Origin of the sequence: Turicibacter sp. H121 (genome assembly GCF_001543345.1) — a bacterium.
GTDB classification, from domain to species: Bacteria; Bacillota_I; Bacilli_A; order MOL361; family Turicibacteraceae; genus Turicibacter; species Turicibacter bilis.
Genome location: NZ_CP013476.1, coordinates 960,001 through 1,125,000, shown reverse-complemented (window position 1 = coordinate 1,125,000; position 165,000 = coordinate 960,001). Strand labels below are relative to the sequence as shown.

Here is a 165,000-nt window from a genome sequence, read left to right as displayed (position 1 = left end):
CCGATGGACAACAGGTTGATATTCCTGTACCACTTATTAAACTGATGGAGTGACGGAGAAGGCTAAGTTGAGCGTGTGATTGGATTCACGTGTAAGCAGTGAGGTGGTCATGTAGGCAAATCCGCATGGCATAACATTGAGCTGTGATGCCGAAGCCGAATGGCGAAGTCAACTGACGTCACGCTTCCAAGAAAAGCTTCTAGGGTTAATTTAATAAGTGCCCGTACCGATAACCGACACAGGTAGGCGAGGAGAGAATCCTAAGATGAGCGAGAGAACTCTTGTTAAGGAACTCGGCAAAATGACCCCGTAACTTCGGGAGAAGGGGTGCTTGTGAAAGCAAGCCGCAGTGAATAGGCCCAGGCGACTGTTTATCAAAAACACAGGTCTCTGCTAAACCGCAAGGTGATGTATAGGGGCTGACGCCTGCCCGGTGCTGGAAGGTTAAGAGGAGAGGTTAGCGCAAGCGAAGCTTTGAATTGAAGCCCCAGTAAACGGCGGCCGTAACTATAACGGTCCTAAGGTAGCGAAATTCCTTGTCGGGTAAGTTCCGACCCGCACGAAAGGCGTAACGATCTGGGCGCTGTCTCAACAAGAGACTCGGTGAAATCATAGTACCTGTGAAGATGCAGGTTACCCGCGACAGGACGGAAAGACCCCGTGGAGCTTTACTGTAGCTTGATATTGAGCACTGGTGGCACATGTACAGGATAGGTAGGAGACGAAGAAACCAGGACGCCAGTCTTGGTGGAGTCGCTGTTGGGATACTACCCTTGTGTCACTGGGGTTCTAACCCGTGGCCCTTATCGGGTCAGGGAACAGTGTCAGGTGGGCAGTTTGACTGGGGCGGTCGCCTCCCAAAGAGTAACGGAGGCGCCCAAAGGTTCCCTCAGAATGGTTGGAAATCATTCGAAGAGTGTAAAGGCAGAAGGGAGCTTGACTGCGAGACCTACAAGTCGAGCAGGGACGAAAGTCGGGCTTAGTGATCCGGCGGTACCGAATGGAAGGGCCGTCGCTCAACGGATAAAAGCTACCCCGGGGATAACAGGCTGATCTCCCCCAAGAGTTCACATCGACGGGGAGGTTTGGCACCTCGATGTCGGCTCATCGCATCCTGGGGCTGTAGTCGGTCCCAAGGGTTGGGCTGTTCGCCCATTAAAGCGGTACGCGAGCTGGGTTCAGAACGTCGTGAGACAGTTCGGTCCCTATCCGTCGTGGGCGTAGGAAATTTGAGAGGAGCTGTCCTTAGTACGAGAGGACCGGGATGGACACACCGCTGGTGTACCAGTTGTTCTGCCAGGAGCATAGCTGGGTAGCTACGTGTGGACGGGATAAACGCTGAAAGCATCTAAGCGTGAAGCCCCCCTCAAGATGAGATTTCCCATTCGAAAGAAGTAAGATCCCTTGAAGACGACGAGGTTGATAGGTCAGGAGTGGAAGTGTGGTGACACATGGAGCGGACTGATACTAATCGATCGAGGACTTAACCAAAGAAACTGAAGAAGATATCTAGTTTTGGAAGATTAACAACATCTTTCAATGGTCTAGTGATGATGGCAAGGAGGGCACACCTGTTCCCATACCGAACACAGAAGTTAAGCTCCTTAGCGCCGAGGGTAGTACGCAAGTGCGAGAGTAGGACGTCGCTGGGCCAAACCTATATGCGGGTGTAGTTTAATGGTAGAACTTCAGCCTTCCAAGCTGACTGTGAGAGTTCGATTCTCTTCACCCGCTCCAATTCGAATAGTCGCACTCTTTGAGTGCTTTTTTTATCCCTTGTGAGAATATGAAATAAGGATGATAAAAAAAATAAAAAAGTGTTTGACAGTATTCGACAATCATGGTAAGATAACAAGGTCGTCAGAAATGAACGATACAAGGAAACGAAATAAAAAGTTTCGAAAAAAAGTTTAAAAAGTGTTTGACAGAAAGAGACAGACATGATAAACTAATAAAGTCGCCAAAACAAGGTGACACGAAGTTCTTTGAAAACTAAACAGAACGTCAACAAACATTTATTTAAGAATTAAGTTTCTTAAGGAAGCTTAGGATAAAAACAAACATTTAATTATGGAGAGTTTGATCCTGGCTCAGGATGAACGCTGGCGGCGTGCCTAATACATGCAAGTCGAGCGAACCACTTCGGTGGTGAGCGGCGAACGGGTGAGTAACACGTAGGTGATCTGCCCATCAGACGGGGACAACGATTGGAAACGATCGCTAATACCGGATAGGACGAAAGTTTAAAGGTGCTTCTGGCACCGCTGATGGATGAGCCTGCGGCGCATTAGCTAGTTGGTAGGGTAAAGGCCTACCAAGGCGACGATGCGTAGCCGACCTGAGAGGGTGAACGGCCACACTGGGACTGAGACACGGCCCAGACTCCTACGGGAGGCAGCAGTAGGGAATCTTCGGCAATGGGCGAAAGCCTGACCGAGCAACGCCGCGTGAATGATGAAGGCCTTCGGGTTGTAAAATTCTGTTATAAGGGAAGAACGACTTTAGTAGGAAATGGCTAGAGTGTGACGGTACCTTATGAGAAAGCCACGGCTAACTACGTGCCAGCAGCCGCGGTAATACGTAGGTGGCGAGCGTTATCCGGAATTATTGGGCGTAAAGAGCGCGCAGGTGGTTGATTAAGTCTGATGTGAAAGCCCACGGCTTAACCGTGGAGGGTCATTGGAAACTGGTCGACTTGAGTGCAGAAGAGGGAAGTGGAATTCCATGTGTAGCGGTGAAATGCGTAGAGATATGGAGGAACACCAGTGGCGAAGGCGGCTTCCTGGTCTGTAACTGACACTGAGGCGCGAAAGCGTGGGGAGCAAACAGGATTAGATACCCTGGTAGTCCACGCCGTAAACGATGAGTGCTAAGTGTTGGGGGTCGAACCTCAGTGCTGAAGTTAACGCATTAAGCACTCCGCCTGGGGAGTACGGTCGCAAGACTGAAACTCAAAGGAATTGACGGGGACCCGCACAAGCGGTGGAGCATGTGGTTTAATTCGAAGCAACGCGAAGAACCTTACCAGGTCTTGACATACCATTGACCGTTCTAGAGATAGGATTTTCCCTTCGGGGACAATGGATACAGGTGGTGCATGGTTGTCGTCAGCTCGTGTCGTGAGATGTTGGGTTAAGTCCCGCAACGAGCGCAACCCCTGTCGTTAGTTGCCAGCATTCAGTTGGGGACTCTAACGAGACTGCCAGTGACAAACTGGAGGAAGGTGGGGATGACGTCAAATCATCATGCCCCTTATGACCTGGGCTACACACGTGCTACAATGGTTGGTACAAAGAGAAGCGAAGCGGTGACGTGGAGCAAACCTCATAAAGCCAATCTCAGTTCGGATTGTAGGCTGCAACTCGCCTACATGAAGTTGGAATCGCTAGTAATCGCGAATCAGAATGTCGCGGTGAATACGTTCCCGGGTCTTGTACACACCGCCCGTCACACCACGAGAGTTTACAACACCCGAAGTCAGTGGCCTAACCGCAAGGAGGGAGCTGCCTAAGGTGGGGTAGATGATTGGGGTGAAGTCGTAACAAGGTATCCCTACCGGAAGGTGGGGATGGATCACCTCCTTTCTATGGAGAAAGAGACGTTCTGTTTAGTTTTGGAAGAATTTCTTCCATATAAAAAACATGTATGGGCCTATAGCTCAGCTGGTTAGAGCGCACGCCTGATAAGCGTGAGGTCGATGGTTCGAGTCCATTTAGGCCCACCATACATGGGGACTTAGCTCAGCTGGGAGAGCGCCTGCCTTGCACGCAGGAGGTCAGGGGTTCGATCCCCCTAGTCTCCACCAAAAAAAGTTGATCTTTGAAAACTAGATATCTTCATTCAGAAGAAACAAACAATAGATTTGATTTAGGTTAAGTGAATAAGGGCGCACGGAGGATGCCTTGGCACTAGGAGTCGAAGAAGGACGCGACAAACGGCGAAACGCCTCGGGGAGCTGTAAGTGAGCATTGATCCGGGGGTATCCGAATGGGGAAACCCGCTAGTGGTTATACGCTAGCACCATATGGTGAATACATAGCCATATAGGAGACAGACCCAGGGAACTGAAACATCTAAGTACCTGGAGGAAAAGAAAGAAAAATCGATTCCCGTAGTAGCGGCGAGCGAAGTGGGAAGAGCCCAAACCGGATTTATCCGGGGTTGTAGGACCTTCATAATTGACAAATCATGATAGCCGAATGGTCTGGGAAGGCCAACCGTAGGGGGTGAGAGTCCCGTAGGTGAAATTGTGAGATGCATGGAAGGAATCCTGAGTACGGCGGGACACGTGGAATCCCGTCGGAATCAACGAGGACCATCTCGTAAGGCTAAATACTACCTAGTGACCGATAGTGAACCAGTACCGTGAGGGAAAGGTGAAAAGAACCCCGGAAGGGGAGTGAAAGAGAACCTGAAACCGTGTGCCTACAAATAGTCAGAGCCCGTTAATGGGTGATGGCGTGCCTTTTGTAGAATGAACCGGCGAGTTACGATATCGTGCGAGGTTAAGCAGAAGATGCGGAGCCGTAGCGAAAGCGAGTCTGAATAGGGCGAAGAGTACGATGTTGTAGACCCGAAACCGTGTGAGCTAGCTATGAGCAGGCTGAAGGTCAGGTAACACTGACTGGAGGGCCGAACCAGGGCACGTTGAAAAGTGCTTGGATGACTTGTGGCTAGGGGTGAAATTCCAATCGAACACGGATATAGCTGGTTCTCTCCGAAATAGCTTTAGGGCTAGCCTCGATGTTAAGTCTACTGGAGGTAGAGCACTGAATGGGTGATGGCCCCACCTCGGGGTACTGATCTCAATCAAACTCCGAATGCCAGATAGATATAATCGGGAGTCAGACTGTGGGTGATAAGGTCCATGGTCAAAAGGGAAAGAGCCCAGACCGCCAGCTAAGGCCCCCAAGTGTCCGTTAAGTGGAAAAGGATGTGGAGATGCACAGACAACTAGGAGGTTGGCTTAGAAGCAGCCATCCTTTAAAGAGTGCGTAATAGCTCACTAGTCGAGTGACTCTGCGCCGAAAATGTACCGGGGCTAAACGGACCGCCGAAGCTGCGGATTGACTTTAGAGTCAGTGGTAGGAGAGCGTTCTAACAGCGGTGAAGCAGTACCGGAAGGAGCTGTGGAGCGGTTAGAAGTGAGAATGCCGGTGTGAGTAGCGAAAGATAGGTGAGAATCCTATCCATCGAAAGCCTAAGGTTTCCAGGGGAAGGCTCGTCCGCCCTGGGTAAGTCGGGACCTAAGGTGAGGCCGAAAGGCGTAGCCGATGGACAACAGGTTGATATTCCTGTACCACTTATTAAACTGATGGAGTGACGGAGAAGGCTAAGTTGAGCGTGTGATTGGATTCACGTGTAAGCAGTGAGGTGGTCATGTAGGCAAATCCGCATGGCATAACATTGAGCTGTGATGCCGAAGCCGAATGGCGAAGTCAACTGACGTCACGCTTCCAAGAAAAGCTTCTAGGGTTAATTTAATAAGTGCCCGTACCGATAACCGACACAGGTAGGCGAGGAGAGAATCCTAAGATGAGCGAGAGAACTCTTGTTAAGGAACTCGGCAAAATGACCCCGTAACTTCGGGAGAAGGGGTGCTTGTGAAAGCAAGCCGCAGTGAATAGGCCCAGGCGACTGTTTATCAAAAACACAGGTCTCTGCTAAACCGCAAGGTGATGTATAGGGGCTGACGCCTGCCCGGTGCTGGAAGGTTAAGAGGAGAGGTTAGCGCAAGCGAAGCTTTGAATTGAAGCCCCAGTAAACGGCGGCCGTAACTATAACGGTCCTAAGGTAGCGAAATTCCTTGTCGGGTAAGTTCCGACCCGCACGAAAGGCGTAACGATCTGGGCGCTGTCTCAACAAGAGACTCGGTGAAATCATAGTACCTGTGAAGATGCAGGTTACCCGCGACAGGACGGAAAGACCCCGTGGAGCTTTACTGTAGCTTGATATTGAGCACTGGTGGCACATGTACAGGATAGGTAGGAGACGAAGAAACCAGGACGCCAGTCTTGGTGGAGTCGCTGTTGGGATACTACCCTTGTGTCACTGGGGTTCTAACCCGTGGCCCTTATCGGGTCAGGGAACAGTGTCAGGTGGGCAGTTTGACTGGGGCGGTCGCCTCCCAAAGAGTAACGGAGGCGCCCAAAGGTTCCCTCAGAATGGTTGGAAATCATTCGAAGAGTGTAAAGGCAGAAGGGAGCTTGACTGCGAGACCTACAAGTCGAGCAGGGACGAAAGTCGGGCTTAGTGATCCGGCGGTACCGAATGGAAGGGCCGTCGCTCAACGGATAAAAGCTACCCCGGGGATAACAGGCTGATCTCCCCCAAGAGTTCACATCGACGGGGAGGTTTGGCACCTCGATGTCGGCTCATCGCATCCTGGGGCTGTAGTCGGTCCCAAGGGTTGGGCTGTTCGCCCATTAAAGCGGTACGCGAGCTGGGTTCAGAACGTCGTGAGACAGTTCGGTCCCTATCCGTCGTGGGCGTAGGAAATTTGAGAGGAGCTGTCCTTAGTACGAGAGGACCGGGATGGACACACCGCTGGTGTACCAGTTGTTCTGCCAGGAGCATAGCTGGGTAGCTACGTGTGGACGGGATAAACGCTGAAAGCATCTAAGCGTGAAGCCCCCCTCAAGATGAGATTTCCCATTCGAAAGAAGTAAGATCCCTTGAAGACGACGAGGTTGATAGGTCAGGAGTGGAAGTGTGGTGACACATGGAGCGGACTGATACTAATCGATCGAGGACTTAACCAAAGAAACTGAAGAAGATATCTAGTTTTGGAAGATTAACAACATCTTTCAATGGTCTAGTGATGATGGCAAGGAGGGCACACCTGTTCCCATACCGAACACAGAAGTTAAGCTCCTTAGCGCCGAGGGTAGTACGCAAGTGCGAGAGTAGGACGTCGCTGGGCCAAACCTATATGCGGGTGTAGTTTAATGGTAGAACTTCAGCCTTCCAAGCTGACTGTGAGAGTTCGATTCTCTTCACCCGCTCCAATTCGAATAGTCGCACTCTTTGAGTGCTTTTTTTATCTTTATAAGTCTATTTTTACAAAACTAATTTTATATCTTATCTTTTTGTATATTATAAAACTCCAATCAGTTGATTGGAGTTTTTTTATAAGTTGAATTAATAGATGGAGAGGTATTGAGGGTGTTAGAAACTCTCTATTTTACAGTGTATTTATTTTGATAATAACTTTGAATAAATCACCATCTTGTGATAATTCAAATGCTGCTCCGTGTAATTCTAAAATTGATTTTACAATGGATAGTCCGAGTCCTGAACCTTCTGTATGGCGAGAACTATCTCCTCGTTTGAAGCGTTCAGCTAGTTCAGATACGTCGAATCCTAATTCATAGTTCGATATATTTTTTAATGTTATGATAATTTCAGAACCTTCATAAGTCATTTCTAAGTATACTCGTGTTGCGGGTTGTGCGTATTTGATTACATTACTAAATAGGTTTTCAAATACACGGTACATTTTTCTTCCATCACAATAGGCATACATGTGTTGATTAGAAGTTTTTGTTCTAACAATTAATTTTTGATCTTCAAATCGATCTTCATATTCTGCTAGTGCTTGATACATTAAGGCAACTAAATCGACTTGTTCTTTATTTAATTCAACAGCTCCACTAGCCATTTTGCTAGCTTCAAATAAGTCATCGATTAATACTTTTAATCGTTTCGATTTATTATCAATGATTTGTAAGTATTCTTGTCGTTCTTCTTCTGTGATGTCACTTCTTTTAGCTAAGTCGACATAGTTTAAAACACTAGTTAGAGGTGTTCTAAGATCGTGAGAAACGTTGAGGTTGTAAGATAAAGTGTGTAAACTCTTAAAACAGTTACCATAATAAGTTGACTATTTCAAAGGAGTTTATTGTTTATGACAAGAAAAGCTACGATGAACCAATTATTTAATCTCCTCCAAGATGAATACAACATTAAATCTGCTAGCGATATTGAAGCTGCTTTATTAGACATGTTTGGAGGCTTTATTGAACAAGCATTAGAAGCTGAATTAGATCAACATCTAGGATATAGCCGATATGATTTTCGTAATAAATCAACTTCAAATGCACGAAATGGACGTCAATCTAAAACCATTCAAACGCGTCTTGGTGAAACAACGATTCAGACTCCCAGAGATCGGCAAGGTTCATTTGAACCTCAAATCGTGCCTAAACGTCAAACCAATGTCATCGGAATTGAAGAAAAGATTCTATCGCTTTATGCTAAAGGTTTATCAACGCGTGATATTTCTAAAACATTAGCAGAGATTTATGGCTTTGAAACGTCACATGAAACGATCTCTGCTGTAACTGATAAAGTGATTCCACTGATTCAAGATTGGCAACAACGGCCTTTAGAGCCTGTTTATCCTATCATTTATTTAGATGCGCTTCATGTCAAAGTGCGTGATGGAATGAGTGCCTCAAACAAAGCAGTTTACTGTATCATAGGTGTGTCTTTAGATGGTCGCAAAGATGTTTTAAGCCTCTCTATCGGAGAAGCAGAAAGTGCCTCTTATTGGATGAGTTTATTAGATGAATTAAAGGCTCGTGGAGTGCAAGATATTTGTATTGCCTGTGTGGATGGTTTAAGTGGCTTTAAACAGGCCATTCAAGCTGTTTTTCCTCATGCCCTCGTTCAACGTTGTTTAGTTCATTTAATCCGACAATCAACGAAATTTGTTTCTTATCAAGATAGAAAATCATTCTGTTATGATTTAAAACAAATCTATCAAGCGATTAATCGATCAGTAGCAGAACAAGCCTTTGAGACCTTTAAAAATAAATGGAGTCCCCTGGTACCTTTAGCCGTTAGAGTGTGGGAAAATAACATCGAAGAAGTTTATCAACTCTTTAATTTTCCTAAAGAAATTCGAAAAATGATTTATACGACAAACGCCATTGAAAGCTACAATAGCCAATTAAGAAAAGTTCTAAAAGGAAAAGGAGCTTTTCCAAATGAAACATCGGTGATGAAATTAATCTATCTTCAAACCATGGAAGTTACTAAGAAGTGGCGACGTCAACTTTCAAATTGGAGTCAAATATTAAATCAATTATTAATCTTATACCCAGATCGTTTAACACCCTATCTATAATTTTTAAAAATTAGTTTACACACTTAACTTGACAAGGTCGAAACGTTTGTAATTAATTCTGTTTTCAATCTTTCACTATTTGATTGTTTTTGATTTGAGATTGCAAATCCTTCACGAACGGCATTCACATCTTTAGCAATATTAGCAATAAGACCATTTCCTTTAACATAGATTTCAGATGTTATTTCGTTATTTGCCATTTTAGATAAAGTATCAGCAATTACCTGAATTGCTTTAGTGCGTTTTTTAATGATAGATAAAAGAATGAGTGCGAGTATTACACTAATAAACGTAATAACTAGGAACGCCCCATAGTCATGGAAACAAAATCCCCAGATTATTCCCCATATCCCAATAATACATGAATAGACAGTGATTCGTATAAATGTATTACGATAAATAGGCAGTTTGCTCCAATCATCAATATTACTCATGTAAAATCCTTTATACCATTCTTGTTTGAATAACTGTGGATTTTTTATTCGATGTATAATTCCTTTAAGTTGTAAAAAGAAGAAGTATAAAATAGATAATAGGATAATAACTTGTAGAATTAATTGGAATCCATAAGATAAAAGATTTTCATAGTATCGATAGTATGTAGTTAGGTTCATATTTTGTAATATGTACACTGTTACTAGGAAGATTAGACCTTTGAATTCAATAGGTAAGTCCAAGTATTTATCTTCAATCCACTTATATTGGGGTGGAATATTAAGTTGTGTGTCTTTAATTTTTTTAAAATTACGATAGATAGGAATGACAAGGATAATTGCTGCAAGAATTGCTCCAATCCAAATAACTTTAGTTGTTATATTTTGAATAAATGCATCTTGGATTGTTGATTCTCCCATTGGATATTTAGGGAGGTAGAGTGTTCCGCTAATTCCTTTATCACGAGCACTACTATTAACAATACTAAAATTCGAAACATTTTTTCCTTTATAGGGAATTTCGATAATATTTAGATAGTCTTTTTCTTCTAAGACTACATTAGTATAATGATTTCCATTACTATCAGTTATATCATAATAAAAAGCATCTTGTTGGTCATAGTATGTATTTTTATAGTGATAGATTTCAGATTGATATTGTTGATATTTATCATATTGAATCATATCTCTGATTTGCTCATCCGTTAAGGTGTTAATCGAATAGTGTTCACCAGTATTGTCATCATAAAGGTATTGTTCATATTGATAGCTATCAAATTTTGCATCAAGAATCTCTTGTTTAGTCACCTCAATCTCTTCTAATGGGATTTGAAGTTTTTGTAATTCGATTTGCGTTATGTAAAACGAATCTAGAAATTGTACTATTTGTATAGCATATTGATCTGATTGAAAATAATTAAGTGGGAATATTTGACCAAATCTTAGTTGATCAGTGATGTAATTAAAGGATAGTAAGAAGATAAAACAAGAAAGTAAGAATTTAATCCAGCTTTTTTTTAGAGGTTCTGGGACTCTAGATTGATTCATGTCCTCTTTATTTTTCATAAGTTCAACTCCATTATTTTATTAATTCTATTGTAAGAGTAACATCTATATCTTAAAAATTACATAGTTGATTTCTTAAGAAATTCTTAATACTAAGAAAAAACCACAGCACGATTGCTATGGTCTATATCAGATTAGATTAATGGTTCTTTACTATCAATTTTATGTAACTTTTCATATTCCTTGATTGCTTTTTTGAATTGATGATATTGCTCTTTATAATTTTTTTCAAACTCTTTTGTTTGTGGCGGCACTAATAGTACTAAGTTGATGTCAACACGATACCTTGTTGTCCAATTAGATTGTGGTTCATTTTTTGCTTCAGTTGGGTGTTGGTTATAACTAATTGTATGTTGTATTGATTGTAATAACTTAACCATTCCAGTTTTGACACGGTCATTTGTTGATTCGATCAGTAATGCTAGTTGTGGGATGTCGTAGCATTTGAAGATTGGTGATTTAAATTATAACGGTGATTTAGTTGATGTAATTCGGAATAATTAAATATAAGTATCCCCTTAGTATGAATATTATATAATTGGGTAAATCTAAGCTTCAATTTTATAGCCGATTCCCCAAACAACTTTAAGATATCTAGGATCACGGGGGTTAATTTCAATTTTTTCACGAATTTTTCGGATATGAACGGCAACGGTATTTTCTGCGTTATATCCGGGTTCATCCCAGACGTTTTCATAGATATCACTGATAGAGAAAACACGGCCTTTATTACGCATGAGAAGACTAAGAATTTTGAATTCTGTTGGTGTCAGACGAACTTCTTTTCCATCTACAAAGACTTGCTTTGTTGCAGTGTTGATACGTAGGCCATTAACTTCAAGGATATCTTGATTAGTACTTGAAGTAACAGTTTGCGAACCGAGTTGTAAATAGCGACGAAGTTGGCTTTTAACACGTGCAACTAATTCCATTGGATTAAAGGGTTTGGTAATATAGTCATCTGCTCCAAGCGAAAGTCCCATGATTTTATCAGTGTCTTCTGACTTAGCAGTGAGCATGATGATGGGAACATTTGAGAATTCTCTGATGAGACTTGTGGCAACTATTCCATCTATGCCTGGCATCATCACGTCCATTAGAATTAGATGAATGTCTTGTTGCTTCATTAAATCGACAGCTTCTTGACCGTTAGTAGCCATAATAGTTTCAATATCTTCCCCGCGAAGATAAATACGGATGGCTTCTCTAATTTCACGTTCATCATCGACTACGAGTACACGAGGTTTTGTCATAGAGATGAATCCTCCTTAAAAAGTATTTTTATTTATTATACCGTTCTTTCCTTATACTAGTAAATACCGTCTATTGTTTTGAGATTTGATTATAAGTATAATATAGTTTAGTTTATGTAATTTTACGGGGGATAGCTATGACAAAGTTGTTAGTAACGGGTGGATCAGGTTTTATTGGTTGTAATTTTATTGAGTATATGTTGAAGACGTATCCCGATTATGAGGTCATTAATTTAGATTTATTAACGTACGCAGGTTGTTTAGAAAATAACGGAGCTGTACAAGATTATCCACAGTATCGATTTATTCATGGTGATATTCGAGATAGGGCGTTTATTTTTGAATTGTTTGAGAAGGAACAATTTGATTGGGTTGTTAATTTTGCCGCTGAGAGTCATGTGGATCGTTCAATTGAAGATCCGAGTTCATTTTTGACGACGAATGTATTAGGAACTCAAGTGTTAATGGATGCTTGTCGATGCTATGGGGTGAAGAGATTCCATCAAGTATCAACCGACGAGGTGTATGGAGATTTATTATTAGAGGATGATACTTTATTTACAGAGATGTTCCCATTGAAGGCATCTAGTCCGTATTCTGCCTCGAAGGCTAGTGCAGATTTATTGGCATTATCATATTGGAGAACGTTTAAATTACCTATCACGATTTCTCGTTGTTCAAATAATTATGGGCCTTTTCAGTTTCCTGAGAAGTTAATTCCATTGATGATTTTAAAGGCAATGAAAAATGAAAAGTTACCTGTATATGGAACGGGGCAGAATATTCGAGATTGGTTACATGTTTGGGATCATTGTCAGGCTATTGATTTTATTTTACATAAAGGGCGTATTGGAGAAGTTTATAATGTAGGTGGAAATAATGAGTATTCGAATTTAACGATTGTGAAGCTGATTTTGGATGAACTCGGTAAGTCATATGAGTTGATTGAATTTGTGAAGGATCGTCCAGGTCATGATTTACGGTATGCGATTGATTCAAGTAAGATTAAATATGAACTTGGATGGGAGCCTTTGTATACATTCGAGGATGGATTAAGGTCGACGATTTCGTGGTATGTGGATAAGTTTAATTGATATAAAAAGGGGATATCTCATTTTGAGATAGCCCCTTTTTAGTCATCAAGAAGTTTGGAGAGGTCGCCACCATATTCAATGCCGCACGCTTTTCCAATTCCATGATAGATTAGTAGATTTTTTTTCGTATTGATAAGTGTCATCTCGACTTCACCTTTAAGTGTTTCTTCAAGTATTGGTGACATTTTTCCGTTTTTAGGTCCGTAACATTCAACAAAGTCTTCTGGTTTACTTTTTGTTTTAAGAATGAGTTGGAGATTATCATGTGTTGCACATAGGATGATGTCTCGATCACAGACGGTAATGTTAAGTTTACTATTGTTCATCGTTGTAAAAGGATAGAATTTGTGATCCACAGTAACACCAATCAGGAACCCACGAAATTCTTTAATGAGTGGAAATGGAACAATACCGAGCGAGCACGTTACAGTTGCTCGGTGATCCTCGAAGTTATTGCTTTGAACCCAAATCCATGAGGTAGGAAAACTCTTTCCCCAATTTTTTTCGATATAGTATTTTCCGTTACTAAAATCAATTACTTGTCCGTTAATTTTTAGATGACCCTCTTCAATATCCCCGTCGATTGCGCATACTTGGCTGTAACATTCCATAAAGGGAAGGTGATTGTAAATCCCCATGCTCCCTGGATTGAGTTTAGAATCTGGCCATTTCGTAGGTGATCCTAAGTATAAGATGCCGTGAATTTGTTCGAGATTGACGTAGATTTTATTAAAGCTAAATTCATTAATTCCGATATTTATTTTTAGATGACGGTTATTTGAGTAAAAATCATCTATACTATATCGGTAATAGTGATAGGAATGATTAACTAAGTTAATCACTTGAATGAAGCTATGATGATCTCGTGTATCTTCACTGCGAGAGATTCCAGGAATAAACGCTAAGGCATAAGTTGCAGTGGCGTCTACGATTTTAAAATACCAACCCTCAAAAAAATTAGTATATTGATCGTGGCCATGATACAAATCAGGATTTATTTTCATTGTTTGGCCTCCATATATTAACTTTCTTGTAAATGTGAATAATTCATGTTATTATGTGCAATATGACTAAGTTTTATACAGAAGGTGATAATTTGGATCAATTGTTTGATGCAGTTTATGAGATTATGAAAGAATCATTTCCAAGGGATGAATTTAGAAGTTATGAAGGTCAAAAAGCATTGCTAGAACGTTCGGACTATCATTTGAAGACGTATGAGCAGGAAGGGAAATTATTAGGCTTTTGTGCATATTACGTGTTTGATGAGTTTTTATATATTGAACATTTAGCTTGTACACCATTATCCAGAGGTCTTGGAATTGGGACAAAGTTAGTTCAAGATATTTTATCAGAAGCGGGTAATCATCCCGTTATTTTAGAAGTGGAACCCCCTGTGGATAAAGTGACGAAACGACGAGTTGGATTTTATGAACGTTTAGGGTTCGTTTTAAATCTTTATCCACATTATCAACCGCCATTAAATCTAACAACAGATATGGTTGAACTAAAAATTATGTCCTCTTTTAAAGCATTAAAGGAAGAAGAACAAAAGGCATATCGTCGTATTTTAAATCAAAGAGTATATGGTGTAGATGCAGAGTTTAGAATATAGGGACCGGATTCGGTCTCTTTTTTGTATGAGTAAGGTGATAGTGGTTATAATAGGGATGAGGTGATCGGATTGAAAGATTATGAGATTGCATCGTTAACAGATGAAGAAATTGCAGCATTACAAATGATGGAACAAGAGTTTTTTAATACGTTTCACGAAGAGATTGTTCTTGTGGCATGGAAGAAGACTGAATAGTAAAAAAGGGTCTTCTTTTTTGTTGTAAAAAGATGATTATTGTCGTTAAAATGGTTGATAAGTTTTGGCCTACCAAGTATACTTATAAAATCAAAGAAAAAATTTTTTATAAGGATGGTAATAATTATGAATAAAAACAATCAAGCTCCAGTTAAAGGCTCGTGTAGCTCATATAAGATTTCAGAAATATTAAAGTTTTTAGTTCCTTCTTTAATTGGTGTGACGTTATTTATGCTTCCTGTTTCTCAGGCTGGTGGGATTACGATTCCGATTGCGATGTTATCAAATTGGGTTCAAGCACACTTTGCAGATGTTTTACCGACAGTGGTTTTATTTTTAGTGATGATTACAGCGATCGGAACGATTGTAACGAAGTTATTTACACCGAAATTCATTCTTAAAAATGAATTTTTAAATAATTTATTTAATGTGACACCTGTTTGGTTTGTGATTCGTATTTTAGCAGCTATTTTTATTGTTATGGCTGTTTATGAAATAGGATTCGAGGCCATTTTCTCGTTAAACACGGGTGGATTAGTTTTATATGATCTGCTCCCAATTCTTTTCTCCGTATTTTTATTTGCAGGGTTATTCTTACCTTTATTATTAAACTTTGGATTATTAGAGTTTGTTGGGACATTGTTATCAAAAGTAATGCGTCCAGTCTTTAATTTACCTGGTCGTTCGGCGATTGATTGTATTGCATCATGGTTAGGTGATGGGACAATCGGAGTTTTATTAACAAGTAAGCAGTATGAAGATGGATTCTATACGAAGCGTGAAGCAGCTGTCATTGGAACGACGTTCTCATTAGTATCGATTACGTTTAGTTTAGTCGTGATTAATACGGTTAATCTTGGAAATATGTTTGTTCCATTTTATGTAACAGTGACGATTGCAAGTTTAGTAGCTGCTATTCTGTTACCGAAGCTACCACCATTATCTAGAAAAGAGGATCGATTCTTTGATGGCACACTAAAGGTTGAGAACGAGAAAGCACTGGCTGGATTAAATAATTTTTCTCATGGGTTTGCTCAGGCAATTGAAAAGGCGAAATCACAGGATTTAATTCAAGTTATTTTTATTGATGGGTTTAAAAATGTGTTAGATATGTGGCTAGCAGTTATTCCAATTGTTATGGCAGTTGGAACGATTGCTTTAGTGATTGCTGAGTATACGCCAATTTTCAAAATTTTAGGGTTACCATTCTTACCGGTTTTAATGCTATTACAAATTCCTGAGGCTATGGCAGCTTCTCAAACTTTAGTAGCGGGATTTGCTGATATGCTGTTGCCATCTGTTTTAGCATCTGGAATTGAGAGTGAGATGACTCGCTTTGTCATTGCAGCCGTGTCTGTTTCTCAGTTAATTTATTTATCTGAGGTTGGAGCTTTATTATTAGCTTCAAAGATACCTGTTAATTTAAAAGAGTTATTTATTATCTTTATTCAACGTACATTAATCACACTACCAGTCATTGCTTTAATTGCACATTTAATTTTTTAATTAAGTTAGGCAGAAAATCAAAATGATTTTCTGCTTTTTTATTTTTTAATGCGTAATTTTTTGATTTCTGTTTCAAACTAACTATATAACAAGGAGTAGGTACTATAACGTGTATGATTTGTATTTGGTTAAAGGGTGTCGCTGTGTAAGTTTTATAAAATGAAATTGGTATCTTTGTGGAATAATTGTGTAAAATAATTAGTTAACTAATAGTTAGTTGACTAACTATTATAAGTGTCGTAAGATAGTTTTAGTTTAATGTGAGGTGAGTTGTGTTGAATAGTCAAGAAATCAATGAGGTAGCTATTATGTTTAGTCATTTGATAAGAAGTCAAATGTCAATCGCTCAACGAAGATTAGAGGAAGAGGGATTGTGCCGAGCACAACCTGGGATTGTTCATGCTTTATCTCAATGTGAAGGATCAACACAAGTTGAACTAGCTCAAAAACTAGGTGTGACAGCAGCGACAATTAGTGCTATGTTAAAACGTATGGAGCGTGATGAAGTGATTGAACGTCGACGTAGTGAAGCTGATCAACGAGTGACGCATGTTTATTTAACTGAAAAGGGTAAAAGTCAGGCTAAAATTGTGAATCAAATTTTTAAAGAACTAAATCTTAGATCTTTCGGAAATTTTTCAAAAGAAGAATTAGAGCAGACAAGAGCTATTTTCAGTAAATTAATAGCGAATTTTAGTGATTAAGGGAGGAATAGATAGACATGTTAAAGTTATTTAAAGGATTAAAACCTTATTGGACGTTAGTCATCGGTGTTTTAGTCCTAGTGTTTATTTCGACTATGACGGACCTAGAGTTACCAGATTTAATGTCAGATATTGTTGATACTGGAATTGTTCAAGGAGATGTTTCCTATATTCTTGGACGCGGTGGTGTCATGTTATTAGTGGCTTTATTAGGGACAGTGTGTACCATTTTAACGAGTTATCTTTCATCAAAAATCGGGATGGGATTTAGTCGTGATTTAAGAAAGAAAGTTTTTGAAAAAGTTGAATCATTTTCATTAACTGAAATTAATGAGGTGGGTACAGCGTCTTTAATTACGCGTACAACAAATGATATTAACCAAGTTCAAATGGTTGTTATTATGATGATGCGTATGATGTTAAGTGCACCAATAATGATTGTGGGTGCATTGATTATGGCACTTCGTAAAGATGTGGAATTATCAAAAGTTATTTTAGTGGTGATTCCAATTATCATCGTGACGATTGTTATTATCGCCAAGTTTACCCTACCAATGTTCCAAAAGATGCAAGATAAAATTGATAAATTAAATTTAGTTGTCCGTGAAAATTTAACAGGAATCCGCGTAATTCGCGTGTTTAATAAGGTAGAGGCAGAACAGGAACGTTTCAATCAGGCTAGTTTAGAAGTATCTAGAATTGCTACAATGGCTAACCGTTTAATGGGAGCTTTAATGCCATTAATGATGTTAATTTTAAATTTATCGATTATTGCTGTTATCTGGTTTGGTGGAATTCGAATTAATGATGGAGACTTAATGGTTGGGGATTTAATGGCCTTTATTCAATATTTAACGCAAGTGATGTTCTCGTTATTAATGTTAACGATGATGTTCGTTTTAATTCCACGTGCTCAAGCATCGGCTGTTCGTATTAATGAAGTTTTAGAAATGGAATCTCCGATTCAAGAGCCTAAAGAAGCTATTCAACCTCAGTTAAAAGGTTATGTTGAATTTAAAAATGTCTCATTTGGTTATGAGGGTGCAGAAGAATACGCAATTTCAAATATTTCGTTTGTTGCTAAGCCGGGTGAAGTGACAGCGATTATTGGTGGAACTGGATCAGGGAAATCATCAATTTTAAATATGATTCCACGCTTTTATGATGCGGCTAAAGGTGAAGTATTAGTTGATGGTGTTAATGTTCGTGATATGAATCAACAAGAGTTGCGTTCAAAAATTGGGTATGTTCCTCAAAAAGCTGTGTTATTTACAGGAACGATTCGTGATAATATCTTATATGGTAAAGAGGATGCGACGGACGAAGAAGTTCGTCATGCTTTAGAGATTGCACAGGCAACAGATTTTGTTTCTAAAATGAAAGAGGGAATTGAGTCACCAATTTCACAAGGAGGAACAAATGTATCAGGTGGACAAAAGCAGCGTTTATCAATTGCTCGTGCGATTGTTCGTAAGCCGGAAATTTATTTATTCGATGATAGTTTTTCAGCTTTAGATTTTAAAACTGACGCTCAATTACGTGCAGCGTTAAAGAAGGAAACAAAGGATTCAACGGTTATTATTGTGGCTCAGCGTGTAAGTACAGTTATGGACGCAACACGTATTTTAGTAATGGATGAAGGACATGTAGTTGGTATGGGAACACATGAGGAGTTATTACAAACAAATGAGATTTATCAACAAATCGTCGAATCTCAACTTAAAAAAGGAGAGGAGGAATAATTATGGCTGGACCTATGGGACATGGCCCACATGCGGGTAATCAAAAAGCAAAAGATTTTAAAGGGACGTTAGTTCGCTTAAGTAAATATTTAAAACCATATCGTGTTGGTTTAGTAGTAGTTGCTATTGCAGCTATTACGAGTGTTATTTTCTCAATTATTTCTCCAAAAATTATGGCTAAGATTACAGATGAGTTAATACGTCCAATTTTAGAGTTGGTAGGAGGAAATCCAACTCCATCGCCAATTGATTTTTCATATATTTGGAATATTGTTGTAATTTTAATTGGTTTATATGTTTTAAGTGCAGCTTTTAGTTATTTACAACAATTTATTATGGCAGGAGTTTCTCAGAAGGTTGTCTATGATTTACGTCGTGATATTGATGAAAAATTAGCAAGATTACCATTAAAATTTTTCGATTCACATACACATGGAGAATTATTAAGCCGATTTACAAATGATGTTGATAATATTAGTGCAACTTTGCAACAGTCGATTACTCAAGTTATTACATCAGTCACTACGGTGGTTGGGGTTTTAATTATGATGTTAACGATTAGCCCGCTTTTAACATTAATTTCAATCATCGTCATTCCGTTATCTGGGATTTTAATGATGATGGTCGTTAAACGTTCACAAAAATATTTCATTGGTCAACAAAAGAAATTAGGTGAATTAAACGGTCATATTGAAGAAATGTATACGGGACATAATGTGGTTAAAGCATTTGGTCATGAGAAAAAAGCGATTAATGAATTTGATGAAGTTAATGAAGGGCTTTATGATGTAGGGTGGCGAGCTCAGTTTTTATCTGGATTAGTAATGCCAATTATTAATTTTATTGGAAATTTAGGCTATGTTCTTGTTGCTGTTGTAGGTGGGGTTTTAGTAACGAAAGGACGTATTACTGTCGGAGATATTCAAGCGTTTATTCAATATAACCGTCAATTTACTCAACCCATTGCACAGGTAGCTCAAATTTCAAATATTATTCAGTCAACAGTTGCATCAGCAGAGCGTGTATTTGAATTATTAGATGAAGAAGAAGTGATTCCAGAACCAGTAAATCCGGTTAAAGCAAAAGCTGATTGTGGAGCTGTTGAGTTTGAACATGTTAAGTTTGGTTATCGCGAAGATCGTATTTTAATTAATGATATGAATATTAAAGCTGAACCAGGACAAATGGTCGCTATTGTTGGGCCAACTGGTGCAGGTAAGACGACATTAGTTAATTTATTACTTCGTTTCTATGAATTGAATGGTGGACGTATCTTAGTGGATGATGTTGATATTACAGAGATGAATCGTGCTGATTTACGTAAAAAATTCGGTATGGTTTTACAAGATACATGGTTATTTAATGGAACAATTCGCGATAATATTGCTTATGGTAAAAAGAATGCGACAGAAGAAGAAATTATTGCGGCAGCTAAAGCAGCTCATGCCGATCACTTTATTCGTGTTTTACCAGAAGGATATGATACGATTTTAAATGAAGAAGTCTCAAATATTTCTCAAGGTCAAAAACAGTTATTAACGATTGCTCGTGCACTACTAGCTGATCCTGAAATTATGATTTTAGATGAGGCAACAAGTAGTGTTGATACACGTACAGAGTTACAAATTCAAAATGCGATGAAGACCTTAATGAAAGGTCGTACAAGCTTCGTTATTGCTCACCGTTTATCAACGATTCGTGAAGCTGATGTTATCTTAGTAATGAAAGATGGAGATGTTATTGAAACAGGAAATCATGAGACATTAATGGCTCAAAATGGATTCTATGCTGATTTATATAATAGCCAATTTAATCAAGAAGAAGACGCTTAAAGAAAGAGAAGCCTATGAATTAAATTTCGTAGGCTTTTTTAATATTTTTACACTTCTTTTGTCGGAAAAAAGGGAAAAATATTTGCTCTTTTTTGAATCGAGATAAGCTATAATAGGTAGTAATTAGATGCAAATCTGATTGTGTTTATAAGGAGGGGAAACCTTTGATTTTCGATACGCACACGGATATTTTATATAATATTGTTGAGAAGCGTTTAAGAGGACAACGTGGTATTGTTGAGTCATATCATATTCCTGAATTATTAGAAGGGAATGTGACTGGGGGAATTTGGACGTACTATACTGATGTTAATCAGCTATTACATAATAATTTTGATCAAGCAATTCATTATATTATAGAGGAACTAGAAGAGTCACCCGATGTTCAAGTGGTAACCGCCAAAGGGGATTGGGCTGATCATAAAGTCAATGTGATTTTAGGACTTGAAAGTTTGGCATCGCTTCGAGATATCGATCATTTAGTTGAAATTTATGAAAAAGGATTTAGACATGCGATGTTAACTTGGAATGAAAAGAATCAATTTGCAACTGGGATTGGTTGTAAGGATGGGACAGGTTTATCACTATTAGGATGTGAGTTAATTCAAAAGATGAATGAGCTTGGAATGGTGATTGATGTTTCTCATGCTAGTATTCAAACGTTTGAGGATATTTTATCGGTAACAAAAGAGCCTGTCATTGCCTCTCATTCGAATTGTTACTCAATTACTCCTCATCCAAGAAATTTAACGGATGAGCAAATTAAAGAAATTGCTTTGGTAGATGGTGTTATTGGCGTGACGGCAGTACCGCATTTTACGAATCAATTAAAGCCGGATGTGGAATCCCTTGTTGATCATATTGATTATCTGCGAGAGTTAGTTGGTACACGACATATTGCACTTGGATTTGATTTTATGAATTACTTAGGGGATGGTCATTTAGAATCGAACTTAATCGATTGTCAAAGTGCATCCTCAGCAAATAATGTCATTGATGAACTCGTTAATCGAGGATATAGTAGTATGGATATTGATGGGATTACCCATGTAAATGCGAAGCGTGTCATTAATCATATTCTAAAAGATTAAAAATAAAACCACTCGTACGTTAATCGTCGAGTGGTTTTTTAATGCAGTTGATTATTTCGATTTTTTGATATGTTTGACTACTTTAGCGATTGGAATAATTAGACATGCAGTAATTATTCCTGTCATAACGTATTTACTAATACTTAAAAATGAATTTTCTTCTAATTTAATTTGATAAAGGTCCATTTCATCCTCTTCACCAATTAATTTGAAACCAAGTTTATCAAGTAAGCTTTGGGAAGGGATGTTTTTGTAGTGGCATTTAGCAATAATTGATTTGACTTCATCTTGAGTCAGAGTCCACTCTAGAAGCGCTTCGATGGCCTCTGTCGCGTAGCCTTTTTGACGTTTAGATTCGATGATTTCATATCCAATTTCAATTTGACCACGTGTATCAGGATTTCCTTTATATCCACCATCACCAATGACTTGGTTAGTTAATTTTTCAATGAAAATCCATGAAGTGAAGCCGATTTTTGGTGGGATGAAGGCGTAAAGTTCTTCGTACATCCACGTTAAAAGTGTACGGTTATCTTCTGTTAGCCATTCTTTTGTTGAGTAGTCCGTCACTTCATCATTTAAAATTTGTTGAATGAGTGATTTAGTCAGGGGATAAAGAATTAAGTTTTCGGTTTCTAGTTTCATCAGGGCTATGTCTCCTTCGTCGTTGAGTTAATGTTATGATAACATGAAAAAAGGGACCTCGTCCCTTTTTCTATTAGATTTAGTTTTCTTTTTAGTGATGAAAAGATAGTTGTTTCTGTTATGACTACCAATTGTGCTTTTTGCTATTTTTGGAATAATGATGGATTCAATAAGTAAACCTAGTGATAAATATTGGGGTTTGATTGAGGTTTCTTTTTTTCACTGCATCATTATGCTCTTTTGGGGATAAGATATTGTTTCTAGAGTTAGAAAGTGGATTAGTTTCGTCACAATCGGATTAATCGATTCTTTTGTTTTTCTTTTCAGAGGTTCAAAGGAATAGAAGTTCTTTTGTTGAATGTCTATCTTTCATAAATAGTATCTAATAATCGAATGAATTGATCAAATGTTTGGGATTCACCATTGATAGAGTAGGAAGTAATATCAAATTGTTCAGTTTCTAAATTAACTTTAAATTGAATCGTAAACAGTGCTTCATCCTCTCCAAAATACGCTTCACCGTTAAATTTGACTGTATTTTCTTCAATTAGCTCCCAAGTTGGATGATAGAAAAACTCATCCAGGGCTTCTCCGATGCTTTGTTCTTCATAAGATTCAATGACTTGATTTTTAATGAAAGTAATTTCTGGTGAAGAGAAGACAAAATAAATAAAGATGTAGATAATACATAGAAGAACAATCCCTATCGTGATGAAAGAAAAACTTCGAAAGAATCTTTTATAGGCGATGCTTTTTTTAGAGGTAGCATCGTCCTTTTGTTTAGGCGCTGATTGTGGACAGTTTGGATTAGAATCGCTTTGATTATGATGATAGTTTGGACACGCCAAGATGACTTCCTCCCTTCTCATAAAGCTCTAGTCTTGAAAGTTTATGATGGGAAAGTTAGGAGTATGAAAAAAAGAGCCGAATGGTCCGCTCTTTTTTAGTAACGATTGAATTTGAAGATTTCTAGTTCTTTTGGGTTTTTCCCAGCTACGTCTTGAGAAATTAATTTAGCTCCGATTAAAGAGTAAAGTATCCCATTTGATCCGTATCCTAGGTTGAAGTAAGCGCCTGGATAATCTGGGTGTTTCCCGATAAATGGAAGTCCATCTTTTGTATCGACGAATAATCCGTGGAACCAGCAATCTGTTTTAATATTTTCGATTTGTGGGAACATACGGCGCACGCGACGTAGTAATTGATGGTATTGTTGTAAGGCTAATGGGTGGCGATCTCCCATATTTGCTACTTCACCATCTAAGTCATCGATTTCTAAATCTTCTCCACCGATAATAATCGAGTTGCTTAAGGTTGGACGAAGATAAGTGTATGGATCTTGATCATCACGAATGATACACGCTTCTTTCCATCCGTGGAAGTTTTCCACAGGTTTCGTTAAAACAGCAAAACTGCGGCTAAGTGTATAGAATGGCTTTTCATGTTTGAACCATTCTAATGCATCATATCCTGTACAGATAATTACTTTATCAGCTGTAATGGTGAATTCCTGCTCTGTTATTAAGACACTTTGACGTGAGGATAAGTTATAGTCAACGATATTTGTATTTTCAAACACTTGCAGTCCTTTTTTTACATTGTAATCAATTAAATCACGTGTAAATTGAACAGGGTTAATGATGGCTGCTCCGTAATGTGAATAGACACCTACTTCGAAGTTGAAGCTAAATTCATTTTGGTGTGTTTCTGATGTAAACAGTTCGCAATGAATTCCGATCGCCTGACGTGATTTACATTCATCCGCCATATAGTCTACTTTACGAGGATCTTGTGTATAAAGGAAGCATGGTTTGAAGGTAAAGTCACAGTTACTGTTGATTTCTTTGACGATTTGGCTCATTTCCATGACTGCTTGATAACCAAATAGAAACGCATGTTGTGCATTCTGTTCACCAACCATCGACATTAATCGATTTAACCCTAAATCGATTTCATATTGTAAAATGGCAGTTGAAGCTGCAGTTGATTGGTGTGCAAGTTGATTTTTTTCAACTAAGACACAGTTTAGGCCTTGTTTCATAAAATAATGAGCTGTTAGCGCTCCTGTTGTTCCACCACCGACGATAACAATGTCAGTTTTAATGTCTTGTGATAGAGGAGGATACGTTGTTCCTTCTTCGATGTTTTTAGTCCATAATGGACTGTCTCCTGTCATTCTCATGTGATATCACCTCTATAAAAAAGCTAAACATAGTTTGTGTTAAATGTTTTTGTATAACCTTTTTATTATAACTTTTTTAATCTTTTTTATCAAAAGGAAAAATGGACGGATTTATTTCTTTTATATGAAAAAATTTGATTTTTTTATGAAATGATTTGACCTTTTTTTTATTGTTGCCTGTTTTGATGATATAATATTAATTTGAATAGAGTGAAAGCTAGGGAGGCTTAGATGTTATGAAATCGGGTTGGATGAAAGGGACGATGATTTTAACAATCACGGCTTTTTTTGTTAAGCTATTAAGTTTGCTGTATAAAGTGCCGTATCAAAATATTTCAGGTGATGAAGGATTATACGTTTTTCAACAAGTTTATCCTTTAATCGGGATTTATACGACATTAAATGGAGTGGTATTACCAACGATTATTGCGGAATTATTATTAACGTATCAATATAGTGAGGATATTAAGCGGTATATTAAAAATTCATTATGGATTTTTGGTCTTGTGTCATTTATAGGACTATTTCTAGGCAGCCATTTGATTGCTTATATGATGGGTGATATGCAATTGAGTTGGCCGATTCGGATGGTTGGTTTAGCATTCTTACTAATTCCTACTATTTCTTATTGGCGAGGAGTTGCTCAAACGAGGGCAGAAACGATCCATGTTGTGGGCTATTCTTCAACCATTGAGCAGCTCATCCGAGTGATGGCGATTATTGTGGCTTTAGTGATGGTTCAAGGACAAAATGTTTATAAGTTAGCTTATTTTGCGTATTTAGGTGGACTCTGTGGTCCATTACTTGCAATTGCTTATTTAATGATTAAAAAGTTGGACGATAGTCCAAGGATTTATTTAAAGATGACCCATCGCCCGCATTTCTTTAAGAAAAGTGTTTATTTATTCTTAAGTGCAGGAATCTTAATTATTTTCCAATTAATCGATAGTTTCTTTGTGTTTAATTCACTTGTTAATAGTGGGGTGCCTGCATTAGAAGCCATGTCACTTAAAGGGAGTTTTGATCGAGGATTACCAATTATTCAGACAGCGACTGTCTTTACGAGTGCGATTGTCTCATCAACTGTTCCACAAATGGCAGGAGTAAGAGATTCGAAGGAACGTAAAAAGGTGTTTAATGCTTCATTATTTATGGTCATTGCATTATCAATCCCAGCTTGCGTGGGGTTGTTTAGTGTCGTAGATGAGCTAAATATTGCGTTATTTAAAGATTCAAATGGGATTGGAGCATTGAAGTTATTAACATTACAGGTTTTATTTTATCCATTTATTTTCTTATGCACAGCAATTATGCAGCAGGAAGAACAATATTCGAAATTATTAGCAGCTGTTTTGGGAGGTGTACTAGTTAAAGTCGTATTGACAGGACCATTAACTCAAAGTTTAGGTATTTGTGGAACAGCTATTGCATCAGTTGCTTCACTGGCAATGATGGCACTGATAAATTTATGTCAGTTTAGAAAGATGATGTACAAGAAGTCATTCTTTAATTTATTAAAAGTAAGCTTTTCAACAGCTGGGCTTTGGCTAGTATTAGCATATTTAGAGCCACAGATTCCGAATATTTTATCTGGATTAGATGATGTACGTGTATATAATGTTATTTCATTGGCAATTCAGGTTGGAGCTGGTGTGTTAGTCTATAGTGTGATTATGGGAATTTTCTTAATGACCTCACAGGTCGCTTCTAAAGGGGCTAAACGTCGAAAGAAACCTGCTAAGAAGCAAACATCTACCAAAAGAAAACCAGCAGAATTGTAATTGAATAAAGGGTCAATTTCTGACCAAGATAAGTAATAAGATTGAAGATAGGAAGGGGCATCATGAGATGATTTACATTGTAGGACTTGGAGCTGGGGATGAGTCTCAGTTAACGTTAGGCGTGGTAGCTAAATTAAAATCTGGGTTACCATTATTTTTAAGAACAGCAGAACATCCAATGATTAATTTCTTAGAGAAAAATGAAATTGAGTATCGTGCCTTTGATGATGTTTATATGAAGCATGAAACATTTGAGGCTGTTTATGAAGAAATTATTGAAACCATTAAAGAAGAAGCCAAAAAAGGAGATTTAATTTATGCGACACCAGGTCATCCTTGTGTGGCTGAATATGCAGTGAAACGTTTAGTGGCTGAAACAGAGGCAGTAATTATTGGAGGACAAAGTTTCTTAGATCCGATGTTTGCTGCACTTGCCATTGATCCAATTGAAGGGCTACAAGTGATGGATGCATTAGACTTTGATTATGAAGCGATTGCTCCTAAACAACATTTAATTGTTCCTCAAGTATTCGACCAATTAACAGCATCAAATTTAAAGTTAGATTTAATGGAAGTTTATGATGATGAATATGAGGTTTGTATCGTTAAAGCAGCGGGAAGTAACATCGCCGAATTAAAATGGGTTAAACTTTACGAATTAGACCATAACTTTAAATTAGATAACTTAACAACTATTTATGTGCCACCTATGAAATAGGGTTGGGCCCCCATCCTTTACAAAGTGAAGGTATCTACAACTGAGGGGGTAGTACAAAGTTTGAACTTTAATTTAAATTAAATGATAAAAACTTTTGCATTTCCTCAACTAGTAGGGCTATAAAAGGTTTGAGTTAAAATAGGTATTAAATAATGGTGTTATCGTTTTTTTTTACTAGAGTTGTAGCGTGGAAATTAAATTGTGGATAACTGCATTCAACGTTTGAAAGGAGATTTATATGCGTTTAGATAAATATTTAAAAGTGTCTCGTTTAGTGAAACGTCGTACGTTAGCAAAAGAAGTGGCTGATAAAGGACGTATTGAGATTAATGGGAAAGTTGCTAAATCAAGTTCAACGGTTAAAGTTGGCGATGAGTTGACTTTATACTATGGAAATAAAATTTTAAAAGTGCGTGTCACAGATATTAAAGATTCAACGAAAAAACAAGATGCGGCTTATATGTATGAAATTATTTCAGAAGAGCGTATCGAGCGCCCATCTTTAGATGAAGTAACAGGAATCGAAATTTTTGAATAATCAAAATGAGGTCATACTCTATGATTAATTAAAAAAGGTCATTGGAGGATGACCTTTTTTATGCTTTTATTAATAAAAACAGTTATCTTAAGTTGGTGTAAAGAGTTAAGATAACTATTCAGGATTAGAATTTTCTTGAATGATTGGGGGATAATCGTATCTTCGAAGTATTTTATTTAGATGAAGCAAAAGCTGTTATTGCTGACGTTTTAGCAAATGCTCCTAAAACATATTCTTTCTAACAAAATAAGGCTGTATCACGAAAAGATACAGCCTTATTTTTAATGAATTGATGATCGATCGATAGTTTTTTATTGAAGTAATAGGTAAGCAAAGAATTCTAAACCTAAGATGATATTGAAACTGTAAATTAAAAGTAATGGACGTGGTCCCCAGTCACGCCCCATTGTCGGATAGTGTTCTTTAATTTGATAGTAGTCTTTATACCAACGGACATATCCGTAGTAATAGAAAATTAAAAAACCTGTGACAAGCATAAGGAGGGTAATACTCCCCATAGCGTAAAGAGATAGCCAGGCGGCAATCATGATTAAAGCTTCAGGGATAATGATTTTAATTGAATTTCTAAATCCAATGACATGAGGTAAAGTCGTGCGAGTTCCTTTATCTTTTTCATAATCTGAAGTATTGTTCGTTGACATTAAGAAGATGGTCATAATCATTGGAATAATGGAATAGATAATAATCGGGGCGTTAAGAACATCTGTTTGTAAGTAAGCTGAAACGATGGTGCTAATAGCTCCAACAAAGAGTCCTGAAACAAGCTCACCAACTGGATAAACAATATAAGGTTTTGGCCCAAGTGAGTAGCAAACAGCGGCAATGACACTTAAAATTCCAATCGCTAGAATATTAAAATTATTTGTGATTAAAACAAGGGTAATTCCAGACAATCCACTGATTCCTAAGAAAAATAGTAAGACAATGATACTATCTTTGAACGTTGCATCACCGCGTACGAGTCCTTCACTTCCAGCATGATGAGTGAAAGTATTCTCATTTTCTTCATTTTTTAGATAAGCACGAATTTCATTTGAAACATTTGCCACGATATTTAGACAAAATCCAGTGACAAACATTAAGAGAAGTGGAATTAGTTTCAAGTGTCCAGCTAAGTACGCCCCAAATAATCCGCCACTTAAAACAGGAAGCCCAGTTGCAAATCCTGTACGAATTTCCATGACAGTATAGGCGCGCTGGAAAAAGCTTTTATTTCTCATTATATATTTCCTTTCTGTTTCATAATTTCAGATGATAGGCCACTATAAATCGATTTTTGTAAAATAAACAATTAGAATAGAGTTTCAACTAATAACTGCACTGATGAGGTGTTATTCGATATGTAAGATTCCATAAGATTTCTCATGAGATATCAACATGAGAAAGGAAGAAGTCATTATCAATTAAGATGACGTTTAACAGAGTAACCATTGTAGTGGCTAGCTTTAGAAGTAGGAAGATAACCTTTTGATAAATTTCAAAGTAGATTGTTCCCTGATATACAAATAGATGAAGAGTAACCAGTGACTGCATTAAATATACTTTGTACATACTGATGATAGAAGTAGTTAATGTTTTATGGTAGGTAAAAATGAATGCTTTTCGTAGTTATCAATTTTTCAAGTCACATCAGGTTAAACTTCCACATTAATCAATTGAAATCACTCATAACTAATCAACTATTTCAATGATATAAAAAATACTGGCTCTTTGTCAACTGGTGTGGGTGAAGAAATATTATACCTGTAATCGTGAGGGATTAAGCTGCTCATTGAGCAGTTTGATTCCTTTTATTTTTTTGTTCAAAGGTGTACTTATGGATAATCAAAATTCTAGCTTTGAAATGATAGAAACTACGGTATCCAAAGGCCATGCGTTTAATCACTTTAATCTTGTTATTAATCCCTTCAAGCACTCCATTGGTATAAGATGTTTCAATCGTATTTTTGATATAATCTTGGTAGTTAGTTAATGTTTTTAAAGCTGTTTTCATTTCAGGTGAAAGTAAGTCAGAGGGGTTTTGAATGGCATGATGAAAAGCATCAAAGTTGCGAAGTTTGATGGCCTGTTTGATGGTTTGATAGAAGTCATAAGTGGCTTTTAATTCCGGATCTAAAGCGAGTAAAAAGTCGATGATTTCTTGTTGAGAAATCTGCTTTTTGAAACAGTTAGAATAGAAGTAGTGGGTAGAATGGATATCCTCTTGGGCTTTTAATAAAAGGCGCCAATAATGTTTGAATTTATTGTAGAATTCTTTGTTTTGGTTCATGAAGCGAATACGAGTTTTATTGAGGGCACGAGATAAAAGTTGAACGACGTGGAACTTATCTAAAACAATTTTAGCGTTGGGAAACACCTCTTTAATGAGTGTCATATACGGAGCATACATATCAATAACAACGTGAGTTACACCTTCACGGGCCTCCTTAGAAAATCGCATGAAATAAGGTTTTAAAGTGCTTAGACGACGGTCTTCAACGATATCAATTAACTTCCCATTAGAAGCATCACAAAAAATGAATGACATAGCCCCTTCCGCTGATTTGACCGACTTAAACTCATCAAAACAAAGCACCTTTGGAAGAGAGTTAAAATGAAGGGATTGTTCCTCGTACGATGTATGAATGATCCGATTGACCGTTGAATGGGATACGTTGAGTTCACGGGCAATATCTGACTCGGATTTTTTATGGCTAGCCTCTAGGAAAATGGCTTGTTTAAGGGGATTAGAAAGGTAACAATTAGATTCCACAAGAGAGGTTTTAAGCGTAAAGGTACGATCACAATGACGGCATTTATAGCGTTGCTTTTTTAAATCGAGATAGGTATCAAAGCCAGAGAGTTTCATCATCTTAATACGAGAGGTTTTGAAGCCGTGTTTAATGATTTGTGAGTCAAAGAGATGACCACAGTTGTAACAATGGGTCGGTTGAAAAGAGAGGATACCAGAAATCACCTTAGAGCGGATCCCGTTAATCTGAACATCTTTCATCCAATTTTCTGAAAAAGTAATATTTTTATCTTTTAAATCGAGTAAAGTTAAGATACAATTATTGTGAGACATAAACCCAATCCTTTCGTGTTTTTTTTGGTCAATTACATGGTATAGAATTTGGGACGTGATGTCTCTTTTTTTATACTTATTTTTTATTCCAAATAAAAGAAGTGTGGGAATCACCCACACCAAATATTATAGAACCAAAATACTTTCCTATTATAACAAATCTATTTATCTAGAGATATAGAGGTTGTGATGTTTTTAACATAAACCGACAAAAGGATAGATAGAGATAAAAACTTTACATAAATAACGGTAATTTTATCGAGATGCTACATGGGGTATTTTTGAATTTTTGATAAGGTTCGATATTTTTATTAAATTACTTACATGATTGGATAAGTTTAGCATCATGTGTGCGAAAAGTGACTAATGATTCCTAAAGAAAAATAAGTATTCCTTAGGTATAATCTTAGACAGAATGCATAGGGAGGAATTTTAGATGAAAAGATTTTTAGCGATTTTTATTTTTATATTAGGATTAGTCGGATGTGCGAATGAAGATCAGCAGAGTGAAACACCATTAACTACAACACCTGAAGTCGTTGAACAAAATCAAACAAATGATTCAGGTGAGGAAATAAAATTAACACCTCAATTTGATCCTATATCATTTGATATGTTAGTGCCGAGTGGCTCAACAGCGATGGCACTCGCTCATTTAGTGGCGACAACACCTCAGCTAGGCGATCATGTTACTTATACCGTGCAACCATATGTTCAAGGAAGTGATCCGCTAGTAGCAGCTTTCACGTCTGAGACATCACAGGTTATTGTCGCACCAACAAATTTAGGGGCGACACTTTATCAAAAAGAGCTGCCTTATCAATTAGTCGCGACTTTAGTTTGGGGGAATTTATATTTAATTAGTAATGAGGAGTTAACATTTGATGATTTAGCGGGAAGAAAAATTACAGCCTTTGGTCAAGGAAGTACGCCCGATATTGTGTTACAGACGATTTTAGACGAAAAAGGAATACTTGATTCTGTCGAGGTTGAATATTTAGCAAGTGTTTCTGATGTTCAATCTATGTTTGCAGCGGGAGAAATTGATGTAGCTGTGATTGCTGAGCCCTCATTATCTGTTTTAAAAACAAAAATAGAAAATGTGAACGTTGTTGTTGATTTTCAAGAGCAATGGGGAGAGCTATATGGCGTGACTTCTTATCCACAAGCGAGTCTATTCGTGCATAAAGATTTAATTGAAAATCATCCAGAGGTCATTGAACCTTTATTAGCACAGGTAGAAACAAGCGTTAAGTTTGCGAATCAGTCACCAGCTGAGATGGCAAAAGAAGCAATTGAGACAGGACTTGAGATGCCAGAACCCATCATTACAGCATCAGCCCCAAATTCTAATTTAATGTTTAAAACAGCGGAAGAAGCAAAAGAAGAGATTGAACTTTATTTAGAAAAACTATATGAATTTGATCCGAAGACAGTAGGCGGTGCATTACCGGAAGATGATTTTTATTATTTAATAAAATAAGTAGTATATTTTAATTTGATGTGCATATATTATAAAGGATAGTTGCTTGAATCTCGGTTTGGTAGCCGACAAAGAGAGCAGGGGAAAGACCACCTGCCAAGTAATTGTCATTAAGCACTTAAAGATACACTTTATTCTGTTGTCTAACTTAACGTCGATTCTAGAGAGAATCACTTTTGTGAATTCAGTTTGAAGGTATTCTTTAAGTGCTTTTTTATGATAAATCTATAAAAAATAGGTCATCTATGTCAGATGACCTATTTTTGTTTGTGAAATGTTTATTTTAGTAGAAAAAATCCAAGTCTAATAGCGCGGTAAACATATATTAAAAAGATGATTAATAAACATCAAACACACAACATTTCGATGAGTGTAAAAATCACCTCAATAATTTTTATACAATACTTCATAATCCAAGCGCATTATAGCATAGAGTTTAGATAATCTAACATAAGTTATCTTTTTCATCCGTAAGATTAAATAAGGGAGGAAGTGTGATGAATCGGTATAGTCTGTTAATTATTGTAGGGGTAATGGTTTGTTATGAGTTAGCAGTCGAGATAGTAGATAAACCTATTATTTTACCTTCTATCTTGTTGATTTTTACTGAGTTATGCCGAATTATTTTTAGTTCTTCTTTTGTGAGTATTATTTGGGCAACGTTAGTGAGGACGATGATGACGTTTAGCTGTGTTTTTATCATTAGTTTGATACTAGGTGTGTTTTCTGGGTATTTTAAAATCATCCGACTGCTATTGTCTCCGATAGTGACCTTTTTACGCACGGTGCCTACGATTTCTGTGACGATTATTTTATTGATTTGGTTTGGTCGTGACTTGGGGCCGATTATGATTATGGCGCTCGTTATCTTTCCACTGTTGTATGAATTAATAGGGGGAGCCATGAATGATATTGATTCTGATTTGTTGGATGTTTGTTTGTTATTTGGAGCCACTCATTTTGAAACATTTAAGGCCCTATATTATCCACAACTTTTAAAAATACTGAGTAGTGGGGTTCAGGCTACTATTGGGTTGTCTTTTAAAGTGATGGTCATGGCTGAGGTTATGGGACAAAGTCAGGTTGGAATTGGCCAACAATTAAACAATGAAAAGACGTATTTAAATATGCCAGCTGTCTTTGCTTGGACAATTGTGCTGATCCTATTAGTTATGTTTTTTGAGATCATCATTGGCTACTTAATAAAAAAATTAATTCGTCATCTTGATGCCTGATAACGACAAGGGGGATAAAAATATGATGAAATCAAGTCGTTTTAGTGAACAAGTTGTAGCGCAAAATCATAAAATATAAGGTAGAAACAATGTGTTTCTCGACTCGAAGTTATATTTAAATTAGAGCAATCATAAGTTCTAGTGATAAAACAGATAACGGAGGGAAGAGAATATGAACATTTATGAGAAAGAGTCTTATATGAAGCAAAAACCAAGCACACTATTAGGTTATCATCAAGTGTCAATGAAGGAGCGTAAATTGATGGATGTCACTGGTATTAAGAAGTTATTAAGTTTTGATAGCGAGTTATTTACGATTGACACAACAATGGGGATTTTAACGGTGAGGGGTATGGATTTAGAGCTTAAAAATCTAGATCTTGAAAAAGGAGAGCTATCGATTATTGGGTATATCACTGGTTATGAATATGATGATTTTGGCATGGTTGGTGAAGACTCAAAAGGAATCTTTAGCAAATTATTTAAATAATGAGTTTATCAGTTCAGTTTCAATTCATGATTCATGTCCTATTGTATGGAATTTTTATTGGTGTGACATTAGATTTTGTTTGCATCGTAAAGGAGATTTTCTTTAATTATTACATGCAATGGGCCATTATTATTTTATATTGGTTAATTCAAGTGCCCCTCACTTTTGTTTATATATATAATGTCAATGAAGGTATCTTTCATCTGTACATTTTAATTTTCTTAATTGTTGGAGCTATCATTTACTTTAAGTTCTTAAAACAACCACTGCATCGTGATCTAGAAATGCTAGGAGAAAGTTTATTCACAATTGCACACTTTATAAAAAAAGTAGTGAATATCTTAGTAATTTCACCCATTATGTTTATTTACAAGCTTGTTTCTGATATAATAATGTTGTTTCTTAGAATCTTAAAGCTTTTATTTTATACGCCTTTAGCTAAATTGGGAAAATGGATGTCAAGTAAGAAGAAGGAGAGACGACGTGGCAAAAAGAAAACTAACCTTAATACAGAAGAAGAATAGAAAAAGAAGAAGACAATTGCTCTATCGTCGTGCTTTAACGATGAGTCTTTTAATAGGATTCTTTATCGTAGCGGGAGCTTTTATGTACACAGGACGTCTAGCTAAACTTACTGAAGCTAAAGAAAATTTAGCCGCATACCAACAACAATATGATGAGTTAATCGCAAAACAGGAATATTATCGCAACGAAATAAGCAAACTTGAAAATGAAGATTATATTGCTAAGCTTGCACGCGAGAAGTATTTCAAATCTGAGGAAGGCGAAATATTATTTAAGCTTCCAAAAGAACAAGAATAATTAAATTAAAATTATAAAAAATTTTATGAGGAGGACTGTCGATTTTTATGTCAATCACAGCTGGTCAAAAGTTAAATGGTAAAATCACGAGTGTGAAGAAGTTCGGTGCATTTGTGGAATTAGAAAATGGAAAATCAGGACTTGTACACATTAGTGAGTTATCTGAAAAATTCGTAGAAAAAGTTGAAGATGTTGTCAGCGTGGGTCAAGAAGTAACTGTGCGCGTTAAAGAGGTGACACCAGAAGGGAAAATTAACCTTTCAATGAAACCAGCTCGCCCAGAAAAGCCAGCTCGTCCAGCTTTAGACCTAGATAAAGCAATCACTAATTTCTTAAAAGATAGCGATGAAAAACAATCGGCTCTTAAAAAGAACATGAAAACACAACGTCGTCGTTCTAACTAATTAAGCGACACTTGTTTAGTATATATATTCTAAAACCATCCAATTTCGGATGGTTTTTTTGGTTATGTAAAGAAATACTCGGAGGCGTTTAGATGTTTTGATGGAAAGTCTCAGGGAATAAAAAATATTTACTTTATGCAAGATAGATGTTAAAATCCATTGTTGTCTTTTTTGAGGTGCACAAATTTAGTTAATTATAAGGAGAATAAAATGGGTCAAACATTAAATATGAATGATAAAGGCTTGTTATTTAAATTAACATGGCCAATTTTCATCGAGCTTGTTTTACAGATGCTTGTTGGAAATGTTGATCAGATGATGATGAGTCAATATTCTGAAAATGCTGTGGCAGCTATCGGAAATGTAAATACGATTATGAACTTTGTAACGATTACGTTTAGTATTGTGACGATGGCTATTACGATTATGGTCACACAGTATTTAGGTTCAAAAAATAAAGAGAAGGTCTCAGAGATTTATACGGTTGGAATTTTTACGAATTTAATTTTTAGTGCTATCATTAGTGCAGGGTTATTCTTTGGAAGTGACGCTTTATTTAATGCCTTGAAGATGCCTGTTGAATTACATGCAGATGCACAAGTTTATTTAAATATTGTAGGTGGGTTAGTTTTCTTACAGGCACTATTTATGGGTTTCTCAGCGATTTTTAGAAGTAATGGATTGATGAAGCAGGGGATGTATATCTCGGTCATCGTGAATGTCTTAAATATTATTGGCAACGCCATATTGTTAAATTCAATGGGCATTATGGGGATTGCCATTTCTAGTGTCTTTAGTCGTTTCATTGGAGTAATTTTAGTTTATCGTTTATTTTCGAAACGTATTGAAGGGGAATTACATTTAAAATATTTGCGCCCCTTCCCGAAAGAGACGCTTAAGCAATTATTGCGCATTGGTGTACCTGCCGGTGGAGAAAGTGTCATGTACAATTTTTCGCAGATGGTTATTTTAATGTGTGTAAATATGTTAGGAACAGCAGTCATTACAGCTCGCGTCTATGCGAATATGATTGCATGGCTATCATATTTATATTCTTCAGCTGTTGGCCAAGCCAATCAAATTATTATTGGTCACCTAGTGGGAGCGCGTGAAGAAGATGCTGCGTATAAACGTAGTTTAAAAACTTTACGTCCTACAATGATTATTACATTAATTATTTCAACCAGTGTCTTTTTATTAAGTGATCATATTTTTGGAATCTTCACAAAAAATCCAGATGTTTTATCTTTATTAAAGACGATTACATTTATTGAAATTTTCTTAGAGCTTGGTCGTGCAGTGAATATTGTGATTATTCGTGGGATGCAAGCGGCAGGTGATACGCAATATCCAGTCTTTATTAGTGTGTTATCGATGTGGGGAGTAGCAACGTTACTTTCTTATGTGTTCGGAATTGTTTTAGATTGGGGATTAGTAGGAATTTGGATGGCGATGGCACTTGATGAGTGTGTACGTGCGGTGATTTTCTATATTAGATGGAAACGTGGTGGATGGCGAGGGAAAGCCGTTATCTAGTTAGCAAAAAAGGTCAATCAATTTAGATTGGCCTTTTTGTTTTATCTACAATTTGCTACAACATCACAATTTTAATAAAGATTAAACATGTATTATATGTTCGTGAATGAATTTTTATTCATCTTTCCTTAAAAGGTTTCAATTGTTTTGACATCAATTACTGCCGAGTGCTGTAAAACGAGGTAGAAAGGCTGGAATTTTTTTAATAGATGTGCCGAAGATGTAAAAAATGTGTCTTTCGAAAGTTTAAATGCTTCCAATAAAGTGACAAATTCTCTACTAGACGGATGGTAATATAGGCTTACAAATTGAGCCCGGGGGAGGGAGCAATTAGTTAAGGTCATTAGGAGGAGAGAAGAATGGAACTCGTAACGAAAATGAAACAAACATTTTCGCCTAAGCCAAAGAGAGAGACAAGAGATAGATTAAACATCTATACGATTAGTCAACTCTTTAACCAACTAGTGAATTTTCAACAGTTAGTGAAATCACTACGTTCGTTTATTGGCAAAGGTCAATTAATCAGAGTCGATGTGATTCTTGATTGTATTGGATTAGCTATTGATAATATGATGCAATCGATGATGTATGATCGTCATGACTTTGAATTACAGTTTAATCGAATTAAAGAAGAATTAGCAAGAATTCACGTGAGGTGTTCGGATATTAAGATTAAGAGTCTTTATCCTAGACTCATTAAGATGGATTTAGTTATAAATTCGCCCCCGAAGGAATTAACGTTGTTGTCCATTCAAGCAATACTTGAAAGTATTACGAATGAACCACTTCGATTGATTGTTGAGAAAACGAAGGGCAAACAAACTAAAATAAAAGTTTATTCCTCTAATATGTTTAAAATTGATCATGCGGTTTCTTATGTTGGGAAAGATGGAAATAAAATTTCAGGTGATAGTTATATCTATGAGAATTTCACAAATGGTCAAACGTTTATTGCAATTAGTGATGGAATGGGAAATGGCGAGCTGGCTCACAAAGAGAGCTCAGAAGCTTTAAAAATTTTGAAATGTTTGCTAAGTTTTAATATTCCAATTAAAACAGCCATTCAAACCTTACAGCAATTAAAACAACATTCCAATGCGAACGAAAGATTTTTTTCGTTAGATATTTGTATGATTGACCGGGAACGTCAGCGGGCGACTTTTTACAAAAAAGGAGCGACACCTACGTTTCTTGTACGAAATCATCAAATTGAATTAATTAATTTGGCTCAACTTCCAGTTGGCGTCATGAGTGATCAAGAAGTTGATCATGTAACGTTAAGTTTAGAAGAAGATGATGTGCTACTCATGTGTAGCGATGGTATTGTAGAGCAGTATCCAGATATAAAGGAATTAGAACAAGTCATATTAAATCAAATGGGGAAATCCCCCAAAAATATAGCAAAAAATATTCTTCAAGCAACAGTTAGTAAACATAAAGGAAAAATTAAAGACGATATGATGGTTTTAGTGGTTGAGTATAAGCGGCAAGGTGTAGCTCAAGCTCAATATGCGTCTTAAAGCCATAGGTTTAATCTTGTTTTTATTAATGATTATTGATTAAGTAGTAGATATATTAAATTGATTAGAATCAACTATTTTATATTAAATTCTTTATGGCTGGCAACGTAAAGAATTTAATCAATAGAATAGATTGAAAATTTATGTCGAAAGTGGGGATATATCGGTAAAATTTAATCGGAAATTTATGCGGTATGCAAGGGTAGTTTGTTTTGATACCAATTTTTAATCATGTGACTTGAAGTCATAGATTAAAATGTTAGAGAGAATCTATGTATTTGGGTTCTTAAAGTAGTATCGTATGTGATGTGTGTATGAGTTTGGTAAACAAACCAGAAGTCGGAGCTGGTTTGAAAAAGTGTGTGAGTAAATTAGTGTGATGTGTGTGAAGTTTGGTAAACAAACCAGAAGTCGGAGCTGGTTTGAAAAAGTGTGAAAGTAAATTAGTGTGTGATGTGTGTATGAGTTTGGTAAACAAACCAGAAGTCGGAGCTGGTTTGAAAAAGTGTGCGAGTAAGTTAGTGTGTGATGTGTGTATGAGTTTGGTAAACAAATCAGAAGTCGGAGCTGGTTTGAAAAAGTGTGCGAATAAATTAGTGTGATGTGTGTATGAGTTTGGTAAACAAATCAGAGTGAGAGCTGGTTTGAAAAAAGTGTGTGTAAGTTAGTGTGTGATGTGTGTGAAGTTTAGTAAACAAACCAGAAGTCGGAGCTGGTTTGAAAAAAAGTGTGCGAGTAAGTTAGTGTGTGATGTGTGTGAAGTTTGGTAAACAAGTCAGAAGTGAAAGCTGGTTTGAAAAAGTGTGTGAGTAAATTAGTGTGATGTGTGTATGAGTTTGGTAAACAAATCATAAGTCAGAGCTGGTTTGAAAAAGTGTGCGAATAAATTAGTGTGATGTGTGTATGAGTTTGGTAAACAAATCAGAGTGAGAGCTGGTTTGAAAAAAGTGTGTGTAAGTTAGTGTGTGATCTGTGTGAAGTTTAGTAAACAAACCAGAAGTCGGAGCTGGTTTGAAAAAAAGTGTGCGAGTAAGTTAGTGTGTGATGTGTGTGAAGTTTGGTAAACAAGTCAGAAGTGAAAGCTGGTTTGAAAAAAGTGTGCGAGTAAGTTAGTGTGATGTGTGTGAAGTTTGGTAAACAAACCAGAAGTCGGAGCTGGTTTGAAAAAGTGTGAAAGTAAATTAGTGTGTGATGTGTGTATGAGTTTGGTAAACAAACCAGAAGTCGGAGCTGGTTTGAAAAAGTGTGCGAGTAAGTTAGTGTGTGATGTGTGTGAAGTTTGGTAAACAAACCAGAAGTCGGAGCTGGTTTGAAAAAGTGTGCGAGTAAGTTAGTGTGTGATGTGTGTATGAGTTTGGTAAACAAATCAGAAGTCGGAGCTGGTTTGAAAAAGTGTGCGAATAAGTTAGTGTGATGTGTGTATGAGTTTGGTAAACAAATCAGAGTTAGAGCTGGTTTGAGAAAAAAGTGTGCGAGTAAGTTAGTGTGTGATGTGTGTATGAGTTTGGTAAACAAATCAGAAGTCGGAGCTGGTTTGAAAAAAGTGTGCGAGTAAGTTAGTGTGATGTGTGTGAAGTTTAGTAAACAAACCAGAAGTCGGAGCTGGTTTGAAAAAAGTGTGCGAGTAAGTTAGTGTGTGATGTGTGTGAAGTTTGTTAAGTAAATCAGAAGTCGGAGCTGGTTTGAAAAAAGTGTGCGAGTAAGTTAGTGTGTGATGTGTGTGAAGTTTGTTAAGTAAATCAGAGTTAGAGCTGGTTTGAGAAAAAAGTGTGCGAGTAAGTTAGTGTGATGTGTGTATGAGTTTGGTAAACAAACCAGAAGTCGGAGCTGGTTTGAGAAAAAAAGTGTGTGAGTAAGTTAGTGTGTGATGTGTGTGAAGTTTGGTAAACAAATCAGAAGTCGGAGCTGGTTTGAAAAAGTGTGCGAGTAAGTTAGTGTGTGATGTGTGTGAAGTTTAATGATCTATATGTAAAACGTTGAGCTAATATAGGGACGTTTAGTTAGTAATAAAAATTGCTAAAGTTTAATAGTAGGGTAGTATGATAATTAAGGTTTCAAAATGTAAGAAAATTAATTATTGAATCAGATGAATGATTTAGTCGGTAAAACGTATGGATGGAGTTGAGATAAGTTTTCCATGTGTGAGTATGTGTATGAGTTTGGTAAGTAAATCCAGATTCAGAGCTAGTTTGTAACAAATAGGTATGAAAATCAGATTAAGGTCAGAGCTAATCTGATTAAAATGAGTTAAAGAATGTATATGCGAGTTAATTGATTAATAGGTTCCAGTCGGAGTGGGCATATTAATAGTGGAACTTATCCACAATTTAAAAAAATCAGAAACGAAATTGATTTTATGTACAGGAATTTATAAAAGTAGAGGCTATCTTATAGATAGAATATCTCATAATTGGGGTCGGAGCCAATTTTGTTGATCGATCACTTAATAATTGAATGAAGTCTTGAGTAAGACGAAGATTAAAAATATGAAAGGACTTATGAATTCATACTCTAGAAAGAGCCATAAAGAATGGATGAGAATAAAAATGTATGAAGTAATAAATCAAAGATTATTTATTATAGTCAAATATCCAGGTGGTTATACATAAGTAATTTAAAATTAAGAAAAGATTCTAAGAAAACAAAAAGAGCTACCAACGTTTGCTGGTGGCTCAAAAAATTAATGTAGTATAATAGTGCTTTTCCATGTGAGAAGCCGTGTTCGGACAGACAATTGAATAGATGCCACGATAGAAATATCGTTTTTACCGGATACAGGGCCGTATTCGGAGGTCCGCCTAAGATGAAGGACCACTAATAAGTAATTTTATCTGTTAATAAAAATTGATGCTTAAGGCTAAGGAAATTAATAAGATTATGTGCGCAAGTAATCTTGTTTAATATTCTTTAGTAACGCACCTTTTGTGCAAGTTTATAGATTGTAATAGAGCTCATTACAATTAAAAGCGATCAGAATTTTATCTGATCGTTTTTAATTATAATTGGATAATGGGGAAAAAGTGTATGAAACTTTAGGCGATACTTTTTTTTTACCTCAAAATGGATATAATAGATTATAAGCGTTTTTTATGAGTTATAAGGAGTTTGAGATTTTAATGCAAAAGGTTATATTAGAGACGATAAAAAAATACAATTTATTTGAGAAAAACAACTCGGTTATTGTAGCTGTGTCGGGAGGTGCGGATTCGATGGCATTATTGCATTTCATGAAGCACTTTGCTACAACTCATCAACTACGTTTAATCGTGGCTCATGTTAACCATAAAAAACGAGAAAACTCAGAGTTAGATGAAATCTTAGTTGAACAAGTTTCACGTGCTTATGATCTTCCCTATGAGGTCTATTACTTACCTAAAACGAATGAGGTTGAAAACTTTCATGAATATGCGAGAAATAAACGTTATGAGTTCTTTAAGTCAGTAGCCAACGATTACGGGGCGGGATGTTTAGTGACAGCACATCACGCAGATGATCAACTAGAGACTCAGCTTCATCGGTTCTTATATCAAAATATTCCTAGTGGTTTAATTGGCATTGAACCAACGACTATAAATGAAGGATTAAAAGTTGTTCGACCTTTAATTGCTGTTACTAAGAAACAAATCTATGAATATTGTGAAAAAGAGCAAGTCTTGTTCAGGGAAGATGAATCTAATAAAAGTGATGTTTATACAAGAAATCGTATTAGAAAGTATATTGTTCCGGAGTTGGTGAAAGAAAGTCCATCTATTTATGAACATGCAAGGATGATTAGTGAGCAATTAAGTGAAGATGAAGCCTACTTTTCCGCACAAGTTGATCAATTAATGAGTCATGTTTTTCAAAGTGAAGGAACTTTTGAAGTCTCGCGAAGTTTTCTTCAAGAATTACCTCCAAGTTTAATGAGACGTCTTATTAAACGGATTTTACAGAAGTTTACACTCAAAGATATTCAAACGATGCATATTGAAGAAATTCAAAAACTTATTAAAAATCCGAAGCCTAATTTAATGTTAACCTTACCACATCAAATCAGTTGTATAATCGCATATGATGTAGTAAAATTCTCTACAATACCTCTATTGGAGCATGACTATGAAGTGGTTCTATCATTTGATACAAGGACAGTTTTACCCATTGGTTCTGTGATTAAAGTAAGTGAGAACAAAGTCGATGAAAAAACGGAAAAATCTTGCATTAATAAAGTTCATTTGTGTTATAATGAAATAGAATTACCTTTAAAAGTTAGAACGCGTAGACCAGGCGATCGTATTCAGTTAATGAATGATTATGGATCTAAAAAAGTAAAGGAAATTATGATTGAAAATAAGATTCCTAGGGTACTAAGAGATTCTTGGCCTATTGTAACAGATGCCAATGATCAAATCATTTGGATCCCGCTTTTAAAAAAGTCAGCGCTTTGTCATCGACAAGTAAAAGGTCATGTAATTACAATTGATTATTGCCACCGTGGAGGGAATGAAAAAGATGCATAACGATATTAAAGAAATTTTATTTACAACTGAGCAAATTGAGGCCAAAGCAGCAGAATTAGCAAAACAATTAGAAATCGACTATGCGGATAAAAAACCAATTTTATTAGGTTTATTAAAAGGATCAATTCCTTTTATCGGAGATTTAATGAAACACATGAACATTCCAGTTCAAATCGAATTTATGGATGTTTCTAGCTATCACGGGGGAACAACTTCTTCTGGACAAGTTAAAATTTTAAAAGACTTAGATACTTCAGTGGAAAATCGTCATATCATCATTGTTGAGGATATCGTAGATACAGGGTTCACATTAGATAAAGTGATTGCGTTATTAAAACATCGTGGAGCAGCTTCAGTTGAGGTGGTAACAATGTTAGATAAACCAGAAGGACGCGTCGTTGTCATGGAACCTAAATATATTGGATTTAATATTCCAAAAGCATTCGTTGTAGGATACGGATTAGATTATGATGAGTATTATCGTAATTTACCATATGTAGGTATTCTTAAAGAAGAAGTCTATATGAATTAAGAAAGAGGTGCGAAAATGCCGCCAATTAATCCAAAGGATAAGATTAATAGCATTAAAAAGAAAAGTAGTTTTAATAAAAAAGTCCACAAAGTATTGGAATCTACTTCATTCTATTTATTATTGTTTTAGGATTATATGGATTTATATTTATTGAACCGGAACAAACAGTTATTGAAGAACCAACATATAATGAATTTGTTACACAAATTGAAAACGAGAATGTCCTTTCAATGGATGCTCGTCCAATCGATGGAGAAGATAATAAAAACTTATGGACTATTTCAGGTAAGATGAAAGTTAATGGGAAGGAAACTCCTTATACAATCATTGTAGCTGATACTGCTTATGATAAAATAAGTGACTTAGCTATTAGCCATAATGTTAGCTTAACAAATGGTGTAGCACCAACGATTGGTAAGGTATGGAGTTTCTTATCTTATGCTGTATTAACAGTATTATTCCTAGGGGTTATCATGTTCATGTTTAGATCAGCCCAACGCGGGAATAATAAAGCATTTGACTTCGGTAAGAGCCGTGCGAAGTTATCAAAACAAGAAGGGATTTCATTTGATGACGTAGCCGGAAATGATGAAGAAAAAGAAGAGTTAGTAGAAGTTGTGGACTTCTTAAAAAGCCCAGCTAAATATAATGAAATGGGTGCTCGTGTACCAAAAGGTATTTTATTAGTCGGGCCTCCAGGTACAGGTAAAACATTACTTGCTCGTGCCGTAGCTGGTGAAGCTGGTGTGCCATTCTATTCAATCTCAGGTTCAGATTTCGTTGAGATGTTCGTTGGGGTTGGAGCAAGCCGTGTTCGTGATATGTTCCAAACAGCTAAGAAAACAGCACCATGTATCATCTTTATTGATGAGATTGATGCTGTGGGTCGTCAACGTGGAGCTGGTATGGGTGGAGGACACGATGAGCGTGAACAAACATTGAACCAGTTACTTGTTGAAATGGATGGATTCGGTCCAAACTCTGGAATTATTGTTATGGCTGCAACAAACCGACCAGACGTATTAGATCCAGCTTTATTACGTCCAGGACGTTTTGACCGTCAAATTACAATTGGTCGTCCAGATGTAAAAGGACGTGAAGCAATTTTAAGAGTACATGCTCGTAATAAGCGTTTAGCACCTGAAGTACGTTTAGAGGATATCGCCCGTCGTACACCAGGATTTAGTGGTGCAGATTTAGAGAACTTATTAAATGAGTCAGCGTTATTAGCTGCTCGTGATAATCGTAAGCAAATTCAAATGAAAGACGTGGATGAAGCAACAGACCGCGTTATGATGGGACCTGCTAAAAAATCGAAAGTCTTCTCGAAGAAAGAGCGTCGTGTCGTTGCTTATCATGAAGCAGGACATGCTGTTGTTGGTATCAAACTTGAAAATGCTGAGGTTGTTCATAAAGTTACAATCATTCCTCGTGGTGAAGCAGGTGGTTATGCCTTAATGCTTCCTGAAGAGGAAACATATTTACAAACAAAACAAGATTTATTAGACCGTATTACTGGTTTACTTGCTGGACGTGTGTCAGAAGAAATTACATTTAATGAAGTAACAACAGGAGCTCATAATGACTTCCAAAAAGCTACAGCGATTGCACGTGCAATGGTAACAGAGTATGGGATGAGTGATTTAGGTCCAATCCAATACGAACAACGTAGTGGAAATGTCTTCTTAGGACGTGACCATAATAAAGATAAAAACTTCTCTGATCATTTAGCACGTCAAATTGATGAAGAAATTCATAAGATTATTAGTGAGTGTTATAATCGTTGTCGAAAAGTTTTACTATCAAATCAAGACTTAGTAAAATTAATTGCTGAGACATTATTACAATACGAAACATTAACTAAAGAACAAATTGATGAGTTAGTTGAAAAAGGGAAGTTAGAAACAACTGCTTATAGTGTAGCTGATTCAAAAGAAGATAAAAAACAACCTAAATTTAAGTTAGTTCGTGAAGGTAACTATAAGTTAAAATCAACCTTAACTGTTTCGAAAGAAAAGTTACCAATCATTGATTTAACAAAAGAATAATTTTTTGAATAAATATAAAAAAACCGCTTCTTGTATGAAGAGCGGTTTTTTATTTGATTCGGTGTTTTAAGTGACGGATAACCGTATAATCAAGGGAACAAATAATAATCATTAAGAGAATTCCAATAATCAAAATTAATCCAATAATAATTCGACGACTTATTTCCCATATCTGACAGGATAAGAAAAGAAAAGTCAGAAAGGAAGCACTCAGGATAATTAGGCATTGGTCATTAATCTGGTGTCGTTGAATAAACCAAAGGAATAAAATCCCTATCCAAATATAACGTTCATAGGGTTGAAGATTTATTGGACTGAAAATTAGGAGTGGAATCAAACAAAGAATAAGTCCTAATGCTAAAAAATTTCTTAAATAGTACAAATAAAATCCCCCTATCCGTTAAAAATAAGGGTTGAATAGCCCATTATTAGTTTATAAAATTAGAGTAAAATATATGCATATATCGTGTAGTTTTATCTATAGGAAAAAATCATATAGTTATTGGGATAATGAAGTAGATGGATAATGAAAGTAACTTTTCAAATAGACACCATTCGTGTAAAATTGATAAACGAGATATTAGTTTCTAATTTCCTAAGAAATAACTATCAATCAGGAGGAATCATAGATGAAAGATTATTTAGTAAAAGCTTTAGCCTTTGATGATCAAATTCGTGCGTTTGCAATTAGTTCAACGAATTTAGTTGAAGAAGGGCGCCGTCGTCATGGATGTTGGCCAACAGCATCTGCTGCATTAGGTCGTACTTTAACAGTTGCAGCGATGATGGGAAGTCAATTAAAAGGTGAAGAAACAATTACAATTCGTATTAACGGGAACGGGCCCATCGGATCAATCATTGTTGATGCAGATTCAAAAGGAATCGTTCGTGGATACGTAACAAACCCAGAGGTTCATTTCCAATATAATTCAGGAAAATTAAATGTTGGAATGGCTGTTGGAACAGATGGACAATTATCAGTAACAAAAGATTTAGGATTAAAAGATTACTTCACAGGACAAGTTCCATTACAAACAGGTGAAATAGGTGATGATTTCACTTATTATTTTGCAGTATCTGAGCAAGTACCATCTGCAGTTGGAGTTGGGGTTTTAGTTGATCCAGATAACTCTGTTCGTGCAGCAGGAGGATTCATTGTTCAAGTGATGCCAGGTGCAACAGAAGAAACACTAACTAAATTAGAAACAGCATTAGCTAATATCAAGCCAGTTTCTACAATGATTGATGAAGGATATACACCAGAAGCTATTTTAGAAGCGATTTTTGGTAAAGATGAAGTTCGTATTTTAGATCGTCATGATGTTCATTTTGAATGTAAATGTTCAAAAGAGAAATTTGAAACTGGAATCATGAGCTTAGGTAAAGATGAAATTCAAGCAATGATTGATGAGGATAATGGTGCAGAAGCAGTTTGTCACTTCTGTATGGAACGTTATCAATTTACAGCTGAGGAGTTAGAGGAATTAAAAAATAGATAATAAAGGATAAAAATCAATGGGACAATATGAAGAGCAAGTAGAAGTTGTAGAAGCAGAAGTTATCAGTGATGGTAGCCAGTCTTCGGAAAAAGATTATTGGCGTAAACAGCTGAAGGAAGAGTTAAGAGCAGAATTGCGTGAAGATTATCATCATCAACTTCGTAAAGGAGTACTGTCTGCTTTAGGGAAAAGTTATAATCTTGGAATGATGATTGCAGTTGTTGTCTCATTTAGTATTCATCACTCCATCTTATGGGCTATTATCCATGGTCTATTAGGATGGTTTTACGTCATTTATAAAATTCTTTTTGGTTACTAAAAACAAAAATCCATTATTTCATTATGAAATAATGGATTTTTATTTTACATTGGATAAAGTAGATTAATCACCTGTTCAATATTAGGTCTTAAATCCAATTCTCTTAAATTTGTTGAACGTTTAAGATAGGAGATATCTGGTTCAACTGAAACAGGTGTTTCAATTCCAATAAAAAAGAGCAGAAAAGCGCAAATGATAAGAAGTGTGTTAAGCAATTTCATAAATATCGCTCCATTTCCTATTTAACTAATATATTGTACGTCCTAAATATAACGAGTGTGCGACTTAAAGTTGGACAATTAAATTAATTTATGTCATCATTATAAATGAATAGAGTGATTTGTAGCATCAAGTTAGAGGAGTACAGCAAGAAAGAGAGTGGAATCAATGAAGAAAAAATTATTATTAATTTCCTTAGACGCAATGATTGGTAAAGATATTGAAATTTTAAAAACTTTACCGACATTCGCCCCGATTTTAGAAAAAGCATCAATTGTTAAGTCAGTTGAAACAGTTTATCCATCAATGACTTATACAGCACATGCCTCGATTGTATCAGGAACTTATCCAGAAAAGCATGGTGTTATTACAAATGAAGTGTTCACACCATTAATGAATAAAGCACCTTGGTATGAATTACGTACACAAAACAAAGCTCAAATTTTACCTGAGTTGGCGCAAGAAAATGGATATTCAGCATTCATTAATAGTTGGCCAACTTTAGTAGGAGCTAACGTAGACTATGTTATTCAACGTGCAGGGATTCATTATCCAAAAGAAGAACAAGAATCAGAAATTCGCAAAAACTCAAATGCTGTTTTAACACAAGAAATGTGGGATTACTGTGCGGAAGCATGGACATTACCAAATTACTATTCAACAGATAAATTCTCTGCATTAGCTTCAAAATATGTGATTAATCGCTATCAGCCAGATTTAACATTAATGCATATGACATTACCAGATCATTATCGTCATTCACATGGTGTATTATCTGAAAAGCTAGTAGATGCTTATAAGTATTTAGATGATATGTTAGCTATTGTTGTGGATGAATTAAAAGCTCAAGGATTATACGAGCAAACAACATTTGTATTTTGTTCAGACCACGGTCAAGTAGATATTGATATGAGCGTTAATGCCAATAAATTATTAATTGAAAATGGATTGTTAACAGTAGATGAAGAAGGAAATATGACAGATTGGCAAGCCTATGTTCAATCAAGTGCTGTTTCGGCTCATGTTTATTTAAAAGACCCAACTGATCAAGAGTTAACAGATAAAGTGTATCAATTATTAAATGAAAATCGTGAGTTATTATATATTGAGCATATCTTTACTCGTGAGCAAGTGAAGAAAACATATCGTTTAGATGGAAACTTCACCTTTGTTTTAGAAGCAAAAGAAGGATCTTCATTTGGATTTAATATTATGGCGGATTACCAAAATCCTATCATGAATGAAGATTACCGTGTAAGTCGTGGGACACATGGTCATATTCCAAGTAAAGGAGAACAGCCATGTTTAATTTTAAGTGGTCCAGGAGTATTAGAAGGAAAAGAACTTTCTGTTGCTAAAGTTGTGGATATTGCTCCAACATGTGCAGCTATTTTAGGATTTGAAATGCCTGAAGCAGATGGACGTGTGTTACGAGAAATTTTAGTTGATTAATAATAAAAGAGGCGTAAGTAACTAGTTACTTACGCCTCTTTTTCGTTGGGATGAGCAATTTTACGATACTGTAAAGGAGTCATTCCTGTTAGTTTTTTAAATGTCATATTAAAGTAATTTTGATTATTAAATCCTACTGATAGAGCAATTGATAATGTTGAGAGATTTCCTTCTCTTAATAGCTCTTTGCTTTTTTCAACTCGAACTTCATTCACAATTTGTGAAAATGTCTTTCCTAACTCTTTTTTTAAAACAGAACAAAAATAGCATTTATTCAAGTGAAAATAACTTGCAACATCTTCAAGTTTTAATTGACGATCAAAATTTTGCTCTACATAGTGGTAGACACGCTGTCCATATAAACCTACTTTATTAGACTCATTTATAGTTTCTTGCTTCATATCCACACCTCGCTCATTATATTAAAAGGTGCTTATTTACAGAAAACACCACTAACGTAAAAATAGTTATAAAAATCTAAATATAATCAAAGAAATTAATTTTTATAACTGCTATAATATAATCAGTAATTTGATAACGATTATCAATTTCGTTGAGGTTATTATAGCATATAGAAGATAAAGAGTAAATATGAAGATAAAGAAAGAGGGGGTAGACTTGAAGAAGAGATATTTAGCAACTTTGCTTATCATCTTATCCGTCATTTCCGTGTTTATTGGAGCCGGTGAAGTGACACTATCAGCAATTTTAAATGGCGATAGTCATCAATTATATATTTTATTTGTCAGTCGTATACCACGTTTATTAAGTGTTTGTGTAACTGGGATTGGAATGAGTATCTGCGGTTTAATTATGCAGCAGCTGACAAGAAATAAATTTGTTTCACCAACGACAGCAGCAACGATGGATTTTGCAAAGTTAGGAATGTTAATTGCAATGGTATTCTTTGCAGGGGCTTCACTCGTCCATAAGATGCTGTTTGCTTTTATTTGTTCATTATTTGGAACATTTTTATTTATGGGGATTATGAAGCAAGTAAAATTTCAAAATTCCTTATTTATTCCGTTAATCGGGATGATGCTTGGAAATGTCGTCAATTCGATCACAAGCTTTATTGCTTCTCAGTTTGATCTTGTACAAAATATTTCTTCTTGGGCACAGGGAGATTTCACGAACATCATGAAAGGAAATTATGAGTTACTTTATTTAAGTATTCCTCTTGTTGTTGTCGCTTTCTTATATGCCAATAAATTTACGATTGCTGGGATGGGAGAAGATTTTTCAACTAATCTAGGGCTTAATCATAAATGGATTGTCAATGTAGGATTAACGATTGTCGCTTTAATTACATCGGTCATCATTATTACCATTGGGTCGATTCCGTTTATCGGATTAATTGTTCCAAATATTGTATCGATGTACTTAGGCGATAACTTAAAACATAGTTTAGGACATACTGCATTACTAGGAGCAGTATTCTTACTGATTTGTGATGTGATTGGACGCTTAGTCATTTATCCGTATGAAGTATCGATTGGATTAACTGTTGGAATTATCGGAAGTGTCATTTTCTTATACATGTTGATGAGGAGGGATTCAAATGCGTCGGCATAAAGTTTTATATATCCTATTCCTATTAGTAGTAGTATGTAGTGTTTTATTCTTAGTTTATGGATTGAACCCCAACTCTTATCAATACGCCTTATCAAGACGTATACCAAAATTAATTGCAATTGCAATGACAGGAAGTGGAGTCGCTGTTTCATCAGTTATTTTCCAGACAGTTACAAATAATCGAATTTTAACACCAAGTGTATTAGGATTAGATTCACTTTATAATTTATTTCAAACATTAATTGTCTTTTCTTTAGGATCATTGAATGTCGCTTTAATGGGATCAAACTTAAACTTCTTGATAGCAGGAGGATTAATGATTATCTTCTCATTACTACTGTTTAAAATGATGTTTAGAAGAGAAAATACAAATTTATTCTTCTTATTAATGATTGGAATGATTTTTGGAACATTGTTTAGTAGTTTATCATCATTTATGCAAATGGTCATGGATCCAAATGAGTTCTTAATTGTTCAAAATAAGATGTTTGCAAGTTTCAACAATGTTAAGTCCTCCTTATTGGGTATCTCAACTATTACGATGGGACTTACTCTATTTTGGGTTTTAAAAGATGCTAAAAAGTTAGATGTTATAGCTTTGGGAAAAGAACAGGCTATTAATTTAGGGATTGATTATGACCGAATGGTTAGAAAAATGCTTGTTGCTGTAGCCATCTTGGTTTCTGTTTCTACAGCTTTAGTAGGGCCTATTACTTTCTTAGGGATTTTAGTCACGAATTTAGCTTATCAAATGATTAAAGATTATCGTCATAGTATCGTCATTCCAACGTCTATCTTACTTAGCTTATTAGCTTTAATTGGAGGGCAGTTCTTAGTCGAACGAGTATTCCAATTTAATACAACCATAGGGGTTATTATTAACTTCGTCGGTGGACTTTACTTTATTTATATCTTATTGAAGGAGGAACGTTTATGATTGAGGTTAAAAATATTTCAAAAAAATATGGTTCTAAAGCAGTTGTGAATAATGTTTCTTTCCAAATCAAGCGTGGTAAAATTACTTCATTTATAGGTCCGAATGGTGCAGGAAAAAGTACTGTTCTCGGTATGATGAGTCGATTGCTTAAAAAAGATTCAGGTGAAGTATTTATCGATGGAAAAGAGATTTCTAAATGGGACACAAAAGAATTATCAAAAGTGATGGGAATCTTAAAACAAAGTAATCACTTAAATGTTCGTTTAACCATTCGTGACTTAGTTGCCTTTGGACGTTTCCCACATAGTCAAGGAAATCTAACATCAGAAGATCAGGTTAAGATTGATGAGGCATTAGCCTATATGCAACTAGAAGATATTCAACATAAATTCTTAGATGAATTAAGTGGAGGGCAACGACAACGTGCTTTTATTGGAATGGTTTTAGCTCAAGACACGGATTATATCTTCTTAGATGAACCATTAAATAATCTAGATATGAAACATAGCGTTCAGATTATGAAGATGCTACGCCGAATTACGGATGAATTAGGTAAAACCGTTGTGATTGTTATTCATGATATTAACTTTGCTTCTTGTTATTCAGATGAAATTATCGCATTACAAGATGGTGAGATTGCTGTAACTGGAACAGTCAATGAAATTATGCAGGCGTCAACATTAAGTAAGTTATATGACATGGACTTTAATGTTCAAGAAATCAATGACAAAAAAATCTGTGTGTATTACTAAACTTAGTCAAAAATATAAAATAAAGGTGGAGAAGAAAATGAAAAAAGGATTAAAAAAATTATTATCGACTTCAGCAGTATTAGCGGGGTTAGTGGCTTTAACAGCATGTGCTCAAGCACCAGCAAGTGAAGGAAATGCACAAGGTGAAGGTGAATCAGAAGAGCTAAAAACAATCACTGTTACTCATGAATACGGAGAAACACCAGTCAAAGAAGAGCCTAAAAATGTTGTTGTTTTCGACTTTGGAATTTTGGATGCATTAGATTATATGGGAGTTGAAGTAACAGGTTTACCACGTTCAGGTTCATTACCAGCTCACTTATCAAAGTTTGAATCAGATGAGTATGCAAATGCAGGGTCATTAAAAGAACCAGATTTAGAGGCAGTTTATGAAATGAATCCGGACCTAATCATTATTTCTGGTCGTCAAGCAGATTATTATGAGGAATTAAATGAAATTGCTCCTACTATTTACATGGGACTTGATAATGAGGATTATTTAAAATCATTTGAAGAAAATATGACGTTATTAGGCGATATCTTTAATAAAGAAGATATTGTGAAAAAAGGATTAGAAGAAGTTAATGAAAAAGTTGAAGCTTTAAATAAAGAAGTAACCGCTCAAGGATCAAATGCATTAGTTGTGTTAACGAACGAAGGATCTGTTAGTGCATACGGTGCATCTTCTCGTTTTGGAATCATTCATAATGGTTTTGGATTTGCTGAAGCAGATGAAAACATCGAATCAGCTGCGCAACACGGAGCAAAAGTTTCATTTGAATATATCGCTGACTTAAACCCAGATTACTTATTCGTTGTTGATCGCGGTGCAGTTGTCGGTGGAGAATCATCAGCACAAGGAACATTAAATAACGAATTAATCAATTCAACAGATGCAGCTAAAAATGGTAATATTATTTACTTAGATGCAGCAGTTTGGTACACAGCAACTGGTGGATTTACATCTACACTAAAAATGGTTGATGAAGTTTCAACAGCTATTCAACAGTAATTTAATAAAAATAGGGTGATTATAATCACCCTATTTTTATCACATGCACCGTAAATTGCTTATGATAATACCCTGCCTGTCATAGGATAATAGAAGTAAAAAAATAAAAGTATAAAAAATCACAAAGTTTTCGTGTTTTTTCACAAAAATACAAAATTTTGTAGTATAATAGAATCTGTTAAGAAATTTGAGATAGTATAATGAATCTAATCAGTCATGAGATTAGGCTTATTATTACCACTAAAATGTGAATTTGAATAACCGATTATTTCGGTACATATTCCCTATAGATTAGTTTTGTACTCCTCAAATAAAATAAGACTAACTTTAAATCTATGATTTGCAGCGCAGATTTAAAAAACTTCAAATTCTCATACTATCTTAATAATCGATTTCTTAATAAGCTCTGACAGTTGTCAGAGCTTTTTTTATAGAATAGAAAAGTAATTTTAAATGATAAAAAAAATCCACAAGAGAATAGAATTTTCGGCAGAATGTTGTAAGTCTTTATTAGCTGATTAGTATAAGTATGTAAAATATTAGGTGAATTAAGCTGTATATTTCTCATATCTTTTGAGTGTGAAAAGAGCCATTTTAATTGGTAGGCAGATTTATTTTAAACTATGGTATTAGATTGGACTATTTGGTATAATAGCCTCATTAAATGATATGGAACTCGAAGAGAGATTAATGGAGTGAGTAGAATGAAAAGGTTAAAAAATATTTTAGTAACCATTGTTCCGTTGATTATTTTATTTTTAATAGCGGACTACGTATTACTAGTACCTCTAAATATTCGATTTGAAGAGGGATTTAATTTATTTTTTGCATTATTAGTCATTGCGATTATCGCTTATTTCTATGAAGATGTTCGTTATATTTTTCAAGATTTAGCCAAAGGTCAATCGATTCATTTTCCAGGTAAGGCAATCAAATTTTGTGTTATCACATTGTTTGTGATTTATATTGGGTATCAAGTTTCATCTACCCCAATTCTTTTAAGTCAGCAATATCGTGATTTAATTGGAGAAATTGAAACAAAGGATTTCACAGAAGACATTCCGATGGTTGATTTATCAAAAATTCCAACAGTAGATGAGGCTTATGCTCGTCGCCTAGGAGATAAGAAATTAGGAGAAGATGTTGGACTTGGATCACAAGTTTATGTTGGCGATTATACGTTAATTAGTATGAACGATGAATTATTCTGGGTTGCTCCACTTGAGCATGTGGATATTATTAAATGGTTTACAAATCGTGAAGGAACACCAGGATATATTATGGTTTCTGCAACAGATGCTCAAGATGTACGTTTAGTCCAACAAGATGCGGAAGGAAATCCTATTAAATTAAAATATTTACCATCGGCTTATTTTAATGATGATATTAGACGTAAAGTTTATTTCGAAGGAAATATGTTTGAAGGATTAACGGACTATTCGTTTGAATTAGACGATAATGGTCGTCCATATTGGGTGGTAACAACTTATACGAAAAAAGTTGGAATTCACGGTGGGGCTGATGCGACAGGTGTTGTTGTAGTCGATGCTCAAACAGGTGAAACTGCGAAGTATTCAGTTGAAGATGCTCCAAAATGGATTGATCGTATCCAACCGCAATCATTTGTGATTAATCAAATTAATGATTGGGGATGGTATACAAACGGATTTATCAATACATTATTTGCGAAAAAAGGAATTATTCAAACAACACATGGGACAAATTATATGTACATTGACGGTGATTGGTATTTCTATACAGGGATGACATCAGCAGGTTCAGATGAATCGACGGTTGGATTTATGTTATCAAATACACGTACGAAAGAAACAACATTCTATAAAATTGCTGGAGCAACTGAAACAGCTGCAATGAAATCAGCAGAAGGGAAAGTTCAGCATTTAGGATATCAATCAAGTTTCCCATTACTATTAAATGTTGAAAATGAGCCAACTTATTTCATGACGTTAAAAGATAATCAAGGATTAGTTAAACAATATGCATTTGTTAATGTTAAAGATTATTCTAAAGTTGGAACGGGTGAAACACTGGATGAAGCTCGTGCAAATTATACGAAGTTAGTCTTCGGTGGACAAGGAAACTTCTCTGATATTTCATCAGGTGAGCATAAAACAATTACGGCTACAATTGACCGTTTAGGAATGAGTCAAACGGATGGAAATACGTACTATACAATTATTTTAAAAGAACATCCTGAATTACTGTTAATGGGATCTGGAACAATTTCGCCAGAATTACCAATTAGTCGTGAAGGAGATCAAGTGACTATCGAGTATATCGATGCTAAAAATAAAACAAAAACAATTGTATCGTTTGATAACTTGAGTTTTGATCAGTAAATAATAAAAAGGAGAAGCCGAAAGTCTTCTCCTTTACTATAGGGGGATTGATGATGAGAAAATGGTTTTCTATTTTATTAATTGTGATTGGAGTAGGATGTTGTGTCATGGCAATTTATCCAATCTTCGAAATGAATCAAAAAGTGAATGAATCATTACACGAGTGGGAAGGGATTAAAGCTCAACATCAACAGTCAAATGTAGACAATAAGGAGCTATTAGTTGATGGTGTAATTGGGACATTAAAAATTTCCGATTATGATAACATTATTCCAATACGTATGGGAACGACAGATGCTATTTTAAAGCAAGGGATTGGATTAGATGAAAGCACAGTTAAGCCAGGGGAAGTAGGGAATTCTGTTTTATATGGACATCGAGAAAATATTTTATGGAATCTGAAAGATGTTGAAATTGGTGACAACATTACTGTAGAAACGTTAGATGGAACGCTAACGTTTGAGATTAGTGAGATTCAAATTGTTGATCCAGAAGATCCATATATCTATCATACTGCTGAAGAACCAACGATTACTTTAGTCACGTGTTATCCATTTATTTATATGGGGCCCACTCCAGAACGGTATGTCGTTAAAGCTGTTCTATCGAAATAATTAAAAAAGTCCAACATTGTTGGACTTTTTTATATTATCGATTTTGACCTTGTGTATCTGTTGTATCAGTTGAGTTTGTTTGGTTAATGTTGAATAATCGATTCCAAGTTGATTCGAAATCTTTTACGATACGTGGTGTATGTTTTTCATCTAAGATTTTAGCTTCATTCATTGTTTGACCTGCTTCGTAGTAGTATCCACCAATAACGTTCTGATTAGCATCTGTCATAACGAAAACATCATAGTTTTTATTGTGTTTAGTTGCAGTATATTGTTGAACATTGACATCTTTTTCAACATATTCTGCTGGTTCAACCCATGTAAAAACCCATTGACCATAGATGTTTTGATCAACTGCAGTTGCTTCATTTAATTTATATGTCTGATGGGCATTTGTACCAGTAGCAGCTTTAACATCTTTATATCCTAAATCTTCAAGATATTTAACGTTAGCATCAGCTGTTTGATCAGTAGTTGTATCGTTGTTGTTTTGATTTTGAGTGGTATTATTCTGATTTGCATTGTTTTGATCGGTTGTATCTGTTTTAGTGTTTGAACAAGCTACAAGTGCTAAACCAATGAATAAAGTCATTAATAAGCGTTTCATCTTAACACGATCCTTTCGAAATAAGTTCGTATATAGTATTCATCGGTTTTAAAGTCACTATACAAAAAAAGTAAAAAAATAAGCGCATTAAAGTTTATCCTTTAATGCGCTTATTTTTAATAATTAATTCCAGCTGGAACAATATATTTATGATCATCTGCTGAACATGGTGTCACAGCGTATGTCATTTTACAATTTGGACAATTATCAATCAGTTTTGTTTTTGTATAAGTTTCTCCACAAGAACAGTTAATTGTTGCTGGTTGAGGCATTTCACGATCAGCAAAACCTTTCATACGGACTTTATCTGCAACAGCTTGTCCGTTTTCAAATTCACAACCACATTTCATTGAAATCATTTCACTCATGAGGCTCATCCTTTCTCACATTGTTAGTCTCATTATAACAAACGTCAGTCATTAAAAATATGATATAAGTCACATTTTAAATAAAAATTAAAATAAACAGATAGTTCAAAATGTCTAAAAAGTAATTTTATAGAAATTATGATAAAATAAATAAAAGAATAGACAGGGGAGGAATTAGATGATTGATTTACACTGCCACATATTACCGGGAATTGATGATGGATCAAAAGATATTGAAGAAACGTTAGAAATGGCGCGTATTGCGGTGAGTGAAGGAATTCATCATATTATTTGTACGCCACACTACATCCAATATAGTGACTATTACAATAAAGCGCAAGTTGAGGCTTTAGTCGCTGAAATGAATGAGAGATTTGTTCAAGAAGAGATTGATTTGACTTTATCAATAGGACATGAAGTATATATGACACCTGATTTACCAAAGCTAGTACAAGAAGGTGAAGTCAGCACATTAAACAACTCTCAGTACATTTTAATTGAGTTTCCAATGAACGATATTCCTATGTATGCAGAAGATGTTTTTTATGAACTAAGATTAATGGGATTAACACCTATTTTGGCACATCCAGAACGTTATCCAATGATTATGGAAGATCCGAATTTATTATTAAAATTCTTAAATCTCGGTGTTTTATGCCAAGCTAATGTTGGAAGTATTCGTGGATTCTTTGGAGAACGAGTTCAACAGACAGTACTTAAATTAATTGAGCATCATATGATTCACTTTATTGCCACTGATGCGCATACACCGAGAAAACGTTCGCCAAAGGTACAAAAAGCATTAGAAGCGGTGACACAGTTAGATTCAAATTTAGCCAAAGAACTATTTATTGAAAATCCATTAAAGGTTTATCAAAATGAACTAATTGAACCGAGACAACCAATTGAGATTGTTAAAAAGAGTTTTTGGAAGTCATTATTTTCAAAGCGTCAAAAATAAGTATATAAAAAGGGCATGTATCAAAATGACTGAAATTTTAGAGTCATAGAGCTACATGCTCTTTTTGAATTTATATGAGTAGTTAGTGATTACGCATTTTTAAATAAAAGAGGTGAAAAAATGATTTCATTATCGGTTTTAACTGGGTGATTTTTAAATAAAGATTTTAAGTAGGGATCTCTAGCTGCTATTTCTTCATTAATCAAAGGTAAGTCAGAGACGATTTGTGAAGATTCATCTTCAATTTCGAAGTAATAGCGGTGGACATTAATTGAAACATTGGGATAAAGCGAACGAACGCCTTCATAGATGGCGTGTTTATGATAGGTTAAATCAGTGGTAACGCAATATGATGGATCAACGAGTTGAAATCTCATACTCTTCCTCCTTTTTTAATTAATAGGGCTTTTTGATATCAATATATATGCTAGAAGGGTGTGTTTTATGAGATATTCTCATCATTTTTTTGAGCCAAATTTCATCAACTGACATATACTGTATTAACCATTGTATAGGGCGGTGAGAGTCTTGAGCAATAACAATAAACGGAATTCTTCTAATCGAGGATCAAAACCCTCTAGTTTATTGGAGAGCGTTCAGGATAAGCATCCAAAGGTTTATGGTGCATTTGATCAACTCAGTCGTATTGGGAGAACGATTGGCAATAAAATAGATAGTGATTTGAATCTTAGGATGAATCAACAATATATTCAATCAAAATATAATCTAGATTGCGCTGATCATATTTGCGTAAAAAGATTTCGTCCTACTCCGTATACCCATCATGGGTTATATTTAGGTTTTGGATTGGTGATTCATTATGATTTTAGTCATATCTGTATTGTATCGTTAGAAGAGTTTGCAAAGGGACAGCCTATTTTTACAGTAAATAGTCCCATCAAATATCCTAAGGAAGTTGTCATGTTACGAGCCTTAAGTCGATTAGGTGAAGAGAAGTATCATTTGATAACAAATAATTGTGAACACTTTGTACGTTGGTGTCGAAGTGGATCTGCTATTGATTTATAAACAGAAAGAGGAGATAATCCTCTTTTTTTGATGAAGATTTAAGGGAAATATCAAATCTGGGGATAAAACGCTATCGTTTTTTCGACAATCGATAGATGTTTAATTCGAAAATAGACAAAATATTATATTAAGCGATAAAGATTAGACAAAAATCAACGTTTAATTCTTAAATAATATAAAAAGTGGTAATAAAAATATTTATTTTTTTCCACATTATGTTAGAATATAGTTATGCACAATTTTGTGGATAGATTTCTTTATTTTTCGTCAAACTATTGATTTACTCGACGAAAATCGAGTTTTTATTTATCCACATAAGCAACTTTATTATGTAGATAGTATTGTTTATAAGTAGGGGATAGAAGTAGCTGTGTGAGTTTTAAAGGGGGATTTAGGAAATATGACATATACCATTTGTAATATTGATAAGATGATATTAACTTCAGTCACAAATAATAATTTAAAGATGGTCCCATATCAATCGCATCAGTATGATTTAGTATATATGTTTCAACGATATAGTCTAAATCCAGAAAGCTTTATACAATGGTTTATTAAAAAAATGAATTTAACGGGTAATGAAGTTGCCCTAGAGTTAGGGTGTTTTTCTAAAATTTATTGGACTCATAATTTGGAATATGCGCAGTTCTTTCAGAAATTATATTTAGTCGATGAGAAAATCGATAATATTTTACAAGCAAAACGAATTTTAAAAAACCATTCCAATATTAATATGACCTTACATCACAGTGAAGGATTAGATATTGAAAATCAAACGGTCGATTTAGTTTATTCAAGTAATTTGGATTTGAAACTAGATTGTTATCATCCGTCACTTTTATCAGAAGTGATTCGTGTACTTAAAGCCGATGGAACTTTTTATTATACACATATCTTAGAAGATTACTATGCCTCTATTTATCGTTTATTAGAAGAATATGACTTGAATTTATATGTAAATCAACTGCTATCACGACATCTCCAATCGAATATACAAGAAGTTGAACAATTGTTAGCTAGTACTTTTTCAACGATTGAGTCGAGCGAATATCAAACTCAATGGATGGTTGATAATGTGGATGATTTAATTGGGTTTATTTTATGTGATCCAGAGTTTAAAGATATTAAGAATCAAATTTTCAAATCGGGAATCTCTAAATTTAGAGCATTTTTACAAAACAAGATAGAAAAACTTGGGGGAATTTCTGTTATAAGGAGAGTTATCGTTATTTCTTGTACACAGAAGAGAATTTATAGCTAATACTGGGGGTTGGTTATTGTGTCTTTATTAAGTCAGAAGCATTTTAATAGGTCAGCTAAAAGAAATGTGAGTATGATGGAGAATCATGAATTGAAGATTTTAAATATGTTTATTAAATATATGGCGTACTATTCTGATACAGAACTTACTGCATTTACAGATTGGATAGAGAACAATACTAAGTTTGAATTATATCAAGATTTAAAAGTACTCCATATCGGAACATGTTTGAAGGAAGTATGGACGCACCAACTACAAGTTGAGAGATTTGAGATTGAAATTATTGATCAGTCATTACTGAATGTTAATGTTACAAAGAAAAAGTTGATGGATACAGGAATTAATATTTCTATTGGTCAAATGGAATATACTAATCTAATCTATGAAAGTTATACATTTGATCGTGTTTTTTCGAAAATTGCTTTTCAGCTTCAGAGTGCAGAACAACAAATTGAATCATTAAACGAAGCCAGTCGAGTTTTGAAGCCAACCGGCATTCATTATATTTTAGTAAATGAACAAAGTTTGATTAGTAGCTTATATCAATTAATGAATGAGTTCAGTAATGAATTTAATATTATTGATCCTTACCAAAAACATCAGATAGATATTGACCAGCAGTTAAAAATGCTTTATGAACAGATAGACGTGACAGAATATGAGGCGAATCATTTAATCCGTGACGTGAAGCAATGTATGTCTCTGTTTTTATCGTATGAGGATGAGAATTATATCAATTATATTGTGAAGCGTCATTTAGGAAAACAATTTAATGAATTTCTTGAAATGAAGTTTAAAACACAAGGTCCCATTATTTTAAAGAGAAAATTCAGACTATTTAAATGTAAAAATAAAAAAAATCAATTAAAGCAATTTTAGTAATCTGGTTATTTATAGTCATCATAAAAGGCTTTTATGACTAAGGCATTTTTGGTACTCTAGACATAGATTAATTAAAAATAATTATTTCCTCATTCAAATCGTTTTATCGATGCGAATGAGTTTTTTAGGCGCATCTTTTGCAGTGAAGGAGTCAACAGAGATGTCGAGATTAAAACGTTTGAACCATTGGGTGATAAACAATCGAAGTCGTATATGGATATTAATAATTATTGCTGTACTAATGGTAGGATGTATATTTGTTAGTAAACTTCCGCGTTATGTGGATATGTATAAATATATTTTAAATGCTGAAGTATCGCTGGATAATGATGATTTAAAAGGAGCTCTTCTTAGTTTTGAGAAAGCATATGAACTGGTTCCAACTGAATTATTAGAACAGGAGATTGAACGCTTGAATCAGTTAATTAAATCTAAATCCAATTTTTTAAGAGGGGAACAGGCTGAAGAAAGTCAAAATTATGAATCTGCCTATTACTACTATAATGAAGTAGATTCTATTGATGAAGAACGTTATTATCGGGCACAAGAGAAGTTACCGCAAATAGCTGAAAAGGTTGTTGAGAGTATTTATGAACAGGTTGAAAAATATTATGAGGAACATTTATATCTACTTGTTATTGGAAGACTAGAATCTGCTTTAAATTATAATATCCGAGTGGATGAGACATTAGAAAAAATTGACCAGTATAAAGACCTTTTATATAAATACTATATTGATAAAGCTCAATCAGAGGCGTTGACTTATTTTGATGATCCACTGTTTTATCAATTATTTATTACAAGTATTGATAATGCTTTAAAATATGCCATCACAGATGAGCAAAAAGAGTACGTCTTACAACTAAAAGATGAGTTAATAAAGACGAATATCGAACGTTATCTGATATTAGTGCAGGAATCTCATAAAATTGGAGATGAAATCGTGGCAAAGAAATATATTGAACAAATATTAAGTTTAGATGCCACCAATAAAGACGTCTTTCGTTTATTAGAAGAAATATCATTAGATTAATAAAAAAGGACTCTGTTAAACGAGTCCTTTATCACTTTTATAACTGAATTTTATCGGCTTAGAATCCACCATTACAGCAGCATGCGATAATTGCCAATAAAATAAATAAAACTAAGATAAAACAACAAGAATTTCCATTTCCAAACATAAATATTCACCCCACTTAAGTGATCGGTAGATTTACTACCTAATTTAATCTATGAATTTGGTGAGGATTGGTGAGTAAAATACATAAGAAATTTCATCAATTTAAATCTTTATAATAATTTTACAATGTGTAAGAATAAATTATGATATAATTGCTTTAGAAAAAGCGGTTAAAAGTGAAATGGAGATGAAATCATGCGTAAACCGGTGAGAAAGGCAGTTATTCCAGCAGCAGGATTAGGAACACGTTTTTTACCTGCAACAAAAGCACAACCAAAAGAAATGTTACCTATTGTTGATAAACCAACAATTCAATATATTGTCGAAGAAGCTGTAGCATCTGGAATTGAAGAAATTTTAATTGTTACAAGTTCAATGAAACGTCCGATTGAGGACCATTTTGATAAATCATATGAGCTGGAAGATACATTAGATAAAAAAGGAAAAACGGATATGTTAGAAATGGTTCAAGGAATTTCTAACTTAGCTCAAATTCATTATGTGCGCCAAAAAGAAGCCAAAGGATTAGGGCATGCAATTTTATGCGCAAAAACATTTATTAAAGATGAACCGTTTGTCGTTTTATTAGGTGACGACGTTGTTGTTAATGATGAAAATCCAGCTACGCGTCAATTAGTTCAAGCTTATAATAAAATTGGATGCTCAATTATGGGAGTTCAACGTGTACCTCATGAAGAGGTGTCGAAATATGGAATTGTCCGTCCATCTCAGTCTCATACACCAACCGAAAATGGTCGTATGGTGAAGTTAACAGGCATGGTTGAGAAACCAAAGGTAGAAGACGCGCCATCTGATTTAGCGGTAATGGGACGTTATGTCTTAACACCAGAGATTTTTGAAATGTTAGAAAATCAAGAGCCTGGTGCTGGAGGAGAGATTCAATTAACAGATGCAATTGACCGTTTAATGGATCGTCAAGCTGTGTATGCTTATGACTTTGAAGGTCAACGTTATGATGTTGGGGATAAGTTTGGATTTATCAAAGCAACAATTGATTTTGCTTTGAATCGTGAAGATTTAGGAAAACAAGTTCGTCATTATTTATTAAATGATATTGCACCACGTTTAAAAGCAGAATTAGAAACAGAACAAGAAGCAATTGAGCTAGTGACTGAAGAAGAAGTTTCTGAAGAAAAAACAGAATTATCGGTGGAATAGAAGAAGGGAAGTCCTCCCTTCTTTTTTTATGTTTTCGGAAAGCATTAACAAAAATAGACATCATCGTGCATATAATGTAATAGGAACCTAAAAGTTTAATTGATATAGGTGGGGTGAGAAATATGAAATTTAAAAAATCTATTTATAAAGCTGAGAAGTTATTAGATAGTTATCAACATGACCCTGATATTACATTATTGAATCCATTTAAAAAAGCAAGTAATGATATAGGAAGCAAAGGTTATTTATTGAATATTAAATATTTATATGTTTATCAGATGTTAAAAGCATCTGAAACATTACCTGATTGGTATGTCTCATTAGCAAAATCAAAGCTCAATCGGTTAGAGTCATATTTTAATTCATCGTTTCAAAATGTTCTTCAAGATGCAAGGTTAGAAACAGAGACCTTAAATAAGTTCTTAACTCAGCGAATTGCATGGATTTATCAAGGGAAATTCAGGGTTTATCCGACGACACCGCTCGATTATTTACCACTTCAATTGCGATTAAAAGTTTATGTTTTCTTATATCATAATGAGGAGGATGCTAAGGCTAGATGTCATTTGAGAAATCGAATTTCTGTAACGTTAGCAAAACTAGGACATCTAGAATTAGCCAACTTCTACAGTGTTTATAACTGGTTAATGGCACAAGATGTTATCAATACACATTTTGCAGAATCGAGTCATTTAAGACATAGTTTACACAGTCAAAAGTATGCCAGCCAATCTACGAAACGATTAGCTAAAGATGGACAAGATGTTACTATTATGACAGAGCTAAGTTACTACTACACTCAGTTATTGAATCCTAAAACCATGAAGTACGATCGTGCAAATGTAGCGACGATTGACTTAGTGGCATTGTATTATGATCAATATCCACAACTAGAGCAATTAAGCTTACCATTAAAAAACTATTTAAGAACGAAAGATAAAAAAGAATTTTATGAAAAAGTCGCTCAAAAACGAATGAAATTCATTCGAGATGTGGTTCATGTTCCATATACCTTAAAAGAACCAAAGCTGAGCCCTGTAAATCAAGATCAACTTGCTATTTATAATTACTTATTACGAATCACTGAATAAAAGCATGTCTACTCCCTTTTCGACATATGTTGTTGTGAAGGGAGTTTTTTTATGATTACGATTAGCCAGTTAAGAGAAAGTTCAATGCGTTATATTGATTCACAATCGATTGCGCTTATTTATATGTTAAAAGCTTTAGATGAAATCCTTATTTTAGATAATGAAATCCTCGTCTATCCTAAAAACTTATACTGTCGTGATGAGGATTTGATTCTTTATATTTTTACGCCAACCTATCAACTCATCACGATTACTTATGATTTAGAAGTGATTCGCGTAGTTACACGAAGTCTTCGTTATCTTGTGAAAAGTGAGTACCAATTAGCTGAGAATTGTCACCGATTAATCTTATCATTTGCTGATGATGAAATTATCTGCTTTCAACCGAAAAAAGATACGACATTACCGTATGTAAAAGAATTTAATTCACAGCTTGTACTGATTTGTAGATATTTACAAGAAAAATATTAATGAACAAAAAAATAGGAGAAAGCGAGTCCTTTTTGTGTGTGACTGATAGCAGATTAATTAAAGTTTGAATTTTTTTGAATAATCTTTTTTGAACCTCCCACAATAAAATTATCATTCAGATTAACGGAGGTTGGGAATATGGCATCTTTAAAAGGGACTGAAACACATAAAAATTTAATGAGAGCATTCGCGGGAGAATCGCAGGCTAGAAACCGATATACCTTTTATGCAGGGATTGCACAAAAACAAGGTTATCCATTAGTAGCGGATGTTTTTAATTATACCGCTGAACAGGAACGTATGCATGGAAAAATCTTTTTTGAGTATTTAGCTGAAGAGTTCAATGGAGAAGAAATTGAGATTGATGCGGCTTATCCTGTTGATTTATATCAAGAAAATACGGTGAAAAACTTATTAGCATCTGTCGCTGCCGAAAGTCATGAACATGAACAAGTTTATCCTACGTTTGCTAGAGTGGCAAAAGAAGAAGGATTTAATCAAATTGCAGCTTCATTTAATATGATTGCTAAAATTGAGGAAATACATAGTAAACGATTTGCGAAATTAGCCAAAGAGTTAGAGGATGACACGATGTTTAAAAAGGCAACTCCCGTTGCCTGGGAGTGTCAAGTTTGTGGGCATATTCATTATGGAGTAGCAGCACCGACTATCTGTCCAGTTTGTAAGCATCCAAAGGGATATTTCAAAGTACATGGAGAAGAGCTAACTGAACAAAAATAGGCATCGAGTAATCGATGCTTTTTCTTTATTTACTTCATGAAAAAGATGAATTATACTTATACTAAGTTATGGATATTGATGAAAAATGAGGGATTATGATGTGGCCAAGTGAAAAAAAGACATTAATTATGGGAATATTAAACACTACCCCAGATAGTTTCTCAGATGGAGGAAGTTATCAACATTTAGATGAGATTGTGGCTCGAGCTAAACAAATGGTAGCAGATGGGGCCGATATTATTGATGTCGGTGGTGAATCGACACGTCCGGGTTCAACTATTGTAGAACTTGAAGAAGAGTTAGCGCGTGTAATTCCTGTTATTAAACGATTAGCGAGTGAAATTGATGTGCCCATTTCAGTAGACACTTATAAAGCAGAAGTGGCAAGACAAGCGGTTGAAGCGGGAGCGACAATTATTAACGATATTGGTGGTGCTAAGTTTGACCCATTAATGCCAGAAGTTATGGCTCAAAGTGGTGCTTATGTTATTTTAATGCACAATCGTAAGCCGAATTTAAATGAAACAAATTGTATCACTACGATTAGTGGTGAATTAACAGAATATGAAGATATTGTTGATACAGTGAAAGCTGAGCTGAAAGAGTGTATTGATTTAGTGAAAGTAGCTGGAGTACCAGATGATAAAATTATTATTGATCCAGGAATTGGTTTTGCTAAAACTGTTGAGGGTAATATTGAATTAATGCAACGAGTTTCAGAATTACATGACCTAGGGTATCCAATTTTACTTGGTGTAAGTAAGAAAGGATCGATTGGACATTTACTTGGTGGGCTTGATGTTAACAATCGTACGGAAGGTACAATGGCAGCGACTTGCTTTGCTGTGAGTCAAGAAATTGAAATTGTGCGTGTACATGATGTACTTGAAAATTCGCGTGCAGCAAAAGTGATGCAGACCCTTTTAAATTATGTATAAAGTGAGGATATAAATATGGGAAAAATTATGTTGAATGATATGATTTTTATTACACGCCATGGGGCTTGTCCACATGAATATGAATTTGATCAAAAATTTAAAGTGGATGTATGGATGACAACAGATTGTGTCGTAAAAGCAGGAGCAGTTGACGCGTTAAATTTAACGATTAATTACGCAGATGCGTATGCTTTAGTTGAAGATGTGATGTATGGTGAACATGTTGATTTATTAGAAACGTTAGCTTATCGTATTGGAAATAAGTTAATTGAAACTTATCTATCAGTTGAGAAAGTAACAGTTGAGGTTCGTAAAATGCAACCACCCATCGCAAACTTTAACGGCACAGCTGCTGTTAGTTTAACAGTGACACGTTAGGAGCGATGAGAATGAATAAAGCCTATTTAGGACTAGGTTCAAACACGGGAGATAAAAAGCGTTATTTGTATGATGCGATTCAAATACTAAATCATCACGAACAAATAACGATTACGACGTTATCATCTTTGTATGAAACAGCACCATGGGGATATGTTGACCAAGATATTTTTATGAATTTAGTTGTTGAAATTGAAACGACGTTAGGTCCAATTGAACTATTGGATGTTTGTCAACAGATTGAAAATGAGCTGGGACGTGTACGTGAGTTTAAGTGGGGACCTCGTGTGATCGATGTGGATATTTTAATTTATAATGATGAGGCCATTGAGTGTGAACGTTTAATCGTGCCACATCCATATATGACAGAACGTGATTTTGTGATGATTCCACTAGCAGAGATTTGTCCACAGTTAGTTGTTAAAGAAAAAAAGGTACAAGATTGGGCACAAAATTTTAATCAAGAAGCCTTAAAAATTATTTCATCAAAATAAAAAGGAAGCCAAGGCTTCTTTTTTTGTGTTTTTGACTTAAACAGTCCAATTTTCTATGTAAAAGAGATGTTCTTAATTCATCACTTACATGGGTGGAGACTTTATTTTATTTATACAGATGATTGTTATTTAGTAAATAAATGGAGTTATGTAAAAAAAGAACTTTCATTTATGAGAAAGTTCTTTTAGAAATAAATCATATCGACCACTGAGCGCTCACTTCCATCAGAGGGAGTGTTAATTAATTTTCCTTGGAAGTAAAGGCTAGTCGATCCACCACCATCTAAGTTATAGGCAGTTTTGCATCCGAGATTTAAAAAAATTTGTTGAAGTTCATTTAAGGTCATTCCATCCGCACCTTCCATTCGCCCTTCAACAACAACAATCACATATCGATTATCATTGAGTTGACCAATTGCGGTTCTTGGATGACGACTTTTATCACTTAACTGAGTAGCTTGTCCATCTCGAATAAGAATAGGACCAAAAGTAAAGGTTTGCTCAATATTACCGGAATTAAATTCTTCTTCTGTATTAACAGTTGTAAAATTTAAATTGCCATCTGATTGTAAAGATAAAATTTCCTCTGTATAGCCAGAGTCAAGGCTAATAAGTTCTCCGTTGCGAACGACAGTTCCCATTGGTTTATTTGTTTTAGCATAAAAGCCTGAGGCGTTAATAGCAAGTACGGCATTTAAACGATTGGCCATAGAGGAGATAGTCTCCCGATTTCCATTGTACGTATCATTGGCCATCGCTCCTTTTAGGGGAGTGGTATCAGACGAAATCACTTCAGTGACCCAATAATGCTGATTTTCCGTTCTTGTTTCAACAAGTTTTACTTTTAAATCATCTTTAATATAAAAATGTTCGTTAATTTCATTATAATAGTTTTGGATTTTATCATGTTCTTTTTGAACTTCATTTTTTGCTGTCTCTAGTTCACTAGCTTTAGTTTGTGCCTCTCCAAGAAGTTTTCGATATTTTGTTTCCAGATCTACAACACTGAGTGGTCTTTCGGCGATATATTGTTCGTTTAATTTAGTTAGTTCATCTAACTGACTGCTCAAGCTACTAATATTCTGATTGAGTTGCTCATTTTGCTCAGTTAATGCTACAAGTTGACCTTCTTGAGATGTATTTTCATCTTCTAATGTTAGTTTTGTTTGTAGGGCTTCTTCTAGTTGTTGTTGCAGCGAATGATTAGCATCAATTAATGCTGTTTGGGCATGATGTTGTTGATCAATTGTTTGATTTTGTTGCTCGATTTTAGTATTTAACGATTTAATGAGTGTGCTTGTTTCGTAATAATAGTACGCGCATCCCCCAATAATTAAAGTTAAAATATTAAGTGTGATAATATTAAACCAAATCTTTTTTTGTTTATTTTGATAACGGCTCACAGCATTCACCTCCATATGATTTTCTCATTATACACTGTGAAGGCGACGAAAAAGTTGGATTTACGTCGTTTGAGTTGTAAAGAAGTCATAAGATTTTAGATAAATTAAAAAGCCCTCATCAAAAGAATGGAGGCTTTTACTTGCTAGTCTAAACTAATATTCTAGTAACTGAAGCGACTATGATACTGATGAACTTTAAATTAGGTTAGCCCTAGTTAATAACTAAGACCTTACTATCAATGACATATGGCATAAAGTTAGTGATTTTTTCAGATGATAAGTCATCAGCTAGACTATGGATATTAATTGAACGTAATTGACCTTGTGAATTTCTAAATTTACATGTTCAAGTAGTTGTTTCATTCATATTAAAATTTCCCTATAATAAGTTTAGATTGAAGTCGTTCAAGCTTGATCACCCATTCATGGCATAGATATAGCAGAATCTGTGAATTAGTGTGTTAAAATTGATATTTTTGTAAATACTAAGAATAGTCTCTTTAGATATTGGTATAATTTTCTTGATTTATAAAATCTAAATATAGTATAATAATCTCGTTATAATTAAATAACTCATTTAATGATGAGGGAGTAGTTGGCATCTTTGATGTGATTAAGTCAACAACCGCGAACTTAGTTTCTGGCTTAATATTAAATAACGAGACTCATACATAACAGCTTTTTTTGTTATGTAAGATTCTCGTTTTTTTATTGCGTACTTTTCTCAGCTTAAATGAAAAAATTAAATAGGAGGTCACTTATGGGACTTATTACATTGGTCTTTGTTGCGATTAGTTTAGCGATGGATGCTTTTACCGTAGCTATCGCAAAAGGGATTAGTTTGAAAGAGGCAAAACCCCACCAAGCCGTTAAAGTTGCATTATTCTTTGGTGGTTTTCAAGCATTAATGCCGTTTATTGGATGGGCTTGTGGACAAAGTTTTGAAAAATATATTCAAGCCTTTACGCCATGGATTGCTTTAATTTTATTATGTAGTATTGGTGGAAAGATGTTATATGAGTCTTTTCAAGATGATGAGGATGACGTTGAAGAGGGCAATCCATTAAGTACGAAATCTTTAATGATTTTGGCCATTGCAACGAGTATTGATGCATTAGCAGTTGGAGTGACGTTTGCCTTTTTAAATGTGAATATTCTTTGGGCGATCGCTTTAATTGGAGGAATTACGTTTGTCATTAGTTATGCTGGAGTCGTTCTTGGAAATAAAGTTGGAAAATATTTAAAAAATTATGCCGAGATTGTCGGAGGTATTATTTTAATTATTATTGGTCTGAGTATTTTCTTACAAAATACAATCTTAGGATAAAATTTAATAAAGGATGTGAGATAAATGAGTTATATTATCTTGGTTATTGGTTTCATTTTATTAATTAAAGGTGCGGATTGGTTCGTAGATGGCGCGTCTTCAATTGCAAAATCATTGAAAATTCCTAGTTTAATTATTGGATTAACCATTGTGGCATTTGGTACAAGTGCCCCAGAAGCAGCAGTTAGTATTACAGGAGCATTTGCAGGTGCAAATGATATTACAGTTGGGAATGTTGTTGGATCGAATATTTTCAATTTATTAGTTGTTGTTGGAGTAGCCGCCTTTATTTGCCCCTTAAATGTTAAACATTCCATTATTGCGAAGGAGTTTCCATTTGCAATTATGGGGGCTTTCGTTCTTATCGTTTTAGGATATGATTCAAAATATCATAATTATCCCGATAACGTCTTAACACGTGCAGATGGAATTATGTTATTAGTGTTACTTGGAATCTTTATGTACTATCTAATTGAATTAGCCTTAACCTCTCGTAAAAATGGTACGGATGAGGAAGAAGAGATTAAAACGTACTCAATGCCAAAAAGTATTGGATTATGTTTAGTCGGAATTGTTGGAATTGTTTTAGGTGGTGACTGGGTAGTTGATGCTGCTTCTGATATTGCCATTACCTTTGGAATGAGTCAAAGTATGGTCGGATTAACAATTGTAGCAGTGGGAACTTCACTTCCAGAGCTAGTCACATCAATTGTGGCAGCTCGTAAAGGTGAAAGTGACATTGCCCTTGGTAACGTAATTGGATCGAATATCTTTAATATTTTCTTCGTATTAGGTATTTCATCATTTATTCATGAAATCACAATTAATAATTCCGTCTTCTTTGATATGTTCATTATGTTAGCAGCGTCATTCATTACTTATGGATTTGCGGCTTCAAAACGTAAAATTAATAAACCAGAGGGTGCCTTCTTAGTGTTGCTTTATGTAGCATACATGGCATTTGTTATTTGGAAAGGATAAAAAGAGAGTGAGACTCTCTTTTTTATTTTGAGTGTGTTTGAGATAAAGGTTGAGGTTTCAAAACATGGATATGAATAACTGCTATATTTTGAAGTGATGGAGCGACAATTTAAATAAATTAGTATGTTTTAAAGAAATATAAACACTTTTTTAAAATAGATCTCAATAAAAAATATTACCTAGGTAATATTTCAAAAAGGATTGAGAAAGTTGCTTGGCTTGAAGTTTTCAATGGGATAAGGTATAATGATGATTTGAGATTTTGTGTCGAAATAATTTTGATTGATATATAGATGAATGAGAATTAAAAAGAAAGTGGTGAAAATATGACTTGGAAAATTCGTGAGATTGAAATTGATAACCCAGTTGTTTTAGCGCCGATGGCAGGTGTTTGTAATGCAGCGTTCCGTACGATTGTTAAAGAAATGGGAACAGGTTTAATTTATGCTGAGATGGTTAGTGATAAAGCTGTTGTTTATCAAAATAAAAAAACATTAGATATGCTTTATGTTGACCCAGCAGAACGTCCATTATCAATGCAAATTTTTGGTGCAGATAAAGAAACATTCGTTGAGGCAGCTAAATATGTTGATGCAAATTGCGATTGCGATATCATTGATATTAATATGGGATGCCCAGTTCCAAAAGTCACTAAAAATGAAGCGGGAGCTCGTTTATTATTGGAACCAGATAAAATTTATGACATTGTCGCAAGTGTCGTTGATGTATGTAAAAAGCCTGTTACGGTAAAAATGCGTACTGGATGGGACAAAGAGCACATTTATGCAGTAGAAAATGCACTTAAGATTGAGCAAGCAGGTGCAAGTGCCATTGCTGTTCATGGCCGTACACGTTCTCAAATGTATGAAGGAAAAGCTGATTGGGGAATTATCAAAGATGTTAAGGATGCAATCAAAACTATTCCGGTAATCGGAAATGGAGATATCAATTCACCTGAATTTGCGAAAAAAGTGTTAGAAGAATCAGGTGTGGATGGAATCATGATTGGTCGTGCCGCTTTAGGTAACCCATGGTTAATGAAACAAATCGTTCATTACTTAAAAACAGATGAATTAATCGCAGAACCATCAGCTGAAGAAAAATTACGCTTAGCAGTGGATCATATGGATCGTCTAATTGATTTAAAATGTGAAAAAGTAGCGTTACTTGAAATGCGTTCACACATGGCATGGTACATCAAAGGACTAGATGGGGCAACTCATGTTAAACGTATGGTAACAACGGTTAAAACACGTGAAGAAATGATGGATATTATTAATCGTTATCAAGCGTATTTAAATGGAGATAAATCAGCACGTTTAGTTGTTGAATAGTAAAAGGAGCCGTTAGGCTCCTTTCTTTATGGATTAAAATTTAATTTCTGTTAAATAAGCATGCAATAATTTCATCGTATTCGTACATCCATCAATATGTGTACGTTCTACACCGTGTGAGGCATGAACACCTGGTCCAATTAATGCAGCTTGAATATCATGCCCAGCACGAAGAGCAGCCGAGGCATCTGAACCGTAGAATGGATAAACATCGACCGCATAACCTAAGTCATATTTTTTAGATAATTCAATTAATTCAGATACCATTTGATAGTCGTAAGGTCCTGATGAATCTTTCGCACAGATTGAAACATCATATTCTGTACATGATAAATCTTTTCCGATACATCCCATGTCAACGGCAATCATACGATCGATACTATTTGGTAAGTGTGCGGCACCATGTCCGATTTCTTCATATGTTGAAATAATAAATTTGATATTGTAGTTTGGTTTTTTGTTGTTTTCTAATAAATATTTAAAAACAGTAAAGATAATTGAGACGCTAATTTTATCATCAATATGACGTGATTTAATAAATCCGCTGTCCGTGATAGTTGTTTTAGGATCAATAGAAATAAAATCACCATTTTGAATCCCAAGAGCTAGTGCATCATCTTTGCTATGAACGACTTCGTCTAAGCGAATCATTAATTCATCAGCTGTTTGACCTTTACGGGCACAATCTTCATAAACGTGCGAAGATGGGGAAGTGCTTAGAATTGTTCCTGTATATGTCTTTTGGTCGCGTGTATGAACTTTACAATATTCCCCTTGTAAGGTCATCATTTGATTCCCACCAATTGAAGTGATAGCTAATGTTCCATCACTATTGATTGAGCGAACCATTAAACCTAGTGTATCCACATGGGCAGATAAAGCTAAAGTTTTGTTTGAATCTTCACCCTCAAATTCAACGATTAGATTTCCTTTATTCGTTTTAAAGCTTTTCAGACCTAATTCATCAGCATAATTTTTAATTTTATCGATTACGATATGTGTGTAGCCACTAGGGCTTGGTGTTGTCAAAATGTCTTTAGCTAATTCATAAAAATATGAATAATCGAATGACATAAAAAATTCCCCTTTTCCGAATGATTTTCTTAATAGCCGTATAGATTCTGCTATTAAGAGTATTATACTATAATATGGAATATTTACACTATATTACTGCATAAAAGATAGGTAGAAGCTAAAAGATATGAGCGCTTAATTTACACGCTTTCTTATCTCATGTATAATGAAACAGTATTAGTTTACATCAACGAAAGTGAAATTTATTATGATTGAGAAGGGAAGAATAGAAATGTTTAATATGTTATTAAGACGTGGGACTGCGTTTATAGTGGATGCATTATTATTAGCTTTAATCTTTTTTGGGAACTTTAGTTTTATTATGACTTCATTACAGGCTAGTGGGAATAATCCATTAAGCTTAAGTGGACTAGGTATGATGGTTGCTTTGCAATTATTTTATGTGTGGATTTACTTTGTTTATATTCCAGTTAAAATGCCAGGACAAACAATTGGTAAAAAATTATTAAAAATTAAAGTAGTTACATTAGATGGAAATGATTTAACACCAAAACAGTATTTTCAACGTGATTTCGTTGTGAAGTTCTTATTGTCATCATTGACACAAGGAGTTATTGTATTATTTAATGGGATTTTATTAACATATCAATGCATTCGTAAGCAAGAATTACGTGCGTTACACGATATGCTAGTTAAGACGAAAGTCGTACATGTAAAATAAAAATGATAAAAAGAGGTGGACATTATGAACTGGGAGTTATCTGACTGTCGGAATTTATCTGAGTTAGCCGATCAAGTAACTGCACTCGAGAAAACATCCGTCATTCATTTTAGCTTTTTGATGACAGTCATTTTGACATTAGTGTTTATGTTTATATATCATCAGAGGTCAGTGGATAAGTCATTACTTCAGTTTATGATTGTCTCAAGCTTCATTTTTTATGTGTTAAATGTGATTCGATTAGCTTTTTTTCCAATTCCAATTAATGAAACATATATTGAATTGCTTAAACAACAAGTAAAATGTGGAATCCTTGTGGAGCGTAGACATAATTTACAGCTATTTGATTTTATGAAATGGGGAAATCTTTTTCATATTACAACAGTCGGAAATTTCTTGATGTTGATGCCCCTAAGTTTTTATTGCCCTATATTATTTAAGAAAAGGGATTGGGGATTCTTACGAATGATACTCATTGGATTTTTTATTTCATTATCCATTGAATTGATCCAGTTGTCTTACGATTTTGTTACAGGATATGCGTATCGGGGATTTAATGTTGATGACTTGATGATGAATACACTAGGAGTCATTTTTGGATTTTTGGTGTTTACTATTGTTAGAGGATTTTTTTTGATTACCATAAAATTTATACAATTCTTTTATCGAAAGGCTCGCTGATTAATCAGGAGTCTTTTTTTAGGCTCTTTGTCAACTGGTGTGGGTGAAGAAATATTATACCTGTAATCGTGAGGGATTAAGCTGCTCATTGAGCAGTTTGATTCCTTTTATTTTTTTGTTCAAAGGTGTACTTATGGATAATCAAAATTCTAGCTTTGAAATGATAGAAACTACGGTATCCAAAGGCCATGCGTTTAATCACTTTAATCTTGTTATTAATCCCTTCAAGCACTCCATTGGTATAAGATGTTTCAATCGTATTTTTGATATAATCTTGGTAGTTAGTTAATGTTTTTAAAGCTGTTTTCATTTCAGGTGAAAGTAAGTCAGAGGGGTTTTGAATGGCATGATGAAAAGCATCAAAGTTGCGAAGTTTGATGGCCTGTTTGATGGTTTGATAGAAGTCATAAGTGGCTTTTAATTCCGGATCTAAAGCGAGTAAAAAGTCGATGATTTCTTGTTGAGAAATCTGCTTTTTGAAACAGTTAGAATAGAAGTAGTGGGTAGAATGGATATCCTCTTGGGCTTTTAATAAAAGGCGCCAATAATGTTTGAATTTATTGTAGAATTCTTTGTTTTGGTTCATGAAGCGAATACGAGTTTTATTGAGGGCACGAGATAAAAGTTGAACGACGTGGAACTTATCTAAAACAATTTTAGCGTTGGGAAACACCTCTTTAATGAGTGTCATATACGGAGCATACATATCAATAACAACGTGAGTTACACCTTCACGGGCCTCCTTAGAAAATCGCATGAAATAAGGTTTTAAAGTGCTTAGACGACGGTCTTCAACGATATCAATTAACTTCCCATTAGAAGCATCACAAAAAATGAATGACATAGCCCCTTCCGCTGATTTGACCGACTTAAACTCATCAAAACAAAGCACCTTTGGAAGAGAGTTAAAATGAAGGGATTGTTCCTCGTACGATGTATGAATGATCCGATTGACCGTTGAATGGGATACGTTGAGTTCACGGGCAATATCTGACTCGGATTTTTTATGGCTAGCCTCTAGGAAAATGGCTTGTTTAAGGGGATTAGAAAGGTAACAATTAGATTCCACAAGAGAGGTTTTAAGCGTAAAGGTACGATCACAATGACGGCATTTATAGCGTTGCTTTTTTAAATCGAGATAGGTATCAAAGCCAGAGAGTTTCATCATCTTAATACGAGAGGTTTTGAAGCCGTGTTTAATGATTTGTGAGTCAAAGAGATGACCACAGTTGTAACAATGGGTCGGTTGAAAAGAGAGGATACCAGAAATCACCTTAGAGCGGATCCCGTTAATCTGAACATCTTTCATCCAATTTTCTGAAAAAGTAATATTTTTATCTTTTAAATCGAGTAAAGTTAAGATACAATTATTGTGAGACATAAACCCAATCCTTTCGTGTTTTTTTTGGTCAATTACATGGTATAGAATTTGGGACGTGATGTCTCTTTTTTTATACTTATTTTTTATTCCAAATAAAAGAAGTGTGGGAATCACCCACACCAAATATTATAGAACCTTTTTTTATCGGTGAAATTTAGTATTTTTTGAGAAATCATGTGATACTTTGTTAGAATATATTGAATGATTAATGAAAAAACTTTTTGTTATTTTCATTTTAGCTTGATTTTATTTATTTTATGTAAACAATTTGTGGAAATTACATTGACTTTTTTCTTAATTGATTTTATAGTTAAGTAGTAAATTTAATCTTTTCTCTCGTATATTATCAGAAATAAGGTCCGAAAGTCTCTACCTACTCACCGTAAATGAGTAGACTACGGGTGGCAATTGCTAGATAAACAGGTCAAGGTTTATCTGGTTTAATCATTCCACTGTGGGGACTTTCAGTACTAATTGCTGAAAGTCTTTTTTTGTTTAAATGATTATCATGATCATGGGAGAAGGCCATTTCATATCTAACTATTGGGAGTAGGAATTTAGATAATTCATGGTCATTATAGTTGTTTAAACAAACAGTCGAGAGAAGAATGAACAATTAGGAGGAGTAACCTATATGAACAAATTCTTCAAACTAGAAGAGCGTGGTACAACGGTTTCAAGAGAGTTTATCGCCGGATTGACAACATTCTTATCAATGGCTTACATCATCTTTGTTAATCCAAACACGCTTGGAGCATCGGGGATGGATACAGGAGCGGTATTCACTGCAACGATTTTAGCAGCTGCTGTGGGTACATTAATTATGGGACTTTATGCAAATTTCCCAGTGGCATTAGCACCAGGTATGGGAATGAATGCTTTCTTCGCTTATACAGTTGTCTTAATGATGGGATATAGCTGGCAACAAGCATTAGCAGGGATTTTTGTTTCAGGAATTTTATTTATTATTTTATCAGCAACAGGATTACGTGAGTTAATCATTAACAGTATTCCAACGTCATTAAAACATGCGGTTGGAACAGGGATTGGGTTCTTTATTGCATTCTTAGGATTCCAAAACTCAGGAATTATTGTGAATAATGATGCAACACTAGTCGGAATCGGTAACTTCACAGATCCTAACGTTTTAATTACAGTTATCGGTTTAATTGTAACTTTAATTTTATTAGTTCGTAAAACACCGGCAGCGATCTTTATCGGTATGATTGTGACAGCTGTTGTAGGGATCTTTTTAGGAGTTGTTGATTTACCAACACAAATTATTGCTCCAATTCCATCTTTAAAGCCAACATTCGGAGCATTATTTGAAGCATTACCATCAATTTTTACAGCAGAAATGATTCCAGTTATTTTCTCATTCTTATTTGTTGATTTCTTCGATACAGCAGGAACATTAATGGCAGTTGGTTCTCGTGCTGGATTAGTCAATGAAAAAGGTCATTTAGTTGATGGAGATAAAGCATTATTAGCCGACTCAACTGCAACAGTTATTGGATCAGTATTAGGAACATCTTCAACAACTTCATTCGTTGAATCATTAACAGGAGTTGAAGCAGGTGGACGTACAGGATTAACTTCTGTGTTTACAGCATTATGTTTCTTAGTGATGTTATTCTGTTCAGGATTATTATCAGTTGTTACATCAGCAGTAACAGCACCAGCACTAATTACAGTCGGAATTTTAATGGCATCTTCTTTAGGAGATATTGAATGGAAGAACTTAGAGACATCAATTCCATCCTTTGTAACAATCATTATGATGGTCTTAGGATATTCAATCGCAGAAGGGATTGCATCTGGGTTCTTATTATATCCAATTATGATGGTAGCTGCACGCCGTGAAAAAGAAATTCATCCAGTGATGTGGGTATTATCAGTTATCTTCTTAATCCATTTCGTATTAGCGTAATTTCGTTTTGGGTACTTTTAAATTTGGGAGATTTAAAAGTGGTATCTTGTCGTAATTAGTAGTAAAAGTGAACGTTTTGTCTTAATTTTGATGGCGAAAGTTCATTTTTTACTATATAATCGTAATAAGAAATTTTTAGGGTGATGACCTATAAATTTTTATTGTAATAGTCATACTAGTAAAAAGAGGTGAAAGGCATGCAACACGATCAAGTTATTGTTCTTGACTTTGGTAGTCAGTACAATCAATTAATCGCGCGACGTATTCGCGAATTTGGAGTATACAGTGAATTAAAATCACATAAATTAACAGCTGAAGACATCAAAAAAATGTCTAATGTAAAAGGGATTATCTTCAGTGGAAGTCCAAACAGTGTTACTCAAGAAGGTGCTTTTACAGTAGACCCTGAAATTTTCAACTTAGGATTACCGATTTTAGGTATTTGCTATGGGATGCAATTAACAACTCATATGCATGGTGGAACTGTTGAACGTGCAGAGCAACGTGAATATGGAAAAGCTGAAATTACAATTAAGAATAACAGCAAGTTATTCCAAGGAACACCAGAAGAGCAAGTCGTATGGATGAGCCATGGTTACCATGTAACAAACTTACCAGAAGGATTTGTTGTTGATGCAAGTAGTGACTCTTGTCCAATTGCTGCAGCTTCATGTGAAGAGCGCAATATTTACTTAGTACAATTCCATCCTGAGGTTCAACACTCAGTACATGGAACAGAAATGTTACGTAACTTTATCTTTAACGTATGTGGTGCACAAGCAAACTGGTCAATGAAAAACTTCATTGAAGACCAAGTAGAAAAAATTCGTGCACAAGTTGGAAACGACAATGTATTATGTGCGTTAAGTGGGGGAGTAGACTCATCAGTAGTTGCAGCATTAATTCACCGCGCAATTGGGGATCAATTAACATGTATGTTCGTTGATCATGGATTACTTCGTAAAGGAGAAGCTGAAAGTGTTGTTGAAACATTTGATGGAAAATTCAATATGAACTTCATCAAAATCGATGCACAAGAGCGCTTCTTAAGTAAATTAAAAGGAGTTTCTGATCCAGAACAAAAACGTAAAATCATCGGAAACGAATTTGTTTACTGCTTCGATGAAGAATCAGCTAAATTAAAAGACATGAAGTTCTTAGCACAAGGAACTTTATATACAGATATTATCGAATCGGGTACAGATACAGCTCAAACAATTAAATCTCACCATAACGTAGGTGGATTACCAGAAGATATGGAATTTGAGTTAATCGAACCATTAAACACATTATTCAAAGACGAAGTTCGTCAATTAGGATTAGAACTTGGTTTACCTGAAGAAATTGTCTTCCGTCAACCTTTCCCAGGACCAGGATTAGGAATTCGCGTTTTAGGAGAAGTCACAGAAGAGAAATTAGAAATCGTTCGTGATTCAGACTTCATCTTACGTGAAGAAATCAAAAAAGCGGGATTAGAGCGCGACGTATGGCAATACTTCACAGCTTTACCAAACATCAAATCAGTGGGTGTTATGGGCGATGAGCGTACTTATGATTACACAGTCGTTGTTCGCGCCGTAACTTCAATCGATGGAATGACTTCTGACTGGGCACGTATCCCATTTGAAGTATTAGAGAAAATCTCAGTTCGTATCGTAAATGAAGTGGCACACGTTAACCGCGTAGTGTATGACATTACATCAAAACCGCCTGCAACAATCGAGTGGGAATAATCAAAAAAGAGCCGAAAGGCTCTTTTTTTATAGTTTTATAAATAACATTTTAGGAATAGATAAGTTAGACACGAAAGAGTTACTTTTGAGCATAAGTCATTAAAAGTATCATGTTTATTATTCAATCGATAGCGGATTTTGTCTTTAGTTACTAGAATTTTCAATAGCAGTGAATTGAATTTATTGAAGTTGGAATAATGGCTCTCATTTTTTAATATATCTAGCGTGTATAAACTAAAAAGACAGGAGAGAGATTTTAAAAGATGAGTGAACAAAACAAAGTAGAACAAGAAGTGAAGCCAGTTCAAGAATGGACAAATGAACAGATTGATGCTCATGTAGATGAATTAGTTCAAAATGCGTTAGCTGCTTTAGAAAAATTTGAATCGTTTGATCAAGAGGCTGTGGATTATATTGTAGCAAAATGCTCGGTTGCAGGACTTGATCAACATGGGGTTTTAGCGGAAGCAGCAGTGAATGAAACAGGACGAGGAGTCTTTGAAGATAAAGCTGTTAAAAATTTATTTGCCTGTGAATATGTGACAAATAACCTTCGTCACTTAAAAACGGTAGGGATTATTAATGAAGATCCCCTAACTGGAATTACTGAAATTGCTGAACCAGTTGGTGTTATTTGTGGAATTATTCCAACAACAAATCCAACCTCAACCGTTATCTTTAAATCATTAATTGCTTTAAAAACAAGAAATCCAATTATTTTTTCTTTCCATCCATCGGCATATGAGTGTTCGGTACAAGCGGCAAAGGTCATTAGAGATGCAGCTATTGCAGCTGGAGCACCTGATAACTGTATTCAATGGTTAGGAATGCGCTCAATGTATGCGACAAATGCTTTAATGAACCACTCAGGTGTTGCAACAATTTTAGCAACAGGTGGTAATGCAATGGTGAAGGCGGCTTATTCATGTGGAAAACCAGCTTTAGGGGTAGGTGCAGGTAACGTTCCGGCTTATGTTGAAAAATCTTGTGTCTTAAAACGAGCAGTTAATGATATCGTATTATCTAAATCATTCGATAATGGGATGATTTGTGCCTCTGAACAAGCGGCTATTGTTGATCAAGAAATCTATGATGCATTTAAAGTAGAAATGAGCCGTTTCAAAGTGTATTTTGCAAATCATGAAGAAAAAGCTAAATTAGAAACATACATGTTTGGATGTACTGCTTATAGTGATAAAGTCAACGAAGCTCGATTAAATCCAGCTATTGTTGGTAAACCTGCGACATGGATTGCTGAGCAAGCAGGATTCGTTGTTCCAGACGACACTCAAATTATTTGTGCTGAATGTGAAGAGGTTGGACCAAATGAACCATTAACAAGAGAAAAATTATCCCCAGTCTTAGCTGTTTTAAAAGCAACATCGACGGAAGATGGAATTGCTAAATCAGCGGCCATGGTAGCTTTTAATGGATTAGGACATTCAGCTGCGATTCACACTCAAAATCATGAGATTTCGATTGAATTCGGTTTAAAATGTAAAGCGATTCGTGTCATTGAAAATGCACCATCGACATTTGGTGGAATTGGTTCGGTTTATAATGCCTTTATTCCTTCATTAACACTCGGTTGTGGTTCTTATGGTCACAATTCAGTTTCTAATAACGTTAGTGCAATCAACTTATTAAATATTAAACGTATCGGAAGACGTAACAATAATATGCAATGGATGAAGCTTCCTCCAAAAATCTACTTTGAACGAAATTCAATTCGCTATTTAAGAGATATGAAAGAAATGGAGAAGGCCATGATTGTAACCGATCGAGGAATGTACAATCTGGGATATGTGGATAAAATTGAAGATGTGATTAAAAGACGACGTAATAAAGTTAATGTAGAACTATTCTTTGATGTCGAACCGGATCCAAGTATTGAAACCGTTAATGCAGGTGTTGAATTAATGAGAAAATTTCAACCGGATGTGATTATTGCATTAGGTGGTGGGTCTTCAATGGATGCTGCAAAAGTTATGTGGCTTATGTATGAACATCCTGAAGTGAATTTTGATGATATTAAACAAAAGTTTATGGATATTAGAAAACGTGCATTTAAATTTCCTGAGTTAGGAAAGAAAGCCCGATTAATTTGTATTCCAACGACATCCGGAACCGGATCAGAGGTTACACCTTTTGCAGTTATTACCGATAAACAAGAGAATAAGAAATATCCATTAACTGATTATTCTTTAACACCAACCGTTGCGATTGTTGATCCAGAGTTCGCTATGAGTATGCCAGCCTCAATTGCTGCGGATACAGGAATTGACGTCTTAACGCATGCCATTGAAGCTTATGTCTCAATTTTGGCTTCTGATTTTACAGATGGATTGGCAAAACAAGCTGTCAAATTAGTTTTTGATTACTTAGAGCGATCGGTGAAAAATGGTAAAAATGATCCAGAGGCAAGAGAAAAAATGCATAATGCTGGGACAATCGCTGGGATGGCGTTTGCAAACGCCTTTTTAGGAATGAACCACTCATTAGCTCATAAAATTGGTGGAGAGTGGCATGTACCGCATGGACGTACTAACGGAATTTTATTGCCACACGTCATTCGATATAATGGAACGATTCCAACAAAATTAAATATTTGGCCTAAAATTGAAAACTATAAAGCAGATGTGAAATACATGGAACTTGCTCAATTAATTGGATTAAATCCTCAAACACCAGCGGAAGGTGTTGCAATGTTCGCGGACGCTTGCGAAGAATTATGCAAAAAGGTTGGAGTTCCTGCTAATATCAAATCGCAAGGTATTGATCAAGAAGCTTGGGAAGAATCTGTTCATCGTATGGCCATGAATGCATATGAAGATCAATGTACACCAGCTAACCCTAGAATGCCAATGGTACATGATATGGAAGCTATCTTACGAGTAATCTATGATTATGAAAGTAAGTTTTAATAAACATTAATAAAAAGAGCCGAAAGGCTCTTTTTTGTTAGAGTTATAAAGGAATATCGATTAAAACATTGTCCATATAATGAAATATGGTGATGGAAGTTTATTTGTAAAGAGATGGGAATGATAATAAACGTTACCATGGAGGATGGAGTGAGATTGACCTAATTTAGGAAGTAAATTTTAAAAAGGAGGAATCTTGGGATGAATATTGTGGTTGTAGGTTTAGGGGTCATTGGTGGTTCGTTTGCGATGGCTCTTAAGGAAGCGAGTTATCAACAAGTTTATGGAATAGATACGAATCAACAGACGCTAGAAAAAGCTAAACAGATGGGGTTAATTAAGGATGGATCGGTAACAGGTGAGTTATTTTTGAAGCAAGCTGATTTAATTATTTTGTCTATTTATCCTAAGTTAGTGAAATCATTCATACAGAGCAATAGAGATAACTTTAAACCTGGATGTGTGATTACTGATGCAACAGGTGTTAAAGGAATGTTCATTAATGATATTTTAGAGATACTACCTAATGAAGTTGATTTTGTATTTGGACACCCGATGGCAGGAAGAGAAAAAAGAGGGATTGATTTTGCATCAAGTCGTGTTTTTAAAGGAGCTAATTATCTGATTACACCAACCCCTCGAAATCAAGAAAGGAATATTGAATTAATCGAGAATTTAGCTTATGAAATAGGCTTTAAAAAAGTAAGAAGAATAACACCAGACTTTCATGATGAAATGATAGGATTTACCTCTCAATTACCTCATGCAATGGCAGTTGCTTTAATTAATAGTGATATAGAAGGAAGAGATACAGGAAGTTTCATCGGGGATAGTTATCGAGAGCTAACTCGAATCGCTAATATTAATGAAGATTTATGGAGTGAACTTTTTTTAGGCAACAAAGACCATCTATTAAAGGCTATTAATCGTTTTGAATTAGAATTAGATTTAATAAAGAAAGCAATCTATGATAATGATGCAGAAACATTAAAACAATACTTTATTAAATCAACCAAAAGAAGAGAGAGGCTTGATCAGTAACAATGAGTCTAAGTTGATTAAATTGGACTTATTTTGAATAAAGGTATTTCGGGTTAAATAGGTTGAATCAATTTAGAGACAGATTCAAAAATAATAACCTGTGGATATTGGAGATTCAAAGGGGGAGATAGGATGGAAGCAAGGGATATTTTTGAAAGAGATAAATTAGGGGAGGAAATCTCACATCAGGATCCGGAATATCATAAGATTCGTGAAATGATAGATGAGGCACAAAAACTTCTTTTTGAATTAAATAATAAGTATCATGAAGAACCGGAGGTTAGACGTTTATTTTCTCAATTGACGGGGATCGAAGTTGATAAAACGTTCCGGCTTCGCCCCCCGTTTTATACTGATTTTGGAAAGAATATTAGGGTTGGTAAAAATGTTTTTATCAATCATTGTTGTACCTTTATGGATCGGGGAGGAATTACATTAGAAGAGGGTGTTTTAATTGGACCAAAAGTCAATTTAATTACGATTAATCATCCATTAGAACCTCATCGTCGACACTCAACTATTTCATCCCCAATTTTAATCAAGAAAAATGCTTGGGTAGGTGCGGCGGCGACTATTATGCCGGGTGTCACCATTGGAGAAAATGCTGTTGTCGCAGCGGGAGCAGTTGTAACAAAAGATGTTTTACCCAATACAGTTGTCGCAGGAGTACCAGCTAAAGTGATTAAAATGATTGAATGAAAAAACTCCTTAATTAAAGACAGTTTTTTATCAAAGAGATCGACGTTAGCATATCAGATTTAAAATTATCAAATGCCCTTTATACAGATTAACGATAGAAGCAAAAATTTATTAGGATGGATAGAAAAGTGACTGCAAAATAGAGTTGCTTTTTATTTTGCATGAAAAATAGCGTTAATTTTTTAAGAATCTACCTATAATAAAAGAAACATGTGAGAAGGAGTCAGATGATGAGCAAAGATAGTATAGCGTTGTGGACACGTTTGTATGAGGTTTGTAAGAAATTGAGAAAGTTAAATCCATGGGAATTTTGGAGCAATCAAGATATTATTTTAATTGAAGATCCGGTTACAAAGATGATGGGCTATTGTGTGGTTGAACAAGACCCCTTAGATGGAACGTTAATGATTAATATTTTGCATGGACAGGCCGGAATGCGTGCCTACTTAGAGTCATTAAATTATGATTTTGAAGAATTAGAGGATATGAATTATATTAAGTCCTCATATCGCCAACAGGGATTTCTATTACTTTATGCGAATCGCGATGAACTGTTTGAAGAGGACTATGAACGGATTAAATCAGTGGGCATGAGTTTTAGAGGAAAAGCTCAGTGGCCCATTTTAAGACGATTGTTTCCAGGATCAAAGCCTTGGCTACTTGAAACAGATGAAGATGTACGATTATTAACGATGTACTTAGATCAATTAGTACAAGTACTGACTGATTTTGATCAAGGAAAAATTGATTTGCGTGAAAACTTTTATTTGACAATAAGTGTTCAGAATGGGAAGTGGACACTTACCTATACTGAAGAAGATGAACTACTGGGTGAAGAAGAGATTTTCATTTATCCAAATGAATTAAAAGCTCATCGAGTTAGTAAGCTACCTAAACAACCGGTCATCATGGAAGGAAGTCAATTTTATTTACCTACGCCACTCTGGGATGAAGAAAATAATCGTGAATTGTTCCCGCTGCTTACTACATTTATTAACCATGAAAGTGGGGAAGTTTATTCAGGTGAAATTTATAAGTCAACTCGCGAAGAGTTAGAGTTAGTCAGTGATCGTTTAGCGGATTTAATGTTGACTCGATTACAATTCCGACCGCGTGAAATTATTGTATCTGATGAAATACTATTAGATTTAATTAGTGATTTTTGTGAGAAAGCGAACATTGACTGTGATTTAGGTCCGACTGTTGCAGCTGATGCTTTTATGAGTTCATTTCTATCCACTCAAATGGGAGATTTAAATGGTGAAGAACAAGCATTTTTACACCTTATTCAAGCTGCAGAACAATCATATGAAGTCATGTTAGAGACTGATTTAGGGCAAATGCTAACTTCTATTCAAAAATCGGCATTGAAAGATATTTGGATTTATTCGGTTTTATTTTTATATAAAGAGTTTAATGAACTTCCTGGTGAGTGGAGTAAAGAAGGATTTGAAGCTTTACTTCAATCTCATCTTTTAGAAGAAAGTGTCAAAAATGATTATAGACCGTACATTGGTTCATCAATTAAAGCTTACTTAGATTGCCAACAAGAGCTTGGATTATTTAAAAATTCATTTGTTTTAAGTCATGTGTTAGCTAAATATTATAAATAAGCAAGGGGCTATCTCAAAATGAGATAGCCCCTTTTAAGTTAGAATGGGACGATATTAGTATCTTTATTCCGTCGGCGACTCACGCATAACTAGCGGGGTTAGCCGCTAGTCATCCCACGTCAAAGATATTTTATCTTTCCCATTCTCACTTCATATGAAGAGAGAGGGTCTCTATAATATAAATACCCTGATTAGCAAATATTTTCTCTCCTATAAAGCGGCACAACGGTTTTGAAACTAATTGGCTCATTCAAATCATGAAAATTTTCATATCAAATTTATTTTAATAGAAGAAATGCATCGGTTATTAATCATCAAAAATGAAATTTCTACTTCATTGAAGAGGATTTTAGTACAAGATGAATATATAAAGTTTCAAAAAAGTGTGTCATTTATTAGAGAAAAAATTAAAGTAATCAGTGAATCCTAACTTATAGAACTAATAAAACTTCATCATTCTTTTTAATAAGTATTAAAAAGGGACTCTAAGGTCAAGAAAACTCAAAATATGGGATGATTAGCGAGCTTGCTCGCTATTTATGGGGAAATTATTTTCCCCGGCCCATTTAAGATGTTTTCGTAGACTACAGAGTCCTTTTGTTATTTTAATACTTATGATTCAAAGAGATGCTCTCTATAACGAATTTTAACTATTTATAGCTATTTTGAGACAGCTCCTTTTTAAATTAACGATATAATTTTGAAACAACTGTTGCATAATCGTCACCGTTACGAACACCTGTTAATAACACGCTTGCTTTTGAGATATCTTTGAATAAGACACCATAAACAAGTTCATCTTCCTTGAAGTATAATTTTTTGAAGTGACCCGTTTTTGCATTAGAGTCTAATAAGATTTGGTACTCTTCAATATTTTCAGTTGGATATGTCCCCATTGCGAAGACTTCTGTATCGAAGGCGATTAATGATAATGGCTCCACCTTATTAGAGAATTCTGCATGATCGCCAACAGCATTGATACCAGCAACCTTACCTTGATCGATAGCAGGTGCCCATAAGTTTGTTGAAATCCCTTCAAATTCAGCAACATCCCCACAAGCATAGATATCAGCCACTGATGTTTGCATTTGATTATTAACCACAATCCCATGATTAGTTTCAATGTTAGCCATCGTTGCTAATTGTGTATTTGCACGAACACCGGCACTGATCACAACCACATCAGCATTGATTGTTTCATCAGCTAATTTTACGCCACTAACTTGACCATTTGAATTGATGATTTCTTGAACTTGAACACCTGTACGAACATCAATTTTACGTTCGGCTAAAATGTTTGAAATGAATGATGAAGTAGATTCATCTAATTGACGAGGCATTAAACGATCAGCAACTTCTAATACCGTGATATTTAATCCTAATTCTTGTAATGCATCAGCAGCCTCTAATCCTAAGACGCCACCACCGATGATAACGGCATTTTGTTTACCTTTTGCATAATTACGTAATGCTAATGCGTCAGTTTTATATTTAATTGAGAAGATACCTTCTGCTTCTGTACCAGGGATTGGTGGGATGAAGTTTGAAGTTCCCGTTGCTAAGATTAATTTATCGTAAGTCACTGTACTTCCATCTTCAAGCGTTAATACTTTTTCATCTACATTTAATGCTGTTACTTTCGTGTTTAATTGAACGTTGATATGATTCTCGGTATACCAATTTTCAGGGTTTAAGTTAAACTCCTGAGCTGGAACATCTTTCACGATTAAATCTGATAAAGCAGGACGGTAATATGGATAGCTTGATTCTGCACTAATCATTGTGATTGATGCAACTTCATTACGAACACGAATCGCATTTGCAGCTGTCACAGCAGCAACTCCACCACCAACAATGACGAATTTTTCATCCGCTGTTGATTTGAAGTTGATTACTTCTTCTTCATAAATTTCGAATAAATCAGAACCTACTCCACACGCAGGACAAACTTCTGGTGGTAGAACACCTGGGTAAACTTCTCCACAGATGATACAACGCCATAATACAACTTTACCACTTGGATTTAATTCTTCTGCAGTTAGAGCGGCTCCTGTCTCTTTTTTACGAGCTGGGACTTTTCCTGTTAATAAGCTGTTAGCAAATAATTTACCGAAATCGATAGCTGCTTGTGTTTCACTTTCAGATGCACGGAATTTGATTTTGAATCCATCGATGACTTTCATACGAAGTTGGTGTAAACGGTCCATGATGTTATCCACACCTTCTCCGCTCCATCCGTATGAGCCAAAGGCGGACACAATTTTTCCACCATGAACGATTGGGTTTAAGTTGATTGATAAATCCCAAATAATTGGAAGCGCATCTCCGTTAATGGTACATGTACCAAGTAAGATTCCATCTGCATCTGCAAAGTGTGCTAAGATTTCATCTTTCTTCTGTGGATAATTTAAAATATCTAAGTTGTAAGGAATGACTTGAATCGTTGGATCGACTTCATGAATTCCCTTTGTAATAGCTTCGGCTAATTCACCTGTATATCCGTAAGCTGATACGTAAGGCATGACCACTTTTTTAGGTCCTTCTTTTTTAGCAGGAGTTGACCAGTTACGATAGGTTTCGATGATTTCATCGATACGTGTATCTAAGACTGGGCCATGTCCGGTACAAACCATATCTAATTTTAAATCATTAATTTTGTTGATGGCTTTAATTACGTATGGCTTAAATGGTGAGAAGATGGCTGTGTAGTAGTAAAGTAGAGCATCTTGGAAAGCTTCCTCTTCACTTGCAGGCACTTCCGATAACTTAATTCCGTGTTTTGGACTATAGTGGGATCCGAAGGAATCACATGTGAATAACACGTTATCTGAACTGAGGTAAGTGTACATTGAGTCTGGCCAGTGTAAGAATGGAGCTGGGATAAAATCGAATGTTTTCTCTCCAAGTGTGAATGTTTTTAAGCTGTCAGCTGTTAAATAGTTAAAGCTGATATTTAAAATATCTTTTAAATAAGTGATGGCTGTTTTAGAACCAATGACTGTTAAACCAGGAATTAATTTAACTAAGCGTCCAATTGAACCTGCATGATCAGGCTCAGTGTGGTTGGTAATAATATACTTAATCTGACTTAAATCACCGATTGCTTCTTCGATTTTTTGTAAGTATGTATCAAAGAATTTTTCTTTTACTGTTTCAACTAAAATAGCTCCTTCAGTCGTATTTACTAAATAAGAGTTATAAGTTGTCCCGTATTTTGTTTCCATGATGATATCAAAGACATCTAGATTTGGGTCTAAGACACCTAACCAATATACGTCATTTTTTAATAATACAGATTGAATCATATGGTCCCTCCAATAGTCAAGTTAAGAAATAGATTAGCTCGCAATAGATATTTAATGGATCGTTTAATTCACCTAAGAAATAGTATTATCAGGATAACTTGATTTTACAATTATGATATTGTGAGAATTTTAATTTATTTCTAAATATAAAATAAATCACAAGCAAATATAACGCAAGAAAGATGCATTTTTATTTTAAGCCTATCCTTTGATTACATTTTTACATTAATAATTTTTTCAGTATGTGTAAAAATAAATAAAAAATACCATAATATAGAAAATGATATTAAGGGAGAGATAATGGTGAAGGCGACTAAATTAGAATTGAAATCATTATATGAAGCGGCCGATGAATTTGAAAGATTGCAGCCTTGGGAATGGATCAGTGAATACCAGTTATTAGTGGTAGAAGATCCTGAAACACATATTATGGGGTTTTGCTGCATTATTGGAAATAAATCAGATGAAAGAGGATTAAAAGTCTATCTTGGCATTGATGGGCTTCGTCATTATATCGAAATGCTTGACTTTAACCAATTGACGATTGAAGATGAAACACTCGATAGTCTTCTATCTCGAGAGACTTGTTTATCAGTGGGGTTTAATCGAGTTTCAGAGTTACGTAACCGAGAGGTTGTAGCACAATTTCGAGATTGTTTAGCTGGTTTTGTCCCAATCTCACTGACAGGTGGTTGGCAGTGCCGCTTTTTAACACAGGCATTAAAACAAGTGGGTGAATTAGCAGAGCTGGTTAAAGAAACGCCTTCATTTACGTTAGAAGATGATCAGGTCTTAATGAGGTTACAAGATTTTGAAGGGAATTGGAAAACGTTAAAAATTTCATTATCTGTCTTCTTAGAGCAAATGAAAGAGACAGGGGTACGTTATGAAAATGAATTAGCAGCTTATCGTATTTCTAAACTTCCAAGTACGAATATGGTTTTTGAAATCGCGCGATTTTTAATGCCTCGTCCTATTGAAGAGAAGGGGGATTCAAGAGCATACTATCCGATGATTACGGCTATTTTAGAAAAGGAAACGAAACAATTAGTATTTGCAGAAATGTCAAGCCCCAGCTTAGAAAGTCAAGAAACAATTTTATCTCGATTCGCCAATACATTAATAAAAGATTTAGAGTTTAAACCCCAATGCTTAGTCACGGATTGTGAGGCGGTTTTAAGACAGTTTAAAGATTTTTCAGATAAAACAAAAATTCCACTTATGAAAGTTCCAGAGCTAGAGGCAGCCACAGATTTTGTTTGTGATTTAATGAAGATTGAAGAGCAATTTGATGCCTCAATGGAAGTAGATATTGAAGAAAATATCGATTTAGTTTTATTAACAAGTAGGGAAATCTGTCAAAATATTTTAGAGTGTGATGCTTTAAGTCGCCATCTACCAGAAGGGGTAAAACAGCAGTTTACGAATATAGTTGAGTTATTTCATGTTGTTATGTTAGGTCATTTTCAAGAATTGCCAGATCATTGGAGTGTACAGAATGTGGAACGTGCGTGTAAAGAGGTCTTACCTGGCTTATTAACAGAAGAAGAGTTAAAGATTGTCCCAGATATTCTCACTCATTATTTAGATGTCGTTGGAGAAGCAGAACTCATTCCGAATTATATTCACTTACAAAAATGTGTCACTGAAAGTTATTCTTAATGAAAAGCTATCAAATAGATGATAGCTTTTTGTTCTTCATTAAAGATTACCTAAGTGGTTAAAGAATATAAAAAAGCTTATTTCAAATAAAATAAGCTTTAATGTTTATTGTTATTTTTTTCGTTGTGGCTTTTTGATAATAAGAAATTGAATGATTTGCATGATGGCTCCTGTTAAGAAGTATAGACCAAATGCAAATGGTGTTCCAATTGTAATCGAGAACATCGCAAATGGAAGGTAATAAGTCATAACTTTCATCATTGTATTATTCGCTTGATTTTGTTGAGAATTTTTCATAGTATCTGCCATATTGTTGTTCATTAAACGTTGAGAGTAGATGGATAAACCTGCAACGATTAGAGCTAAAATCCAGTTTGCCGGCGTTCCTGTTGCTCCTAAATTAATTCCAAAGAACTCATTAGCACTTGCATTTTTAATTAACGGATGGCGAGAAATGGCTTGATAGAATGCTAAGAAAATTGGCATTTGTAATAGCGGTAATAGGCATCCCATCATAGGATTAAAATTATATTTTTTATAAAGTTCCATCATCTCTTGTTGCATTTTAACTTGGGAAGCCTGATCTTGTTTATGTTCGTATTTCTTTTTCATTTTCTCCATCTCTGGCTGAATTTCTTGCATCACCATGGTTGATTGATTTGACTTTAAATATAATGGAATTAAAACTAAACGAACAATCGCTGTTGCTAAGATAATCGAAAGACCTAGATTATTATTAAGGATGTTATATAAAAAGGTAATAAAGTTAGCTAGTGGTAATACGAATAATTTATCCCAAAGTCCTGTTGCTGTTGCGGCTGTAATAGGCTCGGTTGAAATACTGCATCCCGATAATAATCCAATGGTTAAAACTAAAAATAATAATAAGCTAAAATTCTTTTTCAATTGAATGCCTTCTTTCTCTTAAGGTGAAATACTGTCATAAAGGAAATTTATTTTTCATTTATTATGAATAAAATCACTGTAATTGAAAAAATAAGATCAATAAATGGATATCGCCACATGTGATTTTGTCTAAATTAAATATATAAGTTCAGATAAGTTTTTCACAGTGTAAAAACTAAAGCCCTAGTAATGGAGGAATAGATTTCTTTCAGAAATCGCTAGGTGACCCAAGCCCTAGCAGTTGAGGAATAGATTTCTTTCAGAAATCACTAGGTGACCCCTGGACGATAGGATGCCTTAATATCGAACACGGTTAATTACTAAGACTGACTTAGAAAGATGAAAAACATTTCTATTTGTCTATAGAGTTAATTGATTTTTCATCTTCTGAATCATTGTGTCATAGATAATATAACATTAGAGTTTTTTAGGATGTGTCTAAATATGCCGAACATACAATACTTTTATAATTTTTTTGTTATACAACTGGTAGCTATATTTTAAGAAGATGAAAGACATATCATATAAAACAGTAATTAAGGACATTGCTAGAGCCAGTTCGTCACATCGGTGTTGGGTGGAGATGATTAGCTATAAAAAAAGCTTATTCCAAATAGAATAAGCTTTAAAATTCATTATTATTTTTTCGCTCCTGGACGTTTGAAGATTAACGATTGAACGATTGTCATAATTTGTCCAGTTAAGAAGTATAAACCGAATGCGAATGGTGTCCCAATCGTGATTGAGAACATTGCAAACGGGAAGTAATAAGTCATAACCTTCATCATCATATTGCTTGTTTGATTTTGTTGAGAATTCATGTTAGCAGCCATGTTTTTATTCATTAAACGTTGAGAATAAATTGTTAATCCAGCCACGATGAATGCTAAAACGTAGTTTGGTATTGTACCTGTTGCTCCTAAATTGATTCCAAAGAACTCAGCTGCACCAGCATCTTTAATTAATGGATGGCGAGAAATAGCCTGGTAGAATGCTAAGAAGATTGGCATTTGTAAGAATGGTAGCACGCATCCCATCATAGGGTTATAGTTATATTTTTTGTAAAGTTCCATCATCTCTTGTTGCATTTTAACTTGAGACGCTTGATCCTTTTTGTTCTCGTATTTCTTTTGAATACGTTGCATTTCTGGTTGGATTTCTTGCATAACTGCCATTGATTTATTTGATTTTGAATATAATGGCATTAATACTAAACGAACGATTGCTGTTGCTGAGATAATCGCGAAACCTAAGTTATTAGCTAATAATTTATAAAGTAATGTAATAAATGAAGCTAATGGTAAAACGAAAACTTTATCCCATAATCCAGACGCTGTCTCTGCAGTAATTGGCTCTGGTGAAATTGCACATCCCGATAATAGTCCAATTGCTAATACAAAACATAGTACTAAACTTAACTTCTTTTTCAACTAAATTCCTTCTTTCCCCTAATGTGTATTTTGTATATTGTTAAATAATGAGAATATAATCAACAATACTATAAACTAAATAATGCTATAAAATACCTACAATACCCGTATTATAAGTTAAAACAAGGTCTAATTCAATAAAAATCGTGTTAAAATTCCCCCTAAATGTGAAAATGTTTTAATTTAACATGATTCTTGATGTAACGACATATTATTTAAGTAGAGGGATTTAAGATGGGCATAGAGAGGGTGATGTGTAATGGGGATTGCGACAAATGTTGAGCTGCACAAATTGTATGAAGCAGCAATTGCTTTTCGAAAATTACAACCATGGAAATGGATGTATGCCTCTCAAGTATTTATCATTCACGATGATGAGAGAGATATAGATGGATTTTGTAGCATTATGGGAATGATGGGAGAGCATTTTTCATTATCAGTCTATTTAGGAGAGGCCGGTTATCAATCGTATCGCTATTTATATGATAAGGCGAGTTTAGCGTATATGGATCATATTTTCATGAAAGCAGAGGTTAAGAAAAATTGTTTAACCGTGAGCTTTGAAAACCCAGAAGCTTTGACAGAGCATGATGATGAGCAGGCGATGTTTTTAGGCTATCAGTTTAAAGGGAAAAATGAATGTCCAAGATTTCGTTATCATCATCCAGGAATTTATTCATGGTATCTAACGGATGGATGGCAATGTCGATTTTTAACGAAAGCATTAGAGCAAGCAATGATTGTCGCAAGATTAGAGTTGACGAAAGATTTAAAAGTGCCAGAGATTTATGATAGTAAATATTATTTAAGATATTATACAGAAGAAAAAGGATGGGACGGTACGTTTGTCGATGCTACATTGTATAAGAAAGCACCTACGCCTAAGAAAACTATTTTTCAAAACGATTTGTTAGCTTATCGAGTGAAGAAATTACCCAAATTACTAATTACATTAGAAGCAATTCAGTTTTATTTGCCTAATCCTGTCGTTGAGGTCGGTTCTGGCCAACCATTTTTTATGCTTGTTACTGCACTTGTTGATTCTGAAGAAGGACAACTTTTTTATCTGGATGTTCAGGAAACAGCTGCGCTTTACTTGACAGATATTGTTACAGAACTAGCAAAGCAATTTCTTGAACTTAAAATTAGACCGTGTGAAATTATTGCAGAGGATGAAGATACTTATGCACTACTTGAAGATGTTTGTAAACAAATTGATGTAAAACTTTCTATCGATTATCATACAGCGCGAGCTCATGAATTTGCCGAATATATTTTTGAAGAATTACAGAATGCAAGTTCTAACACAGTTAAAGTCATTGAGAGTGAACAGTCAGATATTGATAAGTTAATTATGTTTGCAGACCAAATTACAGATACGCTTCAAATCCAACAAGCACTTGATGATTTGAGTGAACAAGCGAAGGAACAATATAAGTTAATTACTCAAACATTTGTCTTAGCGATGTATACGATTCGAGATCAAATTCCAAGTGAATGGACAGGAGATGCTGTGAAAGATATTTGTCTAAATGTGTTGCCAGAACAACTTGAAAAGGATGTTTTAGCACAGTGTAAACCCGTCCTCTCACACTTTGTTACCGTTTTAGGTGAAGATGAAATTATCCCGAATTATCGGTCATTATTACTCGTGATTAATAATTGTCTTTGAGGAAACGACGATTTAGTCGTTTTTTCTTTTTCCAATAAATGACTGTTGATAGGAAACGTGCTACAATCTTCTTAACGTGAATAAGGAGTGAGAAAACTATGAACGTCAATGAAAAGATTAAAGCATTAAGAACAGAAATGAAACGAATTGGGGTACAAGCATACATTATTCCGAGTGCAGATGCGCACTTAAGTGAATATGTCGCAACACATTGGCAAGGACGCGCCTACTTATCAGGATTTACAGGTTCAGCAGGGACACTAGTTGTTACTGAGACAGAAAGTGGACTTTGGACAGATGGTCGTTACTTTATTCAGGCAGAGTCAGAGCTTGCTGGTAGTGAAGTTCAATTATTTAAAATGGGACAATCAGGTGTCCCGACAATTACTGAGTATTTAGCTAATACATTACAGGAAGGAAGTTGTGTGGGGTTTGATGGAAAAGTATTAGCCGCCTCAAATGTTTTAGAAATGTTAAAAACATTTGAGCCAAAAAAAATCAAAGTCTGTGGAGAACATGACTTATTAGATTCAATTTGGACGGATCGTCCAGCGATTCCAAGTACAGATGTTTTTATTCATGAGACCAAATATACGGGATACAGCTGTGCTGATAAGTTAAACATGGTTCGTCAAGAGATGAAAAAATCAAACTTAAACGGATATGTGTTAACGTCATTAGGAAGTATCGCTTGGTTATTTAATGTTCGTGGGGATGATATTTTATTTAATCCGTTAGTGGTATCGTATGCACTTGTATTAGAAGAGTCAGCTTATTTATTTGTTGATTCGCATCGCTTATCAGATGAGGTGACTAACTACTTAACAACTAATGGAGTGACCTTGAAGGAGTACGATGAAATCGATGAGATATTGGCCTCATCTGTTGTGTCTGGGCGCATTTTATGTCCACTTGAGACGGTGAATTATTATTTATATCATGTGCTAGTCAATCATGAAGGGGCTGAAGTTGTAGCGGGATTTGATCTTGTAAACAACTTAAAAGCAGTCAAAAATGAAACGGAAATTAAAAATACGCACAATGCCCAAGTCAAAGATAGTTGTGCCTTAGTCGGTGCTATGCAGGAGATTTATGAAAAGTTAGATGCTGGGGAATTAGTGACAGAATACGATGTACGTGAAATTTTAGAAGTTTATCGTCGACGTCAGCCGTTAAACTATGGATCAAGTTTCGGGGCCATTGTTGCTTATGGCGCAAATGCGGCGATGATGCACTATAATCCGACAAAAGAAAAGTGCTCAGTGATTGAGAAAAAAGGGTTTTTACTCATTGATTCTGGAGGTCAATATTTAGATGGGACAACCGATATTACGCGTACATTTGTCTTAGGTAAATTAACAGAAGAAGAGAAAATTCATTATACTCTAGTGTTAAAAGGCCATATTAATTTGAGTAAAGCAGTCTTCCAAAAAGGATGCTCAGGAGGAAATTTAGATATTTTAGCACGTCAGCCACTTTGGTCGCATGGTTTAGACTATCGTTGTGGAACAGGACACGGTGTTTCTTATTTTGGTGGTGTTCATGAAGGGCCACAAGGATTTAGATTAACACAAACTGTTCCTCTGCAACCAGGAATGATGACAACAAATGAGCCAGGGGTTTATGAAGCGGGTCGCCATGGAATTCGCATTGAAAATACATTACTCGTTGTTGAAAAATGTGCAACTGAATATGGAGAGTTTTATGAGTTTGAAACGATCTCGTATTTCCCAATTGATACAAAAGCAATCATTGTTGAGATGTTAAATGATGAAGAATTAGCTTGGTTTAATCAGTATCATCAAAAAGTAGTCGAAACCTTATCTCCTCATTTAACAGGAAAAGCTTTAGAATGGTTAAAACGTGAGGCTATTCAATTAAGCAGATGATAAACCTTATCCTTATAATATAGAGAGTGCGAATGAATTACTAAATATTAGATAAAACTAACAAAATGCTTGAAATTTTGCTGACTTAAAGTGATATGATAACCCTGTAAACGAATTCATTTTTAAGTGAGGGGGATTTTACGTGAAAAAGTATTTAGTTTTAGATATCGGTGGAAGTGCAATTAAATATGCAAAAATGGATGAAGAAGCTACCATTTTAGAAAAAGGTAGTGTTAAAACACCACTTGATAAAGTTGAAAGTTTAATTGAAGTTATTGGCTCTTTGTATGATCAGTATCAAGATGAAGTTGAAGGAATAGCCATTAGTATGCCAGGGGTTTTAGATGTTGAACGTGGTTATGCTTATAGTGGAGGATTTTTAAGATATAATACAGACGTGGAAATTGTCAAATTAATTCAAGAGCGCTGTCCTGTTAAGGTCACAATTGAAAATGATGGGAAATGTGCAGCTTTAGCAGAAGTGTGGAGAGGTAGCTTGCAAGATGTGAATGATGCGATTGTCATTGTTCTTGGAACAGGTATTGGCGGAGGGGTTGTCATTAACCGTAAGGTTCATAAAGGTTCGTCATCATTTGCAGGAGAGTTTAGCTCAATGCGTTTAAATAATCAAAAATTAGATGATGGTGAATATACGTGGGGATTTAGCGGTGGAGCAAGACAATTATCAAGTAAAGTGGCTGAAGTAAAACAGTTAAATCCAGATGAGGTGGATGGTTATTTCATCTTTGAAAAAGCAAATGAAGGAGATGAAGAAGTTTTAGCAATTTTAGATGAATTTACAAAACAAATCGCAGCACAAATTGTTAACCTTCAATGTGTAATTGATCCACAGCGTGTGGCCATTGGTGGGGGAATTAGTGCTCAACCATTATTGCTAGAATATATTAGAAAAAATGTGGATAGTTTCTCAGATAATTTTGGGAACTATAAACCTGGTGTCCAAGTAGTTCCATGTACGTTTAGAAATGATTCAAATTTAATAGGTGCGCTTTATCATTATTTAACATATACAGCTTAAGGGAAGTCTTTAGTGACTTCCTTTTTTTGTTTGATGAATTTAAAAGACGTTTTAAAGTGAGGGTGATATAATAAGTTTAATCAAGCATCTATGAAAGGACTGAATAAAATGGAACAAGTCTATCCACGTATTGTTGAATTTTTAGAAGAGGAGCTAGGCAAAGATACGAGTGGTCATAGTTTAGATCATGCGATTCGTGTTTATAAAAATGCTAAAGCTATTTTAAAATCAGAGGGTGGAAATGAACGTGTCGTTTTAATTTCAGCGTTAGTTCATGATGTCATTGACTCCAAGTTATTTGAAGATTCAAGAGAGCAACAGGCTAAATTATTAATCTTTTTGCAAACACTTGGATGTAGCCAAGTAGAGCTTAAAGAAATTTTCTACATTATTGAAAATATTTCTTATAAGGGGGGAACAGGTGAACCTGTTCACACACTTGAAGCCAAAATTGTTCAAGATGCGGACCGATTAGATGCCATTGGAGCAATTGGAGTTGGTCGAACATTTATGTATGGTGGATCAAGAGGAACTAAAATGTATGATGAAAATATCCTACCAATGGAGTTTGAAGATGAGACGGCTTATCGCCAACATAAAGGAACAGTTATTAATCATTTTTATGAAAAATTATTTAAATTAAAAGATTTAATGAATACAGAAACAGCGAAAAAAATCGCTAATCAGCGCCATGAATTCATGGTGACGTTCGTCGAGGAATTTTTGAATGAATGGAAGGGACAAGCCTAAATAAAAAATAGAGTCGAATATTGTGATTAAAATTGATTAAAGGTTGACTTTTTTTCCTGTTTCTCCTATAATTACTGAGAAAGCTTTAATTCGGTCCCGTGAGGCTGAGAAGAACACGTTTAAAAGATAATAGAACTATATCTTCCTTTAATGGAATTCGTGTATCCTCTTTTGGCCTACCTAAGTTAGCTGAAAGAGGATTTTTTATTTAAAAAGCTGAAAGTGGCAATTGAAATTTCATACAGGTCGTAGTTCGTAGTCTAAACTCGAATTTTGAGTTTAATGACATGAGGTGACTTGGTAGAAAATCTGCTGCTCGAAGCTAGATTGGAATGATATCTTGTTTCTAATATGACTAATACTAGGTAAGCAATCTTGCAGAATTTTACGAATTTTTATAGGAACGAACTTAACTAGTCTAAACTAACTTATTACAAACTTCGTGTTCTTTCTAAGTAAGGATATCCGATAGGATAAGTCATCTAAGGAGGAATTATAATGGAAAAGAAATTAATTTTAGATGTGCATGAAAAACCGAAAGTAGCACATTGGATTGCGTTAAGCATTCAACACGTGTTAGCCATGTTTGGATCAACAGTACTTGTTCCGATGTTAACAGGACTACCAGTTAGTTTAGCATTAGTATCATCAGGAATTGGAACGTTATTTTATTTATTTGTTACAAAAGGGAAATCACCTGTTTATTTAGGATCATCATTTGCTTATATCGCCCCAATTACTTCAGCATTAGCTCTTGGAGCAACTTTGAATGCAGATGGTTCAATTGCGAGTCATCCAAATTACGGAGCCGTAATGGGTGGATTAATGATGGTTGGGCTAGTTTATTTAGTGATTGCTTTGATCATTAAGTTTATCGGAACAGATTGGTTAAATAAAATTTTACCGCCGGTTGTTATCGGACCAACAATTATGGTCATTGGGTTAAGTTTGGCAGGAACAGCTGTTAACATGGCATCAGAACATATAGTGGTTGCCTTAATTACATTATTAACAGCAATTATTGTCTCAACTTATACAAAAGGGTTATTACAACTACTTCCAATCTTTAGCGGAATTGTTGTGGGATATATTTCAGCTGTCGCTTTCCAATTAGTCGACTTTAGCGCAGTTAATGAAGCAAGCCTCTTCGCTATGCCTAATTTTGCGTTCTTACACTCAAAACCAGTCTTTAACTTAGAAGTAGCAGCAATCATGGTGCCAGTAGCCATTGTAACAATTACAGAACATATTGGAGATCATTTAGTTTTGGGATCAATCGTCGGGCGTGATTTAACAAAAAATCCTGGGTTACATCGTACATTAATCGGTGATGGAGTAGCAACATTCTTCGCTGGATTTATTGGTGGACCTGCTAATACAACGTATGGTGAAAATACAGGAGTCATTGGATTAACAAAAGTTGCTTCTGTATGGGTCATCGGTGGAGCAGCTGTGACAGCCTTTGCTTTAGGATTTATTGGTAAGTTTACCGCATTAGTTCAAACAATTCCTAGTGCCGTAATGGGGGGAGTAAGTATTCTTCTATTCGGAGTTATCGCTTCATCAGGGGCACGCGTCTTAATCAATAACCAAATCGATTTCGGACGTCAACGCAACTTAATTATTGGAGCAGTTATCTTAATCGTAGGAATTGGAGGCTTAACGATCAACATCGGTCAAATTACTTTATCAGGAATGGCATTAGCCGCAATTATTGGTGTGATCTTACACTTAATCTTACCAGATAAAGAAGCCTCTTATGGACAAAGATCTAACAAAACTGAATTTGAATTAGAAGTAGTTGGAGAAGAATCAACAACTTCAGAAACAGTAATGACTAAGGAACAAACAACGGCTATTTAGTCCTTTATAAAAAAGTCAGCTTCTTTGCTGATTTTTTTATAAATATTTTTATAGAAAATATTGTTAAAAAAGGAAGAATATTGTTTAATTTTATATAAAAAAGGGTGAAATTATGAGTGCTATTAAACATTTAACACGATTGTCAGATTTTACAGTAGAAGAAATTATGGAAATTTTAGAACGTGCCAATCGTTATGCATCTGGTGAAACAATTCCACAACTTGAAGGAAAAGTGGTAGCTAATCTCTTTTTTGAACCGAGTACACGAACGCAATACTCATTTATGATGGCAGAACAAAAATTAGGATTAAAAACAATGGATTTCACAGCTGAAACGTCAAGTGTTCAAAAAGGTGAGACGTTATACGATACTGTCAAAACGTTTGAAGCAATTGGAGTTGATGGAGTGGTAATTCGCCATCCACAAAATAATTACTTCGAAGAATTAATTCCTAATTTAAACATTCCAATCTTCAACGGAGGAGATGGAAGTGGAAATCATCCAACCCAATCATTATTAGATTTATTAACGATTTATCAAGAGTACGGTAAATTTGAAGGATTAAAAATTGCAATCGTTGGTGACATCGCGCACTCTCGTGTAGCTCACACAAATATCGAGGTCATGAACCGATTAGGAATGGAGGTTCACTTAGTAGCTCCTGAACAATTCCAAGAAGAAGGATACGCATGGGAGAACTTAGATGAGGTGCTAGAAGAAATGGATATTATCATGTTACTTCGTGTTCAACATGAGCGTCATCACGGTGGAATGCAGTTAACAAAAGAAGAATACCATAAGCAGTATGGCTTAACGGTTGAACGTGAAAAACGCATGAAAGAAGGAGCTATCATTATGCATCCAGCCCCATTTAACCGCGGAGTAGAAATTGCAGACGATGTCGTTGAATGTAAACGTAGTCGAATCTTCAAACAAATGAGTAATGGGGTATTTATTCGAATGGCAGTGTTGGTGGGATCCCTGGGCTACGTAGATTAAGATCGTAGCTATCCTCCGCTGGTAGGGTAAATTGAAACTAGATGATATAAGAGTAAAAGTTATAATAGTTCAATTCAAGTAGTAGGGCTAAATACTATTAGAAACTTATGGAGTAGGGAGTGAAGTGTCATGATTCTTTTAAAAAATGGGCGACAAATCAATGAGAGTAATGAATTAGTAGCTGTTGACCTTTTAGTCAAAGATGGAATCATTATTGAAATGACTGAATGTATTGAAAATACTGAGGCACAAGTTTATGATTTAGCAGGAAAATTAGTCTCGCCAGGATTAATCGATGTTCATGTTCACTTAAGAGAACCAGGGTATGAGCGAAAAGAAACAATTGAAACAGGAACGAAAGCTGCCGCACGTGGTGGATATACAACGATTGCAGCGATGGCAAACACGATTCCAGTCCCAGATTCAATGGAAAGTGTGACCTATATCGAAGGGTTATTACAACAATCGGCACAAGTACGTGTTTTCCCGTATGCAGCTATCACCCTTGGTGAGAGAGGACAAGAGATTGTTGATGTTGAGGCTTTATCAGAAACAAGTATCTTAGGGTTTTCAGATGATGGACGTGGAATTCAAGAAGCGGGTGTAATGTATCAAGCGATGCAACGTGCCAAGGCTGTGAATAAACCAATTGTTGCACACTGTGAAGATGATAGTTTGTTATTCGGTGGATATTTACATGATGGAGAATACGCAAAAGCAAATGGACATCGCGGAATTTTATCAGTTAGCGAATCAGCGCAAATAGCTCGTGATATTATGTTAGCTCAGGCGACGGGGGTTCATTACCATATCTGCCACATTAGTACGAAGGAAAGTGTTGAATTAGTTCGATTTGCAAAAGCCCAAGGAATTAATGTGACTGCTGAGGTGTCACCGCATCATTTAATTCTTTGTGATACAGACATCGTTAACGATGATCCAAACTTCAAGATGAATCCGCCACTACGTGCTGATGCTGATCGCATAGCATGTGTGCAAGGTTTATTAGATGGAACAATTGATGTTATTGCAACAGATCATGCTCCACATCATGAAGATGAAAAAGCATGGGGAATTGAAACAGCACCATTTGGGATTGTCGGATTAGAAACAGCTTTTCCATTAATGTATACGACATTCGTTAAAACAGGGAAGATGACGTTAAAACAATTAATTGATTGTATGAGTACAAAGCCTGCAACTATCTTCAATTTACCATACGGAAAATTAGAAGTTGGAGCAGTAGCAGACATTACCATCATCGATTTAGATAAAGAGATGGAAATTGATTCAACTCAATTTTTATCAAAAGGAAAGAATACGCCATTTAATGGTTACCGTGTAGCGGGATGGCCAGTGATGACATTAGTAGATGGCAAAGTGGTCTACAAAGACGAACAGGTGAATTAATAGGAGGGTTAAATGATGTATAATCGTAAACTTGTATTAGAAGATGGAACAGTATTTTTAGGAACAGCATTTGGATGCCTTGAACCGATGACCGGGGAAGTCGTATTCAATACAGGGATGACAGGATATCAAGAAATTTTATCGGACCCATCATACTTTGGACAAATGGTTACGATGACGTATCCTTTAATTGGTAACTATGGAATTAATGATCATGACTTTGAATCATTCTCACCATCAGCATCAGCCTTAATTGTTAAAGAGTATTGTGAAGTGCCATCAAACTGGCGTTCAGCAAAAACATTAAGCGAATTATTAGAAGCAAAAGGTGTACCAGGTTTATGTAATGTGGATACTCGTGCTTTAACAATTAAAATTCGTGAGCATGGAGCTATCCGTGGAATGATTGCAGACATCAATAAAAGTAATGAAGAAATTTTAGCAGAGTTAAAAGCAACACCAGTATTAGATCGTCATGTTGAACAGGTATCAACAAAAATGGTTTACTCAGCACCAGGAAAGGGACATCGTATTGTTTTAGTTGATTTTGGTGTGAAAAAAGGAATCATCCGTGACTTAACAGCACGTGGATGTGAAGTCATCGTTGTCCCATTTAATACGACAGCTTCTCAAATCGATCACTTAAATCCAGATGGAGTTGTTTTAAGTAACGGACCTGGGGATCCAAAAGATGTCGTTGAAGCTTTACCAATGATTCGTGAAGTTCAGGAAAAATATCCATTAATGGGAATCTGCTTAGGGCATCAATTATTCGCGTTAGCAAATGGTGCAGACACGAAGAAAATGAAATTTGGACACCGTGGATGTAATCATCCAGTTAAAGATTTAGAAACAAACAAAGTTCACATTACTTCTCAAAATCATGGATATGAAGTATGCCGTCAATCAGTTGAAAATACACCACTAGAAATCACTCATGTTGCTTTAAATGACAACACAGTTGAAGGATTAAAACATAAAGAATATAAAGCATTTACTGTTCAATACCACCCTGAAGCATCACCAGGACCAGACGATGCAAGTTATTTATTCGATCGTTTTATTGCTAATTTAAAATAATTTTTATGATGAAATAGAGAAATTAGGAGGAAGCAAGGATGCCAAAACGTACAGATATTAACCGAATTTTAGTTATTGGTTCAGGACCAATCATCATCGGGCAAGCAGCAGAGTTCGACTATGCAGGAACACAAGCCTGCCAATCTTTAAAAGAAGAAGGATATGAAGTCATTCTCGTTAACTCAAACCCAGCGACGATTATGACAGATACAGAAGTTGCTGATAAAGTTTACATGGAACCTTTAACGAAAGAATTTTTAAGCAAAATTATCCGAAAGGAACGCCCAGATGCCGTTTTACCATCACTTGGAGGACAAACTGGATTAAACTTAGTCGTTGAATTAGCAGAGGATGGAATTTTAAGAGAATGTGGTGTTGAAATTTTAGGAACAGATTTAGCAGCCATTAAAAAAGCAGAAGACCGAGACATGTTCCGTGAATTAATGTTTGAATTAAACCAACCAATTCCAGAATCGGTAATTGTTAATACCGTTGAAGAAGCAGTAGACTTCGCAAATGAAATCGGATATCCAATTATCGTTCGCCCGGCCTTTACATTAGGTGGAACCGGAGGAGGAATCGTAGAAGATGAAGAAGGTTTACGTACAACTGTTGAAAATGGATTAAATTTATCACCAGTTACACAATGTTTAATTGAAAAATCAATTGCGGGATATAAAGAAATTGAGTACGAAGTGATGCGTGATGCAAATGATAATGCGATTGTCGTATGTAACATGGAAAACTTTGATCCAGTTGGAATTCATACAGGAGATTCTATCGTCGTCGCTCCATCTCAAACATTAGCTGATCGTGAATACCATATGTTACGTGATGTTTCATTAACAATTATCCGTGCTTTAGGAATCGAAGGTGGATGTAACGTACAGTTAGCTTTAGATCCAAATAGCTTTAACTACTATGTTATCGAAGTCAACCCTCGTGTTTCTCGTTCATCAGCCTTAGCGTCTAAAGCAACAGGATATCCAATCGCAAAAATCGCAGCAAAAATCGCTGTAGGTTTAACATTAGATGAAATCATCAACCCAGTGACAGGTGTTTCTTATGCTTGCTTCGAGCCAGCATTAGATTATGTTGTTGCTAAAATCCCACGTTGGCCATTTGATAAATTCAATTCAGCTAATCGTCGTTTAGGAACTCAGATGAAGGCAACAGGAGAGGTTATGGCAATTGGGCGTAACTTTGAAGAGTCATTATTAAAAGCTGTTCGTTCATTAGAAACAAAGGTTTATCATGTTGAGTTAGAATCATTAAAAGAAGAATCAGATGAAATCTTATGGAAACGTACGAAGTTTGCAGATGATGAGCGTTTATTCGTGATCAGTGAGTTAATCCGCCGTGGAACAACAATCGAAGAAATCCACAACGTCACAAAAATTGATTTATTCTTCTTAACGAAATTAAAAGGAATCATCGATTTCGAATCAGTTGTAAAAGAAAATCCTTGGAACCTAGACATTTTAGGACAAGCTAAGCGTTTAGGGTTTGCTGATATTACAATCGCAAAATACTGGAATTCTACTGAATTAGATGTTTACAACTTCCGAAAAGAAAAATCATTAATGCCAGTTTATAAAATGGTAGATACATGTAGTGCAGAATTTGAATCAAAAACACCTTACTACTATGGAACATACGAAACATTCAATGAATCAAAACGTACAGATAAACCAAGCGTTGTTGTATTAGGATCAGGACCTATCCGTATCGGACAAGGGGTTGAGTTTGATTACGCAACAGTACACTGTGTAATGGCAATTCAACAAGCAGGATATGAAGCAATTATCATTAATAATAATCCTGAGACAGTTTCAACAGATTTCTCAATTTCAGATAAATTATATTTTGAACCATTAACAATCGAAGATGTTATGCATGTGATTGACTTAGAGCAACCTGAAGGAGTGATCGTTCAGTTCGGTGGACAGACAGCAATTAACTTAGCATCTAAGTTACAAGAACGTGGAATTAAAATTTTAGGAACATCTTTAGAAAATATTGACCGTGCAGAAGACCGTGATCAATTCGAAAAATTATTAAAAGATTTAGAAGTTCCTCAACCATTAGGAGCAACTTGCCAATCAGTTGAAGGGGCAAAAGAAATTGCTAACCGTATCGGTTACCCAGTCTTATTACGTCCTTCATATGTATTAGGTGGACGTGCGATGGAAATCATCGATAATGATGCTGAAATCGAACGCTATATGAAAGAGGCATTAAAAGAAAATGGGGAAAATCCAATCTTAATCGACCGTTACTTAACAGGTAAAGAGGTTGAAGTCGATGCGATTTCTGATGGAGAAAATGTTTATATTCCAGGAATTATGGAACACATTGAACGCGCCGGAGTTCACTCAGGGGATTCAATGGCAGTTTATCCACCACAAACGTTATCAAAAGAAGTTATGGATAAATTAATCGATTATACAACACGTATTGCTCGTGGTTTAAAAATCATCGGATTATTAAATATCCAGTTCGTTGTGACGAAAGAAGAAGAAGTTTACGTATTAGAGGTTAACCCACGTTCATCTCGTACCGTACCATTCTTAAGTAAAATCACAAACGTCCCAATGGCTAATATTGCAACAAAGGCAATCTTAGGGCAATCGTTAGTTGAGCAAGGATATGAAACAGGATATCATCCACATTCTGAAGGTGTTTATGTTAAAGCACCAGTCTTCTCGTTCTCAAAATTACGTAAAGTAGACATTTCTTTAGGCCCAGAAATGAAGTCGACAGGGGAAGCAATCGGTAAGGATCGTACGTTAGAAAAGGCATTATACAAAGCGTTAGTTGCAGCAGGTATGAAGATGCCAACACATGGACGCATCTTATTCACCATTGGAAATAAAGATAAAGAAGAAGCAGTAGAACTAGCACGTCAATTCACTGAAATCGGATATGAATTAATTTCAACAGAAGGAACTTGTAAGTTATTACATGAAAACGGAATTTACGCTGTTCCAATCGCAAAAATCGGTGAAGAAGGTAAAACAGTTTTAGACGTAATCCGTGGACAACAAGTTCAATTCGTTATCAATACATTCTCAGTAAGTAAAAAAGATCGCATCACAGATGGGTTCTTAATTCGTCGTGAAGCGGTAGAAAATAACATTCCATGTTTAACATCATTAGATACAGCGCGCGCGGTTTATAAAGTATTAGAATCAATGAGCTTTGCAATTGACGCAGCTATCTAATCCAATGTTTATAAAACCGACATCTTTTTAGATGTCGGTTTCAATAAGCAATTAAATAAAGTATAGTTAGAAGTTTAATTTAAATAGAATCTAGATTATAGGGGGTTCCATCTATGCGTAAAGTTCAGAATATGACGGTTGTCAGTCAAAAGTTAATTGCAAAAAATGTGTATGAAATTATTTTAAGTGGAAACTTAGTTCAAGGAATGCTGCAAGCAGGGCAATTCGTCAATATTAAAATTAACGAGGTGGCTTATCCACTATTAAGACGTCCAATCTCAATTTGTGAGATTAATCAAGAGTTAAATCAATTTAAGATGATTTACCGTGCAGAAGGAGAAGGAACAAAACTTCTTTCTCAAAAACAAGCAGGTGAACAAGTTGATATTTTAGGACCGCTAGGAACAGGATTCGACATTGAAGATGTTCAAGCAAATGAAACAGTTGTATTAGTTGGGGGAGGAATTGGAGTTCCACCAATGTACGAAATGGCCAAACGATTACATGCAAAAGGTAACAAAGTGATCGCTGTTTTAGGATTCGCTTCTTCAGTTGATGTTTTCTATGAAGAAGAATTTAAAGCTTATGCAGACGTATACATCACGACAATGGATGGTAGTCATGGTTACAAAGGTAATGTTGTTGAATTAATCAATGCCAAACAATTAAACTTCGACTGGATTTATGGATGTGGACCAAAAGTGATGTTAAAAGCGATTGATGAACAATTCGGTCAAACGAAAAAAGGATATTTATCATTTGAAGAGCGCATGGCATGTGGAATTGGAGCTTGTTATGCTTGTGTTTGTCAATTAAACAGTGGGAAAATGGCTCGTGTTTGTAAAGAAGGACCAGTATTCAAACTTGGGGAGGTTGCATTATAATGAATCGTTTAGCAGTTAAATTACCAGGATTAAATCTTAAAAACCCAGTTATCCCAGCATCAGGATGCTTTGGATTTGGACGGGAATTCGCTGAATATTATGACTTGTCACGTTTAGGATCTATCATGATTAAGGCTGCAACCGATGAGCCGCGTATTGGAAATCCTACACCACGCGTGGCTGAAACACCAGGTGGAATGTTAAATGCAATCGGATTACAGAACCCAGGTGTTGATGTCATTATTGAGCGTGAATTACCATTTTTAGAACAATATAATTTACCAATTATCGCAAATGTGGCAGGTAAAACATTAGAAGAATACGTTACAGTTGCTGAAAAAATTTCTAAAGCACCAAATGTAGCTGCTTTAGAAATCAATATTTCATGTCCAAATGTTAAAGAAGGTGGAATTGCCTTCGGAACAGATGCGAATGTTGCCGCAGAATTAACGAAAGCAATTAAAGAAGTTTCAAGTGTTCCAGTTTATATTAAATTATCCCCAAATGTCACAAATGTTGTTGAGATTGCAAAAGCAGTTGAAGCGGCAGGGGCGGATGGAATTACAATGATTAATACGTTACTTGGAATGCGTTTTGATTTAAAAACAGGAAAAACAATCTTAGCTAATGGAACAGGTGGATTATCAGGACCTGCGATTAAACCAGTTGCACTACGTATGATTCATGATGTGTATAAAAATGTTAACATTCCAATTATCGGAATGGGTGGAATTGAGACAGCAGAAGATGTGTTAGAATTCTTATACGCAGGAGCGAGTGCCGTTGCTGTAGGGACAGCTAATTTCATCAACCCATATGCATGTGTGGATATCATCGACCGCTTACCAGAAGTATTAGACAAATACGGATTTGAAAAATTAAGCGATGCAGTCGGATATGCTCATAAATAAATGATAAAAGAGGTTTAGTAATCGACTACACTTTTTTTCAAAAAGGGATAAAAATTTGATAGAAACTACTTCAATAGTTGACAAAAAATAGGGTATCTTCTATAATTACTGAGAAAGCTTTAATTCGGTCCCGTGAGGCTGAGAAGAACACGTTTATATTTTAATATATTCCCAATTATTTTTATGGAATTCGTGTATCCTCTTTTAGCATACTCATAGGCTGAAAGAGGATTTTTTTGTATAAAAGACTGGAGCTTGAAGCTAGAGTGTATAAAAAGCTGAACTGAGTGGTAAATAGGGATTAGCACTATTCTGAATTTTATAAAGGTTAGATTGGGTTACTAGAATTAAAGCAACTAAAAGGGAGGGTGTTCTACGTGAATAAAGCAGTTATCATTGCATTAGATTTTAAAAATTTTGAAGAGACAAAAGCATTCATTGATCAGTTTGAAGAATCATTATACGTTAAAGTTGGGATGGAACTGTTTTATGCAGAAGGTCCTCAAATCATCAAGTATTTAAAAGAGAAAAACCATAAAATTTTCTTAGATTTAAAATTACATGACATTCCAAACACAGTGAAGAGTGCGATGAAAAACTTAGCACGCTTAGGTGTAGATATGGTAAATGTTCATGCTGCAGGAACTATTCCGATGATGAAAGCTGCTGTGGAAGGATTGATTGAAGGAACCCCAGAAGGTGAAAAACGACCATTATGTATTGCGGTCACTCAATTAACGTCAACAAGTGAAGAAATGATGCAAGAGCAAATTTTAATCAATGAAACGTTACCAAACACAGTATTAAAATATGCCCAGTTTACAAAAGAGGCTGGTCTAGATGGAATCGTCTGCTCTGCGTTAGAAACAAAAGAAATTCATGAAAAATTAGGATTAGATTTCGTAACATGTACACCAGGAATTCGTCAGGCTAGTGACAGTGTAGATGATCAAAAACGTGTCGTCACACCAGAAAAAGCACGTGAATTAGGATCAGATTACATCGTAGTGGGACGCTCAATTACACGTGCACAAAATCCAGTTGAAACATATCAGTTAATTAATAAACAATTTCTTGGATTATAAGATTCATAAAATATTATAACTGTGAGGAGAGATTTATTTATGAAACGTACAATTGCTAAACACTTACTAAATATTCACGCCGTATTATTACGTCCAGAAAATCCATTCACTTGGACATCGGGAATCAAGTCACCAATCTATTGTGACAACCGTTTAACATTATCTTATCCAGAAGTTCGTCGTGACATCGAAGCAGGATTATGTGAAATTGTAAAAGAACATTATCCTGAGTGTGAAATGTTAATGGGGACAGCGACAGCTGGTATTCCTCATGCTGCAATTATGTCGGATAAATTAGACTTACCAATGGGATACGTACGTTCATCAGCTAAAAAACATGGCCGTGGGAACCAAGTTGAAGGATTAGTTAAAGAAGGAATGAAAGTAGTCGTTGTTGAAGATTTAATTTCAACAGGAAAATCTTCAATTGAAGCTGTTGAAGTTTTACGTGAATTAGGATGCGATGTATTAGGGATCGTTTCTATCTTCTCGTATGAATTAGAAACAGGATTAAAGAACTTAGAAGCAGCATCATGCAAAAATGTTTCATTATGTAACTATCAAACGTTAGTTGAAGTTGCAGCAGAAATTGGAGAAATCTCTGAAGAATCAATTGAAAAATTATCGGCATGGCGTAAAGATCCAAGTGATGAAAGTTGGTTAACAAGATAATTAATTAGGAATCGATATGTTCGATTCCTTTTTTATAAATGTAAATGATATACAATAATATCTAATTAAGAAGGAATCTATTTTTAACTAAGTTATTAACAAACGATAATATTTATAAAATACTATAAAAAATTGATAAGATGTATTTATGTCTCTGTTTGTTTTTCCAATTTTAGGATGGGTGAATATTGACAAAGAATGAAATAGAGAGCATGATAATTATAAGTAGATTTATTAGTTATGACGTAAGGTATTTGTCACAATGACAAGTACATAATAAATTTACAGTGAGAAAAATGAATTGTTTATCTAACTAGAAAAGGGTGGATTCATGGGAGAGCGTATTATTATTGCATCACAATCAGAGAGATTAGTGTCAACAATTAGGTCCCAAGTAACGAGTTCTGGTTATGAAGTCGTAGGGATAACGACGGATGGATATGATTTAATTCGCCGGTCAAAAGCATTAGCACCCGAAGTAGTTATTGTGGATGAAGATTTGCCAGGAATGAGTATTGTATCACTTGTAGAAACATTGATTCATGAACGTCAAGCAGTTTTATTATTAGGAAAGTCTTATCAAAAGTTTTATTATAGACAAGATCCGTATTTTGAATTTTGTGAAAAGCCGGTTCAATCCATTGTTTTATCAACGATGCTACGTGTCTTGACGAAATACGGTCAAACAGTCAGACAATTAGAATCAAAAGTTAACGAATTAGAACAAGCTCAAAAAACTGAGAAAACTATACGGTTAGCTAAGCGTGCGTTACAACAAAATCAGAATATGACAGAGGATGAGGCACATCGCTATATTCAAAAACGTAGTATGGAACTACGAATTAGTAAGTTAGAACTTGCTGAGAGAATTTTAAAAAGTTATAAAAAAAACAGTTGATTTTATTAGAGAAATCTCATATAATGGAAACATAGACAAAGGCGTCTTTAAGAAACAATATTTAAACTAATAGATGATGAACAATGGGGTTCATTAAACAATGTGTTTTGTTTAACACTTGTTTAGTGAACCCTTTTTTGTTAATTTTGATCAATGTCGATAAGATTAACAGACTCAATCACTGGGTGTATCATTATCTAGAATAGGGCAGTATCTATAATTGGGAAAATCAATGATTATTAATGGATTATGAGGAGGAGTTCTAAATGGCAACTTTAACAAAAGAGGAAATCTTACGTATTGCACATGAAGAAGGCGTAAACTTTATTCGTTTAATGTTTACAGATTTATTTGGGGTAGTAAAAAATGTTGAGATTCCTTTATCTCAATTAGAAAAAGCATTAAGCAATCAAATGATGTTCGATGGATCGTCAATTGAAGGATTTACTCGTATTCAAGAAAGTGATATGTACTTATATCCTGATTTAAGCACATGGTTAATCTTCCCTTGGACGCCAGGAGAAGCTAAAATTGCTCGTTTAATCTGTGATGTTCATAATGTTGATGGAACTCCATTTGCAGGAGACCCACGTTCTAACTTACGCCGTGTATTAGGTGAAATGAAAGAATTAGGATTTGCTCGTTTCAATTTAGGGCCAGAAGCTGAGTTCTTCTTATTCAAATTAGATGAGAATGGATTACCAACCGGTGAATTAAATGACCACGGTGGATACTTCGATTACGCACCATTAGATTTAGCAGAAAATTGCCGTCGTGATATCGTAATCGAACTTGAAAAATTAGGATTTGAAATTGAGGCATCTCATCACGAAGTTGCTCCAGGGCAACATGAAATCGACTTCAAATATGATGATGTATTAGCAGCATGTGACAAAATTCAAACATTTAAATTAGTTGTTAAATCAATTGCTCGTAAACACGGATTATATGCAACATTCATGCCAAAACCAATCGCTGGAATCAACGGTTCAGGAATGCACTGTAACGTTTCATTATTCAATGAAGATGGATCAAATGCATTCTTTGATAAAGAAGGAGATTTACAATTAAGTGAAACAGCATATCATTTTATGGCTGGTATCTTAAAACACGTTCGTAACTTCACAGCCGTATCTAACCCAACAGTTAACTCATATAAACGTTTAACTCCAGGTTATGAAGCTCCAGTTTACGTGGCATGGTCACCATCTAACCGTTCGCCACTAGTACGTGTACCTGCTTCTCGTGGAATGGGAACTCGTTTAGAAGTACGTTCAGTTGACCCATCAGCTAACCCATATTTAGCATTAGCTGCAATCTTAGCATCTGGATTAGATGGAATCAAAAACAAATTAACACCTCCAGCATCAGTTGAAGAAAATATCTTTGAAATGACTCAAGAAGAATTAGATGCACATTCAATTACAGCTTTACCAGGATCATTATCAGAAGCTGTAAAATTATTAGAGCAAGATGAAGTTATTAAAGATGCTTTAGGTGCTCATATTTTTGAAAAATTCGTTGAAGCGAAACACGCTGAATACGATGAGTATCGTTTAGCTGTTCATGAATGGGAATTAAAACGTTACATGAGCTTGTTATAATTGATGAACCTTTTTAGATAGAAAATCATATTTATTTCGGGAGTATTAAATAAATAAAGAACTTTTCTGAGGGGAAGCAGAAAAGTTCTAAAAGACGATTGGTTGAATTACAAATTGTAATTGATCCAGTCGTCTTTTTTAGTTTATTAATCAAAAACAAATCACAATTTTTTAATTTTTACATAAAAGAGATAAGGTTCTTGTTATAATAAGTATAGAAAAAAAGAGGGAGTGAAGTAGATGAAATTAATGTTCGCATCGGATATTCATGGATCAGCTTATTGGGCAAAAAAAGTATTAGAACGTTTTGAAGAAGAGCAAGCGGATTACTTAGTGTTACTTGGTGACTTATTGTATCATGGACCAAGAAACCCGCTACCACAAGACTATAATCCACAAGTAGTTATTAAATTATTAAACAGTATCAAACACCAAATTATTGCGATTCGTGGAAATTGTGATAGTGAGGTTGATGAAATGGTGTTAGAATTCCCCATTACAGCAGATTATAACATCATTCCATTAAAAAATCGTAAATTAATGGCCTCACATGGACACCTTTATAATGATCAACAAATTCCGAGCTCATTAATTGAAGGTGATATCTTCATTTTTGGTCATATCCATGTGCCAGTTTTAAAACAACAAGATGGTGTTTACATCTTAAATCCAGGATCGACAACCTTACCAAAAGAAAATCATCCAAATTCATATGGGATTTTAAATCATGATCAGTTTAAAGTTAAAACATTTGATGGAAAAGTCTACAAAGAAATCGCACTAAAATAAAAACTCGTCTTTAGACGAGTTTTTTTATAAGCGATAATCCATAAAATTCACTTTATATTTTTTTAACATTTGAATTTGATTTTGTTTTATCAGCTCTTCTACTGATTTCTCAACATAGGTGATATGCCACGGTTCATATTGATACCTAGTTAAATGAGTTAGTGGTTGTGGATAGCGAATAATGAATCTATACTCATGGGCATATTCACCTAACCAAATGATTTTCGTTGGTTCCATTTCTTTATTCATGATAAATGCACATTGTGGTTGATGCTCACTATGAATTGGGTGTGGACTGTATGTATCAGCTATTTGTTAATCATCTTCTCAACAATATTCATCATAAAGATTTTTTTAACAGTCATAAGTTCCATAAACCGATAGGATAGAAAGATTTAGTTTTTCTTTTTTAGCATCAGATATGAGTGATAAGAAGGTATGCCCGACTTCCTCACACGTACGATAGGGTGATTGTAGGAAGTGAATTAAATTTTTAGGTACAGAAGAAGCATGAAGCTCGTAATAGTTATTCACAATCAGAGGAAATTGCTCTAAATTAGACATTTTAATCTCAGTATATGAAGCTAAATTTAGTTTTACATTTAAACGTCAAAAAATCTGATTATAGGATAGCTGTGGATAACTTTTTTAATACATCATCTAACGGTTAATATTGTTTTCAACATAGTAATAAATCCTCTAAATTTTTGCATCACGTTTAATTCCTTCTCAGTAAAAAAAACAGCATAATCAATCATGCTGTTTTAATATATTATTTTTTAGCAATGGGTTTCACAACAACTTGTCCTTCGGCATCTATATACAAACCAATACATAATCTAGAGATTTTAAGTCAAGCTAAGTTCTTAAAATACGTTGATAGTATGACTGATTTATATAATAAAGGAGTTAGGCCAGAGACATGATCATAACAAATCTTTATGTAGTTAATCCCAGTCTGCGTATCAACAATGATATGCAACTTATCACTTAGGCCTCCTGGTTCATAAGAAACAACAAATCGAAGCGATATTCAATTTCTCCAAAGCGATATAGATTATATTGTTTATATACGAGCTACGCCTGTTTCTTTTGCTACTTTTTTAACAGCATCTGCTACGCGTTCAGCGACTTTTGGATCAAATGGCGAAGGGATGATGAAGTCAGCGCGTAACTCTTCTTCTGGGACACATGAGGCAATAGCCATTGCGGCTGCTAATTTCATTTCTTCATTGATTTTTGTGGCACGCGCATCTAAAGCTCCACGGAAAATACCAGGGAAAGCTAAAACATTATTAATTTGATTAGGGAAGTCTGAACGACCTGTTCCGACGACTAAAGCGCCACCTGCTAATGCATCTTCTGGCATAATTTCAGGATTTGGGTTCGCCATCGCAAAGATGAAAGGATCTTTATTCATGGAACGAACCATTTCAGGTGTCACAATGTTGGCAACTGAGACTCCGATAAATACATCAGCACCGACTAACGCAGAGGCTAATGTATCATCACCGATGAAGTTTTCTTTATTTGTAATTTCAACTAACTCTTTTGTTAAGAAGTCATAGCGATCAATTTTATCACGATGTACAATTCCATCAATGTTGTAACCGATAATATCCCCAACCCCTAATTGATTTAACATTTTAATAATGGAACTTCCCGCTGCTCCGGTTCCACTCACAACTACTTTTAAATCTTCTAATTTACGATCGGTTAACTGGCAAGCATTAATTAAAGCTGCACTCACAACGATAGCTGTACCGTGTTGGTCATCGTGGAAAACCGGAATATCCATTTCTTCGATTAGACGACGCTCAATCTCGACACAACGAGGTGCCGAAATATCCTCTAAATTAATTCCTCCTAAAGATGGAGCTAACAATTTACAAGTTTGAATAATCAGTTCAGGATCTTGTGTATCAAGACAAAGAGGAAAAGAGTCTACCCCAGCAAACTGTTTTAATAAAATAGACTTTCCTTCCATAACAGGTAAAGCGGCTTTCGGACCAATATTTCCAAGTCCTAAAACAGCTGAACCATCCGTAATGACGGCAACCATATTTCCTTTACTTGTGTAAGTATATACTTCGTCTTCATTTGCTGAAATCACACGACAAGGCTCAGCAACACCAGGTGAATAAGCTAGACTTAAATCTTCCTTCGACTCAACCTTAACCTTTGAATTAATCTCGATTTTTCCGCGAGCCTGTGCATGTAATGCTAACGATTGTTCAAAAACATTCATAATAAATCCTCCAAATAGTTTTTTCGATTAGTTTTGAGTTGAATAAAGACTATTACCATGACAATCTGTCGCCACAATAACAGGGAAATCTTCCACCACTAAGCGGCGAATCGCCTCTGTTCCTAAATCATCAAAAGCAATCACTTCAGCTTCTTTAATATGTAAAGCAAGAAGCGCCGCCGCACCACCAACAGCTGCAAAATAAACAGCATCATTACGTTTCATCGCATCAATTACCTCATGATTACGTGGACCTTTACCGATCATTCCTTTTAATCCTAAATCTAAAAGGGTCGGTGCGTAAGCATCCATTCGATAACTTGTCGTCGGACCTGCCGATCCAATGACGGCACCTGGTTTTTCAGGTGTTGGACCGACATAGTAAATGATACTATCTTTTAAATCAAATGGTAATGGTTCATTTGCATCTAAACGTTCAATTAATCGTTTATGAGCTGCATCACGTGCTGTATAAATGATCCCAGATAATTCAACAATATCCCCAGCTTTTAAGTTTTTAGTGACTTCTTTTGTTAACGGTAAGTTAATTTTCATTGTCCTCATCCTTTAATTAAAAAATTTCTGTGACATGTCTTGAGGCGTGGCATTGAATGTTGACTGCCACGGGTAAAGATGCAATATGGCATGGATAAGCATTAACTTTGACGGCTAATGCAGTTGTGCTTCCACCGAACCCCATTGGACCGATATTTAACTCATTAATTTCAGTTAATAATTCTTTTTCAAGACGTGCGCAAATTTCATCTGATGATGTATCTTCTAATGGACGCATTAATGCTTGCTTAGAGAGTAGGGCACATTTTTCAAAATTCCCACCAACCCCGACTCCGACAATAATCGGTGGACAAGGGTTTCCTCCAGCTTTTAAAATCGTATCTAGGACAAATTGTTTAACCCCTTCATAGCCATCTGATGGTTTTAACATTCCAACCGCACTGACATTTTCACTTCCAGCACCTTTAGGGGCAATCGTAATTTTTAATTCATCGCCTTCTACCCATTGGTAGTGAATGATGGCTGGCGTATTATCCTTCGTATTGATACGGTCTAGAGGATGTGCAACGACTGATTTTCTTAAATAACCGTTTTGATATCCACGTCGGATACCTTCATGAATGGCCTCTTCAAGGTTTCCAATCAATTGAATACTTGAACCAATCTCAACAAATACGACAACAATTCCTGTATCTTGGCACATCGGTACTTGTGAATTTGTTGCAATTTCATCATTTTTAATAATTTGACTTAAGATGGTTTGCCCAAGAGTAGAACTTTCGTTTTCTTGAGCTTGTCTTAATGTCGTCATAAGTGATGAGCTTGCATTATAGTTTGCTTCAATACACATTGATTCAATCTTTGGAATAATGCTTGATACTTCAAGTTTTCTCATAGATGAAATCCCTCCTATCACCTAGTATTTTACAGGATGTGACAATAGATGAAAAGAAAAAGCAGAGAGGATAATGATAAGTCGATAGGAAAAGATAATTAATGTTGAAAAATATGAAGTGAGAAGCGTATTCTTGCTAAAGAAAAGATTGCATTTTTGAAATTTACTTTACCATAAAAGAATCTAAGTAATCATCCTAGATTACAGAGGTCTTTTCTTCCTCTTTTTTCGTTCGGTTCATTTTGATAAAATATTATTTAAATTAACAAAAATCAAAAGCGATTTCGTGTCGAATCTACTTGAGATAATAGATAATTAAGAAATTTTTTGAAAATTATGTCTTAAGCGCTATAAAAGGTGAAAATATCTTTAACAACTTGGGCTAAAGTTTGATATAATACAATAGGTATTCGTGTAAAAACAGAAAGGAAGAGCGTCGATGGAAGTGATTAAAATAGAAGGAGGACATCCATTAAACGGAACGGTCCGAATTGATAGTGCTAAAAATAGTACAGTTGCTTTAATTCCTGCGGCCATTTTAGCGGATTCTTCAGTTATTTTAGAAGGTGTTCCACAGATTGTGGATGTTGAGCATCTAGGGATGATGATTGAACAATTAAATGGTACATATAAGATAGATAATGACGAGTTAATTATAGATCCTACAAATTTAATCAATACACCATTAGTAGAGGGTGCAGTAAATAAATTACGAGCTTCATATTATTTTATGGGGGCTTTACTTGGAAAATTTAAAGAAGCAGTGATTGGAATGCCTGGGGGTTGCTACTTAGGTCCACGTCCAATTGACTTACACTTAAAAGGATTTGAAGCTTTAGGAGCAACTATTACACAAGAATCGGGAGCGATTCGCTTAAAAGCCGAGAAATTAACAGGAGCTAAGATTTATTTAGATTTTGCTTCAGTAGGGGCTACGATTAACATTATGTTAGCTGCCGTTAAAGCAGAAGGAACAACGATAATCGAAAATGCTGCGAAAGAACCAGAAATTATCGATTTAGCTAATCTTTTAAATAGTATGGGAGCTAAAATTAAAGGAGCAGGAACAGGTGAAATTCGTATTCAGGGAGTTTCATCACTTCATGGCACACGTCATGCAATTATTCCTGACCGTATTGAAGCTGGAACATATATTACTTTAGCAGCTGTCGCTGGAGAAGAAGTTAAAATTGATAACATTATTCCTCATCACTTAGAGGCGTTAATTGCAAAATTACGCGAAATGGGTGTGGATATTGATGTTCATGCAGATCATGTCATTGTACGTGGCGGCAAAGAAATGAAAGCCGTTGATTTTAAAACAAGTACTTATCCAGGACTTGCAACAGATTTACAACAACCATTAGTGACTTTATTAACACAAGCAACTGGGGTTGGAATGGTAACAGATACAATCTATTCTGATCGTTTCAAAAATTGTTTCGAATTAAATAAAATGGGAGCAAATATTAAAGTTCAAGGAAACTCTGCGATTGTTCAAGGACCAACAAAATTACATGCTGCTCGCGTAAAAGCAACAGACTTACGTGCGGGAGCTTCATTAGTGATTGCGGGGTTAATTGCTGAGGGTGTAACCGAAATCGGAAATACATACCATATTGATCGTGGATATTCAAATATTGAACAAAAATTAAACAATATCGGTGCTAAAGTTTGGCGTGAAACTGTAACAGAATAATAAAACAAAATAAAAATGGAATGCTAAGATAGAGTACTTTATTTGCAATTAACTAATTTCATAGCAATTGTCAAATTTTAATTGATCGATTCATGAAAATTTTTATTGCACCAGTACTATAAATTTAGTATAATTCTATTGTTATATAGACTTTCTCTGATTAATCAATTAATCAGGGCCGAAGGAGTGAACTAGAATGAAACCAGGAATCCATCCAGAATACAACCGTATTAACGTAGTATGTACAACTTGTGGAAACGAATTCGAAAGCGGATCTGTTAAGAAAGAAATTCGTGTTGACACTTGCTCAAACTGTCATCCATTCTACACAGGACGTCAAAAATTCGCTCAAGCTGATGGACGTATCGAACGCTTCAACAAAAAATACGGAATCAACACTAAATAGTTTTGATTTTGAAACACCACCATTTGTGTGGTGTTTTTTTTTATTTATTTTAATTTAACAACCTGAGGAGATTTTAATAATTAACATAAACTGATTTAAAAACAGAGAGAGAAAGAGCTTTGGCATAGGCCAAAAGCTCTATTTGTTTAAATCAATGATTAGAAAAAAGAACAAAAATATCCTGTATTAGGGAATATTTAGTTGAAAAATGTTCAAACTAGGACTATCTTATGTATTGCTGATTTTGACTTTTACTTACTTCATAGATGATGAGAAAACAATAGAATGAAAAGCTGATCAATAATAATGGAAAGGAAGTAAATGGTGTTAAATATGATGAGAGATATCCAGAGGCTAATTAAAGAGAATAAGTTGGAAGATGCTATTCATGGAGTAATCGATGGATCAAAGAAAATAGAGCGAGTTGTTTCTGAATATTTATGGTCACAACAACGTCTTCAAGATTTGATTTTACGTGAATCAAAGGGAGAATTGATGCATTGGAACCATCTATACGATAGAATTGCCTATGTAGATGATTTAAATTCACCATGGTTTTATCGAGATGAAGAAGGGTGTTTTTATAATGTTACCGAAGATCATTTGAGTGAATTATTAATTCGAATTGAATTAATGACTCAGAGTGAGTAAGGGAATCATCTCAACATAAAGCTGATTGGTAGACTAACTATAAATAGTAGGAAGAAATTGTGTTAAGTCAATTTCTTCTTTTTTATATTCTATATATGGCGAAATCTAATTGATGGTTTTTCTTATATACTAGCTATAGTAAAAAGATTCTGAAAGGAACTTATATCAAAGCAATCTCTATGATAAGAGTTCTTTCAAATCATGTTAAAAGCTTTTCGCCATGTATATAGATAAAAATAAATTAAATTCATCTAATGTTCTTTATAGTAGCCAATGATAGATGTTTATGATGAAGAAAAATAATTATCTTTGATAGGGGGATGTTCGAATTTGGTTTCGTTTTCAATTCAAATTACGTTATACAAAGTTCGACAAAATAATTCGTCAGTTATGATTCTATTAGAATCTATCTGGAATATTACATAAAAAATTCCATTATTTAAAAACTGCTTATTATAATCTGTAATAAAATGTAGAAATTTTGATACAAGAGATTTTATAATAGAGTTTGTGGTGAAAAATGAACTATTTGAACTATATTTTTTCTTTTGAAAAGGAGAGAAAAAATAAAAGTTTCAAGAGGAGAATTAATAAAAAGTTTGAGGAGGAAATAATGGCATTTAAAGATATTCGATCGTTTATGAACCTCTTAGAAAAAAGAGGAGAATTAGTCAAGGTTACAGCAGAGGTCGATGCAGAATTAGAAATTACAGAAATTACAGATCGAATTTCAAAACAGTACGGACCCGCATTGTTATTTGAAAATGTAAAAGGATCAAACTATCCTGTCTTAATTAATTCGATGGGAAGTGATGATCGAATGAGTTGGGCACTTGGTGTAAATGAGCTAGATGATTTAGAGCGAGATATTGCCAACTTAATTAATATGCAAAATTATATAAAGATTCCGAGTCTGATTCGGTCAATTCCAAATTTGATGAGACTTTTAGCTGTTTTTCCTTGGAAATTACCGATGAAAGGGGCTTGCCAAGAAGTCATTGAACATCATCCAGATCTCTCAACCTTACCGGTTTTAAAATGTTGGCCTGAAGATGGAGGACGATTTTTTACCTTACCATTAGTCATGACGAAGGATCCAGACACTGGAGTTCAAAATACAGGAATGTACAGGATGCAGATTTTTGACAAAAATACGACAGGTATGCATTGGCATTGGCATAAAGATGGCCGCGAAATTTATGATAAATATCGCCAGTTAGGTGGGAAAATGCCAGTTTCAGTAGCGATTGGTTGTGATCCAGCTATTATCTTCTCGGCAATTGCTCCATTACCTAAAATGATTGATGAAATGATGTTTGCAGGTTATTTACGAAAACGTCCAGTCAAAATGGTTAAATCGATTACGAATGATATCTATGTTCCAGCCGATGCAGAATTTATTCTTGAAGGATATGTTGATGTCAATGAAGCGTTACGATTAGAAGGGCCATTTGGCGATCACACGGGCTATTATTCATTAGCTGACATGTATCCAGCTTTTCATGTCACGTGTATCACACACAAAAAAGATGCGATTTATCCAGCAACAATTGTTGGACGACCACCGATGGAAGATTGTTATATGAGCAAAGCAACTGAGCGAGCATTTTTACCGCTTTTAAAAATGATTTATCCTGAGATTGTGGATTACTCTCTACCCTTTGAAGGTGTCTTTCATAACTGCGTCATCGTCTCTATTAAAAAGCGATTCCCTGGTCATGGAAAGAAAGTAATGAATTCTCTATGGGGGATGGGACAGATGATGTATGCTAAAATGATCATTGTTGTGGATGAAGACATTAACCCTCATGATACGAAAATGGTCGCAAATCACATCTTTAAAACTTTAGATCTTAAAGAAGATTTAGTCTTCTCACAAGGCCCATTAGATGCATTAGACCACTCATCAGCGACCGATCATTATGGTTATCGATTAGGTGTTGATGCTACACGAAAATTTGAAGTAGAAGGCAAGATGGTGGAGTGGAAGATAGCTGAGCAGAAAGATTTCACTTCTTATCTTGAAACTCATCCTCAAATTCAAAGTTTTGATTATCCTTTACAGGGAGTCCTTCAAGGATGCTTAATTGTTTCTATGAAAAAACAACAGTCAGGAGATGTCCAAAACTTAATGCATGAACTATGGAATCAAGAAGAAATGGCGTTTAACAAATTCTTAATTGTCGTAGATGAAGACGTCGATGCAAAAGATACCTCTAAAGTGGCATGGAAAGTCTTTAATAATATCGATGCTAAACGAGATTTAGAAATTGTTGAAGTGTCAGATCAAAACTTTGGTCATCGAGTTGGAATTGATGCAACGAAAAAGACAGCCTTAGATCAGCATCCTCGTCAATGGCCAAATGATATTGTTATGTCTGATGAAATTAAAGAAAAAGTTACAAGGAGATGGAGCGAGTATGGAATTAACTAAAAAGATTTATAAAAAAGTTAATGACTATGGAATTTTAGTCATGTTCTCACATACGATTTTTTCATTATCCTTTGCTCTTATTTCCATGTTATTAGCTGGGCAAGGGCATTTGAGTTTTAAAACAATCTTTTGGGTTTTAATTGCCTTTCTTTCAGCTCGTACAGGAGCAAATGCCTTAAATCGTGTCATTGATGCTGAAATTGATGCAAAAAACCCTCGTACAGCAACCCGCCAGATTCCGCAAGGATTAATGAATAAAAAGGAAGTCATCATTTTTGTTGTGATTTGCTTTGCCATCATGGTGTTCGCAGCAGCGCAGTTAAATACGATTTGTCTAATTTTATCCCCAATTGCGCTCTTTTTAATGACGATTTATTCATACACGAAGCGATTTACTTGGCTATGTCATTTAGTCTTAGGTGTAACTTCTGCAGCAGCACCTGTTGGAGCATGGTTAGCTGTAACTGGAACTATTTCGTGGATTCCTCTTTTAATGGGGGCTGCCAATACGCTATGGGTAGCGGGATTTGATATTATTTATGGTGCACAAGATTACGATTTTGATGTTAAAAATGGCATTCATTCGATTCCAGCACGATTTGGAGTCAAAAATGCCTTACATATTTCATCCGCCTTTCATATCTTAGCGGTTGCTTTCTTAATTATGATTGGTCTCTTATCACCGGATCTAGGAATCATTTATTTTGCTGGATTAACGATTAATATTGTTTTATTTATCATCCAACATAAATTAGTAGCACCAGATAATTTAAAAAATGTAAAAGTAGCTTCTTATAGTATTAATCAGGTGATTAGTATTGTCTTTTTAATCACGGGTGTATTAGATTGTTTAATTTAGGAGAGACATCATGAAAAAAATTGTTGTTGGAATTACAGGAGCAAGTGGAAGTATTTACGCGAAGCGTATGATAGAGGTATTAGTAGAGCAAGGAATTTTAGTTCATGTCATTGCTACAGATACAGGAAAAAAAGTCTTTAACTATGAACTTTCTTTAAATTTAGAAGACTGGATTACTGAAATGCAACAACAGTACTCTAATCTGAAATTAGAAGATAATAATAACTTATTTGCTGGTGTGGCTAGTGGATCATATGGTTTTGATGCGGTGATTATTTTACCTTGTTCGATGGGAACAATGGCTGAAATTAGTCATGGGTTATCATCTAACTTATTATGTCGTGCAGCAGATGTCGCCTTAAAAGAATCACGTCCATTAATTATTGTTCCGAGAGAAACACCCCTAAATACGATTCATTTAGAAAATATGTGCCGTCTATCAAAGGTAGGTGCAACAATTATTCCCGCAATGCCTGGTTTTTATCATCATCCACAAACGATGGATGATCTCATTAACTTCGTTGTCGGAAAAATTTTAAGTTATTTAAAAATCGAACATGAATTATTTAAGAAATGGGAGGATACAAAATATGAAGATTAAAAATTTATTGGTTACAACATTAGCTGTGGCTGCTGGTTTAACATTAACGGCATGTCAATCAGATAAGTCAGAAGGAGCATCAACTTCACAAGAAGGAGAAGCGGTAACTTTGAATTTTGGGGCTATGGGGTCTATCGATACGATTCCATTCGTTATTGCACAAGAAAATGGCTATTTTGAAGAAGAAGGAATTAAGGTTAATTTAGAGTTATTTAACGCAGCTAAAGACCGCGATGCGGCATTACAGGCAGGGCAATTAGATGGTGTATTAGCAGATGAAACAGCGATTGCAATTTATCAAAACTCAGATATGGATATGCAAATTACGGGTGCAACAAATGGATACTGGACATTAGTAGCGACAGAGCAATCAAACATTCACTCATTAGAAGATTTAAAAGGTAAAAAAATCGGAATCTCTGAAAACACAATGATTGAATATTTAGCAGATGATATTACTACATTAAATGGAATTGCAGCAGAAGATTTTGAAAAAGTCGCGATTCCTGCCATGCCAGCACGTTTAGAAGCATTAAGAAATAATCAAATTGATGCCGCTATCTTACCAGCACCATTTAATGAAACAGCGATTGCCGATGGTGCAGTTGAAATTGAAACAATTCACAATACAGATATCATGATTTCAGTAACTGCATTTTTAAACAGTGTCATTGAACAATATCCACAAGCTATTCAAGGATTCTATAATGCTTATAATAAAGCTGTAGATTATATTAATTCAACAGACATTAGCGAGTATGAAGATGCTGTCATTAAAACAGTTGGTTATTCTGAAGAAACTCGTGGAAACATCATTTTGCCAAAATTCAAACATAACTACTTACCAGATGTAGAAAAGGTTCAGAAAGTATTTGATTGGGCAACAGCAAAAGGGTTATTAACAAAAGATATTACAGCAAAAGATGTCTTAAATAACGTTGCGACAAAATAACTAGATGAAGGAGAACCTGTATGATACAGATAAAAAATTTATCTGTTTTCTATCAAGGTAAAGAGGGAACGACTCAAGTTCTAAATCAGCTTGATTTCACCATGAATCGTGATGAAATTTGTGCGATTATTGGTCCATCAGGTTGTGGAAAGTCAACCTTACTTAAAGTTTTATCTGGGATTATAACGACTCATGAGGGTGAAGTCCTCCTAAATCAGGAGGTACTTAACCCTCATTCGCATAAAATCGGCTTAATTCCACAAAACTTTGGACTTTTACCGTGGAAAACAGTACAAGAGAACTGTCTACTTTCATTTAAGATAAAAAAAGAGAAAATCACTTCTTCTACACTAGAAAAAATGGATCAGATGATGAGACGTCTTAATATTGATCATTTAAAAAAGAGATATCCTCATGAATTGAGTGGTGGACAAAAACAACGTGTTGCGATTGTTAGGAGTTATTTAATGGAGCCTGATCTTCTTTTGATGGATGAAGCTTTTTCAGCATTAGATGCAATCATTAAAGAAGAAGCACAACAACTCTTTTTAGATGTTTGGAGCGAATCTAAAATTAATACGTTCTTCGTTACTCATAGCATTGATGAGGCGTTATATATGGGAAAAAAAATTATGGTTTTATCTAATAACCCGGGTCAGATTGTTAAAATCATAGATAATCCGCTATTTCATTTAACGGACTATCGTAATCATTCAGATTATCCACACCTATATGCTCATTTAAAGCAACTGATTAAGAAAGGGTGGATAGAAGAGTCATGATTTTTAAAAAAATGTGGAATTTAGCTAAAGGGTTTATTTTGTTCAATTTTATTTGGTATCTATTAGCGTTGATCATGAATTCTCGCGTGTTACCGACACCCGATAAAATTTACGTACATTTACCTACTTTGTTACAAAATGGATTTGAGGTTCATATTATTGCGAGTTTATATCGTTTATTTCTAGGAATGTTCATTTCTTTTCTGATTGGAACGATCATTGGGTTGTTAATGGGATATTTTCCGAGTATGAATAAACTATTCAACCCACTTGTCTATTTTGTTTATCCTGTTCCTAAAACAGCTTTGTTACCAGTCGTTATGACCATTTATGGACTTGGGGATAACTCGAAAATTATGATTATTGTTTTAATTACCGTTTTTCAAATGATTGTCTCAGTTCGTGATGCGGTCATTAATGTTTCAAAAGAAAACTATCACTCACTTATTAGTTTAGGAGCCAGCTCATTACAATTATTTTATCATGTGACCTTTCCAGCCATTTTAACAGAACTCTTAACGAGTATTCGCGTCACACTTGGAACTGCTCTATCCGTTTTATTTTTTGTGGAGGCTTATGGGACAAAGCAGGGAATGGGCTATTTTATTCAAGATGCTTGGTCACGAATTAATTACATTGATATGTATTCAGGTATTCTGATACTTAGTCTCATAGGAGTTTCTTTATTTATTATCATTGATTTATTAGAAAATCGATTTTGTAAATGGAAAAAACAATAAATGCTTAGAAAAAGGAGATTGAAATTGATGCAGTTATCAAAGTTATTTCATCAGCATACAATCAGTGTTAAGATTCAAGAAATAGGCAATGATTTGAATATATGTATCTTTGGCGGAGATGAACCACATATTGGAGCTGTTGCTTTAGGAATTCCTATCACTTTACCTCATGATCCACTTACTCAGACATCATCGGTCTCATTAATGACGGTACCTGGGCACAAAGAAGATGAGTTTGCACTAAGAGTGGCTCGTCAATTAGCCAAACAGTTAAACAAAGTCATTGTCGTTAGCTGTGGTATTCATATTCAAGATATTAAGAAAGAGGAAATTTTCCAATTAAGTGAATTATTAGATGATATTATCAATGAACTATTAAGTGTTTTAGCATAATAGGAAAGAGCTGTCTTTTTAATAAAGACAGTTTTTTTGTGAAATTTAAAATCATTTATTGACCTTTACGTTACGTTAACGATTATGATAAATCTACAAGACTTGTGGTATTAAGTCAAGTATATGATTGAAAAAAATAGATAAAGATTTTTAAAAGTTGGGCGCACTGAACTAGACCCTCGGCTAATTTTTTAAAAATTTAGCCTAGCGCCAGACAGAAAGGATTCAAAAGCAATCAGTTAGCTTTTGAGTGATACGCTCCTTTCCGGCGTGTAGAGTTGGTGGTTACGTAACAGCGTATCCACCAAACGCACTAATTTTCTAGCGGTTAGGACGAGGGCTCGTTTGTGTTTAAATTTCGGAACTTCATCGTATTTTTTCTGGTAATACAAGCGGTAAGTATCTTCGTGTCGTCTGATAGAGTTGGCAGCTTCAACCATATAATACCGAAGATATTGGTTGCCTGTTCGTGTCAGTGGTGTACGTTCCGATTCAAAGTTTCCAGACTGATTTTTTTCCAGTAGAGACCGCAATATTTGGCTAATTGGGCTTCATTTTCAAAACGTTCAATTTGACCGATTTCAGCGACAATACCGGCGGCATAAACAATACCGATACCTGGAATACTTTTTAAACATTGGGCTTCTGTTACAATTTCAAAGAGCGCCACAATGCTTTTTTCTAAATCTTTAATCTGTTTTTTCAACGTTTGGATTAATCGTGCATAAGTCGCTAAAACCATGTCTACTGATTCTTGAACGACTTTACCCAATCGATAAGAATCACGAATAGCTTTTTTAATGGTTTTAGCTAATTTCTGTGGATCACTAAAACGACCTCGACCTTTTTCTTGTAGAAGGTTAGCTAAATCTTCTAACTCCATTTCGGCCATTTCATCGAGGGTTAGTGCATCAGAAAGAAGATCGAGCATGGTCGCACCAAAAACAGAGGTATCGAGCTCTTTAGAGAGGGTATTACACTTGTAGTAAAGGTTCTCAAGAAAGTGCTGTTTACATTCGGTGAGTTGATGAACCATTTGATATCTCGAACGAGTCAGACGTTGAAGAGCGACATAGCGTTCCTCTTTTAAAACTGTCTTATTAAATCGTTCAATACGTAAGAAGTCGGCAATACGAAAGGCATCAATTCGATCGTTTTTATCTTCTTCAAAAAGCCCTTTATAACGATGAATGGACTTAGGGTTTTGGATAACGACTTCAACGAGACCTAAGGATTTTAGTTCAAGATCTTCAGATAAAAAAGTTGCAGGATGAAAACTGTAAATCGAAGTAGACTCCATTCCAATCACGATTTTTTCATAGTTAAATGATTGGTGAAACTGGAGAACATCTTCTTTGATAGAAGAGGCACCGTTAATGTTATTAGGAAGGGTAACTTCTTTTAACGTCGTGTCTGAACTATCAAGAAAACAAACATCAAGTTTTTCAGAGCTAACATCAATACCGACAAATAATTTCATGGAAGGGACCTCCTTTCTTTTGAATGAATTTGGAATAAACTCGGATACGGCTGGACATCCCTAGGGTCCCAAACGTGGCGACAACCTCGCGTATAAGTATTCTAAAGACTTTAGCTATGAGTGCTGCCCTCAACCCTGTTAAGAAGAGGAACATAGAAGGAGTTGATACAGCTTGTGCGTATGCCGAACAGTTTGGGTCTGGGTCACAGTCTTCAAATGTAGTCGAACTACAGGAGGGAAAAGTATATTCCTGATGGATCCAATTCCATTACCTATATGATGGAACGTCCGAGGGTATCTGAGACAAAAAGAGATCACTAAATGAATCATTTAGGTAAAGAAAACTCATTCAGTTTTCAAAGAACAATTCATGCCCTAAATGAAGGGCTTAAACTTATTATACGAGGAGGGATGACTATGGAATATACGATTCAAAAGTTAGCTCATTTGGCTGGCGTTAGCACAAGAACTTTGCGTTATTATGATGAAGTTGGAATCTTAAAACCAGCTCGGATTAATTCATCAGGCTATCGTATTTATAGTCAAAAAGAAGTCGATCGTCTGCAACAAATTCTCTTTTATCGAGCGCTCGAGGTTGGAATCGATGAAATTAAACAGCTTCTTTTAAATCCATCGTATGATGAGCTAGATGCTTTAAATGATCATTATCAAAAACTCCTTGAAAAAAGAGCACAAATTGATTTACTTATTCACAATGTTCAATCAACGATTGCCATGAAAAAAGGAGAGAAACGAATGACAAACAAAGAAAAATTCCAAGGATTAAAAAAACAATTGATTAAGGAAAATGAACAAAAATACGGAAAAGAAATTCGTGAAAAATATGGAGACGAAAAAATTAACCGTTCTAACAAACAATTCGCCAATTTAAGCGAAGAAGAATTTAATCAGATGAATGAATTAGGACAACAAATTTTAGAAAAATTAGCAATAGCTATGAAGACAAATAATCCTCAAGGTGAATTAGCACAAGAAGTCGCAAAATTACATCATCAATGGCTAGGCTATACATGGCCAAGTTATAGTCGGGAAGCTCATGCTGGACTAGCTCAAATGTATGTATCTGATGAACGTTTTACCGCATATTATGATGATGCAGTTGAAACGGGTGCAACTCAATTTTTATGCGATGCAATTTTATACTATACTTCGAAATAATCGCAAATCAGACAGAATAAAAGTTCTGTCTTTTTTTATGGTTTTTTTTATGAAACATTCTCTTTAACTCTGATTTTGTTTATAATAGATACTAAGATTAATAAAGAAGAGGAAGAGGTATGGAGTATAAAAAAATTAGGTTTTTAATTTTAAGTAAAACCAATGAAATAGAGAGAATGTTAGATGATTTGTTTATTGAACATCAAGAACAAATTAGTTTAAATTGTAAAACCTATCAGAATATTCGAAATCATGACGTAAAGGAATATGATTTTATCATTATAGATAATAGTGAGTTAGATGATTCGATCGAAATGATTCGTCAAATTAGACATCAAATGAATCAGAATATTCCGATTTTAATGTGCATTAATCAAGAATTCATGCAAAAGTTAAATGACTGTATTGAGGCAGGAATTTCTGATTATATTGTGAAACCTTATACAAAAGAAATGTTAAAGTTAAGAATTCAAAATAACTTAAATTTAATTGACGCATTTAAAATGTCAAAAAATAAAGAGTTACAATTTGATGCGTTATTAAATAATACTCCGTATATGGCGTGGTTCAAAGATAAAGAAAGTCACTATATTACCGTGAATCGTGAATTTAGAGAACATTCGGGAAAAGATGATGAAACTATTCATGGTCGAGACGATCAATTCGTTTGGGATGGGCAAATCGGAGATCGTTGTCGTGAATTTGATTTAATTGTGATGAACAAACGTCGACAAATTATGTTTGATGAAATTATTCCTGGTAAAAAAGGATATCGTCAATTTAATATTTATAAAGCCCCGGTTATGGATGAAATGGGAGATGTTATTGGTACGATTGGGATTGCTCGAGATATTACAGAACTTAGAAATAAAGATACTAAACTCTCAATCATTTTAGAAAATATTCCATTTGCTGTTTTCTTAAAAGATATGAATGGAATTTATATTGATGTGAATACGAACTTTCTAAATTTATGTCAATTAACACGCGATGAAATTATCGGACGAACTTGTTATGAACATGCATTAAGTGAAGGATGTATAGAAGAAGATCATTTAATAATGGATACCCTTGAGAGCAAAGTATTTATTCGAAAAATAATGATTGAGGGAAATGAACGTACATTAGAAATTTATAAAGCTCCTGTCTTTGATATTCAGGAACAAATGATTGGAATTGTTGGGGTAATGAAAGATATTACAGATATCATTCAAACTCAAGAACATATTAAAACATTAGCTTATACTGACTTTTTAACAAGCTTAAAAAATCGTCGTAGTTTATATCATTATCTTGAAAATGATCTAGCCAATAAAAATATTCCATTGACTGTCTTGTTTATCGATTTAGATAACTTTAAAAAGTTAAATGATAGTTTTGGTCATCATGTGGGAGATAAAGCTTTAGTTCATATTGCAGAAAAACTCGCTAATATTTGTGACGATGCTTTTGTAGCCCGTGTAGGTGGAGATGAATTTGTTGTTATTTGGGAACAAATTAGCGATGAGATATTAACTCAAAAGTTAGATCTTTTATTAAATAAGATGCGAACAGAATTTAGTAGAGGCGAGTATGCTAACATTGTTTCAGTGAGTATTGGGGTGGTTCGAAATGAATGCTCGTCAGGAGATGTTGAAACTATTTTGTTAAAAGGGGATTTAGCGGTTTATAAAGCAAAAGAAAAAGGAAAAAATCAGTATGTTATTTATACAGATGACCTTGAACGTGAGCGATTATTTAATTTACAAATGGAATATGATTTAAGACACTCGATTCAAAATAAGGAAATCAATCTATTTTACCAACCCCAATATACAGTTGATAAAGAATTAGTCGGTTTTGAAGCATTATTCAGATGGAATCATCCAAGATATAAACATATTCCTGTCATTGAGATTATTCGTTTGATTGAAGAATTAAGATTAATTGAGGAAGTTAGTGCATATGTTTGTCTTCAAGCTTTTGAATTTGCTAACGAAATTAATCAAAATAGAGAAAATCCAATCGTTGTCTCAATTAATATTTCTGCGTTACAAATTATGAATGATAACTTTGTGGATAATTTTAAATCACTGATTAAACAAGCAAATGTTAATCCGAACTATATTGGAATTGAAATTACAGAGACTGTTTTAATGCAAAATATTAATGAGAATATTAAAAAAATACGTGAACTAAAAGATTTAGGAATCACTATTTCACTTGATGATTTTGGAACAGGCTACTCATCATTGAACTATTTAATTAATTTGCCTTTATCAAAGGTGAAAATTGATCGTAGTTTTATTAAAGGGATGGGGAAGCAAGATGAATTTAAAAGCCTTGTCCGACTGATTATCGATATTGCACATTCGTTACAATTACCCGTCATTTCAGAAGGTGTTGAAAATGAAGAGGAATTAGAAATACTGAAACAGATGGATATTGATAATATCCAAGGGTATTATTTCTCAAAACCTATTTCAAAAGAAGATGCTTTATTATTAATTAAATAAACAAAAAGTAGAAGATCTTAATTGAAGATTTTCTACTTTTTTTGTTTTTAACCACACTTAAAAATAATGAGTTGACTATACATTTTTTAACAAGGTGATTTCATATAATGAATTATCTTATAGTATATAGGAGGATTAGAGATGTATCAAAAAGTTAAGGAAATGGTCGATACCATTTATCCACAACTCATTGCTATTCGTCGCGACTTACATCAACATCCTGAACTAGGTCTAGAGGAATACCGAACATCGGCGTTAGTTTTAGACTATTTACAACAGTGGAATATAAAAGTAACCCAACTTATTGGAGAAACAGCCATCGTTGGCTTAATTGAGGGAAATCCGGGAGAGAAAACAATTGGGTTACGAGCAGATATGGATGCTCTTCCCATTGAAGAGAAAACAGGGGCACTATATGCCTCATTAATACCAGGAAAAATGCATGCTTGTGGACATGATGTTCATACAACAATTTTATTAGGGGCTTCTTATATCCTTCAACAGCTAAAAGAAGAGTTTAAAGGGAATGTTAAACTTTTTTTTCAACCAGCTGAAGAAACAGTAGGTGGAGCTAAACCAATGATTGAAGCAGGATGTCTGGAACACCCGAAAGTCAATCATGTATTAGGACTTCATGTTCGTCCAACTTTAAATGTGGGTGAGGTAGGATTTCATTATGGAAAGTGTCATGCGGCAAGTGACACCATTATCATAAGCATTAATGGAAAACAAGCACATGGAGCCTATCCACAAGATGGAATCGATGCAATTTTAATTTCGGCACATGTCATTACGGCATTGCAAAGTCTGATTAGTCGTAACTTATCTCCATTTGAAACAGCTGTTCTTAGTTTGGGGATTATTGAGGGAGGAACGGCTGGGAATATTGTTTGTGATCAAGTCACAATTAAAGGAACATTACGCACCCTTGATCAAACGACACGTGTTTTTATGAAAAAACGGATCATTGAAGTTGCAGAAAACACTGCAAAAGCTTTTGGAGGAAGTGCAGATGTTCGTATTGAAGAAGGCTATGCACCACTTATTAATGCTCACGCCATTACAGATGCTGTTGCTCATGTCGCAAGGAAGCTACTTGGAGAAGATAATGTAATTATTATGGAGCATCCAAGTCTTGGGGTTGAAGATTTTGCGTATTTTGCGGAGGCTGTTCCATCATGCTTTTATAATTTAGGAACATCAAATCCTCATAAAGGAATTCAAGCAGCTTTGCATGAGAATACATTCGATGTGGATGAAGAAGCCATTAAAATCGGGGTTTGTTTACAAGTGTTATCAGCACTTCATTTGCTAGAACAATAAAGGGGGAAGAGAGCGTGATTGAACCAAAACCATTAAAAATGGGAGGGAAAATAGCAATCGTGGCACCGGCAGGACCATTAGAAGCAGAAACCGTCTTTAAAGGAGAGGAAGTTTTAAAAGAAATGGGTTTTGATGTAATCATCACTCCTAGTTGCTTTGAACGAAAAGGTTACTTAGCAGGATTATCGGATCGCCAACGAGCAGAAGATATTATGATGATGTTTGCAGATGATGAAGTCGATGCTATCCTTTGTATGAGGGGCGGATACGGTTGTAATCGGATTATTCCATACTTTAAAAACTTCAAATTTGAAAACTATCCGAAACCATTTATCGGTTATAGTGATATTACTTACTTGCACCTTTTCTTCAATCAATACCATCATCTGATCACCTATCATGGCCCCATGCTAAAAGATCTTCTCCTTAAAAATGAAACAACGACTAATCATTTTTTAGAAACTATTATGGGAGAGACAACTTTTGATATGATTGATGTTCCGTATTATAATCAAACCGTTTGTCCCGCTTCCGGAATTTTAGTTGGGGGAAATTTGACGATTATTTGTTCGACGCTCGGAACCCCTTATGAAATTGATACACGAGGAAAAATTTTATTTATCGAAGAAGTTAATGAACCTGTTTATGCGGTTGACCGATTACTCATGCAACTCAAATATAGTGGAAAGCTAAACGATGCAGCGGGAATTATTTTAGGTGACTTCAATGTTTATGATAAAAAAGAAACAGACAAGTTACTTAAACGCACACTAACATCTTGTCATAAACCGATTGCCTACAATATTCCAAGTGGACATTGTAACCCACTAATTACCCTTCCACTAGGTGCTTATGTTACTTTAAATCCTCAAACAAATAGTTTATCTATCCAACAAGGATGTACTTGCCAATAAGAAAAAGCGATAAAATCCTAACTGATTTTATCGCTTTTTGTATACGCGGGAAATAATTTGGAAATTAAAATGTTGGCTTGAATCTTAAAAGAAGTATCTGTTATAATTATCAAGCTGTTCAAATTTTGATAGAAAACATAGAGAAATGTAGGATAGGATGAAAGGTGGTTTCATAGTATGTATGATGTTCGACAAGAAGGTTGGGTAGAAGCAATTTGTGGTAGTATGTATGCAGGAAAGACTGAGGAGCTAATCCGTCGTTTAAAGCGTTTAGACTTTGCGCGCCGTTCATATTGCTTATTCAAACCAGCTATTGATAATCGCTATAGTGACGACGAAGTCGTATCACATAGTGGATTAAAAATGCCGTCAATCGCGATTGAACACCCAATTGAGATTTTAGATTACATTAAAGACGATACATATGCTGTTGCAATTGATGAAGTGCAATTTTTCGAAGAAACTATCGTTGAAGTGGTTGAACACTTAGCAGATAAGGGAATTCGTGTGATTGTTGCAGGCCTTGATAAAGATTTCCGTGGTGAACCATTTGGAACAATGCCAGCTTTATTAACAAAAGCAGAGTTCGTGACTAAGTTAACCTCTATTTGTAGTGTTTGTGGAGCATCTGCGACACGTTCACAACGATTAATTAATGGACAACCTGCTTCATATTTTGATCCAATTATTCAAGTCGGAGCTAAAGAAGCATATGAACCACGTTGCCGTCACTGTCATGAGATAAAAGATCGTCCAGATTGTTTAGGTTTAAAAAAATAAAAAAATTAAGATAAATGATTGACAATATAATTATATTTCGGTATAATCTATATTGTTGATACGGAGGAATACCCAAGTCCGGCTGAAGGGATCGGTCTTGAAAACCGACAGGGCGTGAAAGCGTCGCGGGGGTTCGAATCCCTCTTCCTCCGCCATAACAAGATAATAATTCACACGTCATGTGTGATTTTTTTTTATTCTTTGTAAGAAAATATTATTGTTATAATAGTAGGGTACAAAAAAAGGAGCTAAATGATTTTAGCTCCTTTTTTTATTTATGATTTATGGCAAGTCTTCGCCTTTGTACATCCTGAACATCCACAGCTACATCCATTTGATTTTTGATTACGTAAGATTTTGCGGATTGCTAATAGTAAAGCAATGATAACGATTAGAGTAATGATAATAGTAGCTGTAGAAATGTTATGGGTTTGAATAAAAGTACCACCTTGATAAATCACAAGAGCCACAACATAAGCTAAACCTGTTTGGTATCCAATAGCAATCCATGTCCATTTCCAAGACATCATCTCACGTTTAATCGCACCAATAGCAGCGAAACACGGAGCAGCCAGTAACGTAAAGGCCATGAAGGAATAAGCACTTAAGGGGGTGAATAAAGCTGACATATTTCCAAGTAGCTCGACTGATTCCTCTGTCATTTCCTCACCTAAACCAAATAATACCCCAAACGTTGCAACGACATTTTCTTTCGCTAAGAATCCAGTTACAGTCGCCACAGCTGCCTGCCAATTTCCAAATCCTAAAGGAGTGAAAATAGGGGCAATGACACGACCGATTGAAGCTAAAATACTCTCATTCGCTTCAACCATTTCAAGTGACCAATTAAATGATTGCAAGAACCAAACGACACCTGAGGCAACGAAAATAATCGTTCCTGCTTTATAAATAAACGCTTTAGCACGATCCCACATATGAATTAAGACACTTTTAAAACTCGGAACATGATATTGTGGAAGTTCCATAATAAATGGGGCAGGATCACCAGCAAATAACGGCGTTTGTTTTAAAATAATTCCTGAAAGAATAACCATCCCAATTCCTAAGAAGTACATCGAAGGAGCTACCCAAGATTGAGTTGGGAAAAATGCACCTGCCATTAAAGCAAAGACTGGTAATTTTGCTCCACAGGGAATAAAAGGTGTTAACATAATCGTCATACGTCGATCCTTTTCATTTTCAATAGTACGGCTTGCCATAACTGCTGGCACACTACATCCCGAACCGATGAGCATTGGAATAAAAGATTTTCCCGATAATCCAAATTTTCTAAACATGCGATCCATAATGAAAGCCACGCGTGCCATATATCCACAATCTTCTAATATTGAAATCAGTAAAAATAAAATCATAATTTGTGGAACAAATCCTAAAACCGCACCAACTCCACCGATAATTCCATCCACAATCAGACCAATTAGCCAATCAGCTGTCTGAATACTTTCTAAGAAAGCTGCGACATTTCCTTGAATGAATTCACCAAAGAACGAATCATTAATCCAGTCCGTCGCAAAGGTACCAATAGATGTGATAGAAATATAATAAATTCCCCACATAATTAAGGCGAAAATCGGAAGAGCTAGCCAACGATTAGTCAATAATTGGTCAATCTTATCTGAAGTCGTTAAATTACCTTGCATTGATTTTTTGACATACTGTGACACTAGTTGACTAATATACTCATAACGCTCATTCGTAATAATACTTTCGCTATCATCATCAAACTGTTCTTCACAAGCAATTGTCATCTCCTCAAATTTAACCTTCACACTTTCAGGTAATGATAATTGTTTTACCACACGGGTATCACGCTCAAATAACTTTATACTGTACCAGCGAAGAAGTGGTTCAGGAACAGCCCCTGATAATAAAGACTTCATTTCGTGCAACATCCGTTCAATATCTGAACTGAAAGTTGGCATCGCAGGTGCTTGTTTAACAGAAACAACGGCTTCAATTAACTCGTTTAATCCTTTTTGTTTTAAAGCTGTCGTCTCAATGATACGACATCCTAATTGTTTGGATAGTTTGGCAAGATGAATCTTTGTTCCATTCTTTGTAACGATATCCATCATGTTTAGTGCAATGACCATTGGAATAGTGGTTTCCATTAATTGCGTGGTCAAATAAAGGTTTCGTTCAATATTAGAAGCATCAATGATATTTAAGATGACATCTGGTTGTTCATTTATTAAAAAATCACGAGTAATAATTTCTTCCGGAGTATATGGAGAAAGTGAATAAATCCCTGGTAAATCGACAATTTTAATCTCTTTGTTTCCTTTTAAATACCCTTCTTTTTTCTCTACTGTTACTCCCGGCCAGTTTCCAACATACTGATTACTTCCGGTTAGAGCATTAAACATCGTCGTTTTCCCACAGTTCGGGTTTCCGACTAAAGCAATTGTTATAGACATTGTAAACTCCCCCTTAATCATAGTGAATGATGTTGATTACCAATGGAAATTTAAATCTCAACGATAATATTTTCAGCATCTGCTCTACGAAGCGATAATTCATAGCCACGAACGGTTATTTCAATGGGATCCCCAAGTGGGGCAACTTTTCAGATATAAATAGTAGCTCCTTTTGTAATCCCCATATCCATAATCCGGCGCTTAAGCGGTCCTGTTCCATTTAGCTTTTTTACGATGACTGTTTCACCAATTTTCACATCTTTTAATGTTTTCATTCGATATCTCTCCCTTATACAAAAATACGTTTTGCCATCGTTTGATTGAGTGCAACACGTGTATCTTTAACATTAATAATAAAGTTCTGTCCAAACTTAGATACAATGGTCACTTCACTTCCAACAATAAATCCAAGACTCTCTAGAAAACGTTTGGTATCATCACGCCCACTAATTTTTTTAATGATAACTGATTCTCCTATCTCTACCATTGTTAATGGCATCATTATGGCCTCCCTTTAATATTAGCAATTACCAACTTCAGTAGAAAAAAGTTAGCTTAAGCTAACTCATATTACTAATTTGACATTTATATCCAATAATGTCAATAGCTATTTAATAAAAGTATAAAAGTTGAAGAAACGAAACAAACTATGTTAAGATTAACTATATTTAGATTTTAAGAAATAGGGTGGGTAGATGAAATTACAAGAGTCGGGTGAAAATTATTTAGAAACCATTCTAATTTTAAGCCGAAAAAATGGATCTGTTCGTTCTATCGATGTGGCAAACGAGTTAAATTTTTCAAAACCAAGTATTAGTCGTGCGATGGGAATTTTGAAAAATGCAGGTCTAATTACGATAGAGAAAAATGGACAAATTAATTTAACTGAAATTGGTCATGAAAGAGCAACTGCGATTTATGAACGTCATTGCTTAATTAAAGAATTTTTAATAAAGACACTCCAAATTGATGAATCATTAGCTGATAAAGATGCTTGTCGAATTGAACATGTTATTAGTGAGGAAACGTTTAATCGAATGAAAGAGTTATTAAAAAAATAACATAATAAGAGGCGGATAAATATCCGTCTTTTTCTTTAACCTCTGTATGTTAGCATTGTCTCATGTGAAAAATATAGGAGGAGTGATGGAGTGGCTTTTAATTAAAGCGACTACTATTAATCTCACTGATTGAAGCCAGCTCTATTTTATCAGTGTCTCAATTAATTTTTTTATTAATGGAGAGTTATTTAATATATAACCAATTAGAATATTAAATAGAAGCATAAAAAAGAGCAGCCGTTATCCACAAGTAACCGTTGCTCTTTTTTATTATATAAGTCTAGAAAAGTTTTTCACTTAAAGGTTTACTAGTGATGGATAACCTTACACTCTTTGAGTGATCAAAATAGGATAAGGAACCTAATAAATGATAATCTGAAATAATCGATTAATTTTCATTTAAATAATCTTTTTGAATACTCAATTATTGTTTATAGCAATTCGTTAAGAAAAACATTTTTGTTTGAAACACTCATTCATCGATATTATTATAAAACTTATCGAAAAATGGATTCTCATACATAATCTCCTTTAAAGGTGATAAGAATAATGTTCTGATCGTAGTGTTGATCGTGAAGTTTTTCGAACGTCAATTGGCCCTTCAACGGGGATAAAAAAGATTTATTTTGTTTCATAGCGTTCCCCATTAAAGCTTCAAATATAAAAAAGAAGTTCGCCTTAACGAACTGTGTAACCTAAACGATTAAATGCATCAAGAATATATTTCGGGGAACCAACCCCTTCATTATAACGAACAGAAACTAATTTTAAAGAAAGATTAATATCTAACTTTTCCACACCCTCTAAATTTGTTTCGAAGTAATCTTTAATTTTTTTACATCCTCATTTGAACTTAAATTTTCTACATTTAGCATAAAAGTTTTAGCCATCATCCTCACCTCAGACTTTCTTTATTACTTAGTCTTGATAACATCCCTATTTTATCATAGAATAAATTAAAAAAGAACAAATAACAGGTGATTATTATGGAGCACATCTTATTTATGCAACAGGCCATCGAAGAAGCTAATAAAGCCAAAGCCATCGGAGAAGTGCCCATTGGTGCTGTTATCGTTAAAGATGGACAAATTATTGCTAGAGCCCACAATTTACGTGAAAAAATTCAACTTTCAAATGCTCATGCTGAAATGTTAGCCATTAGCAAAGCAAATGAAGTAGTTGGATCTTGGCGATTAGAAGATTGCATTATGTATGTTACACTCGAACCATGTCCGATGTGTGCAGGAGCTATTGTTCAATCTCGTATTCCGACTGTTATTTATGGTGCGAAAGATCCTAAAGGTGGATGCTGTGGAACAATTTATAATTTACTTGATGAATCAAAGTTTAATCATCAATGTGAAGTGATTTCAGGTGTCTTAGAAGAAGAATGTGGACAACTGTTGTCAGATTTTTTTAGAGAATTAAGACAGAAAAAAAAGCAGCAGCGTGTTGACAAGCAAGAGTCAAATTGATATACTAAATGTGTATCAATCGAAACTCTCTTTTGGTACCCTTATTCAATAGAACGGTGTGAACCAGGTCAGGACAGGAATGTAGCAGCCTTAAGCATTTAGTTTTATGTGAGTAAGGGTACCAAAGGGGAGTTTTCTTTTTTTATCTTCATTTATCGGTATAATATGGAAAAATAGAATTGGAATCAGTGATTCAAACTAAAAAGGTCTTTAACAAAAACTTAACAGAAGCACAAGCTTGAGTATGATAGAATAAACATAATCGATTGTTTTTTGGAGGTGTCATTCGATGAGTAAAAAAGTGTTAGTTGTTGAAGATGAAATTTCAATTCAACGTATTTTACAATATGATTTAATGCAATCAGGTTTTTCAGTCGATCTCGCCTCAGATGGGGAAGAGGGATTGCAAAAAGCATTAGCTGATGAATATGATGTCATGTTACTAGATGTCATGTTGCCGAAGCGCGATGGTTTTTCCGTTTGTAAAGAACTTCGTAATCGTGGAAATTCAATTTATATTGTTATTTTATCAGCACGTGATGATGAATTAGACCGTGTTCTTGGTCTTGATGTAGGGGCTGATGATTACATGACTAAACCTTTCTCATCGCGTGAAGTTGTCTCGAAAGTAAAGGCCATTATTAGAAGAAGAGAAGTTTTATCTGCAGGGAAAGGTAAATCTTATTTAAGCTATCAGCGTATTAGGCTAGATAGTAGTCGATTTGAAGTATTAATTGATGATCAAGTAGTTGATTTTACACTTAAAGAATATGAATTACTAGAGTTTTTAATCCAACATAAAGGTCAGGCGCTTTCTCGTGATGTTTTACTCGATCGATTATGGGGATTTGAATATGACGGTGATACACGAATTGTCGATGTCCACATTTTTAAAATTCGTGATAAACTTAAACCTTACGGAATTAAGATTAAAACCATTCGTGGAGTGGGATATATGTTAGAGGACGAAGCAAATGATTGATAGCCGTCATGAACTTATCTCATTTTATATTGTTTTCACCTTGTTATTAATCACTAATCTTTATAGTCAAAACAATAGTCAAGTTACGATTTTATTTTTACTAATCTTACTTATTTTAATGATCATGCAATACGGACGTTCGATGACGTATCTCAATCAACTAAAAAAATACGATGAGGTTGCCGCTAACATTCAAGCACATCGGGATTGGAGTAATATCTCTCCATTGGTGATTGAACAGCAAGAAGTTATTGGAGTTCAATATAATAAATTAATGCGATTGATTCAAAAACAAGAATTTAGAAATCGTCGCAACATGCAGATTATTAGTATTATTACGAATAGTATTCAAGATCCAATGGTTATCTTAAACATTAATGGTGAACTTGAATATGCTAATAATCGCTTTAAAGAATGGGTGAATATGTCAGCTCTTAAAAGGGTTTCTTTCCAAGAGGTGAAAAATGAGTCCTTACGTAAAATTTTAGAAGATGCACTGATTTGTGAAACGACGCGAAAAAAACAATTAGAAATTAATCAAAAATATTATATTTCAACGGCGCATCCCATTTTTAATGAGCGCGAGGACTTTAATGGAGCTGTTATCTTATTTCACGATATTACTGATATCAAAAAATATGAAAGCTTACAAAAAGAGTTCTTCGGAAATGTGTCACACGAACTGAAAACCCCAATAAGTGCGATTAAAGGATGTACGGAAATTTTATTGAACGGAGCAAAAAATGATCCACAAACCTGTGATGAATTTTTAACGATTATTCAAGATGAAAATAACCGAATGGAACAACTCGTTAAAGATTTATTGTTAATTAATCGTTATGAACATGATCAAATCAAGCATAATACCGATCGTGTTTGTCTAAATGAATTACTGACAGATTGTATTGTTCAAACACTCAATATTGCTAATCTAAAAAATCAAAAAATTATGCTTGAAGCCACAGAAGATTATAGTCTAGATGGGGATTATATCAAGTTACAACATTGCTTCCTCAACCTATTAACGAATGCTATCCATTATTCAGGGGAAGACACAACGATTACGATTAGAATCAGGCAACGTGGTTCAAATATTGAAACTCAAGTCATTGATCAAGGAATCGGGATTCCTGCTGCTGACATTCCACATATTTTTGAAAGATTCTATCGAGTGGATAGAGCGAGATCACGTCATACAGGCGGAACGGGACTTGGATTATCTATCGTTGCATCTATTATTGAGGCACACGGTGGAAATATCAAAGTTAAAAGTGAACTAAATAAAGGAAGTAAATTCATCGTGACATTACCTCAAAAAATGAAGAAGTAAGCTGAGCTTACTTCTTTTTGTATATTTTTGTCTACTAGTTATAAACTATTATTAATCATATCTTAACTATTTCTTAACAGAAAATTAATATTTGAAGGGTGAATTTGTATTACAATTAACTCATCAACAGAACAGATACAGATCATGGAGGAATGATGAGAATGAAAAAACTATTAAGCTTAGTAGCAGCTGCAGCATTAACTTTTTCAATGGCAGCATGTGGGTCAACTAACAACGGATCAGACACAATAGACCAAAGTGGGGACACAATACAAACACCTTCAGCACAAGCTGTAGAAGGGGCAATCGATGTTGTAAGCCGTGAAGCGGGATCAGGGACTCGTTCAGCATTTGAAGAAATCATTGGATTTAATGGAGAAGATCAAGATCTATTAACAGCAAATGCGACAATTAAAGATGGAAATGGAGTTGTGGCAACATATGTAGCGGCAAATGATGCTGCAATCGGATATGTTTCATTCGTAACACTAGAAGAAAATCATGGGAAAATTAATGGATTAACAGTAGAAGGTGTAGAAGCAACAGCTGAAAATGTATTAGAAGGAAAATACTCAGTAGCACGTCCATTCGAAATGGTATATATGGAAGAAAATATTACAGATGTTGAACGTGCATTTATCGATTTCGTATCTTCAATTGATGGATTAGAAATTTTAGAATCAAAAGGAACAATCGTTGATACAAAAAATGCTGAAGCGTTTGATATGTCAAAATACGGTGACTTATCAGGAAACATTGTGATGGGTGGATCAACATCAACAGAAGATGCAGTTAAGGCATTAGCAGAAGAATTTACAGCTTTATTTCCTAAAGTAACTTATACATACGATGCAACAGGTTCAGGAGCTGGAGTTAAAAATGCGATTTCAGGAGTATACACATTAGGATTTGCTTCTCGTGAAATCAAAGAATCAGAATTAGCAGAGGGAATTATACCTGTTACGTTATGTATGGACGGAATCGCATTAGTTGTTAACCCATCAAATAACGTAACAGATATTTCAAAAGATCAAATCAAAGATGTTTACACAGGAAACATTACTGAGTGGTCAGAATTAACAAAATAATGAATTTTAAAAGAAATCACCGCTTCCTCAGTGATTTCTTTTTTCATTTAGGTGAATACTTCAACAGCGACGCATTACAAAAGGTTTAGAAATATTAATAAGTTGTTAACCAAGCATAAAGCAAATAGATAGTAATTGTTAATTTTCTATTACCAGAACATAGAAACCCTTGAAAAATCCACCTTTTATCACCCATTTGAGGAGTAAATATTTATCTTCGATAAATGACGGGGGCCCTTACCCCATTAAAGGGGGAAGCCAGTTTCACTGGATGGGGACCCGCTTTGTTAAGGAATTGTTAACAAGCGTTAATTTTCTGTTAACAAAACGTGGTTTTAAAAATTGAGGTGCTACAATTACGTTGTAAATAGAGAGTATTAATTTAGTTTAAATAAAACGAGGTGTTAAGTGTGAAAAAAGACATGACCCTTAATCGTAAACGCGTGTTCTTAGAAAAGTTCTTCCATGTTCTATTTCTATTAGCAGCGCTTTTTGCGGTCATTAGTGTAGCGTTAATTATTATCTTTATTTTTGGAAAAGGGCTTGCGCCATTCTTCCCAAATAATCAATTCGGAACATATAACTTTGTAGACTTTATCACAGGGTTGAAGTGGACACCGCAAAGTGAGGATTATGGAATTGGATACATGATTATCAGTTCGATTTTAGCCACACTTGGTGCAATTGTTATCGGGGTACCGATTGCGTTATTAACATCAGTTTTCATCGCTGAAGTCGCACCAAAACCATTAGCTAACATCGTACGTCCAGCAGTTGAATTATTAGCAGCTATTCCATCAGTTTTATATGGGGTATTTGGTTTTGCGTTCATTACACCATTAGTTAAACAAATTTCTCCATATCCATCAGGGGATTCATTATTAGCGGTTATCGCTGTTTTAACCATTATGATTTTACCGACGATCGTAGCGGTTGTTGAAACATCGATTCGTGCAGTTCCGCAAAGCTATAAAGAAGGATCGTTAGCACTAGGTGCTTCAAAAATGCAAACAATTTTTAAAGTCGTATTACCAGCAGCTAAATCAGGGATTTTAACCGGGGTTATTTTAGGGGTTGGTCGTGCAATCGGAGAAACAATGGCGGTTATCTTAGTAGCGGGGAACCCTGAATCAGGAATCCCACACACAATCTTCGACCGCGTTCGTTTATTAACAACCAACATCGCATTAGAGCAAGGGTATGCAGCGGAAATGCATGAACAAATGTTATTCTCAACAGCTGTCATCTTATTCATCTTTATTATGGTGATCAACTTAGTATTATCACGCATTCAAAACAAGGCAGGTGATCGTTAATGTCTCGTAAACTTAAAGATAACTTACTAAATGGCCTCATTTGGTTGTCAGCAGCGTTCTCAGTTGGGATTTTAATCACCATCGTTGCATTTATCTTCTCAAATGGATGGTCAAAAATGTCATGGGACTTCTTAACGAATGACTATGAATCACAAACTCAATATGTGAACGTGACGAGTCATCAGTCTTACACTGCGCCAAGCTCATTATCAAGTGACGCTTTATTTTCAGAAAACTTAGGGATTGCCATTGAACCAAACGAACATGGTTATGAAGTTGCTTGGATCGATGATCAATCACCAGTAAAAACTGCAAAAAACAATGCAGATGAAGCCTTCCCAGTCAAAGTTGGATACCAACTAGAACAAATTAATGGAGAAGGAGCAAACTTAAAAATTAAAGCTGATACAGATGCAGACGACATCATCAACGCTTTAAATGCAAGTGATACATTAATGATTAAAGTTGTTTCACCAGGTGGAGGAATCTTCCCAATGATCGTCTCAACTTTAATGCTAATCTTAGTTGCCTTACTATTCTCGGCACCAGTCGGAATTTTAGCAGCCATCTACATGGTTGAATACGCAAAACCGGGAAAATTAGTTAACTTAATTCGTTTTGCAACCGAAGTTTTATCAGGAATCCCATCAGTTGTATACGGTTTATTCGGGATGTTAATCTTCGCCAACACCTTAAAACTTGGAATGTCAATTCTATCAGGTGGATTCACACTGATGATTTTATTACTTCCAACAATGATGCGTACAACTGAAGAAGCATTAAAAGCCGTTCCTATGAGCTACCGTGAAGCATCATATGGACTTGGAGCTAACAAAATTCAAACTTTATCAAAAGTCGTATTACCAAGTGCTATCCCAGGTATTTTAGTTGGGGTTATCTTATCAATTGGACGTACAATTGGGGAATCAGCAGCCTTACTATTTACAATTGGAACATTTGCTAAATTACCAGTCAATCCAACAAGTGGGCACCTTTCATTATTTGAAACCGGAACATCATTAACGGTTCGTGCTTACGTTGAAGTGAAAGAATCAGGGAATGTTGAAATGGCAGCAGCTATCGGAATCGTCATCCTTGTCATCGTCTTTACATTAAACTTAATTTCACGCTTAATCTCGAAAAAATTCAGCAAAGCAAACTATTAGGAGAGTGAAAAGGAATGCAACCTAAATTTAACGTTACAGATTTAAACTTATTTTATGGAAACTTCCAAGCCTTACACCACATCAATATCGAAATTCCAGAACGCAAAGTAACAGCATTCATTGGGCCATCTGGATGTGGGAAATCTACATTCTTACGGACCTTAAATCGTATGAACGACTTAATCGAAACAGTCAAAATCACAGGAAACGTGACACTTGATGGAGATGACATCTACTCAGACATCGACGTCATGAAACTTCGTACACGTGTCGGAATGGTCTTCCAAAAACCAAATCCATTCCCAATGAGCATTTATGATAACATCGCTTATGGACCACGTTGCCAAGGAGTTAAAGATAAGAAAAAACTAGATGAAATTGTTGAAAATTCACTTCGTGGGGCAGCGTTATGGGATGAAGTTAAAGATCGCTTAAATAAATCGGCCATGGGATTATCAGGAGGGCAGCAACAACGTTTATGTATCGCCCGTGCCATCGCCATGGAACCAGAAGTTATCCTTATGGATGAGCCAACATCAGCCTTAGACCCAATTGCAACTCAAAAAGTTGAAGAATTGATGGAACAGTTAAAAGAAAAATACACAATCGTTATCGTTACTCACTCAATGCAACAAGCGGCACGTATCTCAGATAAAACAGCCTTCTTCTTAATGGGAGAATTAATTGAATTTGATGATACAGATAAAATCTTTACTAATCCAAAAGATAAACGTACAGAAGATTACATCACTGGACGCTTTGGATAAAAATAAGGGGTGAAAATGGAATGAAAAAAACAAAATTAGAAACAGATTATGAAGTCTTACTTCAAGGTATTGAAAAACTATCAGTCTTAACGATCGGAGCGTATGAAAATACGCTGGAAGCATTAAAAACACTAGACTTAGAAATTGCCTTACAAATCATTAAGCAAGATCAAGATATTGATGACCTGCAAGAAGATATCACAGAAGAATCAACAATCTTTATCATTCGTCAGCAACCGGTTGCCAGTGATTTACGCAAAATCTTAATGGTGATGCGTCTTGCGACTGAATATGAACGTATTGCTGACTACACCAAAAATCTTGCAGAATATATCATCTTAATCAAACAAAATGAATCACTTGAACACTATGAAAAGAATGTGGACAAACTGGTTCGCATGCTAGAAATTGTGATTAACATGTTAAAACTAGTGATGGAAGGTCTTCAAGAAGAAAACAAAGCTAAAATTAAAGAAGCGGCAGACATGGATAAGCAAGTCGATGAAATTTATAATGAATTATTAGCTTCATTAATTACACACATCCAAGTGGTAGATGGAAAAGTCTTCGGGACAGCATATGCTATTCTGATTAATAAGTACATTGAACGTGCAGGCGATCATGTCACAAACATTGCAGAAGAAATATTATACGCCTTAAAAGGCCGCCGCTATCACTTAAACTAATAAAAAAACGCGTAGAGCTCATCTACGCGTTTTCTTTTGGTAACTAATTTCCTTTCCAAGCATACAGCCCCATTAAAATAAGACTGAGCGCCTACTAAATTGGATAACCTAGGATTACGTCCTCAATACTTGAAGAAATTCTTAAAATGGTGAAAATTCAGAAAACATACACGATACAAAGACTCAGAACTGAAAGAATCATCATCACCATCGTTTTCCCGACCGCCGATTGTTCCAACAAGGGACTACATCAACACCAATGATAAATAAGCTGGAATAATCCTATCAAGCATGACGTGGGCATAGTGGATTTGGGTAAAAATACGAAGCGCCTCACCCTCAAAGACATACATGATACCACAAGAAGATAGTGTATAAATCGTCGTAATCAACATCAACGTACGAAGTCCTTTATAAATTCTCAACTGCGACCCTTAGCGATTGTCCAAGACAATCTAATCCATGATTGCTAAGGAATGGCAGGCCTTAAGTTTTTACAATCTAAAAACTTATTTACACTGATATAAAAAAATTTTTTTAAAACGTAAATCTGTAACAAGGCCTCAGACATTGTCAATAATTTATGATATAATCAAGATAATTTTTAAACTAGAGAGTAGGAGTTTTCTTATGTCTTATCATGCATTATACCGCGCTCATCGTCCTCAAAAGTTCAGTGACGTCGTAGGACAAAAACACATCGTAAGAACCGTTCAAAATGCCTTAAAACATGAGCGTTTATCACATGCATATTTATTCTGTGGACCACGTGGGACAGGTAAAACATCAATTGCGAAAATTATTGCAAAAGCTGTTAACTGTATCAACTATCCTACGGCCGAACCGTGTAATGAATGTGTAAACTGTACAACAATCACAAACGGATCAAATGCCGACGTCTTTGAAATCGATGCGGCAAGTAACAACGGTGTCGATGAAATCCGTGAAATCCGAGACAAAGTAAAATACGCCCCAACGATGGGACGATACAAAGTATATATTATCGATGAAGTTCACATGCTATCAACAGGTGCATTTAATGCTTTATTAAAAACATTAGAAGAACCACCAAAACATGTCATCTTCATTTTAGCCACAACCGAACCACACAAAATTCCACCAACCATCATCTCGCGTTGTCAACGCTTTGACTTCAAACAAATCTCAACAAAAGAAATCTACGAACACCTAGTTGAGATTATCAAACAACAAGATTTAGCCTACGAAGAAGAAGCCGTACAACTCGTCTCAGAACTTGCGGAAGGTGGAATGCGTGACGCCCTTAGCTTACTCGATCAAGTCATCTCTTATTCAGATGATAAAATTACATTAGATGATGTGCACGCCCTAAGCGGGACCATTGCCAATCATCAACTCTTACAAATCATCAAAGCAATCGAAGAATTAAACTTCTCACACGTCATCGACTTAATTAAAGACATGACAGAGAACGGAAAAGAACCAAGTCGCATTATTGACGGATTAATCACTGTTTATCGCGACTTACTCGTGTACCAAAAATCACAAATCTCAGTTTCTAACTTACTAACGAACAATCCTATGTTTACAGAGTTAGTAGAGAATCTTAATTCAAATGATATCGTAACCTACCTATTTAAATTAAATAAACTTCAATCTGAATTAAGATACTCTAATCATCCCGAACTCATGCTAGAAGTCGGGCTGCTCAGCTTATCCGATACCAATGATCAATCAGACAACAACAAGGATTACCAAACAGAGATTAACGATCTCAAGCAAGAAATCACCCTACTAAAACGATTAGTTAAAAAAATCGAGCACACAGGACCTGTTAAAGCTGAGCCATCAATTAATAAATCAGATTCACAATTTAAAATGAACCTCTTCAATGAACCAGAAGTCGTTGAACTCAAACTACCTAAAGAACCAGAACCAATCATTCTACCAGAGCACGTCACACCAGAAATGCTAACCATTGAACAAATCCTATCTAAAGCGACAAAAGAAGCTCGCGACCACGTCTTACAAAAATGGGCACAACTCAACCCAATCCTTATGCCGGACTACAAAGAAGTCATCGTCCTACTACAAGACGGAAACGTCGTCGCCGCTTCAGATGAAGGATTTATTTTAACTTATAAACATGAACCTGGCTGCAAACGATTACTACGTGAAGATAATCGAAAAATAGCAGAACAAATTGTGGCCTATCTCTTTGGAAGTCCATATCCATTTAACGTCATGCCAGAAGCTTTCTGGTTAGAACAACGACAAAGCTATATTGAGCAAAAGAAAAATGGTGTTGAACCGCGCTTAAAACAATATAGTCAGGATATTAAAAATGTGATAAATTATAATGAGGAAAGTCAAACTAAAGATAACGGCTTTGTAGAAGACATTGTTAAAATGTTTGGAGCTGATTTAGTTAACATAATCGATGAATAGGAGTAGTGAAGAGTATGAACCCAATGATGATGAAAAAAATTCAAAAAATGCAACGTGATATGGTGAAAGCACAACAAGAAATTGAACAATCAGTATTCACAGGAAGTGCAGCTGGTGGAATGGTAACAGTTGAAGCAACAGGAACAAAACAAATTAACAAAATTACTATTAATCCATCTGTTGTTGATCCAGAAGATGTAGAAATGTTAGAAGACGTAATCTTATTAGCATTAAACGATGCATTACGCCAAGTTGATGAAAAAACTGAATCAACAATGGGTCAATTCACAAAAGGGATGAACATCCCAGGATTATTCTAAGGAGAAATCATGCAATATCCTCAACCCATTACAAAATTAATCGAAAGCTTTAGTAAGCTACCGGGAATCGGAAATAAAACAGCTGAACGATTAGCTTTTCATGTGATTAGTTCAATGAAGGAAGATGACGCTACTACATTTGCTAAAGCATTAATTGATAGTAAACGTCAACTATTCAAATGCCCGATTTGTGGTCATATCACCGATACAGATCCTTGTATGATTTGTGCAGATTCACATCGAGACCGATCAGTTATTGCAGTTGTACAAGACCCTAAAGACGTCATTGCTATTGAACGTATGCGTGGTTTTAAAGGATTATATCACGTGTTAAATGGAGTTCTATCGCCATTAGATGGAATGGGACCTGAAGACATTGGAATTCCTGCATTAATTGAACGACTAAAAGACGAAAATGTAAAAGAATTAATTCTAGCATTAAGCGCCACACTTGAAGGAGATGCCACATCTCAATACATTGCAAAATTATTAAAAAACACAGATGTGAAAGTCACTCGTATCGCACGTGGACTAGAAATGGGACGCTCAATCGAGTATGCTGATGAAGTCACATTAATTCGCGCTCTAGAAGGACGCAGAGAGCTATTCTAATATAAAAAATAGTTACTGTTTTTTTGCAGTAACTATTTTTTTATGTTTAAATTCACATAGAAGCGGGATAATGGCTTAAACGAGATTTGATTACAGTTATATCACTCTTTCTAAATGCATATGATTGTCAATAGGAAGGGAGGTGACGTGTTATAAAGTTAGTATACTTTATAACAGTAATATGAAAGTAATAGGATGGTTAATCAAACGATTCATCATAGGAGTATTTGCACTATATCTATTTAATATAATTGGAGTTTATTTCAGTGCATCAGTTCCTCTCAATTACATTACGTCATTTATAACAGGAACATTAGGGATTCCTGGATTTATTCTTGTATATGTTTTAACTAAAATAGTCTTAATTTAAAGTGGGTACAATTGTATCCACTTTTTATATGATAAACAACCAAAATTTGAGTGTTCATATCTCGCAGTTATGATGATATAATCATTGAGTAAATTAGTGTATTCATTCAAGAAAAAAGGTTTTAGTCATTATTTTGTATTTATTCTCGAAAATCGCGAATAAATAATATAAAAAAGAATAATTATTTCTAAAACCACTTGAAAAAAGTAATACTTTGGGGTAAAATAGCTAACGGTACATTTTCTTTATTTTCACAAGAAAATTTGAGCCCCAGCGAATTTTCATATGAAAAATAACTTAAGCGAAAGAAGTAGGAGGCAGGACAATGCGTACAACATTTATGCAAAAATCTCATGAAGTAGATCGTAAATGGTTCGTTGTTGACGCTGCAGATAAAACTTTAGGACGTTTATCTACAGAAGTTGCAACACTTTTACGTGGAAAACATAAACCAACATTCACACCACACGTAGACTGTGGAGATTACGTGATCATTATCAATGCTGATAAAATCACTTTAACTGGAAACAAATTAGAAAACAAATTATACTACCGTCACTCAGGATACCAAGGTGGATTAACAGTTCGTACAGCTAAACAAATGCGCGAAAATACACCAGAGCGTATGTTAGAGTTATCTGTAAAAGGTATGTTACCAAAAGGACGTTTAGGACGTGCAATGGGTAAAAAATTATTTGTTTATGCTGGATCTGAGCATCCACATGCAGCACAAAAACCTGAAGTTTACGAACTTCGTGGATAATTAAGAGGGAGGTAACACTATATGACAGTACAATACTTAGGAACTGGTCGTCGTAAAAGCTCAGTTGCACGTGTACGTTTAGTACCTGGAACTGGAAAAGTAATTATCAACGGTCGCGAATTTGAAGATTATATTCCTTCTGCAGCAACTCGTTTAGATATCATGCAACCATTAACATTAACTGAAACAACTAACCAATATGATGTATTAGTAAATGTTAACGGTGGAGGATTAACTGGACAAGCTGGAGCTATCCGTTTAGGGATTTCTCGTGCATTATTACAAGTTGATGCTGAATACCGTGGAACTTTAAAACCAATCGGATTATTAACTCGTGATTCACGTGCTAAAGAACGTAAAAAATACGGACTTAAAGCAGCTCGTCGTGCACCACAGTTCAGCAAGAGATAATCTGCTGTTCAAACCGTATCAAAATGGTTCAAAAACCCCGGAAAATCAAGGTTTTCCGGGGTTTTACTGTATCTAAACGGGCTGATATGGTTTGACCAAATTTGGCAAATCAAGAGCCGTTTTCACCCAATTTTTAGTGGTTAAATATAGGACAACCGGCAAAAATGGGGGTAAAAAAAGGGGTTAGTGGTTAAATTATAGGACAACCGAGAGCCGATTTTGGGGGTGTTTTTCGTCCCTCCTTTCCCTCGTTTTGGGCTGTGGCAGTTTGACATAGTTTGACCTAATTTGAATAATTGAATATGAATTTGATATAGCACTCAGTATAAAATGACTGGGTGCTTTTTTCATTTCAGGAACTCGTATTCCGGCGATAGAAAGAGCCGTCACTTCACTTTTTATTTTGGAGTGGCGGCTTTTTCTATTTCCAGAAGCAACAGCAACAATTAGAAATGAGGTGAAGTCAATGAACACGCAAATCATTGCCATTGCCAACCAGAAGGGCGGCGTTGGCAAAACCACTACCTGTGCCAATCTTGGAATCGGTTTGGCGCAGGCTGGAAAGAAAGTCCTGCTGATCGACGGAGACCCGCAAGGTAGCCTGACGATCAGCCTGGGCAATCCTCAGCCGGACAAGCTGCCCTTTACGCTGTCGGACGCTATGGGGCGTATCTTGATGGATGAGCCGCTTCGTCCCGGCGAGGGTATCCTGCACCACCCAGAGGGTGTAGACCTGATGCCTGCGGACATCCAGTTATCCGGTATGGAGGTATCCCTGGTAAATGCCATGAGCCGTGAGACTATCTTGCGGCAATATCTGGACACGCTGAAGGGGCAATACTCCCATATTCTCATCGACTGCCAGCCCTCCCTGGGGATGCTCACAGTCAATGCGCTGGCCGCTGCGAACAGGATCATAATTCCCGTTCAGGCGGAGTATCTGTCCGCCAAAGGGCTGGAACAGCTGCTCTCCACGGTAAACAAGGTAAAGCGGCAGATCAACCCCAAGCTCCAGATAGACGGTATCCTGCTGACGATGGTTGACAGCCGAACCAACTTTGCCAAAGAGATCTCCGCACTTTTGCGAGAGACCTATGGCAGCAAGATCAAAGTATTCGGCACAGAGATTCCCCATTCTGTCCGGGCAAAGGAAATCAGCGCAGAGGGAAAAAGCATTTTTGCCCATGACCCCGGCGGCAAGGTGGCAGAGGGCTACAAAAATCTGACGAAGGAGGTGTTGAAACTTGAAAAGCAGCGCGAAAAAAATAGAGCTGGCCTCGGTAGATGATCTGTTCTCCACCGAAGAAGGCCGCCAGGATGCAAAGCTGGAAAAGATTCAGGAAATTCCGTTGTCTGAACTGCATCCGTTCAAGAACCACCCATTCAAAGTCAAGGATGACGAAGCAATGATGGAGACCGCTGACAGTATCAAGCAGTATGGCGTTCTGGTTCCGGCCATTGCCCGACCGGACCCGGAGGGTGGCTATGAGCTGGTAGCCGGACACAGGCGGCACAGAGCCAGTGAGCTGGCAGAAAAGGAGACTATGCCGGTCATTGTTCGGGATTTGGATGATGATGCCGCCACGATTATTATGGTTGACAGCAACTTGCAGCGAGAAAGCCTTCTTCCAAGCGAAAGAGCATTTGCTTATAAAATGAAGCTAGATGCCATTAAGCACCAAGGAGCCAGGACGGATTTAACTTCGGCCCAAGTTGGGCCGAAGTTGACTGCGGCAGAAAAAATCGCGGAGAACAGTCCAGATAGCAAATCACAGATTAAGAGATTTATCCGTCTGACAGAGCTGATTCCTGAATTGATGGATATGGTGGATGAAAAGAAGATCGCCCTGAACCCTGCCTATGAGCTGTCCTTTCTTAAAAAAGAGGAACAGGTAGACCTGCTGGACGCGATGGACAGCGAACAGGCTACCCCTTCCCTTTCCCAAGCCCAGCGGCTCAAGAAATACAGTCAGGAGGGGCATCTGACCCTCGATATGATGCGCGTCATCATGGGTGAGGAAAAGAAAAGCGATCTGGATCGAGTGACATTTACCTCTGACACCTTGCGGAAGTATTTCCCCAAAAGCTATACGCCCCAGCGGATGCAGGAAACCATCATCAAGCTACTGGAGGCATGGCAGAAAAAGCGTCAGAGAGACCAGGAACGATGAAAGGAGCCGCCTATGAGGGATATTTCAGCCCGTGAGCTGAAAGGACACAACATTCTCGCCGTAGGGAGGTTTTGGGATAATACCCGCTGGATGATCGAGTTTTCCGTCCTGCGTCCCAGCACTGCTTACGGCAGCCCCGGAGATGAAATGCGGTTGTTTTTGACTGAGGACGGGTATCAGGCCGCCCTGCAAAGCCAGCAGCGCCGGGAGATCAAGATCAAGCGTTACGCTCGTGTGATTGAGGGACATATCCTCGATTTCAAACCGGGAAAACGCCGCCGCTCATAAACCCATACAACGAAAGGAAAGGAATGACTATGTGTACGGTAAAGGAAATTCAAGAAGCAATCCGGGAAGATTGCAAATCTCAGCATGACATGGATTCAACGGATATTGACCGCGTGATGCAAACACTTCCTTTCGCCCAGGAGGAGCCATTTACAGAGGCGCGTCCCCAAAAGCCGCTGTTTTGGTTCTATGCAAGAAAATTTGAAAAGCGTTGAACACCGCAATTCTTTGAAATGAGGATTGCGGTTTTTTGTACCCAAAATTCGGAAGGAGTGAGGTCGATGGCCGTTTTTCGCATTGAACGGACCCGTGATTATACCGTGATGAGCAATCATCATTTACGAAATGCAAACCTGTCGTTAAAAGCCAAGGGGCTGCTTTCCATGATGCTGTCGCTGCCGGAGGATTGGAATTACACCACCCGTGGAAGAATTGCGGGCAGTTCTCTCCGGGAAGAAAGCGCATACCCCACGAAAGAAAACAGTCACACAGGCAGAGCCGCCGAAGGTCAATCTGCTGGTGGACATTCAGGCAAAATTGCAGGCAGGAAAAGGTGCTGGCTATGCTCGTTGGGCCAAGGTTTTCAATCTGAAACAAATGGCACAGACCATGAATTACTTGTCAGAGCATAACCTGCTGGAGTATGCGATTTTAGAAGAAAAGGCTGCGGCTGCCACGGCACATCACAATGAGCTTTCGGCGCAGATCAAAGCGGCTGAAAAGCGCATGGCAGAGATTGCTGTTTTGCGTACTCACATCGTAAATTATGCCAAGACCCGTGAGGTCTATGTGGCATACCGCAAGGCCGGCTACTCTAAGAAATTCCGGGAAGAACATGAGGAAGAAATTCTGCTCCACCAGGCTGCCAAGAATGCCTTTGATGAAATGGGAGTCAAGAAGCTGCCTAAGGTTAAAGAGTTGCAGACGGAGTACGCAAAATTGCTGGAAGAAAAGAAAAAGACCTATGCCGAGTACCGGCGTTCCCGTGAGGAAATGCGGGAGCTTTTGACGGCAAAGGCCAATGTGGATCGAGTGCTGAAAATGGAGGTAGAACAGGATGTTGAAAAAGAAAAAGACCACGGCCAGCGGTAAGCTGGTCCTGGTCAAAAGCGTTCGCAGAACGCGCAGCCACAGAATGAAATTCTGTGTTCAAAGGGGCTTGGGGGCGCTGCCCTCAACAAGCAAGCGGAGAGAAAAATCATGGAGGGATTTTGCACTCTGCGGGTCGGTGTGTATTAACACCGGCATTGCTTGCCACTTTTGTTCGCAAACAATATCCGTATCCTTTACACGATGATTTACTTTTATTATCATAGTCGTAATAAGTATATAAACTACTTACATATAAGCACCTAAAATATGAAAGGGCTGATAAAATGATGACCTTTGAAAAGGTTTTAGAAGTATTCAACGATTACCTAAATAAAGATAGTGTTTTGGAGGTGGTGAACACTAAGCGAGGATACACCGTTATGATTTGGGATGAAAAAGATGAGCAATGGTTTGGTGTGGAACATTGCAAAGCCCCCGAGCTTTTACGGGATGCCTTACTTGATGGCTATCGTGATTTTTTAGAGCAACAACTTACTCATAACCGCAGGAGTTTAACCGAAACAGAAATCTTAGATATTCAAAACCGATGTGAACAGCTTTATGATTTGTGTGGAGAATAAAAAAATAACCTAAAAAGTGCGATAGCCTGTGTAGGTGTCGCACTTTTTTCAGTTGGCTTGGCTTACGAAAACAGCGTTAATTATTCCGCAGTTTCTCTTGCCTTTTTCAAGCCTTGAGCCGTAGCTTCCATCACGATAAGCTCCTTTTCTTCCATATCATTCAACAGTACATCAACTTGTTTGCGGCGATTGTTGTCGCCATCTTCATTGCATGGAAAAAAGAACTGGTCTACAGAGATGTCAAGCAAGGTAGTAATGAGATAAAATTTGTTAAGCCTTGGGTGCTGCCCCCTGTTCTCTATATACATAATAGAGCGTGGCGTAAGGTCTACCAGTTGGGCAAGATATTCCTGTGTCCACCCTTTTGCTTCCCGAGCTTTTTTTATCGCTATACCTAACGGCTTAAAATCAAGTTTTCTTTCATCTTGGTACATTTTAATATCATCCTATATCATTGTACATTTCGGGTGATGATATTTGAACGAAGTATGATTTTATGTTTAGTAGTGTATAATTTCGTATTAGTGGAGAGAAACTTGCTATTATTCGTCATTCCGTATATAATAATTATATACTCTTTGCGAAAGGAAGTTGATATTATGAATTACATTTCTGTGAAAGCCGCTTCTGAAAAATGGGACATATCGGAAAGACGGATACAAAAATTATGTGAGGAAAATCGCATTGACGGAACTGAAAAATTTGGTCGTGCATGGATGATACCAAAAGATGCAGAAAAACCCGTTGATGGACGTATGAAAACAAGGAACAAACAGGAGGAGAATCATGGAATTTAATGAAAAGCTACAACAGCTTAGGACTGGAAAGAACTTAACGCAGGAACAACTTGCGGAGCAATTATATGTATCAAGAACAGCCATTTCAAAATGGGAAAGCGGCAAGGGTTACCCTAACATTGAGTCGCTCAAGTGTATTTCTAAATTCTTTTCTGTGACCATAGATGAACTGCTATCGGGCGAAGAACTGATTACACTTGCCGAAACTGAAAATCGTTCCAACTTGAAAAAAATTTACAGTTTCATTTATGGAATATTAGATATGATGGCGGTTACTTTTATACTTTTGCCGTTGTATGGTAACCTTGTTGACGGATATATTTATTCTGTCAATCTACTTTCATTTACAGACACTACCCCAATATATCTTGCAATCTATTGGATTGTTTTTATTGTTTTGATTGCACTTGGGATAGCGAAACTGATGTGTGTTTGTTTTGAAAAGGAATCATGGAGCAACATAATCACAAAATGCTCTCTCGTGCTGAGTACGCTTTTTATCTGCTTCTTCGCTGCGGCAAGACAACCCTATGTAACCGCCCTTATGTTTCTGCTATTTGTTGCTAAAATATTTGTCTGGATAAAGCAAACCCAAACAAAGTAAAATGCCATAAACCCTTTAAAATAGGCTCTGACACGATAAGTGTCGGAGCTTTTTTCGTGCTGACATCTATTGTGTCGGCATTGTGACGGTAGATTTCTTGGCTTCTATGCAATACTCGTGGATAATCGTGGATAATAAGATTGTGGTCAGCGAAAACAAGAACAGCAACCCACGGAAAGGAGAATCAAATATGGATTATATCATTGAAACAGAAAATCTTACGAAGCGATACGGAACAGCCACCGTTGTCGATAAGGTAAATCTTCATGTGCCAAAGGGCAAAATTTATGGTTTGGTCGGCAGAAACGGAGCAGGCAAAACCACAGTAATGAAAATGATGTTGCAGCTTGCTTTCCCAACGGAGGGAACGGTACGCTTGTTTGGCACAAACTATAAGGAAAATATCCATACCCTTTATAGCAAAGTAGGCTCTATTATCGAAACACCGGGATTTTACAGTAATTTAACAGGGTATGAGAATTTGCAAATTCTCGCTAAACTGCGAGGGGGAGTATCTAAAAGTGGAGTAGAAAAAGCTCTTGAAGTTGTGGGGCTGCATAAGGAGAAAAGAAAAGTCTTTTCCGATTATTCCCTCGGAATGAAGCAACGGCTTGGTATTGCCGCCGCCATTATGCACGAGCCGGAGCTTTTAATACTTGACGAACCGATTAACGGACTTGACCCCATTGGAATAGTTGAAATACGCTCATTTTTATCTGAACTTAGTCACAATCATGGCATTACCATTTTTATCTCAAGCCATGTTTTAAGCGAGATTGAACAGATAGCAGATATTATCGGCGTTATGCACGAGGGGCATTTAGTAGAGGAAGTGAATATATCCGAGCTTCACAAAAGGAATCGAAAATACATTCAATTTGATTTATCTGACAGTGAGATAGCCGGAAAGATTTTAGAAAACCACTACCACATGACGGATTTTACAGTGCAGGACGGTACGGTGAGAATTTATGACTTTAGCCAAAGTGTTGGAGAAATCAATCGAGAATTTGCACGAAATGGACTGCTCGTGACAAGGATAAATGATAGTGAGGAAAACTTAGAGGACTACTTTTCTAAACTGATTGGAGGTGGCGGTATTGCTTAATCTTATTTCTTGTGAATTATTAAAACTAAAGCGTTCAAAAATGGTGCTAATTAGTGTGGCAGGGGTATTATCTACCCCACTTTTGATGTTAATAGAAGCCTTGCAAACACATTTTGATAAGCCGGAGATTATCTTTACCTTGTCTGACATATACAGCGACAGTGTACTGTATATCATGCTGCTGGTAAACATTATGATATATGTGGCAATTGCAGCTTACTTGTTTAGCAGAGAGTACACAGAAAGCACCCTCAAAACCATATTGCCCATACCCATTTCAAGGACAAAACTATTAATTGGAAAATTTTGCACCCTGCTTCTTTGGATTGTTATGCTAACCCTTGTAACATGGGCAGGTATATTTATCGTTTGTGGGCTATATGACGCTGTCTTTACATTGGAGGGATATAGCTTACTAGTGGCAATAGTATGGCTCCCCAAGTTTTTGTTTGGCAGTATCCTGATGTTTTTAACAGTTTCTCCTTTTGTGTTTGTTGCTATGAAAACAAAAGGATTTGTCGCCCCGATGATTGGCTCTGCCGTGATTGTCATGGGAAGTGCCGCACTTTCAAATCAAGAATGGGGAGCGTTGTATCCGTGGACAGCCACCTATTTCTTGGTGCAGGGTAAACTTCAGAGTACCGGCTATCCTACACTGCTGTCTGTATCTATTATTATTCTTGTATCAGCAGTTGGTTTTCTTATGACCTTTCATCATTTTAAAAAGGAGGATTTGAAATAATGGTACTTGATTTTATAGAAATTTTAAAAGTTATTTTTCTTGGAATTGTTGAGGGTATTACTGAGTGGCTACCTATCAGCAGCACAGGACATATGATTCTTGTGGACGAATTTATCACACTTAATATGAGCGAAGCATTTAAAGAAATGTTTTTTGTTGTTATTCAACTTGGAGCTATACTCGCAGTGGTTGTAATGTTTTGGAACAAGATGTTTCCCTTTCAATTTAAGAACAAAGCACAGTCAATTGTTAAAAAGGATACTTTCTCGTTGTGGTTCAAGGTTGCGGTAGCTTGTGTACCGTCAGCTATTATGGGGATTCTATTTGATGATTATTTGGATGCTTACCTCCAAACCCCCATTGTGATTTCAATCATGTTAATCTTTTATGGTTTGTTATTCATTCTCATAGAAAATTGGAATAAAAAGCGTACTCCTACTACTATGGCACTTTCTGACATCAGCTATAAAACAGCAATCTTGATAGGGGCATTTCAAGTGTTATCACTTATACCCGGCACATCACGGTCGGGAGCAACGATTATAGGTGCTTTACTCATAGGAGTTTCACGAGTGGCAGCAGCAGAGTTTACTTTTTTCCTCGCAGTACCTACTATGCTTGGAGCAAGTGCTTTTAAGCTGTTAAAATTCGGGTTTGAATTTACAAGTGCAGAACTGCTCGCTCTTGTTCTCGGTATGGCTGTGGCATTTGCGGTATCTGTCTTAGTAATTAAATTCCTAATGAACTTTATCAAAAAACATGATTTTAAGGTGTTTGGTTGGTATCGAATTGTGCTTGGTATACTTGTTGTACTTATAAAATCTTAATAATGCGTTTTCTTTGTGCGCGAATAAAAATGCCAGCTGGTCCTTAAGATCAGCTGGCATTTTTGTTTCTGGGGATGGAAAACAACCCAGAGATTCTCGTTGTCGATCTCCTCCTGATTTTAGTTTGCATGGTGAATTTTGCAAATTGAATCTACAGGAGGTTAATAATGGGATTTAATTATGGATATGAGAAAAAGAAGTTTGATAGTAGATGGAAGCGTTTAGAAGTTGAGTATTGTGATGCAGGGATGAGCGAAGAACAGATTGCTGCCATGAAAGAATATGACTGGGCATGGTTTTGCAGTCAAAGGGTTTTTCAAAACCATACGCAACCAATACCTTGTGAACAATATGATGAAGTATGTGGTCAATCACAGCTGTTCCGAAAGTTTGCATCGTTATCTTATCAATGGGATGTTGATAAGATTGATCAAACGCGATATGGATGGTTGGCTTCGGTGGAAAACGAACAACTACTGTTGAGATTGAAGAAGCTGTCGAAGAAAGGTTTGGAGCTATTGACATTACTTTTTGTGGATGGTTATCGTCAAATTGATGTAGCACGTCTTTGGCATTGTTCCAGAAGTGCTGTTGCACAAAGATTTAAAAAAATAAAAAAATTTTTGAATAACACTTAACAAATGAAGCGTATCAGTGCCTACCCATTGAGGGAAGAACATTCTCCCAATGTGGAGCTTGACAATTTCATAGACGGCATTTCCGGTACATAACCTATGTACGAGCGAATCAGGCACGCCGCGAAGATGGACAGCCCCAGGAGGTGATGAATAGGACTGTTCCGAGCGATCCACGTCAGCCTGATACCCGAAAGTGGCATTTCAGGGCGCGATGACTGCATAGGGGTTAAAGATACTTCCTCACGGCCTCCTAAAGACTTGGGGGGAACTCTGCGGCGCACGAGTAAAACGACGCTGTGGAGTTATGACAGCCGCGCCAGCGGAGACCGGAATGTCCCCATCGCCAGGGGTGCGTGGCAAATGTGGCGAGTAAATTTTTCAAAGTCAGATACCATGCGCTGACAGCTTCGGTTGCCAGCGCATTCATGTGATTTTGAAAGCAACAACCACATCTTTGACAGAAAGGGGGACCACCTATGGAAAAATTGATTTCGCGGAAAGAGGCTGCCAAATTACTGGGGATTAGCATTGCCACTTTGGATGCAGCTCGAAACAGTGGGCTAATTTCCTATGTTCAGTATGTGCAAAATGGTTGCGTGTACTTTACAGATGCTGGCCTTCAGGAGTATATCGCAAAATGCACCCATCGTGCAAAGCCAGTGGAAAAAAGCGCTACATACCGCAAGCTGCGAAGTGTCCGAGCTTGAGCTGTTCCGTATCCTTGCTGGAACCTAATATGTCTGATAAAACAAAGGTACAGCGCTGGACATTATTCTTAGGAGGTGACGGAATTGGCAAAAAGAAAAAGGGCAATTCCTCAATATGGTACGGTCGTGCTTAACGGCATTGAATATTATAGAACCAGAGTCGAAGATTCGGATGGAAACAGAGTGGCGCTTTATGCAAAGACGCCCGAAAAGCTTTATGACAAGGAACTGGAGGCGTTAGAGCAGATTGACAGTACTACGTTTCGTCGAAGATCGCCTACGGTTGCTGAGTACTGTGAGAAGTGGCTACTGATGCAGTCCGTCCATGTTCGGGCCACCACCTTGACAGATTATACCTCTAAGGTGCGGCGGCACATTATTGGAGGGCTGGGAGACAAGAGAATGGCTGATGTATCCCTGGATGACATCCAACTTGCCCTCGTACCTGTTTCCAAGAAGTCGGCTTCGGTTTATAAGTCTGTGGTGATTCTCTGCAAGTCCATTTTCCGGGCGGCCAAGGAGAGCCATGTGATTGACGAGGACCCGACCATATACCTGGATGCAAAGGGAGGAGTTCCCCAGGAAGAAAGACAGGCATTGACGGATGAACAGGTTGAGCGGCTTTTGGACACGATCCGGGATTTGCCGCCCTATGTATTTGTGATGATCGGTTTATATGCCGGTCTGCGCCGGGAAGAAATCCTGGCGCTGCAATGGGATTCTGTGTATCTGGATGCAGAGGCTCCGTACTTAACGGTACGGCGGGCATGGCACACAGAACATAACAGGCCGGTCATTCTTACCGAGCTAAAGACCAAAGCGGCACAAAGAAACATTCCTCTCCCGGTCTGTCTGGTTGAATGTCTGAAAGATGCAAAGAAAAAATCCACTTCGGATTATGTGATTGCCAATCGGGACGGTGATCCGCTATCCTATACACAGTTTAAGCGGCTGTGGCAGTATATTGTGACGCGGACTGCAAAGCCGAGAATGGCCAGAAAACTTGTGGACGGAAAGTATGTAAAATATATGCTTTACCCGAAACTTGGAGAAAAAGCCAGGAATAACGGCCATGTGGTATATAGCCTGGATTTTGAAGTGACACCGCATCAGCTGCGGCACACCTACATCACCAATCTGATTCATTCTTCGGTGGACCCCAAAACGGTACAATATTTGGCGGGCCATGAAAGCAGCAAAATCACGATGGACATTTACGCAAAGGTCAAATACAACAGGCCGGATGATCTTGTCAAAGCAATGGGCTGTGCCTTTGACTTATGGGACGCTGTGTAAGTTCCGAACAATTCAGAAAATGAAGTAAGAGCGAGACAAGGATGTCTCGCTCTTAGTTTTTCCTTGGCCGTATCTTTGATTCAATTTGAAATCTCTGATAAAAAGGAGGTGTAGATACATCACCACGCGAGAAAGGAAATTAATTATGGCAAAGAAGAAAAAAAACATACCTCAATATGGAACCGTCACACGAAAGGGTGTCCTGTATTACAGAACCCGGATTCTGGACGCAGACGGCAAGCAGGTGAGCTTGTATGGGACTACCTGCGAGGAACTGTACGATAAAGAGCAGGAGGCGAGACGCCAGGTAGCGGAGATCATCTTCCACCGGGAGCATCCTACTGTGGCCGAGTATTGTGAGAAGTGGCTGTTGATGCAATCCGCAAAAGTGTCGCCGGCTACACTGAAGGGCTACGCCTCCAATATGAAGAACTACATTATCAAGCCTTTGGGAGATATGTATATGGAGGAAGTAACAGCGGATGATATTCGTCTGGCGCTGATCCCATTGTCCAATAAGTCCGAGAGCCTGCACAATACGGTGAATATGCTCCTCAAGTGCATTTTTTACTCGGCAGAGCGGAGCCAGTTGCTGGAATACAATCCGTGTGAGGGGATTTCGGCAAAAGGAGGGAAACCGACCCAAAAGAAAGATTCGCTGACAGACCAGCAGGTGGAAGTGCTGCTGGAAACCGTCAAAGGACTTCCGCCGTATCTGTTTACCATGATCGGCTTATATGCCGGTCTGCGCCGAGAAGAAGCTCTCGCCTTGCAATGGGATTGTGTGTTCCTCGATGCACCCACTCCATATATCTCTGTGCGGCGCGCATGGCGATCAGAGCATAACAGACCGGTTATCTCTACAACGCTTAAGACGAAAGCAGCAAGAAGGGATATTCCCATTCCCAAATGCCTTGTGAATTGTCTGCGGGAAGCCAAGGCTGCCTCCAAATCGGAATATGTGATTGCCGATAGTGAGGGACAGCCCTTGTCATATTCGCAGTTCAAACGTGTCTGGCAGTACATCGTTGTTCGGTCTACCAAGGAGCGTACCTATTATAAGTATGTGAACGGACAGAGCATCAAGTACACTGTTCAGCCGAGTCTGGGAGGACATCAGAAAAACAATCCCAACATTGTGTATAGCCTGGACTTCGATGTGACACCGCACCTGCTGCGGCATACCTACATCACCAATCTTCTGTATGCAGGTGTTGAC

149 protein-coding genes, 5 tRNA genes, 5 rRNA genes, 1 other RNA gene, 4 pseudogenes and 1 riboswitch (2 of these 165 cut by a window edge) are annotated in these 165,000 nt (G+C 35.9%); of the genes and pseudogenes, 128 read left to right on the top strand and 36 right to left on the bottom strand.

Features of this window, described 5'->3' with window-relative positions:
- The 9 genes from AT726_RS05495 to AT726_RS05455 all read left to right on the top strand — a co-directional run.
- Nucleotides 1-1,491, top strand: a 23S ribosomal RNA gene (locus AT726_RS05495) (it extends 1,400 nt beyond the left edge of the window).
- A gap of 52 nt (nucleotides 1,492-1,543) precedes the next feature.
- Nucleotides 1,544-1,652 (top strand): 5S ribosomal RNA (rrf, locus tag AT726_RS05490).
- A gap of 11 nt (nucleotides 1,653-1,663) precedes the next feature.
- Nucleotides 1,664-1,737, top strand: a tRNA-Gly gene (locus AT726_RS05485).
- Nucleotides 1,738-2,067: 330 nt separating this feature from the next.
- Nucleotides 2,068-3,584, top strand: a 16S ribosomal RNA gene (locus AT726_RS05480).
- Between the two features lie 63 nt (nucleotides 3,585-3,647).
- A tRNA-Ile gene (locus tag AT726_RS05475) sits at nucleotides 3,648-3,724 on the top strand.
- Nucleotides 3,725-3,729: 5 nt separating this feature from the next.
- Nucleotides 3,730-3,805 (top strand) — tRNA-Ala (locus AT726_RS05470).
- 65 nt (nucleotides 3,806-3,870) lie between these two features.
- Nucleotides 3,871-6,761, top strand: a 23S ribosomal RNA gene (locus AT726_RS05465).
- 52 nt (nucleotides 6,762-6,813) lie between these two features.
- Nucleotides 6,814-6,922: ribosomal RNA gene (rrf, locus tag AT726_RS05460) — 5S ribosomal RNA — on the top strand.
- Together the 16S, 23S and 5S rRNA genes with 4 tRNA genes alongside form the textbook arrangement of a ribosomal RNA operon.
- An 11-nt stretch (nucleotides 6,923-6,933) precedes the next feature.
- Nucleotides 6,934-7,007, top strand: a tRNA-Gly gene (locus tag AT726_RS05455).
- A gap of 176 nt (nucleotides 7,008-7,183) precedes the next feature.
- Here AT726_RS05455 and AT726_RS05450 read toward each other — a convergent pair.
- Together AT726_RS05450 and AT726_RS13155 are read right to left on the bottom strand one after the other, a co-directional pair.
- A complete protein-coding gene (locus AT726_RS05450) occupies nucleotides 7,184-7,660 on the bottom strand; it encodes an ATP-binding protein (RefSeq protein WP_068759201.1) in 477 nt (158 codons plus the stop codon).
- Between the two features lie 48 nt (nucleotides 7,661-7,708).
- Nucleotides 7,709-7,768 (bottom strand): annotated as a pseudogene (locus AT726_RS13155) (hypothetical protein); the annotation flags it as partial.
- A 138-nt stretch (nucleotides 7,769-7,906) separates the two neighbouring features.
- Between AT726_RS13155 and AT726_RS05445 the strand changes: the two are divergent.
- Nucleotides 7,907-9,130 (top strand): IS256 family transposase, encoded by a 1,224-nt coding sequence (locus tag AT726_RS05445; RefSeq protein WP_201023081.1) that lies wholly within the window; start codon nucleotides 7,907-7,909, stop codon nucleotides 9,128-9,130.
- A 23-nt stretch (nucleotides 9,131-9,153) separates the two neighbouring features.
- Here the strand turns inward: AT726_RS05445 and AT726_RS05440 are convergent, their stop codons facing one another.
- The 3 genes from AT726_RS05440 to AT726_RS05430 form a co-directional block, all read right to left on the bottom strand.
- Nucleotides 9,154-10,629, bottom strand: a complete 1,476-nt coding sequence (locus AT726_RS05440) for a hypothetical protein (RefSeq protein WP_068759200.1) — start codon at nucleotides 10,627-10,629, stop codon at nucleotides 9,154-9,156.
- 134 nt (nucleotides 10,630-10,763) lie between these two features.
- The gene (locus tag AT726_RS05435; RefSeq protein ID WP_055277049.1) at nucleotides 10,764-11,009 is read right to left on the bottom strand and encodes a hypothetical protein; all 246 of its coding nucleotides are present in this window, start codon (nucleotides 11,007-11,009) and stop codon (nucleotides 10,764-10,766) included.
- Nucleotides 11,010-11,177: 168 nt separating this feature from the next.
- Nucleotides 11,178-11,882, bottom strand: a complete 705-nt coding sequence (locus AT726_RS05430) for a response regulator transcription factor (RefSeq protein ID WP_055243938.1) — start codon at nucleotides 11,880-11,882, stop codon at nucleotides 11,178-11,180.
- 137 nt (nucleotides 11,883-12,019) lie between these two features.
- On the opposite strand from AT726_RS05430, the gene rfbB reads away from it, so the two are divergent.
- Nucleotides 12,020-12,976, top strand: coding sequence for a dTDP-glucose 4,6-dehydratase (gene rfbB / locus AT726_RS05425; RefSeq protein WP_082704885.1), 957 nt, complete (start codon nucleotides 12,020-12,022; stop codon nucleotides 12,974-12,976).
- A 38-nt stretch (nucleotides 12,977-13,014) separates the two neighbouring features.
- Here the strand turns inward: rfbB and AT726_RS05420 are convergent, their stop codons facing one another.
- The gene (locus tag AT726_RS05420) at nucleotides 13,015-13,980 is read right to left on the bottom strand and encodes a tocopherol cyclase family protein (RefSeq protein ID WP_068759199.1); all 966 of its coding nucleotides are present in this window, start codon (nucleotides 13,978-13,980) and stop codon (nucleotides 13,015-13,017) included.
- A 53-nt stretch (nucleotides 13,981-14,033) separates the two neighbouring features.
- Between AT726_RS05420 and AT726_RS05415 the strand changes: the two genes are divergently transcribed.
- The 7 genes from AT726_RS05415 to AT726_RS05390 all read left to right on the top strand — a co-directional run bounded on the left by AT726_RS05415 (nucleotide 14,034) and on the right by AT726_RS05390 (nucleotide 21,661).
- Nucleotides 14,034-14,591, top strand: a complete 558-nt coding sequence (locus AT726_RS05415; protein ID WP_237297214.1) for a GNAT family N-acetyltransferase — start codon at nucleotides 14,034-14,036, stop codon at nucleotides 14,589-14,591.
- A 69-nt stretch (nucleotides 14,592-14,660) separates the two neighbouring features.
- Nucleotides 14,661-14,786 carry a hypothetical protein gene (locus AT726_RS13410; protein WP_256637855.1) on the top strand — a complete coding sequence of 42 codons (126 nt, stop codon included), beginning with the start codon at nucleotides 14,661-14,663 and terminating at the stop codon, nucleotides 14,784-14,786.
- Between the two features lie 126 nt (nucleotides 14,787-14,912).
- Nucleotides 14,913-16,292 (top strand): YjiH family protein, encoded by a 1,380-nt coding sequence (locus AT726_RS05410; RefSeq protein ID WP_068759197.1) that lies wholly within the window; start codon nucleotides 14,913-14,915, stop codon nucleotides 16,290-16,292.
- A gap of 272 nt (nucleotides 16,293-16,564) precedes the next feature.
- The gene (locus AT726_RS05405; protein ID WP_237297213.1) at nucleotides 16,565-16,996 is read left to right on the top strand and encodes a MarR family winged helix-turn-helix transcriptional regulator; all 432 of its coding nucleotides are present in this window, start codon (nucleotides 16,565-16,567) and stop codon (nucleotides 16,994-16,996) included.
- Between the two features lie 17 nt (nucleotides 16,997-17,013).
- A complete protein-coding gene (locus tag AT726_RS05400; RefSeq protein ID WP_055277040.1) occupies nucleotides 17,014-18,738 on the top strand; it encodes an ABC transporter ATP-binding protein in 1,725 nt (574 codons plus the stop codon).
- A 2-nt stretch (nucleotides 18,739-18,740) separates the two neighbouring features.
- Nucleotides 18,741-20,570, top strand: a complete 1,830-nt coding sequence (locus tag AT726_RS05395) for an ABC transporter ATP-binding protein (RefSeq protein WP_055277039.1) — start codon at nucleotides 18,741-18,743, stop codon at nucleotides 20,568-20,570.
- 164 nt (nucleotides 20,571-20,734) lie between these two features.
- On the top strand, nucleotides 20,735-21,661 hold the full coding sequence (locus tag AT726_RS05390; RefSeq protein ID WP_055243922.1) for a dipeptidase: 927 nt from the start codon (nucleotides 20,735-20,737) through the stop codon (nucleotides 21,659-21,661).
- A 51-nt stretch (nucleotides 21,662-21,712) separates the two neighbouring features.
- Here AT726_RS05390 and AT726_RS05385 read toward each other — a convergent pair whose 3' ends face one another.
- From AT726_RS05385 to AT726_RS05375, 3 genes are all read right to left on the bottom strand, one after another.
- Nucleotides 21,713-22,306 (bottom strand): GNAT family N-acetyltransferase, encoded by a 594-nt coding sequence (locus AT726_RS05385; RefSeq protein WP_055277037.1) that lies wholly within the window; start codon nucleotides 22,304-22,306, stop codon nucleotides 21,713-21,715.
- 362 nt (nucleotides 22,307-22,668) lie between these two features.
- Nucleotides 22,669-23,154 (bottom strand): hypothetical protein, encoded by a 486-nt coding sequence (locus AT726_RS05380; RefSeq protein WP_055243918.1) that lies wholly within the window; start codon nucleotides 23,152-23,154, stop codon nucleotides 22,669-22,671.
- Between the two features lie 95 nt (nucleotides 23,155-23,249).
- The gene (locus AT726_RS05375) at nucleotides 23,250-24,488 is read right to left on the bottom strand and encodes an NAD(P)/FAD-dependent oxidoreductase (RefSeq protein ID WP_068759196.1); all 1,239 of its coding nucleotides are present in this window, start codon (nucleotides 24,486-24,488) and stop codon (nucleotides 23,250-23,252) included.
- 236 nt (nucleotides 24,489-24,724) lie between these two features.
- Here AT726_RS05375 and AT726_RS05370 point away from each other — a divergent pair, with 236 nt between their 5' ends.
- From AT726_RS05370 to AT726_RS05360, 3 genes are all read left to right on the top strand, one after another.
- Nucleotides 24,725-26,269, top strand: coding sequence for an oligosaccharide flippase family protein (locus AT726_RS05370; RefSeq protein WP_068759195.1), 1,545 nt, complete (start codon nucleotides 24,725-24,727; stop codon nucleotides 26,267-26,269).
- 67 nt (nucleotides 26,270-26,336) lie between these two features.
- The gene (locus AT726_RS05365) at nucleotides 26,337-26,987 is read left to right on the top strand and encodes an SAM-dependent methyltransferase (RefSeq protein WP_055277030.1); all 651 of its coding nucleotides are present in this window, start codon (nucleotides 26,337-26,339) and stop codon (nucleotides 26,985-26,987) included.
- A 238-nt stretch (nucleotides 26,988-27,225) separates the two neighbouring features.
- Complete coding sequence (locus AT726_RS05360) at nucleotides 27,226-27,525, top strand: RNA-binding S4 domain-containing protein (RefSeq protein ID WP_055277028.1); 300 nt, start codon at nucleotides 27,226-27,228, stop codon at nucleotides 27,523-27,525.
- Between the two features lie 311 nt (nucleotides 27,526-27,836).
- Here the strand turns inward: AT726_RS05360 and AT726_RS05355 are convergent, their stop codons facing one another.
- The gene (locus tag AT726_RS05355) at nucleotides 27,837-28,727 is read right to left on the bottom strand and encodes a prenyltransferase (protein ID WP_206778811.1); all 891 of its coding nucleotides are present in this window, start codon (nucleotides 28,725-28,727) and stop codon (nucleotides 27,837-27,839) included.
- 587 nt (nucleotides 28,728-29,314) lie between these two features.
- Complete coding sequence (locus tag AT726_RS05350) at nucleotides 29,315-30,610, bottom strand: ISL3 family transposase (protein WP_068758944.1); 1,296 nt, start codon at nucleotides 30,608-30,610, stop codon at nucleotides 29,315-29,317.
- Nucleotides 30,611-31,046: 436 nt separating this feature from the next.
- Here AT726_RS05350 and AT726_RS05345 point away from each other — a divergent pair, with 436 nt between their 5' ends.
- The 13 genes from AT726_RS05345 (at nucleotide 31,047) to AT726_RS05280 (ending at nucleotide 46,994) form a co-directional block, all read left to right on the top strand.
- Nucleotides 31,047-32,093, top strand: a complete 1,047-nt coding sequence (locus AT726_RS05345) for an ABC transporter substrate-binding protein (RefSeq protein WP_055277025.1) — start codon at nucleotides 31,047-31,049, stop codon at nucleotides 32,091-32,093.
- Nucleotides 32,094-32,590: 497 nt separating this feature from the next.
- Nucleotides 32,591-33,328, top strand: a complete 738-nt coding sequence (locus AT726_RS05340; protein ID WP_055277023.1) for an ABC transporter permease — start codon at nucleotides 32,591-32,593, stop codon at nucleotides 33,326-33,328.
- A 172-nt stretch (nucleotides 33,329-33,500) separates the two neighbouring features.
- Nucleotides 33,501-33,818 (top strand): sporulation protein YabP, encoded by a 318-nt coding sequence (gene yabP, locus AT726_RS05335; RefSeq protein ID WP_055243903.1) that lies wholly within the window; start codon nucleotides 33,501-33,503, stop codon nucleotides 33,816-33,818.
- Complete coding sequence (gene yabQ / locus AT726_RS05330) at nucleotides 33,818-34,342, top strand: spore cortex biosynthesis protein YabQ (protein ID WP_055243901.1); 525 nt, start codon at nucleotides 33,818-33,820, stop codon at nucleotides 34,340-34,342. The genes yabP and yabQ overlap by 1 nt, the downstream gene beginning before the upstream one ends.
- A gap of 40 nt (nucleotides 34,343-34,382) precedes the next feature.
- Nucleotides 34,383-34,640, top strand: coding sequence for an FtsB family cell division protein (locus tag AT726_RS05325; RefSeq protein ID WP_082411239.1), 258 nt, complete (start codon nucleotides 34,383-34,385; stop codon nucleotides 34,638-34,640).
- A 47-nt stretch (nucleotides 34,641-34,687) separates the two neighbouring features.
- Nucleotides 34,688-35,044 (top strand): S1 RNA-binding domain-containing protein, encoded by a 357-nt coding sequence (locus tag AT726_RS05320; RefSeq protein WP_055243898.1) that lies wholly within the window; start codon nucleotides 34,688-34,690, stop codon nucleotides 35,042-35,044.
- A gap of 210 nt (nucleotides 35,045-35,254) precedes the next feature.
- Nucleotides 35,255-36,580, top strand: a complete 1,326-nt coding sequence (locus AT726_RS05315) for an MATE family efflux transporter (RefSeq protein WP_068759194.1) — start codon at nucleotides 35,255-35,257, stop codon at nucleotides 36,578-36,580.
- A gap of 359 nt (nucleotides 36,581-36,939) precedes the next feature.
- Nucleotides 36,940-38,100 carry a SpoIIE family protein phosphatase gene (locus AT726_RS05310; RefSeq protein ID WP_055277018.1) on the top strand — a complete coding sequence of 387 codons (1,161 nt, stop codon included), beginning with the start codon at nucleotides 36,940-36,942 and terminating at the stop codon, nucleotides 38,098-38,100.
- A 3,209-nt stretch (nucleotides 38,101-41,309) separates the two neighbouring features.
- Entirely contained in the window at nucleotides 41,310-42,596 is a 1,287-nt protein-coding gene (tilS, locus tag AT726_RS05300) for a tRNA lysidine(34) synthetase TilS (protein ID WP_237252643.1), read from the top strand.
- A complete protein-coding gene (hpt, locus tag AT726_RS05295; RefSeq protein ID WP_425330334.1) occupies nucleotides 42,580-43,128 on the top strand; it encodes a hypoxanthine phosphoribosyltransferase in 549 nt (182 codons plus the stop codon). Before tilS ends, hpt begins: the two co-directional genes overlap by 17 nt.
- A 92-nt stretch (nucleotides 43,129-43,220) precedes the next feature.
- Nucleotides 43,221-45,176: an ATP-dependent zinc metalloprotease FtsH gene (ftsH, locus tag AT726_RS05290; RefSeq protein WP_068759193.1), complete on the top strand. Its 1,956-nt coding sequence runs from the start codon at nucleotides 43,221-43,223 to the stop codon at nucleotides 45,174-45,176.
- 629 nt (nucleotides 45,177-45,805) lie between these two features.
- Complete coding sequence (gene hslO, locus AT726_RS05285) at nucleotides 45,806-46,675, top strand: Hsp33 family molecular chaperone HslO (protein WP_055277014.1); 870 nt, start codon at nucleotides 45,806-45,808, stop codon at nucleotides 46,673-46,675.
- Between the two features lie 16 nt (nucleotides 46,676-46,691).
- Nucleotides 46,692-46,994 (top strand): hypothetical protein, encoded by a 303-nt coding sequence (locus AT726_RS05280; RefSeq protein ID WP_055242414.1) that lies wholly within the window; start codon nucleotides 46,692-46,694, stop codon nucleotides 46,992-46,994.
- A 44-nt stretch (nucleotides 46,995-47,038) separates the two neighbouring features.
- Here AT726_RS05280 and AT726_RS12820 read toward each other — a convergent pair whose 3' ends face one another.
- Nucleotides 47,039-47,215 carry a hypothetical protein gene (locus AT726_RS12820; RefSeq protein WP_156343902.1) on the bottom strand — a complete coding sequence of 59 codons (177 nt, stop codon included), beginning with the start codon at nucleotides 47,213-47,215 and terminating at the stop codon, nucleotides 47,039-47,041.
- 166 nt (nucleotides 47,216-47,381) lie between these two features.
- Between AT726_RS12820 and AT726_RS05275 the strand changes: the two genes are divergently transcribed.
- On the top strand, nucleotides 47,382-48,665 hold the full coding sequence (locus tag AT726_RS05275; RefSeq protein WP_055305035.1) for an alkaline phosphatase family protein: 1,284 nt from the start codon (nucleotides 47,382-47,384) through the stop codon (nucleotides 48,663-48,665).
- Between the two features lie 29 nt (nucleotides 48,666-48,694).
- On the opposite strand, the gene AT726_RS05270 is transcribed toward AT726_RS05275, so the two are convergent.
- The gene (locus AT726_RS05270; protein WP_055242418.1) at nucleotides 48,695-49,066 is read right to left on the bottom strand and encodes a helix-turn-helix domain-containing protein; all 372 of its coding nucleotides are present in this window, start codon (nucleotides 49,064-49,066) and stop codon (nucleotides 48,695-48,697) included.
- A gap of 217 nt (nucleotides 49,067-49,283) precedes the next feature.
- Between AT726_RS05270 and AT726_RS05265 the strand changes: the two genes are divergently transcribed.
- The 6 genes from AT726_RS05265 (at nucleotide 49,284) to AT726_RS05240 (ending at nucleotide 55,915) form a co-directional block, all read left to right on the top strand.
- Complete coding sequence (locus tag AT726_RS05265; RefSeq protein ID WP_068759192.1) at nucleotides 49,284-50,240, top strand: ABC transporter permease; 957 nt, start codon at nucleotides 49,284-49,286, stop codon at nucleotides 50,238-50,240.
- Nucleotides 50,227-51,177, top strand: a complete 951-nt coding sequence (locus AT726_RS05260) for an iron chelate uptake ABC transporter family permease subunit (RefSeq protein ID WP_068759191.1) — start codon at nucleotides 50,227-50,229, stop codon at nucleotides 51,175-51,177. Before AT726_RS05265 ends, AT726_RS05260 begins: the two co-directional genes overlap by 14 nt.
- A complete protein-coding gene (locus tag AT726_RS05255) occupies nucleotides 51,174-51,929 on the top strand; it encodes an iron ABC transporter ATP-binding protein (protein ID WP_068759190.1) in 756 nt (251 codons plus the stop codon). The genes AT726_RS05260 and AT726_RS05255 overlap by 4 nt, the downstream gene beginning before the upstream one ends.
- 37 nt (nucleotides 51,930-51,966) lie before the next feature.
- Entirely contained in the window at nucleotides 51,967-52,941 is a 975-nt protein-coding gene (locus AT726_RS05250; protein ID WP_055242426.1) for a siderophore ABC transporter substrate-binding protein, read from the top strand.
- Nucleotides 52,942-53,645: 704 nt separating this feature from the next.
- The gene (locus AT726_RS05245; RefSeq protein ID WP_068759189.1) at nucleotides 53,646-55,301 is read left to right on the top strand and encodes a hypothetical protein; all 1,656 of its coding nucleotides are present in this window, start codon (nucleotides 53,646-53,648) and stop codon (nucleotides 55,299-55,301) included.
- Between the two features lie 53 nt (nucleotides 55,302-55,354).
- Nucleotides 55,355-55,915 (top strand): class D sortase, encoded by a 561-nt coding sequence (locus tag AT726_RS05240; RefSeq protein ID WP_055305045.1) that lies wholly within the window; start codon nucleotides 55,355-55,357, stop codon nucleotides 55,913-55,915.
- 34 nt (nucleotides 55,916-55,949) lie between these two features.
- On the opposite strand, the gene AT726_RS05235 is transcribed toward AT726_RS05240, so the two are convergent.
- Nucleotides 55,950-56,522 (bottom strand): hypothetical protein, encoded by a 573-nt coding sequence (locus AT726_RS05235; RefSeq protein WP_068759188.1) that lies wholly within the window; start codon nucleotides 56,520-56,522, stop codon nucleotides 55,950-55,952.
- Nucleotides 56,523-56,638: 116 nt separating this feature from the next.
- Nucleotides 56,639-56,890: a hypothetical protein gene (locus tag AT726_RS05230; protein WP_082411238.1), complete on the bottom strand. Its 252-nt coding sequence runs from the start codon at nucleotides 56,888-56,890 to the stop codon at nucleotides 56,639-56,641.
- 178 nt (nucleotides 56,891-57,068) lie between these two features.
- On the opposite strand from AT726_RS05230, the gene AT726_RS05225 reads away from it, so the two are divergent.
- Nucleotides 57,069-57,851, top strand: coding sequence for a tyrosine-protein phosphatase (locus AT726_RS05225; RefSeq protein ID WP_055242435.1), 783 nt, complete (start codon nucleotides 57,069-57,071; stop codon nucleotides 57,849-57,851).
- An 89-nt stretch (nucleotides 57,852-57,940) separates the two neighbouring features.
- Here AT726_RS05225 and AT726_RS05220 read toward each other — a convergent pair whose 3' ends face one another.
- On the bottom strand, nucleotides 57,941-58,228 hold the full coding sequence (locus AT726_RS05220) for a hypothetical protein (RefSeq protein WP_055242438.1): 288 nt from the start codon (nucleotides 58,226-58,228) through the stop codon (nucleotides 57,941-57,943).
- Between the two features lie 208 nt (nucleotides 58,229-58,436).
- On the opposite strand from AT726_RS05220, the gene AT726_RS05215 reads away from it, so the two are divergent.
- The 4 genes from AT726_RS05215 to AT726_RS05200 all read left to right on the top strand — a co-directional run bounded on the left by AT726_RS05215 (nucleotide 58,437) and on the right by AT726_RS05200 (nucleotide 62,056).
- Nucleotides 58,437-58,880 carry a lecithin retinol acyltransferase family protein gene (locus tag AT726_RS05215; RefSeq protein WP_237297212.1) on the top strand — a complete coding sequence of 148 codons (444 nt, stop codon included), beginning with the start codon at nucleotides 58,437-58,439 and terminating at the stop codon, nucleotides 58,878-58,880.
- Between the two features lie 400 nt (nucleotides 58,881-59,280).
- On the top strand, nucleotides 59,281-60,141 hold the full coding sequence (locus AT726_RS05210) for a hypothetical protein (protein WP_068759187.1): 861 nt from the start codon (nucleotides 59,281-59,283) through the stop codon (nucleotides 60,139-60,141).
- 18 nt (nucleotides 60,142-60,159) lie between these two features.
- Nucleotides 60,160-61,020, top strand: a complete 861-nt coding sequence (locus AT726_RS05205; RefSeq protein ID WP_068759186.1) for a class I SAM-dependent methyltransferase — start codon at nucleotides 60,160-60,162, stop codon at nucleotides 61,018-61,020.
- A 163-nt stretch (nucleotides 61,021-61,183) separates the two neighbouring features.
- The gene (locus AT726_RS05200; RefSeq protein ID WP_070099778.1) at nucleotides 61,184-62,056 is read left to right on the top strand and encodes a hypothetical protein; all 873 of its coding nucleotides are present in this window, start codon (nucleotides 61,184-61,186) and stop codon (nucleotides 62,054-62,056) included.
- Between the two features lie 58 nt (nucleotides 62,057-62,114).
- On the opposite strand, the gene AT726_RS12545 is transcribed toward AT726_RS05200, so the two are convergent.
- The gene (locus AT726_RS12545; protein WP_082411259.1) at nucleotides 62,115-62,204 is read right to left on the bottom strand and encodes a sporulation protein YjcZ; all 90 of its coding nucleotides are present in this window, start codon (nucleotides 62,202-62,204) and stop codon (nucleotides 62,115-62,117) included.
- A 194-nt stretch (nucleotides 62,205-62,398) separates the two neighbouring features.
- Between AT726_RS12545 and galU the strand changes: the two genes are divergently transcribed.
- The 7 genes from galU to folK all read left to right on the top strand — a co-directional run bounded on the left by galU (nucleotide 62,399) and on the right by folK (nucleotide 67,495).
- Nucleotides 62,399-63,382: a UTP--glucose-1-phosphate uridylyltransferase GalU gene (gene galU, locus AT726_RS05195; protein ID WP_055305056.1), complete on the top strand. Its 984-nt coding sequence runs from the start codon at nucleotides 62,399-62,401 to the stop codon at nucleotides 63,380-63,382.
- Nucleotides 63,383-63,504: 122 nt separating this feature from the next.
- Complete coding sequence (locus AT726_RS05190; RefSeq protein ID WP_068759185.1) at nucleotides 63,505-64,473, top strand: hypothetical protein; 969 nt, start codon at nucleotides 63,505-63,507, stop codon at nucleotides 64,471-64,473.
- A 51-nt stretch (nucleotides 64,474-64,524) separates the two neighbouring features.
- Nucleotides 64,525-64,944, top strand: coding sequence for a DUF3908 family protein (locus AT726_RS05185; RefSeq protein ID WP_055277653.1), 420 nt, complete (start codon nucleotides 64,525-64,527; stop codon nucleotides 64,942-64,944).
- 138 nt (nucleotides 64,945-65,082) lie between these two features.
- Complete coding sequence (rbr, locus tag AT726_RS05180; protein ID WP_055277651.1) at nucleotides 65,083-65,685, top strand: rubrerythrin; 603 nt, start codon at nucleotides 65,083-65,085, stop codon at nucleotides 65,683-65,685.
- 98 nt (nucleotides 65,686-65,783) lie between these two features.
- The gene (gene folP, locus AT726_RS05175; RefSeq protein WP_068759184.1) at nucleotides 65,784-66,623 is read left to right on the top strand and encodes a dihydropteroate synthase; all 840 of its coding nucleotides are present in this window, start codon (nucleotides 65,784-65,786) and stop codon (nucleotides 66,621-66,623) included.
- 15 nt (nucleotides 66,624-66,638) lie between these two features.
- Nucleotides 66,639-67,001: a dihydroneopterin aldolase gene (gene folB / locus AT726_RS05170; RefSeq protein WP_068759183.1), complete on the top strand. Its 363-nt coding sequence runs from the start codon at nucleotides 66,639-66,641 to the stop codon at nucleotides 66,999-67,001.
- Between the two features lie 11 nt (nucleotides 67,002-67,012).
- Nucleotides 67,013-67,495 (top strand): 2-amino-4-hydroxy-6-hydroxymethyldihydropteridine diphosphokinase, encoded by a 483-nt coding sequence (folK, locus tag AT726_RS05165; RefSeq protein WP_068759182.1) that lies wholly within the window; start codon nucleotides 67,013-67,015, stop codon nucleotides 67,493-67,495.
- Nucleotides 67,496-67,680: 185 nt separating this feature from the next.
- On the opposite strand, the gene AT726_RS05160 is transcribed toward folK, so the two are convergent.
- Both AT726_RS05160 and AT726_RS13575 read right to left on the bottom strand, forming a co-directional pair.
- Nucleotides 67,681-68,913, bottom strand: a complete 1,233-nt coding sequence (locus tag AT726_RS05160) for a phosphodiester glycosidase family protein (protein ID WP_144436957.1) — start codon at nucleotides 68,911-68,913, stop codon at nucleotides 67,681-67,683.
- A gap of 196 nt (nucleotides 68,914-69,109) precedes the next feature.
- Nucleotides 69,110-69,199, bottom strand: a complete 90-nt coding sequence (locus tag AT726_RS13575) for a hypothetical protein (protein ID WP_443079966.1) — start codon at nucleotides 69,197-69,199, stop codon at nucleotides 69,110-69,112.
- A gap of 459 nt (nucleotides 69,200-69,658) precedes the next feature.
- Between AT726_RS13575 and AT726_RS05155 the strand changes: the two genes are divergently transcribed.
- The 3 genes from AT726_RS05155 (at nucleotide 69,659) to dusB (ending at nucleotide 72,540) form a co-directional block, all read left to right on the top strand.
- A complete protein-coding gene (locus tag AT726_RS05155) occupies nucleotides 69,659-70,225 on the top strand; it encodes a manganese efflux pump MntP (protein ID WP_068759181.1) in 567 nt (188 codons plus the stop codon).
- A gap of 24 nt (nucleotides 70,226-70,249) precedes the next feature.
- Nucleotides 70,250-71,206, top strand: a complete 957-nt coding sequence (locus AT726_RS05150) for a calcium/sodium antiporter (protein WP_068759180.1) — start codon at nucleotides 70,250-70,252, stop codon at nucleotides 71,204-71,206.
- Between the two features lie 326 nt (nucleotides 71,207-71,532).
- Nucleotides 71,533-72,540, top strand: a complete 1,008-nt coding sequence (gene dusB / locus AT726_RS05145) for a tRNA dihydrouridine synthase DusB (protein WP_055242465.1) — start codon at nucleotides 71,533-71,535, stop codon at nucleotides 72,538-72,540.
- Nucleotides 72,541-72,573: 33 nt separating this feature from the next.
- Here the strand turns inward: dusB and AT726_RS05140 are convergent, their stop codons facing one another.
- Nucleotides 72,574-73,614: a M42 family metallopeptidase gene (locus AT726_RS05140; protein ID WP_055242467.1), complete on the bottom strand. Its 1,041-nt coding sequence runs from the start codon at nucleotides 73,612-73,614 to the stop codon at nucleotides 72,574-72,576.
- A gap of 232 nt (nucleotides 73,615-73,846) precedes the next feature.
- Here AT726_RS05140 and AT726_RS05135 point away from each other — a divergent pair, with 232 nt between their 5' ends.
- Both AT726_RS05135 and AT726_RS05130 read left to right on the top strand, forming a co-directional pair.
- On the top strand, nucleotides 73,847-74,296 hold the full coding sequence (locus AT726_RS05135; RefSeq protein WP_055242522.1) for an RDD family protein: 450 nt from the start codon (nucleotides 73,847-73,849) through the stop codon (nucleotides 74,294-74,296).
- A 24-nt stretch (nucleotides 74,297-74,320) separates the two neighbouring features.
- On the top strand, nucleotides 74,321-74,977 hold the full coding sequence (locus tag AT726_RS05130) for a VanZ family protein (RefSeq protein WP_068759179.1): 657 nt from the start codon (nucleotides 74,321-74,323) through the stop codon (nucleotides 74,975-74,977).
- Between the two features lie 85 nt (nucleotides 74,978-75,062).
- Here AT726_RS05130 and AT726_RS05125 read toward each other — a convergent pair whose 3' ends face one another.
- Nucleotides 75,063-76,358 (bottom strand): ISL3 family transposase, encoded by a 1,296-nt coding sequence (locus AT726_RS05125; protein ID WP_068758944.1) that lies wholly within the window; start codon nucleotides 76,356-76,358, stop codon nucleotides 75,063-75,065.
- Nucleotides 76,359-76,674: 316 nt separating this feature from the next.
- A riboswitch (purine riboswitch) is annotated at nucleotides 76,675-76,776 on the top strand.
- A gap of 216 nt (nucleotides 76,777-76,992) precedes the next feature.
- Here AT726_RS05125 and AT726_RS05120 point away from each other — a divergent pair.
- The 6 genes from AT726_RS05120 to AT726_RS05095 all read left to right on the top strand — a co-directional run bounded on the left by AT726_RS05120 (nucleotide 76,993) and on the right by AT726_RS05095 (nucleotide 86,298).
- Nucleotides 76,993-78,288 carry an NCS2 family permease gene (locus tag AT726_RS05120; protein ID WP_068759178.1) on the top strand — a complete coding sequence of 432 codons (1,296 nt, stop codon included), beginning with the start codon at nucleotides 76,993-76,995 and terminating at the stop codon, nucleotides 78,286-78,288.
- A gap of 197 nt (nucleotides 78,289-78,485) precedes the next feature.
- Nucleotides 78,486-80,021, top strand: a complete 1,536-nt coding sequence (gene guaA, locus AT726_RS05115; protein ID WP_055242471.1) for a glutamine-hydrolyzing GMP synthase — start codon at nucleotides 78,486-78,488, stop codon at nucleotides 80,019-80,021.
- A gap of 263 nt (nucleotides 80,022-80,284) precedes the next feature.
- Nucleotides 80,285-82,945, top strand: a complete 2,661-nt coding sequence (gene adhE / locus AT726_RS05110) for a bifunctional acetaldehyde-CoA/alcohol dehydrogenase (protein WP_055305063.1) — start codon at nucleotides 80,285-80,287, stop codon at nucleotides 82,943-82,945.
- Nucleotides 82,946-83,146: 201 nt separating this feature from the next.
- Entirely contained in the window at nucleotides 83,147-83,986 is an 840-nt protein-coding gene (locus AT726_RS05105; RefSeq protein ID WP_068759177.1) for a prephenate dehydrogenase, read from the top strand.
- 132 nt (nucleotides 83,987-84,118) lie between these two features.
- Nucleotides 84,119-84,685 (top strand): DapH/DapD/GlmU-related protein, encoded by a 567-nt coding sequence (locus tag AT726_RS05100; RefSeq protein WP_055275289.1) that lies wholly within the window; start codon nucleotides 84,119-84,121, stop codon nucleotides 84,683-84,685.
- 230 nt (nucleotides 84,686-84,915) lie between these two features.
- Nucleotides 84,916-86,298: a DUF7309 domain-containing protein gene (locus AT726_RS05095; RefSeq protein ID WP_055305066.1), complete on the top strand. Its 1,383-nt coding sequence runs from the start codon at nucleotides 84,916-84,918 to the stop codon at nucleotides 86,296-86,298.
- Between the two features lie 686 nt (nucleotides 86,299-86,984).
- Here AT726_RS05095 and AT726_RS05090 read toward each other — a convergent pair.
- Entirely contained in the window at nucleotides 86,985-89,603 is a 2,619-nt protein-coding gene (locus AT726_RS05090) for an FAD-dependent oxidoreductase (protein WP_068759176.1), read from the bottom strand.
- Nucleotides 89,604-89,906: 303 nt separating this feature from the next.
- On the opposite strand from AT726_RS05090, the gene AT726_RS05085 reads away from it, so the two are divergent.
- Entirely contained in the window at nucleotides 89,907-91,265 is a 1,359-nt protein-coding gene (locus tag AT726_RS05085) for a DUF7309 domain-containing protein (RefSeq protein WP_144436956.1), read from the top strand.
- 111 nt (nucleotides 91,266-91,376) lie between these two features.
- Here AT726_RS05085 and AT726_RS05080 read toward each other — a convergent pair whose 3' ends face one another.
- Together AT726_RS05080 and AT726_RS05075 are read right to left on the bottom strand one after the other, a co-directional pair.
- Nucleotides 91,377-92,171 carry a YidC/Oxa1 family membrane protein insertase gene (locus tag AT726_RS05080; RefSeq protein ID WP_055275281.1) on the bottom strand — a complete coding sequence of 265 codons (795 nt, stop codon included), beginning with the start codon at nucleotides 92,169-92,171 and terminating at the stop codon, nucleotides 91,377-91,379.
- A 638-nt stretch (nucleotides 92,172-92,809) separates the two neighbouring features.
- A complete protein-coding gene (locus tag AT726_RS05075; RefSeq protein ID WP_055275279.1) occupies nucleotides 92,810-93,601 on the bottom strand; it encodes a YidC/Oxa1 family membrane protein insertase in 792 nt (263 codons plus the stop codon).
- A 259-nt stretch (nucleotides 93,602-93,860) separates the two neighbouring features.
- On the opposite strand from AT726_RS05075, the gene AT726_RS05070 reads away from it, so the two are divergent.
- The 16 genes from AT726_RS05070 (at nucleotide 93,861) to yfcE (ending at nucleotide 114,371) form a co-directional block, all read left to right on the top strand.
- Nucleotides 93,861-95,273, top strand: coding sequence for a DUF7309 domain-containing protein (locus AT726_RS05070; protein WP_055275278.1), 1,413 nt, complete (start codon nucleotides 93,861-93,863; stop codon nucleotides 95,271-95,273).
- A 98-nt stretch (nucleotides 95,274-95,371) separates the two neighbouring features.
- A complete protein-coding gene (locus AT726_RS05065) occupies nucleotides 95,372-97,162 on the top strand; it encodes an aminopeptidase P family protein (RefSeq protein ID WP_055275277.1) in 1,791 nt (596 codons plus the stop codon).
- 142 nt (nucleotides 97,163-97,304) lie between these two features.
- Complete coding sequence (locus AT726_RS05060; RefSeq protein ID WP_082411188.1) at nucleotides 97,305-98,201, top strand: ROK family protein; 897 nt, start codon at nucleotides 97,305-97,307, stop codon at nucleotides 98,199-98,201.
- Between the two features lie 108 nt (nucleotides 98,202-98,309).
- Nucleotides 98,310-98,951: an HD domain-containing protein gene (locus AT726_RS05055; RefSeq protein ID WP_055242526.1), complete on the top strand. Its 642-nt coding sequence runs from the start codon at nucleotides 98,310-98,312 to the stop codon at nucleotides 98,949-98,951.
- A 498-nt stretch (nucleotides 98,952-99,449) separates the two neighbouring features.
- On the top strand, nucleotides 99,450-100,814 hold the full coding sequence (locus AT726_RS05050; protein WP_055275275.1) for a solute carrier family 23 protein: 1,365 nt from the start codon (nucleotides 99,450-99,452) through the stop codon (nucleotides 100,812-100,814).
- A 112-nt stretch (nucleotides 100,815-100,926) separates the two neighbouring features.
- Nucleotides 100,927-101,814 (top strand): aspartate carbamoyltransferase catalytic subunit, encoded by an 888-nt coding sequence (locus AT726_RS05045; RefSeq protein WP_055275273.1) that lies wholly within the window; start codon nucleotides 100,927-100,929, stop codon nucleotides 101,812-101,814.
- A 129-nt stretch (nucleotides 101,815-101,943) separates the two neighbouring features.
- Entirely contained in the window at nucleotides 101,944-103,224 is a 1,281-nt protein-coding gene (locus tag AT726_RS05040; RefSeq protein WP_055275271.1) for a dihydroorotase, read from the top strand.
- 15 nt (nucleotides 103,225-103,239) lie between these two features.
- On the top strand, nucleotides 103,240-104,304 hold the full coding sequence (locus tag AT726_RS05035; protein WP_055275269.1) for a carbamoyl phosphate synthase small subunit: 1,065 nt from the start codon (nucleotides 103,240-103,242) through the stop codon (nucleotides 104,302-104,304).
- Nucleotides 104,305-104,342: 38 nt separating this feature from the next.
- Complete coding sequence (carB, locus tag AT726_RS05030) at nucleotides 104,343-107,528, top strand: carbamoyl-phosphate synthase large subunit (protein WP_055242500.1); 3,186 nt, start codon at nucleotides 104,343-104,345, stop codon at nucleotides 107,526-107,528.
- A 113-nt stretch (nucleotides 107,529-107,641) separates the two neighbouring features.
- On the top strand, nucleotides 107,642-108,412 hold the full coding sequence (locus AT726_RS05025) for a dihydroorotate dehydrogenase electron transfer subunit (RefSeq protein WP_068759175.1): 771 nt from the start codon (nucleotides 107,642-107,644) through the stop codon (nucleotides 108,410-108,412).
- The gene (locus AT726_RS05020; protein WP_055242505.1) at nucleotides 108,412-109,323 is read left to right on the top strand and encodes a dihydroorotate dehydrogenase; all 912 of its coding nucleotides are present in this window, start codon (nucleotides 108,412-108,414) and stop codon (nucleotides 109,321-109,323) included. Before AT726_RS05025 ends, AT726_RS05020 begins: the two co-directional genes overlap by 1 nt.
- A gap of 377 nt (nucleotides 109,324-109,700) precedes the next feature.
- Nucleotides 109,701-110,408, top strand: coding sequence for an orotidine-5'-phosphate decarboxylase (gene pyrF / locus AT726_RS05015; protein WP_068759174.1), 708 nt, complete (start codon nucleotides 109,701-109,703; stop codon nucleotides 110,406-110,408).
- A 39-nt stretch (nucleotides 110,409-110,447) separates the two neighbouring features.
- Entirely contained in the window at nucleotides 110,448-111,080 is a 633-nt protein-coding gene (gene pyrE, locus AT726_RS05010; RefSeq protein ID WP_055305072.1) for an orotate phosphoribosyltransferase, read from the top strand.
- A gap of 331 nt (nucleotides 111,081-111,411) precedes the next feature.
- The gene (locus AT726_RS05005; RefSeq protein ID WP_055242511.1) at nucleotides 111,412-111,978 is read left to right on the top strand and encodes an ANTAR domain-containing response regulator; all 567 of its coding nucleotides are present in this window, start codon (nucleotides 111,412-111,414) and stop codon (nucleotides 111,976-111,978) included.
- Nucleotides 111,979-112,244: 266 nt separating this feature from the next.
- Nucleotides 112,245-113,582, top strand: a complete 1,338-nt coding sequence (gene glnA, locus AT726_RS05000; RefSeq protein WP_068759173.1) for a type I glutamate--ammonia ligase — start codon at nucleotides 112,245-112,247, stop codon at nucleotides 113,580-113,582.
- A gap of 240 nt (nucleotides 113,583-113,822) precedes the next feature.
- Nucleotides 113,823-114,371 carry a phosphodiesterase gene (gene yfcE / locus AT726_RS04995; RefSeq protein ID WP_055275260.1) on the top strand — a complete coding sequence of 183 codons (549 nt, stop codon included), beginning with the start codon at nucleotides 113,823-113,825 and terminating at the stop codon, nucleotides 114,369-114,371.
- Nucleotides 114,372-114,395: 24 nt separating this feature from the next.
- Here the strand turns inward: yfcE and AT726_RS04990 are convergent, their stop codons facing one another.
- From AT726_RS04990 to AT726_RS04975, 6 genes are all read right to left on the bottom strand, one after another.
- Nucleotides 114,396-114,620 (bottom strand): D-alanyl-D-alanine carboxypeptidase family protein, encoded by a 225-nt coding sequence (locus tag AT726_RS04990; RefSeq protein ID WP_068759172.1) that lies wholly within the window; start codon nucleotides 114,618-114,620, stop codon nucleotides 114,396-114,398.
- Nucleotides 114,621-114,725: 105 nt separating this feature from the next.
- Nucleotides 114,726-114,905: a hypothetical protein gene (locus AT726_RS12715; RefSeq protein WP_158508540.1), complete on the bottom strand. Its 180-nt coding sequence runs from the start codon at nucleotides 114,903-114,905 to the stop codon at nucleotides 114,726-114,728.
- 319 nt (nucleotides 114,906-115,224) lie between these two features.
- Nucleotides 115,225-115,353: a DUF6440 family protein gene (locus tag AT726_RS13570; RefSeq protein ID WP_370456852.1), complete on the bottom strand. Its 129-nt coding sequence runs from the start codon at nucleotides 115,351-115,353 to the stop codon at nucleotides 115,225-115,227.
- 84 nt (nucleotides 115,354-115,437) lie between these two features.
- On the bottom strand, nucleotides 115,438-116,619 hold the full coding sequence (locus AT726_RS04985) for an NAD(P)-dependent malic enzyme (protein ID WP_055244806.1): 1,182 nt from the start codon (nucleotides 116,617-116,619) through the stop codon (nucleotides 115,438-115,440).
- 27 nt (nucleotides 116,620-116,646) lie between these two features.
- Entirely contained in the window at nucleotides 116,647-117,174 is a 528-nt protein-coding gene (locus AT726_RS04980; protein ID WP_055275257.1) for a Fe-S-containing hydro-lyase, read from the bottom strand.
- Between the two features lie 16 nt (nucleotides 117,175-117,190).
- Nucleotides 117,191-118,030, bottom strand: a complete 840-nt coding sequence (locus tag AT726_RS04975; protein ID WP_055244802.1) for a fumarate hydratase — start codon at nucleotides 118,028-118,030, stop codon at nucleotides 117,191-117,193.
- A gap of 439 nt (nucleotides 118,031-118,469) precedes the next feature.
- Between AT726_RS04975 and AT726_RS04970 the strand changes: the two genes are divergently transcribed.
- The 10 genes from AT726_RS04970 (at nucleotide 118,470) to AT726_RS04925 (ending at nucleotide 127,547) form a co-directional block, all read left to right on the top strand.
- Nucleotides 118,470-119,729 (top strand): UDP-N-acetylglucosamine 1-carboxyvinyltransferase, encoded by a 1,260-nt coding sequence (locus tag AT726_RS04970; protein WP_055275255.1) that lies wholly within the window; start codon nucleotides 118,470-118,472, stop codon nucleotides 119,727-119,729.
- 196 nt (nucleotides 119,730-119,925) lie between these two features.
- A complete protein-coding gene (rpmE, locus tag AT726_RS04965) occupies nucleotides 119,926-120,135 on the top strand; it encodes a 50S ribosomal protein L31 (protein WP_055275253.1) in 210 nt (69 codons plus the stop codon).
- Nucleotides 120,136-120,459: 324 nt separating this feature from the next.
- Complete coding sequence (locus AT726_RS04960; RefSeq protein ID WP_055244796.1) at nucleotides 120,460-120,786, top strand: hypothetical protein; 327 nt, start codon at nucleotides 120,460-120,462, stop codon at nucleotides 120,784-120,786.
- A 613-nt stretch (nucleotides 120,787-121,399) separates the two neighbouring features.
- Nucleotides 121,400-123,220, top strand: coding sequence for a menaquinone biosynthesis decarboxylase (locus tag AT726_RS04955; RefSeq protein ID WP_068759171.1), 1,821 nt, complete (start codon nucleotides 121,400-121,402; stop codon nucleotides 123,218-123,220).
- Complete coding sequence (locus AT726_RS04950; protein WP_068759170.1) at nucleotides 123,207-124,079, top strand: UbiA-like polyprenyltransferase; 873 nt, start codon at nucleotides 123,207-123,209, stop codon at nucleotides 124,077-124,079. Before AT726_RS04955 ends, AT726_RS04950 begins: the two co-directional genes overlap by 14 nt.
- Nucleotides 124,080-124,089: 10 nt before the next feature.
- On the top strand, nucleotides 124,090-124,680 hold the full coding sequence (locus AT726_RS04945) for a UbiX family flavin prenyltransferase (protein WP_068759169.1): 591 nt from the start codon (nucleotides 124,090-124,092) through the stop codon (nucleotides 124,678-124,680).
- Nucleotides 124,670-125,632 carry an ABC transporter substrate-binding protein gene (locus AT726_RS04940; RefSeq protein WP_055244788.1) on the top strand — a complete coding sequence of 321 codons (963 nt, stop codon included), beginning with the start codon at nucleotides 124,670-124,672 and terminating at the stop codon, nucleotides 125,630-125,632. Before AT726_RS04945 ends, AT726_RS04940 begins: the two co-directional genes overlap by 11 nt.
- Nucleotides 125,633-125,652: 20 nt before the next feature.
- Nucleotides 125,653-126,414, top strand: a complete 762-nt coding sequence (locus tag AT726_RS04935) for an ABC transporter ATP-binding protein (RefSeq protein ID WP_055244786.1) — start codon at nucleotides 125,653-125,655, stop codon at nucleotides 126,412-126,414.
- Nucleotides 126,411-127,154: an ABC transporter permease gene (locus AT726_RS04930; protein ID WP_055244784.1), complete on the top strand. Its 744-nt coding sequence runs from the start codon at nucleotides 126,411-126,413 to the stop codon at nucleotides 127,152-127,154. Before AT726_RS04935 ends, AT726_RS04930 begins: the two co-directional genes overlap by 4 nt.
- A 27-nt stretch (nucleotides 127,155-127,181) precedes the next feature.
- Entirely contained in the window at nucleotides 127,182-127,547 is a 366-nt protein-coding gene (locus tag AT726_RS04925; protein ID WP_237297211.1) for a proteasome assembly chaperone 4 family protein, read from the top strand.
- A 239-nt stretch (nucleotides 127,548-127,786) separates the two neighbouring features.
- On the opposite strand, the pseudogene AT726_RS04920 reads toward AT726_RS04925, so the two are convergent.
- Nucleotides 127,787-129,027: pseudogene (locus AT726_RS04920) on the bottom strand (IS110 family transposase).
- A 417-nt stretch (nucleotides 129,028-129,444) separates the two neighbouring features.
- Between AT726_RS04920 and AT726_RS04910 the strand changes: the two are divergent.
- The 6 genes from AT726_RS04910 (at nucleotide 129,445) to AT726_RS04885 (ending at nucleotide 135,873) form a co-directional block, all read left to right on the top strand.
- Nucleotides 129,445-130,206 carry a MerR family transcriptional regulator gene (locus AT726_RS04910; protein WP_068759766.1) on the top strand — a complete coding sequence of 254 codons (762 nt, stop codon included), beginning with the start codon at nucleotides 129,445-129,447 and terminating at the stop codon, nucleotides 130,204-130,206.
- Between the two features lie 119 nt (nucleotides 130,207-130,325).
- Nucleotides 130,326-132,701, top strand: coding sequence for an EAL domain-containing protein (locus AT726_RS04905; protein ID WP_068759166.1), 2,376 nt, complete (start codon nucleotides 130,326-130,328; stop codon nucleotides 132,699-132,701).
- A gap of 141 nt (nucleotides 132,702-132,842) precedes the next feature.
- The gene (locus tag AT726_RS04900; protein WP_055275246.1) at nucleotides 132,843-134,024 is read left to right on the top strand and encodes a M20 metallopeptidase family protein; all 1,182 of its coding nucleotides are present in this window, start codon (nucleotides 132,843-132,845) and stop codon (nucleotides 134,022-134,024) included.
- Between the two features lie 14 nt (nucleotides 134,025-134,038).
- The gene (locus AT726_RS04895) at nucleotides 134,039-134,938 is read left to right on the top strand and encodes a S66 peptidase family protein (RefSeq protein WP_237297210.1); all 900 of its coding nucleotides are present in this window, start codon (nucleotides 134,039-134,041) and stop codon (nucleotides 134,936-134,938) included.
- 177 nt (nucleotides 134,939-135,115) lie between these two features.
- Nucleotides 135,116-135,718, top strand: coding sequence for a thymidine kinase (locus tag AT726_RS04890; RefSeq protein WP_055244332.1), 603 nt, complete (start codon nucleotides 135,116-135,118; stop codon nucleotides 135,716-135,718).
- 62 nt (nucleotides 135,719-135,780) lie between these two features.
- Nucleotides 135,781-135,873 (top strand) — tRNA-Ser (locus AT726_RS04885).
- Between the two features lie 120 nt (nucleotides 135,874-135,993).
- Here AT726_RS04885 and feoB read toward each other — a convergent pair.
- The 3 genes and pseudogenes from feoB to AT726_RS04870 form a co-directional block, all read right to left on the bottom strand.
- Nucleotides 135,994-138,156 carry a ferrous iron transport protein B gene (gene feoB, locus AT726_RS04880; protein ID WP_055277493.1) on the bottom strand — a complete coding sequence of 721 codons (2,163 nt, stop codon included), beginning with the start codon at nucleotides 138,154-138,156 and terminating at the stop codon, nucleotides 135,994-135,996.
- Between the two features lie 50 nt (nucleotides 138,157-138,206).
- A pseudogene (locus tag AT726_RS04875) lies at nucleotides 138,207-138,431 on the bottom strand (FeoA family protein).
- Nucleotides 138,432-138,445: 14 nt separating this feature from the next.
- Nucleotides 138,446-138,655, bottom strand: a complete 210-nt coding sequence (locus tag AT726_RS04870; protein WP_305888196.1) for a FeoA family protein — start codon at nucleotides 138,653-138,655, stop codon at nucleotides 138,446-138,448.
- 196 nt (nucleotides 138,656-138,851) lie between these two features.
- Here AT726_RS04870 and AT726_RS04865 point away from each other — a divergent pair, with 196 nt between their 5' ends.
- From AT726_RS04865 to phoU, 10 genes are all read left to right on the top strand, one after another.
- Complete coding sequence (locus AT726_RS04865; RefSeq protein WP_055244325.1) at nucleotides 138,852-139,217, top strand: metal-dependent transcriptional regulator; 366 nt, start codon at nucleotides 138,852-138,854, stop codon at nucleotides 139,215-139,217.
- Nucleotides 139,218-140,203: 986 nt separating this feature from the next.
- Nucleotides 140,204-140,692: a tRNA adenosine(34) deaminase TadA gene (gene tadA, locus AT726_RS04855; protein ID WP_055244321.1), complete on the top strand. Its 489-nt coding sequence runs from the start codon at nucleotides 140,204-140,206 to the stop codon at nucleotides 140,690-140,692.
- Nucleotides 140,693-140,724: 32 nt separating this feature from the next.
- Nucleotides 140,725-140,820, top strand: an RNA gene (ffs, locus tag AT726_RS04850) — signal recognition particle sRNA small type.
- A 161-nt stretch (nucleotides 140,821-140,981) separates the two neighbouring features.
- Nucleotides 140,982-141,674, top strand: coding sequence for a response regulator transcription factor (locus AT726_RS04845; RefSeq protein WP_055244319.1), 693 nt, complete (start codon nucleotides 140,982-140,984; stop codon nucleotides 141,672-141,674).
- Nucleotides 141,667-143,004 carry a sensor histidine kinase gene (locus AT726_RS04840; protein WP_068759164.1) on the top strand — a complete coding sequence of 446 codons (1,338 nt, stop codon included), beginning with the start codon at nucleotides 141,667-141,669 and terminating at the stop codon, nucleotides 143,002-143,004. The genes AT726_RS04845 and AT726_RS04840 overlap by 8 nt, the downstream gene beginning before the upstream one ends.
- Nucleotides 143,005-143,165: 161 nt before the next feature.
- Entirely contained in the window at nucleotides 143,166-144,092 is a 927-nt protein-coding gene (locus AT726_RS04835; protein WP_068759163.1) for a substrate-binding domain-containing protein, read from the top strand.
- 410 nt (nucleotides 144,093-144,502) lie between these two features.
- Complete coding sequence (gene pstC, locus AT726_RS04830) at nucleotides 144,503-145,408, top strand: phosphate ABC transporter permease subunit PstC (RefSeq protein WP_068759162.1); 906 nt, start codon at nucleotides 144,503-144,505, stop codon at nucleotides 145,406-145,408.
- Nucleotides 145,408-146,574: a phosphate ABC transporter permease PstA gene (pstA, locus tag AT726_RS04825; RefSeq protein ID WP_068759161.1), complete on the top strand. Its 1,167-nt coding sequence runs from the start codon at nucleotides 145,408-145,410 to the stop codon at nucleotides 146,572-146,574. Before pstC ends, pstA begins: the two co-directional genes overlap by 1 nt.
- Nucleotides 146,575-146,588: 14 nt before the next feature.
- Nucleotides 146,589-147,341 (top strand): phosphate ABC transporter ATP-binding protein PstB, encoded by a 753-nt coding sequence (gene pstB / locus AT726_RS04820; RefSeq protein WP_055244310.1) that lies wholly within the window; start codon nucleotides 146,589-146,591, stop codon nucleotides 147,339-147,341.
- A 20-nt stretch (nucleotides 147,342-147,361) separates the two neighbouring features.
- A complete protein-coding gene (gene phoU / locus AT726_RS04815; protein WP_055244308.1) occupies nucleotides 147,362-148,027 on the top strand; it encodes a phosphate signaling complex protein PhoU in 666 nt (221 codons plus the stop codon).
- A 245-nt stretch (nucleotides 148,028-148,272) separates the two neighbouring features.
- On the opposite strand, the gene AT726_RS12705 is transcribed toward phoU, so the two are convergent.
- Nucleotides 148,273-148,452, bottom strand: a complete 180-nt coding sequence (locus AT726_RS12705) for a hypothetical protein (RefSeq protein ID WP_144436954.1) — start codon at nucleotides 148,450-148,452, stop codon at nucleotides 148,273-148,275.
- 205 nt (nucleotides 148,453-148,657) lie between these two features.
- Here AT726_RS12705 and dnaX point away from each other — a divergent pair, with 205 nt between their 5' ends.
- From dnaX to AT726_RS04760, 12 genes and pseudogenes are all read left to right on the top strand, one after another.
- Nucleotides 148,658-150,454, top strand: coding sequence for a DNA polymerase III subunit gamma/tau (gene dnaX / locus AT726_RS04810; RefSeq protein ID WP_055277481.1), 1,797 nt, complete (start codon nucleotides 148,658-148,660; stop codon nucleotides 150,452-150,454).
- 14 nt (nucleotides 150,455-150,468) lie between these two features.
- Complete coding sequence (locus AT726_RS04805; RefSeq protein ID WP_055277479.1) at nucleotides 150,469-150,774, top strand: YbaB/EbfC family nucleoid-associated protein; 306 nt, start codon at nucleotides 150,469-150,471, stop codon at nucleotides 150,772-150,774.
- A gap of 9 nt (nucleotides 150,775-150,783) precedes the next feature.
- The gene (gene recR / locus AT726_RS04800; RefSeq protein WP_055244302.1) at nucleotides 150,784-151,386 is read left to right on the top strand and encodes a recombination mediator RecR; all 603 of its coding nucleotides are present in this window, start codon (nucleotides 150,784-150,786) and stop codon (nucleotides 151,384-151,386) included.
- A gap of 181 nt (nucleotides 151,387-151,567) precedes the next feature.
- Complete coding sequence (locus tag AT726_RS13565) at nucleotides 151,568-151,756, top strand: pro-sigmaK processing inhibitor BofA family protein (protein WP_158508539.1); 189 nt, start codon at nucleotides 151,568-151,570, stop codon at nucleotides 151,754-151,756.
- A 325-nt stretch (nucleotides 151,757-152,081) separates the two neighbouring features.
- Nucleotides 152,082-152,519 carry a 50S ribosomal protein L13 gene (rplM, locus tag AT726_RS04795; RefSeq protein ID WP_055244298.1) on the top strand — a complete coding sequence of 146 codons (438 nt, stop codon included), beginning with the start codon at nucleotides 152,082-152,084 and terminating at the stop codon, nucleotides 152,517-152,519.
- 21 nt (nucleotides 152,520-152,540) lie between these two features.
- Nucleotides 152,541-152,930, top strand: coding sequence for a 30S ribosomal protein S9 (gene rpsI, locus AT726_RS04790; RefSeq protein ID WP_055244296.1), 390 nt, complete (start codon nucleotides 152,541-152,543; stop codon nucleotides 152,928-152,930).
- Nucleotides 152,931-153,396: 466 nt separating this feature from the next.
- On the top strand, nucleotides 153,397-154,218 hold the full coding sequence (locus tag AT726_RS04785) for a ParA family protein (protein ID WP_062807365.1): 822 nt from the start codon (nucleotides 153,397-153,399) through the stop codon (nucleotides 154,216-154,218).
- Nucleotides 154,175-155,101 (top strand): ParB/RepB/Spo0J family partition protein, encoded by a 927-nt coding sequence (locus AT726_RS04780; RefSeq protein ID WP_062807364.1) that lies wholly within the window; start codon nucleotides 154,175-154,177, stop codon nucleotides 155,099-155,101. Before AT726_RS04785 ends, AT726_RS04780 begins: the two co-directional genes overlap by 44 nt.
- A gap of 12 nt (nucleotides 155,102-155,113) precedes the next feature.
- Nucleotides 155,114-155,389: a DUF5720 family protein gene (locus AT726_RS04775; protein WP_068759160.1), complete on the top strand. Its 276-nt coding sequence runs from the start codon at nucleotides 155,114-155,116 to the stop codon at nucleotides 155,387-155,389.
- Nucleotides 155,390-155,418: 29 nt separating this feature from the next.
- Complete coding sequence (locus tag AT726_RS04770) at nucleotides 155,419-155,604, top strand: hypothetical protein (RefSeq protein ID WP_008982210.1); 186 nt, start codon at nucleotides 155,419-155,421, stop codon at nucleotides 155,602-155,604.
- Between the two features lie 208 nt (nucleotides 155,605-155,812).
- Nucleotides 155,813-156,481, top strand: a pseudogene (locus tag AT726_RS04765) (relaxase/mobilization nuclease domain-containing protein); the annotation flags it as partial.
- Nucleotides 156,482-156,765: 284 nt separating this feature from the next.
- Nucleotides 156,766-157,062: a hypothetical protein gene (locus tag AT726_RS04760; protein WP_002576327.1), complete on the top strand. Its 297-nt coding sequence runs from the start codon at nucleotides 156,766-156,768 to the stop codon at nucleotides 157,060-157,062.
- Nucleotides 157,063-157,142: 80 nt separating this feature from the next.
- Here the strand turns inward: AT726_RS04760 and AT726_RS04755 are convergent, their stop codons facing one another.
- A complete protein-coding gene (locus tag AT726_RS04755) occupies nucleotides 157,143-157,496 on the bottom strand; it encodes a helix-turn-helix domain-containing protein (RefSeq protein ID WP_002576326.1) in 354 nt (117 codons plus the stop codon).
- Between the two features lie 165 nt (nucleotides 157,497-157,661).
- Between AT726_RS04755 and AT726_RS13500 the strand changes: the two genes are divergently transcribed.
- The 9 genes from AT726_RS13500 to AT726_RS04710 all read left to right on the top strand — a co-directional run.
- Nucleotides 157,662-157,859 (top strand): conjugal transfer protein, encoded by a 198-nt coding sequence (locus tag AT726_RS13500; protein WP_068759159.1) that lies wholly within the window; start codon nucleotides 157,662-157,664, stop codon nucleotides 157,857-157,859.
- Nucleotides 157,849-158,463 (top strand): bacitracin resistance transcriptional activator BcrR, encoded by a 615-nt coding sequence (gene bcrR / locus AT726_RS04745; RefSeq protein ID WP_002576325.1) that lies wholly within the window; start codon nucleotides 157,849-157,851, stop codon nucleotides 158,461-158,463. The genes AT726_RS13500 and bcrR overlap by 11 nt, the downstream gene beginning before the upstream one ends.
- Nucleotides 158,464-158,653: 190 nt before the next feature.
- Nucleotides 158,654-159,571 (top strand): bacitracin ABC transporter ATP-binding protein BcrA, encoded by a 918-nt coding sequence (bcrA, locus tag AT726_RS04740; RefSeq protein ID WP_068759158.1) that lies wholly within the window; start codon nucleotides 158,654-158,656, stop codon nucleotides 159,569-159,571.
- Nucleotides 159,564-160,313 (top strand): ABC transporter permease, encoded by a 750-nt coding sequence (locus AT726_RS04735; RefSeq protein WP_002576323.1) that lies wholly within the window; start codon nucleotides 159,564-159,566, stop codon nucleotides 160,311-160,313. The genes bcrA and AT726_RS04735 overlap by 8 nt, the downstream gene beginning before the upstream one ends.
- Nucleotides 160,313-161,140: a bacitracin resistance undecaprenyl-diphosphatase BcrD gene (gene bcrD, locus AT726_RS04730; protein WP_002576322.1), complete on the top strand. Its 828-nt coding sequence runs from the start codon at nucleotides 160,313-160,315 to the stop codon at nucleotides 161,138-161,140. Before AT726_RS04735 ends, bcrD begins: the two co-directional genes overlap by 1 nt.
- Nucleotides 161,141-161,307: 167 nt before the next feature.
- Entirely contained in the window at nucleotides 161,308-161,778 is a 471-nt protein-coding gene (locus AT726_RS04725; RefSeq protein ID WP_068759157.1) for an RNA polymerase subunit sigma-70, read from the top strand.
- Nucleotides 161,779-162,254: 476 nt separating this feature from the next.
- The gene (locus tag AT726_RS04720) at nucleotides 162,255-162,485 is read left to right on the top strand and encodes a hypothetical protein (protein WP_002576320.1); all 231 of its coding nucleotides are present in this window, start codon (nucleotides 162,255-162,257) and stop codon (nucleotides 162,483-162,485) included.
- A gap of 84 nt (nucleotides 162,486-162,569) precedes the next feature.
- Nucleotides 162,570-163,781, top strand: coding sequence for a tyrosine-type recombinase/integrase (locus AT726_RS04715; protein WP_002576319.1), 1,212 nt, complete (start codon nucleotides 162,570-162,572; stop codon nucleotides 163,779-163,781).
- 145 nt (nucleotides 163,782-163,926) lie between these two features.
- On the top strand, nucleotides 163,927-165,000 hold the 5' portion of the coding sequence (locus tag AT726_RS04710; RefSeq protein ID WP_002576318.1) for a tyrosine-type recombinase/integrase. It continues 138 nt past the right edge of the window; 1,074 of the gene's 1,212 nt are visible here — the first part of the coding sequence; its start codon is at nucleotides 163,927-163,929; its stop codon lies off the right edge, out of view.

What these genes read in the sequence shown, in the direction of transcription:
- AT726_RS05100 (WP_055275289.1), top strand. Translation starts at nt 84,119, where the DNA reads ATGGAAGCAAGGGATATTTTTGAAAGAGATAAATTAGGGGAGGAAATC.
- galU (WP_055305056.1), top strand. Translation starts at nt 62,399, where the DNA reads ATGCGTAAACCGGTGAGAAAGGCAGTTATTCCAGCAGCAGGATTAGGA.
- dnaX (WP_055277481.1), top strand. Translation starts at nt 148,658, where the DNA reads ATGTCTTATCATGCATTATACCGCGCTCATCGTCCTCAAAAGTTCAGT.
- AT726_RS04925 (WP_237297211.1), top strand. Translation starts at nt 127,182, where the DNA reads ATGCAGTTATCAAAGTTATTTCATCAGCATACAATCAGTGTTAAGATT.
- pstA (WP_068759161.1), top strand. Translation starts at nt 145,408, where the DNA reads ATGTCTCGTAAACTTAAAGATAACTTACTAAATGGCCTCATTTGGTTG.
- folP (WP_068759184.1), top strand. Translation starts at nt 65,784, where the DNA reads ATGTGGCCAAGTGAAAAAAAGACATTAATTATGGGAATATTAAACACT.
- AT726_RS05255 (WP_068759190.1), top strand. Translation starts at nt 51,174, where the DNA reads ATGATTGAGGTTAAAAATATTTCAAAAAAATATGGTTCTAAAGCAGTT.
- AT726_RS05130 (WP_068759179.1), top strand. Translation starts at nt 74,321, where the DNA reads ATGAACTGGGAGTTATCTGACTGTCGGAATTTATCTGAGTTAGCCGAT.
- AT726_RS05435 (WP_055277049.1), bottom strand. Translation starts at nt 11,009, where the DNA reads ATGGTTAAGTTATTACAATCAATACAACATACAATTAGTTATAACCAA.
- glnA (WP_068759173.1), top strand. Translation starts at nt 112,245, where the DNA reads ATGGCAACTTTAACAAAAGAGGAAATCTTACGTATTGCACATGAAGAA.
- AT726_RS05440 (WP_068759200.1), bottom strand. Translation starts at nt 10,629, where the DNA reads ATGAAAAATAAAGAGGACATGAATCAATCTAGAGTCCCAGAACCTCTA.
- AT726_RS04940 (WP_055244788.1), top strand. Translation starts at nt 124,670, where the DNA reads ATGAAGATTAAAAATTTATTGGTTACAACATTAGCTGTGGCTGCTGGT.
- hslO (WP_055277014.1), top strand. Translation starts at nt 45,806, where the DNA reads ATGAAAGATTATTTAGTAAAAGCTTTAGCCTTTGATGATCAAATTCGT.
- AT726_RS05370 (WP_068759195.1), top strand. Translation starts at nt 24,725, where the DNA reads ATGAAATCGGGTTGGATGAAAGGGACGATGATTTTAACAATCACGGCT.
- AT726_RS04985 (WP_055244806.1), bottom strand. Translation starts at nt 116,619, where the DNA reads ATGAATGTTTTTGAACAATCGTTAGCATTACATGCACAGGCTCGCGGA.
- AT726_RS05120 (WP_068759178.1), top strand. Translation starts at nt 76,993, where the DNA reads ATGAACAAATTCTTCAAACTAGAAGAGCGTGGTACAACGGTTTCAAGA.
- yabP (WP_055243903.1), top strand. Translation starts at nt 33,501, where the DNA reads ATGAACATTTATGAGAAAGAGTCTTATATGAAGCAAAAACCAAGCACA.
- AT726_RS05045 (WP_055275273.1), top strand. Translation starts at nt 100,927, where the DNA reads ATGAGTGCTATTAAACATTTAACACGATTGTCAGATTTTACAGTAGAA.
- AT726_RS05065 (WP_055275277.1), top strand. Translation starts at nt 95,372, where the DNA reads ATGAACGTCAATGAAAAGATTAAAGCATTAAGAACAGAAATGAAACGA.
- AT726_RS05095 (WP_055305066.1), top strand. Translation starts at nt 84,916, where the DNA reads ATGAGCAAAGATAGTATAGCGTTGTGGACACGTTTGTATGAGGTTTGT.
- AT726_RS05275 (WP_055305035.1), top strand. Translation starts at nt 47,382, where the DNA reads ATGAAGAAAAAATTATTATTAATTTCCTTAGACGCAATGATTGGTAAA.
- AT726_RS05200 (WP_070099778.1), top strand. Translation starts at nt 61,184, where the DNA reads ATGTCGAGATTAAAACGTTTGAACCATTGGGTGATAAACAATCGAAGT.
- AT726_RS05430 (WP_055243938.1), bottom strand. Translation starts at nt 11,882, where the DNA reads ATGACAAAACCTCGTGTACTCGTAGTCGATGATGAACGTGAAATTAGA.
- AT726_RS04865 (WP_055244325.1), top strand. Translation starts at nt 138,852, where the DNA reads ATGAAATTACAAGAGTCGGGTGAAAATTATTTAGAAACCATTCTAATT.
- AT726_RS05350 (WP_068758944.1), bottom strand. Translation starts at nt 30,610, where the DNA reads ATGTCTCACAATAATTGTATCTTAACTTTACTCGATTTAAAAGATAAA.
- AT726_RS05050 (WP_055275275.1), top strand. Translation starts at nt 99,450, where the DNA reads ATGGAAAAGAAATTAATTTTAGATGTGCATGAAAAACCGAAAGTAGCA.
- AT726_RS13565 (WP_158508539.1), top strand. Translation starts at nt 151,568, where the DNA reads ATGAAAGTAATAGGATGGTTAATCAAACGATTCATCATAGGAGTATTT.
- tilS (WP_237252643.1), top strand. Translation starts at nt 41,310, where the DNA reads ATGGCATTATTGCATTTCATGAAGCACTTTGCTACAACTCATCAACTA.
- AT726_RS05025 (WP_068759175.1), top strand. Translation starts at nt 107,642, where the DNA reads ATGCGTAAAGTTCAGAATATGACGGTTGTCAGTCAAAAGTTAATTGCA.
- AT726_RS05135 (WP_055242522.1), top strand. Translation starts at nt 73,847, where the DNA reads ATGTTTAATATGTTATTAAGACGTGGGACTGCGTTTATAGTGGATGCA.
- AT726_RS05230 (WP_082411238.1), bottom strand. Translation starts at nt 56,890, where the DNA reads ATGAGTGAAATGATTTCAATGAAATGTGGTTGTGAATTTGAAAACGGA.
- AT726_RS04770 (WP_008982210.1), top strand. Translation starts at nt 155,419, where the DNA reads ATGTGTACGGTAAAGGAAATTCAAGAAGCAATCCGGGAAGATTGCAAA.
- AT726_RS05260 (WP_068759191.1), top strand. Translation starts at nt 50,227, where the DNA reads ATGCGTCGGCATAAAGTTTTATATATCCTATTCCTATTAGTAGTAGTA.
- AT726_RS04970 (WP_055275255.1), top strand. Translation starts at nt 118,470, where the DNA reads ATGGAAGTGATTAAAATAGAAGGAGGACATCCATTAAACGGAACGGTC.
- bcrD (WP_002576322.1), top strand. Translation starts at nt 160,313, where the DNA reads ATGGTACTTGATTTTATAGAAATTTTAAAAGTTATTTTTCTTGGAATT.
- AT726_RS13500 (WP_068759159.1), top strand. Translation starts at nt 157,662, where the DNA reads ATGAATTACATTTCTGTGAAAGCCGCTTCTGAAAAATGGGACATATCG.
- AT726_RS05005 (WP_055242511.1), top strand. Translation starts at nt 111,412, where the DNA reads ATGGGAGAGCGTATTATTATTGCATCACAATCAGAGAGATTAGTGTCA.
- dusB (WP_055242465.1), top strand. Translation starts at nt 71,533, where the DNA reads ATGACTTGGAAAATTCGTGAGATTGAAATTGATAACCCAGTTGTTTTA.
- AT726_RS05225 (WP_055242435.1), top strand. Translation starts at nt 57,069, where the DNA reads ATGATTGATTTACACTGCCACATATTACCGGGAATTGATGATGGATCA.
- AT726_RS05150 (WP_068759180.1), top strand. Translation starts at nt 70,250, where the DNA reads ATGAGTTATATTATCTTGGTTATTGGTTTCATTTTATTAATTAAAGGT.
- AT726_RS05040 (WP_055275271.1), top strand. Translation starts at nt 101,944, where the DNA reads ATGATTCTTTTAAAAAATGGGCGACAAATCAATGAGAGTAATGAATTA.
- AT726_RS05090 (WP_068759176.1), bottom strand. Translation starts at nt 89,603, where the DNA reads ATGATTCAATCTGTATTATTAAAAAATGACGTATATTGGTTAGGTGTC.
- bcrA (WP_068759158.1), top strand. Translation starts at nt 158,654, where the DNA reads ATGGATTATATCATTGAAACAGAAAATCTTACGAAGCGATACGGAACA.
- AT726_RS04955 (WP_068759171.1), top strand. Translation starts at nt 121,400, where the DNA reads ATGGCATTTAAAGATATTCGATCGTTTATGAACCTCTTAGAAAAAAGA.
- AT726_RS05220 (WP_055242438.1), bottom strand. Translation starts at nt 58,228, where the DNA reads ATGAGATTTCAACTCGTTGATCCATCATATTGCGTTACCACTGATTTA.
- AT726_RS12545 (WP_082411259.1), bottom strand. Translation starts at nt 62,204, where the DNA reads ATGTTTGGAAATGGAAATTCTTGTTGTTTTATCTTAGTTTTATTTATT.
- AT726_RS05190 (WP_068759185.1), top strand. Translation starts at nt 63,505, where the DNA reads ATGAAATTTAAAAAATCTATTTATAAAGCTGAGAAGTTATTAGATAGT.
- guaA (WP_055242471.1), top strand. Translation starts at nt 78,486, where the DNA reads ATGCAACACGATCAAGTTATTGTTCTTGACTTTGGTAGTCAGTACAAT.
- adhE (WP_055305063.1), top strand. Translation starts at nt 80,285, where the DNA reads ATGAGTGAACAAAACAAAGTAGAACAAGAAGTGAAGCCAGTTCAAGAA.
- AT726_RS12820 (WP_156343902.1), bottom strand. Translation starts at nt 47,215, where the DNA reads ATGAAATTGCTTAACACACTTCTTATCATTTGCGCTTTTCTGCTCTTT.
- AT726_RS05410 (WP_068759197.1), top strand. Translation starts at nt 14,913, where the DNA reads ATGAATAAAAACAATCAAGCTCCAGTTAAAGGCTCGTGTAGCTCATAT.
- yfcE (WP_055275260.1), top strand. Translation starts at nt 113,823, where the DNA reads ATGAAATTAATGTTCGCATCGGATATTCATGGATCAGCTTATTGGGCA.
- AT726_RS05345 (WP_055277025.1), top strand. Translation starts at nt 31,047, where the DNA reads ATGAAAAGATTTTTAGCGATTTTTATTTTTATATTAGGATTAGTCGGA.
- AT726_RS05105 (WP_068759177.1), top strand. Translation starts at nt 83,147, where the DNA reads ATGAATATTGTGGTTGTAGGTTTAGGGGTCATTGGTGGTTCGTTTGCG.
- AT726_RS05375 (WP_068759196.1), bottom strand. Translation starts at nt 24,488, where the DNA reads ATGAGAATGACAGGAGACAGTCCATTATGGACTAAAAACATCGAAGAA.
- AT726_RS05235 (WP_068759188.1), bottom strand. Translation starts at nt 56,522, where the DNA reads ATGAAACGCTTATTAATGACTTTATTCATTGGTTTAGCACTTGTAGCT.
- AT726_RS04950 (WP_068759170.1), top strand. Translation starts at nt 123,207, where the DNA reads ATGGAATTAACTAAAAAGATTTATAAAAAAGTTAATGACTATGGAATT.
- AT726_RS05420 (WP_068759199.1), bottom strand. Translation starts at nt 13,980, where the DNA reads ATGAAAATAAATCCTGATTTGTATCATGGCCACGATCAATATACTAAT.
- AT726_RS05185 (WP_055277653.1), top strand. Translation starts at nt 64,525, where the DNA reads ATGATTACGATTAGCCAGTTAAGAGAAAGTTCAATGCGTTATATTGAT.
- AT726_RS05450 (WP_068759201.1), bottom strand. Translation starts at nt 7,660, where the DNA reads ATGGCTAGTGGAGCTGTTGAATTAAATAAAGAACAAGTCGATTTAGTT.
- AT726_RS04945 (WP_068759169.1), top strand. Translation starts at nt 124,090, where the DNA reads ATGAAAAAAATTGTTGTTGGAATTACAGGAGCAAGTGGAAGTATTTAC.
- AT726_RS05070 (WP_055275278.1), top strand. Translation starts at nt 93,861, where the DNA reads ATGGGGATTGCGACAAATGTTGAGCTGCACAAATTGTATGAAGCAGCA.
- recR (WP_055244302.1), top strand. Translation starts at nt 150,784, where the DNA reads ATGCAATATCCTCAACCCATTACAAAATTAATCGAAAGCTTTAGTAAG.
- AT726_RS04835 (WP_068759163.1), top strand. Translation starts at nt 143,166, where the DNA reads ATGAAAAAACTATTAAGCTTAGTAGCAGCTGCAGCATTAACTTTTTCA.
- AT726_RS04935 (WP_055244786.1), top strand. Translation starts at nt 125,653, where the DNA reads ATGATACAGATAAAAAATTTATCTGTTTTCTATCAAGGTAAAGAGGGA.
- AT726_RS05280 (WP_055242414.1), top strand. Translation starts at nt 46,692, where the DNA reads ATGGGACAATATGAAGAGCAAGTAGAAGTTGTAGAAGCAGAAGTTATC.
- AT726_RS04910 (WP_068759766.1), top strand. Translation starts at nt 129,445, where the DNA reads ATGGAATATACGATTCAAAAGTTAGCTCATTTGGCTGGCGTTAGCACA.
- AT726_RS04990 (WP_068759172.1), bottom strand. Translation starts at nt 114,620, where the DNA reads ATGAATAAAGAAATGGAACCAACGAAAATCATTTGGTTAGGTGAATAT.
- folK (WP_068759182.1), top strand. Translation starts at nt 67,013, where the DNA reads ATGAATAAAGCCTATTTAGGACTAGGTTCAAACACGGGAGATAAAAAG.
- carB (WP_055242500.1), top strand. Translation starts at nt 104,343, where the DNA reads ATGCCAAAACGTACAGATATTAACCGAATTTTAGTTATTGGTTCAGGA.
- AT726_RS05340 (WP_055277023.1), top strand. Translation starts at nt 32,591, where the DNA reads ATGAATCGGTATAGTCTGTTAATTATTGTAGGGGTAATGGTTTGTTAT.
- AT726_RS04755 (WP_002576326.1), bottom strand. Translation starts at nt 157,496, where the DNA reads ATGTACCAAGATGAAAGAAAACTTGATTTTAAGCCGTTAGGTATAGCG.
- AT726_RS05400 (WP_055277040.1), top strand. Translation starts at nt 17,014, where the DNA reads ATGTTAAAGTTATTTAAAGGATTAAAACCTTATTGGACGTTAGTCATC.
- AT726_RS05360 (WP_055277028.1), top strand. Translation starts at nt 27,226, where the DNA reads ATGCGTTTAGATAAATATTTAAAAGTGTCTCGTTTAGTGAAACGTCGT.
- AT726_RS04775 (WP_068759160.1), top strand. Translation starts at nt 155,114, where the DNA reads ATGAGGGATATTTCAGCCCGTGAGCTGAAAGGACACAACATTCTCGCC.
- AT726_RS05270 (WP_055242418.1), bottom strand. Translation starts at nt 49,066, where the DNA reads ATGAAGCAAGAAACTATAAATGAGTCTAATAAAGTAGGTTTATATGGA.
- folB (WP_068759183.1), top strand. Translation starts at nt 66,639, where the DNA reads ATGGGAAAAATTATGTTGAATGATATGATTTTTATTACACGCCATGGG.
- rpmE (WP_055275253.1), top strand. Translation starts at nt 119,926, where the DNA reads ATGAAACCAGGAATCCATCCAGAATACAACCGTATTAACGTAGTATGT.
- AT726_RS05365 (WP_055277030.1), top strand. Translation starts at nt 26,337, where the DNA reads ATGATTTACATTGTAGGACTTGGAGCTGGGGATGAGTCTCAGTTAACG.
- AT726_RS04900 (WP_055275246.1), top strand. Translation starts at nt 132,843, where the DNA reads ATGTATCAAAAAGTTAAGGAAATGGTCGATACCATTTATCCACAACTC.
- AT726_RS05250 (WP_055242426.1), top strand. Translation starts at nt 51,967, where the DNA reads ATGAAAAAAGGATTAAAAAAATTATTATCGACTTCAGCAGTATTAGCG.
- AT726_RS04725 (WP_068759157.1), top strand. Translation starts at nt 161,308, where the DNA reads ATGGGATTTAATTATGGATATGAGAAAAAGAAGTTTGATAGTAGATGG.
- AT726_RS04805 (WP_055277479.1), top strand. Translation starts at nt 150,469, where the DNA reads ATGAACCCAATGATGATGAAAAAAATTCAAAAAATGCAACGTGATATG.
- AT726_RS05125 (WP_068758944.1), bottom strand. Translation starts at nt 76,358, where the DNA reads ATGTCTCACAATAATTGTATCTTAACTTTACTCGATTTAAAAGATAAA.
- AT726_RS05415 (WP_237297214.1), top strand. Translation starts at nt 14,034, where the DNA reads ATGTGCAATATGACTAAGTTTTATACAGAAGGTGATAATTTGGATCAA.
- rbr (WP_055277651.1), top strand. Translation starts at nt 65,083, where the DNA reads ATGGCATCTTTAAAAGGGACTGAAACACATAAAAATTTAATGAGAGCA.
- feoB (WP_055277493.1), bottom strand. Translation starts at nt 138,156, where the DNA reads ATGTCTATAACAATTGCTTTAGTCGGAAACCCGAACTGTGGGAAAACG.
- AT726_RS05160 (WP_144436957.1), bottom strand. Translation starts at nt 68,913, where the DNA reads ATGGAGGTGAATGCTGTGAGCCGTTATCAAAATAAACAAAAAAAGATT.
- AT726_RS04980 (WP_055275257.1), bottom strand. Translation starts at nt 117,174, where the DNA reads ATGAAAATTAACTTACCGTTAACAAAAGAAGTCACTAAAAACTTAAAA.
- AT726_RS05140 (WP_055242467.1), bottom strand. Translation starts at nt 73,614, where the DNA reads ATGTCATTCGATTATTCATATTTTTATGAATTAGCTAAAGACATTTTG.
- AT726_RS04975 (WP_055244802.1), bottom strand. Translation starts at nt 118,030, where the DNA reads ATGAGAAAACTTGAAGTATCAAGCATTATTCCAAAGATTGAATCAATG.
- AT726_RS04930 (WP_055244784.1), top strand. Translation starts at nt 126,411, where the DNA reads ATGATTTTTAAAAAAATGTGGAATTTAGCTAAAGGGTTTATTTTGTTC.
- AT726_RS05035 (WP_055275269.1), top strand. Translation starts at nt 103,240, where the DNA reads ATGTATAATCGTAAACTTGTATTAGAAGATGGAACAGTATTTTTAGGA.
- hpt (WP_425330334.1), top strand. Translation starts at nt 42,580, where the DNA reads ATGAAAAAGATGCATAACGATATTAAAGAAATTTTATTTACAACTGAG.
- AT726_RS04785 (WP_062807365.1), top strand. Translation starts at nt 153,397, where the DNA reads ATGAACACGCAAATCATTGCCATTGCCAACCAGAAGGGCGGCGTTGGC.
- AT726_RS04760 (WP_002576327.1), top strand. Translation starts at nt 156,766, where the DNA reads ATGATGACCTTTGAAAAGGTTTTAGAAGTATTCAACGATTACCTAAAT.
- AT726_RS05210 (WP_068759187.1), top strand. Translation starts at nt 59,281, where the DNA reads ATGACATATACCATTTGTAATATTGATAAGATGATATTAACTTCAGTC.
- AT726_RS05310 (WP_055277018.1), top strand. Translation starts at nt 36,940, where the DNA reads ATGGAACTCGTAACGAAAATGAAACAAACATTTTCGCCTAAGCCAAAG.
- AT726_RS05055 (WP_055242526.1), top strand. Translation starts at nt 98,310, where the DNA reads ATGGAACAAGTCTATCCACGTATTGTTGAATTTTTAGAAGAGGAGCTA.
- rplM (WP_055244298.1), top strand. Translation starts at nt 152,082, where the DNA reads ATGCGTACAACATTTATGCAAAAATCTCATGAAGTAGATCGTAAATGG.
- AT726_RS05355 (WP_206778811.1), bottom strand. Translation starts at nt 28,727, where the DNA reads ATGGAAATTCGTACAGGATTTGCAACTGGGCTTCCTGTTTTAAGTGGC.
- bcrR (WP_002576325.1), top strand. Translation starts at nt 157,849, where the DNA reads ATGGAATTTAATGAAAAGCTACAACAGCTTAGGACTGGAAAGAACTTA.
- pyrE (WP_055305072.1), top strand. Translation starts at nt 110,448, where the DNA reads ATGAAACGTACAATTGCTAAACACTTACTAAATATTCACGCCGTATTA.
- rfbB (WP_082704885.1), top strand. Translation starts at nt 12,020, where the DNA reads ATGACAAAGTTGTTAGTAACGGGTGGATCAGGTTTTATTGGTTGTAAT.
- AT726_RS05240 (WP_055305045.1), top strand. Translation starts at nt 55,355, where the DNA reads ATGAGAAAATGGTTTTCTATTTTATTAATTGTGATTGGAGTAGGATGT.
- tadA (WP_055244321.1), top strand. Translation starts at nt 140,204, where the DNA reads ATGGAGCACATCTTATTTATGCAACAGGCCATCGAAGAAGCTAATAAA.
- AT726_RS05315 (WP_068759194.1), top strand. Translation starts at nt 35,255, where the DNA reads ATGGGTCAAACATTAAATATGAATGATAAAGGCTTGTTATTTAAATTA.
- AT726_RS05020 (WP_055242505.1), top strand. Translation starts at nt 108,412, where the DNA reads ATGAATCGTTTAGCAGTTAAATTACCAGGATTAAATCTTAAAAACCCA.
- AT726_RS05325 (WP_082411239.1), top strand. Translation starts at nt 34,383, where the DNA reads ATGAGTCTTTTAATAGGATTCTTTATCGTAGCGGGAGCTTTTATGTAC.
- AT726_RS05245 (WP_068759189.1), top strand. Translation starts at nt 53,646, where the DNA reads ATGAAAAGGTTAAAAAATATTTTAGTAACCATTGTTCCGTTGATTATT.
- yabQ (WP_055243901.1), top strand. Translation starts at nt 33,818, where the DNA reads ATGAGTTTATCAGTTCAGTTTCAATTCATGATTCATGTCCTATTGTAT.
- AT726_RS04870 (WP_305888196.1), bottom strand. Translation starts at nt 138,655, where the DNA reads ATGCCATTAACAATGGTAGAGATAGGAGAATCAGTTATCATTAAAAAA.
- AT726_RS04890 (WP_055244332.1), top strand. Translation starts at nt 135,116, where the DNA reads ATGTATGATGTTCGACAAGAAGGTTGGGTAGAAGCAATTTGTGGTAGT.
- pstB (WP_055244310.1), top strand. Translation starts at nt 146,589, where the DNA reads ATGCAACCTAAATTTAACGTTACAGATTTAAACTTATTTTATGGAAAC.
- AT726_RS05445 (WP_201023081.1), top strand. Translation starts at nt 7,907, where the DNA reads ATGACAAGAAAAGCTACGATGAACCAATTATTTAATCTCCTCCAAGAT.
- AT726_RS04840 (WP_068759164.1), top strand. Translation starts at nt 141,667, where the DNA reads ATGATTGATAGCCGTCATGAACTTATCTCATTTTATATTGTTTTCACC.
- AT726_RS05320 (WP_055243898.1), top strand. Translation starts at nt 34,688, where the DNA reads ATGTCAATCACAGCTGGTCAAAAGTTAAATGGTAAAATCACGAGTGTG.
- AT726_RS04905 (WP_068759166.1), top strand. Translation starts at nt 130,326, where the DNA reads ATGGAGTATAAAAAAATTAGGTTTTTAATTTTAAGTAAAACCAATGAA.
- AT726_RS04720 (WP_002576320.1), top strand. Translation starts at nt 162,255, where the DNA reads ATGGAAAAATTGATTTCGCGGAAAGAGGCTGCCAAATTACTGGGGATT.
- AT726_RS05395 (WP_055277039.1), top strand. Translation starts at nt 18,741, where the DNA reads ATGGCTGGACCTATGGGACATGGCCCACATGCGGGTAATCAAAAAGCA.
- phoU (WP_055244308.1), top strand. Translation starts at nt 147,362, where the DNA reads ATGAAAAAAACAAAATTAGAAACAGATTATGAAGTCTTACTTCAAGGT.
- AT726_RS05385 (WP_055277037.1), bottom strand. Translation starts at nt 22,306, where the DNA reads ATGAAACTAGAAACCGAAAACTTAATTCTTTATCCCCTGACTAAATCA.
- AT726_RS05155 (WP_068759181.1), top strand. Translation starts at nt 69,659, where the DNA reads ATGGGACTTATTACATTGGTCTTTGTTGCGATTAGTTTAGCGATGGAT.
- rpsI (WP_055244296.1), top strand. Translation starts at nt 152,541, where the DNA reads ATGACAGTACAATACTTAGGAACTGGTCGTCGTAAAAGCTCAGTTGCA.
- AT726_RS04845 (WP_055244319.1), top strand. Translation starts at nt 140,982, where the DNA reads ATGAGTAAAAAAGTGTTAGTTGTTGAAGATGAAATTTCAATTCAACGT.